The sequence below is a fragment of the Caldalkalibacillus uzonensis genome (assembly GCF_030814135.1).
In the GTDB taxonomy this organism is placed as follows: domain Bacteria; phylum Bacillota; class Bacilli; order Caldalkalibacillales; family Caldalkalibacillaceae; genus Caldalkalibacillus; species Caldalkalibacillus uzonensis.
This window is the reverse complement of record NZ_JAUSUQ010000008.1, coordinates 1-197,355: the sequence shown is the minus strand read 5'-3', so window position 1 is coordinate 197,355 and position 197,355 is coordinate 1. Positions and strand designations below refer to the sequence as shown.

Below are 197,355 nucleotides of genomic sequence, written 5' to 3'. Positions count from 1 at the left end.
GAGCCAGGATCAAACTCTCCGACGCACACGGACGTGCTAGTGCCGGCGTTGTCGCAGGACGCGACGCTTTTAGCCGGCCTTCCGCCGTCCATGTAGATGATTAACGTCATTCCCAAAGGAATGAGCCTCGCACGCTTGTGCTTTGTTCAGTTTTCAAGGTTCTGAAGCACATGGAAGTTCAAAAACTTCCACATTGCGACAGGAAATCGCATTTTTTTAGTCATTGCTCACGCAAGACACATAGGACTTTATACAATCAGCACTACACTTCCCTTGCTTGAGCGACATTTTTAATCGTAACATCTTTTGACCTAAATGTCAATAGGATATTATTGGTTTCCCTCAAATTTTCTTCGAACACAATAAAAAGGAGCTATTTAATGGATACCATACCTTTTTAATAACTCCCTGAACATGACATAAAATGGTGTGTCAGGAGGGATTCGAACCCCCGACCGACGGCTTAGAAGGCCGCTGCTCTATCCAGCTGAGCTACTGACACCCGCTTTGGCGATTTATAGTGCTTAGTAAAATGTCTTCAACAAAAAAGCGGCAATAGCCACTATACCATGACCAAAAAGGAAAATCAACTGTTATTTTTAGACCAAAACTATACATTGCGGTATGATCTTAAATACCTGCCCATTTAGAGGGCAGGTAATTGGTCAAACAACATGACGCGAGCGGGAGCAGCATCCACATTTAACAACTTGAGAGGAGCTGCCACCATAAAATACACCCTCTCATCAACCTGATCCAGCTTGATTCCCTCTAGTATAATAATGTTCTTATTCATTAAAGTTTTATGAGTAGGGTGCCCAGGCTGATTGCGCTCAATGCCCAATGCATCAATTCCCACTCCCTTTACACCAATGTCAGCAAGATACCGGGCCCCATCCTCTTTTAGATAAATAAATTCAAAATTAAACTCTGTATCAAAGGAGTTTTTTGTTTTAAGCAGAATAAAATCGCTAGGGTTAATCTGTTTTTGTTCCAAATCTGCTTTGGAAATCCCGTCCTCCACATGGGTGAAGTCCAGCACCTTGCATGGACCTACCAGCTCTTCAAGCCGAATCGCCTCGATGGTTTCTCCATCCTCAAACATATGCAAATGGGCATCTACATGAGTCCCTGTGTGGACATCAAGGTGGATCCGCGTCTCATGCACTTTACCGGTTTTAAAATCACTCATTACTTCAAAATGAGGCTTTTTCTCTACCTTATTTTTATACACAGGCATATCTTGATGAATAGGCATGGAAATATCATAAATTTTCAAGTTAATCCCTCCTCGATATCCTCCTTAACTTGTTAAAAGAAAGGTGCTCAGCTAGTCATTTTAATACCGGCCACCATTTTAAGCCGTCATGTGCCACCAACTGCTCTGCCTCCTGCGGTCCCCAGGAGCCGGCTTTATATGTATAGAGTGGCACCTCACCACTCTCAAACGTGCGAACGATCGGATCAACAATTTTCCACGCCAGGGCAACTTCATCCCACCTGGTGAAGTATGTAGAATCACCTTCTAAACAATCTTTGACTAGCCGCTCATATGCTTCAGGTGAGTGAAATCCAGGTGAGCTGTTTTGCGTAAAGGACATGGACACAGGTGCAATTTTGTCCGTATCTTCAGGCTGCCTCAGGTTTAACTTAAGATAAATGCCATTTTCAGGGTAGATACGGATCACCAGCACATTGGGCTCCAGCTGCCCCGATTGGTTATAGTAAAGGGGCGGCAACTGTTTAAACTGAATAATCACTTCTGTTGCTTTTTTGGCTAAACGCTTCCCGGTGCGGATGTAAAAAGGAATACCTGCCCAGCGGAAATTATCAATGTAAAATTTGGCCGCGACAAACGTTTCTGTCTGTGAATTCGGGTTCACTTTTTCTTCTTCAACATATCCCTTGACAGTCTGGCTGTCTATCTCTCCAGCCAGATACTGGGCCCGTACAACATGCCGGGAAATTTCCTCGGCCTGGTGCATACGGCGAATGGAGCGCAGCACCTTTACTTTTTCATCGCGGATAGCCTCCGGTTTCAGTCTGCTGGGAGGTTCCATGGCCACCATGGTCATCATCTGCAGCATATGATTTTGAACCATATCCCGCAAAGCCCCAGCATGATCATAGTATCTGGCACGCCCTTCAACACCAACCACCTCACTGGATGTGATTTGCACATTGGAGATATACTGATTATTCCATACCGGCTCAAACAGCGTGTTGGCAAAGCGGATCACTTCTATGTTTTGCACCATTTCTTTGCCAAGATAATGGTCGATGCGGTAAATTTCTTCCTCACGAAACACCTGACCGATTTTTTCATTCAATACTTCTGCCGAGCGCAGATCGTGCCCAAATGGCTTTTCAATCACCACCCGCTTCCACCCCCGCTGCTTTAGAATGCCGGCCTGTTGCAAATGAAAGGTAACCGGTTCAAACAGCTCAGGTGCAATAGCCAAATAAAAAAGGCGGTTTTCAGGTATGTTAAAATCATGCTCAACTGTTTCAATCGTATGTAAAAGCGTCTGGTAATCTTCTACCTCTTCGATATCTAATGAAACATAAAAAAAGCGCGAGATAAAATCCCTCCACTCATTATTCACCGGATAACGGGCAAACGACTCAATTGATGATTTGACATGTTCCCGGAACACATCTTGGCTTAATGAGCGGCGCCCAACTCCTACCACTGCAAATTGTTCCGGCAACTGATGCTCTCGAAATAAGCTGTATAAAGCAGGAAATAACTTGCGTTTGGCCAGATCTCCAGTCGCTCCAAATAAGATCATTGTTGCAGCTTCTGTCATCAAGGACTCCTCCACTGGTCGTAATCTAAACATAAGTTGCCCAACCCTTCATTATCATATCTTATCCTAAGTTGACCTTCAAAGACAAATCTCTGTGCTTCTTTTCGACGGATTTGCTTAATCGACAAGATTCCCCCCTTAAGCGTTGAGCGTAAATTTGTTATAATAAATAAAAAAATCTCATTTATTCTTTTACAAATAGGAGAGATACATTTATGGCTCGAAGGATAGCCACCGAGTACAGAAATATCCTTATTGATCTCAATCTTACCCAGTTTGAAGAGTTTATGCATTTCTTACAGGAGGCCGATATTCAAACGGAAGTACGTATATTTGAAAATGGCGACAAAGAGTGTATTCTATATGATGAGTACAGCATGATCCCGCTTGCTTTTCGGAATATGGGGTCTTATCTCAAGTGTACAGGTAATTTTGTCGTTTACAACTGGAACATCGCCTATGCTTTGCAAAGGTCATTACAGCAGTTTAAAGGAAACGCCATTTGCTACCGGATTTATAGAGGAGAAATTATTGAATATGAGTACGTCCAAGGTCAAATTATGAAAATCACGGAAATAAAAAACGGCAAAAAACAGCTTATCTACTACTCAGAGGATACATTCCCATATGTTCAACAGCAACTGTATGATTCAAATAAAATCGAGACACAAATTGCCGAAATTAAAGCCGAAATTGATTGCTTGTTGGACCAGCGTATCACAGCACACAAAGCAAAAGTGGCGGATATTGATGAACAATTAAAAAGCTTGGTTAAAAAATTATTTATCCTTGAAGCATAATTAAAAGACTGATTGGTTCATGCTTACTGGCAAGATGCAAAGTTGCACTGCATCTTGCATTATTTTTTTGGGCAAAAAATTTATCCAAAAATCTATTGCACAATACCCTTACACATGTTATCTTATTTTTTGTAACAATAGGAACCAGGATTCACTCAAGGATCATCTCCTCTAAGTGAATGACGTAGGTCCTAGCCTTATGACGAAATCATTAGCTAGGGGAGGGGACCGAAAGATGGAATACTCAACTTTCGGAAGACATATTGCACTGGATACTTGGGGTGTTGATTTCGATCTGCTCAATCATGCGGAAAAGCTAAAACAATACCTGGTGGAAGCTGCCGAAGCATGTGGAGCAACAGTGTTATCAGTCCAAGCAAAACAATTTGAACCACAGGGGGCTACCGTGCTGGTGCTCTTATCGGAGAGCCATCTTTCCATTCATACCTATCCTGAAAAAGGTTTTGCTGCATTAGACTGCTACACCTGTGGTGAACAAGTTGATCCGGAGATTGCGATTCAATATCTAGTTGAGATTTTAAAACCGACAAAAATTTATTCCCGAAAGCTTATTCGCGGTACCGGCAACATTGAAGTTGTTGAACCTCGTGTTAACAACCGTGTCTTGTCTTCAAAGAAAGAGTAAGTATCACAACCGTATGTGAACAAACTTGGCTTTCGCTGAGCTTATAGCTGGCGGAAGCCTTTCGTGTGTATAGAAAAGCCCTTAACAATAGTGACTCCCTTGAAAAATACAAGGCAAATCCATTGTTAAGGGCTTTTTTGATCTGTGTTGTAAACAAGGCATTACACAATCAACGGTCAGTATGTAGCCAGTGATGAAAGTGAGCCTGTAAGCCGGGTTCTGTCCTCCCGGTGGTTTTGCGGCTTGCGCCTCCCACACCATGGAGTGGCAATCATCTATCTAGGCTATACATCGCTGTATAGCTCAAGCGACCAACCACGGGACGCTTCGGGCCAAAGCGGTTGACACAATGGTCAACTCATCCCTATTTGGTCTTGCACCGGATGGGGTTTACCAGGTCGAAAGTTGCCAGTCGACCTCGTGAGCTCTTACCTCACGCTTCCACCCTTGCCTGTGACGCACAGGACGTGCTAATGCCGACGTTGTCCTGTGCGTCCATCGGCGGTCTATGTTTCTGTGGCACTATCCTTCAGCTCGCGCTGACCAGCCGTTAGCTGGCATCCTGCCCTGTGGTGCCCGGACTTTCCTCAAGCGATCCCAATGATCACTTGCGATTGCCCGGCTCACTTTCATCATTCAGTTTTATGGCGCAATTGACAGTATATCATGATTGTCCCTCTCCATTCAACCCATTAACTTTTGCTATCAATAGAAAAAATGACCAATTTCCCGGCATGAGAGCGAGTGGGTTTCCTCTCACATCAATTCATGGTACGATGAAAACAATAATGCACAAAGGAGTTGTCCTGCTGATGAGAGTGATTAAAATTTCTCCCCGGGGGTACTGTTACGGCGTCGTCGATGCCATGAAACTGGCCAGCGAAGCAGCGGCTAATCCAGACTTACCCCGGCCGGTCTATATTATAGGCATGATTGTCCACAACCAGCATGTGGTTGATGCTTTCAAAGAACAGGGCATAATCACCCTTGACGGGCCCAACCGTTTGGAGATTATTAAGCAAGTCGATCACGGGACCGTGATTTTTACTGCTCACGGCGTTTCGCCTGAGGTGCGCAGGATTGCCCGTGAAAAAGGGCTGACCATTATAGACGCCACCTGCCCTGATGTGACCAAAACTCATGATTTGATTAGAGAAAAAGTAGCCACAGGTTATAAAGTTATCTACATCGGTAAAAAAGGACATCCCGAGCCGGAGGGCGCCATGGGCGTGGCCCCCCAGGATGTGGTGCTCATTGATTCGGTTGAAGAAGTGGAAAAACTGGATCTGAACAGTGACAAAATTTTGGTTACAAACCAGACAACAATGAGTCAATGGGATGTCAAGGAGATCATGGATAAAGTACTGGAAAAATACCCTCATGCAGAACTCAACAACGAAATTTGCCTGGCCACACAAGTGCGTCAGGAAGCTGTTGCTGAACAGGCCAAACTATGTGATCTAACAATTGTGGTTGGAGACCCCAAGAGCAACAACTCCAATCGTCTGGCTCAGGTGTCTGAAGAAATTGCCGGCACCCCCGCCTACCGGGTTGCTGATGTCAGTGAAATCAAGCGTGAATGGCTGGAAGGAGTGAAAGTCGTCGGTGTCACTTCCGGTGCCTCCACTCCCACTCAAGTGACCAATGAAGTGATTCAATACCTGGAACAATATGATCCTGAAAACCCAGACACATGGCAACCAAAACGGCGGCTTAATCTTAGCCGCATCCTGCCCAAGCCCCGTAAACGGAAACATGCTGCTCAGGGAGAATAAGGGTCACACTTGGGTTGTCTTCCACTCCCCCCCTTTAAAACGTTTGATAATCAGAAAAGAACGGATGATCTGATCAACAGCAACGGCTAACCACGCCCCAGCGAGTCCCCACTCCAAAAGAAAGACAAACACCAAACACAGCACCACTCGGAATCCCCATACACCGACCATCATCGCATACAGGGGGTACTTCGTATCCCCTGCCCCTCTGAGGGCACCGGCCAAAATAAACTGAGTGGACTGAGCCACTTGGACCGCCCCAATAATGCGCAATGCATTGGTTCCTTCCTTAATCACTTCACCGTCGGCAGTAAAAGCCATCATAATGTAGGGAGCAAAAAGAATAAAACACAGTCCAATACTTCCTGAGACAATCATCCCCAGTTTCCGGGTTTCCCAGCCAAACCGTTCAGCCAAATCCGGCTTTTGGGCGCCCAAACCTTGCCCTACCAAGGTAGTGGCCGCTACGGCAAAAGCCATTCCTGGCATAAACGTCATACCCAGTACAGTGAAACAAATTTGGTGAGCTGCAAAAGCAACCGTGCCCAAGTAAGCAACTACCCTGGCAAATATGATTTGTCCGGCACGCAAGACAAACTGTTCTCCAGCTGCAGGGAGACCCACGTGTATAATCCGTTTCATAGTCTGTGGGACAACACGGAACAGATTGCTCCAAACTAAGCGGATGTCACCTTTACCCCCAAACAAAACGAGCAAAAAAGCAACAGTAGCCGCTAAGCGGGCCAAGGCGGTTGCGATGGCCGCTCCAACCACTCCCAAAGCCGGAAAGCCAAAATACCCATATATAAGGGGGAATCCAACCAGGATAACCAGCATATTGGCCGCCACATTCACTTTCATCGGTGTCCGTGTGTCACCTGCCCCGCGCAAGATGGCGGCAAGCCCCATGGAAAAACTGAAGAATCCCAACGAGGCAAAAATAATTTGGGCATAGAGCACACCGTCCACCAATACTTCCGGCGCCGCTCCCATCAACACCAATATCTGTTCACTAAGGGGAAACATGATGCTGATCACAATCACAGATAAGATGGTATTCAGCAAAAAAGCCTGCTGTGCTGCCAGGTTAGCCTCCTTGTATTCGCCTGCACCGATCGCCCTGGCAATCACTGCCGTTGTGCCCACGTTTAAGGCCATAAAAACAGCTAAAGCAAGAAATACAGGTTGAATCGTGAGTCCGACAGCAGCCACTGCTTCAGGACCTACTCTGCCCACCATCATCATGTTAATCAGCTGCACCACATTGAGCAGAACCATTTCAGTTAAAGAAGGTCCGGCCAGCTGCAAAATTTTTTTGCGAATAGCCTTTGAGCCGCCTTCCTCAAGCGCCTCAATTTCTGCCTGATTCAAACTTTTCCCCATCGTTTCTCTCCTCCGATATTATTTAGTATACCGAAATATCGACTTAAAAAAAAGATGCAGTTTGGAAGCACTGCATCAAAATCAGTAACTGTATTAAATCATTTGGAAGGGGTCCGTATTGACTTCGGAGGAGAGAATGTCCACACTGACTTTGTGTTCCTTGGCCTTTTCCGTTAAAACTTGCTGCAGACCTCTGATCATGACTTTCTCGGCATGATGCCCGGGGTCCACCAGCTTCAGTCCGGCCATAAGCGCATCTTGAGCGGTATGGAAATAAACATCACCAGTGACCAAAACATCGGCCCCTTTAAACAAGGCCTGCTGTACATATTTATTTCCATCCCCTCCAAGCACGGCCACTTTTTTAACGGGAGCATCCAACGGACCAACAACGCGGCAAAACGGAACATCAAACGCCTCTTTCACCTGGGCTGCAAAAGCCTGCAAGCTGATTTCCTGTTTGAGATAACCGATCCGTCCCAAGCCCCGCGCTTCACCAGGCTGATCAAGTTGATAGATATCGTAGGCGACCTCTTCATAGGGGTGTGCTTTAATCATGGCTTGGATCACTTGTTTCTCAATGGAAGCAGGGAAAATAGTCTCTATTTTCACCTCTTCCACCTGCTCAATTTCCCCTTGGCTGCCTATAAACGGATTGGTCCCTTCTCCAGGCTTAAATGTGCCGATACCGTCCGTTCTAAACGTACAGTGGCTATAATTGCCAATATGCCCGGCTCCTGCATCTCCCAGGGCCTGTCGTACCTGTGCCTCGTGATCGCGCGGAACAAATACCATTAACTTCTTCAACGTTTCATGCTGGGTCGGGGCCAACACTTCCACATCTGAAAGTTCCAAGCGTTGAGCAAGCCAATCATTTAGTCCACCTGGAGCCACATCAAGATTGGTATGGGCGGCATAGACCGCAATGTCATGTTGCAAGAGACGGGCCAGCACCTTGCCTTGTGGCAAGTCGGTCCGCAAATGGGCTAATGGCCGAAACACGGGAGGATGATGAGCGATGATCAGCCCTGCTCCTTTGGCTATAGCCTCCTCCACAACAGCGGGGGTAACATCCAATGTGATCAGGACTTTGTTAACTTTCTTGTTTAAAGTGCCGATTTGTAAGCCAATGGGATCTTTCTCCACTGCCAGAGATTTAGGTGCAAACTGTTCAAGCCACTGTATCACAGTTTGGGCGTGAACACTCATTAACCAATCCCTCCTTCAATCAGTCGTAATTCCTGCTCAATATACTCCCTTTTATCTTTGCTTGTTTCACTCTCCGATTTTTTCAGAGAGGATAAGATGCGCTTTCTTTGTTCATATTCCTGCTGCCATTTGTCTTGAAAGGCCTCGTTTTTTTCCGCCAGCAGGAATGGGCCCATCAAAATGGCCTGCGCTTTCTGTTGTGAACTGAGCCCTGCATAAGGGGCCTCACCATCACCGGGTTCGGCCATCAAAATTTCATAATGCTTGCCGTTTTCAGCTACGATTTTCTCTCCTTTCAATTCCCAGTCATGCTCCAGCATCCACAAACGCAGCAGATGGGCCGAAATATTGGGTTGTACAACCAGACGGCGCACACCATTCAACTGATCATGTCCCTTGCTTAAAATCTCACACATCAAGGAACCGCCCATACCAGCGATGACAACCACATCCACTTCCCCAGGAGCGATAACATCCAGTCCATCTCCCCGCCTGACATCAATCACACTCTCTAATTGATACTGCTGCACATGGGCTTGGGCAGCAGCGATAGGACCCTCGTTGACGTCCCCTGCCACTGCTGTACTGATTTTGCCTTCCAAGGCGAGATAGACCGGCAGGTAAGCATGGTCTGTGCCAATATCGGCGATCCGGGCCCCAATAGGAATGAAGCTGGCCACAGCAGCCAAGCGTCTGGATAACGGTTGTTGGTTACTCATATGTATCCCCTTCTTAGCGAAAAGAGAACCTCTTCTGAGAAGAAGTTCTCTTATTCCGGTCATATTTTTAAATACATCACAGGGAATGGCAGAAAAAAATTCCTGTTCCCTCTTGTTATTCCTGCTCCCCTTCACTCTCTTCAAAGTCGAGAGAAACGAGATAGTCGGCAATCTCCTCCATCTCTTCGGCACTTAGATGGGTCTGAGCAGGCATAGCCCCTTGGCCATTTTCTAACACAGCAATGATTTCCTCTTTACTTAAATCAATATCGATCAGTGAAGGACCGGAAACACCTTCTAGGTTTTGTCCATGACAGGCCAAACACCCATCAAAAGAAGCTGGAAGATCTAAAGCGACCACATCTTCCTGTGCCCCATTTTCTTCTTCAGCCAAGTCCCCTTGCTGCAGCCCGATAATACCCAGGACAATGGCTAAACCTAATCCCAAAGCAAAAATGGTAAAAAACACTTTAATCGGGTTCACTGCCACAATTCCTCCTTGTTCATTAAAAAATCCTCACAACTGAAAATTATACCATGTCCTTATCATTCTATCCACTTTTGCTTCTTTATTTTAGCAACCTGCACTTAGTTGCATCGAGTGAGCAATCGCTCAGAATTTGTTATGACTAATCAACAACCAATTTCACGGGCAATAATATTGCGTTGAATTTCAGAAGTGCCTTCTCCAATCTCCAACAGCTTGGCATCCCGGAAATAACGCTCCACATGATAATCGCGCATGTAACCATTGCCTCCGTGGATTTGCACCGCTTGATTGCATACTTGCATGCATATCTCAGAAGCAAATAGTTTGGCCATGGAAGCCTCTTTGGTAAAATTTTTCCCCTGATCCTTTAACCACGCTGCTTTATAGACCATCAACCGGGCCAGCTCAATGTTCATGGCCATGTCAGCCAGCTTATGTTGAATGGCTTGAAATTTTGAGATGGAGCGGCCAAATTGGACTCTTTCCTTGGCATACTGCAACGCTTTGTCATAAGCAGCCTGGGCGATGCCCACAGCCATGGCTCCAATCCCGATTCGCCCGCCGTCCAAAGTGACGAGAAATTGTTTAAACCCTTCACCCCGTTTACCTAAAATATTCTCATCTGGCACCCTTACACCCTCCAAGACCAGTTCTGTGGTGTTTGAAGCATGCAGTCCCATTTTTTCATAGTTGTCAATCACTGTAAATCCTTTGGCAATAGTAGGCACGATAAAGGCCGTAATTTCCTTCTTGCCGTCTTTTTCCCCGGTCACAGCGGTCAAAGCCAAATTCTTGGCATAACTGGCATTGGTAATATAGCACTTGTTCCCATTAATCACCCATTCACCACCCTCTTGTTTGGCTGTAGTCCGGGTCCCTCCCGCATCTGAGCCAGCGTTCGGTTCGGTTAAACCAAAAGCCCCCAGATACTCACCAGTACATAAAGGGGTCAGATATTTTTCTTTTTGTTCCTTGGTGCCAAACAGATGAATAGGTGCACCTCCTAAGGAGACATGGGCTGAATAGGTGATTCCTGTCGACCCGCATGCCCGGCTTAGCTCTTCCACAACGATGCAAAAGCTGATCGTATCAGCTCCCCCGCCCCCATACTCCTCAGGAAACGGCAGACCTAAAAGCCCCAGCTCACCCAGTTTATCAAAAATTTCCTTGGGGAACAGCCGGTGCTTATCCCGGTATTCAGCTCCGGGAGCCACCTCCTGTTCGGCAAACTCGCGAATCATTCTCAACAGGAGCTGTTGGTCTTGATTGAGCTCAAAATGCATGCGCTTTCCCCCTCGCCACATATTGTATGCGCTTTCATTTGTGGTCCGCACACTCTAAATTTATTATAATCATTCCTCGTTATTATTTGCAAGAATATTCGTTTTAGGTTAAATTTTTATTATATATAAATATATTTGATTTGCAATCCTGCTTAAAAGCGGCTAAAATAGGAAAAAAAGATATCCTTTCATAAAAAAGAAAGCCCTACTCCCAACACTGGGAATAGAGCATAGTCAAGAGAAAGCGTAAACCTTGAAAGTGATAAGAGTAAATAGCGCTAATTCCAGCAAAAACTTACTCCAGAAAGTCTTTTAAACGCTTGCTGCGGCTGGGGTGACGCAGTTTGCGCAGGGCTTTGGCTTCAATTTGGCGGATCCGCTCCCGGGTTACACCAAATACTTTGCCCACTTCTTCCAATGTGCGTGTCCGCCCGTCATCCAAACCAAACCGCAAGCGAAGCACATTTTCTTCACGGTCCGTTAAGGTATCCAGCACATCTTCCAGTTGCTCTTTAAGCAGCTCATATGCTGCAGCATCTGAGGGTGCCAGTGCATCCTGGTCTTCGATAAAATCGCCCAGATGGGAATCGTCTTCTTCCCCAATCGGGGTTTCCAGCGAGACAGGTTCTTGTGCGATTTTGAGAATCTCCCGTACTTTTTCCGGCGTGAAGTCCATTTTTTCGGCAATCTCTTCTGGCGTGGGCTCACGGCCTAAATCTTGAAGCAATTGACGCTGGACACGAATGAGTTTGTTGATGGTTTCCACCATGTGCACTGGAATGCGAATGGTCCGGGCCTGGTCAGCAATGGCGCGGGTAATCGCTTGGCGAATCCACCAGGTGGCGTAGGTGCTGAATTTGTAGCCCTTGCGGTAATCAAATTTTTCAACGGCTTTAATCAGCCCCATGTTTCCTTCCTGGATCAAGTCCAGAAAGAGCATGCCGCGCCCTACATAACGCTTGGCGATACTGACCACAAGGCGCAGGTTGGCTTCAGCAAGCCGCTGTTTGGCTTCTTCATCCCCCTGTTCAATCCGTTTGGCCAGTTCAATTTCCTCATCGGCCGATAAAAGGGGAACGCGCCCAATCTCTTTTAAATACATGCGCACCGGATCGTTAATTTTAATTCCCGGTGGAATCAGTTCGTCATCCAGTTTAAATTCGTCGTCCTCATCAATGTCGATAGGAAGCCCATCTTCCTCAACATCATTCAATACTTCAATGCCTTGTTCAGTCAAATATTCATAAAACTCATCGATTTGATCCGCATCCTGATCAAATCCAGAAAGACGTTCCATAATCTCTTTATATGTTAAGACACCGCGTTTTTTACCTAATTCTGTCAACTGTTCCTTCACTTGCTCCAGAGTCAGCTCGGTATCTTGAGGTTCAATTTGTTGGTCTGCCATTATTCTCCCTCCTTCCATGAGGTGTGAGTATCATGTGAAGGCACAAGATGATTAAGCTGTTTTTTCATTTCAATAATCTCCATTGCTATGCGGGCGGCTTCAAGTACATCTCCCTGCCGCTCCGCTTTTTTCTTCTCTTCTTCTTTTTGTTCAAGCTGCTTAAGATAGGGATATCTTAATACTTGCTGAACATAATCCTGCAACTCTTGTGAGGATAGTTCAGGACTAAGCGTCATGGACGACAGGTGGCTGGCCAGCTGGATCAGCTCCCGGTCGTCCAGTGTAGATATAAACAAGCGGACATCAGCCTCTTGGCCGTCAGCGTAAAAAGCATACAGATAGGCGGCCAACCGCTGATGCTCCTCCTGGTTAAACCGGCTGCCAACCAGCTGCTCCACTTCTTTGGCTGTCTCTTTGCTTTGCAACATATAAGCGAGCAGCAGCCGTTCGGCGTTGATATAGGCTGGTTGCAGCTTAGTGGCAGCGGGCAATACACTTGCCCTTTGCACTGCTTCTTGGTTCTGCTTACCCTGTTCCTGCTGCCTGCGCCGCTCTTGTTTGTACAATTGGTACTGCTCCCTTTTCAAGGCATCAAGAGATAATGAGAATTCGTCAGCCAGCTGGCGCAAGTAATGGTCCCGCTCCACCGCCCGCCTTAAGCGGCTGATGACGCGCAAGGCATCTTGAATATAGGCCATGCGCTCTCCATCATCAGAGAGGCGCCTGCCTTTCTTTAGCCGTTCCAGCTGAAAGGCGGTCAGGGATTGGGCTTGATCCAGCACCTGACGCCGGAAGGCCTCCGCACCAAACGTTTGAATATAGTCATCCGGATCCAAATCATCCGGCACTGTGGCCACTTTGACCAGACACCCCTGTTGGTGAAGCTCCTCAGCCGCCCTGACGGCCGCATTCATTCCGGCCTCATCTCCGTCGTAACAAATAATCACCTTTTCTGCGTTGCGCCGCAGCAGGCGCGCTTGATCCTCAGAAAGGGCAGTTCCCAACGTTGCTGTTGCATATAATATTCCCGCTTGATAGGCGGACAAAACATCACCGTACCCTTCAAATAGCACAGCCGTCTGATGTTGGCGCATGTTCTGCCGGGCACGATGGAAATTAAAAAGCTGTTTGCTTTTGTGAAAGATTAAGGTTTCCGGGCTGTTAAGGTATTTAGGATGTCCTTCCCCAATCAAACGCCCTCCAAATCCAATCACTTGCCCCTGGTTATCCCAGATGGGGAACATCACCCGTCCCCGAAAACGGTCAAAATAGCGATCACCACCTTCACCTTTTGCTAGCAATCCAGCCTTCTCCATCAGCGGAAGCGGAAAATTCCGTTTAGCTAAAAACCGGGTTACAAAGTCCCATGAATCCGGGGCGTAGCCCAATTGAAACGTCTTGATCGTTTCCTCGTTAAACCCTCTTTGTTGAAGATAACGGAGTGCTTCCTGACCTTCCTTACGTTCCAGGAGAATATGATGATAAAGTTGAGCCATCAGGCGATGAGCCTTCAACATCCATGTTTTCTCTTCCTGCTTCCGTTTGTTCTGAACAGGAGCGGTGTCACTGATTTGTACAGGTACGCCTGCTTTTTCCGCAAGCTGCCTGACAGCTTCCCCAAAGGTGAACCCTTCGATCTCCATTAAAAAAGTGATGGCGTTTCCACCCGCCCCGCATCCAAAGCAATGGTAGACTTGCTTTTCAGGGGAAACAGAAAAAGACGGTGTTTTTTCCGAATGGAAGGGGCACAGCCCCATAAAATTTTTACCGCTTTTTTTTAGCTGGACGTACTCACCTGCTAACTCAACCAGATCAACCTGGCTCAAAATGTGCTGGATTGTCTCTTCGGAGATTGGCTTATACATATGCGTCAACCCTATACATACAAAACAGTATGTCTGTCAAAAAATCGCCATAATCTCCTATTCTACATAAACACCAAAAATCCTTCCCTAAAAAATATGTTTTAATAATTCGAATTTTGTCGTATTCTGTCAAAAAATATAGCTTGACATTTTGTTTTTTTATTATCTTAACCACCTTATCCTAAAAAAAAACTTGACTTTTTTATTTTTTATGTTCCTAATGTGGTTCTTTCACCATTTTATTCTCTATCATGGCTGACATTCCTTCTTTTTTTGCAAAAAAATCTAAAAAAACAAGCCTAAAGAACCTTGGGTTCTTAAGGCTTGCGCAATTTCTCCAGTATGATGTTGGCTGTTTCTTCCACAGCTTTATTGGAAACATCGATCACCTGGCAGCCAATTCTCTCCATCACCTGCTGTGCATAAGCCAGCTCTGCTTTAATCCGCTCCAGTTTGGCGTAATTGGCTTGAACTTCGAGGCCGAGTGACTTTAGCCGCTCCGAACGAATTTCAATCAGTTTCTCAGGCGTAATGGTCAGACCGACACAGCGTTCAGGGTCCACTTTAAATAACTCTTCAGGCGGCGCCACCTCCGGCACCAAGGGTACATTGGCCGCTTTAACCCGCTTATGGGCCAAATACATAGACAGAGGGGTTTTTGAGGTGCGTGAGACTCCGATGAGAATCACATCGGCCCGCAACAATCCCCGCGGGTCCCGCCCATCATCGTATTTTACGGCAAATTCAATCGCCTCCACTTTACGGAAATAGTCTTCGTCCAATTGATGGACCATGCCCGGACGGAAACGGGGCGGATCTCTAAACAGAACCTGCAACCCATCAATCATGGGACCCATAATATCAATCGCTTTCACATGAGCCTTTTTCGCTTCAGTTAGCAGATATTCTCGCAATTCAGGAACAACAAGGGTAAAGACAATCACGGCCTCCGAGTCTTTAGCCATGCTAATCACTTCATTAATGGTGGCCACATCTTCCACATAGGGAATCCGGCGTAATTCGATTTGGGACAAATCAAACTGGCTGGCGGCCGCCTTGGTGACCAGCTCCGCTGTTTCGCCCACAGAGTCTGAGACAATATAAACTTTCGGTTTGCCGTTTAAGCTTTTCATCATAACCTCCTTATAACTCTTCATTGCCTAAGTCTACATAGGCCCGGGTAATGGTTGTTTTGGTGATGCGTCCTATAATTTCATACTTTGTCTCCGTTTGACTGCCATCCTTCCCTTGTTTCGGCCTGACGACAGGCAAAGCATCAATCTGGTAGCGGATCAGTTTTGATGCTGCTTCATGTAAGGTTTCATCGGGATAGGTTAGAATAATATTAGGCATACGTGTCATAATGATGCTGACCGGAACATCTTCCAAATTCTGTTTGCCAATGGCTGAACGTAAAAGATCTTTGCGGGACACCACGCCAACCAAATCGTTCTGCTCGTTGACCACAAACAGGGTGCCCACATCCTCCAGAAACATTGTGCAAATGGCATCATAGACGGATGTGTTTTCTTTGACCAAAATGGGAACCGACTTGTAATCTTTCACTCGTTTATTTTTAATACTTTCCCCGATGGCTTGCATCGTCGTTTTGCCAGTGTAAAAATAACCCACCCGGGGACGGGCATCCAGAATGCCGGCCATGGTCAAAATGGCCAAATCCGGCCTTAAGGTGGCACGGGTGACGTTTAGCTTCTCGGCGATGCTTTCACCGGTGATCGGCCCCTCATCTTTTACAATTTGAATAATTTTTTCCTGACGGTCTGTTAGTTCGATGATTGTTCACCACCTTTTCTCTAAACCAACCACTGCAAAGTGGGTCAAAAACCTGTTACCAGGTGACTTAGTCGTCTAAAATAATACTATCTGTTCGGATAGCAGGATTCAAGTCTTTTCCTCCCCGAACAATAGTAATTATAGCAATGTTAAGAAAGCACTTGCTATTCTTAGTTTCAGGTATCCAGTGCAAACTAAGCTATAATACAATTGAAGGTTATCATTTAACTGGAACAGATATTTACACCACCCCTGAAGAGGTGATGCCCATGTTGTTTAAAGGACGGCTTGGAGTACTCAGCTCCTTTGATTACCACGCTTTAAGAAAAATTTACGACAAAGGGATCAAACAGGTAACGCTAGAACTCGTGCACGTGGATTATACGGCTGATGAACTGCGGGATATGATGAAAATGACCCAGGTTAGACCTATTGCTGTCCGGCTGCCCCAGGTGTTTCATCTCGGACATCGAGCTGTGGACATGGACAGTTTAACTCAGTTGTTGGACACACTGGGCAGCGCGTTCGAGGATTCCCGGCCGTTTATTATTTTGGAGACAAAAGCGGTGGCCTTGGGGGAGATTTTTGAGTACTTTGAAACCAAACCCGGTGACTTCAAAGCATTGTATGACTTCAAAGAAGTCTGGGTGGAAAATATTATCCACACATGCACACAAATTAAGGCAGTGGCAGATCAGCATCATCTCCCGCTGCTGATTGAAAATGTGCCCATGGGAGGTCCCCACTACTTTGAACCGGGACAAGCCAAAATTTATCCTGCCCTGCGCACTCCGCGCCACCTGTTAAAAATAGCGGAACAAACAGGTATTGGCTTGTGTTTTCACACCGGGAATGCCCGGATTTCAACCAATGTACTGCACTACATGAAGCGTTCCCGCAGTGTGTTTGCAGCAGCGACAGAAGAAGAGATCCTGACTGCTCCTGTTGATTGGCTTGAGTTTTATGAACAAATCCGTGATCACGTACAGCTTATTCACCTTTGCGACAGCCTGTCCTGGGGTGACACAGCTGGAAGCAATAACATTCCGTTCCGTTCCGATCATATTCCAGAACTCTTAAAGTTTGCCGAACAACTGGAGGAACCCATTCCCCCCATCGTCCTCCACTTGCGAGAAAGCGATGAGGATCAACAGCCCTCACTGTATCTGGAACAGATGTTGCAAACCCTCACAGAGTTAAAAACCGGTTAGCTGCACCTAACCGGTTTTTTTACATTATGATTTGGTTGGAAACACAAGCTGTCCGAAGTCGGCATAGCGGTTAATGATCCGGGCAATGGAAGCCAGCATATTAAGCCGGTTGTAGCGAATGTTTTCTTGATCCACCATCACCATCACCTGTTCAAAATAACGGTCAATGGGTTCCTTTAGCTCAAACAGGGCCTGAAGCACCCGGTCCCATTCCCGTTTTTCCGCAAGACGCTCCACCTGTTCTTCAACTTCCCGATAGCGGGTATAGAGCAGCTGTTCTTCTTCCTGTTCAAACAAATCTGTTTGAATAGTTTCCAGCGGGCGCTCCAGTTTCTTGGCGATGTTGGTCACCCGAGTCAATGCTTCAACGTGTGGCTTGAAATCCTCTTTTTCTATTTCAGTTGACAGTATCATTCCTTTTTCAAACATGGCCACAAGATCATCATCATCGGCCGCCAACAACGCATCTATGATATCATAGCGCAGTCCTTCTTCCTGCATGCGGTTTTTCACACGCAGTTTGAAGAATGCCTCTAAATCCTGCATCACCTTATCCCGGGAGCGTTCGAGCAGCTGACGCTGTTCCAAAATCCCAACGCCCAGGTTGAATAATCTTGTCAATGAGAAAGGCCATTTGCGTGCCAAAACAATGGCCACAATGCCTGCTGCTTGACGGCGCAAACCATACGGATCCTGAGATCCGGAGGGAACAAGGCCGATACCAAAGAAACTGGAGACAGAATCAAGCTTGTCAGCAATGGCTAATACCGCACCCACATCGCTTTCTGGCAGCTGATCACCGCTGAACCGGGGCAGGTAGTGCTCAAAAATGGCTTTGGCCACTTGTTTTTCTTCACCAGCCAGAGTGGCGTATTCTTCCCCCATTTTCCCTTGCAATTCAGGGAATTCATATACCATTTGAGTGACAAGGTCAAATTTGCAAATGTCCGCAGCCCGGCTGACGTGCTGTTTAACAGGCTCAGCCAGCTTCAACATCTCAGCAAGCTCCAGGGCCAAACCCTTGACACGTCTCACTTTGTCTCCGATGGTACCCAGCTTTTCATGAAAAACCACATTTTCCAGCTTAGACAAAGCATCTTCAAGATCCAGTTTTTTATCCTCTTCATAGAAGAATCGGGCATCCGCCAGGCGGGCTCTCAACACTTTTTCATTCCCTTTGATCACGATGCCGTCTTGATCCGCTTTTCCATTGCGGATGGTGACAAAGTACGGTAACAGCTTGCCTTGCTGGTCTTTCACCGGAAAATAGCGCTGGTGCTCTTTCATCGATGTTATCAATACCTCGTCCGGGATATCAAGGAAAGACTGGTCAAACGTGCCCCAAACCGCCGTCGGATATTCAACCAGATAGGTGACCTCTTCCAAAAGTTCGTGATCAATAGGAATCTGCCAGCCATGCTCTTCTTCCAGTTGGTGCAGCCCTTGGACAATCGCTTCTTTCCTTTCCTCCGGATTAACCAGCACATAATGTTGCTTCATCACTTGGACATAGCTGGCTGGGTCTTCGATTGTCACCTTCCCGCTTAAAAAGCGGTGACCCCATGAATGGTTACTGGTCTTAACCCCGGTGATTTCAAAGGGAATCACCTCCTGGCCGTACAATGCCACGATCCAGCGGATGGGGCGAACAAAAGTAAAGTCATAAGCACCCCAGCGCATATTTTTGGGAAAACTCATGCTCTCAATCACGCTTTTGAGATGAGGCAACAGTGCTTTGGTCGGTTGTCCGCTAATGTGCTTTTTGACAAACAAATACTCGGTTCCTTTGTGGGTGTCCACATATAAATCGTTGGGTTCGACCCCTTGGGAACGGGCAAAGCCCAGTGCTGCTTTGGTCCAGTTACCTTCTTCATCCAAGGCAATCTTTTTGGCCGGGCCTTTGGCCACCTCAATTTGATCTTCCTGCTTCCCGGCCACTCCCTCAACCAATACCGCTAAACGGCGCGGTGTAGCAAAGGATGTGATCTGCCGGTAAGCAATACGCTGTTCTGTTAGCCACTCCGATACACGCTGACCCAGTTGCTGTCTCGCTTCTTCGGCAAAACGGGCCGGAATCTCCTCCAAACCAATCTCCACTAAAATATCTTGTTGGCTCATGCTGAACCCCCCTTGTCAACTTCAGCTTTTAACAACGGGAAACCAAGGCGCGCCCTTTCCTCGTAATAGGCCTTGGCACACGCTCTGGCCAACTGACGCACGCGGCCGATATAACCGGTCCGCTCTGTCACGCTGATGGCGCCCCTGGCATCCAGAAGGTTAAACGTATGGGAGCATTTCAACACATAGTCATAGGCAGGATAAATCAGTTTCTCTTCCAGGGCCCGGTTCGCTTCCTGCTCATAAACGTTAAACAACTGGAATAAAACCTTGCTGTCCGACACTTCAAAGGTATATTTGGAATGCTCATATTCCGGTTGCTGGAAGATATCTCTGTACGTCGTGCCATCTATCCATTCCAAATCAAACACATTTTCTTTGTCTTGCAGGTAAGAAGCAAGACGTTCCAAACCATACGTAATTTCCACCGACACGGGTTTTGCTTCCAGACCGCCGATTTGCTGGAAGTAAGTAAATTGGGTAATTTCCATGCCATCCAGCCACACTTCCCAGCCTAATCCGGAAGCAGCCAATGTGGGGGCTTCCCAGTTATCCTCCACAAAACGAATGTCATGCAAGGCAGGATCAATGCCCAGTGCTTTGAGACTGTCCAGGTACAGCTCTTGAATATGATCGGGAGACGGTTTCATGATCACCTGAAATTGGTGATGCTGATACAAACGGTTGGGATTTTCTCCGTAGCGGCCATCCACAGGCCGGCGGGATGGTTCCACATAGGCCACATTCCACGGTTCGGGACCGATGCAGCGCAAAAAGGTCATCGGATTCATCGTCCCCGCCCCTTTTTCCACATCATAAGGCTGGGCGATGACGCATTTGTGTTCACCCCAAAACTGCTGCAAAGTCAGAATCATGTCTTGAACATGCATAATGCACACCTCCATCTGTGAACAAAATAAAAACCCTCATACCCAGTCCAAAGACTAGGGACGAGAGTTTATCCCGCGGTTCCACCCTACTTGATGGGGAGCAGGTTCCGGCTCACCCATCCTCTTTTTCAACCATGCTCAGGAGCGCCACTTCCTTCATCGCAGGTTCCATATATATACATGTAACAAAAGGATGATACTGTTATATATCATACTGCTTCTTTGCCACCATGTCAATCAGTTCCAAAAGCGCCCCATTTGTTCCAAGAACTTACGGGACTTGAGGCGCAATGGCGTATGCTGGTCCATAAACAGCCACATGGCTTGACACAACTCTTTCTTGGTTTCAGGTTTAACGTTGATTCGCCCCAGGCGGAAAGGATCAAAGTGATACAAAAAGCGCATCAGCTTCAAGGTATTAGTCTGCAGGTGGAGTGCTTGGGGATCAGCATGCTGACACCGCTGACAAAGATATCCCCCTTCCTGAACGCTAAAAGAGAAAGAACCTTCAGTGCCATGGCAAACCACGCACCGGTCCACTTCCGGTTTATAACCTGCCATGACCAATATTTTCAGCTCAAACAACCGGGCTAAAATCTCGGGGTCCTTCCCCTCATTCAGGTGTTGGAAAACAGTGGTCAACAACGGAAACAGGGCGGGCGGTACTTCCTCTTCATCTATCAGTTTATCCACCAGCTCAGCCATATAGGCCGCATAAGCTGTTTTGACCAAATCTTGACGCAGTTCCCGAAAAGAATCCAAAATCTCCCCTTGTGACAATGTACCCATGGTCCGGGGAGAACCGCGAAAAAACAAGTATTGGCCGTGTGTAAACAACTGGGCAATAGAAGAGAGGCGACTTTTTGGTTTTTTCGCCCCTCTGGCCATTAAGGAGAGTTTTCCATATTCTTTTGTATATAACGTCATAATCTTGTTGGCTTCACCGTAATCCCTGGAGCGGATTACGATCCCTTCTGCTTTTAACAACATTCTTGCCACCTGCTTTTTGGTCAGAATGGCAAAACAGGTGAGATAAGCTTAACTGTCCAAGGTTTTTTTGACATACCTCTTACATATGATTGGCTTCCATATGCTCCTGTTTTTCAGTCAACTTAACCTCTTCCTTCTCTTTACCTTGCTGGAGTGTCTCATATTCTTTATACAAGAGATAAGCCTCAATATTTCCGGTAGCAGCGAACACGTTCCAGAAAATTTGGCGCATGGCAGTGCTCTCCTCCCTAAATTTGAATCCATGCATTCAAGACAATACCCTGCTACCCAATAGCTTCTCTCACCTGTATCACCCTATGCCATGAAATGATTAGCAATTAGTAATCCCGTTCATGATAGCCGAAGAGACGCAACTGATTCATCTTGTTGCGCCAGTCCTTTTTCACTTTGACCCACAGGTCAAGGAAAATTTTACTCCCTAATAAGGCCTCAATCTCTTGTCTGGCCCGGGTGCCGATCTCTTTCAACATCCGCCCCTCTTTTCCGATAATGATTTTTTTCTGTGAATCCCGCTCTGTGTAGATCACAGCCGATACAAACACCGTTCCCCTTTCATCCCGCCGTTTAATTTCTTCAATATCCACCGCAATGGAATGGGGAATTTCCTCATGTGTGAGCTGAAGTACTTTTTCCCGGATCAATTCTGCCACAATAAACCTCTCGGGATGGTCAGTCACCTGATCACTGGGATAATACTGCGGTCCTTCCGGTAAATAGGCTATAATCTGCTCTACCAGCCGGGAAGTGTTATTGCCTTGCAAAGCAGAAACAGGAATGACTTCTTTAAAATGATGAAGTGCTGCGTATTGTTCAATTAGAGGCAGCAGTTCATCAGGATGAACAAGGTCAATCTTATTGACGACCAAAAAAACAGGGGTGCTGATTTCTTTCAATTGATTGATAATCCATTGATCCCCTGGTCCCATCCCTTCCTTGGCATCCACCAGAAACAAGATTACATCCACTTCCCTCAACGTGTTGTGGGCAATCGTGACCATATAATCGCCCAGCTTGGTTTTAGGTTTATGGATACCGGGTGTATCTACAAAGATGATCTGTCCTGCGGAAGAGGTATAGATCCCCTGGATCTTATTGCGCGTCGTTTGGGGTTTGTCTGACATAATAGCCACTTTTTGCCCAATGATATGATTCATCAATGTCGATTTGCCCACATTGGGACGGCCGATCAGAGCCACAAATCCAGAACGGAAAACGTCTTCACTCATAGACTAACCTCCAACTTTTAGTCTTAACGGAGATCGCTCTGTTTGAAATGGATCGGGAGCAGTTCCCCTACCGTCGTTTCGATTTGTTCACCTTTAACGTTCGCTAAATAAACAGGCATATCCGGATCACAAAATTCGGCCAGCACCTGCCGGCAAGCTCCGCAAGGGGAAACAGGCCGCTCTGTATCAGCAATGATGGCAATCGCTTTAAAGGTGAGGTCAGCCTCTGTCCGGGCATTTGAGACGGCCTTGAATATGGCGGTGCGCTCCGCACAGTTGGTTAAGCCATAGGAGGCATTTTCAATGTTACAGCCGAGTACCACATGCCCGGTAGACGTTAAGAGGGCGGCTCCTACAGGAAACCGGGAATAAGGAACATAGGCGTTACCCCTAGCCACCGCGGCCTGGGCAATCAATTGATCTTTATCCATCTTTTTTCCCTGCCTTTCTTAAGCTGAAGAGAAACACAGCGATGAGGAAGCATAATATAGCCACAATGGTCATATGCTCAATAGGAAAGGGAAGTTGAACGCCTGCCACAGACAACAAAGGTTCGGTAAAAACAATCAATCCGGTCACCACGGCAAACAGGGCGGCAAATAAAACCACGCCTGCAGCGACATCTTTGGCCAGCTTGGCTAGAGGATGATACTCGGTGGTGACTAAATCGACGGTCCTTTCAATGGCTGTGTTTAGTGTTTCCATGCATAACACGAAAAAAATAGAAAAAATAACCCAGAGAAACTGGGATAGAGGAACATCTAAAACTAAGGCCAGAATCAAAATCAGCGAGGCCATGGCGAAATGAATTTTCATGTTCCGCTGACTCATCAGCACATAGGCAATACCGTGAAAGGCATATTTGAAACTTTGAGACAACCGTTTGGTGCGTTTGGCCTGAGGCATCTTTTTTCACCTGAACAAGTGGTGTGCGTTTAAAATTTCTTCTTGAAGCTGGAACATACGCTCTGCATGTTGGTCATTGTCATGGTCATAACCGACCAGATGTAATAAACCGTGAACAAGAAGAAAACCCAGTTCCCGTTCAAATGAGTGCCCCAGCTCTTCAGCCTGTTCCTTGGCACGGGGCACGGAAATGATAATATCACCCAATATTAAGTATTCGTCATCCTCAAACAGGCGGGGCCATTCCTCTTTTTCATACATGGGAAAGGAAAGCACATCGGTGGGCCGATCTTTGTCCCGGTACTCACGGTTCAATTCCCTGATTTCCTCATCTGTCACAAAAGTGACCGAAACTTCACCATCTCCCAGGTTCAGGGCTAGAGCAGCAGTTTGCACCAACCCCTCCAACAGACTGAGATGCTGATCCTCAAGCAAATGATGTTGATCCTGTACCTGTACATCAATCATGATTGATTTTCCACCTTTGGCAGTTTTGAAACTTGTTTGTCGCCTTTTCCTTTATGGTGTGTTTTCTTAATAACTTTATCCACCTCATCCGGGTATTCAATGCGGGAGTGAAAAATCCCTTTTAATGTTTCACAAATCACTCTGGCAATGGTATCCAATTCCTTTAAAGTCAAGTCACATTCATTAAACTGGCCGTCTTCGAGCCGGTCCTTAATGATCTGTCTGACAATATTTTCAATTCGCTCAGGAGACGGTTTAGACAATGAGCGCACAGCAGCTTCCACACTGTCGGCAATGCCCACAATGGCCGATTCCTTAAACTGTGCTTTGGGGCCGTCATACCTAAAATCACTTTCATTTACTTGACTATCCGTCTCTTCTTTGGCTTTATGGTAAAAATACTTTAGCAACGTCGTCCCATGATGCTGTTCAGCTATATCACATATCGCCTTAGGAAACTTGTGCTCCCTTAGCATCTGTGCCCCATCCCGCGTATGGGCTGTAATAATGGTAGCACTCAGTTGAGGTGCGATTTTGTCATGGGGATTATCCATGTTGAGCTGATTCTCTATAAAAAAGTGGGGGCGCTTGGTTTTACCCAGATCGTGATAGTAGGCACCGACTCTGGCTAACAGGCCATTAGCCCCAACCGCCTCCGCTGCTGCTTCAGCCAGATTGGCCACCATCACACTGTGGTGATACGTTCCTGGCGCCTCCAATAAAATTTTGCGCAACAAAGGCTGATTGGGATTGGACAATTCAATTAATTTCATGGGTGACAAAATGCCGAAAGAAGCTTCAAAGAACGGCATCATGCCAATGGTCAATACAGATGCCACAATACCGCTAATCAGACCGTAGGCAACGTACTGGGCCAAATCCAACCAGCCGAACGGAGACTGAGTCAGCATGATCATGGTGACCACAGCACAGGCGGTCACCACCGAGACGACAAAGCCGCCTTGCAAGATGCTTGTCTTGCGAGTGGCATTTCCCAGGAAAAATGCGCCGGCTGCACCGCTAAACATGGCCACGAGACCGTAGGTAAAGTCCATGTACCTGGTGGTTTCCCCGTTTAAAATAATAGCGGCAATCAAACCAAACAGAAAACTACTAAACAGGGCGATGCGCTGATGAATCAGCATGGTCATGGACATGGTAGCAAAGGCCACTGGTGCCAGAAAACCAATGCCATGATATTCCAATACTTGCCCAATACTGACCACCTTGAGGAAAATCACATTAAGAACAAAAATGACAATAAACATCAAAAACTGCGTGTTATCTTTGCGGATGGGCAAATCGCTAAAATAAATGTAACAGCCGATAAAAGCTAAAATAAGCCCAATAAACAAAGCAAGACCGAGATAAGGATACAGGTTGGCCGATTCACTTAACAGCCCCACTTTCCCCAGCTTACGGTGTATCTCATGGGTGACAATGTCACCTTCGGCCACAATAATCTCGCCTTCGCGAATCTCAATGGGGCGCACCTGCTCCCGTGCTTCCTGGCGTAACCGTTCTGTTTCCTCAGGGTCTAGGACAAAGTTAGGCACAATGCTGGCTTTGGCCATCTCTTGAGAGACTTTGCGCAAGTCACTGTCCAAGCTGGATAGAATTAAGGAGTTGTTCACTTCTTGCAACGCGGCTGGCAGCGTGTCACTCTTCACCCCGGCATACATAATTTCATAAACGATACTGCGGGTAAATTGCATTAACGTTTCCAGTTCATCCACGGAATGATTTAGGAAAATGTCATAAGCCTCGTCACTGAACTCATAAGGGATCCTTTCTTGCAGCTGGTTTCGCTTTTCCTCACGGGACAATTGATCATTGCTTAATGTTTCCTTAATCACATCAAATGCCCGTTCCAAATTGGCCACCTGGTTCTCGGTGATAGACGGATCCATCACGTAAACAGGCTGAACATCCCGGGCAGCACGCTCCCTGGCCCGCTCCGTGGCCTCTTCATCCACAATCGTCACTGGCGAAATAATATCCTGCTCGGCCCGGGATCCCACCTGTACCTCCACAAAATCAGGCGCGATGTTGCCAATCATGAGTAAGAATAAAGTGATCCCTAAGAGCACATACAAAACAGTTCGCACTAGTCCATGGTCTTTCCATTTATTCCAGAAGCGGTTCCAGCGCGAGCCATCTTTGTCAGCAGTTACACGCTTTTTCATAGAAACATCTCCTTAAACACAGACGAATCATCAGCGGTCGTGACGATCATAGGCCTCGATAATCTTTTGAACCAAAGGATGACGTACGACGTCCGCCTGCTGAAGATAAATAAAACATAAGCCATCAACGTCTCGCAGCAGTCCTTCCGCTTCAATCAATCCAGATTTTTTTCCTTTTGGCAAGTCAATTTGGGTGCGGTCGCCTGTAATGACCATTTTAGATCCAAAACCAAGCCGGGTTAAAAACATTTTCATTTGTTCAGGCGTGGTATTTTGGGCTTCATCCAAGATGACAAATGAATCATCAAGGGTTCTGCCACGCATATAGGCTAACGGGGCGATCTCAATCGTTCCCCTTTCCAGATATCTGAGCACTTGTTCCACACCCAGCACATCATGAAGGGCATCGTACAGCGGCCGAAGATAGGGGTCCACCTTCTCCTGCAGGTCCCCGGGCAGAAAACCCAAGTTTTCTCCAGCTTCCACGGCAGGTCTGGTCAGCACGATGCGCTTAACCAGCCCCTTCTTCAAATAGTGGGTGGCCAAGACAACGGCCAAATAGGTTTTTCCTGTTCCAGCGGGGCCAATCCCGAAGACAATATCATGTTTGTGAATGGCTGAGACGTAATGTCTCTGCCCCAATGTTTTGACCCGGATGGGTTTTCCTTTATAGGTTTTGGTGATTTCTTCCTCAAACAACTCGCTGAGCTGATCAATGAGTCCCTCTTGGGCTAATTGAATAGCATATAAAATATCCCTGTCAGTCAGCGTGTATCCTTTACGAATCAATTTTAAGAGCTCTTCAAGCATGGAGACGGCTGCCTGAACATTGTCACTCTGTCCCGTTAGTGTCACTTGCCCGTTACGAACAAGCACCTGGGTCTGGAACGCATCTTCTATGTTGTGAATAAAACGGTCTTGTGGTCCAAATAAAATTTGTTCCTCTTCAGATGTCACAATAGGTAAAATGTACTGTTCCAGTTGGTTTTGCAAAGCCTCATTCTCCTTGACTGGTGTATTTTGCCATTGAGATTTCCTCAATCACACTATAATGTATCTTAATATACACTTTACCACTATCAAGGCTCTTTTTCAAAATGTTTTCTTCCACGATCTGAGCATCCTCCGGGAGCTTGGCAGCCATTTTGTCCCGGGCCAGTTTAATTCCCAACTCTGTCGCTTCCTTTTTTTCAAGGGTCAACTCAGTTTGCCGCGCCGCGTGTACCTCTTCAATGGTCCAAGCCACCGGCAGAGTATAGGCACCAATAGAAAACGAATATGTTTGATCCCTGATCACATAATCATCAAACGGAATCTTCCCAAATCCCCACACTTTAAGCTTGTACGGCCCAACATGCAGATAATAACGGCCTTGCTGTTCCCCGGTCAAGACAGCTTTCTGCTGCTTTAAAGGGACCCTGATCTCACTCACATACCATACTTCTCCCCACACTTTCCCCTTGGCTGCCGTCTGTTGCGGTTGATCTTCACGGCCAATTTTTCCGGAAACAAGCAGGTCACCTGGCCTTACGTATTGATTTGGTTTGACCTTGGGGGTGCCTGACTCCACAAACAGGTCATGAATCACCGCCTTCTTCTTGGCCACTAAGTCACGTGGATAAACCTTTTCGGATACCTCAGGCAATGTTTTTTCCACTACTTTAAGATAGGCGGTCGTTCCCTTATACCCAAATCCCACCCAGGTCACATGATCCAGCCGTTCCATGACCTGCCGCTTAATCTCACTGGGCTCGGCCACCCTAAACTTAAAATTCCAGGGCTTAACGCCTAAATCGGCTAAGGTCGCCCTTAGCTGAGCTTCTTGTTCAGGCACACTGACGCCTTCGATTTCCACCGACCAGATCATGGAAGAAAATAGATACAGCATGGCCAAAAAAAGGACAGCACCCGCATATAACCCTGCCTGGGGGCGCATCCTTTTCAGCATAAAGGGCAAGCCTGCTTTTTTGACGATGCGGATGCGACAGCCTGTCTCTTTTAAAAGCGTGCGCAACCGGAAAAAATCAGGTACTGTAATGCATACTTGCGCCTCTTCTTCTGACAGGCGGACAAGATCCCAGGCAGACAAACGCTGGTACATCATACGGTTGATCAAGCGCTCCAGGCGTTTTCCCTTGATGATGATCAGCACATATCCTTGCCACCAATAGACCATCTCTTCATTGTTGACCATTATAGGCCCTCCTCCCGAGTATTACTGACCTGGCTCCAGATATTGCACATGTCGAATATGCCCCTCCAGCAATATTTCCTCAGGTAAAATTTGGCGGATTACCAGTTTTTCTCCACGGACAAGCAATTGTCCTTTATTGCTCAACAGAAGTCTCAGCTCATTGTGATTAAACAATAATACTCCCTGATGATTTTCCACGTACATTTGCAATGGGCCGATCATGGTGATGCGAGGCATATCCAGAATGACATCTTGGGGTATGTCGAGTACACCAGCTGCCCAGCGCTTCAACTTCTGATGAAGCTTTCGCATCCGCTCTTCCTCCCCTCTTATTGATGTTATGCAACACAGGAAAGAGAGTATGACTCCAAAAAGAAAATGGGGCCGCCCCCTGAGTGGTGATTCACCCTGTGGGACAACCCCATTTGTCATATGTTTTACGCCTTTGTCAACGGCGCGGCAGCTGCCGGTACCGGGCATACAAAGCATGCGGCTGCTTTGCTCTGGGCTTGCCAAAGATTTCAGACCAGATATAGCCTTTGACCACACTTTTATCTGTCATGCGTTTAAAGTCCAGCCAATCCCTGGCTTCTTGACTGATGCGCTGTTCAGGTTTGAGGCCCGCTAGGCCCTCTGCCATGCTGCCAATTTCATTGGCAGCCACTTTGGCATCAGACAGGTCCAGTTCCTTGGCCCGGCGCTGATTTTCACTTAAGCGGTGCTGCTCGCGATAAGTTTCACTTTGCTCACTCTCTATTGTCGTCAAGTCAGGCTGTTCTTCCCACTGCCCTGTCCATGGTTCTTTCCCCCGCTGTCCTTGGGATTCATCCACCTTTTCCCAAGGGCGATCATGCTCCCAGGTCTCTTCCCTATCCCAGGTGGTCTCTTGCTGTGGTGGGCGGCGCACAGGGCGCGGCTGTTCATTCCTACCCCGCTCCCGGCGTCCAAACAAGCTGGACAAGATCCACAGCAAAATAAGGAAGAACATAAAATTACCCATAATAAACTCGATGAAATCCACTGGACATTCCTCCAGTTAACTCCCGTTCTACTTATCCAGTTTTTTTCTACCTGTTTCGAACGGTTGATGAACTAGCTCCCTTATTTTTCCCGGCCAGTTTTGTCTGTGTCATCATCTTGTTCGGTGACACGACCGATCGATTGACGCATATCGGTATCAGCCATAATGTTTTGCAGGTTGTAGTAATCCATCACACCTAGCTTGCCGCTGCGCAAAGCTTCGGCCATGGCCAAGGGCACTTCGGCCTCCGCTTCTGTTACTTTGGCTCTCATTTCTTCTACGCGGGCACGCATCTCTTGCTCTTTGGCCACCGCCATGGCGCGCCGCTCTTCCGCTTTGGCCTGAGCAATTTTCTTGTCAGCTTCAGCTTGGTCTGTTTGCAGCTCGGCACCAATGTTTTTGCCGATATCCACATCAGCAATGTCGATAGACAGTATTTCAAAGGCAGTCCCGGCATCCAACCCTTTCTCCAGCACTGTGGTTGAAATTTTGTCCGGGTTTTCCAGCACTTCTTTATGCAACTCAGACGAACCGATCGTTGAGACGATCCCTTCACCAACACGGGCGATCACCGTATCTTCACCGGCACCACCCACCAGACGGTCGATGTTGGCGCGGACAGTAATTCTGGCTTTCGCTTTCACTTCGATCCCATCCATAGCCACACCGGCAATATATGGGGTTTCAATCACTTTAGGGTTAACGCTCATTTGCACCGCTTCCAAAACGTCACGGCCAGCAAGGTCAATGGCGGCACAACGTTCAAAGCTCAGATCAATGTTGGCCCGATGAGCCGCAATCAATGCGTTAACCACGCGGTCTACATTCCCCCCGGCTAAGTAGTGGCTTTCCAGTTGGTTAATGCTTAAATCCAGCCCGGCTTTGCGTGCTTTAACTAACGGGTTGATGACACGGGCAGGAATAACCCGGCGAAAACGCATCCCCACCAAGGTAAAGATGGGTACGCGCACACCTGCAGCTAAGGCGGAAATCCAGAGCATCACAGGCACAAAGGTGAAAAAGACGGAAAAGGCAATAATCGCCAAGGCGATAATCAGTATGAGCATAATCGCTTCTGCTTCCATGGTCATCCTCCTTACATGTTAATGTGTATAATGCTAAGGGAAACTCCCTTATTACCATGATTGATTATCCCGGCTGAGCCTGAGACAATGACCTTAGACACCATCCTCATTATCCAGCTCCCTGACCACAATTCTGGGCCCTTCAACCTTAATCACTTCCACTTTAGCCCCCTGTTCAATGACGGTGCCATCGCTGACAACATCATAGCGCTGGCCATCGATTCTTACCGCTCCTGATGGACGCAGTTTGGTTAAAGCAATACCCGTTTTTCCCACTAGGGCAGACTTTTGCTCAAAAACAGCCCGACCTTCCTCTGTGGATAAGCCCTCTTGCAACACCAGACGTGACCACACGCCTTTGATGTGCAAATAACGACTTAAAACAGCAGCCACTATGATGGTTAATAACAGAGCAATACCAATATTTTGCAGGCCAATGATCACATTTTCACTGGCCAGGGTTAAGCTGGCCCCCACGGCCACAATACCCAGTATACCAAATATACCAAATCCCGGCATAAATAATTCAATGATAATTAAAATTAATCCGGCTATAAACAACAGCACTGCTTCCATACCGGCAAACCCCGCTACCAGATGGCCGAAGAAAAACAACAGCAAGGCTGAAATGCCTAAAATCCCGGGAACGCCGAACCCAGGGCTGTAGAGTTCCAAAATCAGACCCAGACTGGCCACTGACAAGAGAATGGAAGCCACAATCGGATGCGTGATAAAGCGGGCCAATCGTTCGGCCCAGGTGATTTCCACTTCCACCACCGTGGCATTTTCAAGCTCTATAAATTGCAATACTTCTTGTAAATTGTTTGCAATGCCTTCCGCATAGCCATGTTCCAATGCTTGGTCAGCAGTGAAGTTTAACAGTTGTTCATCTGTGACCAGGCCTTCTATTTCTACACTGGGGTCCACCATGGCGATGGCATAGATGGGATCCCGTCCACCAGCTGTGGCTGCTCCTGCCATGCGGCTTTTCCAATGGGACTGAGCTTTTTCATCGGCAGCTTGCCCTTCCAGATGAACCACTTGGGCCGAGCCCATGGTTCCTGTTGGTGCCATCACAATCTGATCTGCGTTAAGCGCGATAAATGCCCCTGCTGATGTTGCATTCGTGTTAATGAAAGCAGTAACAGGTATGGAAGAAAACTGAATCAGATTACCAATCTCTTCAGCTGCATCTACCTCTCCACCCGGTGTATGTAGCTGCAAGATGATATGGTCAGCACCCGCTTCCTCTGCTTCCCTGAAGGCCCGCTCCATATAGGCCAACAAGCCCTTCTCCACCACATCGCTCACTTCCACCACATAGACCAGACCGTCATCTTGAGCCAGTACCTGCATGGGAACAAATACAAGGGGAGCAAATGTACATAGAATCATAAACAATGTCACCCAGGCACCTGCAGGATACCGTATATTCCGACCCTTAACCATCATGTCAATTCTCCCTGCTTTCCATTATTAACCGCTTATTTTATTATACCAAAATCAGGGCGTAATAAAAGCGCCTTACTTATGAAAGTAAGACGCTTTAAATTTTAATATAAACTCCGTAATGGAGATTTGAGGGAAACAATAGACGATTACCGGGATAAAGCTTCCTGAACCAAACGGTTAACCAGTGCACCATCTGCCTTGCCTTTCACTTTAGGCATAATGGCACCCATGACTTTACCCATATCTGCTTTAGAGACGGCGCCGACTTCAGTAATCGTATCAGAGACAAGCTGTCGCAGTTCATCTTCTGACATTTGCTCAGGCAGGTACGTCTCCAAAACAGAGATTTCTTCTTTTAATGTTTCAACCAAATCATCGCGTCCCGCTTTTTCAAACTCTTGGAGGGATTCTTTGCGCTGTTTCATCTCACGGGAGAGAACGGTTAACACATCCTCATCGGTTAAAGCTCTCCCTAGTTTAATCTCTTCATTTTTTAGCGCAGCTTTAACCATGCGGATCACCGATAACCTGGTCTTTTCCTTATTTTTCATCGCTTGCTTCATATCGCTATTTAATTGTTCAGCTAAGGACATGCAAAAAACCCCCTAGAATTTACGTTTGCGAGCCGCTTCGGATTTCTTTTTGCGCTTGACGCTTGGTTTTTCATAAAACTCACGCTTACGCACTTCGGAAATCACGCCAGCTTTAGAGCATGTACGTCTGAACCGACGCAATGCATCGTCAATGGATTCGTTTTTGCGGACGCGTACCTGAGTCAACATCTTTCCCTCCCTCCGCAGCACGGTAGGAGGACTTCAATCTCACATGCCTTTTAGTACTTTATACATACGCTAAAAGGAAAGAAGAAGTCCTGATAGGTCACACATTATTATAGTATACCTCCCGAAGAAGGTCAATCATTCCAGCGGTATTGTTATGCTTTTGGCCAGCCCAGCAAGTGATAATGAAGATGGAACACTTCCTGCCCGCCCTTTTCGCCAACATTAACGACCAGACGCCAGCCCTCACATTCATTGGCCTTAGCTAGAGTTTGCGCCACCTTGTGAATGTGGCTGATTAAAGGCAGATCTTCTTCCGTCACATCAGCCAAAGTAGGGATTGGCTTTTTCGGAACAATCAGAATATGTATGGGCGCTTTGGGGTTGATGTCATAAAAAGCCATCGTCAGCTCATCTTCATGCACAATCTTGGCTGGTGCTTCACGGCGGATGATTTTACTGAAAATCGTCTCGCTCATCGTTCCCACTCCTAACCTTTTTTTATAATTATAGCATGATACCGGCCATTTTGCGAAACTTGTTTTGGGGACAGTGAAATTGATGCTTATAATTTTTTACTCAGAACATATATATTAGTATCTGTAAAGTGGAGGGGAATGTCCTTGGGAAGCATTTATAACATCGGTATTCCAGGTTTGATTCTCATCATTGTTATTCTGCTTCTGTTATTCGGCCCAAGTAAGTTGCCTGAACTTGGTAAAGCCATCGGTCAAACCTTAAAAGAGTTTCGCAATTCGACCAAAGAAGTCATGGATTCCAATCATGACAAACAGTAGCCCGAATACTGCTTGGGCTACTGTTTACCTTTTGTATGCAAACCGCCGAACAGACGATTAGAACAGAACAACCAGCAAATGTGCAGCGACCGAAACAAGAAAAACAAAGGCAATCCAGCGGTGTGCTTTACGGCTTAAGAACTGGCTGACCATTAAACCGATACCGTCCAGGGTCAACAGCACAAGAGCTGCCAATCCTACAAGACCCGTTATAATGGAGAAATTCCAACTAAAGCCGGCAGCCAGGTAAACAAATCCATGCACCATGCCCATTCCTAAGCCCAGCATGCCTGTGATCATGTGCAGGGGCTTGACCAGCCGGATGGACAAAGAAAGACTTAATTTGACCTTGTCAGGCAGTTTGATATAATCCCGGGTCAACACCCACCACAAAAAACCATGCAGGGCAGAAATCCCGATCAAGAGGAGGGTCACATAACCAACTAAACTGCCGTTTGGTATAAAAGCTGGTCCCGGAATCGGCAACAGCTGCCATACGCCTGTTACGATGATGACCAACAGAATATAGAAGGCTACACTGTTTCCATACATCTCAATCCATAACAGGCACCTTTCCAGTCTGGAAGGAATTTTGCGCCCTTTCGCTTCGATCAAATTGTTCACCTCTTTTTCTATATTTTTCTATTAAAATTATTTTTTCTGAGAAAATGTACTTTTTAAGATGATATTATTTGCAATCCGCGAATATATCTAAAATTAAAAATATTTAAATTGAAGCAGACCTAGATGAGGAGCAGAGCACAAAAACCTTAAGGGGGAGGTTGAATGCTGTATAAAAGCTGTCCAGAGGAATATCCTGTTACCCTTTACCTGAATGGCAAAGAGCTCCTAACCATACAGCTGACTGAGGTGGACCTTCAGGATTGGGCAACAGGCTATTTATTTGCTGAGGGGATAATTGACTCTGTTGAAGAGATTAAAGAAATCCGGTTTGATCCATACCGGGGTAATATTTTTACTGAAGTGGAATCAGAGCGGTTTGATATGGAGCAATTTTTGAAACGGAGGCGCATTTTGACTGCCGGATGCGGGCGGGGAGTCACCTTCCGTTCCCTTAAAGAAGTGGGGCAGTTTAAAAAGATAAAGTCAAATATCACTGTTCCCTTGTCCTATATAAGGGAGAAAATGAAAGCATTCGCTAAACAGACCCCCCTCTATCTGAAAACAGGCGGCATGCATGCCGCTGCCATTATCCAACCTGACGGGGAGCTTATCGTCCGGGAAGATATCGGCCGCCACAACGCCGTGGATAAGGCCATAGGGGCAGCATTGAAGAAAGGGTTGCCAGGACCTGAATTGATCATGCTGACTACCGGACGTATCTCCTTTGAGATGTGTGCCAAAGTAGCCAAATTCGGCATTGGTATTGCCGCTTCAAGAACAGCGGCCACCAACCTGGCTGTGGCGCTGGGGATGGAGATCTCAATCGATCTCATTGGCTACTGCCGGGGCCAATCTGCGGTTGTGTATACCAAAGGTCAGTATATATGGAAAGATACTTCTGCCGCCCAACGTGCCCCTTGAGGGTCCAAACTGACACAGCCTGCTTTTACTGATGTTTTGTTCCTTAAACCTTATTTTAATACAAACGACTGGTAAGGGGGAGTGATACTTATGATTACACGCCGGGACTTCCTGAAGCGAACCGGCGCCACCGCCATCGGCCTGACTCTGGCTTCTGTCGGTGGCATTAACCTGAAGCCGGTCAAGGCTCAGGTTACCAAAATTAAGCTTCATGCCAAACAAGGCCGGCAAGTGCCCAGTGTTTGTCCTTACTGCGCTATCGGGTGTGGTACGATCATTACCGAATCCGAGGGTAAAATCGTCCATATTGAGGGCAATCCGGACAGCCCCATCAATCTGGGCTCACTGTGTCCCAAGGGGGCAGCCAATTTACAATTGGCGGTTAATGAAAAGCGCCAAACAAAAGTGTTGTACCGGGCACCATACGGCACGGAATGGGAAGAAAAACCGCTGGAGTGGGCCATGGAACAAATTGCCCAACGCATCAAGAAGGACCGTGATGCGCATTTCATTCACAAGCAAGACGGTAAGAAGGTCAATGTCAACCCTGCCTTGGCCTCATTGGGCGGTTCCACTCTCGAAAATGAGTGGAATTACATCCACCTCAAATTAATGCGCGCCTTAGGCGTCGTTAATATAGAAAACCATGCCCGTATATGACACAGCTCGACAGTACCCGGTCTGGGTACAACATATGGTCGTGGCGGGGCCACGACAACGACAAGAGAGATGGCTGAGAGTGACTGCATCATGATTATGGGCTCCAACTTCGCCGAGAACCATCCGGTTGGCTTCCGCTATGTGCTGCGGGCCAGAGACAAGGGGGCCAAAGTGATTCATGTCGACCCCCGTTTCACACGGACTTCGGCCATGGCTACCCATTACGTGCCCATGCGCTCCGGAACAGATATTGCCTTTCTAGGCGGCTTAATTAACTACCTGATTGAGAATGAAAAGTATTTCAAAGAGTATGTGCTCAACTACACCAATGCCTCCTTTATCATTAAAGAAGAATATGCTGACACAGAAGATTTGGACGGCGTTTTTTCCGGTTTTGATCCCCACACAGGGACCTATGATCCTTCTTCCTGGCAATATGAGCGGGAAGAGCCGGTTAGGCCGGATCGTGAACCTGGAACGCTGACCGAAAAGATTGCTTTTGAAAAACTGGCAGGCAAACCCAAACGGGATGAGACCCTGACCCATCCGCGTTGTGTCTTTCAGATTATTAAAAAACATTTTGCCAGATATACACCTGAGATGGTGGAATCAATCTGCGGCACCCCTATAGAGAAATTTATTGAAGTAGCTGAAATTCTGGCCAGCACAGCAAATCCAGATAAAACAAGCGCTTTCTGCTATGCCATGGGCTGGACCCAGCACACGTACGGTGTACAATGCATCAGAGCCGGGGCGATCCTCAACGCCCTGTTAGGCAGTTTGGGGCGTCCTGGCGGCGGTATTCTGGCTCTCCGGGGTCATGCCAATGTGCAAGGTGCCACTGATAACCCAACCTTGTATCATATGTTGCCTGGGTATCTGGCCGCCCCTTCTGCTTTGAAAAATCATGATACGCTTGAAGATTACCTCAAAGCAGAGACGCGTTCTACGGGATGGTGGGTTAATTATCCCAAATATATGATCAGCCTGCTCAAGGCATGGTTCGGCGATGCGGCAACTCCAGACAATGATTACGGATACAACTCTCTGCCCAAAACACTGGGTAATCACTCTCATTACCGGATGTTTGAAGACGCTTACAAAGGGATTGTTAAAGGGATGATCGTCGCTGGCCAAAACCCGGCTGTTGGTGGACAGAATGCCCGTTTCCACCGCAAGGCCTTGGCCAATCTGGACTGGCTGGTTGTCCGGGACCCGTTCCTGATTGAAACAGCCACTTTCTGGTATGATGCACCTGAAGTTACAGACGGAGAGGTCAAGCCTGAAGACATTAAAACAGAAGTGTTTTATCTGCCTTCAGCTGTTTTTGCCGAGACCGAGGGAAGCTTCACCAACACCAGCCGCTTGATTCAGAAGAAAGAAAAAGCAGTTGACCCCCCGGGTGACTGCCGTTCCGATCTGTGGTTTACCTACGAATTGGGTAAACGGCTTAAAGAGCTGAACAAAGACAGCACAGACGAAAAAGACTGGGCCATCAAAAACCTGACCTGGGATTATGAACCTGAACCGGACGGCCGGTTTAAGATTCATGAACCCAATGAGCATAAGATTTTCAAAGAGATTAATGGATATCACACGGTTACAGGAGAGCATGTGCAGGGATTCGCCCAATTGCAGGATGATGGCTCAACTGCCTGCGGCAACTGGATCTACTCAGGCGTCATGCCTGATCCTAAAACCAATCTCGCTGCCAGCCGTGATGGAGATAATTATGTATCTCTGGGCTGGGGATTCGCCTGGCCGGCCAACCGCCGCGTGCTCTACAACAGGGCTTCTGCTGATCCTGACGGAAAGCCTTGGTCTGAACGGAAGAAATATGTCTGGTGGGATGCCAGGGAAGACAAGTGGACCGGATATGATGTCCCTGATTTTGCAGCAGCCAAAGCTCCGGACACACCAGCTCAAGATGATGGTATCGGTCTGGATGCTCACAGCGGGGCTGACCCGTTTATCATGTTGCCCGACGGTGTGATCCAGCTCTTTGGTCCACTAGTTGATGGACCATTGCCCACACACTATGAACCGCCGGATTCACCGGTAGAGAACCTGTTGTATCCTAAACATCCGACCAACCCTGCGGCGTTGTACTTCCCGGACTTGCCGAAAAATGAGTTGCATGGCTTAAATAACAGCGATTTCCCCTACATTATTACGACTTACCGCGTTACAGAGCATCATCTCAGCGGGGCCATGACCCGTTGGCTGCCCTGGCTGGCGGAGCTGATGCCTGAGTTGTTTCTGGAAATCAGTCCGGAACTGGCACAGGAGTTGGGCATTCAGAACAAGGACTATGTAACCATTGAGACCAAGCGTGGCAAAGTGGAGGCCCGTGCGCTGGTAACCCGGCGGATGCGCCCATTAAAGATCGGTGACCGGATCATCCACCAGGTGGGCATGCCCATCCACTGGGGATACTCGGGCATCGTGACTGGCTCTGTGCCTAACGAATTGACGGCAATTGTCGCTGACCCCAATGTGACCATCCATTCCTCCAAAGCTTTTACCTGTAACGTCAGAAAAGGGCGACTCAAAGAGGGGGTGGTGTAAATGGCTGATCTGGAAGCAAGAAAAGGGATGTTTATCGACACCAGCATCTGTATCGGCTGCAAGGCCTGTGAGACGGCCTGTAAAGAATGGAACGAACTGCCCATGAACCCCGACTATGGTTTCTCCGGTCTCAGCTATGATAATACCAAGGAGCTAAACGGAGAAAACTGGCGCCACGTTAAATTTATTGAGGACTTCTCGGAAGACCGCTCCCAATCACGCTGGCTGTTCCTTAGTGATTCCTGTAAACATTGTCAACACGCCGGCTGTATGGAAGTCTGTCCAACCAATGCTATCATCCGTACAGAATATGATACGGTGTACATCGATCCCAACACCTGCATCGGCTGTAAATACTGTGTCTCCGGCTGTCCGTTCGGGGTGATTGACATCGGCTTGTTTACCGGTACTGCTGAAAAATGCACTTTGTGCTACGACAGGCTGCAAGTGGGCCAGCAACCTGCCTGCGCCCAGGCCTGTCCTACCGATTGCATTGAATTTGGTAACGTAGATGAACTGATGGCCAAAGCCAAAGAAAGGGAAAAGATGTTGCAAGCCAACGGTGAATCTAGGGCCAAAATCTACGGCGATTCCGATATTCTGGGGGGCTTAAATGTATTCTACCTCTTGCTGGATAAGCCGGAAAAATACGGACTGCCCTCTAACCCCCAGCTTCCCCAGAATAATATGCTCAGCGGCTACTGGAGCAGTATTCTGAGCTTTATCGGCATCGGACTGGTCTCTCTCTTATCCTTCCGCTCCCGGGGCCAACACAAACATCACAAAGAGACCTCCGATGTGAAACAGTAAAAGAGAGGGTGAAGCTAATGCCCTATATCTATGAACTTACTCAACTGAAAAGCCCCCACTTCCCCTGGCAGGTGATTGCTTACCTGTTTGTGAACGGCATAGCCGCGGGTGCGTTTCTTATTGCCGCCCTCTTGCAAGCTTACGGGGGAAAGTTTATCAAGGACGGTTTGCACAAGGCGTATTACATCACTTGCCTGCTCATGCCTTTTTGCGGCCTGTTTCTAATTGGGAAACTGCAAATCAAGACCCGCTTCACCAATGTCTTATGGAATTCCAGAGACGGTGTGTTGATGTTGAACACCAACTCTCCCATGTCTGTCGGCGCCTGGGTATTAACCACTTTCAGCCTGTTTGCCGTCATCGCCTTTATATACGCCGTCAACAAAGATGGTCTGATCCGCTGGGGATGGTTCCAGCGCCTGGGTTCCCTGGCCCGTTATCTGCATGAGAGAGGACCAGTGTCCAAAATTTATCTGACGGTCGGTGCTGCCTTGGCCGCCTGGTTTGCATCTTACCTGGGCATCCTGGTCACCACCACCCATGTGCCGTCCTGGAATGCCACACCCTTCATTCCCATGTTGTGGATTGTCTCTGCCGTGGCCGTCGGGACCTCAGTTATCATTCTGACACTGCTGTTTTTCAAACGGCGGGAGTATGAGTCACTTATCGAGGGATTAAACCGGGTTGTGATTTCTGTCCTGGTAATTAACCTGGCTGCCATCGCCCTGTTTGTATTTGGTTTGGGTGAGTGGTCCCACACAGTGAACAGCGGTCATTATGGCTGGCTGTTATGGGCAGGAACCGTTGTTTTAGGCCACCTGCTCCCCCTGATCTTGAAATTGAAACCGGGACTGATAGGAGCCAGGACCAACCTCATTCTTTCCAGTTTCCTGATTATCCTGGGGGGACTATTACTCCGTTACGTTGTTATCATGGGACCCCAGTCATTCTGGTAAAGCAGTATTTTGATTAAGAGAGGTGATTCCATGACTCAAGTTGAAGCGGTTAGAAAGCTGTGGCAACGCACCGTGGACAAAAACAAGCACTATAAACCGCTGATGAAAGTTCACCTGGAACTGGTTGAGACACTGGAGGCCTATGCGCCTCCACCCCTCTCCTCTTCTTCTGTTCCAGAGGATGAAATGAACGAGAAGCTATCCCAAGGTGTCCCTTTTCTGAACGGATGGGAAGACACCATCGATTCTACTTCCGCACAGCGTTTGTTCACAGCATTATGCAGATGGTCCGGACTGGGAAAAGCTAAAAACCAGTTTAAACGGGCCGCCATGCACCTGACGGGACAGGACATCGAAAATTTGTTGTGTGCCTTCTTAGAAGGAAACGAGGAAGAAGTGGCCCGTTTTGCTGCTGCCTATCAACTGCCCCTGGATGTTCTGATTATTGTGCTGCGTTACAGTTTGCTGCCCACCTTAAACCGCTACAGTGAACACATATTAAACAGTGGCCTGTTTGATGACGAAAAATGGATGCGGCCCTACTGTCCTGTCTGCGGTGACCGGCACGGACTGGCCGAGTTTAGAGGGGACGAGCGGATCCGCCATTTCCGTTGCCTCTCGTGCGCCGCCGATTGGAAATACTGGCGTATCGGCTGCCCCTACTGTGAGAACAGGGATCACGAACAGCTTCACAGCTGGTTTTTCCAAGAAGAAACCGGGCACTATCAGCTGGACGTGTGTGAGCGTTGTCACGGTTATGTCAAAGGGGTTAACAAAATCGAACGCTCTTCGATTCCGGTACTGCTCTTTGACGATTTTCTTACCACATCCCTTGACTATCTGGCCCAGGAAAAAGGGTTTCATCTGGGAGCAGGTGACAAACTGCTCGTACATTAACTCGCATCACAGAAGGAAGGTCGTAGACCAATGGCACCGGTCAAACAAACTGAGGATATTTCGATGTCAACGCTGGATCATTTAATGGAGTTGCGCAGACGCATCATTGCCGTATTGATCGCTTTTGTCATCGCTTTGTTTTGCGGCTTCTTCTTCTCCATGAAGGTCGTCGAATTGATAAAAAACGATCCTGTGGCCCAGCATGTGCCCTGGAACGTCTTTAAAATCACCGATGCTTTCCGTGTGTACGTCCAAGTGTCCTTTGTACTCAGCTTGATCATGACCATTCCCTTTACGATGTATCAAATATATGCCTTTGTCCGGCCGGGCCTCACCCCTGCTGAAAGGCGTGCGGTCTATTACCTGATTCCACTGGCTGCGCTGCTCTTGGTGGCTGGATTGATGTTCAGCTACTGCCTGCTGTTCCCCTTTGTTCTGCATTTTATGGGAACCATTACGGAAGCAATGGGCGCTCAAGAGATGTACGGTATTCAGGAGTATTTTGCCTTTCTGTTTCGTATTGTCATGCCGGTCACTCTCTTGTTTCAGCTCCCTGTGCTGGTCATTTTCTTAACACGCTTAGGGCTGATTAATCCCCAGATGCTCAAGAAGGCCAGAAAAGTGTCGTATTTTATCATGGCTGTTCTGTCGGCGGTCATGACGCCGCCTGATTTCATCTCACAGATTCTTGTCTTAATTCCGCTGTTTATTCTGTTTGAGCTCAGCGTTTCTCTGTCTCAGTTTATTTATAACAGGGTGCAGAAACAGAGGGAAAGCCGGATGATGGCGGAGCAAATTTAGCAATTGAATGGACACGCAAAGCAAAGAAAAAACCCCTATAATGAAAAAGAGATAGTCATGAAAAAAGAGGGTTAGTGACCTTTGTCCTAACCCCTTTCCTTTGTCTCCTCGGTTTCTTGCTTCGATTTTGTTGGTGCTTCCTGCTCCAGCATACCGTTTACCGTGGTTTTAAATTCACGAATCGTTTTCCCTGCCGCCCGCCCCAGTTCAGGCAGTTTGTGCGGGCCAAACACGATCAAAGCAATCACCAAAATAATCAGTAACTCTGGAAAACCGATATTGGACAGCATGTCCGTGAGCCCCCTTCACCTCCATAAATACTCTACATCACACAATAAATCTGCTAACGTTCCGTTTTATTACTATGATTATGTTCTGTGAGTCTAATCATGCTCATCAAAACAGTAGCAGTTCTCACATGTAATCACCAGCCAAATTATATTATCAAGCCAGTCATGCTTATTCCTCCCTCTTCATATGCATGTACAGAGGGGGGACAACCGGGATGGTGATGAAAGATCTGGTCATACCACTGGCCGCTGGACTGGCTATTTTTTTATTTGGCATGCAAGTGATGCGCATTGGTTTTGAGCATTTATTTTTGGAACGAGCCAAACATCTCCTCGCCATGCTAACCCGCACCCCGCTGACTGGACTTTTGACCGGAACAGTGTCCACAGCCATTTTGCAAAGCTCAAGTGCCGTCTTACTGTTGGTGATTGGCTTAACCCATGCCCGCCTGATGACCTTTCGGCAAACCATCGGCGTAATCCTCGGTGCCAATATTGGCACAGTGGTAACAACAGAGCTGTTAGCCATCAATGTAAGCGAACTCGGAGTTTATTTTTTTATTGTTGGTTCTATTCTCTTTTTGTGTTCCTGGCCGGCCCTGCGCGCTGCAGGCATGGTGATCGGAGGCTTTGGATTGCTTTTTTTAGGGATGGAAACGATGCAAAGTATCGCTTCGTTTTTAGAGGGCGCGGGGTGGATGGAGAGGGTATACCGGTGGGGACAGGAAGGGGCTTTAAGCGGTATTGTGGCCGGCATGCTGCTCACCGCTGTGATTCAAAGCAGTACAGCCACAACGGCCATTACCATGAATTTGATCTATGAACAACTGATCTCCCTGCCGCTGGCCATTGCCATCGTGCTGGGCAGCAACATTGGCACCTGCGTCACAGCCCTCTTGGGAAGCATGGCCACCAATCTGGCTGGCCGTCAGGTTGCCGTGGCCCACGTTCTGCTTAATGTCCTGGGCGTACTCCTGTTTATTCCCCTCATTCCCATGCTGGCCGCTATCGTAGAGTCATTGACCGACAATCCCATGCTCCAAGTGGCTCACGCCCAAACCCTTTTTAACGTGTTGTGCTCCCTTTTGGCCTTGCCTTTTGTCACTGTTTTTGAACGCTTGGTGTTTTTAGTGACACAAAAGGAATAATACATCGAAAGCGATATGACTCTCAAAAATTATCTTATATAAAAACGGTTCATCCCTGATCCAAACAGGGTATGAACCGTTTTATTCTGTATCATCTTAGCTACTGCTAATACTGGCCGCTACTGTCTGCTTTAGCACCGCTAACAATAGCAACCCCGGCACTGGCTCCAAGGCGGGTGGCGCCCGCTTCAATCATAGCCACTGCCTTCTCATAGTCCCTGATCCCGCCGGAAGCTTTCACTTCAAGGGTTTCTCCTACTGTCTTTTTCATCAGCTGCACATCTTCCACTGTGGCGCCCCCTCCGGCAAATCCGGTTGACGTTTTAACAAAGTCGGCACCGGCCCGTTGGCTGAGCTGACAAGCGATGATTTTTTCCTCATCTGTTAATAGAGCTGTTTCAATAATCACTTTGACCAGGGCCTTGCCTTGGGCTGCCTCTACCACGGCTTTAATATCTTGTTCCACCACATTATGCTGGCCGGACTTTAAGGCACCGATATTGAGCACCATATCCACTTCCTGAGCCCCATCGGCAATGGCTTGTGCCGTTTCGGCCGCTTTGATGACTGAGGTATTGGCACCCAGGGGAAATCCGATCACGGTACACACTTTGACATTGGTGCCTTTCAACTGTTCAGCACATCTTTTGACCCAGGTGGGATTGACACAGACGGAAGCAAATTGGTATTGGCGGGCTTCTTCACACAGCTTGTCAATCTGCTCCTGGGTGGCTTCTGGCTTTAACAAGGTATGGTCAATATAAGCAGCCAACTGATTTGCTTGCATACGCTTCCTCCTCTTATCCAAGATAGGATTCCAAATATGTATAGGCTTGTTTAAACACATCATCGTTATTATGATATCCTTTTTCCTGCTGCGCTTGCCAGGCGCTGTGCAGGTCCAGCCAAAATACTTTGTTAATCTCTTCCAGTTGCGGCTCCACTTCACCGCTTTTGGCTTTGACCAGATAGTACATCACTTCTTTATCTATGTGTCCGCGCTTAGGGTCCGTATAGGTATAATACACTTTGGCCAGGGGTTTTATTATTTCCCCTTTGATTCCCGTCTCTTCCTCAATTTCCCTTAGTGCGGTTTGCTCCAGTGTCTCCCCTTCTTCTTGTTTGCCCTTGGGAATGGTCAGCCGATGATAGCGGTCTTCAATCAGCAGCACTTTGATTTTAGATCCTTCTTGTTTAAACACCACGCCTCCAGCAGATATTTCCTTCATCAGTCATTTCAGCTCCTCTGTTGAAAAATGAAAACAGAAAATAAGAGAGGGGTCCGTTGCCGGTCCGGCACGCAGCAACGGACTTGACTGTCAAACAGTTTTGACTTTGTCGCTTTTAACGTCGAATGACAAGATAACGTTTACCAACAAATAACAACCTTGAGGAAGTCTGTCAGGCGGTGACAACGCGCCCTCCTGTGGATTGGGCAACAACGGAACCAAGGTTGTAAGGATAACCAGCTTGGTCAATTTGCACTTTGACCAGTTGCCCCATCATGCTCACGTCACCTTTGAAAACCACTTTAAGGTAGTTATCTGTGTAGCCGACAAGAAGATCTGAATCCTGCTGTTCGTTGTAGTGTTGTTCCGGAATCACATCCAGAATATCCCCTTCAAATTGGGAGGCATATTCTTTGGACAGCTGTTCAGACAGGGCAATCAGGCGCTGTACCCGTTCCTGCTTCACATCCGGATCGACCTGGTCTTTCATGCGGGCTGCTGGAGTGCCTGTTCGTGGTGAGTAAGGAAAAACGTGCAGCTCGGCAAAGTGTAAATCCCGGATAAAGTGGTAAGTGTTCATAAACTGCTCTTCCGTTTCACCTGGAAAACCGACAATCACATCACTGGTCAGGGCAAAGTTGGGCAAGGCTTTGCGCACTTCTTCGATTTTGGCTTTAAATTCAGCCGTCGTATACTTGCGGCGCATCCGTTTCAGCACCGTATCGTCGCCGGCTTGCAGGGGAATATGCAAGTGGCGGCATACTTTTGTGGAACGTTGCAGCACATCAATCACATCGTCGGTAATCTGGCTGGCTTCAATGGAGCTGATGCGCAGACGTTCCAAACCTTTCACTTGTTCCAAATCCCATAACAGCTGGGCAAAGCTGTAATCTTCCAAGTCCTCACCGTAACCGGCTGTGTGGATGCCGGTTAAGACGATTTCTTTGTAACCGGAAGCCACCAGCTTGCGGGCCTGGCTAAGCACGTTGTCCGGCTTGCGGGAACGCAACAAGCCCCGGGCCCAGGGAATAATACAGAAGGTGCAGAAGTTGTTGCATCCTTCTTGAATTTTGAGATAAGCACGGGTCCGTTCACTGAACGTGGGCACATCCAGTTCTTCATAGGTTCGTGTTTTCATAATGTTGCCCACCGCGTTGATCGGTTCCCTTTCCCGGCGGTACTGTTCGATATAGTCTATAATCTTGGCACGGCCTTGTGTGCCAATCACAATATCAACGCCCTCGATAGCCATCACTTCTTTGGGTGACGTTTGGGCATAGCAGCCAGTCACACAAATGACGGCATCGGGATTTTGGCGGATGGCCCGGCGAATCACTTGGCGGGACTTTCTGTCTCCCGTATTGGTCACTGTACAGGTGTTAATCACATACACATCGGCCATTTGGTCAAAATCGACTTTTTCATAGCCGGCTTCTTTAAATATTTGCCAGATCGCTTCCGTTTCATAGTAGTTCACTTTGCAGCCCAAGGTATGAAATGCAACCGTTGCCATGTTTTCAACCTCCCATCTGTTCAAAATAAAAAGAAATGGCCGCTAACACATACTGTGAGGCGGTCTCCGTCCGTAATATTCTCCGGCCCAGAGAAATAGGCGTAAACCCGTATTGTTTTAAAAAGTTAATTTCATCCCTGGAAAAGCCGCCTTCAGGTCCAATGGCTACGACAAGATGTTTTTGTTCCTGTAGGTGGTCCAAAGCTTGCACAAAAGTGGAAGGTAATGGAGGTTTGGTGCTTTGTTCTTCATCAGCCACAAGTTTCACATCTGCCTTCAGACGGGCCAGCTTATCTATAGTGATAATCGGACTGAGCTGGGGCAAATATTGTCTGTTAGACTGCTCAGCCGCTTCTTTAATGATCCTTTGCCACCGTTCCCTTTTCTTCACGGCTTTTTTCTGATCATATTTCACAATGGTGCGTTCGGACACAAACGGAACAAAGCGGGCAGCGCCCAGTTCAGTCCCTTTCTGCAAAACCCATTCCATCTTGTCTCCTTTGGGCAGCCCTTGGGCAATCGTCACCTGAACAGGCAATTCCCGCTTTTCATTCAGTTCCTGAACAATGTCACCATACACCGCATGAGTGTCCAAACGGGTCAATTCGGCCACAACGGTGCGACCGCACCCATCGCAGCAGATCACCCGGTCTCCAGGGGACAAACGCATGACGCGCAGCACATGGTGGGCGTCTTGCCCGGTAATCATACACTGGTTTTGAGTGATCTGTTCAGGTGGCAAAAAGTAACGCTGCATAGCCATACCCCTTGTTCAACATGATCAAAACGGGCGTTTTATCAATGTCCTGTCTTGTCAACAGGCTGCTTCTATCTTACTCTTTTTTGGCGATAAACGCTACCCAATCTTCCATGAAAACTGTTTCCACAATGGTAAATCCATGGGAAACCAGCGCCTCTTCTACTTCTTGTTTCTTCTGGGAGATAATCCCTGATGTGATGAAATAGCCACCGCGGCGGAGCCGGTCATAAGCATCTGTAATGAAGCGCAGGATCACCTCAGCGAGGATATTGGCCACAATAATGTCTGCCACTTGATCAATGTGATCGAGCAAATTATTTTGTTTCACTTTGACCTGGCTGGCTACGCCATTCACCTTGACGTTTTCACGGCTCACCTTGACAGCCAGCTCGTCAATATCAAGGGCCAGCACCTGTTCCGCGCCCAGCTTGACGGCAGCGATGCTGAGCACGCCGGAACCGCAGCCCACATCAATCACTTGGTCACCGTGGTGCAAATATTTTTCCAACGCTCTAATGCACAAAACGGTGGTGGGATGAGTACCGGTGCCGAAAGCCATTCCCGGATCCAGTTCAATCACTTGTTCCTCTTCTGTTTCCGGCTGATAATCTTCCCAGGTGGGGGTGATGGTGATTTTGTCTGAGATGCGTACAGGTTTGTAGTACTTTTTCCAAGCATGGGCCCAGTCTTCTTCGTGCACTTCGGTTAAGGTAATGGTTCCCCGGCCCAGTTTGATGTCATGCAACAACAAACTGTTCAGGGCCGTCTTAATTTCTTCCACCGTTTCACCCAAAAAGCTGTTCATGGGAAAATAGGCCTTCAGGATCACCCCTTCTTCCGGATAATCTTCCGGGTTGAGTTCAACCAGGTACTGCTCTCCTTCAGCCTGCTTCTGCCATGCCTGCCGCTGTAAATCTTCCGCGTCTTCAATGACAACCCCACTTGCTCCGGCTTCATGTAAAATGTTGGCCACCGCCTCAATCGCTTCCTGAGTGGTGTGGACACTCACTTCTGCCCATTTTGTCATGCTCATTCTCCTCGAATCGCTTTTTTCACCCGTTCAAAAAAACCTTCCGATTGTTCTTCCGGTATTTGATCCCCACTGATGGCCGCAAACTCTCTGAGTAATTCTTTCTGGCGCTCGGTCAGTGAAGTGGGTGTAACCACCTTCACCTTTACATGCTGATCCCCTTCTCTTCTGCCCCGGTTGGCCGGCACCCCTTTGCCTCTGATGCGGAAATAAGTGCCGCTTTGGGTTCCGGCCGGAATTTTCAGCTTCACCCGTCCGGTCAGGGTAGGCACTTCAATCTCATCGCCCAGGGCAGCCTGCACAAAGGTGATCGGCATTTCACAGTAGATATCCTGGCCGTCCCGTTCAAAGAACTCATGTTTTCTGACCCTGAGCAGAATATACAGGTCTCCCGGAGGGCCTCCATTTACGCCGGGCTCACCTTGGCCGGCCACGCGTACCTGTGTGCCATGATCCACCCCAGGCGGAATATGAACGGGAATGGTTTTGTGCCGTTTAACCTTCCCTGTTCCCCGGCAGGTAGGACATTTGTGGTGAATGACGGTCCCTTTCCCTTGACAAGCCATACACACACGGCGATTGACAATGCGGCCGAACGGCGTGTTTTGCACCTGTTCTTGCTGGCCGGTTCCATGGCAAACAGAGCAGGTTTCCGGCTTGGTACCCGGTTTGGCTCCTGAACCGTGACAGGTGTCACATGTCTCTTCTTTGGGGATGCGGATCTCCTTCTTCGTCCCAAAAACCGCTTCTGTGAAATCAATGGTCAAGGTATATTCCAGATCTGCTCCCCGTCTCGGAGCGTTGGGATTGCGGCGGCTTCCTCCCCCGAAAAACATATCAAAAATATCTTCAAACCCGCCAAAGTCCTGGCCACCAAAACCGCCAAAGCCGCCGCCGCCCTGCTGGGAGCCCTGTCCCACACCGGCATGGCCGAACTGATCATACTGGGCCCTTTTTTGGCTGTCACTCAGCACATCATACGCCTCTTTAACCTCTTTAAATTTTTGTTCAGCATCTGGAGATTTGTTCACATCCGGATGGTATTTGCGCGCCAGCTTGCGGTATGCCTTTTTAATTTCATCCGTACTTGCATCCCTGCTGACGCCAAGCACCTCGTAATAGTCCCGTTTGCTCATGCGTTATGCACACTCCCGACTCTTATCCATAAAATTTATCATAACATGTTGCGCAAAAAAGTCAAAGCCTGTATGCGGCTTTGACTTTAAATTTGTGTGTCTGCTGGTGGTACTAAGCAGATCCAATGTTAATCATTCTTTTTATCATTGACATCTTCATATTCGGCATCAACCACATTATCCCGCTCTTTTTTCTCTCCAGCTTGCTGGTTGCCAGCCTCACCTTGGGCCTGCTGAGCCGCTTGTTGAACCTGTTCATACAGTTTGACAGAGAGCTGCTGTACCACTTCCTGCAACTCGTCCTTCGCTTTTTTAATCTCCTCTATATTGTTGCCATCCAGGGCCTTTTTCAGCTTGTCTTTGGCTTCATTGGCTTTGTCCACTTCCGCTTGGTCCACTTTGTCGCCCAGATCTTTTAACGTTTTCTCCACGGTGTGGATTAAGGCTTCTGCCTCGTTGCGGGTTTCAGCCGCTTCACGTTTCTTCTTGTCTGCCTCCGCATTTTCCTCGGCCTCTTTAACCATGCGCTGAATCTCTTCTTCTGACAATCCGCTGGAAGATTTGATGGTGATTTTTTGTTCCTTGCCTGTTCCCAGATCTTTGGCCGAGACGTTGACAATACCATTGGCATCAATGTCAAAAGTGACCTCTATTTGCGGCACACCGCGCGGTGCAGGAGGAATATCGGTCAACTGGAAGCGGCCCAATGTTTTGTTGTCTGCTGCCATTTCCCGCTCCCCTTGCAGAACGTGGATGTCAACAGCCGTTTGGTTATCGGCAGCTGTAGAGAAAATCTGGGACTTGCTGGTAGGAATGGTGGTGTTGCGTTCGATCAGCTTGGTGAATACCCCGCCCAAAGTTTCGATACCAAGAGACAAGGGGGTGACGTCCAGCAAGACCACGTCTTTCACATCACCGGTCAACACACCGGCTTGAACAGCAGCGCCCAAGGCCACTACTTCGTCAGGGTTAATCCCTTTGTGCGGCTCTTTGCCGGTCAATTTTTTAATAGCTTCTTGAACAGCCGGAATACGGGTAGATCCACCAACCAGTACCACTTTGTCAATATCGCTGGGCTCAAGACCTGCATCTTTCAATGCCTGGCGGGTAGGACCCAGTGTCCGCTCTATCAGATGCTCGCTTAATTCTTCAAACTTGGCCCGGGTCAGCGTTTCTTCCAGGTGTTTTGGTCCGGTGGCATCTGCTGTGATAAAGGGCAGTGAAATGGTGGTTGAGGTGACACCGGACAGATCTTTTTTGGCCTTTTCAGCTGCATCTTTTAAACGCTGCAAAGCCATTTTATCCTGGCTAAGATCGATGCCAGTATCTTTTTTGAACTTGTCAATCAGGTAATCGATGATTACCTGGTCAAAGTCATCTCCACCCAGCTGGTTATCTCCGCTGGTGGCTTTGACTTCAAAGAAACCGTCGCCCAGTTCCAGAATGGAGACGTCAAACGTTCCCCCACCAAGGTCATAGACCAGGATGGTTTGGTCTTCTTCTTTTTCCAATCCATAGGCAAGAGCTGCAGCGGTCGGCTCGTTAACAATGCGCAGCACCTCCAGACCGGCGATGCGGCCGGCATCCTTGGTGGCCTGGCGCTGGGAGTCGTTGAAGTAAGCTGGCACGGTAATAACCGCTTTCTCTACCTTTTCACCGAGATAAGCCTCGGCATCGGCTTTCAGCTTTTGCAAAATCATGGCTGAAATTTCTTGGGGCGTATATTCTTTACCATCAATGTTCACCTTGTAATCGCTGCCCATGTGACGCTTGATGGAGATCACGGTTTTTTCTGGATTGGTGATGGCTTGCCGTTTGGCCACCTCACCGATCAGGCGCTCATCATCTTTAAAAGCAACCACAGACGGGGTTGTGCGCCCTCCTTCTGCGTTAGGGATAACGACGGGCTCGCCTCCTTCCATCACAGCCACACAAGAGTTGGTTGTCCCTAAGTCAATTCCGATCACTTTGCTCATTTTTCCTTCCTCCTTTGGTATCTATGTTTTGACTGATGTTGGGGATATTTATGATAACCCTTCGAGCATATGGGAAGCGGTCCTGTTATTGGCTGACTTTAACCATCGCAGGCCGGATCACTTTGTCTTTCAGCTTGTATCCTTTTTGTAATTCTTCCACGACGATGCCGGAGTCATGGTCCTCGCTTTCCACTTGCATCACAGCTTCATGAACGTGAGGATCAAAGGGTTTGCCCACTGCTTCAATCTCCTCCAGTCCCTGTTCAGTCAGCACTTGCTGTACTTGTTTGAAGACCATCTCCACTCCTTTCATCAGGGACTCGGCATCTTGGGTGGATTGGCCGGCAGCCAAAGCCCGTTCAAAATTATCCAACACGGGAAGCAACTGCTCAATCACAGGCAAAGCAGCGTACTTTTGCAGGTCTTCTTTCTCTTTGCGGGTCCGTTTGCGGAAGTTATCAAAATCGGCTTGAGCACGCAAATAACGCTGATAATATTCTTCCGCTTTTTCCTGGGCCTCCTGTAATTGAGCCTCTAATTCCTCCATGGACAGTTCACTCGTTCCTTCTTCCAACTGTTCGTCAGCTGGCGTTTCTTGAGCACTATGTGCATGCTCTTCCTGTTGGGCTTGCTGTTCTGCCTCCGCTTGCTGCTTTTGTTCTGTTGGCGTGATGTTCTCCTTGCCTGTCACGCCGGACACCTCCTTCTCATTGACCCAGGAGAGGGGCTAAAGTCACCACTTTAGCCCCTGACACCCAGCTGTCTATTTTTTCTTTTGTTTCCACTAATAGCCTTTTTCATACAAGCGATCAAGATAATAGCTCAGGTCTTGCGTCAAATAATGCAGAATGGAAACCACTTTTTTATACTCCATGCGAGTCGGTCCCAAAATATTGAGAGAACCCACAGGTTTTCCGCCGATGGAGTATGAAGCCGTAATAATGCTGCAATCGGCAAAGGCTTCATCCAGATTCTCCTGCCCGATCAGCACCTGAACCCCTGTTTTGGTCTTAGTTGCAGCCAGAATACCTTGAATACGGTCATGCTGCTCCAGAAGTTCAAACAACTCCCGCACCTTTTCCACATCCCTGAACTCAGGCTGGGAAAAGATATGAGTGGTGCCTTTTAAGAAGACGCGGTCCTCCTTATCACCGAGCAGCGTTTGCTCCAGCACTTTCATGACAGCTTCATACTGTTTGATATGCTTTTTCAACTCCCGTGCAATCTCAGAGTAAAGGCGTTCCCTGAACTGATAGAGAGGCACCCCTCTCAATTTATGATTGAGCAGGTTGACCAGTTTCTCCATTTCTGTCAAAGAGATCTCATCCGGTACTGACAAGGTGCGGTGCTCCACATGCCCAGTATCTGTGACAATAATGGCCACTGCGCTACCCTCGGAAATGGGCACCAGCTGGATATGCTTCAAGGCAGCGTCAAAAAACTCAGGCCCCAAAACAATGGCTGTATAATTGGTCAGTTTGGACAGAACAGATGCTGTCTGCTGGATCACCTGTTCAAATTCCATAAACCGTTCCGTGTATAAGCGGCGTATTTTGCGAATCACATCCACAGATAATTGCTCAGGCTCCATCAGGTGATCTACATAGAACCTATAACCTTTATGGGATGGAATACGGCCTGCTGATGTATGGGGCTGGGTTAAATAGCCCATTTCTTCCAAATCAGCCATCTCATTACGGATCGTGGCAGGTGAAAAGTTCACACCTTCCCGCTTGGCAATAGTACGTGAACCCACCGGTTCTGCCAAACGGACATAATCATCCACCACAAGGCGGAGAATCAGCTTCTGACGTTCTGTTAACATGATGTTTCACCACCTATTAGCACTCTGCTTACATGAGTGCTAAAACTAATAAAAACATACCAAACAGGCGCTTAAATGTCAATGCATCCCGATGAAAGCGGCAAACACTTCATTGCCCAAGAACAGACCTTTTTCCGTCAGCCAGTATCGTTCCCCGTCGGTCGTGATCAGGCCTTTGGCCTGTAGCTGGTCCAATTGACGCCCAAAGTGGTCTTCCAGCTTAAGCCCATACCGCTCCCGGAATACGAGCCTGGAGACGCCTTCTTTTGTCCTTAAACCCATGATCATCATGTCTTCCATCGCTTCCTGCTTGGAAACAGGGTGAACTTCTACACGGGGCAGTCCCTCTCTGGCTACTTTTTCAATATATTCATGAACTGGACCAGCATTCACATGGCGCACGCCTTGTACATAGCCGTGGGCTCCTGCTCCCAAACCATAGTATTCCTCATTGCGCCAATAGGTTAAGTTATGACGGCTTTCATAACCAGTATAGGCAAAGTTGCTGATCTCGTAGTGAGCATAACCAGATTCTGTCATACGCTTAATTAACAATTCATACATAGTCGCTTCTTCATCCTCTGGCGGGAGGTGGAACTTATTCTGCTCATGCAGACGGTGAAAGTGGGTGCCTGGCTCAATCTTTAAGCTGTAAGCGGATAGATGAGGAACATCAAGCTTCAATGCTTGTTCCACATCTTCCCGGAACATGTCCACGCTTTGGCCAGGCAACCCAAACATTAAATCGATTGACAAATTGTTAAAACCCTGTTTTCTGGCCAGGGCCAGGGATTGATGGACATCTTCAGTCGTATGGATCCGGCCCAGTTTTTTAAGCAGCCCGCGGTCAAAGGATTGGACGCCAAAGGAAAGGCGGTTGACGCCCCCTTCCTTCATCACTTGCAATAAGTCCTCATTCACTGTACCTGGATTGGCTTCCACCGTAAATTCAACACAAGGGGCCTGTGGCTGCACATACCGGGCCACTGCCTCCAGGAAAAAACGCATTTGCTCCGGATTTAATGCGGTTGGGGTCCCTCCTCCTACAAAGATGGTCCGGATTTCCTGAGGAGGATGTTGTTCGAATGTCAGGTTCATCTCCTGTACCAACGCCTCTAAATAATGCCATACCGGCTGGCCCTTCAGAACATATTTGTTAAAGTCACAGTAAGGGCAAATATGCTGGCAAAAGGGGATATGAATATATACGGACCGAGCCATTTTCATCACTACCTTTTGGGTCGTCCTATTTAAAAAGAGAAAAGACCTCCCTGTCTCTTGAGCAAACAGAGAGGTATTCATTGATAAAAACTACAGTTCCAGAAGTGCCAGGTATCTGAAGATATGAGACGGCGCCTATTTTTTGTCCTGGCCTTGATCCATTTGCAGCACAGCCATAAACGCTTCCTGGGGAATCTCCACGTTACCGACGGCTTTCATCCGCTTTTTACCTTCTTTTTGTTTCTCTAACAGTTTCCGTTTACGGGTTACGTCACCGCCGTAGCACTTGGCCAGCACATTTTTGCGCAGGGCCCGGATCGTTTCCCGGGCGATGATTTTGTGGCCGATAGCCGCCTGAATGGGAATCTCAAACATTTGCCGGGGAATCAGTTCCTTCAGCTTTTCCGCCAGCGCTTTGCCGCGGTGATAAGCTTGGTCGCGATGCACAATGACGGACAAAGCATCCACCCGTTCCCCGTTGATCAGAATGTCCATCTTCACCAGGTCGGACGGTTTGTAGCCGGATAACTCATAATCAAAGGAAGCATACCCTTTGGTGCTGGATTTCAATTGGTCAAAGAAATCATAGACGATTTCAGCCAGCGGCATGTCATACTCAATGTTGACCCGCTTCTCGTCCATGTATTGCATATCTTTAAAAATGCCCCTTTTCTTCTGGCACAATTCCATCACAGCACCCACATACTCATTAGGCACCATAATCGTTGCTTTCACATAGGGTTCTTCAATGCGGTCAATCTTTTGCCGTTCAGGCATTAAGCTGGGATTGTCAATGCGGATCTCTTCCCCGTCCGTCTTGTACACCTTGTAGATGACGTTAGGAGCTGTGGTGATGAGAGGAATCTTAAACTCCCGTTCAATCCGCTCCTGAATGATCTCCATGTGCAACAGACCCAGGAATCCGCAGCGGAAGCCAAAGCCCAAAGCTTGGGATGATTCCGCTTCCCACTGCAGAGAGGCGTCGTTTAACTGCAGTTTTTCCAACGCCTCGCGCAAATTGTTGTAATCGGCGGAGTCCACCGGATACATGCCGCAGAATACCATCGGATTCACTTTACGGTAACCGGGCAGCGGTTCTTGAGCCGGATTGTTGGCATCCGTAATGGTGTCACCCACCCGCGTATCGCCCACGCTTTTAATGGAGGCAGCCATAAAACCCACATCACCGACGGTTAACTCCTCCACTTTGGCCGGATGGGGACAAAAAGTACCCACTTCAGTCACTTCAAACACTTTGCCAGTGGCCATCATTTTGATCTTCATACCCGGCCGGATCACGCCGTCCACCACACGGATGTAGGTGATCACTCCCCGGTAAGGATCATACAACGAGTCAAAAATAAGGGCTTTCAAGGGAGCCTCAGGATCACCTGACGGCGGAGGCACTTTCTCCACGATTTGTTCCAGTATCTCATCGATCCCAATGCCCTCCTTGGCCGAAGCCAGTACCGCCTCGCTGGCATCCAGGCCGATCACATCTTCAATTTCTTGCTTGACCCGCTCCGGTTCAGCACTGGGGAGGTCGATTTTGTTAATCACCGGCAGGATCTCCAGGTCATTATCCAAAGCCAAATACACATTGGCCAGGGTTTGGGCTTCAATCCCCTGGGCTGCATCCACCACCAGCAGCGCCCCTTCACAAGCGGCCAGACTGCGGGACACTTCATAAGTGAAATCGACGTGTCCAGGGGTGTCTATCAAATGAAAAATATATTCTTCTCCGCTTTTGGCTGTATAGTTCAAACGGACGGCATTTAATTTAATAGTAATGCCCCGTTCCCGTTCCAGGTCCATTTGATCCAGGTACTGTTCCTGCAATTCTCGTTCGGTTAAAGCCCCCGTCTTCTCCAAAATGCGGTCAGCCAGTGTGGATTTCCCGTGGTCAATATGAGCAATAATGGAGAAGTTACGGATTTTTTGTTGCCGTTGTTTGCGCTGTTCATGGTTCATCATGTTCACTCCTACACATTTGGCGAATCAAAAGTCGAACAATGGAGTTATTATGCACTAAATTTGATTATAGCAGATGGGCTAGGTAAAGAAAACTGGTGAGAAAAGGTCAAAAAGGATACAGATGAAAACAGAAACCATATATAAGACTGTGGGTTCCATGCAAGCAAGAATGCCCAGGCGTATATTTCAGTATTTTAAGTTTAACCAATAAGTATAATAAAAGGATTCACTGGCATGCTCATCATAGGTAAAATGGTTTTCAAGCTTCACATAAAAAGGTTTGCTCACCTCATGGACAGGGACCCTAGTAACCGTTCCCTTCCCTTCTGGCTCGTAAATGGAATAGTCATATTGTTGATGTTTAGCCTTCATTTTCACATCTCGAACAATTGCCCTTGACTTATACCTCCCCACAATATCGTCGGCAGCAGCCGGAATAAAGTCGAAAACCTCCAAAGTAGGCTCGTCCTCCAGTCTATTGTTCCAGAGCTCAACAGTGCCATAGGTCAGCTTAATCTCAGGATCAATTGTAAACAGAGCAGCCATGACCTCACTTATCACCACTTGAGTGGAACGTTCAGCCAAAGTAAAAGACAGACTCCCCCGGTCATATTTAAGGGTCAACTGCTCCTCAACTTCCACCTGCAAGGAGAGCTTGCTTTCTTGCACCAGTTCATAAGAATCTGAATCAAATTCTACTTTAAAGATAGGGCCTTGAACTTCAATGGCTGACATGCCCCGCTGCCTACCTTCTTCACAATCATTTCCATCGGTTTCCCTGATTATTGGCTCACTGATAACTTCTGTCTGCGTCAGATACACTTTGCGCGGTTGTACGGTTTCTTCTTCGATTATCACAGACACGCTGCCTTTGACAAGGTCCACATACCATTGCCACCACTGCCGGTAAACATAAAGCACATAAAAAGCATCCCTTGTTAAATATGCCTCAGGTTCTTGGTGATCTGCCAGATATGAAAGCTGCGCCAAAAGGACTTCATGTTTCTTTTCGTCGAGTTGGTTTAGCTCACTTTCCTCTCCATTATAAGCAGCATAAGTGAGGCCTTCTAGTGCATGAACGAGAGCCGTCGGTTCTTCCTGGCCTTGTGCAGAATAAAGCGGGGTAGAAACCCATACCTTCTTTGGCATAGTATATTGGGCAACACTTATTATAATAATCAATAATCCCATTAAATAAAGAATGCCAATAATAAGTCTTTTCATCACTCATCTCCCTATAACAGTACAATCCACATGCTTTATAAGTTAGTTTACACGATAGCCTGCCTCCCTTTCCAGACGCAAACAAAAAAGCATCTCCGTCGTGGAGATGCCTGTATAAAAATGGAAAATGCCTTTAAAACACTTTGTCCAGTAGCCGCGCAAACGACTCTGCCCCCTTCCGGGACAGGCTGTACACCAAATTACCCAACTTGGTGCCCAACTTGCTGTAGCGGTTGTGATGATGCAAATCCTCCCATTTCTCCTGTTTCTCTTCTAAATCCTGAATGGAAAAGTGTTCGCCAACTACCCCAACCTCTACCTCTTCACCATCAATCCGCTTAATATACACTTCAGGCTCTTTATCCTCTTCTTCTGCCTTACTCTCATCTGTTTGCTCCTCTGACTCTTTTGCCTCCTGTGCTGCTTGTCCCGAAGCTGCGTTAAAGGAGGGTGTGCCTAACACAGACAGAATGCCGTGTTCCGCCTGCTGTATGCCTAACAGGATCCCGAACAATAAGGTGCATATTAAAAGCAGCACTTTTACCATAAACCGGGCCATCGGTGTCCATCCTTTCTTAAGGGTTCTCAAGTTTCTTATGCCAAAGCAACTCTACTGGGCCGGTGCATCTACTTTTTCAGCCTCCCAGTACAGATCGGCAATCACTTCCGCCAGTATTTCAGCCGTGCGGTATGATTCTTCCAATGTATTTTCCACCCCACCTATTTCTATTAATATATTGTGCTCTGAAATAGATTGATTATACTCGGCATGACCTGTGCTTCGTGCCACGATCCCTCTGGATAGCCCCGGATAACGTTCTTCCAACAGGCGGTTGAGCGCTTCGGCAAATCTGACATTCTTCTCATACTCCGGATTGCGCTTACCGATGACAAAAAACGGCCTGGCATAGGTTTTACCTTCCATTTCAAAAGTCGTGCTCTCTCGAGACACTGAATCACGGTGCAAGTCAAACATAAAGGTAATATCTTCATTCTCCCGGATAGCAGCTTCTACAACCTGACGCGACTTGGTGTAAGAGTAGTTATACGGTAGGCCAGCTTCATTTAACAACTGACCAATATCAGTGGTGTCCACATATGTGCCTATGCCTCTTTTCTCCAGCTCTTCTCCTAATCTCAATCCCACTTTGGTAATATTAATTTCCTGATGAAAGGCCTCATTAGGATCTGAAGCGGATGGAATATGGGGCAGCCAAGATTCCCGGTTATGGGTGTGGTATATAAACACTACTTTCCGGCCCTCCGTACTGAGGGAAGGCTGTTGTGACGGAGCTTCACCCTGCTCCTCTTCCATTGCTTCAGTGACCGCTTCCCGTTCGGCCAGAACCACATCTAAAGGAGGAGACGATTCATAGGAAATATCTGCATAAGTGACACCTTGGCCAGCAACAATCAATTCCCCGTCAAAGAAGGCAAAACCCGGTATTTCCCGGCGGATCAAGGTGCGGGGATCTTCAGGGTTTAACGAAGTGGCCATTTCCACCACAATATTTGATACCTTGGGCAATTCAACTTGAGCTGATTTATTGTAGGTTTGCAATTGGGGTATTTCAACCGTCAGAGCGGCGATAAACGTTTCTGCTGACATATGGTTTGTCCACTTTTTCAAGGTCTCGGAGGTCAAGTTAAACTGAGCCTGAATATAGGAAAAAAACGAAGTGAGTGTTAACAAGATAAAGAATCCGATCATCACATACAGAGTCATACGCCTGACCATGTATGACGTGTTCCGCTCCTGACTCCGTAATGGGCTGGTCCAACGTGCGTAAGTACGCCTGTGGCGATAAAAACGGGGAGACATGTCCATCATCCTTTCATCTGCGGTTCCCCAGTACAAGCTTGTCTGCTACAGCTTATGAACACCGGGCAGAAAATAGAACCACACGCTGAAAGAGGACTTGTCTCCCGTATAAAGTATTGAACATACAAAAACAGGGAAGCTTCCTGCATCTGAACAAAGGGCAGGCGGAAAAGGTTTAGTGTGTATAGGCTGAAACGTTACTCATATCAATTTTTTCGTGTAAGGCGGCACTTAAGGCATTGGCCAGCATATTGCCCATGTCCTCAATAAATTCATCCACCTCTTTAGGTGTCACGATCAGGTGATGGCCAAGGGGTTTTAAAACCTCATAAATCAGCTGCCGTTTTTCTTGGTCTTCCAGAGTGCCCACAAGCCCCAACAGGGCTCGCCGGCCTTCTTCATCAGGGATCGCGCTGGGGTCAAATTCTTCCGGTTTTTGAAAACCGAAGCCCATGCTACCAGGGGCTAAGGCCCGTCTGGCATTGGTCCCTTCCTTTTGGTCACGCATTTCTTTCCCCAAATGGCCCAGAAGGAAATCAATAGCATCACTTACAATAGACGTGGCATCCACCACAGTGGGCACACCAACGGCAATAACCGGAATCCCCAATGTTTCACGGTTCAAACCTTCACGCTTGTTACCCACACCTGACCCGGGATGAATGCCGGTGTCACTCATTTGAATGGTGGTGTTCAAACGCTCAATGGAACGGGCTGCTAAGGCGTCGATGGCAATGACAAAGTCCGGCTTAGTCTGATTGACAACTCCCCGAATAATGTCACTGGTTTCCATACCGGTCAAGCCCATCACACCGGGAGTAAGGGCACTGACTGGTCGAAATCCTGCTTCCACTTGTTCAGGCTGCAATTTAAACAAATGGCTGGTCACAATCATATGTTCCACAACAATGGGACCCAAGGCATCAGGCGTAATGTTCCAGTTGCCCAAGCCGACCACCAGACACTTGGCGTTTGACTCAATCCCTGCTTCAGCCAAAAACTGATAAAATTGTTTGGCCATGAGCGTCGTCACTTTATCTTGAAAATCACTGTCCTTCTGTCTTAAACGCTTGGCTTCGATTGTTAAATAGCGTCCTTTTTGCTTGCCGACTTGCCCGGCAGCTTTTTCCGTTTCAATATGTACTTTAATGACTTTAATGTCATCTTCCTCAAATTCGTCAATGCGAACCCCGTCAATGGCGTCTATCTCACCCTTTTTTTGTTGAGCCTGCTTTTCCAAGGCGATTTGATGCGCTTCAACAGCCAAATCGGTGCGAATCTGGTAGGGAGAGAGATCAAGATGTTTCTGTTCCTTACCTGTCATGGGGGAATCACCTCACAGCACACTGTTATCGTTTGCTACAACACATATTTTTCTTAGTGTACCGTCGGCTTCAGTACATTATTCCATAGGGTATCGTTCACCAACTATTGCAATTGGTATTTTTTCAATGTATAATTCTTAATGTTGTATTTTGGACGGTCTAACAGCCTGTCAAGGAGGTGAAGAAAGTGGCGAACATTAAATCTGCGATCAAACGTGCCAAACAAAACGAAAAAAGACGCGCCCACAACCGCGCCATGAAATCAGCCTTGCGTACAGCAATCAAAAACTTTGAAAAGCTTGTGCATCAAAATGATGTTCAAGGGGCTAAAGAAGCGCTGTCTGTGGCAACCAAGAAGTTAGACAAAGCCGCTTCCAAAGGCCTTATCCATAAAAATGCGGCTTCCCGCCAAAAGTCTCGTTTAATGAAAAAATTTAATGAGATTAACAAGGAAGCAACCGCCTAATCTGAACATTTCAAGGCAATGAGAAGAGAGGGTGACTCAAAAGGCCATTTTTAACGCCAACTGAGTCACCCTTTTTATTGTTGTTTGGGGGCACTTCAATGATACCAATGCTAACAACAAAGAACAGCCAACGCTCTCTTAGACCGCTTTTTGCCTCTGGGTCAGCTGCAAAATAAACAATTCTAGCGCCAACCGCTTGTCCAGCAGGCCTGTTTTTAACTTATAGTCCAGCTCGGCCAGTTGATCAAGTACTTCGGCCAGTTGTTCCAACGAAAAGCGCCGTCCTTGTCTGATCGCCAATTTGCAGACATAGGGATGGACCCCAATGATTTGGCTCATCTGCCGCTCAGAATACCCTTGTTCAGCCAAATCTTTGGCACGAAAAATGAGACGGAATTGCCGGGCCAACAGAAACAAAATTTTGATGGGTTCTTCATTCCGTCGAAGCAGCTCGTCCAGGGTGCTAAAAGCTTGGTCCACCCTGAGCTGAACCACTTGATCCACCAGTTTAAACACATCCTGTTCCACCGTTTTGGCAATCAAGTGGTGGACCGTATCTTCGGTGATTTCCCCGCCACTTCCCACATAATTAGCCATTTTGGACATTTCGTTGGCCAACATCTGCATATGATCCCCGGCAAATTGATGCAACAATGCACAAGCCTCATCTGTGATTTGAACTCCCAGATCAGAAGCGCGTTGCTTAAGCCAGGGAACCAGTTGCTCCACAGGCAAAGAGTTGGCCTGAACAACAACCCCGTGTGTCTTCAACAGTTTGACTACTTTTTTGCGTTCATCAAGTTTTTCCTGAGGCACCACAAGCACCATGATCGAATAGTCTGCCGGCTGGCTCACATAACGCACCAGGGCCTCAAGATCATGTTCAACCTTGTATTTCCCTTTCACTCCGCTTAAAAAGTGGGCTCCATAGGCAACAATCAACCGTTTTTCCCCGATGAAAGGCAGTGTTTCTGCCACCTCAACCACACTTTGTATTGCATATTCCTCCAAATCAAACGACTCATAATTAAAGTCAAGACTAGCCTCATCCAGTACACGCTCGCTCAATTTGCGAATGAAGTCATCCATCAGAAAACGCTGTGATCCGTATAAAACATAAACAGGGGCGATCTGTCCCTGTTCAATTTGTTTGTGAATGTCCGCTATCGTCATGATCCCCTCGCACCTTTTCTGTTTAAATTATTGCTCTTCACTTTCTTCCGGCTGATATTCAGGATAAGGGCCTTCCAACCGGATCTCTTCTCTATTATCTGCATTAAAAATCCAATATTGCTGTTCATCCCGCTCTTCATGGTACAGCACATAATATAATTCATGGTCCGAGACCCATTCCATCTCTTCAATGGTCCAAGCGCTGCTGACAGGATTGGAGGAGATATAATAAGGCTGGTCTTCCCCATCAATACGCTTGTCAATACGGATATCTTCATTATCAGGGCCAATATAGGCTGAATAGGTTTGGTCCGGAGAATAAATACGTTCCCTTTCTCCTAACAGAAAGAACACACCCTGATCACCGGCTGGCTTATCTTCATCTGACACGGTCAATGGGCGAGCTTCTTCGACAGAGGCACTTTCCATCGTTCCCGCATCATCCTCAGCCAAATCAGGGCTAACGCCTCCGTCTGACAGGAGTGAAAAAACGACCAAGATCAGGGCAGCTAAACCACCACAAACCCAGATTATTTTTTTGCTGGAAAAGGATCTAAAAATAATATTCCGTTCTCCTTCAGCATTCTCTTTTTCGTTCAGTTGGGCAAAATCAAGCTGATCCACAATGGAATGGGGAGGGGTCACTTTAGGCAGCTGTTCCAACTGCTCATGAAGGGCTTTATACCTTTGAAAAGTGGCTTCACAATTGGGACAGTGTGTCAGATGGTGTTCCAGCTGCTGTTGTTCGTCCTCCGACAGGTCGCCATCTAGCCGGAGTTGAATCAAGTGGAGGACTTCCTCACACCTCACCATTAGACACCACCTTTCAGTTCATCATTCTCTTCTTCGGGGAAGAGAGCACGTTGTAATTCTTTTCTGGCCCGGAACAGGTGAGATTTGACCGTGTTGATGGGCAAATCCAATGCATCGGCGATCTCCTGGTAAGAAAAGTCCTGCAGGTAACGTAAAATAACCACGGCACGCTGCTGCTCATTTAACTGGTTAATCGCTTGCTCAATTTCACCTTTTAAAATGGACTGTTCTAATTCGCGCTCCACATGATGGTAGTGATGCTGCCTGAGCAAATGCTCATGCTGGTCAGTTGAGATCACCGTTTTTTTCTGCCGGCAATAATCAATACATAAATTGGTGACGATGCGCTGGGCCCAGGTCTTGAATTGGGCTTTCTGTTCAAACCGGTTAATATTTTTATAAATGCGAATCAGAGCTTCCTGGGTCATATCCAGGGCATCTTGTTCATGCCCAAGCATATAATAAGCAGTACGGTATAAAGGGGATTCGATTTCGCGCAACAGTTGAATCAGGGCATCTTGATGACCTTCCTGGGCCCTTTTGACCAGTTCTGTGTCTGACACTCACTGTTCCCCCTCTCCCCTTATTATCTTAAACGAAGGCGAAGACCTGTTTGTTGCAAAATCGTAAAAAATAATCGGGAACATGGATTTTTTTCCGCATTTCCTTTATACTAAGAATTGAAACAGGAGGTTGAAGATGATGAGTGCAAAAAATTACGAACAAAATCAAAACCAGGCTGTCCGCAGCAACAAGTTTGAAGAGCCCCATGATCAGCGCAACGATCTGATTGACTCCGGTGTTGGCTTTATTGTCTCCTTTGGCTTCTTCATGACTGTGTTTGCTGTCTTTGTACTGTTTGAGATTATCCGTAACCTTACATAAGCGATCGTCCTCTTTTTTGGCACCCCTGTTCCCTTTTGGGAACAGGGCTTTTTCTATGCTGGTTATCAATTTTTACCATACGCCTATTGTACCGATTCCGTCTCAGCTTGTAAAGTTGGTCTCACTGTGTACTGACCAGGACCAATCACGATCAGGATGCCACCATGTTGGTCCGTTTGGAACAGATGGGTTCCGCTCTCTTGAAGCCGCTGGACCACTTCAGCATCAGGATGGCCATAGCGGTTGTTGGTTCCAACAGAAATAACACTTACCCTAGGCTTAACTTGTTCCAACCAACGGTGTGAGGTTGACGTCCGGCTGCCATGGTGAGCCACCTTTAACACGTCAGCCTTCACAGCGGGATAGGTGTCCACAATGGCATGTTCTCCCGCTTCCTCTACATCCCCCGTCCACAGAAAAGTCGTCTCATAAATCTTATTCCATAAGACCACATTATAGTCATGCAGATTATTCACATGTTCGACAAGTCTTTCCGGCGATGGTGGAAATATGACCTTAAAGTGTATCTCACTGTTTCGCCAGCTGTCCCCTTCACTTACAAAATAAACAGGGATCCCCTCTTCCCGGATACGCCTTAACCAGTGCTGTTCAAAGTCACTCTGCGGAGCCACGGGCGGGTAGAGAACCATGCCAATCTTCATCTGGCCCAGCAAGCCCTGAATACCGCCAAAATGATCATAATGGCCATGGGAGATGACCACCTTATCTACCTTGTTGATCCCCCTGTACCTTAAGTATGGCAAAATGATGTCTCTGCCTACTTCAAAGGGCCGTGCAGGCTGCTGCCACTCTTCTTGATAAAAAGTAAGCTGCCCTCCCAGATCAACCACTACGACCTGACGACGGTAAGGAGCTTCAATCACAATCGCATCCCCCTGTCCCACATCCAATACCGTCACATAGCCCTGCCGGTCAAGGTAAGGGAGCATAATTTGAAAAGCGATGAAGATGGGATACATGACCAAGAAAAGCCCTACCATATACTTTTGTCTCTGCTCCGCACTGAAGGCTACAAAGACAGTGAGAAGAGCTGTTAGCAACAGCCACCACCAAGCTGGCTGCCCCGTATGAACAGCAGCCCAAGGCAACCCGTAGAGCCACTCCAAGCCACGGTGCAACATGTCAAGACTATGTACATACAGCAAAGCCGGAAGACGAACCAGATCAAGACTAAGAAAGCTGACCAGTGTCAATCCAAAAGCGGCGGGAATATATATCGCTGAGTACAGTGGAACCAGAATCAGATTTAAGACAGGAGAGAGTGGTGAAAACGAATAGAAATGGTACATGATAATCGGCAGAGAAACTGCTTGGGCCACGATAGCCACAGCCATGCCTTGGCGCAGTCGTTCACCCTTGCCTGGCAAGAGCGGATACAGCTTGGGAACCACCGTAAGCAGGGCGAAAGTGATGGCAAAGGAGAGTTGAAAACCTACATGATAGAGATAATACGGATTGACCATGAGTACCAGTAGATAGACGACATACAGGCCTACAAGAGAATGGTGCCACAGACGGAACCGGAGGCAAAGCAGGACCACCAGGGCCATTAAACTGGCTCTGACGGCAGAAACCTGCCACCCGCTTAACATCATATAGACAGGGATAAATATAAACAAGATCAGGTAGATGGTTTCACGAGTGAGCGGCAGCCGGGAAAGTAAAAGGTACAGGCTGCCCAAAACAATGCCCACATGCAGCCCTGAAATGGCCAGCAAGTGGATAAGGCCCAGATATTGATACATCTCCATGACATGCTTGTCCATTTCATCCCGGTAGCCTACTGTCATGGTCTGTATAATGGGAGCTGTCGCCTCACCGAACACCTTCTCAGTCTGGCTGATCCATAGCAACCGGTATTGATCAGCCATCCCCAGCACCCGATCCCCAAGGCGATCTCCAGGTTGAACGGCCCATGTTCCCCTTACTTGAGCGACATAATGGATGCCCCGCTGCTTTAAATAACGGCGGTAATCGAAGGCACCCGGGTTTCTGGCCGTCTGAGGCGCGGCCAGGCGGACAATCCCCTCCCATATATCTCCCCGCTTAAGATGCTCATAGCTTTCTCTTTCCTCTAATGTGCGCACATAATGGGTGACAACCACTTTTTCAGGTTTGTTTAAGGGCTGGGCATCAATCTCTTGCACCCTTAACTCAAAACGAACCCTGTTCCCATCAATTTGAGCGGGAGACAGCACCAATCCCTTAAGTGCAATCTGTTCGCTGCTTCCTCCATCTCCCACAACAGCATCAATGGCTGACTGTTGATGGTTCGAGATATATACCGAAAAATAGATGTTAAATAACATCAGCAGGACACACATCCCCATCCCTAGGCCGATGTGTCTCTTGCGCAGCCTGACGTGGGGATGGTCGGCCGGATACAGTAGCTCTTTGCGCCATATAAGCAGAGCTAACAAAAAAGAGCTCCAGATGAAATGCAACCACCATGAAGAGCTCTCTTGGAGGATGATGATTAATTGAAAAGTGAATAATACAATAAAATAAGTGGCCGTCTCCAGCATTACTCCACCACTTCCAAGTTAAGTCCGGCAGGAGGCTGATAATCCTGAAGGTGACGCAGTACAATTCCTTTCTGTTTTAACAGCGCTTTTACTTTGTCCTGGTCCTTTTGGTAAGCCCGGTGATACACAATCTCAGCAATCCCACTGTTGGCCAGCATGTTGGTACAAGTCCAGCAGGGCTGGTCTGTCACATACACCGTCGCTCCCTGACGGTCTTCCCTGTCCGTAAATAGTAACAGATTTTGTTCAGCGTGAATGGTGCGGATGCAGCGCTCCTTTTTTACAATTTTCCCTTCCACTTCCTCATACGTTTCCGCTAACATGCAACCGGCCTCATAGCAGTCGGGTACCCCGGCCGGAGCACCGTTATAGGCTGTACCTAAAATTTTTTTATCCTTGACCAATATGGCGCCCACATGCCGCCGGGGACATGTGGCCCGCGAAGCGGCCATGTAAGCAATATCCATAAAATAAGCATCCCATGATTTACGCATGTGCTATCACCTACTACAATTCAATTTCATCCTTCATGTTTTCAAAGATTTTTGGGCCAATCCCTGACACCTTCATAATGTCTTCAACAGAAGTAAAGGGGCCGTTTTCCTCCCTGTAGCGAACAATGGCTTCAGCCCGGGATGGCCCAATCCCCGGCAATTGTTGTAATTCCTCTGCTGTCGCCCGGTTGATACTGATTTTGCCTGAAGAGCCCCCGTCAAGAACAGTACCTGTAGAGGAAAAGGAAGGCATTCCCTCCCCTCTGTCCACTTCTTCCTTCGTGGGTACATAGATGACCATGCCGTCAGTCAATGGTTGAGCAAGATTAAGGGGTAACGTGGAGGCATTTTCCGCTAAACCTCCCGCCTCATGAATGGCATCAATCACCCGCTGACGTTCCGTTAAGGTATACACGCCGGGAACTTGCACAGCCCCTTTAATGTCGATGACAACAGGTTCATCTTCCTGTTGGGGTTCTGAAGGGGCAAAGTCGCCTTCTGTCACAGCTTCCCCTTTCAAATTTCTATGCACATGTTGTACTTGGTCAACATGGGTTTGGAAAGTTAACCCTTCCGGAGCGCCTTGTTCTCTCTCTTGCCACCATTGGCTGAACAGTAAGCTGGAGACTGCAATAAGCAACACGGTGCTTAACACCATCAGCGTTTTTTCGCGGCTCGTCCACCCTTTGAACACACCCATCTGCTCCTTTATAGCTTTTCATCTTTTACCTGAAAAAAAGACGTATGAGTCAAGCTCTGTCAATCATATGTATAATCATAAACGGGATAGGAGGGTTGGAGTATGCGAGTCGGTTTTGTTGGCACAGGAAGCATGGGCAGTATCCTCATTGAAGCATTAATTGAATCCAAAGCGCTGCAGCCTTCCCAAATCCATGCCTCTAACCGGACATTTGACAAGGTCAAAACGCTGGCCAAAAAATATACGGGGTTACACGCTTATCCTTCCAACGCGCGTGTCGTACAGAAAGCCGATATCGTCTTTCTGTGTGTCAAACCCCTTGAATTCCAAAAGGTCATTGATCAGATCAAGCACGAAGTACATGAAGAACACCTCATCGTCTCCATCACCAGCCCGGTTGAAATCAAGGACTTGGAACGGAAATTAAAAGCCAAAGTGGCAAAAGTGATTCCCAGTATTACCAATTCCGTTGGTCAAGGAGCTTCTCTAATCATGGCTGGTGAACGCCTCACAGAACGGGATAAGGATGTCCTCTTCCATCTGATGAAGTCGATCAGCCACCCCTTGTGGTTGGACGAAAAATATACGCGTATTTCTTCCGACATTGCCAGCTGTGGCCCTGCATTTATCAGTTTTCTCCTGCAGCGGATGATTGATGCTGCCGTGGAAGAAACGGGAATTCCCCGTGACAAAGCCGTCACCCTGTTCACCCATATGATGATTGGTTTTGGCGAACTGCTGAATCAGAACAAATTTACACTAGAGTCTTTACAAGAGAGAGTATGTGTACCTGGAGGCGTGACTGGTGTCGGCATCGGGGTGCTGGACCAGGAAGTGAACGACATGTTCCATAAACTGTTCAAAGCCACGCAGCTCAAGTACAACGAAGATGTGGAACTGGTACAGGAGATGTTTTATAAGACATCCACTTAACAAATGAGGCCTGCACCTGATTTCTTTTTGACTTTTTACACTATTCTACATGTGTTTTAAAAATCCTGTCTTGATGCAAAAAAACTTTATGCATGTAAAAACCGAGGATCACCCCGGTTTTTTTATGTTAAACATTGTAAAATTCATCTGACTCGATTATGTCCCCATCCACCAGTTGAGGGCGAACACCGTCAGGATGGCACCGGAAATCACTAAAATAATATGCAAGCGCAACAGGGCAACGATCACAGCCACCAGTCCTCCAGCCAGCCCTACCAGGGGTTGATCATAGACGGCTAAAATACCGGGAAAGATCAAAGCCCCCAATGCCGCATATGGTATGGCTTGCAACCAACGTCCGGCCCACTCTGGAATCCGAATACGGTCCAGAAGTACTGCTGGCAGAAAACGGGGGAGAAATGTAACCAGTCCCATGGCAATGATAATCAGAAATAGGTCCATTATTGACCCTCCTTTCCGCGGAAAAGCACAATCCCAGCCAGGGAAGCCATTAGGGTGGCCAGGACGATTCCCCAGCCGCTGGGAAGTTCTAGACCGACGGTGAACAAAGTGCAGAAGATGGCGCTGATCACAGCAATGACCCCGGCACTTAACGATCGGCGGATAGCAGGGATCAACAGTCCGATAAACATGGCATATAAGGCGATGGCCATACTGGCTCCAATGGCCGGGGGAATGAACATGTAAAAAAGTCCACCAAGCAATGTACCCCCAATCCAAGCGAGATAGGCCGTAAGAAAAAGTCCAAGAAACATGTAAGAAGATAGATGATCTTTCCCCTGGAAGCCATAATCATTGTTTTCTGATCCGTCTTTTTCTCCTGACTCCGTTTTGAATGAAGCTACGGCGAAGCTTTCATCAGTGATGCCATAGGAGAGGATCCCTCGCCACCGCTGGGGGAGGTGCCGAAGGCGATGCATCAAAAATAAACTCATCACAAAATGGCGGAGATTTAGTACGAAAGTGGCAAAGATCAGTTCCAGTGCGCCGGCTCCTAGCCCCAGCATATTGACAGCCATAAATTGACTGGCCCCGGCATAGATAAACACCGACATGGCCACGGTGTGAAAGAGAGAGAGCCCGCTTTCTAAAGCAATAACACCATAAGAGATGGCGATGGGGATATAACCGATCACAATGGGAAAAGCCAACTTGGCGCCTTGAATAAATTGAGCGAAACCTTCAGCCGCTGACGATGGACGCTGGTAAATATCAGTGGATGGCGGAGAAGATTTTTTCATCTTTAAATACTCCTTTTTTGTATAATATAACTTAAATATAACTTATTGCCCATTCTCCAGGTGTCCCCTTATTCTACAATTCTTTATGCCAAAAACCTCAACAGGCTTTCTCTGTCTCTAGCACCTGTTGAGGTTTAGACTATTGCCTAGTTCGCCACAATGTTAACCAGCTTATTGGGTACGACAATGACTTTGCGAATCGTTTTGCCTTCCAGTTCAGCCTTGACTTTCTCGTGTTCAAGGGCTTTTTGCTCCAGCTCTTCCTTGCTCAGATCCACCGGAACTTCAAGGCGCGCCTTGATTTTACCCATGATCTGCACCACAATTTCAACGCTGTCTTCTACGAGCAGGTTTTCGTCATAAGCGGGCCAAGGCTCATAAGCCAAGGTCTGTTCATGACCCAGAGCCTGCCACATTTCCTCGGCAATATGGGGGGCAATGGGTGAGAGCAGCTTAACAAAATCCTCAATGGCCCGTTTGGGCAATTGCTCTTGCTTATACGCCTCATTCACAAAAACCATCAACTGGCTGATGGCTGTATTAAACCTCAGCCCCTCAATATCCTCGGTCACTTTTTTGATTGTTTGATGCCAAACACGCTGGAACTCTTTGCTGCCCTCTACCTCTTGAATGGGATCAGCCAGAGCGCCATCCTCTTTCATCACCAAGCGCCAGACACGGTTGAGGAAGCGGTGGGCGCCTTCCAAACCATCCGTGCTCCATGGTTTACTGGCTTCCAGCGGTCCCATAAACATCTCATATACCCGCAAGGTGTCTGCTCCATAGGCTTCCACCACATCGTCCGGATTGACCACATTTCCTTTGGATTTGCTCATTTTTTCATTGTTTTCGCCTAAAATCATGCCCTGGTTAACCAGTTTCTTAAAGGGTTCTTTGGTGGTCACCAGCCCCAAATCATACAGCACTTTGTGCCAGAAGCGGGCATACAACAGATGGAGCACAGCATGCTCTGCACCACCAATATACAGATCAACCGGCAGCCATTTTTCCTGCTGTTCTTTAGAGCAGAATGTTTTATCGTTGTGGGGGTCCAGGAAGCGCAAATAATACCAACAGCTGCCGGCCCACTGAGGCATGGTGTTGGTCTCCCGCCGCGCTTTCATGCCTGTTTCGGGATCAATGGTGTTTACCCACTCTTCCACATTGGCCAGCGGCGACTCACCAGTGCCGGACGGTTTTATCTCATCCACCTCTGGCAGCGTAAGTGGCAATTCAGTTTCGGAGACAGGCTTCAGGCTGCCGTCTTCCAGATGCAGTATGGGAATAGGCTCACCCCAGTAACGCTGGCGGCTGAAGAGCCAGTCGCGCATCTTGTAACTCACCTTGCGCTGGCCAACGCCCTTTTCTTCCAGCCACTTGATCATGGTTTCAATCGCTTCTGCATTGTACAAGCCATTTAAAAACTCAGAATTGATATGTTCACCGTCTCCTGTATAAGCAGCTTTTTGGATATCCTCTGCCCCTTTAACCACTTCCACGATGGGCAGGTCATATTGTTTAGCAAATTCATGGTCACGATCATCGTGTCCGGGAACAGCCATAATGGCTCCCGTTCCGTAGTTAGCTAATACATAGTCAGCAATCCAAATGGGCAATCTGGCCCCGTTGGCCGGATTGATGGCGTAAGCACCGGTAAAGACACCAGTTTTTGTTTTGGCCAGATCAGTGCGCTCCAAATCATTCTTACGTGCGGCCTGTTCCTGATAGTCCTTTACAGCAGTCTGCTGTTCGGGTGTCGTGATTTTTTCGACCAGCGGATGTTCGGGTGCCAGCACACAGTAGGTGGCTCCGAACAACGTATCGGGACGGGTGGTAAACACCACGAAACTTTCATCGTGTCCGTCGACCTGGAAGGTGATGTTGGCCCCCTCTGAACGGCCAATCCAGTTGCGCTGCATCTCCTTGATGCTTTCATCCCAATCCAATTCGTCCAAATCTTCCAGCAACCGGTCAGCATAAGCCGTTATTTTGAGCATCCATTGCTTCATCGGTTTGCGTATCACAGGGTGGCCGCCCCGTTCACTCTTGCCATCGATGACTTCCTCGTTGGCCAATACCGTACCCAAGGCTGGGCACCAGTTGACAGGCACCTCGTCAATATAAGCCAACCCTTTTTCATACAGTTTCAAAAAGATCCACTGCGTCCATTTGTAATAGTCAGGGTCAGTTGTGCTGAATTCCCGGTCCCAGTCATAAGAGAAACCCAGGGATTTCAACTGGCGTCTGAAGTTATCAATGTTGCGTTTGGTAATCTCCCGTGGATGTTCACCGGTATCAAGAGCGTGTTGTTCAGCAGGCAAACCGAACGCATCCCAACCCATGGGGTGCAATACATTATAGCCATTCATCCGCTTGTAGCGGGCCACTATGTCACTGGCCGTATATCCTTCCACATGGCCCACATGCAGTCCGGCTCCTGAAGGATAGGGAAACATATCCAGCACGTAAAAATAGTCTTTATCTGGGTCATCGGTCGCCTTAAAGGTTTTGTGTTCTTCCCAATACGCTTGCCATTTCTGTTCAATATCACGAAACGGATAACTTGTACCTTGTTTTGACATCAACAGAACCTCCTTGTCTTGGTGTTATTTATGTATCTTTATATAAGTATCATTGCATAAGTGACCGTCACCAAAAAACCTCCCACCCCCAGCGTCTTTCGCTAGGGACGAGAGGTTCGTTCACATTGTCAGCATACCTTCCCGTGGTACCACCCTAATTTGAAACAGCGGTGATTGAGCTTAACGCTGTTTCCTTCATTGCTCCTTATCGCGGAAAACGGTAAAGACTACTTGGTTCGCCTTTACGGACTCCCCAGGCGAGTTCACTTCCTTTTGCTGTTGACTTGCACCACCCGTCAACTCTCTGTGTAGCAATACAGAAGCTACTACTCCTGATCATTGCCCTTGTAATGTTATACTACTGTTAAGTTTTGTTCCGTAAAGATGGTTTAGTATGAATTATATGCACAACCGCCGGGCCTGTCAACAGTTTAAACACCCATCTTTGTTTGTATTTGCTCATTCTTGCCATTTTACTCATGTTTTAAACTTGTTTACAACCCGAGAGAGAGTTCCACTCGTGAAGCATCTGCCCAGATTTTCTCCAAATTATAAAACTCCCGCTCTTCTCTGTGAAAGACATGAACCACCACATCCCCCAGATCAAGCAATACCCAGCGGGACTGGTCAAGGCCCTCCATTGGCTTGGGATTGAGGCCCAATTCCTCAGCTTTATCCCGTATAGATTCTGCAATGGCTTGTACCTGTGTTTCCGAATTACCGTGACAAATCACAAAGTAATCAGCAACGACAGACAACCCTCTGATATCGAGCACCACGACGTCCTGTGCCTTTTTTTCTTCAGCACTGTCCACCACCGCTTTTAGCAGATCCTGTGTGTCCATCACTTTCCTCCTTCTTATCACTTATATCAGCGTAGGCTGCTCTGGTCAAAGGATACACTTTTTCTCCTTTTTCTTCAAGAAACCGAATAGTCCGCTTCAAAGCCATGCCAACCGCCTGGTTTAAGTCCTGCCCGGCTTTTTGGCGCACCTCGTCAACACCGGGAAAATCGCGTCCCGGTTCAATGTAGTCAGCCAGATAAACCACTTTTTCCAACAGGTTCATACAGGGCCTGCCTGTTGTATGATAACGAATGGCATCCACAACTTGTTGATCAACAAGGCCCACTTCATGTTGGACTAGATACGCCCCTACAAACGCATGCCATAACTCCTTGTTGTAATCTAATATGTCATCCGGAACCTCTTCCCGTGTTTCGATCAGCCTGCGCATTTCATCTTCCGGCCTGTATTTGGCGTAATCATGAAAAATAGCGGCCGCCTCCGCTCGCTCCACATCGGCCCCATACCGTTCAGCCAGTTGGACAGCGGTTTCTAAAACGCCAAGTGTATGCTGGTAACGGTGAGTGGGCAATGCTTTTTTAACAACCGCTAACATGGCTTCCCGGCTCAGTTTCCCCTGCTTAAACATGTTCATCCTCCTTTTTATCCGCTACTGTGTCTATCCTCAGGCTGATACAATCCTTGACGCTCTATATATTGATAAACTGGCTCCGGTACGAGAAAGCGGATGCTTTTCCCTTGTTGTCTCCGTTCCCGGATCAGTGAGGAAGACACATAAGAAGGGACCATGTCTACAAAATCAACGTAATTTTCCCACTCGGCCCCAGGGTTGGAACGGGATTCCGGGCGTCTGATACCGATAAAGCGGACGAGCTTGACCAGTTCCTCGATTTGATGCCACTCAGGCAAGTTTTCGACCATGTCCCCACCGATAATAAAAGAGAAACAGCAGTGAGGATGGATGCGCCTAAGCTCCTTAATGGTGTCTATGGTAAACGATGGGCCTTTCCGCTCAAATTCTACTAGTGAGAGCTTGAAATAAGGTATATGCTCAATAGCCAGCTTTAACATCTCAATCCGCTCTTCTCCCGGTGTAACGGGACGGTCCTGCTTATGAGGGGGCACATTGGCCGGGACAAACCATACTTCATCCAGGTTACATTCATCCCTGGCCACTTCAGCCATATGCAAATGGGTCAGATGCACCGGGTCAAATGTTCCACCTAAAAGACCAATCTTACGGTAACTCAATCTGTTTGTTTTCCTCCGACTCTTTGTATAGGACAATCTGCTTGCCAATCACTTGTACCAGTTCGGCCCCGGCGCGTGTTGCCAATTGTTCGGCCACCTCATGTTTGTCTTCTTCACAGTTTTGCAAAACGGATACCTTGATCAGCTCCCGGGCTTCAAGAGCGTCCCTGATTTGCTGAACCATATTGTCGTTAACGCCCCCTTTCCCCACTTGAAAAATGGGGGTGAGATGGTGGGCCATTGACCGCAAATAACGTTTCTGTTTTCCGGTTAACATTATGGTATTCCTCCTATGCTGACGATAAGTTAAGCTGCTTCAGGACAACTTGGCGCATCACATCTAGGGGCGCATCATAACCGGTAAATAACTTGAAAGCCAAAGCCCCTTGATAGATAAACATACCTAAGCCTTGATGAACGGTTGCACCAAGTTGTTTGGCGTTATTCAAAAACGCGGTACAGAGCGGATTGTATACAATATCACTAACAACAGTGCCCGGCTTTAGCCCTTGTAGAGCAAGCGGTGTTTGTTCCACATGGGGCCACATGCCGACCGGTGTCGTATTGATAATTAATTGGTAATCTGTGACACCCTGTTGTTCAAGAAACGTCCAGCTTAGCACGTCTACCTGTAGAGAAGTTAACGGTCCGTTCGTTTCTTGTCTGTTTTTTGCATTAGCATAATGGCGAATGTGGTTGGCCAGTGTTTCTGCTTTCTGTTCTGTCCGATTGGCAATCGTGACACTTGTGCAGCCATTTTTGATGAGATAGATGGCAATGGCTTTAGCCGCTCCACCTGCACCCAACAGTAACACGCGCGTCTGTTCCAGATTAACTCCGGTTTCCGTGAGCAGCGATTGCACGTAACCGGCTCCATCTGTATTATACCCCACTAACCGCCCCTGTTTGGATAATACAACTGTATTCACAGCACCAATCGCTTTCGCCTCAGGATCCAGTTCATCAAGCAGCGGAACGATACGCTCCTTATGGGGGATGGTGACATTGATCCCCTTGATTCCCAAAGCTTTTAAGCCGGCTACGGCTTCAGGCAAGTCTTGAGGGGACACATCAAAGGGGTGGTAATGATAGGGTAAACCTAAAGCCTGAAAAGCCCGGTTGTGCATAACAGGGGATAAGCTGTGTCCAACCGGGTGGGCAAACAAACCAAATAACTGTTTCTCACTGCCGGACATCCCCATTCTCCTCTCCACTTGTTAAACTTTAACATGTTCATTAGATTAATGACGGACGGACATAAACACCCACGCCTTCAGGTGCGTAGGCAGTCAAGTGGGCACCTGTTCCCTTCACAGCGACCCAGCCCAGCCCAGAAAAGACAATGTCGACAGGTTCCTCTCCGATACTAAACTGGTGGGGCTCTAGCTCTTTCCATTCTTGGAGTGATTTCTTTCCTGGCGGCGTTAACATCTCACCCAAATGTTGGACATACAGCTGATCCGCCTTTTCCAGCTTGGTGCGGTGCACCAGCAGCTCATTGGACATATAGCAGACAAAGGATTGCCGCTCTCCAGCATTGAAATCAAGACGGGCCAGTCCACCGAAAAATAACGTTTGTGCCGAATGAAGCTGATAAATTTTCGGTTTAACCGGTTTGGTGGGCAAGATCACTTTCAATTCTTCATGAGATATATAATGGGCCATTTGATGCTCATTAATCACTCCGGGGGTATCATACAAGGCCTGCCCGTCATCGAGGGGAATTTTGATCATATCCAATGTGGTGCCCGGAAATCTGGATGTGGTCAACAGCGGGGCTGTTTCCTCCGCTCCAGCATGTTTTAACATCTGATTAATGATAGTGGACTTGCCCACATTTGTGGCACCAACCACATACACATCCCCTCCCTGGCGATGCTTTTCAATTGCTTCCATCAATGTCTTAATTCCTGTTCCCTTTTCTCCACTGCAGAAAACCACATCGACAGGTTTGAGCCCCCCCTGTTTGGCCTGGAGCCGGACCCACTGTTCGATCCGTCCCCAATTGACGTGAGGAAATAAATCGGTTTTATTGGCCACAAGCAACACGGGGTTAAAGTTAACGAAACGCATCAGCCCAGGCAGCCAACTGCCATTAAAATCAAACAGATCAACGATCTTCACCACCAAGGTTTTCGTTTCGCCGATCCGGTGCAGAATTTGCAGGAAGTCATTTTTGTCCATGGGTACAGGGGTAAGGTCATTATAGTGCTTAATGCGAAAGCAGCGCTTGCATATCACTTGTTCCCGTTCCATAGCCGAAGCGGGAACATAGCCTGGCTGTTCAGGATTCTCACTCTGCAGTTTGACCCCGCATCCCGTACAGAATACAGCCATACGCTTACCTCCTTTGTTCTTCTTCCCAGGCCAGCATCCCTTTTTTCCTCATCCAGTAAAAAGCGATTCGTTCGATGCCTCTGTTAAAGCGCGTAAAAAAACCGTCTGTCTCAGCAACAGGGACAACCAGAATCGTATATAAGCCCAGGCGATTACCACCCAGCACATCGGTCAGCAATTGGTCGCCGATCACCACCACTTCCCGGGAGGATAAATTCATCATTTGCTGCGCACGCTTAAATGCAAAACGGAACGGTTTTCTCGCTCTATGTATAAACGGGATGCTTAAAGGCTGACAAAAGTGCCGCACCCTGTCTTCATTATTGTTTGAGACCACCACAATTTTAAAGCCCATATGCTCCACCCTTTTTAGCCAGTCAGCCAGCTCAGGTGTGGCACTGGGACGATCCCATTCAATCAGTGTATTATCCAAATCGGTAATGATACCTTTTACACCTCGCTCCTTTAAGGCGTCAAGGTCAATATCATACACCGAGGGGACATATAAATCCGGGAGTAACTTGTAAAGCACCAAACTTCACCTCCAGTCTGTCCATCATATCATATTGTAACAAAATATTGGACCGTGCTCGCTTCTTTTTCTTCTCTAGTCAGCAAAAAAAGCATCCCATACAGGATGCTAAGGTAAAGGCAGTTCATAAATACGTATATACTCCCGGGGTTTAAACGGCTCGATCACCGGCTCAATATACAGCTGGGGGTTTTGCTCAGGATCCACTTGCTGAATTTCAATATCGAAGTTGTCATTATCATCCGTTGGCTGCAATGGGGATTGATGGAACCGGTTAATTGTTTGATCAGCATACCACGCCGAGGATAAAAGCAGTATGAAAATGCCCAGTGCAATTCCTGCTTTTGTCCACATATCATATCCACACTCCTTTTTCTTATCATGGATGAAAAAGGAGCAGTTTATACATATTCAACATTTGTCACAATTTTGTTCACAAATTTTTCACAATCTGTTTGCCCCCTGTCTTTCTTCATATTTAATAGATCTTGAATACGGGGTGTGAAAAACCGTTAAATGACACACCATATGGTGCAAGGGCTTTAATTTTACGTTATAATTTAAAAGGATTTTATACAGGACATCCATCGGAGTGAAAAAAGGAGGTATTCTGTTTGACATTATTACATATTATCATTCTGGCACCGTTTATCCTGGCTATTCTAGTTCCTTTTCTATATAAGACTTTCCGCAATATTCATACCGGATGGTTTGTTCTACCCTTACCCATACTTTCGTTTACCTATCTCCTTCAATTTATTTCTAATGTATCAGGTAGACAACCTGTCACTGCAACCGTTCCTTGGATCCCTGCACTGGATATTCACTTTACCGTATATGTCGACGGCTTAGGGCTGTTATTTGCCTTGTTGATCACAGGCATCGGGGCCTTGGTTGTTTTGTACTCCATTTATTACTTATCTAAAAAAACAGAGGCTTTAAATAACTTCTATGTCTATCTGTTGATGTTTATGGGCGCCATGCTTGGTGTGGTCCTTTCCGATAATTTAATGGTCCTGTATGTGTTTTGGGAATTAACCAGTTTGGCTTCCGCCCTGTTGATTGCCTACTGGTTCCATCGGGAGAAATCCCTGTACGGTGCCCTGAAGTCAACCCTGATTACAGTAAGCGGCGGTTTTGCCATGCTGGCCGGCTTCATTCTGCTCTATGTGATCACCGGTACATTCAGTATTCGTGAACTGATTGGACAAGCTGATGTTGTCGCTGAACATACTTTGTTTTTACCAGCGATGCTGCTGATTCTCGTAGGTGCTTTTACCAAGTCAGCGCAATTTCCGTTCCATATCTGGCTGCCAGATGCCATGGAAGCACCGACACCTGTCAGTGCTTATCTGCATTCAGCTACGATGGTCAAAGCCGGAATTTACCTTGTAGCACGTTTGACGCCTGTTTTTGCCGGTGGGGCAGAGTGGTTCTGGCTTGTCTCCGGATTCGGAATTGTGACCCTTTTTTGGGGCTCATTCTCAGCTGTGAAACAAACCGATTTAAAATCGATTCTTGCCTTTTCAACAGTGAGCCAGCTGGGCCTGATTATGTGTCTTTTGGGGTTGGGGTCGGCCGCCATGTATTACGGTTATGGTGATGAATCACTGATTTATACTAAAGCAGTGCTGGCCGCAATGTTTCATTTGATTAACCATGCCACCTTTAAAGGGTGCCTGTTTATGGTTGTCGGCATAGTGGATCATGAAACAGGCACAAGGGATATCCGTAAATTAGGCGGGCTGATGACGTTGATGCCCATTACGTTTACACTGGCCGTCATTGGTGGTTTCTCAATGGCCGGACTGCCGCCGTTTAACGGCTTTTTAAGCAAAGAGATGTTTTTCACCGGTGTGCTCTTGGCCACCAAATTGGATATCTTCAATGCAGAGACTTGGGGCTATCTCTTCCCTGTTTTAGGCTGGATTGCCAGTGTGTTTACCTTTGTTTACTGTATGATTCTGGTCTTTAAAACATTCACCGGGAAATACCAGCCTGAGAAACTGGACAAAAAACCGCACGAGGCACCCATGGGCATGCTGGTGCCGCCTATTATTCTGGCCTCGCTTGTTGTTGTCTTTGGCTTTTTCCCCAATATTTTGTCCTATACTATCCTGGAGCCGACAATGGCTTCCATCTTGCCTGCGTTAGTCGGCCCCAATGAACACTTTATCGTTCATATTACTTTCTGGCACGGTTTTTCAACTGAATTGTTCATGACCATGGGGGTTGTCGGGCTGGGCACCTTGTTGTTTGTGGGGCTAAACCGTTGGACAGGGGTTTACGGTTTGTTCCCGCAAAGATTGGCCCTGAATCACTTATATGATCAAAGTCATATCGGACTGGAAAGATTCTCTTCCCGCGTAACCCGCTTGCATATGACTGGGTTTATCCGCGATTATCTTGCCTATATATTTGCCTTTTTTATTGTGATATTGTTAAGCGCCCTGGTGCTTTTGAATGCCTTTAATCTTGAGTTCGTACACTCTGCTCCCATTAGTTTTTACGAGCTGATTTTAAGTGTGGTGATGGTCATTGCGGCCTGTGCCATTCCTTTAGCTAAAACTCGTTTAATGGCCATCATTGCAGCGGGGGTTGTCGGTTATACATTGGCTCTCTTTTTCGTTATATTCCGCGCACCGGATCTGGCGCTGACCCAGCTGATTGTTGAAACTGTATCAGTCACCTTGTTCCTGCTCAGTTTTTACCATTTGCCTGAACTAAAACAAGAAATGTCCAAAGTCCGTTTCAAATTAACCAACTTGCTCATCGCTTTAGGCGTGGGGCTGACAGTCACACTAATTGCCTTTTCCGCCCATTCAACCCGTTATTTTGAATCCATATCCCAATATTTTCTGGAAGCCAGTTATAAAGAAGCAGGAGGCAAAAATGTGGTCAACGTCATCCTGGTTGACTTCCGTGGATTTGATACCCTGTTGGAGATCCTGGTCCTTGGTATCGCTTCGCTTGGCATTTTTGCTCTGATTAAGCTGCGCAAGCCTAGGGGGAATGAAAGTTGAGGTTTAATGATGTGATTTTACAAACCGTGACCAAAGCGGTGGCCTTTATCATTTTGACGTTCTCCATTTATATCTTTTTTGCCGGACACCATGACCCTGGTGGAGGCTTTATAGGCGGATTGATGACGGCCTCCGCCCTTGTCCTCCTGTACATTGCCTTTGATATGGACACAATGAATAAAGCTATCCCCCTTGATTTTAAAATGGTTACCGCTGTTGGTTTACTGACGGCCGTGTTAACAGGTGTGGGCTCATTTTTCTTCGGTGTTCCCTTTTTAAGCCATACATTTGGCTATTTTGATCTGCCTGTTCTGGGTGAAACAGAGCTGGCAACAGCCGTCCTGTTTGATATTGGTGTCTACCTTACCGTCGTAGGGGTCACCATGACCATTATTCTGACAATCGGAGAGGATGAGGGATAATGGAAATCCTGATGTCAATTGTTGTCGGTGTCCTCTTTACGGTGGGCACATACCTGGTTTTGACCAAAAGTTTGCTGCGGATCATCTTGGGAACAGCTGTCTTAAGCCACGGTGTCCATTTGCTGTTATTAACCATGGCCGGTTTGAAGACGGGTGCGCCTCCGTTGTTGGGGGAACAGGCTGGATCCTATACGGATCCTCTTCCACAAGCCCTGATCCTGACCGCCATTGTGATCAGTTTTGGTGTGACGGCCTTTTTCTTTGTCCTGGCCTACAGAAGCTACCAGCAATTAGGAACTGACGATATGGAAAAACTAAGGGGAAATGACGATGAATAATGTAGTGATTTTACCTGTCGTTATACCGCTTATCACAGGGATTGTACTCATTCTGGCCAAAAAAAATCTGAATTTGCAGCGCTCGTTAAGCGTGCTCTCTTTTGCCGCATTAATAGTTGCCGCTGGAAGGCTCGTTCATTTGGCGGCAACTGAGGGCATCCAAACCTTATATCTTGGCAGCTGGGTACCGCCATTTGGCATTGTATTGGTGGCTGACATGTTTGCCTCTTTGCTGGTCCTGACTGCGGGAATCGTTAGCCTGGCCTGTCTGTTGTATTCATTCAGCGCCATTGACAAGGACCGGGAATCCTACTTTTATTATCCACTCGTGCAGTTTATCGTAGCAGGTGTATGCGGCTCTTTTTTGACCGGTGATATTTTCAACCTGTTCGTTTTCTTTGAAGTGATGCTGATTGCTTCCTACGCTTTGATTTCTCTAGGTGGAGAGAAGCGCCAGCTGCGTGAATCACTGAAGTACGTCCTGGTCAACATTATCTCTTCCGTTATGTTTGTCATGGCAGTGGCTTACCTGTATGCCACACTGGGAACTTTAAACATGGCTGATTTATCGCTCAGAGTGGCTGCAGTAGGACAAGAAGGCATTGTGACCGTTATAGCCATCTTATTCATGATTGTTTTCAGTTTGAAATCAGCTTTGTTTCTCTATTACTGGCTGCCCGGTTCCTACAGTGCTCCCCCTGCACCCATTGCGGCTCTTTTTGGGGGACTGTTAACCAAAGTGGGGATCTATGCTTTGTTCCGCTCCTTTACACTGATTTTTTATCATCAGCCTGAAGTGACACATCAACTGCTGGCCTGGCTGGCCGGACTAACCATGGTGCTGGGTGTCCTTGGGGCTGTGGCACACTGGGATGTAAGAAAAATTCTGGCCTATAACATTGTGGTCGCCGTGGGCTTTATTGTATTTGGACTGGCCGTATCATCCTCTACCGCCCTATCCGGTGCCATCTATTATCTGCTTCATGACATGATCATCAAAGCGCTTCTCTTCCTGTTGGGGGGTTCCATGATTGCCGTGGCAGGTACCGGTCAATTGCGCAAAATGGGCGGTTTGATCAAGCGTTATCCGGTTCTAGGCTGGATGTTTTTCATTGGTGCTCTTGCTCTGGCAGGCATTCCTCCTTTAAGCGGCTTTATCGGGAAACTGTTGCTGATTCAGGGAGGCCTGGAGCAAGGTTTGTATTGGCTGGTAGCTGTCAGTCTGGGGACAAGCTTGCTGGTTTTGTATTCCATGCTGAAAATCTTTATGAACGGTTTCTGGGGAGAAGAAAAGAATCATCAAGCCCAAGGGAATGGCTCTATCACCCGTCACCTTGTTCCCTGTGGCTTTCTGGTTGCCCTGGCCGTTGGGCTGGGACTGGGGGCGGAATGGGTAATTCCTTACATTCAGATTGCAACCGAAACATTGCTTAACCCCGAGTTATATATTCAGGCCGTGCTAAAGGAGTAGATGGATCATGCCTTTTCAAATTTTGCTTAACCTTATCCTGGCCCTTATCTGGGTTTTGTTAAATAACAGTTGGGATTTGGTCACATTTTCCATTGGTTATGTGCTTGGGTTTCTACTCATCTTTGCCTTAAGACGGTTTCTGCCCTATTCGTTCTATGGCCAGAAAATTGTGGCCGTTGTCAAGCTGCTGCTGCTGTTCTTAAAAGAGCTTATCCTCTCTAGCATTAGTGTCATCAAGCAAATCATAAAACCTGATCTGGATATTCGTCCCGGGATCTTTGCCTTTGAAACACAATTAAAATCTGACTGGGAAATTACAACTTTGGCCTGTTTGATTTCGCTGACACCGGGAACATTAACCGTCAGCGTCACCCCGGACAAAAGTATATTATACATTCACGCCATAGATATTCCTGACGCCGAACAAACCATTGCCCAAATTAAGGACTCCTTTGAGCAGGCCATTATGGAGGTGAGCAGATAACATGTTTGCTTATCTCCTCATGACTGCCCTCATGATCATCGCAGCTTCAATTCTTATATCACTTTACCGTGTGATTAGAGGCCCGTCCATGCCCGACCGCATCATTGCTGTCGACACCATTGGCATCAACATTATCGGCATGGTGGCTATTATCTCCATGATGCTGGAAACACAGGCATTCCTGGAAATTATTTTGTTGATCGGCATATTGGCCTTTATTGGTACAATTTCCTATGCCAAGTTTTTAGAAAGAGGGGTTGTCATTGAGCGTCGTCGAGATCAGTAAAGGAATTGTCGGTTTGCTTTTGCTTTTGGGTGCGGTTTTAAGTTTATTAAGTGCCATTGGCATGATTAGACTTCCTGATGTATACACACGTTCTCATGCTGCCACCAAAAGTTCCACTCTTGGTGTCCTGTGTATTTTGACCGGGGCTTTCCTCTATTTTTGGTGGGTCAAAGGCATCTTTAGTGCAGGGCTCTTACTCGGTATTGTTTTCGTCTTTGTTACGGCACCAGTGGCCGGCCATCTGATTTGCCGGGCCGCCTATCACATTCAAGTTCCATTATGGGAAAAATCAGTGCAAGATGATCTTAAGCAATACTACACTCAAAATCAGGAGCTGCATTCAAACAAATAACAGCCAATTGAATTCTCCAAATGAAACCAAACAACGAGTGATTACGTGCCCTTTTACACCCGGGCACGTTTTTTCATTTAACGAACAACACACCAGCTTCAGACAACAGATTAGACTCTTTCACAGTGACTCAAAATCACTGATGGATTGAACCTCCTTGTTACTTTTCAGCATATTGTATAACAGCAAAAAAATTGGTGTAAGGAAACTTTTTAAATATTTAAAAGTTTGGTTGAGGGGGAGTGATCATGCTTGAAGTATGTGCGGCCATTATCGGCTTGCTTTTGGTTATAATCACGAATAAATTGAAAAAGAAAATAAGGGACAGATAATGATTGACAATGAGAGGCATTTCACTTAAGATAATACCAAAGATTAGCAATGTTGATTATTTGAATAGCTTGTGTCATCACTCTTATCAAGAGAGGCGGAGGGACTGGCCCAATGAAGCCCGGCAACCGCCAGCTTAGGCTGGAAAGGTGCCAATTCCTGCGAAGATGGTTCCATCTTCGAGAGATAAGAGGAAGGATGCTTGTAAGTATATGCACCCCCTTCCTCAAGAAGGGGGTTTTTCATTTATCGTGTTTGTAGTGAACTTGAGAATAGGTTCTGTTGAGCAGAAGACCTTAATGGCAAACGAAAGGGGAATATGTTGATGCTGCGGATCGGATTGTTGGGATTAGGTACAGTGGGTAGCGGTGTCTATGAAGCCATTTCCACCGAAAAAGAAAGGCTGACACGGCTGCTGGGTGATGAGGTAGAAGTAGTCAGCATTCTTATCAAAAACAGCCGTAAGGAACGTCCTCATGTCCCCCGGGAACTGCTGGTGACAGATTTTAAGTCATTTGTCGCCTGTAAACCTGATGTGGTATTTGAGGCCATTGTGGGGGTGGATCCCGCTTACTTTTATGTCTCTTACCTATTAGAAAACAGCATTCCTGTCATCTCGGCCAACAAGGAGCTGATTGCCAAACGGGGACATCGCTTGGAACAGATCGCCAGGCAAGCCGGGACCTACCTCAGTTATGAGGCCAGTGTGGCCGGCGGCATTCCCATTTTGTCTGCTTTGAAAACTTCTTTGCTGTTTAATCAAATCTCACAACTCCAAGGTATCCTTAATGGAACAACCAACTATATCCTGACCAAGATGAGTCAGGAAGGGAAGCCTTTCAGTGACGTTTTGCATGAGGCACAAGCATTAGGGTATGCCGAAGCTGACCCCACCGCAGACATTGAGGGATGGGATGCTTTATATAAGCTGCAAATTTTAGCCTATTATGTTACGGGAACTTGGGAGTACAGTGCCACTTTAACATGCCGGGGCATTACCGGAGTTGAACCCTGGCATATGGAAGTGGCCGGGCAATTGGGCTTGACCCTGAAGCTGGCTGCGCTTCTGACAAAAACGGCACGAGGGGTTGAAGGTCGGGTTGAACCTGTCTTTTTACCTGCTGAACATCCGTTGTCCCAAGTGAATGGGGTAACAAATGCCATCATGGTCACGGGTGATTTGGTGGGCCAGTTGGTCTTCCAAGGACCTGGAGCAGGCAAGAAGCCAACAGCGAGTGCCATGCTTGAAGACTTAGTCTTCTGTCACCGCCAGTTTAAAGCCGGATATGTTCCATCCAATAATGTCTCTCTGATCCCTTTCGAGGAAAATGATGCACAGCAAAGTAACAGAGCCGATGAGAATCAGCCCTCCCTGCACAATACAAGCGATTACATTATCGCTTTTTGGCGGCAGTCGAAAGGACAGCAGGGGCTGGAGAGATTGATCAAAAACTGTCAAGGAGAATGGCTGTACTGTGAAGAAACAGAGCAGCTTGGCACAGGGCTTTTAAAACTGAATCCCAACTGGCGGGAAGCGATCAGTCTCTGTCAAGAAGCAACCCTTTACCCGGTTCTCATCAATGAAGATGATTGGCAGTCCTCTACCCTTAGCAGCAGGCTTAGAAGTGCACTGCGGTATGTAGGCAGCCATCCTGCTTATGCCTAGCACTTACAACTGCTGCCTCTTCCCATCAACCACGTATTTTATAATAAAAGTGACAAATACTAACGTTGACTGACCTCTTTGTAGAAAGTGAGGAGACATAGATGAAGTTTCTTAAACGAGGGATGCTGTTATGCACAGTGCTTACTTTTTTGTTGGTGGGTGGGTGCGGACCAGCCGATGAGGCACCACCGGACGACGACATGACCGAAGAGGAAACAGCACCAGATGAGGCTGACGCCCAATTAATTGCTGAAGGGGAAGCCGTGGTACAAAAAAACTGTATTTCCTGCCATGGTGAGAATCTTGAAGGCGGCATGGGCCCTGCCTTACATGGATTGTCCGCAAAGTACACCCCTGATCAACTGCATGACATTTTGGTCAACGGGATAGGGGCCATGCCCGGTGGAACGGCCGGTGGACAAGAAGAAGCTGTCATCGCTTATCTGCTTACCTTGGACTAGCTTCCCGTCAAGCAGCTGGTCCTCTGAACCGGGCAAGAAGCGGCAAAGCCTGAAGTGCTTTTTAAGTGCACTTCAGGCTTTGCCATATCCGCTCCCTCTCCTGGGCAGTGTGTTTGCCAGGAAGGTCCACCACTGGCGGTTGTCATCAATTTGTCACACTTTACTTTATTGACTGACCCGTCAGTCAGAATTTATACTGTTATCGTGACTTTTTATTCTTACTTTTATCGCGCCCAGCAGCGAACATAAGGGGAGGTTAAAGGAAGATGTGGAAAACCTGTTTATTGCCACTTGTCATTTTGCTTGTCATTGTTTTGAGCGGCTGCAATACGACAGCACCAGAAGAGCCAGCGGCCGAAGAGCGTTATCCTGTTGATGTTCTGACCGTTACCGAAGGCACTGTGGAACAAACGGTCACCATTTCGGGCACGGTGATGGCCAGCGAGCAAGCTGCTGTATTTCCATCCCTGCCCGGGGAGGTGAAAAAAGTGCACGTCAACAATGGGGATCTTGTTGAAGCAGGACAGCTTCTGGTTGAATTGGCCTCCCAGGATATAGAACTAAGCGTGGAACAAGCCCAGGCTGGCCTTCAAGCGGCTGAAGCCCAGCTGGCCAGTGCCAAAGCGATGAGAGAGCAAGGAATCCGTCAGGCTGAACAACAGTTGGCACAAGCCCGGCGATCCTATGAACTGGCCCAGTCTGATCAAAGTGAGAATCTTAGTTTGGATATTGATGAAGAGAATGAGCTGACTGAAGCTTTGCGCCCCCTCTTGGAAATGAACACAGCCCAACGGGAAATGGAGATCCAGCAGGCTGAAATGGCAGTCAAAGCAGCTGAGCTGGCCCTGGAGCAAGCCAAAGGAACTGAATCGGTTCAGGCTGCCGAAGCTGCTGTCCATCAAGCAGAGATAGGCGTGAAAATGGCTGAGCAGCAACGGCAACAGTTGCGTATTATCGCACCAATCAGCGGCCAAGTGACCGATCTCGCCGTATTTGTGGGACAAACGGTTTCACCCCAGATGGCACTTATGAACGTTGTGGATGTGTCACAGCCATTTATACGGGCCACAGTGAGTGAAGCTCAGCTGAAGTGGGTGCAGGTGGGACAAGAAGTGGATATTACCGTTAATGCGGCGGGAAGCCGCTCAGTCGGACAGATTAGATATATCAGCCCGATTCCCGGCCAGCAATCCCGCTCCTACCCCCTTGAGGTGGAATGGGAGGAGATTCCAGAGGGAATAGTCCCTGGCATGATTGCTCAAATCGAACTTGATTTGGCGGAGGATAAAGCCCGGCTCCTGGTTCCCATAGATGCCGTTCTTCGCCAAAACGATACTTATTATGTCTATGTCGTGGAAGACGGTGTAGCCAAGCAACGGGCTATTACACCCGGTGAGGAGACAGCCCAATGGATCGTTGTACAATCCGGGTTGGAAGAAGGTGAGCAGATCGTCATTCAGGGACAATTCAGCCTGTATGATGGCGCACAAGTGAACATACGTAAGGAGCGTACAATCGATGAAGCTGACTAATATATCTGTCCAACGCCCGGTGGGCGTTGTGATCATTGTCCTGGCCGTCATGATTCTTGGAGCCATATCCTTAACCAACCTGGCTATTGATCTTCTGCCAGACATTAACCTGCCTGTAGCAGTGGTGATGACGTCCTATTCCGGTGCTGCCCCTCAAGAAGTAGAATCTCTTGTCACCCGCCCCCTTGAGGGAGGCTTGAGCACTGTGGAGGGACTAGACAGCATTCAATCCCTGTCTGTACCCAACCAGTCGGTCATTATCTTAATTTACGATTTTGGCACCAATATGGATCAAGCTATGCTGGAGATCCGGGACAGACTGGATTTGGTGCGGCAAGCCTTGCCCGACGGGGCCGATGATCCGGCACTGTTCCGCTTCGATCCCAATGCCTTTCCCATTATGCAATTAAGTTTATCCGGTACCGTTGCTGAAGATCAACTGACCCATCTGGCTGAGCAAACCGTGATTCCCCGTCTCGAACGCCTGCCCGGCGTGGCACAGGTCAGTCTCATCGGGCAAACACCCCGGGAAATTCATGTGGAAGTTGCTCCCCAGCGCTTGGCCGCCTATCAATTAAGTATGATGAACATTGTCCAGTTGCTGGGGGCAGATAACATCAGCACTTCAGCTGGCACACTGCCCCGGGGACAGCAGGAGATGTCCCTCCGGGTGACAGGGGAACTTAAGGATAGTGAGGATGTGCGCCAACTCCCCATTCCTTTGCCCACAGGAGAGAGCATCAAGCTGGGTGATGTGGCTGAAGTTAAAGATACCCTGGCGCCCTCCCAATCATATGCCTTTGTCAATGGCGAACCAACACTTAGTTTAAATATTACCAAACAATCGGATGCCAACACAGTGGCTGTGGCCAGGGCGGTCAGCAGGGAGTTAGAAGCCCTAGAGGCAGAGTTGCCCTCCTTTGTCCAAGTGAACACTATTATGGACACCTCCCAGTTTATCCAGGAGTCAATCAACAACGTGGCGCGTAACATGGTGCTGGGCGGGAGTATGGCCATCCTGATTTTGTTGGTCTTTCTGCGCAGTATCCGCAGTACAGTGGTTATCGCTGCTTCTATTCCCATTGCCCTTATTTCCGCCTTCACCCTGATTTACTTTTCAGGTCAAACCCTGAATATCTTGACCATGGGCGGTTTAGCCTTAGGGATTGGGTTGATGGTGGACAGCTCTATAGTCATTTTGGAAAACATCTACAAATACCGGGAACGGGGCTATCGTCCTGTGGAAGCAGCCAAGCAGGGGGCCAAAGAGATTGGCAGCGCAGTGATTGCCTCCACTTTAACCAGTGTGGTTGTCTTTTTGCCGATTGTATTTACCACCGGTTTGGCAGCGGAAATCTTTTTCCCATTGGCCATTACTGTTGCTTTTACTCTCTTGGCTTCTCTCATTGTGGCTTTAACACTGGTGCCTATGCTGGCCAGCCGGCTGATGCCCAAACAAAACAGGGCTGAAACTAAAGGCTTCTGCTCCCGCTTAGGTGACAGATTGGGCCAAGCCATTGACAAAACGGCTGCCATTTATCGGCAAGCCTTGCACTGGGCCATCCACCATCGCAAAACGGTGCTTATAGCCACAGTGCTGCTGCTGGGAGGAAGCCTGGCCCTGGTTCCATTTATTGGTGTCGAATTTTTACCCGCCATGGATCAGGGTGAAATCTTGGTGGAAGTGGAATTGCCCGTGGGCACCAGCCTGGAACACACAGCAGCTGTACTGGCTGAACTGGAGCAGCAGGTTTTAGGGCTTGATGAAGCCGAACTGGTTTTTACCACAGTAGGCCAAGACAATATGAACATGGGTTCAAGCTCTGCCGCACACAGCGGCAGCATGTATATCCGCCTGCTTCCAGCCAATCAGCGGGAAATGGCGACGTCAGAAGTGATGGAGCACCTTCGTCACTTGGCCCAGTCCATCCCCGACGCTGAAGTGACGGTCACTGGTCTGGACAGTACTGGGATGGATGAAGCGCCCGTCCAAATTGAGATCACTGGCCACGATCTGGATACTTTGGCCGATCTGGCGCAAGAAGTGAGCGCAGCCATTTCCAGCGTGCCTGGTATTACCAATGTCACCTCATCGTTGGAAGATACCCGTCCAGAATTGCAAGTAATCATAGACCGGGATCTGACCAGCCAGTATGGCTTAAGCCAAAGTGAGGTGATGCAGACCATCCGCCTTGCCTTTCAGGGACAAGTAGCTACAGTGATCCGCCAAGCCGGGGAAGAAATTAACGTCCGGGTCTTGCTGCCTGAAGATAACAGGCAATCTGTTGACGATCTGTCCCGGTTGACTTTGTTAACTCCCCTGGGAGACAGCATTACCCTGAGTTCCATTGCCCGCTTTGAACAGGTGGAAGGACCGCCCGTCATCTCCCGCCAAAATCAACAGCGGGGGGTGGCCGTCAGTGCCGAACTCACCTCTGAACGGGATTTGGGCAGTGTCATTGAAGATATTCGCAACCAGTTGGAAGATGTCACCTTCCCTGACGGTTACCAATATGAGCTTGGCGGTCAGTATGAACAGATGCTCGATGCCTTTGGCGACTTGACCCTGGCTTTATGGCTAGCTATCTTTCTGGTCTATGCGGTGATGGCCGTCCAATTTGAAAAACTGATGTATCCGTTTATTATTATGTTCAGTCTGCCGGCCACCTGCATAGGTGTTATTGTGGGCCTGGCCTTGACCGGCCACCCGTTAAGCACCCCGGCTTTTATTGGTCTGATAATGCTGGCCGGAATTGTGGTTAACAATGCCATTGTTCTGGTGGATTACATTAACACCTTGCGCCAGCGGGGGTTGACCAGGGAGGAGGCTGTCTTAACAGCTGGCCAAGAGCGGCTGCGTCCCATCTTGATGACCATGCTGACCACTGTGCTGGCCATGACCCCCTTGGCCATCGGCTTAGGCGAGGGAGCAGAATTACAGGCCCCTTTGGCCACTGTCATCGTGTTTGGCTTATCGTTTGCCACATTGATTACCTTGTTTTTAGTTCCGGTCATGTACATTTATATGGATCGTCTCACCAACTGGTTTAAAAGCCTTCTACAGCGTGGAACTCAACCCATTGATGAACTCAGTTAGAAAAACAGGATAAAAAGGTTAAGAGAGGGAGGTGTTCACATGTCTACAGGAGGAGGTTACGGAGATGCGGATAAACGGCAAAAAATATTAGACAGCGCCTTTGCTGTCTTTACCAAAAAAGGATATCAGCAGACCAAAGTGGATGAAGTGGCCCAGCTGGCCGGCATCGGCAAAGGAACGGTATATCTCTATTTTCCCAGCAAAGAAGAGCTGTTGCGGGAAATGTTAAAAGCGATGATTAAAAAAAACTTGTCCGAGCTGAAAAAGAGGATGAGCGAAGAGGAACATCCTTTGGCCAAATTGAAAGTGATGTATGCCACCCATGCTTCCTTGCTGCAGGAAAATCCATCTCTGGCGCAACTCCATATCCATGATTTTGCCTTTGTTAATGAAGCATTTCGGGCCTGGTTGGAACAGGAAAAAGCAGACTTTATGGCCTACATTGCCCGCATCGTCGAGGCAGGTATCAAAACGGAAGAGTTTCGTCCCGTTAACCCCAACTTAGCAGCAGCGCTGATTATTTCCTGTCTCAGTGTTTTTTTGCCTCCTTACGGTTCCGACACATTTTCAGTTGACGATGTCTTAGATATATTGCACTACGGGCTGTGCCAGTCACTCCCTCCCCGACCCTAACTTATCTCTGGACCAAAATTTATTTCCGTGCCCTGAATAAAAAAAGGTCATGGCTAATGAGGCCATGGCCTTTTATGATGTCAGTACCCGATGTTTTAATTGAGGAAAGTGCTCCCGTATCCGCTTCACTTCATCCAGGTCAATCTCAGCCGTGACAATGGCTTCAGATTCCCCCGCCTGTGCCCGGACAACGCCCCACGGGTCAACAACCTGACTGTGCCCGCCCAGCAAAACATGACGCGTGTGCCCCACACAGTTGGCAGAGATGAGAAAACACTGGTTCTCTACAGCTCGTACAGCATTAAACAATTGCCAGTGCGCCAAGCGCTGGTGTGGCCAGGCCGAGGTCACCAGGAAGATTTCCGCCCCCAAATCAACCTGCTTCCTGTAAAGTTCAGGAAACCTTAAATCATAACAGGTAGACAATCCTACCCGCCCTACCTTAGTCTCAGTCACTGTAATTTCCTCGCCGCGGGTTAACAGCTCCCCTTCCTTTGATCCATAGCGAAAAAGGTGGATTTTGCGATACGTAGCCAATAGATCACCGTTAGCGTCAAACAGGACACCGGTATTGTAATACTGCTCCCCTTCTTGTTCCACAAAGCTGCCAGCGAACAAAACACTGTTCAGCTGGCGCGCCACCTGGGCCATACGCTGCACAAAAGGGCCGGAGAACGGCTCCGCCTCTTCCCTATAACGATCAAAGGAAAAATAGCCTGTCGCCCATATTTCCGGCAACACGATCAAATCATACCCTTTTAGCTTCTTTAGCAGGCCAATCATGCGTTCAATGCGCTCATCCTTTGTTTCCCCATCCCTTATTTCAAATTGGACTGATGCGACTTTCACCTTCACAAGCTCCTTTCCCAGCTCAGTTATATTGTTAAGGTAAAATATATTTGTACGGATTCTAGTACACGTTGCCCCTATTTGTCAATCAAATTCTTTCCAAACCCTCTTTACAATACGAGTTATCCGTCTTATGATAATTTCAATTAGATTGAAACAGAGATGAGGAAGTGATGGACACATGCAGTTTGAGCCTTCTGCTACGCTTAAAGCTTTGCCGGAACAATTCTTTGCCAAACTAACGCAAAAAGCGGCACGTTATGTTAAGGAAGGGCGTGACATCATTAATTTAGGCCAGGGTAATCCTGACCTCCCTACCCCGCCACACATTGTCAGAGCGCTGCAAAAGGCAGCCGAAAATCCGCTCTATCACCGTTACTCTCCCTTTAAAGGCCATCTGTTTTTAAAGGAAGCGGTCGCTCAATTTTACGAGCGGGAGTATCAAGTACAGTTGGACCCGGAGAAGGAAGTGGCTGTGTTATTTGGAGGAAAAGCGGGGCTGGTTAAAGTAAGCCAGTGTTTGCTTAATCCTGGTGACATTGCCCTCGTCCCTGACCCGGGCTATCCCGATTATTGGTCAGGGATTGCTCTCGCTGGCGGAAAAATGGTGATGATGCCCTTAACAGCGGAAAATCAGTTTTTACCCGACTACAGCCAACTTTCAGCTAGCCACTTAGCAAGGGCTAAGCTCATGTTTCTTAATTATCCCAACAATCCAACGGCTAGCGTGGCAACCAAAACTTTATATGAACAAACAGTCGACTTAGCCCGGCGCCATCAGATCTGTGTCGTCCATGATTTTGCCTACGGTGCTATTTACTATGACAATCACCAGCCGCCCAGTTTCCTGCAGATTCCAGGGGCCAAAGATGTGGGCATTGAAATCTACACGCTCTCCAAAACTTATAACATGGCAGGATGGCGGATCGCCTTTGCGGTAGGCAATCAAAGTGTGATTGAAGCAATTGAACTGATTCAAGACCACTACTATTGCAGTGTGTTCGGAGCCATTCAAGAGGCTGCAGCAACAGCCTTGTTAAGTAATCAGGAATGTGTTCACGACTTAAGGGAGACCTATCAGCAGAGAAGGGACACATTAATCGGAGCGCTAAGGGATATCGGTTGGGAGGTTGAACCGCCACAAGGATCCTTTTTTGCCTGGCTGCCCGTTCCCCCAGGCTTCAGCTCTGTCTCCTTTGCTGATCTGCTGCTGGAAAAAAGTGATATTGTTGTGGCACCGGGTATCGGTTTCGGAGCCCATGGTGAAGGATATATCCGTGTGGGACTAGTCAGTTCAGAAGAGATGTTGCTTAAAGCCGTAGAAAGAATCGAAGGATTAGGATTGTTTACCGGCACTAGCCAAATATCTTCAACCTAAAAATCTCCGTCAAACGACGGAGATTTTGTTTTAACCTCTCTTTTTTAACGTCGGTATTCGCTTTGAAAAAACAATGAACCGGACGGCTGTTGAAAGGGTTCAAGAGGAAAATCGATAAATAAGTCCACATATGTGGGGCTGAACTGTGTGCCTCGATGGTCTCTTATTTCTTTCTTTGCTTGTGCCGCTGACATAGGCGTTTTCTGATACGAGCGTACATTTGTCATGGAATCAAAGGCATCAATGATGGAAAATAACTGCACATACTCCGGAATTTCAGCTTTTTTGCGGCCATATAAATAGCCGTAACCATCCCATCGCTCGTGGTGATACAAAATCAAGTGCTGGCCTGGTAGCCCGATTCGTAATGATTGCCTGGCGACAGTATAGCCGAATACGGGATGATAGCGCATAATCTCCCATTCCTTGTGATTTAACGATCCCTTTTTATTTAAAATGGTATGTGGAACAAAATACTTCCCAAAGTCATGAAGTAATGCCCCCAAAAAAAGTGAGCCCCATATATCCCGAAATAATTGATAATGCTCAAGGCAAGCCATGAACAAATTCGCTACCCTCATACTATGCTGAACAGTTTCTGTGGAGTGCCTGTCCAATTTGTATAACAATTGGCGTACATCATCTGTTACTGCACTCGTTATTACCACTCTGTTCATGTTCTCTCCCCTTAAAATATGCGACGATCAGCTCTGTCCGGTTTTGAACACCCAACTTTTTGTAAATCCGTTGAATGTGGGTTTTAACTGTATGCTGCGATATGTATAAATGCTGGGCGATCTCCTCATTGGTCATACCCTTTAAGATTTTCAGGAAAATCTGGTATTCCCTGTTAGTTAGTTTTTTTTAACAGTGTCTAAAAACAGAGATGCTCCCCGCCCTCGAATCAAAGGTTCCGCTTGTTTGAAGTTGGTCAGCAATTCAGCTAAACCTTGCTTATATTTTTTGACCTGTTCGTCAATCTCGGCATAACGCAAGGTATGCTCTAAGGCAAAACGGATGAGGGCCCGTTCTTTCTCATTCAGGTGTATTGTTGTGACGACCTGCAAAATTCCTCTCCCCTTTCCAACAACCCAGCTAACTCCTTTTGAAACTTCCCATTATCATAGCATATACCCAGTGGAAATAATATCCACTTGAAGAATGATATTATTTCATACCTGCTTCGTATTTTTTCTGGGCAAGGTGAGTTTTAAGCGGCAACCTTGCTCGTTACCAATTAACACAGAGCATGGTTTTAATCTTTGTAAATATTTTATAAAAGAGGCCCAAGTTCAGCCTCTGTTTTGCCCCGAATGTTTTTTGGCTCTATAAAATTCATGAAACAATTTCATCAAGGCCCGCTTTTCAATCCGCGACACATACGAACGGGAAATGCCTAGCTCTTTGGCTAATTCACGCTGGGTTTTCTCCTCCTCCATATCCAGGCCAAACCGGCCAATAATCACCTCTTTCTCCCGGTCATCGAGCACATGAATGTATTGATAGATTTTGTCTTTCTCCATTTGCAACTGTACTTCGTCCAAAACATCCTCTATGTCTGCTTTTAAGACATCTATCAACGTAATTTCATTCCCTTCTTTATCAGTTCCGATGGGATCATGAAGAGACACATCTTTTTTTGTCTTTTTTAAGGACCTTAAATGCATCAGAATCTCATTTTCGATACACCTGGCAGCATAGGTGGCCAGCTTGGTTCCTTTATCTGGTGAGTAGCTTTCAACGCCTTTGATCAAACCGATGGTGCCTATGGATATCAGATCTTCCGTATCCTCGCCAGTATTTTCAAATTTTTTGACGATGTGGGCAACTAATCTTAGATTATGTTCGATGAGCAAATTGCGGGCTTCTTGGTCACCTTCCTGCATCCGCTTTAAATACTTCTCTTCTTCTTTCTCACTCAAAGGCTGTGGAAAGGCATTGTTTTTGACATATGAAACAAAAACCATCAATTCCTTAATCAATAAGGCGATGGTTGAGAAAATACCCGCCAAAGCCTCCACCTCCCATGCTGTCTTATAACCTATCTATATGAGCGGCAGTCATTGTCCTTGTATGTCCCAGTTATTTTTTATGTCCTTTTACCCTCTTACCTTACTTGGACAACTCTACCAATTTATGTAATAATACAGGTCTATGCACATATGATCTTTAGTAGCCATCTAAACCGCTGCTTAATATGATAAATCATATCTGTCTAAAGGTTACTAAGGGAGTGCATGTGATGAATAAGCGAGGATCGTTTCTAATCGTTTGTTTGGGGTTGCTTCTTTTTATCCCGGGTATAACCAGGGCTGAAAAGAATCCTGAGGTCATTCAATTCCAACTTCAGCAAGCACAACTCGTTTTGAACTTGCAACTCTCAGTAGAGGAAGATGAGCCATTATTCCGTCGCTATGTGCACGCAAAAGAACAGGAGTGGCTTACCGCTCTGGAGAACTGGAAGGAACAGCATCATCAAACTCGAGCAAAAGAGGAGAATTACTTAAGTTTATTTTTGTTCTCCGGTGAAATCAGTCAAGGAGACAGAGGGTTAAGAGTAAACGATTTACAGCAGGCATTGGGTTTACTCGGCTATGAACTGGTCCAAGATGGGATCTTTGGACCACAAACCCAACAAAAGCTGCTGGTCTTTCAGGAGGATCACGGGCTTCCGGTCAGCGGACGCTTGGACAAAGCAACGGCAGAGAAACTGAACCACGCCTTAAATCAACAGGGGATCACTGAGCCGGTAGGAATTAAGGCGGCTCATCCTCCTACTCAAGGCTACTGGGTGGCGGTCAACAAGTCCACTAACCGCCTGCTTTTGTTCCAGGGTGAAAGAGCGATCGCCGATTATCCTGTCGCCTCAGGAAAAAATGCTTCTCTTACTCCGGAAGGACAATTTAAGATTGTCTTCAAAGCCATTGACCCGGCCTGGGGCGGGGCTGGCATTGCCCCTCCTGTCGCTGGCGGTCATCCTGACAACCCGCTGGGATCCCGCTGGTTGGGTCTTGATATTGGGGGAGGAGGCACTTACGGCATTCATGGCACCAATAATCCGGCCAGCATTGGGACGTATGCTTCACTGGGATGTGTGCGCATGCACAATCATGATGTGGAATACTTGTATGAGCTGTTGCCGGAGCACACTCCCGTCTGGATTGGCTCAACCCAGCAGCTAGAGAATTGGGGAATCCGTTAATTTTCAAACAGAAAAGCTGTCCCAAGCGATGGGGACAGCTTTCCTTTATACTCTTTGGTTCTCAATAAGCGGTGAGATACTGGTCGCGCTCCCAGGGATGCACCTGGGTTCTGAACATATCCCATTCAATTTCTTTGGCTTCGATGAAGTGAGCGAGAACATGCTCACCTAGCGCTTTTTTAAGCACCTCATTTTGTTTCAACTCTTCAATCGCTTCTTTTAACGTGGATGGCAGACTGTCAATGCGGTTTTCCTTGCGCTCCTCTTCTGTCATGGTATAGATATTTTGATTAGTCGGCGGAACCAGAGGCAGCTTTTTCTTGATACCATCCAATCCAGCAGCCAGCATGACGGCCAGGGCCAGATACGGATTGGCAGACGGGTCCGGATTGCGCAATTCAATGCGCGTGCTTAAACCACGTGATGCCGGCACTCGGACCAGCGGGCTTCTGTTTTTGGCCGACCAGGCTACGTAGCAAGGAGCTTCATAGCCAGGCACTAAACGTTTGTAAGAGTTGACAGTTGGATTTGTAATGGCGGCCATGGCTCTGGCGTGATGCAGAATGCCGGCCAAATATTGTTTGGCGGTGTCACTAAGGCCCAGTTCATCCTGTTCATCGTAGAAGGCATTCTCCTCTCCCCTGAACAGGGATTGGTGACAGTGCATGCCTGATCCGTTTACCCCAAACAGCGGTTTGGGCATAAACGTGGCGTGCAATCCGTGTTGTTTAGCTACGTTTTTCACTACCACTTTAAAGGTTTGGATATAATCGGCTGCAGTGACAGCATTGGCATATTTAAAGTCAATCTCATGCTGTCCCGGGGCCACTTCATGGTGGGAGGCTTCAATTTCAAAGCCCATTTTTTCCAGGGTGAGCACAATATCCCGGCGGCAATTTTCACCTAAATCGGTGGGAGCCAGATCAAAATAACCGCCTTGATCATTCACTTCCAATGTTGCATCGCCTTTTTCATCTAGCTTAAACAGGAAGAACTCCGGTTCAGGCCCGACGTTCATGGCCGTAAAGCCTAGCGTTTCTGCCTCTTTCAGCATCCGCTTCAAGACACCCCGCGGATCTCCGGCAAACGGCGTTCCGTCTGGATTATATACATCACAAATCAAACGGGCCACTTTGCCTTCTTCAAGTTCCCACGGGAAGATGAGCCATGTATCCAGATCAGGATAGAGATACATATCAGACTCTTCAATGCGCACGAATCCTTCAATAGAGGAACCATCAAACATCATTTTGTTATCAAGGGCTTTGGGCAACTGGCTGACGGGTATCTCCACATTTTTGACGGTTCCCAACAGATCGGTAAATTGCAGCCGGATGTAGCGCACATCCTCTTCTTTAGCTATTTTTAAAATGTCCTCTTTCGTGTACTTTCCCATTTTAATCCCCTCCCAAATTGTTAATTGTACAGTTATTTTTATTAAGGCTTAAAGCCAGATACGCGTCTTGTAAAGTATTGATTCCTTTGGCGGTCATATCCTGCACTAAACAGGTCCATAACCTGGCCGCCAGCAGGGCATCACCTAAGGCATGATGGCGGTTTTCCGGCTTAATGTTGTACAAGGAGCAGCAGACTTCCAATTGACTTTGCTTCAATCCGGGGTCAACAACCCTAACCAGAAACGATGTATCCACAATACGGTGTTGAAAGGAACGGCCTCCAATCTCCCGTACCGCTTGCTGCATAAAGGCTTTCTCATGCCCGGCATGATGGGCGGCAAGGAGATCCGTGCCGATAAAATTGAAAAATTGAGTCAGTACATCAGCTAGCGCTGGCGCAGAAGCAAGATCGTCCTCCGTGATGCCGGTCAATTGGCTCACTTCTCTGGGAATGGATACATCTGAGCGAACCAATGTGTACAGGGAATCCTCTTCCAGGATGTGCTGGCCAACGGCACGCACAGCTCCTATGGACAGGATGCGATCCCCTTGTTCAGGAAAAAATCCTGTCGTCTCCACATCAAAGACGACCACAGGCAGTTCGTTGAGGGGCCGTTCCAAGTAGTTCTCCTCCCGCAGCTCCTTTTCAAGCTGGCGTAAAAAGCTGGCTTGCGGCCACACCTCTCTCTTCTCTCTGTTGCTGAGAGCGGCATAGAGATGTGAACCCACCCTTTCAGACAATTGTTTCATCCTCTGGGCAACAGCTTGAAACTTCACCACACGGTCCCTCTCTTTAACCATTGTCCCGTACGCCGGTATAATTCAGCTCCTTTCCTTATCAGGTGCTTCAACTCTTTTTTCTCCTCCCGGCTGAGGTCAGCCACCCTGATGTAGTCAGGGTGATTGGTGACCCCCGCTCTTTTGCGGTAGGCCATGAGCCGCTTGAAGTAAGCCTGGTATGTTTCCAGCCACCCATAGGAAGCAAGTGCACACAAACGTTCCAAGCGGAGGGCGGTAGAGGTTTCATGCACACTCTCTCTGATGGCCAGGAGGCGTATGGCGTTGATATATGGAAACAACCCTGTTTCTTTTAGGTTGATAGCCCCCGCATGAGGACCTTTTTCCTCAGTCAGAAATTGCCCGAATAGGCCCATTCCTTTCTTCAACCATGCTGTGTTTTCCCACAGACGCAGCAAGATAGCAGGATCCTTTGCGCAGTACCCGTACACTCGTTCTCTCAGATCAATGACCAGCTGAGAGTCCCCCACAAGTGGGCGGGCATCCATAAAAATCAACACATAGCGCAAGGTTTCCCACCGCTTTTCTCTTAGCCACTGCTCCAGTTGGGACTGCCAGCCTGACCTTGAGCGGCACCACCTTGGAATGGAACTCATCACATGCCCCATGCATAATGGGTATCCCCTGTCTGCCAAACGGCGGCTGATCTCCCTTCCAAGTGCCAGAAAGTACTGTTGGACTTCTTCTCCCCCCTGATCATAAACAAGGCCATGATCCTGGTCACTTCCTGGCTGATGCTCTCCTCGGCCGGCGCTGCCCATCAAAAACCAAGTGAAAGCGGCCGGCGGAGTACCCTCTGTCTGTGATAGCCTGACTGGCGGCGCTGAGTATATGGTCATATTTTAACAACTGGCTCATGAACACCAAATTGTGCATTGGCAGCCGGCTGTACCATCTCTGGATACCCATAGCTGCCATGCTCACTTAAATCCAAGCCCAGTAACTCTTCCTCTTCCGTCACGCGCAGCGATCCTACAACGGCTCTAATGACCAGCAGCAGGATGACAGAGGTTAGAAACGCATACAGTCCTGCTGAGACAACTCCCAATGTTTGCACACCCAACTGAGTCAATCCTCCCCCGTACAACAGCCCGGGCAACCCGCCGTTCATGGCAGCCAGTTCCGGCGTGGCAAAGAAACCTGTGGACAAGGTGCCCCACACCCCAGCCACACCGTGCACTGACAAAGCAAAGATGGGGTCATCAATTTTGGCTTTATCAAAGAACTTCATGCTGTAATAGACAATCACACCGGCTATCAGTCCGATCAGCACCGCTGCCCACGGTTCAACAAAGGCACAAGAGGCAGTGATGGCCACCAGTCCGGCCAAGGCGCCATTTAACACGGTTGGTACATCCGCCTTGCCGGAAAGCATCCAGGCGGTAGATAAGGCCGCGATGGCACCGGCAGCCGCCGCAAGATTGGTGTTCAGCGCGACAAACCCAAAAAATCCTTCATCAACACCTAATGTGCTTCCTGCATTAAAACCAAACCAGCCTACCCAGAGCAGCAGAACACCTAAAGCGGTATAAACCTGATTATGACCATGCATATCGTTCGCTGTGCCATCTTTGTTGTACTTACCAATCCGCGGTTTAAGCAGTATGGTGGCAGCCAGTGCAGCCATAGCTCCTGTCAAGTGCACCACAGTGGAGCCGGCAAAGTCTTGTTTTTCTAATCCTGCCAGCCAGCCGTCTCCCCAAATCCAGTGGGCTACAACCGGGTAGACAAAAGCTGAAAAGAAAATGGCAAATAAGATGTAAACCGACAGTTTGGCCCGCTCGGCAAAACCGCCGAAAGCGATGGTTAGTGCAATCCCAGCAAAAGCTAGTTGAAACATAAAGTCAATTGAACCAGGCAAACCATCAACCACAGAAGTAAAATCGCCGTAGAAGAAATCAGAAAAGCCGATAAACAAATTACCTTGACCATAAATAAAGCCATAACCTACAGCCCAAAACACAAGAGAGGCAATACCGAATGTAAAAATAGTTTTGCCAGCGATATGGCCGGCATTTTTCATCCGCGTTGAACCTGCCTCAAGGAGAATAAATCCCCCTTGCATCAGGATGACCAAAATCGTGGCCACCATCACCCACAGTGCATTAAGGTAAAACAACTCTCCCATTTCCGATCCAACTCCTTTCTTTGTTTTACATGAGCAGCACACGTCGCACCGCCCATTTAACGTAAATATAGTTAACATATAACGTTAGTTATATTTTCACATCTTAGTCGTTATGTCGCAACTAATCTGTAAGATAATTTGACATAGATTTTGTAAGTTCAAGAGTGCAATTTTTTTGGTCACTTCATGATTGAAATGCTGTTTGTAACTGGAACCACTTGCTGTCCAGCAGAATAAAATGTGCTAGCTAAGATGGGGCAGATGCCCAGGAAGGAGTGCTTATCTGTTATGAATCAGCATTCATTATCCTTGCCACCCAGGCCAGCTAAACCCAGAACATGCGGGTTAACCATAGTTATTGATAAGGGGATGCCTGTCGGTTACTTCAAGGACGTCATCAGCACCCACGCCGGCTATATTGATTTTGTCAAATTTGGCTGGGGAACTTCCCTTGTCTCCGACTGTCTTGAAGAAAAGATAGGCTGTTTGAGAGTCAATAACGTGGCTTTCTTTTTTGGGGGAACTTTGTTTGAGAAGTTCCTGCTGCAGAAAAAAGTAACGGATTATTATCATTTCTGCCTCCAGCACGGCTGCCAGCATGTTGAGATCTCAAATGGCACGGTTCCGCTGAGCAACAGGGATAAAGCCAGTTTCATTGCTGATTTTGCTCATGAGTTCACCGTTTTCAGTGAAGTGGGATATAAGGACCAGCAACGATCCCGGGAGCTCCATCCTTCCAGGTGGATTGAGTATATCGAAGAGGACTTACAAGCAGGAGCAGCGATGGTAATCACCGAGGCAAGGGAAAGCGGAACAAGCGGAATATGCAGAGAAAATGGAGAGTTAAGACATGGTCTGATCGAGGAGCTGATTGAAGCGGATGTGGATATAAACCGCCTCATCTTTGAAGCTCCGAACAAACAGCTGCAAACTTACTTTATCAGGAAGTTTGGAACGAACGTTAATTTGGCCAATATCCCCTTTGGAGACATTATTTCTGTAGAAACCCTAAGACTGGGCTTAAGGTCTGACACTCTGTATCTATTTGAAGAATGTGCAGCGGGAGAGTAAAATGGTTTGTTGAACATTAGAGGACTGTCACCTGCCTGACTGCTGATCACAAGATGGTTGCAAGCCAGGCAGCTGATGGTCCTTTTTGATTTCACGTTGCTTGTCCTTTATTTGGCATGGAATTTTGACAATATCATGACATTTGGTGCATACTCCCATTGATTGTGACATATATCACATGCTTAAGGGCATCTTAGCGCTATGATTTAAATGTAAAACAAAGGAAAGGAGTAGGTACCATGGCACGCCCTGACTTGGAGACCAGTAAGAAGCAAAATGTAACTTCCATCCGGCAAGAAACGGAAACGGATACATCCCTGAAAGGAACATTATTCTCCGTGTTTGGCCTGGGTCTGTTTATTGTCATTAGCTGGCTGGCCGTTTTTGCACTCTTTCTGTCACGCTCATAACCAGATAAGGAGGTTTATGACCGATGCATCTTCATCGTTATGAAAAATATTGGCTCTATTTCGGAATTGGCACATTAATTGTCTTTTTATCTGTTTTAGGTGTCGGTGCCTTTGCCATGGGACAGTACCCGCCCAGTCACGATGCGGTTGTTGACCCGCTCAACGTAAGTGAAACGCCCCCATTTGATGATCCGGGGCTTGTTCAAATTGATGATCAAACGTATGTGGCCAATATTGTGGCTATGACCTTCGGCTACCGCCCTAATGTCATTGAAGTACCTGCAGGAGCCACCGTAATCTTCGAAGTGACCAGCGAGGATGTCATACACAGTTTCACCATTCCCGGTACCAATGTGAACATGATGGTCACTCCTGGCCACGTCAACCAGGCGAGACACACCTTCACCGAACCAGGTTCTTATTTAGTGTTATGTAACGAATACTGTGGCGCTGGCCACCACTACATGCAAATGACAATCGAGGTGATTGAACAATGATAGCCAAAGTGAAAGCGGGAACAGAAGTGAATCCCTCCGATGCCAAACTGAGTATGGCTTATATCTATGTCGCTTTTACGGCTTTTCTGATCGGTGCTATAGCTGGTGTGGTTCAAGGATTGCAACGGGCGGGATTCATCGACTTGCCGGCCGGCATTAACTATTACCAAGTCCTCACCGCTCACGGTTTATTATTGGCTCTTGTATTTACAACCTACTTTATTTTTGCCTTCCTTAATGCGGGCATGAGTAAAACACTGGGCGCTTTCCCGGATAAATACCGGAAAACGGGCTGGATTGGGTTCCTTGTCTTAACCCTTGGTACGGTGCTGACCACGATCATGGTCCTGCTCAATGAAGGAACGGTCTTATATACGTTCTACGCTCCTTTGCAAGCACATCCACTGTTTTATCTGGGACTTACCCTGTTTGTGGTTGGAACATGGGTTGCCGGCGGTGCCTTATTGGCCCACTACTTTAACTGGAAGCGGGAAAATCCGGGACAGTTAACCCCCCTGTTTGGTTTTATGACCGTCGCCACCATCTTGCTGTGGATCGTCGCAACCATTGGCGTAGCGGCAACTGTCCTGCTTCAACTCTTACCGTGGTCTCTTGGCATCAGCGAACGGGTAAATGTCCTGCTGAGCCGTACCCTGTTCTGGTATTTCGGCCATCCACTTGTTTATTTCTGGCTGTTGCCTGCTTATATGGCCTGGTATATTGTGATTCCCAAAATTATTGGCGGCAGACTATTCAGCGATTCGCTGGCCCGCCTAGCCTTTATCTTGTTCTTGTTATTGTCCATTCCTGTCGGCTTCCACCACCAATTGATGGAGGCCGGGATTTCACCGTTCTGGAAGTATATTCAGACGGTATTAACATTTGCCGTTGTCGTGCCCTCCTTGTTAACCGCCTTTTCCATCTTTGCCACCTTTGAAATCACAGGACGGGCCAAAGGAGCAACCGGGTTATTTAGCTGGTGGAAAAAGCTGCCCTGGAATGATGTGCGTTTCTTTGCTCCCTTCATCGCCATGCTGACCTTTATCCCAGCAGGTGCTGGAGGTATCATCAACGCCAGTCACCAGATGAATGCGGTAGTGCACAATACCCTGTGGGTCGTGGGACACTTTCACTTAACCGTTGGCACAACCGTATTGCTGACCTTCTTTGGCATCTCCTATTGGCTGATTCCAGTCTTGACGGGACGCCGGTTGACACCCTCTGTCAACCGCCTGGGCATGATCCAAACCATCTTGTGGGCGGTGGGTATGTTCTTCATGTCGGGTGCCATGCATCTCTTAGGATTGCTCGGCGCACCCCGCCGGACAGCGTTTACCACCTATCAGGATCACCCGACAGCCCTTCAGTGGCTGGAGGGAATGTTTGCTAATCAGGCGACCATGTCCATCGGGGGCGTGATTCTGTTTATCGCTGCCTTGCTGATGATTTATAATGTGATTCAGCTAGCCTTTTTGGCCCCCAAGGAGCAAACCGAATTCCCCATTGGAGAAGTGTCGAGTGATGCCAGCAAAACGCCTCCCCTGCTGGAAAACTGGAAACTGTGGGTGGCGCTGGCTGTCGCCTTAATCCTTGTTGCTTACACTGTCCCGTTAATGGATATGATTCAAAACGCACCTCCTGGGTCACCCCCGTTTAGACCGTGGTAATGGCCTGAGACATCATTTCTCATTTCAGTGTTGACCAATCTAACAAGCCCTGTGCCATGACAGCGCAGGGCTTTCTTTGTTCCACGCCAGCACTTGTATAATTGCGGCTATTTCCGCTTATCCTAACCGTAAATATAAAATTTGAAGGGCGACACCATACGGAGTTGGAGGGGACAGCCTTGTTGCGTACGTTTCGTTTTTGGTTAACCTTAGGCGCTGTTCTGGTTTGCTTGTTTAATTACTTTGGATTTGACCGGGATAATCTTCTATTCTTTTTTGTCAGCATCCCGGCCTGGGTGATTGAAATGTACCGGGAAGTTTATACAGTCAATCCGCTGTTTGTTTATGCTTTAACCATCGGATTTTACTTTCTCCTGGGTTACGTTATTGACCGCTTGCTGGAGCGGAAGAGAACAAAACAAGCAAGCTAACCGTTAGTGCCCGCTTTTCTCGCTTCCCGTCCCTCCAGCCAATCCACCACATCGGCAAACACAGCGAGAGCAAGATTAGCTGTGTTCTCTGGCTGATTTAAGGCCAAGACAGTAATGGTGTACCGAGGGTGGTTTGCAGGGTAATAACCAGCAAACCAGTGATGGTTTAAAGCGGCCTGGGCTGAAAAAGGACCCCCGTTTGCTTGCGCTGTACCTGTCTTCCCTGCTGCTTGCCACGGTCTGTCATTTAGGGCTTGTGCCGTTCCCTCCTGCACAACCCCTGCCAATAATTTTTGCAACTGGTAGGCGGTATAGGGAGAGATGGATGGACCAGGCAAGCGTTGTGCGGGGAAATTGTAAAACGAACCACCGGTTTGGTAAGTGATCCTGTTTACAGCTTTGACTTGATACTTTAACCCCCCTCTAGTAATGGTGGCCATCATATTAGCCACGGCCAAAGGGGTCAGCTGAACATCTAATTGGCCGATGCCTGTCCTTAACAAATACAGGTCATCGTTTTTTTCGTGTTCGGGCCGGTCCGGGGCAAAAACCTGTCCTTGCTCTTCCCTATCCAGCTGGTGAAAATCTGACAAGTGATACACAGCATCCGCATGCCAGCCGTTGTAGTCGATTAAGCCCAGTTTACGGGCATACCTTTCTAACGTTTCTGCTCCAAGTTCAATCGCCAATTGGCCAAAGACAATGTTGCAGGACTGATAGAAAGCCTCAGCAAAGGTCAGGGAGCCATGCCCATCCTCTTTCCAGCAGTGAAACTGTGTCCCTGCCAATACCCCTGGGCATTCGTAACGGGAGTCAAGGGTAGCTGCTTCCTCTTCCAAGGCGGCCGCAGCGATGACAATTTTAAACACAGAGCCCGGGGGATAACGGTTCAAAGCTATATTACGCCAGGAAGGGTGGCTGGGGTGATCACGCACCACATGTGGCCGGCTGGCCAGCGCTAGAATTTCACTAGTCTCTTGATCCAGAATAACCACCGCCCCCTGATCTACACCCCTCCTATCCAAAACCTGTTCCACCTGCTGCTGCAAATCAGCATCAAGTGTTGTCTCCAGCACCAACGGATAAAAAGGATTGTCTTGGGCCATATATTTCAAGCCTAGGCCTTGCAGTGGAAAACCTCTGCCATCCACATAGTAGGCTAGTATGGTAGGACCTGTACCTTGCAGGAAAGGCTGGAAGGTCCGCTCCAAACCGCTAATACCCACCTTGCTGTTTTCTGTTAAAACCCCTTGAGCCAACTCCTCGGCAAATGCCTGCCGGACAAAGTCCGGATTTTCCCCCAGATAGCCAAGCAGATGGCTGGCTATGCGCTGATCGGGGGGATAGCGAAGTTCATAAGGCAACCCCAAAACACCGGGAATACCCAATTGATTAATGGTTTCTGCCTGACTTTCCGTGATATACACCATTTGTCCATATTGCTTGTACACCCGTGGCTCAGAGAGACCATCCAGCTCAGCTTTCAATTGTTCAAAGGGAACCTTCAATATCCCGGCTAGTTGTTGAAGTTGTTCATCATGGTTGTCATTCTTTTGGGATAAGGGAAATAAGACAAGTACATACGCCGTTTCACCGGTTAAACTCTTCCCATATCTGTCCGTGATTTCTCCCCGTCCGCTGTCTAGTACCAGTTGTTGCTGTCTTTGCCCGACAGCCTGCTTGATCAAATTAATCTGGTGCTTGGAAAAACCTTCCGTATCGATCAACTGGACATAGGCCAGCCGTACAAGAAGCAGTCCTAAACCCCCCGTCATGAGCAGCAACAACCATACCAGTCTCTTAAAACTGACGCTTTTCATTATACTCCCCCTTGAACATCGCTCTACTCCCATTTTGGACAGGAAAGAACAAAAAAAAACGTCAGGCATAAACCTGACGTTTACAAAATCACTGCTTGATTGACACTTGATATAATCACTTACTTATTACGGGCCAACGGACTACACTCTTATTTCTAAAATCTTAACCTCAATATCCCCTCCAGGCGTATGAATCGTGACTGTATCTCCCACTCTTTTGCCCAGCAAGCCCTTGGCCATGGGGGAATCATTGGAAATCTTGCCTGACAAGGGGTCCGCTTCAGTGCGGCCCACAATCGTATATTCCTCCTGTTCACCGTCCGGCAGTTCCTGAAACACCACCGTTTTTCCGACGGTAACCACATCTCCATCATATTGGGAAGTGTCAATAATTTTGGCGTTGCGAATCATTTTCTGCAACTGCTGAATGCGTGACTCCACAAAAGCTTGTTCATCCCGTGCCGCATCATACTCCGAGTTCTCACTCAAGTCTCCGTAACTGCGGGCAATTTTAATCTTTTCCACAACTTCCGGCCGCTTGACAGTAATCAAATAGTCCAATTCATCCTTTAACTTTTGCAAACCTTCTTCCGTGACAAGCGTTTCTTTTTCCGCCATACTCGTCTTCCCCCTTTAGTTGTTATGGAGTCTGAATCAAATCATGCTCCTGTAAAATGGTTTTTATTTTGGTAACCATCAGATCTATGGCTACTTGGTTTTCGCCACCCTCCGGAATGATGATATCTGCATATTTTTTGGTTGGTTCAATAAACTGGTTGTGCATGGGTCTGACCACTTGCAAATATTGCTCAACTACCGAGTCAATAGTCCGGCCTCGCTCCTTAATATCCCTCATCAGACGGCGTATGATTCTTACATCGGCATCAGTATCCACAAACACCTTGATATCCATCCGCTCTCTTAAGCGTCTGTCCTCTAATACTAATATGCCTTCAAGGATGATCACATTCTTGGGTTCTACACGGACAGTCTCTTTGGCCCGGGTATGCCGGGTATAATCATATACCGGCTTGTCGATAGCCTCGTAGTTCAACAAACGGTCCAAATGTTCAACCAGCAAATCATGATCAAAAGCAAGCGGGTGGTCATAATTGGTTTTAATTCTTTCTTCAAAAGGCAGGTGAGATTGATCCTTGTAATAGGCATCCTGTTCCAAGATTAAGATGGACTGGTCTGGAAAAGCGCGAAAAATCTCACTGGCTACCGTCGTTTTGCCTGAGCCAGATCCACCGGCCACACCAATCACAACAGGCTTTACCATGTGCTATCTCCTTCCCTCATCAGTCAGTTCTCAGGTGATTCGGCTTTAAGCTTGCTGATGGCCAATCCGTCACCAATAGGCACAAAACTGGTTTCAAACCGGGGGTGTTCAGCCAGCCATTGGTTGTAAGCTTTTAATTTATTGACCAGGGAACGAAAACGCTTATTTTGAATTTGTTCAGCGGCCACATCCCCCCGAAAAAACACATTGTCCGAGATGATCAGGCCACCGTCGTTTAATCTGGTGGCGTATTGTTCGAACAAGAGACGGTATTGCCCCTTGGCTGCGTCAATAAAAATACAATCATACCGATGTTGGAGCTGTTGTGCATACGTTTTGGCATCAGCATGATGAACACTGATTCTTTGGGCCAGTCCTGCCCGCTCAATATAGGAACGGGCCTGTACCACCCGTTGCTTATCTTTTTCAATCGTATCAACATGAGCGTCCGGTGCAGACTGGGCCAGCCAGATGGCAGAGTAGCCGATGGCTGTTCCAATTTCCAAAATACGCCGGACGGTTGATTTTGTGTGTAAGAGTACTCGTATTAACTTAATGGAAGGGCGCTCAATAATAGGAATCCCTTTTTCTTGAGCTACGGCCTCCATTTCAGCCAAAAGGGGATCATCAAGCGGTGTCAACTGCTGAAGATAGGCTTTCAAGTTTGCATCAATTACCATTTGCTCTTTTTCTCCTCAGTCAGCCTGGTCAAGATGACGCCGGCTTTTTTCGTCGTACTGACGATGCTCAGCATAGGTTTTAGAAAAATAATGAGTCCCGCTGCCATCTTTTTTAGTGACATAAAATAAGTAATCATGCTTAGCAGGAAAGATGGCTGCTTCAAGGGATGGAAGACCCGGACTCGCAATCGGACCGGGGGGCAGCCCGGGATACTTATAAGTGTTATAGGGGTTGTCCACTTCCAAATCCTGATATAACACTCTTTCCTTATGTTCACCTAACGCATATAACACAGTGGCATCAGCCTGTAATAACATTCCCTCTTCAAGCCGGTTATGAAGAACGCCGGAGATCTTTTTCCGTTCTTCATCCACAACAGTCTCCCGCTCGATAATAGAGGCCAGCGTGACAGCTTCATACACTGTCATCCCGTGTTCTTCCAAGGCACCATGCCATTCCTCTTTGAACACTTTTTCAAACTGTTCCAAAAGGAGGCGCACAATGTCTTCTTCCGTGGTTCCCTTATACACTTCATATGTTTCAGGGTACAAGAATCCCTCCAGGCGGTACTTGCGGTCTTCTGCTTCAGGGATGTCCTGGACAAAGGAAAATTCACTAAAATCTCCATTGTTCACCACCTGCAAAAAGCGATCGGCATCAACCACACCCTGCTCTTCCAAACGCTGAGCCGTCTCCTCGACTGTTAACCCTTCCGGTATGGTAAAGCGCAGGGTTTCTCGGTGCAGGCGTCCTTCTTGCAATTCCTTAATGATCTCCCCGGCAGACATGCTGGGAGAAAGCTGATACTGACCCGCCTGGAAATCACTCACGCCCAAATAACGCACGTAAAAATAAAACAGCTTTTCATTTTTAATCAGGCCTTGCTCATGTAAAATTTGAGCAATCCGTGCCGTGGACGAGCCCATTGGGATCTCAACCTCGAGCACTTCATCTTCGGCGGCGGGGTCGACAGGCTGCAGCTGGCTGTACAGATATAAGCCCCCCACTGCGGCAGCACTGGCCACAAGCAGGAGAATGACACCGAGGGTAATCAGCACCACTTTCAGCGGAGAGGCAGCCTTCACTTCCTCGTATTCCACTTCCTGCTGCTCTTTTTCCTCCCGTACTCCGCTTGGCTTCGTTTCAGGCTGGTCAGTTGCTGTTTCGTTCGTTTCCATTGCTTCGCCACGCTGCTCTTCAGCCCGCCTTTTCTGTTCTTCAGTCATGGGCACCCCTCCCGTTTCTCTGACTATTATACATCAAAAAAAGAAAACCATCACAACAACCTGATGGTCTTCTTATCTTGCTACCGGGGAGCCAACACGTGAATGCCACCCTCTGGACAGACACTCATTCAGTGAATGTCGCCATCCAGTTCCTCTTCCTCAACCAGGGTTTGAAAGGTGGATTCCACAATGTTCCACTCTTCATCATCTTCGATCAGGTAAAGGTTGATGCGTTCCCGGCCTCCGTCAGTTTCCCTGGTCTCTTCGTACCGGAAGGCATACACTTCTTGTTCCTCCACTTCCGGGTCTTCCTCCTGGTCAGCGGGAACCAATAAAATATACTGTTTGCCAGTCTGTTCGACATCAAATTTGCACAAGACGTTAAACACTTCTTCTTTTCCCTCTTCATCAGGGATAATAATGCGTTCTTCCTCTTCACGACCTTTAATCATTGTAACACCTCTTTTTATTTAGTGTGGGCATCCAGATAACTTTGCAATATAATCACGGCCGCCATTTTGTCGATCACTTGCTTTCTTTTTTTGCGGCTCATATCTGCAGCAAGAAGAATCCGTTCAGCCGACTGGGTTGACAAGCGCTCATCCCACATCTTAACCGGCAAGCCAGTTTTTGCTTGCAACGCTTGGGCAAAAGCTTGACAGAGCACCCCGGTTTGCCCGATGGTGCCATCCATATTTTTGGGGAGCCCAACGATGATTTGACTCACCTGGTATTGGCCGATCAAATCCTCTAAGCGGGCCAAATCCTGCTCTAAATTTGTCCGTTTGATCACTTCAAGCCCCTGAGCTGTCCAGCCCAGCTCATCACTTATACTGACACCGATTGTTTTTTGTCCAACATCCAAGCCCATTAACCGCACATTTTCGCTCCTCACATCTCACTCTCAGTTGCCGGCCGGTAGACTCTTGTCTGCCCGGCCTCAGCTTTGTACAGTCTAGCCCTTTAACTCCTCCCGGTAGTGATCCAGATAGGCCTTGACAAGCTCCTCAATCAATTCATCCCGTTCCAGTTTGCGAATCAGGCTGCGGGCATTGTTATGCCTGGGAATATAAGCGGGGTCTCCGGAAAGGAGATACCCCACAATCTGGTTAATGGGATGATAACCTTTTTCCTCGAGGGAGCGGTAGACGGTTAACAGCACATCCTTCGGGTCAACCTCCATCTTCTCCCCTTTTACGTTGAATTTCATGGTACGGTCCATGGAGCCCATCTTCATCCCCCATTTCCTCCAGCATCATTGTCCGGACAACAGTCTCACTTACTTTCTATTGTACTCTAAAACTTAGCTTTGTAAAACAGATTTAACCAATTCCGGCACAGTTTTTACGGCTTCGTCCAGTTTATGGGGATCTTTGCCCCCTGCTTGGGCCATGTCCGGGCGTCCCCCTCCTCCGCCGCCACAGATAGAGGCGACTTCCTTCACTAATTTTCCGGCATGGTAACCCTTATCCACCAAATCTTTGGTTACTCCGGCCACAATCATGGCTTTGCCCTCCACGCTGGCTCCCAGAACAATGACAGCAGAGCCCAGTTTTTGTTTGAGGTTGTCCACCCGGGTGCGCAGATCATCCATGCCAGCAGCTGATACCTTGGCGGCCAAAACAGGAACGTCATCTACCTCTTGTACCTGGTCTAACAAGCGGGAAGCTTCGAGCTTGGCCAGCTTACCCTTCAGAGCTTCATTTTCCCGCTCCAGTTCTTTCAACTGATGGTGCAAAGCTTCAATCCGGGCCGGAACCGCGTCCAGTTTTGTTTTCAGTTTGGCAGCTGCCTCGGTTAAGAGCGCCTGAAAACGGTTGAGATGTTGGTAAGCATACTGGCCAGTAACCGCTTCGATCCGGCGTGTGCCAGCCCCAATACCGCTCTCAGAGACAATTTTGAACAGACCGATTTCCGCTGTGTTACGTACATGGCAACCGCCGCACAATTCCAGGCTGTAGTCGCCCACTTTCACCACTCGTACCGTTTCACCGTATTTTTCACCAAACAAGGCCATGGCCCCCATGGCTTTCGCTTCCTCCAGCGAACGGTACATGGTTTCCACCGGCAAATGCTGCCAAATGCACTGATTCACCAAAGATTCAATCTGGTGCAGTTCTTCAGCACTGACGGCACTGAAATGGGAAAAGTCAAACCGTAAGCGGTCCGGTGCCACCAAAGATCCGGCCTGATTGACATGTTCCCCCAGCACATCTTTTAAAGCCTGGTGCAGCAAGTGGGTAGCCGTATGGTTTTTGACAATGGCCGCCCGTTTCTCCTCATCAATCTTGGCGGTCACAACACTGCCTTTGGTCAGGGAGCCTTGCACTACTTCTCCCCAATGTACATGCTGGCCGCCCGGGCCTTTTTGCACTTCCTCAATACGTACTTCCAGACCGTCTGCAATCAGTGCCCCTTTATCAGCCACCTGCCCCCCGCTTTCGGCATAAAACGGGGTTTGATCCAGGATAATCTGGCAGCTTTGCCCGCTGGGAACGATATCCACAAACTGATCATCCACAACAAGGGCCAGCACTTTGGCTTGGGTTTCCAGCTTGTCATAGCCAACAAACTCACTTTTCTCTTTAAAATCACCCAGCACGCCGCCTTGCACCTGCATGCTGTCCACTTCCTGCCGCGCGGCCCGGGCCCGCTCCCGCTGAGCTTCCATTTCCCGGTCAAAACCTTCGCGGTCCACTTCAATGCCATGTTCTCCGGCAAAATCCTCGGTTAAATCAAGCGGGAATCCGTAGGTGTCGTAGAGGGTGAAAGCTTGCTTTCCGGACAACCTTTTTTCTCCTTTGGCTTTTAACTCCTCAATCATACTGCTCAAAATAGACAAGCCCTCATTTAGCGTTTCATGAAAACGTTCTTCTTCTGTTTTAACCACATTGGAAATAAATTCCTCTTTTTCAACGACTTCTGAATAGAAGGAGCCCATATTCTCTCCCACAACCGGGGTTAACTGATACAAAAACGGCTTGTTAATCCCCAGCACTTTTCCATAGCGGACCGCCCGTCTTAACAAACGGCGGATCACATAGCCCCTTCCTTCATTAGAAGGCAAAGCCCCATCTCCAATGGCAAAGGCCACGGTACGCACATGATCGGCAATCACTTTAAAGGCGACATCATCTTCCCTGTTTTTTCCATACGCTTTGCCAGCCAACTTTGCTGTTTTTTGGATAATGGGCTGGAACAGATCCGTGTCAAAGTTGGTGGGCACTTCTTGTAAGACAGAAGCCATCCGCTCCAGCCCCATGCCTGTGTCAATGTTTTTCTTGGGCAACGGGGTATAGGAACCGTCCGGATTGTGATTGTACTGAGAAAAGACCAGGTTCCAAATTTCCAGATAGCGCTCGTTTTCCCCGCCGGGATAAAGCTCAGGATCATCCGGATCGTTGCCATATGCTTCCCCGCGGTCATAAAAAATCTCCGTGTTAGGGCCGCAGGGACCTTCGCCAATATCCCAGAAGTTTTCTTCCAGTCTGATAATCCGTTTTTGTGGGAGACCAATGTCTTTATGCCAGATGTTAAAGGCCTCATCATCTTCCGGATGAATAGTTACCGACAGTTTCTCCGGGTTAAAGCCGATCCAGCGGGGATCGGTTAAAAACTCCCAAGCCCAGTGAATGGCCTCTTTTTTAAAGTAGTCGCCTATAGAAAAGTTCCCAAGCATCTCAAAAAAGGTATGGTGGCGGGCCGTCTTGCCCACGTTTTCAATATCATTGGTGCGGATGGACTTTTGGCAATTGACGATACGCGGGTTGTCAGGAATCACTCGGCCGTCAAAATATTTTTTAAGTGTGGCCACACCAGAGTTAATCCATAACAGAGACGGATCGTCATGGGGAATCAGGGAGGCGCTGGGCTCTATGCTATGCCCTTTTTCCTTAAAAAAAGTGAGAAACATCTCTCTGATCTGAGCAGAAGTTAAGTGTTTCACGCTTGTTCCTCCTTATCTGTTTCATTTTGTTCAGAATTAGACAGTGCAATAAAAAAACTCTTTCATCCGATCTTTGTGATCAGGGACGAAAGAGAAACTCTTGCGCGGTACCACCCTGCTTATACAAGATCAGCCTTCCAGACTCGAACCAACAACTGCAGCTGTGCTGTTCTTGTATCGCTCAGGCGGGGTAACGGTCCGGCCGGCAGGGATTAGCTGCACTCTGGAATGGCTTTCGGTTAAGGCGCTCATAAAAGCTCTCTCAACCTGGGTGCCCCTGACCTTACTGGCCAAGGAACACCACCGGAGCTTTCTCTCTGTATGGGGAACTTAACCTACTTCGTTCCATCATCGTCTTGTCAATCTTTGTTTGTGGTCATTATACCCAGTTGTCAGGGGAGTTGTCAACGCTTGGTCACTCCACTTGATCACATGTCCTCCACCTTCTGTATGGAGCGGTAGCGCCGCACATGCAACACCGTGCTGACCACGATCACTTTCATAATCACAAACACAGGAACGGCTAAGAGGAGTCCAATCATGCCACCCACTTCTGCTCCGACCAACAAGCTCAAGATAATAAACATAGGGTGAATGTGCAGTCTTTTACCCACAACGTAAGGATTGATCACATTGCCTTCTAAGATCTGAATGACGATGTTGACTCCGATCACCCAGCCAATCAGGCTGGGATCAGTGACCAGGGCAACAAAACTGCTGAGCACCGTACCGATAATGGGGCCAAAATAGGGGATGATGTTGGTCACACCCGCCACTGTCCCCAAAAATAAGGCATATGGCAAACCGATCAAATAATAGCCGCTGACTGCCAAAACACCTACCAAGAAGCTGACAATCAGCTGGCCGCGTATGTATTCTCCCAGGGAGTTGTCAATGTCCCGCCACAGGCGAAACACCATCTTCCTTTTTGATCTTGGTATGAACAGGAACAGCCGTTTCTGAATGCCTTCAAGATCATTTAACAAGTAAAAGGTAAAAAAAGGAACTACCATCAACATAAAAAAATGGCCCAGTGAGGAGGTAAGCGAAAGCAGCGTTTCTTCCACCCAGCGACGTATGTTTTGTTCAAAATTGTGCAAAATGTCATCTATGGCCTCATGTAAGCCGCTGGGAAGCTGTTCCACCCGGCTGTCAAACAGGTGGTACCACTCAATCAGCTGATTTTGGACGGCAGGAAGCTGGGCCATCAGATCCCGGATCTGATGAGCTAGCAGGGGAAATAGAAGCCATCCGGCCAGAAACAGGCCTCCAAAAAAGAAAATATAGATCAGGATAATAGCCAGGGATCGTTTAATTTTAAGGCGCATGAGCATCTCCACAACTGGGTGTAACAAATAGGCCATAATGATGGCTAAGAAGAGCGGGATGAACACCGTGGCCAGCAAATGAAACACCGGGCTTAGATATGGGGCCACCTGAAACAGAAGATACAGGATGATCAAACTAAGCACAATAACACCAGTGGCAATCAACCCACGCAACGAAAGAAACGTTCTCATCGACGCTTCTCCTTTGAGGTGTGATTAAGCTTATTGTGTGCGCAGTCACATGCTGGTTATACATTCCGGTATTAAAGAAGCCCTTTTCCCGTAAGGAAAAGGGCAGGGTTGACGGAACGGGGGACTTAAATGCGTGCCCGGCGTCTGATCATGCTCAAGATTTGATTCATATAACGGTTCATCTCTCTTCCCATCTCTCCCATCAAAGCCATGATGCGTCCGAAACCTCTTGGGCGGGAGCGCATTCTCATCCATTGCCACACAGCAAGGACTAACCCACCCATAGTCAACAGAGAGGTTAACATTCCGCGTCTCATGCCAATCCCCCTCTCTTGTTTCCGCCATTAAACGGAATGAACAAAGTCATCGTCTTCAAACAAATCATTGAGCGAGCTGAGTGAACCGTCTTCTTCAATTTGAAACACATCGTACTTGCCGTTCACACAGGCAAATTCAATGAAGCAATCCCAGCAATAGTATTGGTTAGTGGCAATTTTGCCAATATCTTTTCCTCTGCAATTGGGACAAAAGATGGACTCCATCACACATCCTCCTGCACTGCCGACTTCTGACCTTACTGGTAAAAAGCGTCATCGTGGGACATCTGTACAACAAAAGCGTCTTTGCCAAACAAAAATTTAGCAGGTTGCCGTATCATGTGACGCCCTTCAAACATGTCACTAAAGAAGCCGTCCGATATTTCGTACCCTATTATTGTTGCCGAGTGCTCATCAAAGTATACATCTTCCAGAACACCTAATTGTTTCCCGTTGGGCGTTACCACGGGGGTTCCCATCATACGCGGTTCAGCTTGCTGAAATAACAACCAACCACCACGCGGCTCAAAAGTAGCTTCTGGAAGCTGATGGGCAACAGTGACCAGGTCTTCGCCGATACTCTGGATGTGTAAGGTGGGCAAAAATGGTTGCTTGCCAAACCAGGATTGCTTCTCCAGCACAAGTCCCTGCAGGCGGCCTTCCCGGTCAAAGACCAGATCGGCCACCCGTCCCAGACTTTCGCCTGAAGTAATATTCATCACCACGGAACCAATCACATCACATGCGCGACGCACGGAAAAGCCCCCTTTCCGTACGTTTTTAGTGTGCGGCGTTTAACATATAAACATGACTAGGAGTGATTGCCAGTGAGCCACTCTCGCAGCGTCTCTTTTAAGTATGTATAGCGGGTGCTCACCTCTTCGCGGGCAATGGCATCGATAAAGGTGCTTTTTTCACCGCAAAATATTAAATAGTCTCTGCCCCGGGTTATAGCCGTATATAATAAGTTGCGCCTTAACATCCGCTGGTATGCTCTGACAACAGGAATCACCACGATGGGGTATTCGCTCCCTTGTGACTTATGAATTGAGCAGCAATAGGCCAAAGTAAGCTGATGAAGCTCACTTTTCTTGTAACTGACTTCCTTGTGGTCAAAAGCCACCACCAACCGGTCTTCCTGCTCCCTCGTCTCCTTGGCCGGCAGGATCGCTGTCACTTCGCCAATATCCCCGTTAAACACATGCTGTTCCAGGTTGTTCACCAGTTGCAATACCTTGTCTCCCACCCGGAAGACGTGGTCCTTCACTTTCAGCTCCCGCTTGTTCTCGGCTGGAGGATTAAAAGTTTTCTGCAAAGCTTCGTTCAGTGCATCAATCCCCGCTGCACCTCTGTACATGGGAGCCAGTACCTGGATCTCTTTTGGTGTATAACCTTTGTTCAGAGCAGATTGGCACACTTGGCAGACCACATGGACCACCTGGTCAACGGTGCAGGCAAAAAAGCGGCGGTCAGGCTTAGGGTGGGTAATATCTTCCTCTACTTTACCCCGCTTAATTTGGTGAGCGAGTGTAATAATGGATGAATCTTGAGCCTGGCGGAAGACATCCTTCAGCTCCACAACAGGAATCTGTTTACTTTCCAATAAGTCGGAGAGCACTTGTCCTGGGCCAACAGAGGGTAACTGATCCTGGTCCCCGACCAAAATAACCTGAATATCGTCCGGCAACGCCCGGAACAGCTGGTTGGCCAGCCACTGGTCCATCATGGATGTTTCGTCCACAATAAGCAACTTGCCCTTAAGAGGGTTCTCTTCTGAGTAATCAAACTCCTGCCCGCCTTTCCAGCCTAACAAACGGTGAATGGTAAAGGCAGGAAGCCCCGTTGATTCCTCCATGCGCTTGGCAGCCCTTCCAGTGGGGGCAACCAGCAAAAAGGGAAAAGATTCCTCCTTTCTGGCATACTCCTTGGGGTCAAGGGACAAATGATACAGCTGGGCATAAAGCTCCACAATACCTTTGATCACCGTTGTTTTTCCTGTGCCTGGCCCTCCTGTTAGAATCATAAGCGAGCTGTGCAAAGCCTGCTCAATCGCTTGCTTTTGGCTCTCCGCATACTGAATGCCCAACCGTTCTTCCAGTTCTCCCAACGCATGCAAAAATTGATCATGGGAGACAGGCAGCTCAACCTCTCTTTTCACGAGCTGCTTCACTTTTTTGGCAAATCCTTTTTCGGCAAAAAATAGTGAAGGCAGATACAGGCGGTCATCTTCCAGTATTAATTTGCCTTCTTCGGCCATTTCCAGCACTTGTTGTTCAATCCTGTCATGTTCCAACTGCAGCTGACCAGTGTTGTCCATTTCTCCTTGTTGGTTTAACCATTTCTGCACCCCAGGAATGAACAGATCAAGCGGATAATAGACATGGCCGTTTTGCTCGGCCTGCTCACACAAAAAGTAGTGACATGCAGCCCGGATTCGCTCCGGTGCATCTTCCTTGACGCCCATGGCGCGGGCAATGGCATCGGCCCGTTTAAAACCGATACCATCAATATCCTCAATCAGTTGATAAGGATTTTCTTCCAACACCTGCATCGCCCGTTCGGCATATGTTTGGTAAATCTGAATGGAAAGGGACAAGCCGATCCCAAATTCACCCAGCTTGACCATAATCTGTTCCAGCCCCTGATACTCCAACAGCCTGCGGTAAACCGTTTGGCGCAGTTCTTCGTTTAAGCGGGGCACTTCCCGCAAAACGTCCGGATTTTCTAAAATAACATTAATAGCCTTTTCACCAAGGGTGTCCACAATGCGGGCAGCCGTTTTTTCACCAACCCCTGGAAAAAGATCACTGGATAAATATTGGATCAGGCCTTCCCGCCCCTGGGGAAGTTCTTTTCTGAAATAATCAATGTGATACTGAAGGCCAAACCGGGGGTGATCCTTCATCTGTCCCCAAAATGTGTACACTTCCCCTTCCAAGAGGGAAGGATAGTGCCCCACAACGATGATGTGTTTCTCATCAATCTCTTCTGTTGTCTCCACAATTTTGACTTTGCTGACCGTATACAGGTTGTCCGTGTTATGGAAAATTTCATACACCAGTCTACCCTTGATATATGGCCGGCTTTCATCAAACAGAGAAGGCTGGATCACATTCATGGTCAAGACTCCTTTTACCACAAGCTCAGCAGTAATACTGCTGTATTTAAGTATACCATGCCAAACAAAAATTGGCTTTCACCTCAGCCCAACAAAACAGGTGAAAGCCTCCAGCAAAATGAATATATAATTGTCCTAGAATTACATGGCTTTTAACACCGGTTTGACAAACAATTGGCGCGGAAAGTCGGCCAGGACTTCATATCCTTTCTCCGTAACTCTGAAGGACTCGCTGATTTCAACCCCGAAATCATCCAGCCAAATGCCGGGGATCAGATGGAAGGTCATATTAGGCTCAAGTACGGTTAAGTCCCCTTGGCGTAAACTAGCTGTATGTTCACCCCAATCAGGAGGATAGTTGAGACCCATGGAGTAACCCAAACGGGAATCTTTCTCCAGTTTTTTATCAGAAAGATAGCGCTTCCAAACCTGTTCCACCTCTTCACAGGTCATGCCAGGCTGAATCGCTTCCAGAGTAACATTAAGACCCTCGATGACGATATCCGCCACTTCTTTGACTTGTGGTGCAGGATGGCCAATCACTGCCGTACGTGCCATCGGGCAGTGGTAACGTTTGTAACATCCAGCCAGTTCAACAATGACCAGGTCCCCGTTGGTGTAACGGCTGTCTGTCCAAGTCAAGTGAGGTGTGCAGGTTTTGTTGCCTGAAGGCATTAAAGGCACAATGGAGGGATAGTCCCCGCCAAACTCCTCCGTTCCACTGATTTGAGCTTGATAGATGCTGGCGGCCACTTCACACTCCCTTACCCCGTCGTTAATCGCTTCAATGGCTGCAGCCATTGCTTTTTCAGCCAGTTTGGATGCTCTTTTCATATACATGATCTCAGCATCAGACTTGACCAAACGCACACGGTTGACTAAGAGTGTGGCATCTTTAAATACGGAATTGGGCAGTGCGGCTTGAAGACGTTCAAAACATTTGGCCGTAAAATAGTAGCTGTCCATTTCTACTCCAATATGGCGTTTGGCCTGCCCCATCTCTTTTAAGATATCAGCCACAAAATCCATGGGATGCTTAATGGGAGACTGTACATAATCATCAGGGTAGGGAATGATGTCATGGGCATCAAGCCAAGTGGTCAGCTTGGCTCCATTGGCATCCTGCTTACGCCCAATCCAGACTGGCTGAGGTTCATCTGTCATCACCACCAGCATTTGATGCACGTAAAAGGACCAGGCATCATAACCGGATAGATAGTTCATATTAGCGGGATCGGTAATGAGTAAAACTTCGATACCTGCTGCTTCCATTGTTTGCTTTGTTTTCCCCAATCTTTCCTTATATTCAGATATTTCAAAGGGCAACATGAGCAAACCTCCTTTTTTCATTTTTTTCTTTTTTCAGTCCTCTCGATCATATGTGACATCTGTTTCAGATTCATTAGTTTGTCTAACTGTTGTGATTTCCCTATATCTTAAAACAAATTTCGCTCCTATAAGTCAATATATTTCAAACATTTATACAGAGTGTTCTCTTACAGTTTTATGTCCGCGATGATTGATTCTTGCTGGACTTGGGGATTAAAATGTGGATTGCCGGGTAGACTCAGACGAAAAATGATAAGGCAGCCACAATGGGCTGCCTGTTCATATATGGACTGTTTATCTCTGTTGTCATGGGCACACCCCACACCACTACACATGCGCAAGTGCCTGTTTGATTCGTGCTTGATCCTGAATGGCCAGGTCAATAATGCCTCCACCCAGACACTCTTCACCATCATAGAACACGACCGCCTGACCAGGTGTCACGGCCCGCTGGGGCTCATCAAATGTGACTCGGCAGCGCCCTCCGTCCAGCAATTCCACAGTGCAAGGCTTATCCGGTTGCCGATAACGGAATTTAGCTGTACAGGTGAAGCGGTCTCCTGGTGAGTGCCCTTTAATCCAATTCAGCTGTTCAGCTTCCAAACCTCCAAAGTAGAGATACGGGTTTCCTTCTCCAGCTTCCACATAGAGAATATTGCGTTCCAGATCTTTGTCCACAACAAACCACGGGCCTCCCGGTCCACCAATGCCTAGTCCCTGCCGCTGGCCGATGGTATAGTACATCAAGCCGTCATGTTGACCTTTTAACTCGCCGGTTGATTTTTGGCGGATCTCACCCGGCTGGGCCGGAAGGTAAGTGCTTAAGAACGTTTTGAAGTCCCGCTCACCGATAAAACAAATCCCTGTACTGTCCTTTTTCTTGGCGTTAGGCAGACCGGCCTCTGCAGCGATTTGTCGTACTTCCCGCTTTTGCAAATAACCAATGGGAAACAAGACCTTGGACAGTTGCGTCTGGTTGAGCTGATTGAGGAAATAGGTTTGATCTTTACCCGGATCCGCCCCGCGCAGCAAGCGGTGGTAACCATCCTTCAAATCAACCTGCGCATAATGGCCGGTCGCTACAAAATCAGCTCCCAAAGTCAGGGCATGATCCAAAAACGCTTTAAACTTGATTTCTTTGTTGCACATCACATCGGGATTGGGCGTCCGTCCCGCTTTATACTCATCAAGGAAGTAGGTGAACACACGGTCCCAATACTCTTTTTCAAAATTGACCGAGTAATATGGAATACCAATTTCATGACACACCGCCACCACATCATGGTAGTCCTCTGTCGCTGTACACACCCCGTTCTCATCTGTATCATCCCAGTTCTTCATAAAAATACCAACCACATCAAACCCCTGTTCTTTCAGCAGTAGGGCGGTGACCGCTGAATCAACCCCACCTGACATACCCACAACCACACGGGTTTGTTCCGGTTGTTTCGTCAGACGTGCTGGATCAAGGGGAGGGAATTTATCCTTTAGCATCACGTATTCACTCCTTTCATTTTTTGTAGTGCAAATCATGATTTAAGCTGCGGATTAAGAATTTAATCGCTTGAGGATTTGGCCCGTTTTCCGAGCCACTTCCTCTACTTCTTCCAGCGTGTTGCCCAGCCCAAAACTATAACGGATGGCGCTTTGGGCCCGATCTTCATCACTGTACATGGCCAAAATGACGTGAGAAGGTTGCAATGAGCCTGCCGTACAAGCCGAACCGCTTGAAGCTGCAATCCCTTCCAGATCCAGGTTCATTAACAGGGCGTCTGCTTTAACACCGGTAAAACTGAGATTGACGATATGGGGCAGACAATGCTCTATCTCCCCATTAAACTGGAACGCCACTTGTTCTTCCTTTAGGATATCCAAAAAAACCTGACGCAGCTGGGTGTATCTCTGTTGTTTTGCCTCTAAATCCTGGTGGGCCAGTTTGAAGGCCTCAGCCAATCCAACGATGGCGGGCACATTCTCCGTTCCCGCCCGGCGGTTACGCTCCTGGGCACCACCGTAAAGCAAGGGATGAAGATGTATCTGTTCCCGTACATATAAACACCCGCTTCCCTTGGGCCCGTTGATTTTATGGCCAGAAAAAGAGATAAGGTCTACAGGAAGGGTGGACACATCAAAGGGAATCATGCCCAGCGCTTGCACCGCATCGGTGTGAAAGATGATGCCTTGCTCTTGTAAAAACGTCCCGATCTCTTCGATCGGCTGCACGGCTCCTGTTTCATTGTTGGCATACATAAGACTGACCAGAATCGTGTCTTCCCGCACCGCTTCCCGTACATCATCCAGTTTGACGCGGCCGGTCTCATCAACGGGAAGATAAGTGACCTCAAATCCTTCAGATTCCAAATATTGACAGGCGTGCAGCACCGCGTGATGTTCAATTTGGGAGGTAATGATATGGCGACCCTTTTCTTGGGCGGCAAAAGCCACCCCAAAAATAGCCAGGTTATCTGCTTCCGTTCCCCCACTGGTAAAGGTGATGTTTTTGGGTTCTGCTCCTAGCAGGCGGGCAATCGTGCGCCGGGCCTCTTCCAGTGCTGCTTTTGCTTCCCGCCCGTAAGCATGAATACTGGACGGATTGCCAAACTGCTTGTCCATATAGGGCATCATAGCCTTGACCACTTGGGGGTGAACAGGTGTGGTTGCTGCATGATCCACATAGATGTGTTGCATCGTCTGACTCTCCTATCTTAGTTGACTATCTAGATGTAGAACATATAGCTTTCTTCGCCCTCATCTTTATAATTGATCAAATCCTCTAACGTCGTCGAATCCAATACTTCTGAAATGCTGTCCCGTATGCGCCGCCAGAGATCCCGCTTGGCCGGATCTTTTTCCTCATCAAATTCCACCGGGCTGATGGGCCCTTCCAACACCCGGATGACGTCACCAGCTGTAATTTCACGGGGTTCTTTGGCCAGGACATAGCCTCCATAGGCGCCGCGGATGCTTTTCACTAAGCCGGCATTGCGCAAGGGAGAAATCAATTGTTCCAGGTAGTGCTCAGACAAATCATGGATTTCTGCTATTTTGCGCAGCGACATAGGTCCTTTACCATAATTATTGGCTAATTCCATCATGATGGTTAACCCGTACTGGCCTTTTGTTGAGATTTTCAAAAGAAACACCTCCGATTAACTTATCAACCAACACCTGGCATTGTGGCAATGAAAAACCGACGACAGGACCGATAAGCACTGAAAACAGCAAAGTTCCCACAAAAACAGGACCGCCTAAAATCCAGCCTGAAATTAAGACCAGCACCTCCATCCCTGTTCTAACCCACTGCACCTTCCAGCCAGTCTTTTCACTAATAGCGATCATCAAGCCGTCTCTGGGCCCGGCCCCGCAGCGGGGGGCTATATACAAGCCAACACCATAGCCCATCACGACGATGCCAGTCAAGAGCAGCACCAATTGCCCTCCCCAGTGCTCAGGGGTCTTCAACCAGGGGATCAACAAAAATAAATCAATAAACAGCCCTACCAGGAGCATGTTAATCACGGCGCCAACCTGGGGTTTGGTACGGGTCAGCAGCCATGTAAGACCAATAATGACAATACCAACGAGAATCGACCATAAGCCGATGGTCAGGCCAAACTGATAATAAAGACCAATATGAAACACATCCCAGGGGGCATTGCCCATGTCGGCCTTAATCATCAGCACAATGCCAAAAGACATGATGATTACGCCCAACATAAAAATAAGCCAGCGTATGACAAATACGCTGCTTCCTCTCCACCACTGTTCTCCTCTCACGTACAACCCTTCTCTCTCTAACTCAGACATTCTTTTCCACTGTATTATAGCACGAAACAGTGCGGTTTGCATGGTCTGCAAGCTCAGCACCGTTAACAAATGACCATGACAGCCTTAAATTGATGCTTCGAACGGCTAAGCTTTACTCCTATTGTACCACACCCTGCATTTAAGTTAACATGGTGTGTAGAAAGGATGAGACAACCATGGATTTATTTGATTTCTTACATAAGCAACATCCCCTATCAGAACCTTTGGCCAGCCGGATGCGGCCCAGAACCCTGGACGATATTGTAGGACAGGAACATATTATTGGCCAGGGAAAGCTGCTGCGCCGGGCCATTGAAGCTGACCGGCTGACGCCCATGATTTTTTACGGTCCCCCAGGCACCGGCAAAACGACACTGGCCAAAGTGATTGCTAACACAACCAAGTCCCATTTTGAACAGGTGAACGCGGTTACCTCGGGTGTGGCCGAGGTGCGCAAGTTGATCAGTGAAGCGAAAGATAGGTTGAAGATGCATCAGATCCGTACCGTCCTGTTTATCGACGAGATTCACCATTTTAATAAATCCCAACAAGACGCTTTGCTGCCTTTTATTGAAGAAGGCACGATTATCCTGATTGGAGCTACCACCGAAAATCCGATGTTTGAAATTAATGGAGCTTTGTTATCCCGCTCCCGTATCTTCCGCCTCTATCCTTTGGAAGACCAGCACATCAGGGAGATTATCCGGCGCGCGCTCTCAGACAGGGAGCGGGGATTGGGGGAACAAAACGTTACCCTGACACCGGAAGCCCTTGATCATATTGTTAATGTAGCCAATGGGGATGCCCGCAATGCATTAAATGCCGTGGAACTGGCGGCCCTGACTACCCCACCCGATCAGCAGGGGCGCATCGTCATTGATCTGGAAGTCGCCCAGGAATCAATCCAGCAGCGCATGGTCCAATATGATAAAAACGGTGACCAGCATTATGACGTCATTTCCGCCTTTATCAAAAGTTTGCGCGGTTCAGATCCAGATGCGGCTTTGTACTGGCTGGCTCGCATGATTTATGCCGGGGAAGATCCCCGGTTCATTGCCCGCCGGCTTTACATCCATGCCGCAGAAGATGTGGGCATGGCCGATCCGAGAGCCCTGCAAATGGCCCATGCAGCGGCTTATGCCGTCGATTTTCTGGGTATGCCGGAAGCAAGGATCCCTTTGGCTGAAGCCACAATCTATATCGCCACTGCACCTAAAAGCAATGCGGTGATCAAAGGGATTGATGACGCTTTAGAGGCGGTGGAAAAAGAAAAAAGCGGCCAGGTCCCCCTTCATCTCAGGGACAGCCACTACAAAGGGGCCCACAAGCTGGGCCACGGTAAAGGCTACAAATACCCTCACAACTACCCAGGCGGTTACGTCAAGCAGCAGTATCTTCCCGATGATCTTGTCGGGAGGAGCTTTTACTCACCTACTGAACATGGCTATGAGCGTACTATAAAAGAACGCCTTAAATACTGGCGTTCACACTGATCCAGGCCCGCCCCTGCTTCCAAGCAACATCAACGGCAAGATCAAAGGTTTCTGCCAACAGAGGGGGTGTTAACACCTCCTCCTTTTCTCCGGCCGCCACAACGCGGCCTTCTTTTAAAAGGAGAACATGGCTAAAGCAAGGCATAATTTCTTCAATGTGATGGGTCACGTAGAGCAGTGTGGGACCATTCTCTTTTGCGGCCAGCTGATCCAAACTGGACAACAACCCTTCCCTGGCCCGCAAATCCAAACCGGAACACGGCTCATCTAAAATGATTAAAGCCGGCTCAGCCATCCAGGCCCGGGCTAACAAAACTTTTTGTTGCTCACCGCTGGAGAGTGAACCGAACGGTTGGCGGGCTTTGTGCTCTACTTGGAATAACGACAGATAATAGCGGGCTTGTTCCACGTCATCTAGTTCAACCTGTTGCCATAACCCGATGGAGGCAAATTTTCCGCTCAACACAATGTCCTCTGCTGGCATATGGTCATAGGCCCGGTAGCGTTCAGCCAAAGCCGGACTCACCCAGCCAATCGACTGGCGCAGACGGTTAATGTCTACCTTCCCTAAACGTCGGCCAAGCACATGTATCTCCCCTTGGCTTGGCCATTCATAAGCACAGATCAAATTGAGCAATGATGTTTTACCGGAGCCATTCAATCCGACAATAGCCCAATGTTCTCCTTTTTTTACTTGCCATAAAATGTTATCCAATATGGTTCGGCCATTCCTTCTCCAGTACACCTGTTGGACATCAATCACAATTTGTTCTGGCCTCATCTTTTCCCACTCCTCTATCCAAGTCATATCTATGTTAACATTTTATCAATTCTTGATGCTATAAAAAATAACTCTACTCTTTATTTTAGTCAGCAAATTTTTCAGACCTCATTCACTCCAGTCAATAATTAAAGGCTGTTCACCAGCACAGTGAACAGCCTTTTTTACACAGGCAGAAAAAAGAGTCCCAGAATTTGCCGTGATTTACATGGTTTTGAATCCCTGACTCGGCAGGTGGGTGCCCTGCTCCATAGTTCACATGTCCTCTGGGAAGAGGCCTATGTTCCCCAAAGAGACTCCGGGCTCCCTGTGTATTGGTGTTGGCTCAAAACTTCCGTAAATCACGTACAACTCAGGACTCTTTGTGTGTCATTATCATAACACACCTTTACCGGGAATGCAATGACTTAACAACAGGAATGTTATGCCTTTACCTTTGCAGTAATAGCCAGGGCCAGCTCCTCCAGCTGTTTCTCATCAACGGCAGAGGGGGCGCCGGTCATCAAACAGCTGGCACTGGCCGTTTTAGGAAAGGCAATCGTTTCCCGCAAGTTGCTGACTCCAGCCAAGAGCATCACAATCCGGTCAAAGCCAAAAGCAATGCCCCCGTGAGGCGGTGTACCATATTCAAAGGCTTCCATCAAGAAGCCAAACTTTTCTTTAGCCTCTTCAGGGGAGAAGCCTAAGAGGGCAAACATTTTTTCCTGCACCTCACGCTGGTAGATGCGCATGCTGCCTCCCCCAATCTCATAGCCGTTCAGCACCATGTCGTAGGCTTGGGCCCGGATTCCTTCCGGATTGGTTTCAAACAGCTCCAGATCTTCTTCCCTGGGCATGGTAAACGGATGATGCAAAGCCACATACCGTTTTTCCTCTTCATCGTATTCCACCAGCGGGAAGTCGGTTACCCAGCAAAATTTAAATTCATCCTGGTTAATCAAATCAAGCTCTTTGCCCAGCTTGAGACGCAAAGCTCCCAGCGCTTCTGTTACCACCTGCTTTTGATCAGCGACAAACAGGAGCAGATCTCCTTCTTCTGCTTCCAGCACCTGTTTAATATCTTCCAGCTCTTCTGCTGTGAAAAACTTGGCGATCGGTCCCTTCACTTCTCCCTCTTTTACGGCCAGCCAGGCTAAGCCTTTGGCCCCGTAGCGGCCCACATATTCGGTTAATTCATCGATTTGTTTGCGGCTGTAGGAGGCACAACCTTTGGCATTAATTCCTTTAACTTGGCCACCGTTTTGAACCGTTTGGCTGAAGACCTTAAAGCCGCTGTGCTTCACCGTTTCTGAAACATCTTTCAACTCCAGGCCAAAGCGCAAATCCGGCTTATCAGAACCGAAACGGCTGATCGCCTCCTCATAGGTGAGACGCTGGAAGGGGAGAGCAACCTCCACACCGATCGTTTCTTTAAACAGCCGGGCGACCATCTCCTCCATTAAGGCTTGCAATTCCCGGGCAGACAGGAAGGAGGTTTCAATGTCCACCTGGGTAAATTCAGGCTGGCGGTCAGCCCGCAAATCCTCATCCCGGAAACAACGCACAATTTGATAATAGCGTTCAAAACCAGCCACCATCAACAATTGTTTGAAAATTTGCGGGGACTGGGGCAAAGCGAAAAATTCACCGGGATGCACCCGGCTGGGCACGAGATAGTCCCGGGCCCCTTCTGGGGTGCTTTTGGTCAGCATCGGTGTTTCAATTTCCAAGAACCCATGTTCATCCAAAAAGTCGCGAACCACTTTGGCCGCTTGGTGACGCAATTTGAACACACGCTGCATAGCCGGACGGCGCAGATCAAGGTAACGATACTTTAAGCGGACCGCTTCATCCACCTCCACTTTGTCTTCCAAAGCAAACGGAGGTGTCTTGGCCGGATTAATCACCTCTACCTCTTCGGCGTACACTTCAATCTCGCCAGTGGACAGTTTGGGATTAATTGTCCCTTCCTCCCGGGCCACCACACGCCCTTTCACGGCTAACACATATTCACTGCGCACCTTTTCAGCTGTGGCAAACGCTGCTTGGTACTTTGGATCAAAGACGATCTGCACAATACCGGAGCGGTCTCTTAAATCAATAAAAATCAAGCCTCCCAGGTCGCGCCGTTTGTTGACCCAGCCTTGCAGATGGACTTCTTCCCCTGTATGTGCTGTGAACAATGTGCCACATCCATGCGTACGCCCGATAGACATTATAAACCAACCCCCTGTTCATTCTGTTTAAGCAGAAACGCTTTGGCTTGGGCCAAGGCATACTCCTGCTGGTCTCCTGTGGCCAGATTTTTCAACACCACAACCCCTTTGGCCAATTCGTTGTCTCCCACAATGGCGGCATACTTGGCCTTGTGCCGGTCGGCTGCCTTTAGCTGTCCTTTTAATCCACGGCACAGGAAATCCTGATCCACTTTTAACCCGGCTTGCCGCCATTCCTGGACTAGCTTCAAGCCCTTCTGCTTGGCCGTCTCGCCCAGGGTGACCACAAAACAGTCCAGTTCATCCCGGATAGGCAGTTCAATCCCTTCTGTTCCCAAAGCTAACAGCAGCCGCTCAATGCTGAGGGCAAAACCGATGCCCGGCATATCCTGACCGCCGATTTCAGCCACTAAGCCGTTATAACGGCCGCCGCCACAGATGGTACCAATGGCACCAATGCCCTCCACCATAATCTCAAACGCAGTCTGGGTATAGTAGTCCAAACCACGGACCAGACGCGGATTAACCACATAAGGAATGCCGAGCTCATCCAGGTAGCTTTGCACCGCCTCAAAATGGGGCCGGCAATCAGCACATAAATAGTCCAGGATTGAAGGTGCATCTTTCGTTAATTCCCGTGTTTTTGGATCTTTGCTGTCCAACACCCTGAGCGGATTGCGCTCCAGGCGGGAGCGGTCCTCCGCTCCCAGCTCATCCTGTACATCTTGCAAAAAGCCCACCAGCGCCTCCCTGTGCTTGGGACGGCAGGTTTGACAGCCCACACTGTTTAATTCCAGGCGCAGACCGGTCAAGCCCAATTCAGCGTAAAACTGCATGGCCATGGCAATCACCTCGGCATCAAGCAGCGGATCCTTGGAACCGATCGCCTCAATGCCAAACTGGGTAAACTGGCGCATCCGTCCCGCTTGAGGACGCTCATAACGGAACATCGGCCCAACGTAAAACAGTTTGACCGGCTGTTTGGGATCAGCATACAGCTTATGCTCCACATAGGAGCGCACCACAGCTGCCGTCCCTTCCGGGCGCAAAGTGATGCTGCGTTCCCCTTTGTCAACAAAAGTATACATCTCTTTCTCCACAATATCGGTCGTTTCCCCTACACCGCGCTGAAACAGCTCTGTATGCTCAAAAATGGGGGTGCGGATTTCCGCATAATTAAAACGCCGGCAAAGGTCACGTATTTTAGCCTCCACATAGTGCCATTTTTCCACTTCCCCTGGTAAAATATCGGCTGTGCCACGCGGGATTCGAATGGTCATCCTTGCTCCTCCTTTATCAGCTCTCATTTACTTTGTCATCGTTGATGTTGGTCAATATGTATGTGTCTCTGAATACATGATGGTATATTAAAAAACCCGCCCCCGATCCAAGAATCAGGGACGAGTTGACACCCGTGGTACCACCCTCATTGATAAATGGCCTGGCCATTTATCCACTTTACCCTTAACGCGGGCCACGCCGTCTATTTACTCAACCAGGCTATACTCAAGCCTGCCTTTCAATAGCGGTCCTCCAGGATGTCTTTCAACAAGGGCACACTAGGGAAACACTTTCAGCCACGGTGTTTCCTCTCTGGCTAGGTGCTGCTTGCCTACTCTTCCTCTCATTGGATCATGCTTGCCAGTATCAATTGCTTTTTATCATACTGATCGTTGAAATGATTGTCAAGACTTGTCCGGCATCTGTTAATGACGTTTTTTCAGTTGCCGGACATCTCTGACACCTTCAATTAATTCCCGGGAAATCTCCAAGTCTTGCCAAGTGGATTCTGTTTCGATCCGGTCGTGAAAATCAACACTCATCCTGCGGGCCATTGCCCGCTGAGTGACTATTTCTTTCAACTTGCGTCTCATTCCCTGTTCACCTCAATCCTCAGGGCGGGTTTTGGTAACTAGTGTTGCCCAACCTCCTGATTTAATTCAAATATTAAAAGCATTGCTAAAAATTAGCGGCCATCACTTAAAAAAGCTTGAGGATTTTCCCTCAAGCTTTTTTGTGGATACTATATTAGGAGAGAACCACCAGGAATCTGGCGTGATTTATTTTTGAGACCGTTCCTGACTGTCAATGATTAAGGTCACCGGGCCATCATTGACCAGCTCAACCTGCATCATGGCCCCAAATTCTCCCGTTTCCACGGAAACGCCTTTTTCCCTCAAGCTCTGGTTAAAGTGCTCATACAACTGTTTGGCCTGATCCGGCTTAGCCGCTTGCATAAAGTTGGGCCGTCTTCCCTTACGGCAATCCCCATACAGCGTAAACTGGGAAACAGACAGGACTTGTCCGTCCACTTCCAACAGGGAACGGTTCATTTTTCCCTCCTCATCTGCAAAGACACGCAAATAAGCCACTTTGTCGGCCAGATATTCTGCGTCCTGCTTGGTATCGTCATGGGTTACGCCCACCAGCAGCACAAAACCACGGTCAATCTGGCCAGTGACTTCTCCGTTTACTGTTACTTTGGCTTGTTTACTACGTTGTACAACCACTTTCATCTCAATCACCTTGTCCACTGTGTTCGTTCAAAGGTTTGTCCTGTGAAGGCGCGTCATTACTGTGTCACGCGCTGTACTGAAAAAATATCCCTGATTTGTTTAATCCGTTCCACCACTTTGTGCAGATGATCAATATTGGAGATAGCCAGCGTCATCGAGATTGAAGCGATGCGGTTGCGGTCGGTTCGTCCTGAAACGGCAATAATATTGGTTTTGCTTTCATTGACCACCTGCAGCACTTCGTTTAACAGACCGCGCCGGTCCAGGGCAGTAATCTCAATATCCACATTATAGCTGTGGTCAGGTTCACCCTCCCATTCCACCGGCAGCAGCCGCTCTTGCACCTCTTCCCGCTGTATGTTGGGACAGTCTTGCCGGTGAACGGAGACCCCCCGACCGCGGGTGATAAAGCCGACAATTTCATCACCCGGCACAGGATTGCAGCAGCGGGACAGGCGGATGAGCAGGTTATCCACACCCTTCACCCTCACCCCGTGGGCAAACTTCCTGCGCCTTTTGTTCTGCGGTACTTCCGGCAGTTCAATGGGTTTTTCCAATTGCTGTTCACGGCGGAGTTTTTCAGTCAGGCGGGTGGCAATCTGGGCAGCCGTAATACCGCCGTAGCCGACGGCGGCATACATATCTTCCTGTCCTTTAAAGTTAAACTTTTTGGCCACCTGGTCCACATTTTCCTCGGTCAGCACCTGCTTGAGGTCAAAACCGTGCTTGGTAATTTCATGTTCAACCAGTTCTTTGCCTTTGGCAATGCTTTCTTCCCGCTTTTCTTTTTTGAAAAATTGTTTAATTTTGCTTTTGGCTGTAGACGATTTGGCAATTTTGAGCCAGTCCCTGCTTGGTCCGTAACTGAGTTTGGAGGTTAAAATCTCCACAATGTCTCCCGTTTTCAACTCATGATCCAGTGGCACAATTTTACCGTTTACTTTTGCCCCTACACAACGGTTACCCACTTCGGTGTGGATGCGGTAAGCAAAGTCTAAGGGTACGGATCCTGCTGGAAGCTCAACCACGTCTCCTTTGGGGGTAAAAACAAATACGACATCAGAAAAAAGGTCCATTTTTAAGGATTCCATAAATTCCCGGGCATCTTGGGCATCCTGCTGGCTCTCCAGCACTTCCCTGAACCAGGTCAGCCTTTCATCCAAAGCGGAAGGAGAACTCTCTGTCAAGTTTCTTCCTTCTTTGTAAGCCCAGTGAGCCGCAATCCCGTACTCAGCCGTGCGGTGCATGTCATAAGTCCGGATTTGCACCTCCAGTGGCTGCCCTTTATAACTCATCACAGTGGTGTGAAGCGACTGGTACATGTTTGGTTTGGGCATGGCAATATAATCTTTAAATCTGCCAGGCAAAGGTTTCCAACAGGTGTGAATGATGCCCAGCACGGCATAACAATCCCGCACCGTCTCCACAATGATGCGGATAGCCATTAAATCATAAATTTCGTTAAACGCTTTTTTCTGCTGCTGCATCTTGCGATAAATACTGTAGATATGTTTGGGCCGCCCTGAGATCTCGGCCTTAATGCCCACTTCCTCAATCTGCTGACGAATAATGTCAATCACCTGCTGGATATGCTGTTCCCGCTCGGCCCGTTTTTGTTTCATTAAATGCACGATGCGGTAGTATTGCTGAGGATTAAGATATCTTAGGGAAATATCTTCCAATTCCCATTTAATGGTGGAGATCCCCAGGCGATGAGCAAGAGGGGCAAAGATCTCCAGTGTTTCTTCTGCTTTTTTGCGCCGTTTTTCTTCCGGCATATATTTTAAGGTGCGCATGTTGTGCAAGCGGTCGGCCAGCTTAATGAGAATGACCCGCAAATCTTTGGCCATGGCCACAAACATACGCCGGTGATTTTCGGCTTGCTGTTCTTCCTGGGATTTATATTTGATACGCTTTAACTTTGTGACACCATTCACTAATAAAGCTACTTCTTCCCCGAATTGCTCCTCCAGCTCTTCCACAGTGGCAGTGGTGTCCTCCACCACATCATGCAGAAGAGCTGCAGCAATGGTGACTGCATCAAGTTGCAAGTTGGCCAGGATACCGGCCACCTCAACAGGATGATTGATATATTCTTCCCCCGACTGACGGTATTGGCCTTCATGGGCCTCCCGGGCAAATTCATATGCTTGTTGGATAAACTTGATATCATCGGGGGAAAGGTATTCTTTTACTTTGTTTACCAGCTCTTCTATGGTCATCCCGATCACCTTTACAAAGCTTGGGGACATGCCTTTCCCTCACTTGTTTTTCCCATTATTATCTCTAAAACGGTGGGAATTGTAAAGAGAAACATCGCCCCCACCCTTGGTGAGGACGATGTAAAAGACTGCTCCTTTGAGACGGTTGGAATCCTTCAGCTCCCTCAGTACTGCACAAGGGAATAAACATCGTAATGAGAACCGAGTTTTTCCCGGCCATTCAGATAGGTCAATTCGATCAGAAAGACGCAACCCACAACTTCACCGCCCAGTTGTTCAACCAAGTTGATCGTTGTGGAAATGGTCCCCCCGGTCGCCAAGAGGTCATCGGCCACCAGTACTTTCTGTCCTTTGACAATGGCATCTTTATGTATCGCCAGTGCATCTTTGCCATATTCCAAGTCATATTCAGCTTGGACTGCTTCAGCGGGAAGCTTACCGGATTTACGCACAGGCACAAATCCCTTGCCCAGTTTATAGGCGATCGGTGCCCCGATGACAAACCCCCTGGCTTCCGGTCCGACAACAAGGTCTGCCCCTTTCGATTCAGCAAAGCTGGCCAGCTGGTCAATGGCTGCCTGGTAAGCTTGGCCATCTTTTAACAGTGTGGTAATGTCCTTGAAACGAATACCGGGCTGGGGGAAATCCTTGATCACTCTGATTTTTGCTTTAAAATCCATAAGCCTTTTCCTCCTTGTTCATGTCCGAGTTGGCCTGACTGCTTTCATCGGCCTGATGACTCTCAATATGGTGAGATAAGTAACGGATCAGTTCCTGATATGACGAATAAATCAGTACTTGCTCCAACTTCAGTTCTTCCTGTTTCAGCTGATAACAAGTTGATTGGCTCAAATCTTTCTTCCGTGGATGGGGAATGAGTTGTATTTTACCCTCTCTTATTGTAGCAAATTCCAGTTCCAAAAACACATCGGTCATAAATTGCAGGGTATCCATGGTCCAGCCTTTCTGCTTGGCCAGCCGGGGGCCCCATGCCTTCAGATCAAAAGGACCCTTGTGTTGCAAAAAGGCATAATACCATTTAAAATGCTCCCGCGTTGGAATGGTGGAGAAAAAATGGCTGCCATCATGGTGAAACATCATATAAATCCGTCCCACATGTCCCAGATAGCGGCAAAAACGGTGCAGTTGTTCCTCTGAACGGGGCAGGTCATACAAGAGTACACGTCCGGCCTGGCCAAGTAAGGGGGGCTGGTCCGGCTGTCCGTTAAGGGCAACGGAGATAGGGTGCGCTTGCTCCAGGAACCCCTCCGGCCGACTGTCCCGAAAGCAACACACGGCCACAGTCTCATCAGCCGGTAACAGGCGGTCCAGTTCGGCCAAGTCCTTTTTGCTGCGCCAATCGAAGAACTGGCGTTCACGGACTTCCAGGTCAGTCATCATAATCTGTGGCTTGCGCTGGCCATTCCATTCGTTAATGGACGCTTCCCCAATCAGGTTGACTTTAGCTGCCGGGCTGATCTGGTGGGCTATCTCACCCCAGCCAAAGCCTATTGTCTCCAGATATGTATCTTCTTGGTGAAATACACATTTTAAATGCTGCCCATCTGTACCTACTTGGCGCAGTTCCTGAATACTCAGTTGTTCCAGGAGAAGCACCGGCTTGGGATTGCCCTCACCAAACGGAGCCAGCCGGCGCAGCTGTTCAATAGCCTCCAACGTCAGTTCACTGGCGGTGCAGAGGATATCAATGCGGGTAGCAGGCTGTAAATCTTCTTCCGACAACCATTGTTCTGCCAGTTGATCCAAACGGGTGCGTATGTATGGAATATGTTCAGCAGCTAAACTTAAGCCGGCAGCCATGGGATGTCCGCCGAAATGAGGCAGCCATTCCCGGCAAGTTGATAAAGCTTGATAAATATCAAATCCTTCGATACTGCGGGCTGAACCTTTGGCCAGGCCGCTTTCTGCATCAATGGTCAGCACCACAACCGGTACATAATAGTGTTCCACCAATTTGGAGGCTACAATCCCCAACACACCTTCGTGCCAGCCTTCCGATGCCACCACAAGCGCTTTGGGCTTCGAGTGAGGATAATCCGTTTCAATCAGAGCTTTGGCTTCCTGCACAATCTGCTGGACCAAACGCTGGCGCTCCGTATTTAACTTCTCCATCTCCTGCACAATGGCCGTGGCTTGCCCGCGGTCGTTCGTTAAAAAAAGTTGAACGGCCGTATCGGCTGAAGCCAGCCGGCCGCATGAGTTGAGACGGGGACCGAGGGCAAAACCCACATGCTGCTCATCAACAGACGCGTCACCCAGCCCCGCTTGTTCAATTAAGACTTGCAGGCCCACATGCTGGGTATGGTTAAGCACCTTCAGCCCGTGATAGGCAATTAACCGGTTTTCGTCCACAAGTGGCACCAGGTCGGCAATGGTGCCGATCGCTGCAATATCCACAAGCTCCAGTGGTATGTCATCCAGCAAGGCCTGGGCCATTTTCAGGGCAAGGCCCGCTCCGGACAAGTCCTTAAACGGGTACGAACAACCAGGCTTCTTGGGATTGATGACGGCCAGGCATTCTGGCAATTCAGGGGGTGGCTGATGGTGATCCGTCACAATCACATCAATGCCAAGCTGCGTGGCATACGCTATTTCCTCCCGCCCGGAAATGCCGGTATCCACCGTCACCAAAAGCTGAATCCCTTCAGCTTTGGCCTTGTCAATGGCAGCCTTGTTCAGGCCGTACCCTTCACTGAAGCGGTTAGGAATATAATAATCGACGGAGGCACCCAGCCCTGACAATGTCTTATACATAATCACTGTGCTGGTAATGCCATCGCAGTCATAATCCCCGTAAACACGGATTTTTTCATCGTTTAATAAGGCCTCCTGAATCCGCTCGACAGCTTCCGCCATGCCATCCATCAGAAATGGATCGTGAAAGGTTTGGTTATCTACGTCCATAAACTGGCGGGCTTGTTCTACGTCCCAGTCCCTGGCCGCCATGACTTTAGCCACAAGGGAAGTTAGGCCCAATTCTTTTTGCAGCTGCCTCACCCGTTCAACTGCGGGGGAAGCCACTTTCCATCGCGTTCGTGAAGCCAGCATAGTAACGTCACTCCTTTGAATCCCCATTCATTATACTGGAAGGGGACAGGAGTGACAATGTTTCATTTGCGATAAGGATTGATATGCACCAATACATCCTGGACATGGGCATGATCTTCAATGAGTTTTTCCTTCACTTGCTTGCCGATGTCATGTCCCTCTTCTACTGTGATCTCAGGGTCTACGGCAATTTTGACATCTACAATCACATAGTGGCCGTGTTCACGGGCATATAATTCATCCACTTGAATCACCCCGTGGACCGATTCAGCCGTTTTGCGCAACTCCAGCGCATCTTCCTCATGCAATACATGGTCCAGTGTATTGTGGATTGACTCTTTCCCCAAATGCCAGGCTACCCGCATCACCAGCACAGAGACAACGATGCCCGCCACTGGATCAAGATAGACCAGCCAAGGCAGACCCACATAGCCGCCAAGCACTGCCCCGCCGATACCGATCAAGGCAGCCACAGAGGAAAACACATCGGAACGGTGTTCCCAGGCATTGGTGATCAAGGCATCGCTGTTCAATTTTTTCCCCAGACGGTATTTGTACTGAAACATGAGCTCTTTAACCAGGATGGAAAACAGAGCGACAAACACAGCAATCACACTGGGGGACACAATCGGTTCAAATAATGCTTGAAAGGAGCCGTAACCGATTTGCAGCCCGACCAGGAATAAGATCACAGCCACAATGATGGCCGCAATGGACTCCGCCTTGCCATGTCCGTAGGGATGGTCCCGGTCAGGGGGCAATTTGGCCGCTTTTAAACCGATCAGGACGGCAACTGAACCGATCACATCCGAAGCGGAATGAACCGCATCGGCCACCAAGGCCCGGCTGTTGCCGATGGTACCCACCACCACTTTTAACACAGCCAGCAGCAGGTTGCCTAGAATTCCCACCCAGGCGGCAAATTCCGCTTGTTGAAAACGTTGATTGGTTGTCATGTCAATCTTTCCTTTCCTTCTCTCATCTATCTTTTGCCTGTTGCCAACATTTTAGCCCATGACAAAGAAAAACCGTGGAGTGCTCCACGGTTTACTTTATGCATTCTGGGGATGAAACAACTTCTTTTTAAGCTCCCGTTTTTTCCATTCGAACCACAATTGGGCAGCAATAAATATCGATGAGTAGGTCCCAGCCAACAGGCCAACCAACAGGGCCAAGGAAAAGTTGCGAATCCCCTCTCCGCCCAAAAGATAGAGGGCCAGGGCGGCAAAAACAACGGTGATAGACGTATTCAAGGTACGGGGCAAGTTTTCCACAATGCTGCGATTGACCAGCTGTTCCAAGTCCTCCACGGTTTTCAGTTTGGCAAACTTCATATTTTCCCGCAAGCGGTCAAAAATGACGATGGTATCGTTAATGGAGTAACCCACAATGGTTAACACGGCGGCAATAAATGTGAGATCAACTTCCAGACGCAACAGAGCAAACAGGGCTACAATGAACAGGGCATCATGGAACAAGGCAATAATGGCCGCCACGCCAAAGCGATATTCAAAGCGGATGGCCACGTAGATAATCACCGCCACCGAAGCCAGCAAAATGCCGTACACAGCCTGGCGGGCCAGCTCCCGGGCCACCATGGGTGACACGGTGGATTCATTGATATCAACCTGGCCGAAATGCTCGGCAAAAGCTTGGCGCACCTGGGTGATCTGCTCCTGATCCAGCGTGCCAATAAAACGGACTTCGGCAATCTCATTGTTGTTTCCGATCAAGCGGATGCTTCCCGGTTCCAAACCGAGGTCAGCCAAAACAGCCTCAACCTCTTCAGATGTAAAAGCCTGATCCTGGATCATAATTTCCAAGGTAGATCCACTTTCAAAGTCCACGCCAAGGTTAATGCCCATAATGGCGATAATCAGCAAGCCAAGGCCGATTAACAGGCCCGATAGAAGGAAGTATTTGTAGCGGTGCTTGACAAATTGATAGCGGTTAGATTCCGGATCAAAGTTAAAGTTCACTGATCTCACTCTCCTTCACACCGAACCAGCGAGGCTGCTTATCAAAGGCCCGGCTGGCCACCAAGAGGCCAAGTAACAGGCGGGAGCCCAAGACAGCAGTAACCAAACTAAGCACGATGCTGACAATGAGCATCAGGGCAAAACCCTGAATGGCAAAGTCCCCGAAGTAAAACAGCACCCCAGCGGCAATAATGGTGGTGATATTGGCATCCATAATGGTGCGGAGCGAACGTTTTGATCCGGCCCGGAAGGAAGACATGATCGTTTTACCAGAACGGATCTCCTCTTTGATCCGTTCATTGGTAATAATATTGGCGTCCACCGCCATGCCGATCCCGAGCACAAGGGCAGCAATCCCCGGCAAGGTCAGCACCGCATCCATCCAGTTGAAGATAACCAGGACCAAATACACATAAAAGAACAGGGCCAACGCAGCCACCAGACCGGGTAAGCGGTAGTAGAGGAGCATGTACAGGGCGATCAGGGCCCCGCCGATCATCCCCGCCCTGACCGTGAGATCCATGGCCCGCTCCCCAAGGGTGGGGCTCACGCTGCGCGCGGTCAGCTCCTCCAACTGTACAGGCAAGGCACCGGCATTTAAGAGGCTGGCCAGTTCTTGGGCAGCTTCATAACTGGGCATGCCTGTAATGGAGGCCCCTGTGCTGAATGGTTGCCGAACCACAGGAGCTGACAAATACTTGGGATCCTCTTTCAAGCTTTCTTCAGCGAAGGAATCTGTCTTTTCATCAAAATCCAGCCAAATGACGATGATATCTCCGAGATATTCAGCCGATACCTGGCCAATCAGCTCCGGATCCTTAAATTCTACCGTAACAACGGGCTGGTTGAATTCATCGAAGACCGCTCTGGCCGACCCTTCTTTTAGGTGTTCTCCCCCAAACAAACGCTCATCATCCGTATTGCGAAACGAGAGGCGGGCCTCTGTGGAGAGAAAGCGCCGGGCTTCCTCCGGATCATGCACCCCCGCCAGCCGGACACGGATGCGGTCTTCCCCTTCCACCCGGAGATCAGGCTCACTGACACCCATGGCATCTACCCGCCGGTAAAGGGCCGTATATGTATCATTTAACAAATCCTGTGTTATTTCTTGGTCTTCATCAATTGGTATAACCCTGTACAAAATTTCGAACCCGCCTTGCAAATCAAGGCCTAGGGTAATATCACTGACCACTTCGTCCACGCTGAAAGCCATAAAGGTTAAGCCGCCGATGACGATGGCCACAAAGATCAAGATCATGCTCCATCTCATTACTCCGAGTGCCTCCTTCTTGTCCAATAGGTCCATTATAAAAGACTATTTTTTCCAAAGTCAATGGTTCCTTGATAGGCACCCACCGTTAACCAGTTCATCAGGTCGGTTGCTTTCAGGCCGTAAATATCATTCACCAGGCGGTGAAGGGGCGGCCACTCCCCTTTATATTTGGACGTGACACAATCCCACACTTCATCCTTGGATACCTCTTCATAACCCAAGAGACGTAACTCATCCACTTTACTGGCCAGAACCTCGTCCAGCTTCTTTTTTAACAAATCAGTCTTGTCCATGTGCCCACGCCTCCTTTTAAGGTGTTTATAGCCGATATTTACAGCGAAAAGGTGATCAGTCCAAAAGCAGCCCCCACAAGCAGGCCGGCAATCAACACACCCGCCAATATGGCGCTAAAGGCGTAGCTTAAGCGGATATTAAACAAGCTGGCCGCCACGCAAGCAGTCCAGGCCCCGGTGGTCGGAAAAGGAACCGCTGTAAACAGGATCAGTCCCAGCGCCCCATAACGCTGCACCTTTTCGCTTTTGCGCATGGTACGGTTGTACAACCAGTCATAAAAGCGGGCGTACCATTTAAAGCGCATCAGAACATCACTGAGTGGGCGAAACAGGAGCAGTAAAGGAATCACTGGCAACATGTTGCCCACCACACTAAGCCAGTAAGCTTTCCAAAAGGGCATCCCATATTCTAACAAGGCCCAAGGCAGTCCGCCCCTTAGCTCCAAAATGGGAAAAGTGCTGATGATGACGACAATCACTTCTGCTGGCAGTGCATTCAAAGTGTTGGTGATAAAAATGATTAATTGCTCTTTCAATTCACTCATGTCAATCCCCTTTACATTCTTTTGGTCATGCTCCTAGTCCCTTCTAGCATATAGATAGTTTTAAAAGAGGACAAGAGTTTTGTGAAAGAAGGGACCACAGGAATGAGCAAACAATCTTTTATTCAAGGGGCTGTCATTCTCATTCTAGCAGGTTTTATCACCAAAATACTAGGGTTTGTCAACAGAATTGTGATGGCCCGCATTCTCGGGCCCGAGGGTGTTGGCTTGTATATGATGGCGGTGCCTATATTAATCCTGGTGATTACCCTCACCCGCCTGGGGCTGCCCGTGGCCATCTCCAAACTGGTCGCCGAAGCTGAAGCCCAGGGAGACCGCATTCGCGTCAAACGCATCCTGGTTGTCTCTTTGTCTATCACTGCAGTATTAAGCATCATCTGTACCGTGTTAACTCTTCTGGGAGCCAAAGTGATCTCCGCCTGGTTTTTAACAGATGAACGGGCTTATTGGCCATTGATGGCCATAACGCCCATTATCCCCATTGTGGCCATCTCATCTGTTATCAAAGGGTATTTTCAAGGTAAACAAAACATGCGCCCCTCTGCTTACGCCCAAGTGATCGAACAGGTGGTGCGCATCAGTCTGGTCGTTTTTCTGGCTACCTTGCTTCTGCCTCTCGGACTTGAATTTGCCGCAGCAGGGGCCATGATTAGCGTCGTGATCGGGGAAGCCGCAGCCTTGTTTTATTTGTTAACCACTTTTAAATATGGAAAAAGAAAAAAAACATTTCGCATTCGTCAAGGATTTTTTACCCAGTTGCAGAAAGGAAAGGAGACATTGCATGATTTATTGCGCATTGGTTTGCCGGCCACAGGCAGCGGGCTGATCGGTTCAGTATCTTGGACCTTGGAACCCATCTTGGTGGCCCAAAGTTTGGCAGCAGCGGGGGTGGCCACGGCCGTGGCCACCGCACAGTACGGACTATTGTCCGGGTATGCGATTCCTCTGGTCATGTTGCCCATGTTTATCACCTATTCGCTGTCTGTCTCCCTGGTTCCTGCTATCAGTGAGGCTCAGGCAACCCATCATCATGCTCTGATTCACCGCCGCCTGTACCAGGCCCTGCGCATCGCCCTGATTTGCGGCGCTCCCAGTACGGTGGTGATGATCTTTTTTGCCGAACCGTTAACAACAGTGGTATATGGCACACCCGAAGCAGGGACTTTTTTGAAACTTTTGGCCCCCTTCTTTCTGCTGTTGTATTTCCAGAGCCCCCTGCAGGCTACGCTGCAGGGATTGGATATGGCTAAGACAGCAATGATGAACACCTTATACGGTGCCATGATTAAGATGATGGCCATCGTGATCCTGGCTTCCCGTCCCAGTCTGGGTATTTATGGTGCTGCATTAGCCATCAATATTAACGTCTGTCTGGTCACGCTGCTTCACTTTTTCTCCGTGGTTAAGGTCATCAAGGGTTTTTCCATCCACTTTCAGGACGTACTCAAAGTGGGAATCGCCATGGCTGTGATGGCTGTGGGAGGCTTATATTGTCTTGAGTCACTGCAGTCTGAGCTTAACCTGTCATTGTCATGGGCGCTGGTGCTGACCCTGTTCTTTGCAGGAGGGATCTATTTTCTGTCCTTGCTCGTTATGAAGGTGATCGGACGCCAGGATATTGAGCGTATTCCCCTCATTGGCCCACATATCGCCCCTTTCTTTCCCAAACGATAAGGGCTGCGCTTCTGAATCAAAGCTAAGGCTAAGGCTTAGGCTTATCTTTTAAATCGATGTACAACACACCGTCCGTATCCAAGCTGCAGAAGGAGATGTCTTTGAGGGCGGAGGTACCCGTTCGCTTTTTGATCTCTTGTTTTAACCATAGCAGAGTGCGTCCAATCTTGAGCAGGTTATCATGATTTACTTCTCCATCTTCAATCAGAATGAGCGGCCGCTCCACTTTTCTGACTGGCAAATGGAGGTCTTTTTTGGTGACATATTTATCTTCTTCGCGGGGGATCACCGTTAATTTTCCGGAAGGCTCCAGAATGGCAAACTCCACCTGGCTTAAGGATTGAATATTGTTTTCACGCAGCTGCATGAGCAAATCATTCAAGTTATACCTTTGCTTTTTCATCTCTTCTTCCCGTATTTGGCCATTCTCCACTAGTACTGAAGGTTTGCCGTCTACGATTTGGCGGATGGTTTTTGATTTTAAGGAGATGTAAGACAAGGTGATCTGGGTTAAAAACAGAACAACAATGGGAATCAGGCTGATAAACAAGGGAACATCCAGTCGTTCAACAGCCAGGACAGCCAACTCCGCAATCATAATGGAGACCACCAGGTCAAAAATAGACAGCTTGCCGATTTCTCTTTTCCCCATAATGCGCATGATCAGCAGGATGAAAAAATAGACAAACAGGGTGCGCAGCGCCAGTGCCAACAAATCCATGAAAATGCCCTCCCGCTGACGGCATTGGTTTTGAATTACGCCGTTTATTTTCTAACTGTTATTTTTCCACCCTTGAATCAATTTTACTGTGCTAAATTGTGGGACAGGTGAATATCTTGTACCAAAGCCTATTCAGGTGTAACGCACAGAAAGGAGGCGTTTGTATGGGGAAACTTTCTCTGCGGCCTGTTCTAATGGGACTGTTGTTTATCATTATGATCCTGCTCAGTCTCAGCCTTATTTTCTCCCTTGTGCTGCATTTCACCTCTGTCCCGGAAACTTCACTGCAATGGTTTTTGCTGCCAACCACCTTAATCACCGTGCTGATTGGCGGACTGATTGCAGGGTATCAATCGGGGCGTAAAGGCTGGTATTTTGGAGGACTGACAGGACTCGGTTTTATTGTGCTATCCTGGCTGTTTTCCTTCCTGGGCTACGATGCGTCTGTCAGTCTGTATACCTTAATGCTGTACAGCGGATTTTTACTGATTGCCATGTTGGGAGGCATCATCGGCGTCAATCTTAGTCCACAAAGAAGGTAAAAGAGAAGCAGAAATTTTTCGCTTCCTTCTGCCCAAAAAACCCTCTCCTGCCAAGTTCGTACTTGGAGGTGAGGGTTTTTCAGTTCAGCTATGTACCCGATTAGTTGTTATCGTTGACAACAGCATTGACCGCACTCCGTTCAAATGTTAAACGCACATTGTCGGCCACTTTCAAAGTCACTTTTTCCTCTGTCAGATCCACAATAGTGCCGTGCAATCCGCCAATCGTGATCACCTTGTCTCCCTTTTGCAAATTGGCCAGCATCTGGTTGCGTTCCCGCTGACGTTTCTGCTGAGGACGGATCAGCAAAAAGTAAAAAATGGCAAACATTAAAGCTAAGGGCAACAGAAAGCCCATCAATTCTTCCATTGATCATTCACTCCTTCTCCAATGAGTGGTTGGCTATGCTCTTAATTGTATAAAAACGTGACAGGCCTGACAACCCTTGCCCGTAAAATATTTATGCCACCTGAGGGACAAGTATGCAATTAAAAGGGACGGGCTCCAGGCTGGTTAAGCCCATACTGTTCAAAGAACTGTTCCCGGAAATCCAATAAAGAATCATTACGGATCGCCTGTTTAATATTTTCCATCAATTGCAGTAAAAAGTAAAGATTATGATATGTGGTCAGCCGGAAGCCAAACGTTTCATTGCACTTGATCAGGTGACGGATATAGGCCCGGGTATAGTTTTTGCAAGTGTAGCAATCACATTGTGGGTCCAGGGGCCGGAAATCTCGGGCATATTGGGCATTGCGCACTACCAGGCGTCCCTGACTGGTCATCGTTGTCCCGTTGCGGGCGATGCGTGTGGGCAACACACAATCAAACATGTCGATACCGCGGATCACCCCATCGATCAAAGCATCAGGTGAACCAACCCCCATCAGATAACGGGGTTTGCCAGCTGGCAAGAGGGGTGTGGTTTCTTCCAGTACTTTGTTCATCACCTCTTTGGGTTCCCCAACGCTTAAACCCCCCACCGCATACCCTGGAAAATCAAGAGAAGTGATCTCTTTGACACTTTGGGCCCGCAAATCCGCATACATGCCACCTTGCACAATCCCGAACAAAGCTTGATCATCAGGACGCTGATGGGCCTTGAGACAGCGTTCCGCCCAGCGGGTAGTCCTCTCCAGGGAAGCTTTGACATACTCCCGTCCGGCCGGGTAGGGGGCACACTCATCAAAAGCCATAATAATATCCGCCCCTAACGCATTTTGAATCTGTGTCGCTTTTTCCGGCGAGATAAACAGTTTTTCCCCACTGATGTGATTGCGAAAATGTACGCCCTCTTCTTCAATCTGCCGCAAGTTGCTCAGGCTGAACACCTGAAATCCGCCGCTGTCGGTCAAGATGGGCCTGTCCCAGTTCATAAAGGCATGCAAGCCCCCTGCTTCCTGCACAATGTCCTCCCCCGGACGCAGATACAAATGATAAGTATTGCTGAGGATAATCTGGGCATTCATTTCTTTCAACTCTTCAGGACTCATGGTTTTTACCGTGGCCAAAGTCCCGACCGGCATAAACACCGGGGTTTCAATGGTGCCGTGCGGAGTGTAGAGGCGTCCCAGACGTGCACCGCTTTGTTTACAAGTCTTAATCAGTTCATATGTTACTGCCATGTTTTCCTCCTGCTCCACGGCGTCCTAAACCTGCGCCGCTGTGGTCCATTCTGCACAATTAGCAGCATGCTACACGATCAGCATGGCGTCTCCAAAGCTGAAAAAACGATAGCGTTCCTGTACGGCCTCCCTGTAGGCCCGCATGATGGTCTCATTGCCAGCAAAGGCACTGACCAGCATAATCAAAGTGGATTTGGGCAGATGGAAGTTGGTCAGCATGCCGCTAATGGCTTGAAAGCGAAAACCGGGATAGATAAAAATATCGGTCCAGCCTGAACAAGCCCTGAATTCTCCCTGGTAATCCCGGGCGACCGTTTCCAGGGTGCGCACAGAAGTGGTGCCGACAGCGATAATGCGCCGTCCCTCATGCTGGGCTTGATTCAGCATCTGTGCCGTGCGGGCCGACATCTGAAAAAATTCGGCATGCATTTTATGCTCTTCGACCTCGTCCACCTGAACAGGACGGAAGGTGCCCAAACCAACATGCAAGGTAATGTAACTGAGCATCACCCCTTTAGCTTTTAACGCCTGCAAAATGGCAGGGGTAAAATGCAAGCCGGCAGTAGGTGCGGCTGCCGAGCCTTCATGGCGGGCATACACCGTCTGGTAGCGGTCAGGATCATCCAATTGCGCTTTAATGTAAGGGGGCAAGGGCATCTGGCCCAGTTCAGCCAATAATTCCTGAAAGATGCCTGCGTAGGCAAAGTGCAAAACACGGCCTCCTGCATCTGTGCTGCCTGTGCATGTTGCCCGTAGCCGTCCGTCACCGAAATTTAAAGTGACTCCGGGCTTAACCCGTTTGGCCGGTTTGACCAGTGTTTCCCAAGTATCCCCTTCCAACTGTTTGAGCAAAAGGACCTCCACTTTGGCCCCGGTGTTTTCCTTCACCCCAAACAGCCGGGCAGGCAACACCTTGGTATCGTTCAGAACCAACACATCCCCGGCCTTTAAAAGGTGGACGATATCAACAAAGCGGCGGTGAGAGACAGCACCGCTTTGCTTGTCCAGGTGGAGCAGCCGGGAGCTGGAACGGTCCGCCAATGGTTGTTGAGCGATTAATTCTTCAGGCAGTTCAAAATCAAATTCATCCACTCTCATCGTCATACTCCTATCGTTCAGGGGGATCAAGCTGAAAGTGCTCATAAGCGCGGGGGGTCACCATCCGTCCCCGCGGGGTGCGCTGCAAGAAACCAATTTGCATCAGATAAGGTTCATACACATCTTCTATCGTGTCTACTTCTTCACCAATCATGGCCGCAATGGTTTCCACGCCTACCGGTCCCCCTCTAAAATGGCGGATAATGGCTTGCAGGTACTGATGGTCAATATGATCCAAACCATAGGCATCTACCTGCAATTTTTCCAGTGCTGCATGGGTGACCTCTTCCGTGATCATTCCATCACCTATCACCTGGGCAAAATCACGCACCCGTTTTAACAAACGGTTGGCAATACGCGGTGTGCCCCGGGAACGGCGGGCAATTTCCACCGCTGCTTCTCCGCGGATCTCCACCTGCAACAAATCAGCGGCGCGGGTAATAATCAAGCTTAATTCCTCAACCGTATAATATTGCAGGCGGCTGACCACGCCAAAACGATCCCTGAGCGGAGAGGAGAGTTGCCCAGCCCTTGTGGTGGCCCCCACCAGAGTAAACGGCGGCAGATCAAGTCTGACCGAACGGGCGCTGGGTCCCTTGCCAATCATGATGTCCAGGCAATAATCTTCCATGGCCGGGTATAAAACCTCTTCCACACTGCGGTGCAAGCGGTGTATCTCATCAATAAACAGCACATCCCCTTGCTCCAGATTGGTTAAAATCGCGGCCAAATCACCGGCCCGCTCAATAGCTGGGCCTGATGTGGTATACAGCTTCACACCTAACTCGTTGGCAATGATATGACACAGTGTTGTTTTGCCCAAGCCAGGCGGCCCATACAACAGCACGTGATCCAAAGCTTCTTGGCGCATTTTGGCCGCTTCAATAAACACCTTTAAATTTTCCTTCACTTGCGCCTGGCCGATGTATTCTTGCAAATACCGGGGACGCAAACTAAATTCGACTTCGTGGTCATGTTCAGTCATGTGGGAGGTTATGATCCGCTCTTCCATCCCATCCAACTCCCATTCCTTAATCTAACGCATGAGCAATTTCAAGCCCAGCTTGATCACCGCTTCCGTGGTTGCACCGGATTGAATGTGCTGTTTCAATTCGGGAAGAATCCGTTTCACTTCCTTTTCTCCGTAACCCAAGGCCTCCAAGGCAGCCAGTGCTTCCTGCAAGACCATGTTCTCGCCTGCTTCTTCTCCCGGCCCATGTCCTGCGGTCACTTGGTGGGCGTTGTGGAGGGCATCTCCTCCTATATTCCCGCCCTCAGCAAGTTCATTCACTTTATCTTTGAGATCCACAATCATGCGCTGGGCCGTTTTTTTGCCAATCCCCGGGAATTTGGTTAAAAAGGACAAATCTTCGTTTTGAATGGCCAGAATAATTTGAGCCGGACTCGCTGCTGCCACAATGGCCAGCGCCGCCTTAGGACCCACCCCGGACACACCCAACAGTTTGGCAAACAGCGTGCGCTCCCCTCGTGTCCCGAAACCGTACAGGGCAAGCACATCCTCACGAACATATTGGTATGTATAGATCAGCACCTCTTCCCCTTCCTGCCGCCGAAATTGAAAGGGGTTGCCAGTAATCACCTGATAACCAATGCCCCCTGTTTCCACCACCACATAGCGAAGATCAACATGAGTCAACTTGCCTTTAATATAGTCGATCATCCCCTCAGCCCCTTCCGCAGCAGTTGACCCTCCAGCTGGACTGAGTGGGCATGGCAGATCGCCACAGCCAAGGCATCAGCGGCATCATCAGGCTTAGGGCGTTCACTGAGCCCCAGTAACATTTTAACCATTTCCTGTACCTGCCGCTTTTCGGCCACCCCATAGCCCACCACGGCCTGTTTGACCTGCAGGGGCGTGTATTCCACAACCGGCACACCGGCCTCTTCAGCGGCCAACAGCATCACGCCCCTGGCCTGTCCCACTGTAAATGCTGTGGTCACATTGCGGTTAAAAAACAGCTTTTCAATGGCCAGCACGTCCGGTTTGTATTCACTAAGGAGGGTGGTCATGCCGCGGTAAATCTGTCTCAGGCGGGCCGGTGTCGTTAAGTCCGGCTTGGTTGTCAGTGTGCCATACTGCAGCGGTTTAAGCCGTCTGCCGTCTTTTTGCACAACCGCAAAACCCACGATGGCAATCCCCGGGTCAATTCCTAAAATAATCAATCCGCTTCCTCCCCTATCCCTGTCTCTCAACGAACATATATTCCATGCATGTTCAGTATTGTACCATATTTTGACCAAGCAAAAAAGCTACAGAGCCCTAATACTCTGCAGCAAACGGTTTAAAGGTGGCAATGACCGTTTCATAATCCTCAGCATTATTAATCCGGATACCGGTTTTTAATTGCCGAAGTTTCTCTTCGGGAAGTTCTGATTTCAACAAGTCGGTATCAATGCGAAAAAAGGTCTCAATCACCTGGTTATCTTCCGGAGGACCTTGGTACAGGGTTAACACGCCTTCTTTGGACAAGCCGAAAAAGAGCTGTCCCTGTTCATAAGACATCACTTCCCGGCTTTCTTCATCCGCCCCAGTAAACATCATGGCATAGACCGTCAAACAAATGAGAATGGTGGCAAGAGCAATAAGGCCTTTTCTGCTGCGTAACAATTTCTTTAATTTTCTCCAGATGGACATTGAAAAAACCCCTTTGTCTACTGGTTTTTTCTCATTATCTCCAGCTTGCCCAAGGGGTATACATCTGCCAGCGGCCGGGCTACCAGTCTACATTGGTGTAGACGTTTTGCACATCATCATTGTCTTCCAAAGCATCAATGAGCTTCAGCACTTGTTCTTTTTGCTCATCATCGAGCTGAACGGTTGTGGCAGGCAGCATCGTGACCTGGGCCTCAGCCAGCGGAATGTTTTCCTTCTCCAAGGTCTCCTTGACCGTTTCATAATCACTCGGGGTCGTCACCACTTCATACCGGTCTTCTTCTACCCGTAAATCTTCCGCACCAGCCTCAATGGCCACCAGCATGAGCTCATCTTCCTCCAGTGGTAACTCCTGTTTATTAATTTCAAGCAATCCTTTGCGCTCGAACAAATAAGCGACGCACCCGCTTTCTCCCAGGTTGCCGCCGTATTTGCTGAACAAATGGCGCACTTCTGCTGCAGAGCGGTTACGGTTGTCCGTCAACACATCCACCATAATGGCTACACCATGAGGACCGTAGCCTTCATACACGATTTCCTCATAGGTTACCCCTTCAACATCACCTGTCGCTTTTTTGATGGTGCGCTGAATGTTGTCGCTGGGCATGTTGGCTTGTTTGGCCTTCTGCAAAGCCATGCGCAAGCGGGTGTTCTGCTCAGGATCCGCTCCCCCGCTTTTCACCGCTGCAAAAATCTCTTTTGATATTTTGGTAAAAATTTTAGCCCGTTTGGCATCCTGTCTTTCTTTGCGATGCTGTATATTTTTCCATTTCGAATGTCCAGCCATTACTTTCCCTCCGTATAACAACTGTTCATTATGACGTATACAGTTTAGCACAGGAACATTGAAAAAAAAAGAGCAGGCCAACAGCACCTGCTCATTACAAGTTACATGATTGGGTAAGGAGGTTATCGTCTGAAAGGTTCAGTGACAGCACGCCCGACATCTTGAATCATGTCACCAAGATCGCGGGCAAAGTTGCCAATAGGCTGTCCATCACGCAGACCGCGATTAATTTCACCCAAACGGTTAAATTGGTCACGATCGGTGATGCAAGTGATCTCTTTACCTCTGACCTGATCCCTTAAAGCAGACTCAACCCGGGACTCAAGCTCTTCTTCATTTTGACCTTGTTCAGGCTGCACACCAACAATGACGTCATCTTCATACACGATGACTTCCGCATTGCGCACACCCGGAATATTTTGACAACGGTCAGTCAGACGCTGTGCTAAGCGCATATCAGGCTGAGCAAATTGATCGGTCCTTCCTATCCCGGTTTGCCCACCAATCCCACCTGCATTCTCACCGTCCCTCAGCCTGAGATCTCCCCTCATCCAATCATAGCCAAGGGTACGGTCACGTGGCCCCATAGGATCGCCATACCGCTCAAACATGCCGCGCTCACCATAGCGATGATACTGTCTCAATCCTCTCATGCCAGTATCATCATAGCGGCCAAATTGTCGGTTACGGGTAAAACCGCCCCACATATCTTGCCGGTTGGCATCAAAGCCGCGAACATCTTGCCTCACTTCTTGACGGTCTGGAGCACGGTATCCTTCATAAGCCGTGTCGTCGGCTGGTGCGCAGGCCACAGCTGCTGAAATGGTAAAGGCCATGGTTAAGCCTAAAGCTAATTTTTTCATTCAAAACACCTCCTTCACCCTTTATCATGGGGAGCAGGAGATGCTTTTAGTCCCGTTAAGATTAACCTCTTTTACGAAATGCTACTATATATTTTTTAATGGTAACAAGCGTCATCTGAACACGGGTGGTTTGGGTGGCATATGCCGTTTATGTTCGGAGCGCCTATGCAGACGCTCAATGATCAGGCGATCTTTCTCAGGAATATCCTTGCCTTCCAAGTAACGGTCCACCATATCATAGGTGGTACCCATTTCTTCCTCATCGGTCTGACCTGACCACAAGCCTGCACTGGGGGCTTTATTGATCACACGCTCCGGTACCCCTACATGGGCAGCCCAGCGCCGCACTTCCCCTTTGGTTAAGTTGGCCAGCGGTACACAGTCCACACCACCGTCACCATATTTGGTAAAGTAGCCCAGGTGCCATTCGGCCGCATTATCCGTCCCCACAACCAGATAATTGTAGTTCTGGGCCAAAAGATACAAAGTGCTCATGCGCAAACGGGCTTTCAAATTAGCCAGGCTTAAGCGCTCCTGTTCCTTATTCCACTCACCTAGATTCTCCAGCTGACACTGAACGGTTTGTGACAGGGTCTGAAAAGTAGGCGTCAGGTCGATTTCTACATGTTTAAGATTGGCTGCTTTCACCACACTTAATGCATCTTCCCGGTCTTGAGGATGGCTGTCACAGGGTAATATCACCCCTAGCGAATGATCAGGAAAAGCTTTTTTAATCAAAAAAGCGGTGAGAGCAGAGTCAACGCCGCCGCTTACCCCCACCAAGAGGCCGTTCGCACCTGCATTTGTGGCCAGTGCCTTTAACCACTCCACGGTAAATTGAATTTTTTTGTCCATCATTAATAATACCCCTTTTGCTCTCGTTTTTTCTCATTTTAGCACAGCCAGACAATGTTGGACAAATGTTCTGCGTCGGTCCCAGTTGTGTTCCAGCTCCTTAAAATAATGAAGCACCTGCCCGGGATGGTAACCTGGTTCCCGCCGCCAAACCCCAAGCCATTCTCGGAATACATCTTGGGGGAATATGAGCAACAGGGGAAGATAACGCTTTTGTTCCTGTTCCAGAGGAAAGTATTGTTCATAGTGCCCAAGCAGGTGTCCAAGCGCAGCATACTCCCAGCGGACATACGGCAGCACCATACTTATAAAATGAATCAGGTCTAAAAACGGAGGCGCATAGGACATCCGGTCATAATCAATCATATAAAAAAACTGGTCATCAATCACCAGAAAATTGTGGGGGGCCATATCTTGATGGGCAATTTGCCGCTCCCATTGGGCCTGTTCCTCCAAGTACAGCATATAGGCTTGCGGAAAGGCATCCAGAACCCGTTCAGCCCAGTCCAGGGCCTCATCGGCCAGACAGTTGATCAGGTGGGCCAAACTCTTCACCCCCCCATATGGTTCATCCTGGTACGCTGCGTCCCGGACAGAACGCTTAAATTGGAGAAACCGATCACGCCACTTGACATAAGTTTTGGAGTGGAAGGGGACGGCTGGCTGCTGTCCAAAAATGCCCCCGCCCTGCCGGTGAACATGAGCGAGCAACTTCAGACTGTTTTCAATGTGAGAGGATTGATTAAGATTGATGGTCTTGCCCGGAATATAGGGCATTACACCGTAAACCTGTCCGTCAAATGTATTCACAACGGAATGATATTTATTATAAAGAAAAGGGACAACACCCTTTGTCTCCTTTCCCAACAATTGCTGAATACATTTACCCTGCCAGTTTAAAGTGTCTGCATCCTTAAGAAATTTAACAACAAAACAATCTGAGTCGGTGAGGGCCACATACACACGGTGAGGGCGAATCACATCCAGTTTCTTGATCGTTTTTCCATATCCCTCAAAAAAGGATTGTTTGAAACTCTTGATCTCCGTGTCGTTCATGCTCCACCCTCCCTAAGCTTATTATTCATCATATTAAAAAGAGAAGCAAAAAATGCTTCTCTTCAATACGTGTAATCTCCTTGTCCCTCTCCGCCCTGCTCCCGTTTTTGCCCCGTCTGCTGATCCAGGCTGCCCCCTCTGTGCATGGGCTGGTCAGATGCGGCGAACTGCCCGTAGGGAGCAGCTTGATATCCAGCGGGAGTCATATGCTGGGGCATGTAAGTCCCTGGGCCATGCATGTCATAAGGCATGTGAGGCATTGGGGCCTGAGGCATTCCATAGGGCATTGACGGATAATGGTAAGCTGGTCCGCAGTGGGGCCATTTGGGCGGCATATGCATTGTTGACGGTAAGTACGGCGAGAAGGGTGGACATGGATAGAATGCCTCATGTTTTGGAGCCGGAGGTGGCAAGACTTCCGGTTTGACTTTTGGCTTCGGTTTGACCGGCTTCGGTTTGACTTCTTCAACCGGCACTTTTTTCGGTGGTGTGGGCATGGGTTTCTTAGGCTCTGCCTTGGGCGGGATGGCCACAGGATGAACCGGGGGATAATGAACCATGTGCATGGGCTGGTGATAAAGGGAAAGCGGTTGTTGCTGAATCTGGTGCAACTGGTTAAAGTGGGTCTGCTGCAGCTGATTAAAGTGAGCCATATCAAGTTCAATTTTAATCTGATTAATCACTTCCGGCTTTTCTTCCTGCAATAACTTTTTTAAGACATAAGGTGCTGCTTTCTTAATCAAGGCTTTCAGTAATTCGTGATCATCCTTTTTTGGAGGCACTTCCACCTTCGGTTCAGGTATGGGTACTTCAACTTTGGGCTTTACTTCCGGCTTAGGCACCACCTTCGGCTTTTCTTTGACCGGCGGATGGGGTGCCACCTCATCCTTGGGCGGTTTCTTCTTGGCTGGCACCGGTCCAACGGGTATTTTTACTTTCATACCAGGCATCAGTTGATCCGGATCAGCTAAATGGGTGTTGACCTGCTTTAGCTTTTCAAAGTCCACCCCATACTTTTCGGCCAACTTCCACAACGTATCCCCTTTTTGCACAATATGAATTTTCACGAGCACTTACCCCTCCTCTAAAACTCAGTCTCTACATCTTATGCATAAGTAGGCGGTTTGCTCATTATTTTTTCCATCCTGTTAACAGATCAGAGTAAGTTATGGAAGGATAAGCACTCTTTAACAGAGCAATTGCGACCGGATCAGGTTTCTTGACCGATGATCATCACCTTTTGCACACCATCTAAGGCTTTTAATCCCTCCGCCAGTTGTGTGGCATCCATATCCATTTGGGCGGTTTCAACGGACAAAATCACGTTGGCTAATCCTTGCAAGGGGATCGATTGATTAATCGTCAAAATATTGCCTCTGTTTTGGGCGATATAGCTGAGCATGCGGGACAATACTCCTGTTCGGTGTTCCAAATTGACAGATATGGTCATGATCTTTTGTTTCATCGCCGCATTAAAGGGAAAAATGGCATCTTTATACTTGTAAAATGCACTGCGGCTCAAGTTGACCCGGTCAACCGCTTCCTGGACGGAATGGACAACGCCGGTTTCAAGCAATTTTTTAGCTTCAATCGTTTTTTGCATGGATTCGGGCAAAATATCGGCCCGTATCAGATAAAAAGTATCTTTATCGCGTATCTTGTGTACTGGCATGTATGGTGTCCTCCCCACATATACAATTGTCGCTTTACAAGCATTATACAGCATTTTCAGCCCCAGTACATCCCTAATTTAAATATTCCAATAAGATGGATAAGTCATAAGGATCACTCAATCCGCATTCTAACCCTTCCGGGTGGCCGTGATCAGGGCTTTAAACAGTTTAAGGGAGTCCGGGTCGCCCGCCGCCGCTAAGCATTCCGGATGCCACTGCAGACCGAGAACAAAGCGGTGACGTTTGCTTTCAAAAGCTTCAATGATGCCGTCACTGGCCCGGCCACTCACTTCAAAGCCCGGGGCCGGCCGGCGAATGGCCTGGTGATGAAAACTATTAACCTTAATCCGTTCTTTGCCTAAAATGGTGTATAACATGGATGATTTTGCAATGTGCACATAATGGGAGGCATGGGTTTTAGGGGCGTGCTGGGTATGCTGTAAGGGCGGGGTGCCATGCTGAGCCTCTATATCTTGATACATATCTCCTCCAGCAGCAATATTGAGCATTTGGCATCCACGGCAAATGGCTAATACAGGTTTGTTTGCTTCTAAAAACAGACGGATGAGCTGCCATTCAAAAAAATCGCGCCGAGGAGTGATCGTGCCCAGCCTGGGGTGGGGCTCCTCTCCGAACAAAGTAGGATCAATGTCTCCTCCCCCTGTCACTAAGAGGCCATCCAGTTCTGTGACCATCTGGCGAATGCAATCCTCTTCCCACACATTGGGCAGCAGCAAGGGAAGGCCCCCGGCCTGAACCACCGCATCCACATTATCCTGTGACAACTTAACCTGCTGTTCTCCTTCCAACCCGGTCGTGATGCCGATTTTAACTTTCATCTTTTCTCTCCCTTACCAACCGGCTTGACGTTTATTCGATAAATTCGAATTCATAGTCCAAAATCCGCACTGTGTCCCCGTCCGTTGCACCCAGCCTGCGCAATTCATCCTCAACACCCATCTTGCGCAAAATCCGGGCAAATCGTCGCGCACCTTCATCATAGTTAAAGTTGGTCATTTTGAACAGCCGCTCAATTTTTTCACCCTCGACCACAAATATGTCATTTTCACGATAAACCCGGAAGTCCGGCTGTTCCTCTTCAAATGTATAAGTCACATGTTGCTCATCGGTAACCGGGGTTAACAGGAAGGCATCTTCAGGAATGGTCTCAAGCAATTCATAGATAGCAAACACTAGCTCTTTGACACCCTGCTTGGTGGCAGCGGAAATGGGATACACTGGGACCTCATCCCCCACTTGTTGGCGAAACTTTTGCAGATTTTCTTCTGCTCCAGGGAGATCCATCTTGTTGGCGGCGATGATCTGCGGCCGTTCTTCCAGACGGTAGTCATATAGTTTCAATTCAGTGTTGATTTTGAGATAGTCCTCATAGGGGTTACGTCCCTCGCTGCCCGCCATGTCAATCACGTGAACAATGACCCGTGTACGTTCAATATGACGCAAAAACTGGTGACCTAATCCGACGCCTTGGTGGGCACCTTCGATCAGTCCTGGCAGGTCGGCCATCACAAAGCCTTTCATGTCATCAACCCGAACCACGCCCAAATTGGGGGAAAGGGTGGTAAAGTGATAATCGGCGATCTTGGGCTTGGCTGCTGAGACAACGGAAAGCAACGTTGACTTACCCACACTGGGGAAACCAACCAGGCCCACATCAGCCAATACTTTCAGTTCAAGCGTCAGGTGCCTTTCTTCACCTGGTTCACCGTTCTCAGCAATATAAGGGGCAGGATTCTGAGGTGTGGCAAAACGAATGTTGCCTCTGCCACCCCGGCCACCTTTGGCAACAACGATCCGTTGGCCGTGCTTAACCAAGTCGGCAATTACCCGGCTACTGGCTTCATCTTTGACCAGGGTGCCAGGGGGGACTTTGACAACCAGATCCGGAGCGCCCTTCCCGTGCTGGCCCTTTGAGCGGCCGTTTTCCCCGTTTTTGGCTTTAAAATGCTTGTTGTAGCGGAAATCCATCAAGGTGCGCAAGCCTTCGTCCACCTCCAGGACGACATCTCCCCCTTTGCCTCCGTCTCCCCCAGCCGGTCCCCCGTCAGGGACGTACTTTTCTCGACGGAAGGCAACCATGCCGTTTCCTCCGTTCCCGCCTTTAACAAAAATAGACACGACATCTACAAACATAATGCTCACCTCAACCTCTCTAACGTACACAAGTCCACGGACATATAATTTCCAGCGTTAACTGCTGTTCGTGATTTACTTCTTCCACTAGTTTTCCCTGGCAGCGGGTGACCTTATCCTGCAAGGCCGGCAGACACCGCAGGCCGGCATCCTGGTTCCAGGCTCCCCGGTAGTCACACATGACAGAAAAGTAACGATCGTCGCCGTCAAACAGAAGATACAACTGGGGAGCAAACTCTGAAGGGGCCGGGTCACATCCTGTTTCCACCAGCTGTAGGAGTTGGTTCACCATGTGAAAGACATGGCGCCCGCTCTGGCCGATCTGCTGCATCTGTTCCGCATCTAAATTAACCTCAACGTCCAAGTTCAGCTTGTTATCCCGCCGATAATTATATGTTAACAGCAAATAGGCTAATTCAGGGTCTCCCAGTTGAGAAAGCAAGGATTCCTGGTGAGCTTGGAGCACGATGTGATCGATATAGCGCTTGACATCGTCCAAACGCCCCAGCTGGATATAGCCTTTGACCATCTGGATATGATTCAGTATGTCATGGCGGTAATGGCGCAGATGATCAATAAATCTTTTTTTAACCTGCCGTTCATCATAGGTCATTCGTTCCACATTAAGCGCCTCCCGTGACAACTGAACTTGAGGTTCACGTGACCCCATTATAACATAGAATCGAACTTAAAAGCCCAGCACAACTGCTGGGCTTTGAATTTAGATTTAAAGTTGTTAGGTGTTGTTGTTTATTGAACAACAGGATAGACACTCACTTTCTTACGGTCCCGTCCAAGACGTTCAAATTTAACAACCCCGTCTGCTTTGGCAAAAAGGGTATCGTCTCCCCCTTTAGCTACGTTAAGACCGGGGTAGATTTTGGTCCCGCGCTGACGAACAAGAATGTTGCCGGCACGCACCACTTGGCCGTCGCCGCGTTTCACACCCAGACGCTTGGAAATGGAATCACGTCCGTTTTTGGTGCTGCCAACCCCTTTTTTCTGAGCAAAGAACTGCAAGTTCATTTTAAGCATGTTCGTCACCTCCTCACAGAATTGTTAATTACCGTTTTCCGATTGGACCGTTAGCTGAACATAGTCCCCGTAGTCGGCCTCCACCGCCTGTAAGGAGAGGACCATGGCTTCTAGCAGAAGCTGAACTTTCTCTTGTGTCGCCTTATCCTCAAGGTCCGGGACGACACAGTGGAGAAAGCCGTCATTCTCCTTTGTCTGGATGGAAAGGGGCAAGTTCAGCAAGTGTTCAATGGCGTTAATGGTTCCGAATGTCAAAGCGGAAACAGCTGCACAGACGATGTCTTCCCCTTTTTGAGCAAAGCCGGCATGCCCATCCAGTGTAAAGGCATCAATCATCCCGCTTTGATTACGATAAATGTGTATGTTAATCACTTAACGTCACCATTTTCGGCTCAGGCGTTGATGGATTCAACAACCACTTTGGTATAGGGTTGACGGTGACCCTGTTTGCGGCGGTAATTTTTCTTGGGTTTATACTTGAACACAACAATTTTTTTACCCTTACCGTGTTCTTTAACCGTACCTGTCACGGTTGCTCCTTCCACTGTGGGTGTACCCACTTTCACTTCACCGTCTTTGCTGACCAACAGCACAGTATCAAACGTCACTGTATCGCCTTCAGCTGCGTCCAATTTTTCCACATATAATACAGTTCCTTCTTCTACCTTGTACTGCTTGCCGCCAGTTTCAATGATTGCGTACATCATTTGCACCTCCTCTGCTACTCAGACTCGCCACTTAAGGTGACCAAGCTTAAAACCTTAAGCGTGCGGTTACAGTATGCCGCGAGGGGCACACTTGACCTAAAACAATGACAATCATACCATGGTTGTGCTTATCTGTCAATATTGCGGGCGTCCCTCTGAGCTCTTTCTTTCCTCTGTCTGTGACCCATCCCTCTCCCCCATAGGGATCGTGACTCTACCCGTGCCCTGGCACTGGGGACAGAGGCGGGTCCATCTCCGCCACAGACTCTGGTTCGTTCTTTTCCTGGTCAGCTCCACCAGGCCCAAAGCCGTATAGCCCACTACGTGCGTTTCTTTACGGTCAGCTTGTAACGCTTCCTCCAAAGTGTCTAAGACTTGCTTGCGCCCTGTGTCCTCTTCCAGATTAATAAAGTCGATGACTATAATCCCGCCAATGTCCCTAAGCCGGATTTGCCTGGCCAATTCCCAAGCCGCTTCCAAATTAACATGCAGTGCGGTTTGCTCCCATTCCCCCTTTCCTGTACAGCGCCCTGTGTTGACATCAATGACCGTCAAGGCTTCTGTTTCATCGATGACAAGGTAGCCGCCGCTCTTCAGCCATACTCTGTGCTGCAACAGTTTGCTGATTTCACCCGAGATACCATGGGCCTCAAATAAGGGAGCTTGTCCCGTATAAAGGGAGAGGGTGACCGGCTGCATCGGAGCAGACTCTGCTTTGGTTTTGAGCCAGGCATAAAGCTGTTTATTACTCACTGTGCACTGGACAGGTCCTTGCTGGAAAAAGTCGCGCACCACCTGCTCCAGGAGATCATCTTGTTTATAAAGCAATCCCGGCCCCTCCTGCTGGCTGGCTGCCTGTTGGACGCCTGCCCACGTCCGGCGCAACTCTTTCAGCTCTTTGAACAATGTATCTTTGTCCGCTGTTCGGGCTGCTGTGCGAAAAATGAGCCCCTCTTGCTCTTCAAGCCAGGCATCTCCCCAGCTGGCCAACCGGCTGCGCTCTTTGTTATCTGTAATGCGCCGGGAAATGGTCACCTTGCGGCCATAAGGCAAATAAACCAAAAATTGGCCTGGCAAGTGGAGGTTGGTGGTCACCTTGGGCCCCTTGTTTCTGCCCCCTTCTATATTGATCTGCACCAGCAGCATGTCTCCCCTTTTCACCAGCTGGGAAATAGCCCCCCGTCCTTGTCCATGTTCCAGCTGCTTCACGTACAGCAGGTCCTCTCTCCGCAAATAAGCGGGTTTGTTCAAGCCGATATCCACAAAGCAAGCATCCAGGCCGGACAGCACGTCTGTCACCCGCCCCTTGTACACAGCACAAGGGCGCCTGCCTCCGCCGCTCTCGGTCCAATATTCTACTAACTGCCCATTTTCAATAACAGCCACTTCTGTGTCGTGTAAACCCTTCTGAATCAAGATATTCCGCTTCAATACGGCCACCCCTCCTCTCCCTCACACCCTGGCGAATCAGTCATTATGTTCTATTTTAACACAAGAGCAGCAAGGTTTTCCCTCTCTCGACAAGAGTGGTGTGAGTCAAGTCATCGTGGGCACCTTTCCAAAATGACTTGAAAAAGTTTTGCCCCTCTCTCGCTTGGTAGCGCTTTCGTTTATCATCCTTTCATTTGCGATTCGTCGTTTTCCTTTAATTTCCTCTTATCAATCCTTTCAATGCTCTCCCTGTCGGACTGCTTTGCATCGGACCCAACAACAAGCGGATCGTCCCGTTGATACACCCTTTCGACTGTCGTTTCACTTCCTGCAACCACTGGCGGATCGTAGTATTTACAAACGGAAAGTTTTGGCTCGTGTCCCCTTTCAGATTCGTCAAGGGACGTCCTTCCTTGGATTTCATGATTGTTTTTAGCATGGCTCGTACGCCCCGGACACTCCAACTATATCCTCCCCGTTTGGTCCGTTTGGCCATGATGCGCATTTGCGCCTCTGCGCTTCCCATCGGCCTCATTTTGCTCGTGTCTATACCTGCTTTGCGCAATTTGTCCCGGTAATCTCTCAAATGTTCCCGATGATGTTTCAAAAACGCCCGGTACTTTCTCCATTCCTCCCGCCACTCTTCCGCAATTTGCGTTTCCGGAACGGCCGCTAGGGTCTCCAGCAACATATCGGCATCGAACGAAGCCAATGACTTTCGAATCGCTTTCCATACTTTCGGCAAATGTCCCACATACCGCCTTAGCTCCCGAACGACATGAAACCGGTCCAATGTATAGATGCAACGGGTAAAGTATGAAGTACATTCCCCGATCCAGTCCGCTCCGTCCCCATTCACCACCAGCCACGTCTGTTCATCCATATCGTAGTGTTGCACCAAAAAATCACCAAATCCTTCCCAAAAATCGCCGTCACCTGTATGGTAATAATACCGCTTCGCCTTCAGCCGTACCCGTCCCCCTTCGCTTTCCCATCCCTCATGCACCACTGCTATACGATTTTCCATCCCGCGGCGTCGCTCTCGTTGCAGTTTGGTATACAGTCCGTCCACTTCCACGAACAATACCCGGACGGGACGCCGTTCCCCTTCCGAAGGTTCTGTACGTTCAGCCTGCACGATGAGTTTGTCCCGGATGGCTTCATGACTCAGTACCCGATATCCCAACAAGGCTTCCAGACGCTGGGCGCTATCCCGATACGATGGCCCCTGGCTGGCAAACTGGATCGCCAACTCCTCCAGGTTCGGACTGAGTTTGTCCCGACCCTCATATTGCATCATCCGATCCAGCAAAAAGACATGCTTCCCTGTCTTCCGGTCCAGGTACAACCGCCGTTTGAACCGAACCGTGCCAAACAATGTATCGATACTGATCTCTCGTTGGTCTTTGAGGCGAAAGCGAGCGGTATCCCGTTGTTCCATGATCCAATCGTCCAGCGCCTCCAAAATCCGGCGCATCCCCTCTGAAAACTGCTCCTGCAATTTCCGAAACAATAAGCCTTCGAGATCTTTTATTGTGGGGATTTTCGTGGTAAGCTTTTGCATAGGGCCTTCTCCTTTCTTGGTGTTGGTTTTTCCCATTTAACACTCTACCAAGGAGAAGGGCCCTTTTTCTATATCCAACGATCATCATTTTAATTCATTTACTCATTCTTCCCTCTGCCCACAAACATTTTACTCTTACACAAGAGTGGCAAAGAACGTTAACGGAAAATCTCCCCCACTGTCCGATTCCCCCCGCAGCCGTTAAAAAAACAGTGCAACAACTCCTGTTCAGTGATGACCTGGTCCACTTTCCCGGCAGGGGTGATGACACAAAAATAGTGGTGTTTGTGACGGAACATCTGCTCCAGTGCCTCTTTAATGCTATGCTGGGGAAACAAGGTGACACTTAATATATCCCGATCTTTGAAGACTTCCCTGTTGTGGTGCTGCTTTTGTCTTTCCAATAAAAAACGCATAAATTGATAGGGGACCTGCTTCCATTCCATCCATTGGGAAATAAACAGAAATACGGCCATCACCCATAACGAAAAATAAGAAGGAAAAAAGATAAGAACAACCAGAACATAGAAAACAAAACACCCTCCACTCACCAGCAGAGAGTGTTGAATCGCTTTTTTATACGGCACATACAGAGAGAGTCCCAGCTGCAACAGCTTTCCCCCATCCAGCGGCCAAATGGGCAACAGATTAAAGATTAAAATAATCAGGTTATATTCGATGAACTGATAACTGAAGGATGGGCTCCACCATCCCCACTGTAAACAGAACAAAGCCACCGCAACCATGATCACATTCATCAGAGGACCAGCAATAATCACCCAGCCCTCTTCGCGGGGGGCTTTATTTCCGTGTTCTTCCACTTCAGCAACACCGCCAAAAGGCAAGAGCTCCACCTTTTTCACCCGCCACCCCAAACTAAGGGCCGTGCAAACATGTCCCAGTTCATGAATAATGACAATGATGAACAAGAGCAGCAGTTCATAGATAAATCCATGCAGTACAGCAAATAAAAATATAATGTAAAATAAGGGGTGAATAGCCACTTTACTCAAATGGAATCACGTCCAAGGGGTCTATAAATACAGCGTCTCTACGCAAGGCAAAATACAGCACACCCTCTTGGCTTCCCTCCTGTACACTGGTGGTTCCAATCACCTCTCCCTGCTTAACCCAATCGTACAGTTGGACTTTAATTTCCTGCAACTGGCCATACCACGATTCCTCTCCTTGGCCATGGTCAATAATCACCACCTGGCCCAGCCCGTCCTTCTCACCCACATAGGTGACCCACCCTTCTTTAATCACTTCCACAGGCAAAGTTGTTCCCGTCTCCAGCACAATGCCTTGTTGATCCTGGTTAAAACCGGAAACAATTCGAGCCCCTGATACGGGAAGCACATAATCTGAGCTGTGGGGATGGGAGTTGTCATCTTTGGCTATGAATTGGGGCAGAAAACCAAGTTGGCTGCCAACCTTTTGCTCATACAGGGCCATCACTCCTTCGACATTAAAATCGAGCGTCATCACATCCCTGATGAACGTTTTGGCCTCTCTAAGCTGAGGGTGATCTGTGTTCATCACCATTAGCACAGTGGTAAACAGGAGCATGGCGCAAATCATTTTAAACATCAGTGTAGAAGACGCACGTCCTCCTGTCCGGGAACGTGGGAAGGAGGGTTGAGACGGTACGTTCCCCCCTTCCCGGAAAGAAATGGGGTTAGAGCGGCGCTGTTTGGCTTTTAACAGCCGTAACCGTTCTTCACGGCGCTTTTTCACTCCTTTTCTGTAATGTTTGACACTCACAGCTTGATCACTCCCTTACAAGTCGCTCACCCAGTCTTGTCTGTTTGGCCATCGTTACTAACTTATATGACTTGTCTACTTGGGATATGCCTCTTACGAAAAAAGAGAGCATCATGCTCTCTGCATTATGCTCTCTTCTTCTTAAAAGACAGTTTCCTATTCCGGATGGCCTTCCGGATTTTTGCGCAGGGGATCCGCTTGGGGATAGGGGCGGGTGGCCGCTTCATGCAACTGCTCATTTTCATAAGAGAAGATGGGATTGACTTCTTCTCCGGTATCCCAGCCGGATTGTTTACCCAAGAGGCCCTGGAGAGGGGAGCCATAAGGCCCTTCAGGAAATTCCTCCAGTGTCCGGGAGTGGAGGTTGTGATATTCGGTTGACAACGGGGTAAACGGGTTATGTTCCCCGCTTTTTTCCAAGGTGTCTCGCCTTTTTTTGGGCATAGAAAAAGCTCCTTTGCTTTATACATGCTGTTTGCAATTAGCATGTGTTACAGCAAGGAGCCTTATGCATAGCATGATCAAACGATGGGTCAGTCTGATGCTTAAGATCTGATGCCCAACAGCCGTTTTACTTTGGACAGCACACCCTTATCTTCGTCCAGTTTCATTAACGGCACACTGTCGCCTAAAATACGGCGGGCAATATTGCGGTAAGCTATGGCAGCCTTGGTGTTGGGATTGATGACCGTAGGTTCGCCCAGATTGGAAGATTTGATCACTTGCTCGTCATCGGGCACAATGCCCAGCAAATCAATGCCCAGAATATTGACGATTTCATCCACATCCAGCATTTCTCCTCTTTTCATCATCTGGGGGCGGATGCGATTGACAATCAGACGGGGATTTTGAATTTTGAACGACTCCAACAGGCCGATGATGCGGTCAGCGTCACGAACAGCAGATACTTCTGGCGTGGTCACCACAATCGCCCTGTCTGCCCCGGCCACCGCGTTTTTAAACCCTTGTTCAATCCCGGCTGGACAATCGATGATCACATAGTCATGATCTTGCTTTAATTCAGCAATGATGCCGCTGATCTGCTCCGGAGCTACTGCATCTTTATCCTTGGTCTGGGCAGCTGGCAGCAAGTACAGCTCGTCAAAGCGCTTATCTTTGATTAAAGCTTGTTTTAAGCGGCAATTTCCTTCGGCCACATCAACCAAATCATAGATGATGCGGTTTTCAAGGCCCATCACCACATCCAAATTACGCAAACCAATATCCGTATCCACCAGACATACCTTTTTGCCCTGTAAAGCCAGAGCCGTGCCGATGTTAGCCGATGTCGTTGTTTTACCAACTCCGCCTTTTCCCGAAGTAATGACAATTGCTTCTCCCACGTTGGACCCTCCTCTTTCACCCTGCCTGTTAACATGTTCAGCCTTGTCGCTGTTTAGATGACAAGTTGGCCATCGATGCACACAACGCCTTTAATTGTGGGCGGATACGTAACAGGTGTTGCAGTTTGTCAATGACAATTTGATCCCCGGCAATATGCGCAAATTCCCGTTCATATATTTCCACCTCATCAGGCGGGCGGCTGACCACTGCAGCGATGCGCAGCTGGGTAGGACTCAACACAGAGGCCGCAATGATCGCTTCTCTGTTCCCGTTCACACCGGCGTGAGCCATACCCCGCAAGGCACCTAAAACAAAAATATGCCCGCCGGCTACCACTTGGCCGCCAGGATTGACATCACCTAAGACCAGTATATTGCCCGGTGATTCAATCACTTGCCCGGAACGAACCGTTTTGTAAATGACCTGGATGCCGGCTTCAGCCCGCGCTTGCTCTGCTTCCTCTCTGAGTACCACCAGACTCTCTATCTTGTCCACAACCAGGTTGCCCTGGGTGCGAATTAAGTCCCGCAGCTCACGACGTTGTGTATCCGTTAAATAACGGTATCCCAATTGAATCGTCACGTGAATCAAGGGGCCATTTAAAAACTGAGGATGATCCTGCAACTTATCTTCCAGTTCCGCCAGCAGTTCCTCGTAGGCACATGTATCATCAAGGTAAAAAACAAGGCCATCTTTGGTCCCTTTGATGGTAACATTTGATTTTGTGGTGTACATGCACAGATCACCCCATGCAAGAACTATTCAACACCGCGTCTTCAAATTCCTGCTAAGTCCCTTTAAATTTGTTGTTCTTCGTCCCTCATTTGAATGAGAATGTTACGGGCAGGGTAGGAAACCAATAAGGCAAAAATCATATTGAGCACCAGGGTGGGGAGCAATTTGTCAAAAAAGAAGATGTGCAGATCCAGCGCTGTCACATTAACCAGAGTCATTAAACCGTACACCATAAATTCGAAGGCAACTAAAGCCAGCAAAACCGTTAACCAAATCAAAAAAATATTTTGCTGAAAAATGCGGAAGACAAGGCCTGTAAAATAACCAATAATGGCCATGGTAAAGGCGTAAATGCCCACCACACTGCCGTAAATGATATCGTAAAACAGACCAAAGATGAGCCCCATAAACAGTCCCTGAACCCGTCCCAAAAACAATGCTGCAAAAATCAGCATGACCACAACAAAACGAGGGACCATGGTTAAATGCAGGTCCCACCATCCTGCCGTAAACACTTGGACTACCGTACCTTCAAAGATAAGCAAGGTAAAAATGGTTAAGATAAAGAGAAAACGGGTCATCACTCCGTTCCCTCCTTATCTTCAGCAGATACGGGAATGTCTACAGGAGGGAGAGAGGATCGTTCCACCACGAAGACATAATCCAGATGATATAAATTGGCAGCTGGTTCTACCAGTGCAGATTGGGTCAAATCATACTGATCAGGCACAACCTCAATAATTTTACCAATGTACAAGCCCCGGGGAATAATGCCGCCCATCCCGGACGTGATCACTGTCTGTCCTTCTTCCAAAGGAGTGTCTTTGGGGACTTTTTGAAACAGAAGGGCGCCTCGTTCCAGATCATAGCCTTCAATTACGCCAAATATATGCTCCTGTCCCTGGACAATCGCTGAAATATGGATGGTGCGGTTGACATCACTTAACAATTCCACCTGAGAAGTAAATTGAGAGACACTTTTAACCCGGCCAATTAGTCCTTCTGTGGTAATCACCGCCATATTCGCTTCTACACCATGCTTGGCTCCCCTGTTGATGGTCACTTGCTGATACCAGCGGTCAGGTGAGCGGCTGATCACTTCCGCCGCTTGCAACGTATACTCACTCAAATTGGACTCTACTTCCAGCATCTCTTTTAAACTCTCATTCTCCAGTTCCAATTCCCGTATTCTGGCCATCAATTTCGCATTCTCTTGCAAATTGGCCTTTAAGCGCTGATTTTCAGAATAAAGGGTACGCCACTCATTGATAGTCTCAAAGAAACCCGCTACCTGACGAGCGGGCTTATAAGCAAGGGATTGGAAAAAACCAAAGGTATCACGAATAAATTGTTCCCCCCACGTTGGCTGGGGGCGTTCTTTCAAGGTGACACCAACCACCATCACCATCACAATGGTGCTGACCAAAAGCACAATTAATCGTCGATTGGAAAAAAAGGATGGCAAGGTTATACACCTACTTATTTTCTAGAACTGAACTTGTATTCCAAATAGCGGCCAGTGCCGATGGCTACGCTGTCCAGGGCGTTTTCCGCCACAATGACAGGGATGCCGGTCTCTTCACTTAAGACATGGTCCAGGTTGCGGAGTAACGCACCGCCCCCCGTGATGACAATCCCCCGGTCCATGACATCAGCAGCCAATTCGGGTGGCGCTTTTTCCAGCGTGATTTTAACTGCTTCAATGATCGATTGTACCGTATCTTGCAATGCTTCGGCAATCTCTTTGGAGGTGATGGTAATCGTTTTAGGCAATCCCGTGACCAGGTCCCGGCCGCGGATCTCCATTTCTTCCGACTCATCACCGCTGTCTGCCGTACCAATCTCAATTTTCAGTTGTTCTGCCGTACGTTCACCAATCATTAAGTTATATTTACGTTTCACATATTGAATGATGGCGTCATCCATTTCATCACCAGCCACCCGGATGGAACGGCTGGTCACTATGCCGCCCAAAGAAATAATGGCTACCTCAGTTGTGCCGCCGCCAATATCTACAATCATGCTGCCCGTCGGCTCCCATACTGGCAAATCGGCACCAATGGCCGCGGCAAACGGTTCTTCAATGGTAAACACTTCTTTGGCTCCGGCCTGCTTGGTGGCGTCTTCGACTGCTCTTTTTTCCACAGCAGTAATCCCGGAAGGTACACAGACGACCACATTAGGCCGACGGGACAACCACGGTTTTGTCTTCTGCGCTTGAGAAATGAAATGCTTCATCATGGTGGCAGTTGTTTCAAAATCGGCAATCACCCCGTCTTTCATGGGGCGCACAGCCACAATGTGGCCAGGGGTACGGCCGATCATGTTTTTTGCTTCATTGCCGACTGCTTCAATCGTCCCGGTATCGGTGCGAATCGCCACCACGGATGGTTCCCGCACAATCACACCTTTGCCTTTGACGTAGACCAATGTATTGGCCGTTCCCAAATCGATGCCCATATCCCTTGTAAATCCACCAAACATGGTTTGTATTCTCCCTTCATGCAACCCTCAAAATCGTGTTGTGCTTATATGTAACCTTTTTCTTTCAGGCTCGTATAGCGACCATCACCAATGATCAGATGATCCAGACACTCTATGCCCAAAATCTCCCCTGCCTGTTGCAAACGTTTGGTTACTTCAATATCTTCACGGCTGGGGGCAGGGTCCCCGCTGGGATGGTTGTGAGCCACTATAATAGAGGCCGCACTCCACTTTAACGCCTCTTTATAAACCTCACGGGGATGGACAATGGAAGCATTCAAACTTCCCATAAAAACAGCTTTTTCAAAAACCACCTGATTCTTGGTGTTTAAATACAAACAATAAAAAATCTCCTGCATCTCCAGGCTTAAACGCTCCATTAAGTAGGCGGCCGCATCTTCGGGGGAACGAATGGCAGAAGGGGCCTTCTGCTTTTGGGCCACACGTCTTCCCAGTTCCACACCCGCTTTAATCTGTACCGCCTTGGCTTGTCCCACACCTTTAATCTGCATCAATTCCTCAACACTGACATCGTGCAGGCGCTTGAGCGAACCAATTTCTTTTAAAATACGGGAAGCCAGGTGAAACACAGATTCCCGGTGCGTTCCAGTGCGCAGTAAGATCGCCAACAGCTCCTGATTCGTCAGTGCCTCAGCACCTTCTTTGATCATCCGTTCTCGTGGTCGTTCTTCTTGCGGGTAGTCACGGACCATCAAAGGAGAATTGTCCGTTGCCATAGCCACCCTCCATTAATCAAGATTGACGAGCCACTGTTAACACATTGATGCCAAATTGGTGCAGGAAGCGGGCCAATAAGGCAACCGGCATCCCTACCACTGTAAAGTAGTCTCCTTCGATTTTATCCACCAAAGTAGCCCCAAGTCCTTGGATGGCATAACTGCCGGCTTTGTCCATGGGCTCACCGGTGGCAATGTAGGCCTTAATCTCATCAGCACCCATAGGCCGCATCAGTACTTTTGTCCCCTGGCAGCCAACACACTCTTTGCCGCTGTCTGCATCGATGACAGCAAGGCCTGAATAGACGGTATGCGTCTCTCCCTGCAGGCGGGACAGCATTTGAAACGCCTCAGATTCATCCTTAGGTTTGCCCAACACCTCACCGTTTAACACGACGATGGTATCAGCCCCAATCACCAGTCCCTGTTCATAGTGGCGGGCCACATCAGACGCCTTTTGGTGAGCCAGCTTTTGAACCACCATCTCAGGCGAATTCCGGGGATCAAACGTCTCTTCCGCCTGACTGGGATGTATATGATAAGCGAGGCCCAGACTATTTAGCAGCTCTTTTCGTCGGGGCGATGATGAAGCAAGAATAATGGGGGGGATAGTCTTGACTGTCATGCCCTGATCTCCTCTGTTTGTTTCTTCAGGTTGAGCGGATTAAAAGCGGTCATGTTTAGTGTTGGCTTCTTGCTTCTGCTCATACAAGCACGATTATATTTTAACAGTAATAGATGAAAAAGTGTAGCAAAAAAAGTGAACCAAAAAACCCCACTCAAGACGTAGTTCGTCAAAAGTGAGGTTTTTTTGACGGGAACGAAAGAGATATTTTGACATCCAAATATATACATTTCCCTGTCCATTCAGCATCGACATGCATGTTGAACACCTCAACGGGTTTAGGAATCAAATTGGTTGACCAGTTGCTCATAATAGGTCAGGTAGTTTAAACCGGCTTGCTGCGCCTGCCATAAGTAACTGGAATGAGACTGCTTGCGGTAAGCCTCCAAAGCTGTCACTGCCGCTGACAACGTTCGCATTAACTGTTCCCCGGCTTGGGCTGTTTCACCGCTCAGACCGCTCAACAGCTCCCGTCCCTCATTCAAAAACAAGCGATGTTGCTCTTGCAAGGCCTGCCATTTTTCTTCCGTTAATTCAGCATCACTTTGCTCCAAAAGGGCAGCTGTGGTGCGGGTCAGCTCCCCAAGCAGCTGTTCTCCCCTGGCCAGGTATGCAGGAAGCGGGGCAAATGACTCTTCCAGGTTACCGATATCCGCCTGGACTTCCCTCGTTTCATGGACGTGGATATAAACCTCAATGCCCTGCTCCTCTAGATAGGCCCCCAGCCGCTCTGCATCATCTCTGGCTAAGCCGAGACCCATATATAAACGAAACGGGGCTTCACCCGGGGGAACTAGTCCGGCCAGTCCCTGGTTTTGAACCTGTTCCTTCACTTTTTGTGCTGCTTGCTGCTCAGAAAAAGCGCCAGCCTGAACAACATAATAGGTGCGTGAAGGCAAATACAAGCGGCCATCCTGCACATAACCCGCCGGCATGACCAGTACTCCATTTTCTGCCCCACTTTGGGACACGGCAGCAGGCGCTTGAGAACTGCCGATTTGAGCCCCATCTGTGCCCTCCACGGCAAAAAAAGAAAATACCATCATGCCCATCATCACCCCCAGGGCCACCGCTGACGCTGCAATCAAGGCCAGCTTGGAGCCCACTTTCAGTTGGGGCAGGGACAGGACTGTTCTGCTCCGCTCCTTGTTCTTTTTTATTTTACTGCGCCGTTCGTAGCGGCTGGGAGGTAAACTGGGACGGCGTGTCGTTTCTTTGTTTTCAGGCAAGTCAACAAGAAAGGGCGCATCTTCATTTTTTATCTCTCTGGACCAGGATGGGCGCCGGACAGGCCCTGCATAGGCCCTGGCGTCTTTCTTGTTGTCGTTGTGCATGTTGCTTGTCCTGCCAGTGTAATAGGTTTCCCACTGGATATCAGGATGATCGCCGTCCTTATCGGGGGGAAACAGGAAGGTGAGCTTGTTTTTTCTCGTCATGGCCTCTCGCTCCTCTATCAATCTAGTGCTTTTATCACTAGTCTATGAGGAACGTGCCGAATTAGAACTGCAACAGACCATCATCCCCTACCAAAGTTGAAGATACCACACCCACACCGTCTCTCCGTAGAAGTAGGCCACAAAAGTCCCCACAAAAATGAAGGGAGCAAACGGGATAGTTTCTTTACGCTGCCAACGCCCTAGCAAGATCATCACGCCGCCAACCAACGCTCCCATAAAAGAAGCTAAGACCAGGCTGAGCAGCGTCAGCGAAGGACCAAGCACCACACCGATCAAGGCGTACAGTTTAATATCTCCTCCCCCCATCCCTCCCCGGCTCACTATGCTAATTAAGAGCAATAGACCAAAACCGGTGAGACCTCCCGCCAGGTAAAACCAAAAAGAATACTCTCCGATCACAAGGCGCAATACAAGCAGGAGCACAAGTGCCGGCAGGGTAATTACATCTAAAATCAGCTTTTTCCTCAGGTCAGTCAGCACGGCCAAGACAAGAACCGAAATCAAAATCACAGCCGGCAGCAGTTCGAGCTGTAAGCCTAAGTGACGGTAGGCCAGATACAAACTGAGGCCGGTGAGCAGCTCTCCTGCAGGATACAGGGGAGAAATGGGTGACTGACAATAGCGGCATTTTCCTCTTAAAACAAGGTAACTGAGAAGCGGTACAAGGTCCCAAGGAGCTAACCGATGTTGACATTGGGGACAATGGGAAGGTGGATAAACGAAAGACTGCTTCTTCAATAGGCGAATGGCCAGTACATTATAAAAACTGCCCAAAAACAGGGCTGTCACGAAGATCAAACTATCTATGACAAACAAAGGGTATCCCTCACAAGTTAAAACGTAATCTTTTCATATTAAAAGCAAGCTAACCCTCTTGATAAACCGCCACTTTGTTGCGTCCCTTTTGCTTGGCCCCCATATACATGGCCCGGTCGGCATAGCGCAACAGACTAGCCGCGTCATCAGCATGATGGGGGTAGAGGGCCAGGCCTATGCTAACCGTCACATTGAGCAGAACAGGGCCCGCTGGTTTCTCATCATTTAAACAGGGGACCACCTCAATCCTCGTTTGCTCTACCTTCGCCCGCAACCGCTCCGCCCACTCATACGCTTCTTGCTCAGTCACGTTAATCAGCAAAATAGTAAACTCTTCTCCTCCGTAACGGGCGACAATCCCTTTTCCATTAACAACTTCCTGTATGATAGCAGCAATCCGCTTCAGAATCTCATTCCCCGCTAAATGACCATATTGGTCATTCACCTGTTTAAAGTGGTCGATATCTAACAAAATAAGCGCGAGCGGGCGATTTTGATCAGCTTGCTCTAGCTGTTTGGACAAATACCGTGTAAAGTAACGGTAATTATATAGACCTGTCAACTCGTCCCGCTCGCTTTGCCGTTTGGTCCGCTGGTAATCATAGGCGTTTTTAAAAGCGATAGCCGCCTGGCTAGCCAAAATTTCTAAAAGTGTCACATCCTCTTTACTATACCGATTCGGTTTGTTGTCGCTAACTGTTAACACACCGTATACTTTTTGATCATATTTTAGAGGCACGGCCAGGATAGACTGCTGATCGTGCAAAAAATCAGGCTCGTGCTTAAAATGGAGATCTTCTCTTTCACTGCCGATCACCTTTGTTTCTCCCTGGCTGGCCACCTGACCACTCAGACCTTCGCCAATCTGCACTTCTATGCCCATAAAGCTCACATATTCATCCGGCGGAATCCCTTTGCCAAGCAAACGGACCGGCTTTAATGTTCCTCGCCCTCGATCCACACGAAACAAATAGCAATACTGATAGGGCACCAACTTGGAAACCGCCTGCACCAAACGGTCGATCACATCTTCAAAATGGAGATTGGCCGTCATCTGGTTACCTAAATTATGAAGTGTACGCAATTTATGATTAATGGTATTAAGTCGGACAAACAAACTGAAAATCACAGTAAATGAAACAACAGGAAGAACAACATAGAGAAAAACCCAGGGACCAACCTGAGCATACAGCATATAGATGAGGATGCCAGTAGGTGTCATCATACCGAGGGGAATCACTTCCCACCACAGTGACTTCCCGAAAAATTCAGGCTTTTGATGGTAAAACAACCATTTTAACAGATTAAGCAAAATATGATTGATCACAACGGAAGTACAGATATAACCGATGATCGGCACGATTAAAGCAGGAAAAGTATCGGGAGTGAATGGACCGGTCACCCCTCCTAGAGCGTAAAAGATAGCCGCCGAACAGACTGACGTAGTCAAAAACATCATTAAATTACCCATATACCGTTCCCACGTTGTGGCTCTAATCCTGACCAACGTGACCAAAATGGACAATTGGGTTAATATGGCCTCTACCCACAGTCCAAATTGTAAAAACGCAGCCATTGACACGGCATTGGTCAAGACGATATTGGTTCCCTTAATCTCAATTGGGAAGGCATTAATGAGCACCATTAAACCCAAAAAACAGAAGATGCCGATCATGTCCTGAGCTTGAAGCCGGTGCCAATCGAAACTTTGCCACATGAACAAGAAAAAGACAGAATAGAGGACAATGGCACAGCTCAATATCAAGATTTTTTTCCAACGCCCCATCTACTCTACGCTCCTTATCAAACTTAACAACCCACCATAGTTACTCATCCAGGTCCATAATGCAGATTAATCTTACACCTTTTTACGGGGCTTGACAATGAATTTAGTAAAAATTAACTATGCCAATTGTCCTCTAAAAACAGGACTTATTTCCCTGTTTTATGTCATAAATTGTCTATCAGTGATAACGCTGGTCGTTTTGACTTATAGTTTGTCGAATGTGAGCAATAAAATACAGTGAGCCCGCAAAGCAAATCGCCTGCTGTTTCCCTGACGAGGCTAAGGCCTCGCGAAACGCTTTCTCCCAATCCGGTTCCACACTCATTTCCAGCTCGGAAGAGATCCCCTCCTGCTGAACCGCTTGATACAAATCCCGTGCTGATGCTGTTCGCGGTCCCCCCTCAAACTGAGTCAGCACCACACGCTTGGCTACACCAGTCAGAGGCTTGATCATCTCTGCCACCGGCTTGTCCTGCATGGCCGAAAAGATGACCGTCCAGTGGTGATGGGGATAGTGACGCACCAGCGACTGAGCCAAAGCTTCCATTCCTTGGGGGTTATGGGCTCCATCAATCAGCACCAGGGGCTCTCTTTGTATCACTTCCAAGCGGCCGGGCCAACTGGTCTGCTCCAGGCCCCGGCGCAGTTCTTCCTCTTCCCAAATCAGGGCATAAAATTGCTTGAGCACTTCCAGCGTCATCATGGCCACGGCAGCGTTTTGAAGCTGATGAGAACCTTTTAAACCAATACGTACATCCTGCAAACGGGTAAACATGGAACGGTACGAGAACGATTGTCCATGTTCATCACAGCTTTCATCCTCAATAAAAAAGGCTTGTCCTAAACGGTAGACTGAAGCTTTTTTCTCCTTGGCTATACCCTCGATCACCTGCAAAGGACCCTCGTCTTGAACACCTGTGATCAGTGGAACCCCGGGCTTAATAATACCTGCTTTTTCTGCGGCAATCTCCTTCAAGGTATCACCCAAAATGTGCATGTGGTCGTAACCCACATTGGTAATCACAGAAGCAATTGGAGTGACAATGTTGGTGGAGTCCAGACGGCCGCCCAGACCCACCTCCCACAGAACCACATCAGGATAGGCAATACGGGCAAAATATTCGATGGCCAAGGTGGTCACCACTTCAAATTCGGTTGGAGAGCCCAGCTCAGTCCGGGCCAACTCCTCCACCAGCGGCTTGATTTTGTTCGCCACCTGTACCAGATGCTCATCGGCGATGTCCTCTCCATTATTCTGAATGCGGTTTTGAAAGCGGATCAGGTAAGGTGAGGTAAACGCAGCCACCTGATACCCTGCTTCTTGTAACACATGACTCAGAAAGGCCAAAGTGGACCCTTTACCATTGGTTCCCCCGATATGGACAAACTTAAGCAGCCGCTCAGGATGGCCCAGGCGTTCCATCAGCCATTCCATCCGCTTCAATCCGGGTTTAATGCCCAAATGTTCCAAGCTGTGCATCCACTCAATCGCTTCCTGTGCTGTTTGAAAACTCATGATGCATCCCTCGTTAGCTCATTTTTTTCAACTCATTGATCCGCTCTTGTACTTGCTGCAATTGTTCCTGATAATCCTTCAGTTTCTCCCGCTCTGCCTCCACAATATGTTGCGGGGCTTTTGCGGTAAAGCCTTTGTTGGCAAGTTTCTGCTCAGCCCGCGCCACCTCTGCTTCAAGTTTTTGTTTTTCCTTATCCAGTCGGGCCAGTTCTTGCTCCACATCGATTAAGCCAGCCAGAGGCAGATAAATTTCAGCCCCGCTGACGACAGAGGACATGGCTTGTTCCGGCACCTCTAAATTCGTGCTGATCTCCAGTTTGTGCGGATTGGTTAAGCGGGCAATAATATCTTCATTTCCCCGTAAATATTGCTCATGGTGTACAGTGGAAGGTTTAATCATGATATCTACTGCTTTGCCCAGGGGCACGTTTACTTCGGCGCGGATATTGCGCACCGCCCGGATCACATCCATGATCAAAGCCATCTCTTTTTCTGCATCAGGCTGGTCAAACTCTGCTCTGGCTTCCGGCCAGCTGGCTACTGTGATGCTTGCTCCACTGCCTGGCAGGTGCTGCCAAATTTCCTCGGTTATAAAGGGCATAAACGGATGCAACAAACGCAGTGTCCGATCCAATGTGTAAGCAAGGACAGCCTGTGTTTCCCGCTTGGCCCCGGCATCGTCACCGTACAGCGGAATCTTGGCCATTTCAATATACCAGTCACAAAACTCATCCCAAATAAAGTGATAGAGGAGCCGTCCCACTTCACCAAACTCATATTGATCAGCCAGTTTGGTGACCTCACGTACGGTATGGTTGAGACGGTGTAAAATCCAGCGGTTTGGCGTGGACAGTTCCCCGCTGATGTCAGTCTTTTCCCCGTCAAAGTCCTGCAGGTTCATCAGGGCAAAGCGGGAAGCGTTCCAAATTTTATTGGCAAAGTTGCGGGCCGCTTCTACCTTTTCCCAATGGAAGCGCAGGTCATGTCCCGGGGAACTTCCCGTGGCCAACATGAAGCGCAAGGCATCTGCCCCGTGTTTCTCGATCACATCCATGGGGTCCACTCCGTTGCCCAGCGATTTGGACATCTTGCGCCCTTCAGCGTCGCGAATCAGGCCATGAATCAGCACATCTTTAAAGGGGCGGCTGTGGGTGAACTCCAGAGCTGTAAAGATCATGCGGGCCACCCAGAAGTAGATAATGTCGTAGCCTGTCACCAGACAATCCGTGGGATAGTAGCGCTTCATATCCGCTGTCTCATCGGGCCAGCCCATGGTGGAAAAAGGCCACAAGCCGGAGCTGAACCAGGTGTCCAGCACATCCTCATCCTGGGTAATGTCTGTTGTGCCGTATTTTTCCTGGGCGATGTGTGTGGCCTCTTCCTCTGTGCGAGCTACAATTACATCCCCGTTCGGTGTATACCAGGCTGGGATGCGGTGTCCCCACCATAACTGGCGCGAAATACACCAGTCGCGCACATTTTCGATCCAATGCAGATAGATTTTTTCAAAGCGCTCCGGCACGAAATTAACCTTGGTATCAGCTTCGTGCTGCAGGCGGATGGCCTGTTCAGCCAGCGGCTTCATTTTGACAAACCACTGGGTGGAGAGATACGGCTCCACCACAGCCCCGCTCCGTTGGCTGTGCCCCACACTATGCACGTGATCTTCAATTTTGAACAGCACCCCCTGATCTTGCAGATCCTTCACAATTAATTTCCGGCATTCAAAACGGTCCAAGCCCTGATATGGACCGGCGTTCTCATTCATGCGGCCGCTTTCGTCCATCACCAGAATTTGCTCCAGGTTGTGCCGCTGTCCAATCTCAAAGTCATTGGGGTCATGGGCAGGGGTTATTTTCACCGCCCCACTGCCAAAGGCCATATCGACATACTCATCAGCAATAATGGGGATTTCTCGGCCAACAATGGGCAGCTTCACCGTTTTGCCGATCAGATGCTTGTAACGCTCATCCTCAGGATGTACCGCCACAGCCGTATCTCCCAGCATTGTTTCAGGTCGCGTAGTCGCCACTTCAATAGAACCGCTGCCTTCAACGAGTGGATAGCGCAAATGATACAGATGACCGTTTATTTCTTTGTACTCGACCTCAATATCTGATAATGCGGTGCGGGTTTCAGGATCCCAGTTAATGATATATTTGCCCCGGTAGATTAACCCTTTCTCATAGAGGCGGACAAACACTTCCCGGACTGCCTTGGACAGCCCTTCATCCAGAGTGAAACGCTCCCGGGAATAGTCCAGGGACAAGCCCAGCTTGGCCCATTGTTCACGGATCACGGAAGCGTACTCTTCTTTCCATTCCCAAACCTGCTTGACGAAAGCTTCCCGCCCCAAATCATAGCGGGTTTTGCCCTCTTCTTTCAGTTTGGCCTCTACCCTGGCCTGCGTGGCAATGCCAGCATGGTCCATTCCCGGCAGCCACAAGGCATCGTAGCCTTGCATCCGTTTGATGCGGATAATGATATCTTGCAGGGTGCCATCCCAGGCATGTCCCAAGTGCAGACGACCAGTCACATTAGGCGGCGGGATAACAATGGTAAATGGCTCTTTCTGCGGATCTTCGCTGGGCTTAAAAAACTGATGATCCAGCCAGTATTGATACCATTTCCCCTCAGTTTGACGAGGCTCATATTTGGTGGGCATAGATAATTGTGTGTCGTTATTCATCAGGTTCACTCCTTCAGGCATACTTCTTTTTGTCTCACTTTGGCACATTTGTTTGATATCACTTGCTTGTGAACAAGTTAAACAGCAGAAACACCTGTATAATTAAAAAAAGCCTCTCACCCAAAAGGACGAAGAGACTCCGCGGTACCACCTTTTTTTACTTGCTCTTGCGACGGCCAACAGCCACTAAGTCAGGGATTAACAGTGCAGATTTCACATAAGAGGCCGGCGCTTGCCATAAGCCGTCAGGAACAAGTACGCTCAAAGAGATAACGGATCAACCGATTTTCCTTACTGCTTGCCCCTCTAGGGCCAAGGTTCAGGAAAATGACTCGAGGGCGACCTTCAATAGCCTTGTCATGGAAAATGTTTCAGCCACGCATTTTCCTCTCTGCAATGACGCCGCTATTTACTCTTCCCTCTCATTGTCATCAATCTGTATGAGATGATGTTAATCGTTACGCTACATCTATGTTTGACCATTATTTTACTGTCTATACCTGCCTTCGTCAAGCCCAGTCTCTGAGCCTCCCATGCCTAAAGGCGGGAGTTCTAGGAAGAACTGCTCCAACCTCTCTCGGACTCTCTCCGAAAGGGAACGACACTTTGTATCAGTTCATCTATCCCTTGCATATGCTGTCATAGACACCACATGTCATTCTTAGGCCTAAAAAAGGTGATTATTATGAACTTAAAATGGAACAAATATAAAATTAAACACTATTATTTGCAGTTCAAGCAGCGTTGCAAGTATTGGGGTTACCAGTCGAAAGAGATTGCAGCACAGATTTTTATTCCGCTGGCCATCTTCCAATTGGTCCGCACCATCTTTTTCCCCACGCCGTTTGATGTCTTTCTGCTCTTGGTTATCTTTGCGATTATTCTCTTCCTGCTGATTGACTGGCTGTAGTCGCCAGCAACGCTCTGGCAAACGTCCGCAGCGTATTAAAACGGTCTAATTCCTTTCTAAAACGATGGAGACGCTTCAGTGGGGAGAGGTCCTTTTTCCCCTGATAATAGGCTTCAACCTCTGTAAAGAGGCGTTCGGGGAAGAGTAGCAAAATAGCCAGCAATCCTTTGTCGAAGCGGCCCAATGGAAACTGATTTTCATAAGCAGCCATCCAGTTCATTCCGTACCCCGCCCTCACATGCAGGGAGGGTACGAGATGCCGTCTGAAAAACAGAGCCAGATCCATGACGGGATGGGCCATTTTACTTCGATCAAAATTGATGATATAACACTTCCCTTTTCTAAACACCACATGGGAACGGGCCGGACGTCCATGACAAAGCACGAGGGGCCAGTGCTTCAGCCCCGCCCCCCGTTTAATCCAAGCTTCTAAATAGCGGATGGACCGGACGGCACACTGATATAAATAGTCGAAGGCATGAAGAAAGCTACCCTCGAAAGGAGAAAACAACGGCTTTGCCTCGGCTCGTCTTTGGTAGTATTCCATGCGCCTGAGCTGTTTCAGCCAGCGTATCTTCACCCGTGTCAATGCTTCCAGGTGTTTCTGGACCGCAGGAGTGACGGTTAAGGTGAAGCGGTGAAGCCGTCCCAGTGCCGTAAGCACGCTTGGCTCCCAATCTAGCCGGTACTTTGCTTCAATATCATCATCAAGCCAGGGGGTCACATAGTATAATCTGTTCAGATAATCAACAAAGGGATCACCAAATTTATTGGGATAAAACGGGACCACAGGTGCTGACTCTTCCTGGGCTAGTTTGTCGAACCACCCGGCAAGAAGCTGCAGCTGTTTGGCTGTGACTTTGGTCTCTTTCAAGGCATATGCTCCCTGTGGGCAGACCAGTTTGGTCACGCAGCCGTACGCTGCTGTTGTTTGGGGGTGCAAGTCGTATTCACTCAACACCAAGTCCTTGACAATGGAATCGGCTTGCTCACGGTCAATCAGCAACATGTCCTCCTAAATCCTCCCGCATTTGATCAATGCGCTCCGCCAGCCAGATATGCAGCCGGTCCAGTTTTTCTTGCTGTGTGACCATCTGCTCCCATTCGTCTTGGGCGGCTGTCCCCTCTTCTTGTTGTTCAACATACCCTTGGATAAATGTTAACAGCTGCTCCGGATAGACAAGATGAGCAAGCATGTGATAAAACACATAGACAGACGGCTGGTAATCGTGTTCAAAGGCTGTGAAAAAAAGGACCAATTGCTCCTCATCTATACCAAAGCGAAGCCACAGCTCTTGGATCAATTTACTTAAGGCTTGAAAGCCCAGCACAGGTTTATCTAGGGGCCCTTCAAAGGCCAGACAACCCCCGCCCACCATCTTCCAAAAGGAGTAATCAAGCACAGGCAGTGACAGCATCTGGGACAAAACAGGCTGACTTTTGCGGTAAAGTTTCCTTGCGACAAGATAGCGTTTATAAAGCAGGGGCCATTGTTTCACAAGGAGAGAAGCAACCGCGCTCCTCTTCTTTTTTAATTTGTGTTTTAAGCGGGCCAGTTCCCCGGGAGACATAAAGGCAGACGGTGTATCCACGGCTCCCAAACCCAGCTTTAGTTTGGCAGTATCTTCTAAGGCGCAATGGATTAAAGCGGTACTTGTCCCCAGGGCTTGCCACGCTTCAGAGCGGGAAAAATCGACCGGCTCTCCTGCCAGGCGGTCCCGCACGACCAAATAGGACGATTGAGTTGAAAGGTAAGCTGTTTTGTCCCTGGTCAAAATGAAACGGTCCACTTGGCGGAAGCCTCTTTTTACCACTGCTTCCCGCCAGTGATAGGACCATTTCAAAGCATCGGGATCCTTAATTTCAGTGACCGATTTAGACCCGCAGTCCGTTTCCAGATCATAACCATCTGCGGTCCGCTGGGCCTGATAGACATGAAAATGGTATGCTTGACTGACTGCTTCCACTTCAGGAGAGGTAAACAGAAGGCGAGTCAAGCTCTCACCCCCTTTGGTTCATGGGAAAGTCAGATGCCAAGCTCCTGGAAGGAAGAGACCGTCAATTGCTTTGTTGCTGGTGGCGAATGGGGATATACACCACGTCCCCGGCAGCCACTTGCCCGGTCTCCAAACGGTTAAAGCGGATAATCTCTTCCACCGTTACCTCATAACGCTCAGCGATCTGATCCAAAGTTTCGTGGCGCTGCACAATACACATTTTCAGCTTGGCCCGTTTGGGTGCTTCCTCTTCCTTCGTTGACATCAGCTTGCTAAGAAAACTAGTCACTTTAGCCGGACGTGGCTCTTCTTCCGCCGTTTCTGTGGCTTGATCACTACTATCAGCTGGGTTCCCGTAACTTGCCGCTTGCACTTCTTCTTGATCTCCCTCGTCTTTGGGACGAATGGTTGTCTCTACACGGGGAGTGCTCTCTTCGGACTCGTCAATCTGGTCTCTGTCGTTAATCTGGTCCCTGGACTCTTCACCTTGACTGGCAGACACCTCTTCAGTTTCCTGCAGCTCCTGCTCTTTTTCTGCCTGCGGCTCCTGCTCTTCTTCCTCTGTCCTGGACTGCGGTTCCGTCGCATCTGTTTCTTGTCCAGCAATGTGCTCCTCTCCATTTGGCAGGTCGTGGGCAGAACGTGCCGCTTCTGTGTTTGACGCGCTCACTTCAAAACTAAATTGGCTCTGTGCAGCAAGCTCCTTTCTTTCTTTTAATTCCGCTCCTGATTCTGCTTCCTGTGCTTGAACCTCTTCCTGTACTCGATTACCTTCCTGTACTTGATTGCCTTCCTGTACTTGTACTTGGTCTGAGTCATCCTCTTGACTTGTTCCTTCTGCCCTGACAGCATCAAGATGCTCTAGATGCTCTTTTTCCTCTTCTCCTTTCCGGCTGTCCTCTGCACTCACCGTGCTTTCCAACTCCCTTCCGTCAGATTGACTAACAGCTGTCCCTTGATCAATGCGCGGGCTTTTTTTACGGGATGTGTTATCCACTTTTAGCCCGTTTTTCACCCCGAGCAATGAAATATCTGCTTCAATCACTAAACAATGACCATGCTCCACCGAATAATCAAACTGATCAACGCTGACATACACATCCTCCAGTTTGTCTACTTTGGTTGAGGGGACGGTGACATCAAGGGGAAACCGTTTTTCAATTTTTCCAAACTGAGGGTAATCAATTTCTTTCTGTTCAACTTGCAAGGACTGAAACTGTAACTGCTCTTTCAGCGAGCCTTTATCAAGATCCAGCTCATCATTCAGTGTTTGAAAACGCCCAGTTAAGACAAGATAACCTTTAATGTTGACAAGTTGATCTTCTTCTGACACTTCAACATCAGGTTCCAGATCCAAGCTGATAATCTCAGTGACATCGGCCCGGTCATCCAGCCAAACCGTCTCCTCCAAATGAAACCGAACCGGAGAACCGTGCTCCAACGACATAAGGCCATCCTCCTTCCAATCCCACAATAAGGGCTTTATGCTTATATATATGGGAATGTCCCCCCATTTATAACTCTTGATTAGCGTAAAAAAAGAGCCACTCCCTTCATCCTGCAGAGACTGTCACGAGCCTCATTAAAGAGAAGAGTGTGGCAAATAAAAGCGATATAGTGCTGTCAGTTAAAAAACCTTTTTACAGGCCTTCTTTAACCAAAGTAGCCAGGGCTTTGTCGCACGCAGCAATGGTCCGATCAAGATCCTCTTTGGTGTGTACGATGGAGATAAACATCCCTTCAAATTGGGATGGCGGGATATAGACGCCCTGTTCCACCATCAGCTGGAAGTAACGGGCAAACCGATTCAGGTCGGAGCGGGCAGCCTGTTCAAAGTTGGTCACCGGCCCCTCTGTAAAGAAGAACCCGACCATGGAACCCGCACGGTTAATGGTGCAAGGGATGCCATGTTTCTCTGCATTTCTGCGCAGCCCCTCTGCCAAGTAGGCCCCTTTCTCCTCCAGTTCTTCATATCGCTCCCGGGTCATCAAGGACAGTGTTTCATAACCAGCTGTCATGGCCAGCGGGTTGCCCGATAATGTTCCCGCCTGGTAAATGGGGCCCACCGGTGCCACCTGATCCATGATCTCTTTTCTGCCGCCGTAAGCCCCGACAGGCAATCCGCCACCGATCACCTTGCCAAAGCAGGTTAAATCAGGGATTACTCCATACTTACCTTGGGCGCACGCATAATCCACGCGGAAGCCGGTCATCACTTCATCAAAAATTAACAGCGCACCATATTTTTTGGTGATCTCCCGTAACCCTTCTAAAAATCCGGCCACAGGCGGCACTACACCCATGTTGCCGGCCACCGGTTCCAAAATGACGGCAGCAATATCATCTCCGTAGCGTTCAAAGGCCAGTTGGACACTGTCCAGTTCATTGTACGGCACTGTAATCGTCTGCTGAGCCGTAGCCTCGGGAACGCCGGGAGAGTCAGGCAAGCCCAGTGTGGCCACGCCTGAACCGGCTTTAATCAGCAGAAAGTCGGCATGACCGTGATAGCTGCCGATAAATTTGATGATCTTGTTGCGCTTAGTATACCCCCGGGCCAGACGCAAGGCACTCATCGTCGCCTCTGTTCCGGAGTTGACCATACGCACAATCTCCACACCAGGTACCCGTTCCACCACCAGCTTGGCCAGCGCTGTTTCAATTTCAGTTGGCGCACCGAAGCTGGTTCCTTTTTCCATCACTTTTTTCAGCGCTTCCACCACTTGAGGATGGGCATGGCCGGCAATGAGCGGTCCCCAGGAGGCCACATAGTCAATGTATTCGTTTCCGTCAATATCATAAACTTTGGATCCTTGCCCCCGTTCAAAATAGATGGGGTTCATCCCCACCGATTTAAAAGCCCTCACCGGACTGTTCACGCCACCGGGGATGTATTTTTGTGCCTCCTTAAAAGCAGCAATGGAACGTTCGTAATTAGGCATCGCTTTTCCCTCCTAACCATTTGGCCACATCTTTGGCGAAATAGGTCAAAATCAAGTCAGCACCGGCCCGTTTCAAACCGGTTAATAACTCCAGCACCACATCCCGCTCATTGATCCAGCCATTTTGGGCTGCTGCTTTAATCATTGCATATTCACCACTCACATTGTAGGCAGCCAGCGGATAGGGGAAGCGGTCCTTCAGTTCCCGGATCACGTCCATATAGGCCATGGCTGGTTTCACCATCAGCATATCTGCTCCCTGCTCAATGTCAGCTTGTGCTTCACGCAATGCTTCCAAGCGGTTGGCCGGATCCATCTGATAAGTTTTACGGTCGCCAAACTGGGGCGCCGAATGGGCGGCATCACGAAAAGGACCGTAAAAAGCAGAAGCATATTTAACCGCGTAAGACATAATGGGGAGATGCTCATAACCAGCTTCATCCAAGCCTTGCCTAATCGCATAGACAAAACCATCCATCATGTTGGAGGGAGCAATCACATCAGCCCCGGCACGGGCCTGGGAAACGGCTGTTTTGACCAGTAACTCAAGGGAAGGATCATTTTTTACTTCTCCATCTTCCACAACGCCGCAGTGACCATGATCGGTGTATTGGCACAAACAAGTGTCGGCCATCACCACCAAGTCAGGGGCTTGCTCCTTAATCAGCCGAACCGCCCGCTGGACAATGCCCTCCTCAGCATAGGCCTCACTGCCCTGTTCATCCTTATGGTTGGGAACACCAAATAAGATCACAGCAGGAATGTTGAGGGAGCGAACTGATTCAATTTCCTCTTCCAATCGGTCAAGGGAATAATGATACACACCCGGCATAGAGGTAACTTCCTCTTTTTTGTTCTCCCCTTCGACCACAAATAAGGGATAAATCAGATCATTGACAGTTAAGTCTGTTTCGCGGACCATGCGTCTCATCGCAGCTGATGAACGCAAACGACGCAAACGCTCAAACATGGTATCACCCCTTATATGTATAATAATCTTCTAATGCCCGGATTAAGCCATTTACGGTATGCTCACGAGCCACCACATGGACTGGAATACCCCGTTTTTCAGCCTCTTTGGCTGTTATAGGCCCAATACAAGCGATCGTAACCGGTAAGTCTGTCTTGGGCATCTTGTGAGAACTTAATAGTTGGTCAAATGCTTTAACGGTGGAAGCACTGGTAAAGGTGACAACATCTACTTTGCCTTGCGCCAAATCACGTACAAATTTTTCCTTGCCCTCAAGTCTATATTCTGTTTGGTAAACCACCACATCATCAACGTCAAACCCGGACTGGACCAACTGCTCAAGCAAGTGGGGGCGGACCACCTTTGCCCGGGGGTATAGCAGCCGGCTTCCCGGTTGCAATCTGTTTTGCAGCAATTGAACGAGTTCTTCCTGTTTATAAGAGTGGGGCACATGAACTTGGGACAGGCTCTCCTTGTGTAAAGCGCGGGCTGTTGCGGGACCCACCGCTGCCACAAACAGGCCATTCAGCCGGGAGATAACCCCATTTGTACCGTCCGCAGCAGCTAATTCCCCGGCCCTGTGGAAAAAGTAACGCACGCCGTTGACACTGCTGAACAGCACACCATCGTAACTGTCCAGACGATGAATGGCCTGATCCAGTGGAGCAAGATCATTGGCCCAAGTCGTCTGGATTAAGGGCAGAAGATAGGGTTGTGCCTGGCACATTTCCAGCTTGGCAATTATATCCTCTGCCTGTTCCCTTGGTCGTGTCACCACCACTGTTTTTCCGGCTAAAGCCGAACTGTTCATTCTCCCTAATCCCCCGTTCATAAGTCCAGGTCTTTCTTGACCTGAGCTAATATCTCCTCTGCCCCGCGACATTTTAAGACCCTGGCCACCTGGCGCCCCAGCTCAACGGGCTCATCCCCAGTCAGGCGTTCTTTGAGCACCGTCTGTCCATCCGGTGAAGCAATCAGGCCGGTCAACACCAGACCTGTATCACCTTTTTGTGCATAACAGGCCACAGGAACATGGCAGCTGCCCCCCATTTCAGCCAAAAAAGTGCGTTCAGCTGTCACGGCAAGCCCGGTCTGTTCATGATGGATATGTGCCAATAACCGTTTCAGTTCCTGGTCACTGGTGCGGCATTCGATGCCCAACGCCCCCTGCCCCACAGCCGGCAGACACATGTCCGGCTCAAGATACTGCGTGACAACCTCATCGTTCCAACCCATGCGCTTTAAGCCAGACGCCGCCAGGATAATGGCATCATACTGCTCTTCCTTCAGCTTCCTCAGCCGGGTATCGATATTGCCCCGAATCCATTTTATCTGTAAGTCGGGCCGGGCATGCAAGATTTGAGCTGAACGGCGCAAACTGCTCGTCCCGATCACAGCCCCTTGCGGGAGCTCCTCCAGGGGCAGACCTTTCTTGGAAATAAGACAATCCCGTGGATCCTCACGCTCCGGCACACTAGCCAGCTCCAGCCCAGGGGGCAGCTCAGCAGGCATATCTTTCACACTGTGCACCGCAAAATCAATCTTTTCATCAAGCAAAGCCTGCTCAATTTCCTTGACAAACAGCCCTTTGCCGCCTACCTTGGACAACATGCGGTCCACAACCTTATCCCCTTTGGTCACAATCTCTTTAATTTCAAAAGTGTAGGGCAAGCCCAATGCTTCCAGCTTGCTAATCACCCAGCGGGTCTGCGTCAAAGCCAGTTTGCTTCGCCTTGAACCGATGACGATGTGTCGGGCCATGTTTCAATCATCCTCTCCAAACAAAGGTGCTCACTTGCTGCACATGACATGTACTGCCCCTTTAAATATGAAATTGCGTAAATTGCGTCGAGATTAAATAGTTGGCCAACAGGACCAAAAAACAGATCACATTTAACTCGGCCAATTGTTTGCCTGCCCATCCCCGGGCCAGGCGCTGATAAAGATACGTACTGTATAACCCAATCACCAGCACGGAAAACAGCACTTTGGCATCCAGCCAAACTGCCCTCTCTAAAGTATGGTAGGCCCAAATCACACCCAGCACCAAACTCATCAATAACAGTGGTACACCTACCATATTCACCCACAAAGCGGCCTGATCCAGCTGCATTAAACTGGGCCAGCGGTAAAACTGCCTGATCTTTTTCCGTTTCAACAAAGCATGTTGCACCAGGTAGAGGGCCGATGCGATAAAAGAGATGGTAAAAGCGGCATAACTGAGAAAGGCCAAAGCAATGTGAATAAATACCCATTCCGAATGGAGTTGGCTGGCCAGTTCGGGGGAAAATTCCCGTCCCACCAGAAACAGGCTTAAGGACATCACAACAAAACCAAAAATATTAGAACTGAACAGAATAAGGTCCATCTTTAAAAACCAGTTGGTAAGCAAGCTAAAGGTGATGATCAGCCAGGCATAAAAAAATAATGTGTCAGATTGGGACAAAAACAACAACGTCTGCTGCTCGATGGCCTTGGTTGTAAAGTAAAAGGTTTGTAATCCCCAGACAATAGAAAGCAACCAGAAGGCCAGCCTATTGGCCTTCCGGTTGGATTGAAGCATATCTATGAAGTATAACAGCAGACTGCAGATATATAGGACTAACAGCAAAGAATAAAACCAGCTGTGGGCAAGCACGGGAGAAAAGAACCTCCTTTAAAGTTGGATGGGAAGTTCTTTGGCACGCGTTTTTTGAAATTCTTTATGTGGTTTTTCCAGGTTTTCAGCCAGCTTTCTGGCCTGTTCTATTTTTTCCTGCTCCTTCAACTCGTCTTCAAGGGCAAAAATTTTAGTGAACAATTCCAATGACTGCCGGGCATCCGGTTCCGCCGCCATTTCTTTCAGGCGCACGATGGGATCGTGCATCATCTGATTAATAATGCTCTTGGTGTGTTTGCGGATCACCCGGCGCTCCCGTTCGGTCAAATCGGGACATTTATTTTCAATCCGCCTCATTGTTTCCTCTTGAATGGCCATTGCTTTGTGACGCAGGGCATTAATCACAGGAACCACACCTAGCGTGGCGACCCATTGTTTAAATGCTTCCATTTCTTCTTCGATCATCATTTGGACTTTTTGTGCCTCTTTTTCCCGTTCCTTTAAATTAGCTTCCACAATGCCATTCAAATCATCAATATCATACAGAAACACGTTTTCCACGTCATGGATGGCCGGATCGAGATCACGCGGAACGGCAATATCAATTAAAAACAGCGGACGGGCCGGACGCAGTTGCATGGCGGCCTCCACATCCTGACGAGTGAGGACATATCCCTTGGCTCCTGTGGAACTGATGATAATATCCGCTTGACCCAAAGCCTCTGGAAGCCGGTCAAAAGGCAAGGCACGGCCTCCGAATTTGGCGGCCAGTACTTTAGCCCTTTCCAGCGTGCGGTTAAGCACAATCACGTCAGTCACACCATTGTCGGCCAAATGCTTGGCCGTCAATTCGCTCATTTTTCCGGCTCCGATGATCAAGGCGGCTTTCCGGTTAAGATCACCATGAATCTTACGGCTTAATTCAACGGCGGCATAGCTGACCGACACGGCATGCTGCCCGATTTGAGTCTCTGAATGGGCCCTTTTGGCTAAAGTGATCACTTGTTTGAACAAGGTGTTAAAAATGGTGCCCGTAGCCCCTTGAGCTTGGGCGGCAAAAAAGGCTTCTTTCACTTGCCCCAAAATCTGTGTCTCCCCGATTACCATAGAATCCAGGCCAACAGCCAGTCTGAACAAATGGAGGGTGGCCTCGTCATCTTCCTTAAAGTCCAGGTAAGGAGCAAATTCATGGCGTTCAGCCTGAAACCAATCGCCTAAAAACTTAGTGATAAAATCCCGTCCCCGGTGCAGCTGGTCAACAACAGCAAACACTTCCGTACGGTTACAGGTTGACAATAACACGCACTCCAGAATGCTTTTCGTATTGAACAGCTGGCCAAGGGCAACCGGAATCTCTTCTTTAGCCACAGCAAAACGTTCCCTGAGCTCAACCGGTGTCCGTTTGTAATTTAAACTGACCGTCAAGAGATGCATCTCTTTCACCTCTAATCCTACAACCATAGCCAATGTAATCCACAATTCGACACTGGACAATCATGACTCTACCCTATTATAGCAAATCTGCCCTGTTTATTCTGTGTAAAAAATATGAAAACTATGCGACAATATTAACCGCTTTCAGGCAGGATATAAGGATTCAGCGCTTGCCAAACTTCATCCTTACCCTGACCTGTTTCGGCAGAGAAGGCAATGAGCGGGACATCCTTGTCAAGTTGCAAGGTTTCCTTGATGATTTTGAGATGTTGATGTATTTTTCCTTTTGGAATTTTATCCGCTTTGGTGGCAACCACCAGTCGGGGCAGGTCCATATGATTTAGCCAGTCGGCCATCGTCTGGTCATCCTTTGTCGGCTGATGGCGGATATCGACCAGATGGCAAATAAGCTGCAACTGTTCCCGGGTGGTTAAGTATTCTTCAATAAAGCGGCCCCAGCGTTCCCGTTCTGTTTTGGATACTTTGGCATATCCGTAACCTGGCAAATCCACGAAGAAAAACTGTTTGTTAATCCTGTAAAAGTTAAGTGTCTGCGTTTTGCCCGGCTTAGAACTTGTCCGGGCCAGATTTTTACGGTTAATCAGCTTGTTGATAAACGAAGATTTGCCCACATTAGAACGCCCGGCCAAAGCAATCTCTGGCAGGGCTTCCTGTGGATATTGTTTGGCACTAACCGCACTGATCACCAGTTCGGCTTGGGTCACCTTCATGTCTGTTCCCCCTCTTTTTCTACCAAGGCGTGCTTTAAAACCTCATCCATATGTTCCACGGTGATGATGGACAGTTCCTCACGGACGCTTTCGGGAATATCATCAATATCTTTATCATTCTCTTTGGGGATGAGGATTTTTTTCAAGCCGGCCCGGTGGGCAGCTAAGGCCTTTTCTTTCAAACCACCGATGGGCAGCACCCGGCCGCGGAGGGTAATCTCTCCGGTCATGCCCACTTCTTTGGAGACTGGCTTGCCGCTTAAAGCTGATACCAACGCAGTGGCCATGGTGATGCCGGCTGACGGACCATCCTTGGGAATGGCCCCTTCGGGAACATGGATATGAATATCATTCTCCTCGTGAAACTCAGGATCAATGTCCAGGGATTCGGCTTTGGAGCGAATGTAACTGAAAGCAGCCTGGGCCGACTCCTTCATCACATCCCCCAATTTGCCTGTTAAGGTCAGTTTCCCTTTGCCTGGGACAACGGTCACTTCAATACTTAAAGTATCACCGCCAACTGATGTCCAGGCCAGCCCGGTGGCCACACCCACCTGATCGTCCACTTCAGCCAGGCCATAGCGGAATTTGGGCTTGCCTAACAGGTCCTCCAGGGTATTTTCAGTCACAACAACCCGCTTCTTGTCTCCAGCAACGATCAGCTTGGCCGCTTTGCGGCAAATGGTGGCCAGTTGCCGCTCCAAGTTGCGCACGCCTGCTTCCCGGGTGTAGCGGCGAATCACTTTTAACAAGGCCTCTTCCTTCAACTGCAATTGGTTCTTTTTCAGACCGTGTTCGTCCATTTGCTTCGGAAGCAGATAATGAAAGGCAATTTCTTTTTTCTCCACTTCCGTATAGCCGGGAATGTAGATCAATTCCATCCGGTCCAACAGCGGACGGGGGATGGTATGGGTGGTATTGGCTGTGGTGATAAACATCACTTTAGACAAGTCATAAGGTTCCTCAATAAAATGGTCGCTAAACGTATTGTTTTGCTCTGGGTCCAAAACCTCCAACAGCGCACTGGCTGGGTCTCCCCTGAAATCATGGGCCATTTTATCGATTTCATCCAATAAAAAAACAGGGTTGACCGTACCGGCTGTTTTCATGCCCTGGATGATGCGTCCCGGCAAGGCCCCCACATAGGTGCGGCGGTGCCCGCGTATTTCCGCTTCATCACGCACCCCGCCCAGTGAAATGCGGACAAATTTGCGGCCCATCGATTTGGCAATGGAGCGGGCCAACGATGTCTTGCCCACCCCAGGAGGTCCCACCAGACAGAGAATGGGGCCTTTAATTTTATTGACCAGCTTTTGAACAGCCAAGTATTCCAAGACGCGCTCTTTCGGTTTTTCCAGGCCATAGTGATCAGCGTCCAGAATCTTCTCTGCTTCGGCAATATCGATGCGGTCCTCTGTGCGCTCGGTCCAAGGCAAGTTAAGCAACCAGTCGATATAATTGCGGATTACGCTGCTTTCAGCAGACGTGGGCGGCATTTTTTCGTAACGTTCCAGTTCTTTTTCCACCTTCTCTTTGATCCGCTCCGGAACGTTTTTTTCCTCCAGCCTTTTGCGCAGCTCTTCCACTTCACCGGCCCGTCCCTCTTTCTCTCCCAACTCTTTTTGAATGGCTTTCATTTGTTCCCGCAGGTAGTATTCTTTCTGCGTCTTTTCCATGGATTTCTTAACCCGCTGGCCAATTTTGCGCTCCAGCTCCAACACTTCTTTTTCATTACTGAGGATGGACAAAATCTTTTCCAGCCGGTCGCGAACATTAATCGTCTCCAAAATAGCCTGTTTATCCTTCACTTTGAGGGAGAGATGGCTGGCGATCACATCAGCCAGCCGGCCGGGCTCATCAATATCCCTGACTGCAGCCAGTGTTTCCGGGGTAATCTTTTTAGATAAAGAGATGTATTGCTCAAATTGCTTTAAGACAGCGCGCATCAACGCTTCCGTTTCCAGTTCATTGTCATCCCGGTCAGCGACTCGTTCCGCACGCACCATAAAAGCCTCATCATCCTCCAGGAAGGCCTTGATCTTGGCACGGTACAAGCCTTCTACCAAGACCCGGATCGTGCCGTTGGGCAGCTTTAACATTTGTTTCACGTGGGCCACTGTACCCACTTGATAAATGTCCTCTTCCGCCGGTTCATCTATATGAATATCTTTTTGGGTAGCTAGGAAAATCTGATGATCATCCACCATCGCCTTTTCCAGGGCATTAACCGATTTTGGACGGCCTACATCCAGGTGCAAGACCATCGTGGGATAAACAATGATTCCTCTTAGGGGCAACAGAGGAATCACCCGTTCACGTTGTTCATCTTGCCCGTTCCCCATAAACGTTCACCTCCAATAGCTATGCGGTTCAGGACCTGTTGTACAATGCTGAATGTATGTCTCATTTTAGCTTATCCGTTTAGATTTGTCTAACAGGAAGCGAAAGCGATCAGCAGAGTGAGGAAGATCAGCTGACAGGAGTCGTTTGGGCTGTCAGGATCTCAGCTTCCTGAGGCATATCAACACCTTGCTTCTCTTTCTCGGTGACAAGGGCAAGTTTGAATACGTCTTCCAGATAATCAACCGGGATCACTTCAATATTGTCCATCTCTTTGAAGATGGCCTGATCATTTTCACGGGGAATAATCACCCGGTTACAACCTGCTTGTATGGCTGCTTCCACTTTGGCCACCACACCGCCAACCGGTTTGACCTTGCCGTGAATGCTGAGTTCCCCCGTCATGGCCAGTTTGTTATCCACCGGGATATTTTTGACGGCCGAGTAAATGGCCGTGGCCATAGTGATGCCAGCGGAGGGTCCGTCAATGGGAATGCCTCCCGGAAAGTTGACATGCAGATCATAGGCATACGGATCGATATCTGTGCGGCGCAAGACGGTCAAGACGTTTTCAATTGACCCTTTGGCCATCGATTTGCGCCGGATGGAGCGGCCCCGGTTACCCATTGTTTCCTCTTCTGCTACGCCGGTAATGTTGATGGTTCCCCTGCTGCCGTCAGTCACTGGTATGGCTGTTACTTCAATCTCCAAGAGAGCACCCATATTGGGGCCGTAAACAGCCAAGCCATTGACAAAGCCGACTTGGGGCTCAGGCGGCACCTTCTTCTCCGGACGGGGGGATTTCTGGCTGCTGTGGATCACCCATTCCACATCACTGGTTTTAATGGTATGGCGTCCCTCGCTTAAAGCAATACCGGAAGCAATTTGAATCACGTTGACCGCTTCCCGTCCGTTAGTGGCATAACGGGTAATCACATCAATAGCCCCCTGTTCATATTCAAAGCGGATCTTTTTGATGGCGCCCTTGGCGATTTTAGCGATTTCATCCGGCTTGAGTGCACGAAAGAAAATCTCCAGGCAACGGGAACGAATGGCTGGCGGGATCTCCTCCGGTGTACGGGTGGTGGCTCCGATCAGACGAAAGTCGGCAGGCAGTCCGTTTTGGAAAATATCATGAATATGAGTCGGAATCTGGGGGTTTTCTTCACTGTAATAGGCACTCTCCAAATACACTTTGCGGTCTTCAAGGACCTTTAATAATTTATTCATTTGGATAGGATGCAATTCGCCTATTTCATCAATAAAAAGGACACCTCCGTGTGCCTTGGTCACTGCCCCGGGCTTGGGCTGGGGGATGCCTGCTTGCCCCATGGCTCCGGCACCCTGGTAAATGGGATCATGCACGGAGCCGATTAATGGATCGGCGATGCCCCGTTCATCAAAGCGTGCTGTTGTCGCATCCAATTCCACAAACTTGGCATCCTCCCTAAAAGGGGAAGCACTGCTTTTTTTGGCTTCTTCCAAAACAAGACGGGCGGCTGCTGTTTTCCCTACCCCGGGAGGTCCGTAAACGATTACATGTTGTGGGTTAGGGCCACACAGGGCTGCCCGTAGCGCGCGGATACCGTCTTCTTGTCCAATAATCTCGCTAAATGAAGAGGGCCGCACTTTTTCATTGAGCGGTTGTGTTAAGGAGATGGAGCGCAGACGGCGCAACTGCTCCAATTCCTTTTTTGATTCTCTATCGACAGCGATGCGGCTGGACCGCTGATTGCGCAACAAATTCCAAAAGTAGAGCCCGATGATGATCCCGAAAAAGACCTGTACCAGGATCACAATCATCATAAAATCCATTTGTTTATTCCCTCCCCGATGTTGGTACACGTGGTTTCCTGTTGATATTTTGTAGTATTGCCTCAAGGGGAGAGAGATAAACAAAAAAGCCGCTTAAGAATGCCTTAAGCGGCTGACGATTTATGGCAATGGGATCAGGCACTTTCCTTCGGTTTTTCGTTTTGCACCACTTCACCTTCAGTGGTGATCAGGACCGGTGGAAGCTGATTTTCAACTACACTCTTGGTAATCAGGCATTTCTTAATGTCGGAGCGGGACGGCAGATCAAACATGACATCCAACATAATGGACTCAATGATGGAGCGCAATCCGCGGGCCCCTGTGTTGCGTTTGATGGCCTCTTTAGCAATGGCACGCAAGGCCTCTTCCTCAAATTCAAGCTCCACGTTGTCCATTTCCATCAGCTTCTGGTACTGCTTCACCAGCGCGTTTTTCGGCTTGGTTAAGATTTCGACCAATGCCTCTTCATCCAGCGGTTCCAAAGTGGAGATGACCGGCAAACGACCGACAAACTCCGGAATCAGGCCGAATTTGAGCAGGTCTTCCGGCAGCACTTTGGACAGGTATTCCCCTGGCTTTAAGTCCCGGCTCTCTGCCGTCGTGCCGAAACCGATCACCTTTTTGCCGATGCGTCGCTTGATGATTTGTTCAATGCCGTCAAAAGCACCGCCGCAGATAAACAGAATGTTAGTGGTATCGATCTGGATAAACTCCTGGTGCGGATGTTTGCGTCCCCCTTGGGGAGGTACGCTGGCTGTGGTCCCTTCCAAAATCTTAAGCAAGGCTTGCTGCACACCTTCACCGGAGACATCACGGGTGATGGACGGATTTTCTGACTTGCGGGCCACCTTATCGATTTCATCAATATAGATGATCCCTTTTTCAGCTCGCTCTACATCGTAGTCGGCCGCTTGAATCAATTTCAGCAAGATGTTCTCCACGTCTTCGCCCACGTAACCGGCTTCGGTCAAGGATGTGGCATCAGCGATGGCAAAAGGAACATTTAAAACGCGGGCCAAAGTCTGGGCCAACAATGTTTTACCGCTTCCGGTAGGACCTAGGAGCAAAATGTTACTTTTGGCCAGTTCCACATCATCATTTCTAGCCCCGGAACGGATGCGCTTATAGTGATTATACACCGCAACAGACAGAGCTTTCTTGGCCATGTCCTGTCCGATCACATAATCGTCCAGATGCTTGCGGATTTCATGCGGTTTAGGCAATTCTTTAAAATCCAGTTCCTCTTCATGGCCCAGTTCCTCTTCCACGATTTCAGTACACAACTCGATACATTCGTCACATATATAAACACCAGGTCCGGCTACCAGTTTGCGCACCTGGTCCTGTGATTTTCCGCAAAATGAGCATTTCAGTTGGCCTTTTTCGTCATTAAATTTAAACATGTTTCCCACCCCTCTAGCTTTGGTTGATTCGGGTGATCACCTGATCCACTAAACCATACTCCTTTGCTTCTTCGGCACCCATGAAGAAGTCTCTGTCCGTATCCCGTTCAATTTTATCGAGTGGCTGAGAAGTCCGTTCAGCGTAGATACGGTTTAATTTTTCTTTAGTCTTGATAATCCAGTCGGCATGAATCTTGATGTCTGCCGCTTGCCCTTTGACACCACCCAAAGGTTGGTGCATCATCACTTCACTGTTTGGCAAAGCATAGCGTTTGCCTTTGGCCCCGGCCGCCAATAGGAACGAGCCCATACTGGCAGCCAACCCTACACAAATGGTGGAAACATCAGGTTTTATGTATTGCATGGTATCGTAAATTGCCAGTCCGGCAGTTACAGAACCTCCAGGCGAGTTTATGTATAGATGAACATCTTTTTCAGGGTCTTCTGCCGCCAAAAATAACAGCTGGGCAATCACACTGTTGGCGACATGATCATCAATGGGGGTGCCTAAGAAAATAATGCGGTCTTTCAACAGACGTGAATAAATATCGTAAGCTCTTTCCCCGCGATTGGTTTGCTCTACGACATAAGGTATCAGGTTCATTGGACCACTCCCTTCCGGGCCTGAAAAACAAGTTTATGAAACAAGGCACGCTTTTGACACGTACCTTGTTTCTAACTTTAACTTTAATATGCTAGTTTATGCAACTATTTTGCTGTGATTGACCAAAAGATCGATCGTTTTTCTGAATCTGATGTCTTGCTGGATCGTTTCCATGTTGCCTTGGGCCGTAAAGATCTTCTTAATTTCCTCTTTGTCACGGCCGTACATTTCAGCCAGCTTGTCAAGCTCAGCTTCTATCTCTTCATCGGTAACCTCGATCTCTTCTGCCTTGGCAATAGCTTCCAGAGTCAGATTGATGCGCACCCGCTTTTCAGCGTCGTCCTTAAATTGTTCTTTTAACCCTTCTTTGTCTGTGCCGGAGAAGCTGAAGTAAGTGTCCAAATCCAGCCCTTGCAGACGCAGGCGCTGTTCAAAGTCCCGCACCATGTGCTCGATTTCATGATCAATCATCACTTGGGGAATATCGATGGTGGCATTCTCAGCTGCTTTTTCTACCACAGTTTCCCGCTTATAATTTTCTTCTTCCTGCTTGGCTCTTTCTTCCAGTTTTTGGCGCAGGTCAGCTTTGTATTCTTCCAGCGTGTCAAATTCGGATACATCTTTGGCAAATTCGTCATCCAGTTCAGGCAGGTTTTTACGCTTAATTTCCTTCACTTTTACTTTAAACGTGGCTTCTTTGCCCTGGAATTCCTCGGCATGATAATCTTCAGGGAAAGTGACCTGAATCTCTTTCTCCTCCCCTTTCTTCATGCCGACAAGCTGCTCTTCAAAGCCGGGGATAAACGTTTTTGATCCAATTTCCAGGCTGTAGTTTTCTCCTTTGCCACCTTCAAAGGCTTCACCATCAATAAATCCTTCAAAGTCAATGACAGCGGTATCTCCTTCTTGGACTTCTCCATCTTCAACGACAACCAGCTCGGCTTGTCGTTCTCTGGCACGGTTCAGTTCTTCCTCCACCTGTTCATCGGTGACGGAGAAATCTTTTTCTGGTATTTCCAGACCTTTATACTCGCCCAGTTGCACTTCCGGCTTCACTGTAACGGTAGCTTTGAAGATCAGATTTTTGTCTTTTTCCAGCTGTTCGATGTCCACTTCGGGACGGTCAACTGGTTCAATGCCTGTTTCTTCCACTGCCTGTTGATAAGCTTCAGGTAAAATAATGTCCAAGGCATCTTGATACAGTGACTCTACGCCAAAACGGGCTTCAAAAATTTTGCGCGGTACTTTCCCTTTACGGAAACCAGGGACATTTACTTTCTTGACCACTTTTTTAAAGGCTTGATCTAGGGCTTTGGCAAACTCCTCTTTATCCACCTCAACGGTCAAGACGCCTTGATTATTCTCAAGTTTTTCCCATTTTGCACTCATAATATGCTGTTCCCTCCTATAATTCCTTCCCTCATTTTCATTAATCTAAAACATGAAACGAAAGAAATATATGTATGATTTTACCGTATAACCACTTTATTATAACATATACTAAGGGGTTTTCAACAAACTCTACAACTGCATCAGCCAGCGGGCAAGGGCGTCAGCCTTGTCTTCAATGACGGACCTATCAAGTTGATACACCGCTGGCAATTGACGCTCCAGGTGCTGTTTGGCCAGTTCGGGATTGATTATGTCTAATGTATAATAATGAAGAGCAGCTGTCCACTGTAAATATTTATTAAAAGTTGGCAGAAAAGGATAATGTTTTTCCAGCCCATACAACCACAACTCTCTGGCCATCTGCACCAGGCTGGGATCGTCACTCGCCAATCTTTCCAACTCCAAACAGGGCTTAAGTGCTTGCTCGTCCCACTCCTCCCACTGGAGAGGAACATCCTGTATATTGACCGTTTGCTGTTGATCCCCTTTCCTCACCTTCATGGAGATAGGCCACGGACATTTTTTCTTTAAAGCTTGCAACAGTTTCGTTTTCAGGGTACGGTCACCTTTCTCAAACAGAAGAAAGGCTTCAATCACCTTTAACACCGTCATATCGGTGAGACAGTCCATCTCTTCAAAGGTTTGCCACTGCTGTTTGAAATCTTCACTGAGCAGTCCTTTTTGCCAACGGCTGATCCGCTCCGCTGCAAACTCGTTCGGCCGATGATGGGACTTGCGTTCTTTTCCCGGAAACGGGATGATATTGTCAGGCATGATGCTTCCCTCATTTTATATACAAAGTTTGAAATCTGCTTCATTCCTTGCAAAGCTAAGGTACTAAAAAAACGCCCCTGGCGTCAAGGGCGTTCACTTACATTACGTATCAAAATGGCGTCCCAGAGAGGATTCGAACCCCTGACCGACGGCTTAGAAGGCCGCTGCTCTATCCAGCTGAGCTACTGGGACGCGAACAGGGTATGCATATAATATGGAGCGGGCGATGGGAATCGAACCCACGCTACCAGCTTGGAAGGCTGGAGTTCTACCACTGAACTACGCCCGCACGGAGCTAACGGTCTCCCGTTAGCGACATCATATAATATACAACAAGTTGAGTCCTGAGTCAACATCTTAATTAGGATGGTCTGAGTCAAGTATTTGTGGGCAAGTTGTCCAGATATGCCACCAGTCCAGTGATCATGGCACTCACACCTTTTTCAACCCAACTCCGGCCGTTTTTGAGCCGTTTGGCAAATACGCTCATGGTTCCTTCCGCACTCCCCATGGGACGCATGCCTTCTGTGTCAATGCCGTGTGCTTTGAGCCAATCTCGGTAATCTCCTAAAGCCTCTGGATATTGTTCCAGTTGCTTGATCAATTCTTCAAGGCGCTGTTCGTGTGCCTCTTTTTCAAGGGTGCCGACGGCACTGTTTAGTTCT

At 48.3% G+C, this 197,355-nt stretch carries 195 protein-coding genes, 3 tRNA genes, 2 other RNA genes, 3 pseudogenes, 1 riboswitch and 4 other annotated features; of the genes and pseudogenes, 39 read left to right on the top strand and 164 right to left on the bottom strand.

The window, feature by feature from the left end:
- Positions 1 to 425 precede the first annotated feature (425 nt).
- The 3 genes from J2S00_RS12070 to zwf form a co-directional block, all read right to left on the bottom strand.
- Positions 426 to 502: transfer RNA gene (locus J2S00_RS12070), tRNA-Arg, on the bottom strand.
- 144 nt (positions 503 to 646) lie between these two features.
- Positions 647 to 1,279: a cyclase family protein gene (locus J2S00_RS12065; RefSeq protein ID WP_307339979.1), complete on the bottom strand. Its 633-nt coding sequence runs from the start codon at positions 1,277 to 1,279 to the stop codon at positions 647 to 649.
- Positions 1,280 to 1,334: 55 nt separating this feature from the next.
- Positions 1,335 to 2,810, bottom strand: coding sequence for a glucose-6-phosphate dehydrogenase (gene zwf, locus J2S00_RS12060; protein ID WP_307339975.1), 1,476 nt, complete (start codon positions 2,808 to 2,810; stop codon positions 1,335 to 1,337).
- Between the two features lie 215 nt (positions 2,811 to 3,025).
- Between zwf and J2S00_RS12055 the strand changes: the two genes are divergently transcribed.
- Together J2S00_RS12055 and speD are read left to right on the top strand one after the other, a co-directional pair.
- Entirely contained in the window at positions 3,026 to 3,610 is a 585-nt protein-coding gene (locus J2S00_RS12055; protein ID WP_307339972.1) for a hypothetical protein, read from the top strand.
- Between the two features lie 235 nt (positions 3,611 to 3,845).
- Positions 3,846 to 4,256 (top strand): adenosylmethionine decarboxylase, encoded by a 411-nt coding sequence (gene speD, locus J2S00_RS12050; protein ID WP_307339970.1) that lies wholly within the window; start codon positions 3,846 to 3,848, stop codon positions 4,254 to 4,256.
- 192 nt (positions 4,257 to 4,448) lie between these two features.
- Here speD and rnpB read toward each other — a convergent pair.
- Positions 4,449 to 4,886: RNase P RNA component class A (rnpB, locus tag J2S00_RS12045), an RNA gene on the bottom strand.
- Between the two features lie 182 nt (positions 4,887 to 5,068).
- On the opposite strand from rnpB, the gene J2S00_RS12040 reads away from it, so the two are divergent.
- Positions 5,069 to 6,031, top strand: coding sequence for a 4-hydroxy-3-methylbut-2-enyl diphosphate reductase (locus tag J2S00_RS12040; protein WP_307339969.1), 963 nt, complete (start codon positions 5,069 to 5,071; stop codon positions 6,029 to 6,031).
- A gap of 3 nt (positions 6,032 to 6,034) precedes the next feature.
- Here the strand turns inward: J2S00_RS12040 and J2S00_RS12035 are convergent, their stop codons facing one another.
- The 9 genes from J2S00_RS12035 to ccpN all read right to left on the bottom strand — a co-directional run bounded on the left by J2S00_RS12035 (position 6,035) and on the right by ccpN (position 16,182).
- Positions 6,035 to 7,414: an MATE family efflux transporter gene (locus J2S00_RS12035; protein ID WP_307339967.1), complete on the bottom strand. Its 1,380-nt coding sequence runs from the start codon at positions 7,412 to 7,414 to the stop codon at positions 6,035 to 6,037.
- Positions 7,415 to 7,507: 93 nt separating this feature from the next.
- Positions 7,508 to 8,623, bottom strand: coding sequence for a Nif3-like dinuclear metal center hexameric protein (locus J2S00_RS12030; RefSeq protein WP_307339964.1), 1,116 nt, complete (start codon positions 8,621 to 8,623; stop codon positions 7,508 to 7,510).
- Entirely contained in the window at positions 8,623 to 9,342 is a 720-nt protein-coding gene (locus J2S00_RS12025) for a tRNA (adenine(22)-N(1))-methyltransferase (protein ID WP_307339961.1), read from the bottom strand. The genes J2S00_RS12030 and J2S00_RS12025 overlap by 1 nt, the downstream gene beginning before the upstream one ends.
- A 115-nt stretch (positions 9,343 to 9,457) precedes the next feature.
- The gene (locus J2S00_RS12020) at positions 9,458 to 9,826 is read right to left on the bottom strand and encodes a c-type cytochrome (protein WP_307339958.1); all 369 of its coding nucleotides are present in this window, start codon (positions 9,824 to 9,826) and stop codon (positions 9,458 to 9,460) included.
- Between the two features lie 149 nt (positions 9,827 to 9,975).
- The gene (locus J2S00_RS12015; protein WP_307339956.1) at positions 9,976 to 11,115 is read right to left on the bottom strand and encodes an acyl-CoA dehydrogenase family protein; all 1,140 of its coding nucleotides are present in this window, start codon (positions 11,113 to 11,115) and stop codon (positions 9,976 to 9,978) included.
- A gap of 295 nt (positions 11,116 to 11,410) precedes the next feature.
- Positions 11,411 to 12,523, bottom strand: a complete 1,113-nt coding sequence (gene rpoD / locus J2S00_RS12010) for an RNA polymerase sigma factor RpoD (protein WP_307339954.1) — start codon at positions 12,521 to 12,523, stop codon at positions 11,411 to 11,413.
- Positions 12,523 to 14,388: a DNA primase gene (gene dnaG / locus J2S00_RS12005; protein WP_307339951.1), complete on the bottom strand. Its 1,866-nt coding sequence runs from the start codon at positions 14,386 to 14,388 to the stop codon at positions 12,523 to 12,525. The genes rpoD and dnaG overlap by 1 nt, the downstream gene beginning before the upstream one ends.
- A 317-nt stretch (positions 14,389 to 14,705) precedes the next feature.
- The gene (locus tag J2S00_RS12000; protein WP_307339948.1) at positions 14,706 to 15,521 is read right to left on the bottom strand and encodes a pyruvate, water dikinase regulatory protein; all 816 of its coding nucleotides are present in this window, start codon (positions 15,519 to 15,521) and stop codon (positions 14,706 to 14,708) included.
- Positions 15,522 to 15,531: 10 nt separating this feature from the next.
- A complete protein-coding gene (gene ccpN / locus J2S00_RS11995; RefSeq protein ID WP_307340008.1) occupies positions 15,532 to 16,182 on the bottom strand; it encodes a transcriptional regulator CcpN in 651 nt (216 codons plus the stop codon).
- Between the two features lie 146 nt (positions 16,183 to 16,328).
- Between ccpN and J2S00_RS11990 the strand changes: the two genes are divergently transcribed.
- On the top strand, positions 16,329 to 17,393 hold the full coding sequence (locus J2S00_RS11990) for an IolE/MocC family protein (RefSeq protein ID WP_307339944.1): 1,065 nt from the start codon (positions 16,329 to 16,331) through the stop codon (positions 17,391 to 17,393).
- Between the two features lie 24 nt (positions 17,394 to 17,417).
- Here the strand turns inward: J2S00_RS11990 and glyS are convergent, their stop codons facing one another.
- The 18 genes from glyS to J2S00_RS11900 all read right to left on the bottom strand — a co-directional run bounded on the left by glyS (position 17,418) and on the right by J2S00_RS11900 (position 33,208).
- Entirely contained in the window at positions 17,418 to 19,511 is a 2,094-nt protein-coding gene (gene glyS, locus J2S00_RS11985; RefSeq protein WP_307339942.1) for a glycine--tRNA ligase subunit beta, read from the bottom strand.
- Positions 19,508 to 20,401 carry a glycine--tRNA ligase subunit alpha gene (gene glyQ / locus J2S00_RS11980; RefSeq protein ID WP_307339939.1) on the bottom strand — a complete coding sequence of 298 codons (894 nt, stop codon included), beginning with the start codon at positions 20,399 to 20,401 and terminating at the stop codon, positions 19,508 to 19,510. The genes glyS and glyQ overlap by 4 nt, the downstream gene beginning before the upstream one ends.
- 237 nt (positions 20,402 to 20,638) lie before the next feature.
- Positions 20,639 to 21,391 carry a DNA repair protein RecO gene (gene recO / locus J2S00_RS11975; RefSeq protein ID WP_307339937.1) on the bottom strand — a complete coding sequence of 251 codons (753 nt, stop codon included), beginning with the start codon at positions 21,389 to 21,391 and terminating at the stop codon, positions 20,639 to 20,641.
- Between the two features lie 79 nt (positions 21,392 to 21,470).
- On the bottom strand, positions 21,471 to 21,623 hold the full coding sequence (locus tag J2S00_RS11970) for a YqzL family protein (protein WP_307339935.1): 153 nt from the start codon (positions 21,621 to 21,623) through the stop codon (positions 21,471 to 21,473).
- 106 nt (positions 21,624 to 21,729) lie between these two features.
- Positions 21,730 to 22,638 carry a GTPase Era gene (era, locus tag J2S00_RS11965; RefSeq protein WP_307339931.1) on the bottom strand — a complete coding sequence of 303 codons (909 nt, stop codon included), beginning with the start codon at positions 22,636 to 22,638 and terminating at the stop codon, positions 21,730 to 21,732.
- 23 nt (positions 22,639 to 22,661) lie between these two features.
- On the bottom strand, positions 22,662 to 23,069 hold the full coding sequence (locus J2S00_RS11960; RefSeq protein WP_307339928.1) for a cytidine deaminase: 408 nt from the start codon (positions 23,067 to 23,069) through the stop codon (positions 22,662 to 22,664).
- Positions 23,062 to 23,544, bottom strand: a complete 483-nt coding sequence (locus J2S00_RS11955; protein ID WP_307339925.1) for a diacylglycerol kinase family protein — start codon at positions 23,542 to 23,544, stop codon at positions 23,062 to 23,064. Before J2S00_RS11955 ends, J2S00_RS11960 begins: the two co-directional genes overlap by 8 nt.
- Positions 23,545 to 23,550: 6 nt before the next feature.
- Positions 23,551 to 24,012, bottom strand: a complete 462-nt coding sequence (gene ybeY / locus J2S00_RS11950; protein ID WP_307339923.1) for an rRNA maturation RNase YbeY — start codon at positions 24,010 to 24,012, stop codon at positions 23,551 to 23,553.
- A complete protein-coding gene (locus J2S00_RS11945; protein ID WP_307339919.1) occupies positions 24,009 to 26,198 on the bottom strand; it encodes an HD family phosphohydrolase in 2,190 nt (729 codons plus the stop codon). Before J2S00_RS11945 ends, ybeY begins: the two co-directional genes overlap by 4 nt.
- A gap of 30 nt (positions 26,199 to 26,228) precedes the next feature.
- Positions 26,229 to 27,191: a PhoH family protein gene (locus tag J2S00_RS11940; RefSeq protein ID WP_307339916.1), complete on the bottom strand. Its 963-nt coding sequence runs from the start codon at positions 27,189 to 27,191 to the stop codon at positions 26,229 to 26,231.
- Positions 27,192 to 27,195: 4 nt separating this feature from the next.
- A complete protein-coding gene (gene yqfD, locus J2S00_RS11935) occupies positions 27,196 to 28,392 on the bottom strand; it encodes a sporulation protein YqfD (protein WP_307339913.1) in 1,197 nt (398 codons plus the stop codon).
- Positions 28,393 to 28,413: 21 nt separating this feature from the next.
- Positions 28,414 to 28,704 (bottom strand): sporulation protein YqfC, encoded by a 291-nt coding sequence (gene yqfC / locus J2S00_RS11930; protein WP_307339910.1) that lies wholly within the window; start codon positions 28,702 to 28,704, stop codon positions 28,414 to 28,416.
- Positions 28,705 to 28,840: 136 nt separating this feature from the next.
- Positions 28,841 to 29,413, bottom strand: a complete 573-nt coding sequence (locus J2S00_RS11925; RefSeq protein ID WP_307339907.1) for a YqfB family membrane protein — start codon at positions 29,411 to 29,413, stop codon at positions 28,841 to 28,843.
- An 80-nt stretch (positions 29,414 to 29,493) separates the two neighbouring features.
- Positions 29,494 to 30,498, bottom strand: a complete 1,005-nt coding sequence (floA, locus tag J2S00_RS11920; RefSeq protein ID WP_307339904.1) for a flotillin-like protein FloA — start codon at positions 30,496 to 30,498, stop codon at positions 29,494 to 29,496.
- A gap of 93 nt (positions 30,499 to 30,591) precedes the next feature.
- A complete protein-coding gene (locus J2S00_RS11915) occupies positions 30,592 to 31,947 on the bottom strand; it encodes an NfeD family protein (protein WP_307339902.1) in 1,356 nt (451 codons plus the stop codon).
- Positions 31,948 to 32,096: 149 nt separating this feature from the next.
- Positions 32,097 to 32,543, bottom strand: a complete 447-nt coding sequence (locus J2S00_RS11910; protein ID WP_307339898.1) for a GatB/YqeY domain-containing protein — start codon at positions 32,541 to 32,543, stop codon at positions 32,097 to 32,099.
- 12 nt (positions 32,544 to 32,555) lie between these two features.
- Complete coding sequence (gene rpsU, locus J2S00_RS11905) at positions 32,556 to 32,732, bottom strand: 30S ribosomal protein S21 (RefSeq protein ID WP_370875871.1); 177 nt, start codon at positions 32,730 to 32,732, stop codon at positions 32,556 to 32,558.
- A gap of 152 nt (positions 32,733 to 32,884) precedes the next feature.
- Positions 32,885 to 33,208: a histidine triad nucleotide-binding protein gene (locus J2S00_RS11900; RefSeq protein WP_307339893.1), complete on the bottom strand. Its 324-nt coding sequence runs from the start codon at positions 33,206 to 33,208 to the stop codon at positions 32,885 to 32,887.
- Positions 33,209 to 33,346: 138 nt separating this feature from the next.
- Between J2S00_RS11900 and tatA (J2S00_RS11895) the strand changes: the two genes are divergently transcribed.
- Positions 33,347 to 33,526 (top strand): twin-arginine translocase TatA/TatE family subunit, encoded by a 180-nt coding sequence (tatA, locus tag J2S00_RS11895; RefSeq protein WP_307339890.1) that lies wholly within the window; start codon positions 33,347 to 33,349, stop codon positions 33,524 to 33,526.
- Between the two features lie 57 nt (positions 33,527 to 33,583).
- On the opposite strand, the gene J2S00_RS11890 is transcribed toward tatA (J2S00_RS11895), so the two are convergent.
- Positions 33,584 to 34,141, bottom strand: coding sequence for a hypothetical protein (locus tag J2S00_RS11890; protein ID WP_307339887.1), 558 nt, complete (start codon positions 34,139 to 34,141; stop codon positions 33,584 to 33,586).
- Between the two features lie 171 nt (positions 34,142 to 34,312).
- On the opposite strand from J2S00_RS11890, the gene fdhD reads away from it, so the two are divergent.
- From fdhD to tatC, 7 genes and pseudogenes are all read left to right on the top strand, one after another.
- On the top strand, positions 34,313 to 35,071 hold the full coding sequence (fdhD, locus tag J2S00_RS11885) for a formate dehydrogenase accessory sulfurtransferase FdhD (protein WP_307339885.1): 759 nt from the start codon (positions 34,313 to 34,315) through the stop codon (positions 35,069 to 35,071).
- Between the two features lie 90 nt (positions 35,072 to 35,161).
- Complete coding sequence (locus J2S00_RS20080; protein ID WP_503128585.1) at positions 35,162 to 35,731, top strand: twin-arginine translocation signal domain-containing protein; 570 nt, start codon at positions 35,162 to 35,164, stop codon at positions 35,729 to 35,731.
- A 12-nt stretch (positions 35,732 to 35,743) separates the two neighbouring features.
- Positions 35,744 to 38,299, top strand: a pseudogene (fdnG, locus tag J2S00_RS11880) (formate dehydrogenase-N subunit alpha); the annotation flags it as partial.
- On the top strand, positions 38,300 to 39,109 hold the full coding sequence (locus J2S00_RS11875; protein ID WP_307339879.1) for a 4Fe-4S dicluster domain-containing protein: 810 nt from the start codon (positions 38,300 to 38,302) through the stop codon (positions 39,107 to 39,109).
- 17 nt (positions 39,110 to 39,126) lie between these two features.
- On the top strand, positions 39,127 to 40,065 hold the full coding sequence (gene nrfD / locus J2S00_RS11870) for an NrfD/PsrC family molybdoenzyme membrane anchor subunit (RefSeq protein WP_307339877.1): 939 nt from the start codon (positions 39,127 to 39,129) through the stop codon (positions 40,063 to 40,065).
- 30 nt (positions 40,066 to 40,095) lie between these two features.
- Entirely contained in the window at positions 40,096 to 40,962 is an 867-nt protein-coding gene (locus tag J2S00_RS11865; protein ID WP_307339874.1) for a formate dehydrogenase accessory protein FdhE, read from the top strand.
- A gap of 30 nt (positions 40,963 to 40,992) precedes the next feature.
- Positions 40,993 to 41,763 (top strand): twin-arginine translocase subunit TatC, encoded by a 771-nt coding sequence (tatC, locus tag J2S00_RS11860; RefSeq protein ID WP_307339872.1) that lies wholly within the window; start codon positions 40,993 to 40,995, stop codon positions 41,761 to 41,763.
- 86 nt (positions 41,764 to 41,849) lie between these two features.
- Here the strand turns inward: tatC and tatA (J2S00_RS11855) are convergent, their stop codons facing one another.
- Positions 41,850 to 42,053, bottom strand: a complete 204-nt coding sequence (tatA, locus tag J2S00_RS11855) for a twin-arginine translocase TatA/TatE family subunit (RefSeq protein WP_307339870.1) — start codon at positions 42,051 to 42,053, stop codon at positions 41,850 to 41,852.
- A 215-nt stretch (positions 42,054 to 42,268) separates the two neighbouring features.
- On the opposite strand from tatA (J2S00_RS11855), the gene J2S00_RS11850 reads away from it, so the two are divergent.
- Complete coding sequence (locus tag J2S00_RS11850) at positions 42,269 to 43,201, top strand: Na/Pi cotransporter family protein (RefSeq protein WP_307339867.1); 933 nt, start codon at positions 42,269 to 42,271, stop codon at positions 43,199 to 43,201.
- Positions 43,202 to 43,307: 106 nt separating this feature from the next.
- Here the strand turns inward: J2S00_RS11850 and deoC are convergent, their stop codons facing one another.
- The 15 genes from deoC to gpr form a co-directional block, all read right to left on the bottom strand.
- Positions 43,308 to 43,988 (bottom strand): deoxyribose-phosphate aldolase, encoded by a 681-nt coding sequence (gene deoC, locus J2S00_RS11845; protein WP_307339863.1) that lies wholly within the window; start codon positions 43,986 to 43,988, stop codon positions 43,308 to 43,310.
- Between the two features lie 13 nt (positions 43,989 to 44,001).
- A complete protein-coding gene (locus J2S00_RS11840) occupies positions 44,002 to 44,430 on the bottom strand; it encodes an NUDIX hydrolase (RefSeq protein ID WP_307339861.1) in 429 nt (142 codons plus the stop codon).
- Positions 44,431 to 44,602: 172 nt separating this feature from the next.
- The gene (gene mtaB / locus J2S00_RS11835; RefSeq protein ID WP_307339858.1) at positions 44,603 to 45,943 is read right to left on the bottom strand and encodes a tRNA (N(6)-L-threonylcarbamoyladenosine(37)-C(2))-methylthiotransferase MtaB; all 1,341 of its coding nucleotides are present in this window, start codon (positions 45,941 to 45,943) and stop codon (positions 44,603 to 44,605) included.
- Positions 45,944 to 45,947: 4 nt separating this feature from the next.
- Positions 45,948 to 46,700: a 16S rRNA (uracil(1498)-N(3))-methyltransferase gene (locus J2S00_RS11830; protein ID WP_307339855.1), complete on the bottom strand. Its 753-nt coding sequence runs from the start codon at positions 46,698 to 46,700 to the stop codon at positions 45,948 to 45,950.
- Between the two features lie 76 nt (positions 46,701 to 46,776).
- Positions 46,777 to 47,736: a 50S ribosomal protein L11 methyltransferase gene (gene prmA, locus J2S00_RS11825; RefSeq protein WP_307339852.1), complete on the bottom strand. Its 960-nt coding sequence runs from the start codon at positions 47,734 to 47,736 to the stop codon at positions 46,777 to 46,779.
- Positions 47,733 to 48,869: a molecular chaperone DnaJ gene (gene dnaJ / locus J2S00_RS11820; RefSeq protein WP_307339850.1), complete on the bottom strand. Its 1,137-nt coding sequence runs from the start codon at positions 48,867 to 48,869 to the stop codon at positions 47,733 to 47,735. Before dnaJ ends, prmA begins: the two co-directional genes overlap by 4 nt.
- A 128-nt stretch (positions 48,870 to 48,997) precedes the next feature.
- Positions 48,998 to 50,845, bottom strand: coding sequence for a molecular chaperone DnaK (gene dnaK, locus J2S00_RS11815; RefSeq protein ID WP_307339849.1), 1,848 nt, complete (start codon positions 50,843 to 50,845; stop codon positions 48,998 to 49,000).
- 85 nt (positions 50,846 to 50,930) lie between these two features.
- The gene (gene grpE, locus J2S00_RS11810; RefSeq protein ID WP_307339847.1) at positions 50,931 to 51,536 is read right to left on the bottom strand and encodes a nucleotide exchange factor GrpE; all 606 of its coding nucleotides are present in this window, start codon (positions 51,534 to 51,536) and stop codon (positions 50,931 to 50,933) included.
- A 93-nt stretch (positions 51,537 to 51,629) separates the two neighbouring features.
- Complete coding sequence (gene hrcA / locus J2S00_RS11805) at positions 51,630 to 52,670, bottom strand: heat-inducible transcriptional repressor HrcA (RefSeq protein WP_307339845.1); 1,041 nt, start codon at positions 52,668 to 52,670, stop codon at positions 51,630 to 51,632.
- A gap of 78 nt (positions 52,671 to 52,748) precedes the next feature.
- Positions 52,749 to 53,891, bottom strand: coding sequence for a radical SAM family heme chaperone HemW (gene hemW / locus J2S00_RS11800; protein WP_307339843.1), 1,143 nt, complete (start codon positions 53,889 to 53,891; stop codon positions 52,749 to 52,751).
- Between the two features lie 135 nt (positions 53,892 to 54,026).
- Positions 54,027 to 55,862, bottom strand: a complete 1,836-nt coding sequence (gene lepA / locus J2S00_RS11795; RefSeq protein ID WP_370875870.1) for a translation elongation factor 4 — start codon at positions 55,860 to 55,862, stop codon at positions 54,027 to 54,029.
- Between the two features lie 189 nt (positions 55,863 to 56,051).
- Positions 56,052 to 57,089, bottom strand: a complete 1,038-nt coding sequence (locus J2S00_RS11790) for a hypothetical protein (RefSeq protein WP_307339837.1) — start codon at positions 57,087 to 57,089, stop codon at positions 56,052 to 56,054.
- 133 nt (positions 57,090 to 57,222) lie between these two features.
- On the bottom strand, positions 57,223 to 57,648 hold the full coding sequence (locus J2S00_RS11785; RefSeq protein WP_307339834.1) for a DUF3679 domain-containing protein: 426 nt from the start codon (positions 57,646 to 57,648) through the stop codon (positions 57,223 to 57,225).
- A 51-nt stretch (positions 57,649 to 57,699) separates the two neighbouring features.
- On the bottom strand, positions 57,700 to 58,815 hold the full coding sequence (gene spoIIP, locus J2S00_RS11780) for a stage II sporulation protein P (protein WP_307339832.1): 1,116 nt from the start codon (positions 58,813 to 58,815) through the stop codon (positions 57,700 to 57,702).
- 271 nt (positions 58,816 to 59,086) lie between these two features.
- Positions 59,087 to 60,235, bottom strand: a complete 1,149-nt coding sequence (gene gpr / locus J2S00_RS11775; protein ID WP_307339830.1) for a GPR endopeptidase — start codon at positions 60,233 to 60,235, stop codon at positions 59,087 to 59,089.
- Between the two features lie 188 nt (positions 60,236 to 60,423).
- Between gpr and rpsT the strand changes: the two genes are divergently transcribed.
- Positions 60,424 to 60,702 (top strand): 30S ribosomal protein S20, encoded by a 279-nt coding sequence (gene rpsT, locus J2S00_RS11770; protein ID WP_307339828.1) that lies wholly within the window; start codon positions 60,424 to 60,426, stop codon positions 60,700 to 60,702.
- 138 nt (positions 60,703 to 60,840) lie between these two features.
- Here rpsT and holA read toward each other — a convergent pair whose 3' ends face one another.
- The 3 genes from holA to J2S00_RS11755 are packed head-to-tail and all read right to left on the bottom strand — an operon-like array spanning position 60,841 to position 63,251.
- The gene (gene holA, locus J2S00_RS11765) at positions 60,841 to 61,875 is read right to left on the bottom strand and encodes a DNA polymerase III subunit delta (protein ID WP_307339825.1); all 1,035 of its coding nucleotides are present in this window, start codon (positions 61,873 to 61,875) and stop codon (positions 60,841 to 60,843) included.
- A gap of 27 nt (positions 61,876 to 61,902) precedes the next feature.
- Positions 61,903 to 62,688 (bottom strand): zf-HC2 domain-containing protein, encoded by a 786-nt coding sequence (locus tag J2S00_RS11760; RefSeq protein WP_307339822.1) that lies wholly within the window; start codon positions 62,686 to 62,688, stop codon positions 61,903 to 61,905.
- On the bottom strand, positions 62,688 to 63,251 hold the full coding sequence (locus J2S00_RS11755) for an RNA polymerase sigma factor (protein ID WP_307339819.1): 564 nt from the start codon (positions 63,249 to 63,251) through the stop codon (positions 62,688 to 62,690). Before J2S00_RS11755 ends, J2S00_RS11760 begins: the two co-directional genes overlap by 1 nt.
- A 187-nt stretch (positions 63,252 to 63,438) precedes the next feature.
- Here J2S00_RS11755 and J2S00_RS11750 point away from each other — a divergent pair.
- Positions 63,439 to 63,573, top strand: a pseudogene (locus J2S00_RS11750) (YqzM family protein); the annotation flags it as partial.
- A gap of 83 nt (positions 63,574 to 63,656) precedes the next feature.
- Here the strand turns inward: J2S00_RS11750 and J2S00_RS11745 are convergent.
- From J2S00_RS11745 to J2S00_RS11735, 3 genes are read right to left on the bottom strand one after another with little or no spacing between them, the layout of a single operon-like run.
- Positions 63,657 to 66,119 (bottom strand): DNA internalization-related competence protein ComEC/Rec2, encoded by a 2,463-nt coding sequence (locus tag J2S00_RS11745; protein WP_307339815.1) that lies wholly within the window; start codon positions 66,117 to 66,119, stop codon positions 63,657 to 63,659.
- On the bottom strand, positions 66,119 to 66,613 hold the full coding sequence (locus J2S00_RS11740) for a deoxycytidylate deaminase (RefSeq protein WP_307339812.1): 495 nt from the start codon (positions 66,611 to 66,613) through the stop codon (positions 66,119 to 66,121). Before J2S00_RS11740 ends, J2S00_RS11745 begins: the two co-directional genes overlap by 1 nt.
- Positions 66,614 to 66,626: 13 nt before the next feature.
- Entirely contained in the window at positions 66,627 to 67,307 is a 681-nt protein-coding gene (locus J2S00_RS11735; RefSeq protein ID WP_307339809.1) for a helix-hairpin-helix domain-containing protein, read from the bottom strand.
- Positions 67,308 to 67,415: 108 nt separating this feature from the next.
- Between J2S00_RS11735 and comER the strand changes: the two genes are divergently transcribed.
- Positions 67,416 to 68,246 carry a late competence protein ComER gene (gene comER / locus J2S00_RS11730; protein ID WP_307339807.1) on the top strand — a complete coding sequence of 277 codons (831 nt, stop codon included), beginning with the start codon at positions 67,416 to 67,418 and terminating at the stop codon, positions 68,244 to 68,246.
- A gap of 156 nt (positions 68,247 to 68,402) precedes the next feature.
- On the opposite strand, the gene J2S00_RS11725 is transcribed toward comER, so the two are convergent.
- The 11 genes from J2S00_RS11725 to J2S00_RS11675 all read right to left on the bottom strand — a co-directional run bounded on the left by J2S00_RS11725 (position 68,403) and on the right by J2S00_RS11675 (position 77,370).
- A complete protein-coding gene (locus J2S00_RS11725) occupies positions 68,403 to 68,708 on the bottom strand; it encodes an AzlD domain-containing protein (RefSeq protein WP_307339804.1) in 306 nt (101 codons plus the stop codon).
- Complete coding sequence (locus J2S00_RS11720) at positions 68,708 to 69,508, bottom strand: AzlC family ABC transporter permease (RefSeq protein WP_307339801.1); 801 nt, start codon at positions 69,506 to 69,508, stop codon at positions 68,708 to 68,710. Before J2S00_RS11720 ends, J2S00_RS11725 begins: the two co-directional genes overlap by 1 nt.
- A 146-nt stretch (positions 69,509 to 69,654) precedes the next feature.
- A complete protein-coding gene (gene leuS, locus J2S00_RS11715; protein WP_307339799.1) occupies positions 69,655 to 72,090 on the bottom strand; it encodes a leucine--tRNA ligase in 2,436 nt (811 codons plus the stop codon).
- A gap of 100 nt (positions 72,091 to 72,190) precedes the next feature.
- Positions 72,191 to 72,439: a binding site (T-box leader), on the bottom strand.
- Between the two features lie 145 nt (positions 72,440 to 72,584).
- Complete coding sequence (rsfS, locus tag J2S00_RS11710) at positions 72,585 to 72,935, bottom strand: ribosome silencing factor (RefSeq protein ID WP_307339797.1); 351 nt, start codon at positions 72,933 to 72,935, stop codon at positions 72,585 to 72,587.
- On the bottom strand, positions 72,892 to 73,506 hold the full coding sequence (gene yqeK / locus J2S00_RS11705; RefSeq protein ID WP_307340005.1) for a bis(5'-nucleosyl)-tetraphosphatase (symmetrical) YqeK: 615 nt from the start codon (positions 73,504 to 73,506) through the stop codon (positions 72,892 to 72,894). Before yqeK ends, rsfS begins: the two co-directional genes overlap by 44 nt.
- Before the next feature lie 32 nt (positions 73,507 to 73,538).
- Entirely contained in the window at positions 73,539 to 74,147 is a 609-nt protein-coding gene (locus J2S00_RS11700; protein WP_307339795.1) for a nicotinate-nucleotide adenylyltransferase, read from the bottom strand.
- Positions 74,134 to 74,424 carry a ribosome assembly RNA-binding protein YhbY gene (gene yhbY, locus J2S00_RS11695; protein ID WP_307339792.1) on the bottom strand — a complete coding sequence of 97 codons (291 nt, stop codon included), beginning with the start codon at positions 74,422 to 74,424 and terminating at the stop codon, positions 74,134 to 74,136. Before yhbY ends, J2S00_RS11700 begins: the two co-directional genes overlap by 14 nt.
- 13 nt (positions 74,425 to 74,437) lie before the next feature.
- The gene (gene aroE, locus J2S00_RS11690; RefSeq protein ID WP_307339790.1) at positions 74,438 to 75,343 is read right to left on the bottom strand and encodes a shikimate dehydrogenase; all 906 of its coding nucleotides are present in this window, start codon (positions 75,341 to 75,343) and stop codon (positions 74,438 to 74,440) included.
- A 40-nt stretch (positions 75,344 to 75,383) separates the two neighbouring features.
- A complete protein-coding gene (gene yqeH / locus J2S00_RS11685; RefSeq protein WP_307339788.1) occupies positions 75,384 to 76,484 on the bottom strand; it encodes a ribosome biogenesis GTPase YqeH in 1,101 nt (366 codons plus the stop codon).
- Positions 76,485 to 76,488: 4 nt separating this feature from the next.
- The gene (locus J2S00_RS11680) at positions 76,489 to 77,016 is read right to left on the bottom strand and encodes a YqeG family HAD IIIA-type phosphatase (protein WP_307339786.1); all 528 of its coding nucleotides are present in this window, start codon (positions 77,014 to 77,016) and stop codon (positions 76,489 to 76,491) included.
- Between the two features lie 108 nt (positions 77,017 to 77,124).
- Complete coding sequence (locus J2S00_RS11675) at positions 77,125 to 77,370, bottom strand: hypothetical protein (protein ID WP_307339783.1); 246 nt, start codon at positions 77,368 to 77,370, stop codon at positions 77,125 to 77,127.
- A gap of 260 nt (positions 77,371 to 77,630) precedes the next feature.
- Between J2S00_RS11675 and J2S00_RS11670 the strand changes: the two genes are divergently transcribed.
- The 12 genes from J2S00_RS11670 (at position 77,631) to J2S00_RS11615 (ending at position 91,111) form a co-directional block, all read left to right on the top strand.
- Positions 77,631 to 80,039 carry a Na+/H+ antiporter subunit A gene (locus J2S00_RS11670; protein WP_307339780.1) on the top strand — a complete coding sequence of 803 codons (2,409 nt, stop codon included), beginning with the start codon at positions 77,631 to 77,633 and terminating at the stop codon, positions 80,037 to 80,039.
- A complete protein-coding gene (locus tag J2S00_RS11665; RefSeq protein ID WP_307339777.1) occupies positions 80,036 to 80,461 on the top strand; it encodes a Na(+)/H(+) antiporter subunit B in 426 nt (141 codons plus the stop codon). Before J2S00_RS11670 ends, J2S00_RS11665 begins: the two co-directional genes overlap by 4 nt.
- Positions 80,461 to 80,799 carry a Na(+)/H(+) antiporter subunit C gene (locus J2S00_RS11660; RefSeq protein ID WP_307339772.1) on the top strand — a complete coding sequence of 113 codons (339 nt, stop codon included), beginning with the start codon at positions 80,461 to 80,463 and terminating at the stop codon, positions 80,797 to 80,799. Before J2S00_RS11665 ends, J2S00_RS11660 begins: the two co-directional genes overlap by 1 nt.
- Positions 80,792 to 82,270 (top strand): Na+/H+ antiporter subunit D, encoded by a 1,479-nt coding sequence (locus J2S00_RS11655; RefSeq protein ID WP_307339769.1) that lies wholly within the window; start codon positions 80,792 to 80,794, stop codon positions 82,268 to 82,270. The genes J2S00_RS11660 and J2S00_RS11655 overlap by 8 nt, the downstream gene beginning before the upstream one ends.
- A 7-nt stretch (positions 82,271 to 82,277) precedes the next feature.
- The gene (locus J2S00_RS11650) at positions 82,278 to 82,754 is read left to right on the top strand and encodes a Na+/H+ antiporter subunit E (RefSeq protein ID WP_307339766.1); all 477 of its coding nucleotides are present in this window, start codon (positions 82,278 to 82,280) and stop codon (positions 82,752 to 82,754) included.
- A 1-nt stretch (position 82,755) separates the two neighbouring features.
- Positions 82,756 to 83,040: a Na(+)/H(+) antiporter subunit F1 gene (locus tag J2S00_RS11645; protein WP_307339763.1), complete on the top strand. Its 285-nt coding sequence runs from the start codon at positions 82,756 to 82,758 to the stop codon at positions 83,038 to 83,040.
- Positions 83,018 to 83,392, top strand: coding sequence for a monovalent cation/H(+) antiporter subunit G (gene mnhG / locus J2S00_RS11640; protein ID WP_307339761.1), 375 nt, complete (start codon positions 83,018 to 83,020; stop codon positions 83,390 to 83,392). Before J2S00_RS11645 ends, mnhG begins: the two co-directional genes overlap by 23 nt.
- Positions 83,393 to 83,804: 412 nt before the next feature.
- Positions 83,805 to 83,915: riboswitch (SAM riboswitch) on the top strand.
- Between the two features lie 132 nt (positions 83,916 to 84,047).
- Positions 84,048 to 85,388, top strand: coding sequence for a homoserine dehydrogenase (locus J2S00_RS11635; protein ID WP_307339757.1), 1,341 nt, complete (start codon positions 84,048 to 84,050; stop codon positions 85,386 to 85,388).
- A gap of 101 nt (positions 85,389 to 85,489) precedes the next feature.
- A complete protein-coding gene (locus J2S00_RS11630) occupies positions 85,490 to 85,849 on the top strand; it encodes a c-type cytochrome (protein WP_307339756.1) in 360 nt (119 codons plus the stop codon).
- A 266-nt stretch (positions 85,850 to 86,115) separates the two neighbouring features.
- Entirely contained in the window at positions 86,116 to 87,381 is a 1,266-nt protein-coding gene (locus J2S00_RS11625) for an efflux RND transporter periplasmic adaptor subunit (protein WP_307339753.1), read from the top strand.
- Positions 87,368 to 90,478, top strand: a complete 3,111-nt coding sequence (locus J2S00_RS11620; protein WP_307339750.1) for an efflux RND transporter permease subunit — start codon at positions 87,368 to 87,370, stop codon at positions 90,476 to 90,478. Before J2S00_RS11625 ends, J2S00_RS11620 begins: the two co-directional genes overlap by 14 nt.
- 39 nt (positions 90,479 to 90,517) lie before the next feature.
- Positions 90,518 to 91,111, top strand: a complete 594-nt coding sequence (locus J2S00_RS11615) for a TetR/AcrR family transcriptional regulator (protein ID WP_307339747.1) — start codon at positions 90,518 to 90,520, stop codon at positions 91,109 to 91,111.
- A gap of 72 nt (positions 91,112 to 91,183) precedes the next feature.
- Here the strand turns inward: J2S00_RS11615 and J2S00_RS11610 are convergent, their stop codons facing one another.
- Positions 91,184 to 91,960: a carbon-nitrogen family hydrolase gene (locus J2S00_RS11610; protein ID WP_307339744.1), complete on the bottom strand. Its 777-nt coding sequence runs from the start codon at positions 91,958 to 91,960 to the stop codon at positions 91,184 to 91,186.
- Positions 91,961 to 92,141: 181 nt separating this feature from the next.
- Here J2S00_RS11610 and J2S00_RS11605 point away from each other — a divergent pair, with 181 nt between their 5' ends.
- Complete coding sequence (locus J2S00_RS11605) at positions 92,142 to 93,338, top strand: pyridoxal phosphate-dependent aminotransferase (RefSeq protein ID WP_307339741.1); 1,197 nt, start codon at positions 92,142 to 92,144, stop codon at positions 93,336 to 93,338.
- Positions 93,339 to 93,382: 44 nt separating this feature from the next.
- Here the strand turns inward: J2S00_RS11605 and J2S00_RS11600 are convergent, their stop codons facing one another.
- The 4 genes from J2S00_RS11600 to sigK form a co-directional block, all read right to left on the bottom strand.
- Positions 93,383 to 94,015 (bottom strand): HD-GYP domain-containing protein, encoded by a 633-nt coding sequence (locus J2S00_RS11600; RefSeq protein WP_307339738.1) that lies wholly within the window; start codon positions 94,013 to 94,015, stop codon positions 93,383 to 93,385.
- Positions 93,978 to 94,151, bottom strand: a complete 174-nt coding sequence (locus J2S00_RS19910) for a response regulator transcription factor (protein ID WP_370875869.1) — start codon at positions 94,149 to 94,151, stop codon at positions 93,978 to 93,980. The genes J2S00_RS11600 and J2S00_RS19910 overlap by 38 nt, the downstream gene beginning before the upstream one ends.
- A gap of 41 nt (positions 94,152 to 94,192) precedes the next feature.
- The gene (locus J2S00_RS11595; RefSeq protein ID WP_307339734.1) at positions 94,193 to 94,405 is read right to left on the bottom strand and encodes a hypothetical protein; all 213 of its coding nucleotides are present in this window, start codon (positions 94,403 to 94,405) and stop codon (positions 94,193 to 94,195) included.
- Between the two features lie 225 nt (positions 94,406 to 94,630).
- Positions 94,631 to 95,350, bottom strand: coding sequence for an RNA polymerase sporulation sigma factor SigK (sigK, locus tag J2S00_RS11590; protein ID WP_307339731.1), 720 nt, complete (start codon positions 95,348 to 95,350; stop codon positions 94,631 to 94,633).
- A 230-nt stretch (positions 95,351 to 95,580) separates the two neighbouring features.
- Here sigK and J2S00_RS11585 point away from each other — a divergent pair, with 230 nt between their 5' ends.
- Entirely contained in the window at positions 95,581 to 96,540 is a 960-nt protein-coding gene (locus J2S00_RS11585; protein WP_307339729.1) for a L,D-transpeptidase family protein, read from the top strand.
- Between the two features lie 61 nt (positions 96,541 to 96,601).
- Here J2S00_RS11585 and glnA read toward each other — a convergent pair whose 3' ends face one another.
- Genes glnA through J2S00_RS11565 form a run of 4 tightly spaced genes read right to left on the bottom strand, consistent with a single transcriptional unit; the run spans position 96,602 to position 100,863 of the window.
- The gene (gene glnA, locus J2S00_RS11580) at positions 96,602 to 97,936 is read right to left on the bottom strand and encodes a type I glutamate--ammonia ligase (RefSeq protein WP_307339727.1); all 1,335 of its coding nucleotides are present in this window, start codon (positions 97,934 to 97,936) and stop codon (positions 96,602 to 96,604) included.
- Position 97,937: 1 nt separating this feature from the next.
- On the bottom strand, positions 97,938 to 98,738 hold the full coding sequence (locus J2S00_RS11575) for an exonuclease domain-containing protein (protein ID WP_307339724.1): 801 nt from the start codon (positions 98,736 to 98,738) through the stop codon (positions 97,938 to 97,940).
- The gene (locus J2S00_RS11570) at positions 98,711 to 99,574 is read right to left on the bottom strand and encodes a DUF294 nucleotidyltransferase-like domain-containing protein (RefSeq protein WP_307339722.1); all 864 of its coding nucleotides are present in this window, start codon (positions 99,572 to 99,574) and stop codon (positions 98,711 to 98,713) included. The genes J2S00_RS11575 and J2S00_RS11570 overlap by 28 nt, the downstream gene beginning before the upstream one ends.
- A complete protein-coding gene (locus tag J2S00_RS11565) occupies positions 99,571 to 100,863 on the bottom strand; it encodes an ammonium transporter (protein ID WP_307339719.1) in 1,293 nt (430 codons plus the stop codon). Before J2S00_RS11565 ends, J2S00_RS11570 begins: the two co-directional genes overlap by 4 nt.
- 288 nt (positions 100,864 to 101,151) lie before the next feature.
- On the opposite strand from J2S00_RS11565, the gene J2S00_RS11560 reads away from it, so the two are divergent.
- From J2S00_RS11560 to J2S00_RS11540, 5 genes are all read left to right on the top strand, one after another.
- Positions 101,152 to 101,934 (top strand): phosphosulfolactate synthase, encoded by a 783-nt coding sequence (locus J2S00_RS11560; protein WP_307339716.1) that lies wholly within the window; start codon positions 101,152 to 101,154, stop codon positions 101,932 to 101,934.
- A 239-nt stretch (positions 101,935 to 102,173) separates the two neighbouring features.
- Entirely contained in the window at positions 102,174 to 102,344 is a 171-nt protein-coding gene (locus tag J2S00_RS11555) for a cytochrome c oxidase subunit 2A (protein WP_307339714.1), read from the top strand.
- 23 nt (positions 102,345 to 102,367) lie between these two features.
- Positions 102,368 to 102,841 carry a cytochrome c oxidase subunit II gene (locus tag J2S00_RS11550; RefSeq protein ID WP_307339712.1) on the top strand — a complete coding sequence of 158 codons (474 nt, stop codon included), beginning with the start codon at positions 102,368 to 102,370 and terminating at the stop codon, positions 102,839 to 102,841.
- Complete coding sequence (locus J2S00_RS11545; RefSeq protein WP_307339710.1) at positions 102,838 to 104,508, top strand: b(o/a)3-type cytochrome-c oxidase subunit 1; 1,671 nt, start codon at positions 102,838 to 102,840, stop codon at positions 104,506 to 104,508. Before J2S00_RS11550 ends, J2S00_RS11545 begins: the two co-directional genes overlap by 4 nt.
- A gap of 182 nt (positions 104,509 to 104,690) precedes the next feature.
- Complete coding sequence (locus J2S00_RS11540) at positions 104,691 to 104,939, top strand: hypothetical protein (RefSeq protein ID WP_307339708.1); 249 nt, start codon at positions 104,691 to 104,693, stop codon at positions 104,937 to 104,939.
- Here the strand turns inward: J2S00_RS11540 and J2S00_RS11535 are convergent.
- The 20 genes from J2S00_RS11535 to J2S00_RS11440 all read right to left on the bottom strand — a co-directional run bounded on the left by J2S00_RS11535 (position 104,936) and on the right by J2S00_RS11440 (position 123,985).
- On the bottom strand, positions 104,936 to 106,759 hold the full coding sequence (locus J2S00_RS11535) for a peptidoglycan D,D-transpeptidase FtsI family protein (protein ID WP_307339706.1): 1,824 nt from the start codon (positions 106,757 to 106,759) through the stop codon (positions 104,936 to 104,938). The two genes, J2S00_RS11540 and J2S00_RS11535, sit on opposite strands and share 4 nt — an antisense overlap.
- Positions 106,760 to 106,900: 141 nt before the next feature.
- The gene (gene greA / locus J2S00_RS11530) at positions 106,901 to 107,377 is read right to left on the bottom strand and encodes a transcription elongation factor GreA (protein WP_307339702.1); all 477 of its coding nucleotides are present in this window, start codon (positions 107,375 to 107,377) and stop codon (positions 106,901 to 106,903) included.
- A gap of 22 nt (positions 107,378 to 107,399) precedes the next feature.
- The gene (udk, locus tag J2S00_RS11525) at positions 107,400 to 108,041 is read right to left on the bottom strand and encodes a uridine kinase (protein WP_307339699.1); all 642 of its coding nucleotides are present in this window, start codon (positions 108,039 to 108,041) and stop codon (positions 107,400 to 107,402) included.
- Positions 108,042 to 108,064: 23 nt separating this feature from the next.
- Positions 108,065 to 108,721 (bottom strand): O-methyltransferase, encoded by a 657-nt coding sequence (locus J2S00_RS11520; RefSeq protein WP_307339696.1) that lies wholly within the window; start codon positions 108,719 to 108,721, stop codon positions 108,065 to 108,067.
- A gap of 15 nt (positions 108,722 to 108,736) precedes the next feature.
- Positions 108,737 to 109,948, bottom strand: coding sequence for an endolytic transglycosylase MltG (mltG, locus tag J2S00_RS11515; protein WP_307339693.1), 1,212 nt, complete (start codon positions 109,946 to 109,948; stop codon positions 108,737 to 108,739).
- A gap of 128 nt (positions 109,949 to 110,076) precedes the next feature.
- Complete coding sequence (locus J2S00_RS11510; protein ID WP_307339691.1) at positions 110,077 to 110,400, bottom strand: DUF1292 domain-containing protein; 324 nt, start codon at positions 110,398 to 110,400, stop codon at positions 110,077 to 110,079.
- A 14-nt stretch (positions 110,401 to 110,414) separates the two neighbouring features.
- Positions 110,415 to 110,828, bottom strand: a complete 414-nt coding sequence (gene ruvX, locus J2S00_RS11505) for a Holliday junction resolvase RuvX (protein WP_307339688.1) — start codon at positions 110,826 to 110,828, stop codon at positions 110,415 to 110,417.
- Between the two features lie 75 nt (positions 110,829 to 110,903).
- Entirely contained in the window at positions 110,904 to 111,179 is a 276-nt protein-coding gene (locus J2S00_RS11500; protein WP_307340002.1) for an IreB family regulatory phosphoprotein, read from the bottom strand.
- 72 nt (positions 111,180 to 111,251) lie between these two features.
- Positions 111,252 to 113,894: an alanine--tRNA ligase gene (gene alaS / locus J2S00_RS11495; RefSeq protein WP_307339684.1), complete on the bottom strand. Its 2,643-nt coding sequence runs from the start codon at positions 113,892 to 113,894 to the stop codon at positions 111,252 to 111,254.
- 129 nt (positions 113,895 to 114,023) lie between these two features.
- Entirely contained in the window at positions 114,024 to 114,146 is a 123-nt protein-coding gene (locus J2S00_RS11490; RefSeq protein WP_307339681.1) for a hypothetical protein, read from the bottom strand.
- 176 nt (positions 114,147 to 114,322) lie between these two features.
- Complete coding sequence (locus J2S00_RS11485; protein WP_307339678.1) at positions 114,323 to 115,414, bottom strand: AI-2E family transporter; 1,092 nt, start codon at positions 115,412 to 115,414, stop codon at positions 114,323 to 114,325.
- A gap of 125 nt (positions 115,415 to 115,539) precedes the next feature.
- Positions 115,540 to 115,731: a hypothetical protein gene (locus J2S00_RS11480; protein WP_307339675.1), complete on the bottom strand. Its 192-nt coding sequence runs from the start codon at positions 115,729 to 115,731 to the stop codon at positions 115,540 to 115,542.
- A 27-nt stretch (positions 115,732 to 115,758) separates the two neighbouring features.
- On the bottom strand, positions 115,759 to 115,956 hold the full coding sequence (locus J2S00_RS11475; protein WP_307339673.1) for a YrzR-like zinc ribbon domain: 198 nt from the start codon (positions 115,954 to 115,956) through the stop codon (positions 115,759 to 115,761).
- Between the two features lie 32 nt (positions 115,957 to 115,988).
- The gene (locus tag J2S00_RS11470; protein WP_307339671.1) at positions 115,989 to 116,486 is read right to left on the bottom strand and encodes a PRC-barrel domain-containing protein; all 498 of its coding nucleotides are present in this window, start codon (positions 116,484 to 116,486) and stop codon (positions 115,989 to 115,991) included.
- 56 nt (positions 116,487 to 116,542) lie between these two features.
- Positions 116,543 to 118,849 (bottom strand): SF1B family DNA helicase RecD2, encoded by a 2,307-nt coding sequence (gene recD2 / locus J2S00_RS11465; RefSeq protein WP_307339668.1) that lies wholly within the window; start codon positions 118,847 to 118,849, stop codon positions 116,543 to 116,545.
- A gap of 141 nt (positions 118,850 to 118,990) precedes the next feature.
- Positions 118,991 to 120,178 (bottom strand): M24 family metallopeptidase, encoded by a 1,188-nt coding sequence (locus J2S00_RS11460; protein ID WP_307339666.1) that lies wholly within the window; start codon positions 120,176 to 120,178, stop codon positions 118,991 to 118,993.
- A 327-nt stretch (positions 120,179 to 120,505) separates the two neighbouring features.
- Positions 120,506 to 121,633, bottom strand: a complete 1,128-nt coding sequence (gene mnmA / locus J2S00_RS11455; protein WP_307339999.1) for a tRNA 2-thiouridine(34) synthase MnmA — start codon at positions 121,631 to 121,633, stop codon at positions 120,506 to 120,508.
- A 93-nt stretch (positions 121,634 to 121,726) separates the two neighbouring features.
- The gene (locus J2S00_RS11450) at positions 121,727 to 122,866 is read right to left on the bottom strand and encodes a cysteine desulfurase family protein (RefSeq protein WP_307339663.1); all 1,140 of its coding nucleotides are present in this window, start codon (positions 122,864 to 122,866) and stop codon (positions 121,727 to 121,729) included.
- 29 nt (positions 122,867 to 122,895) lie between these two features.
- Positions 122,896 to 123,312, bottom strand: a complete 417-nt coding sequence (gene cymR, locus J2S00_RS11445) for a cysteine metabolism transcriptional regulator CymR (protein WP_307339660.1) — start codon at positions 123,310 to 123,312, stop codon at positions 122,896 to 122,898.
- Positions 123,254 to 123,985 (bottom strand): YczE/YyaS/YitT family protein, encoded by a 732-nt coding sequence (locus J2S00_RS11440; protein ID WP_503128586.1) that lies wholly within the window; start codon positions 123,983 to 123,985, stop codon positions 123,254 to 123,256. Before J2S00_RS11440 ends, cymR begins: the two co-directional genes overlap by 59 nt.
- Positions 123,986 to 124,161: 176 nt before the next feature.
- On the opposite strand from J2S00_RS11440, the gene J2S00_RS11435 reads away from it, so the two are divergent.
- On the top strand, positions 124,162 to 125,478 hold the full coding sequence (locus J2S00_RS11435; RefSeq protein WP_307339657.1) for an AAA family ATPase: 1,317 nt from the start codon (positions 124,162 to 124,164) through the stop codon (positions 125,476 to 125,478).
- Here the strand turns inward: J2S00_RS11435 and J2S00_RS11430 are convergent.
- The 14 genes from J2S00_RS11430 to J2S00_RS11365 all read right to left on the bottom strand — a co-directional run bounded on the left by J2S00_RS11430 (position 125,456) and on the right by J2S00_RS11365 (position 140,351).
- A complete protein-coding gene (locus tag J2S00_RS11430) occupies positions 125,456 to 126,259 on the bottom strand; it encodes an ABC transporter ATP-binding protein (RefSeq protein ID WP_307339655.1) in 804 nt (267 codons plus the stop codon). The genes J2S00_RS11435 and J2S00_RS11430 overlap by 23 nt on opposite strands.
- A 180-nt stretch (positions 126,260 to 126,439) precedes the next feature.
- Positions 126,440 to 126,621, bottom strand: a non-coding RNA gene (ssrS, locus tag J2S00_RS11425) — 6S RNA.
- 60 nt (positions 126,622 to 126,681) lie between these two features.
- Positions 126,682 to 128,454: an aspartate--tRNA ligase gene (gene aspS / locus J2S00_RS11420; RefSeq protein WP_307339652.1), complete on the bottom strand. Its 1,773-nt coding sequence runs from the start codon at positions 128,452 to 128,454 to the stop codon at positions 126,682 to 126,684.
- Complete coding sequence (gene hisS, locus J2S00_RS11415; RefSeq protein ID WP_307339648.1) at positions 128,454 to 129,734, bottom strand: histidine--tRNA ligase; 1,281 nt, start codon at positions 129,732 to 129,734, stop codon at positions 128,454 to 128,456. The genes aspS and hisS overlap by 1 nt, the downstream gene beginning before the upstream one ends.
- A gap of 113 nt (positions 129,735 to 129,847) precedes the next feature.
- Positions 129,848 to 130,091 (bottom strand) — a binding site (T-box leader).
- 69 nt (positions 130,092 to 130,160) lie between these two features.
- Positions 130,161 to 130,328 carry a hypothetical protein gene (locus tag J2S00_RS11410; RefSeq protein WP_307339646.1) on the bottom strand — a complete coding sequence of 56 codons (168 nt, stop codon included), beginning with the start codon at positions 130,326 to 130,328 and terminating at the stop codon, positions 130,161 to 130,163.
- Positions 130,329 to 130,514: 186 nt separating this feature from the next.
- Positions 130,515 to 130,970 (bottom strand): D-aminoacyl-tRNA deacylase, encoded by a 456-nt coding sequence (dtd, locus tag J2S00_RS11405; RefSeq protein ID WP_307339996.1) that lies wholly within the window; start codon positions 130,968 to 130,970, stop codon positions 130,515 to 130,517.
- A gap of 56 nt (positions 130,971 to 131,026) precedes the next feature.
- A complete protein-coding gene (locus J2S00_RS11400; protein ID WP_370875868.1) occupies positions 131,027 to 133,222 on the bottom strand; it encodes a RelA/SpoT family protein in 2,196 nt (731 codons plus the stop codon).
- A 134-nt stretch (positions 133,223 to 133,356) separates the two neighbouring features.
- Positions 133,357 to 133,872: an adenine phosphoribosyltransferase gene (locus J2S00_RS11395; RefSeq protein ID WP_307339645.1), complete on the bottom strand. Its 516-nt coding sequence runs from the start codon at positions 133,870 to 133,872 to the stop codon at positions 133,357 to 133,359.
- The gene (recJ, locus tag J2S00_RS11390; protein ID WP_307339642.1) at positions 133,862 to 136,261 is read right to left on the bottom strand and encodes a single-stranded-DNA-specific exonuclease RecJ; all 2,400 of its coding nucleotides are present in this window, start codon (positions 136,259 to 136,261) and stop codon (positions 133,862 to 133,864) included. Before recJ ends, J2S00_RS11395 begins: the two co-directional genes overlap by 11 nt.
- Positions 136,262 to 136,323: 62 nt before the next feature.
- Positions 136,324 to 137,217, bottom strand: a complete 894-nt coding sequence (locus J2S00_RS11385; RefSeq protein WP_307339639.1) for a cation diffusion facilitator family transporter — start codon at positions 137,215 to 137,217, stop codon at positions 136,324 to 136,326.
- A 96-nt stretch (positions 137,218 to 137,313) separates the two neighbouring features.
- Positions 137,314 to 138,240: a protein translocase subunit SecF gene (gene secF / locus J2S00_RS11380; RefSeq protein ID WP_307339636.1), complete on the bottom strand. Its 927-nt coding sequence runs from the start codon at positions 138,238 to 138,240 to the stop codon at positions 137,314 to 137,316.
- Positions 138,230 to 139,510: a protein translocase subunit SecD gene (gene secD / locus J2S00_RS11375; RefSeq protein ID WP_307339633.1), complete on the bottom strand. Its 1,281-nt coding sequence runs from the start codon at positions 139,508 to 139,510 to the stop codon at positions 138,230 to 138,232. The genes secF and secD overlap by 11 nt, the downstream gene beginning before the upstream one ends.
- Positions 139,511 to 139,545: 35 nt before the next feature.
- Positions 139,546 to 139,806 carry a post-transcriptional regulator gene (locus J2S00_RS11370; protein ID WP_307339631.1) on the bottom strand — a complete coding sequence of 87 codons (261 nt, stop codon included), beginning with the start codon at positions 139,804 to 139,806 and terminating at the stop codon, positions 139,546 to 139,548.
- 38 nt (positions 139,807 to 139,844) lie between these two features.
- Positions 139,845 to 140,351 (bottom strand): COG2426 family protein, encoded by a 507-nt coding sequence (locus J2S00_RS11365; RefSeq protein ID WP_307339629.1) that lies wholly within the window; start codon positions 140,349 to 140,351, stop codon positions 139,845 to 139,847.
- Between the two features lie 102 nt (positions 140,352 to 140,453).
- Here J2S00_RS11365 and spoVB point away from each other — a divergent pair, with 102 nt between their 5' ends.
- Positions 140,454 to 142,043, top strand: coding sequence for a stage V sporulation protein B (spoVB, locus tag J2S00_RS11360; protein ID WP_307339626.1), 1,590 nt, complete (start codon positions 140,454 to 140,456; stop codon positions 142,041 to 142,043).
- A 28-nt stretch (positions 142,044 to 142,071) separates the two neighbouring features.
- Here the strand turns inward: spoVB and J2S00_RS11355 are convergent, their stop codons facing one another.
- Positions 142,072 to 142,764, bottom strand: a complete 693-nt coding sequence (locus J2S00_RS11355) for a DUF421 domain-containing protein (protein WP_307339624.1) — start codon at positions 142,762 to 142,764, stop codon at positions 142,072 to 142,074.
- Positions 142,765 to 142,928: 164 nt separating this feature from the next.
- On the opposite strand from J2S00_RS11355, the gene J2S00_RS11350 reads away from it, so the two are divergent.
- Positions 142,929 to 143,306, top strand: a complete 378-nt coding sequence (locus tag J2S00_RS11350) for a TIGR04086 family membrane protein (protein WP_307339621.1) — start codon at positions 142,929 to 142,931, stop codon at positions 143,304 to 143,306.
- Between the two features lie 100 nt (positions 143,307 to 143,406).
- Here J2S00_RS11350 and yajC read toward each other — a convergent pair whose 3' ends face one another.
- The 36 genes from yajC to J2S00_RS11170 all read right to left on the bottom strand — a co-directional run bounded on the left by yajC (position 143,407) and on the right by J2S00_RS11170 (position 176,782).
- Complete coding sequence (yajC, locus tag J2S00_RS11345) at positions 143,407 to 143,676, bottom strand: preprotein translocase subunit YajC (protein WP_307339618.1); 270 nt, start codon at positions 143,674 to 143,676, stop codon at positions 143,407 to 143,409.
- Positions 143,677 to 143,795: 119 nt separating this feature from the next.
- Positions 143,796 to 144,932: a tRNA guanosine(34) transglycosylase Tgt gene (tgt, locus tag J2S00_RS11340; protein WP_307339615.1), complete on the bottom strand. Its 1,137-nt coding sequence runs from the start codon at positions 144,930 to 144,932 to the stop codon at positions 143,796 to 143,798.
- Positions 144,933 to 145,001: 69 nt separating this feature from the next.
- Positions 145,002 to 146,030, bottom strand: coding sequence for a tRNA preQ1(34) S-adenosylmethionine ribosyltransferase-isomerase QueA (gene queA, locus J2S00_RS11335; protein ID WP_307339611.1), 1,029 nt, complete (start codon positions 146,028 to 146,030; stop codon positions 145,002 to 145,004).
- Positions 146,031 to 146,040: 10 nt separating this feature from the next.
- A complete protein-coding gene (gene ruvB, locus J2S00_RS11330) occupies positions 146,041 to 147,042 on the bottom strand; it encodes a Holliday junction branch migration DNA helicase RuvB (RefSeq protein WP_307339608.1) in 1,002 nt (333 codons plus the stop codon).
- Between the two features lie 24 nt (positions 147,043 to 147,066).
- Positions 147,067 to 147,711 (bottom strand): Holliday junction branch migration protein RuvA, encoded by a 645-nt coding sequence (ruvA, locus tag J2S00_RS11325; protein WP_307339606.1) that lies wholly within the window; start codon positions 147,709 to 147,711, stop codon positions 147,067 to 147,069.
- Positions 147,708 to 148,214 (bottom strand): crossover junction endodeoxyribonuclease RuvC, encoded by a 507-nt coding sequence (ruvC, locus tag J2S00_RS11320; RefSeq protein ID WP_307339604.1) that lies wholly within the window; start codon positions 148,212 to 148,214, stop codon positions 147,708 to 147,710. The genes ruvA and ruvC overlap by 4 nt, the downstream gene beginning before the upstream one ends.
- Before the next feature lie 97 nt (positions 148,215 to 148,311).
- Positions 148,312 to 148,686, bottom strand: a complete 375-nt coding sequence (locus J2S00_RS11315; RefSeq protein WP_307339601.1) for a BofC C-terminal domain-containing protein — start codon at positions 148,684 to 148,686, stop codon at positions 148,312 to 148,314.
- Positions 148,687 to 148,765: 79 nt separating this feature from the next.
- Positions 148,766 to 149,491: a YebC/PmpR family DNA-binding transcriptional regulator gene (locus J2S00_RS11310; protein WP_307339598.1), complete on the bottom strand. Its 726-nt coding sequence runs from the start codon at positions 149,489 to 149,491 to the stop codon at positions 148,766 to 148,768.
- 122 nt (positions 149,492 to 149,613) lie between these two features.
- On the bottom strand, positions 149,614 to 150,354 hold the full coding sequence (locus tag J2S00_RS11305) for a YhcN/YlaJ family sporulation lipoprotein (RefSeq protein ID WP_307339595.1): 741 nt from the start codon (positions 150,352 to 150,354) through the stop codon (positions 149,614 to 149,616).
- A gap of 111 nt (positions 150,355 to 150,465) precedes the next feature.
- The gene (nadE, locus tag J2S00_RS11300; RefSeq protein ID WP_307339990.1) at positions 150,466 to 151,209 is read right to left on the bottom strand and encodes an NAD(+) synthase; all 744 of its coding nucleotides are present in this window, start codon (positions 151,207 to 151,209) and stop codon (positions 150,466 to 150,468) included.
- A 33-nt stretch (positions 151,210 to 151,242) separates the two neighbouring features.
- Complete coding sequence (locus tag J2S00_RS11295) at positions 151,243 to 152,265, bottom strand: protein kinase family protein (protein WP_307339593.1); 1,023 nt, start codon at positions 152,263 to 152,265, stop codon at positions 151,243 to 151,245.
- 62 nt (positions 152,266 to 152,327) lie between these two features.
- The gene (gene safA, locus J2S00_RS11290; RefSeq protein ID WP_307339590.1) at positions 152,328 to 153,332 is read right to left on the bottom strand and encodes a SafA/ExsA family spore coat assembly protein; all 1,005 of its coding nucleotides are present in this window, start codon (positions 153,330 to 153,332) and stop codon (positions 152,328 to 152,330) included.
- A gap of 143 nt (positions 153,333 to 153,475) precedes the next feature.
- Positions 153,476 to 153,937 (bottom strand): transcriptional regulator ThrR, encoded by a 462-nt coding sequence (gene thrR / locus J2S00_RS11285; RefSeq protein WP_307339587.1) that lies wholly within the window; start codon positions 153,935 to 153,937, stop codon positions 153,476 to 153,478.
- 129 nt (positions 153,938 to 154,066) lie between these two features.
- The gene (locus tag J2S00_RS11280) at positions 154,067 to 154,777 is read right to left on the bottom strand and encodes a gamma-glutamyl-gamma-aminobutyrate hydrolase family protein (protein WP_307339584.1); all 711 of its coding nucleotides are present in this window, start codon (positions 154,775 to 154,777) and stop codon (positions 154,067 to 154,069) included.
- 31 nt (positions 154,778 to 154,808) lie between these two features.
- Entirely contained in the window at positions 154,809 to 156,092 is a 1,284-nt protein-coding gene (obgE, locus tag J2S00_RS11275) for a GTPase ObgE (protein WP_307339987.1), read from the bottom strand.
- 19 nt (positions 156,093 to 156,111) lie between these two features.
- Positions 156,112 to 156,762, bottom strand: coding sequence for a Spo0B domain-containing protein (locus tag J2S00_RS11270; protein ID WP_307339581.1), 651 nt, complete (start codon positions 156,760 to 156,762; stop codon positions 156,112 to 156,114).
- An 80-nt stretch (positions 156,763 to 156,842) separates the two neighbouring features.
- Positions 156,843 to 157,127 carry a 50S ribosomal protein L27 gene (gene rpmA / locus J2S00_RS11265; RefSeq protein ID WP_307339579.1) on the bottom strand — a complete coding sequence of 95 codons (285 nt, stop codon included), beginning with the start codon at positions 157,125 to 157,127 and terminating at the stop codon, positions 156,843 to 156,845.
- Between the two features lie 24 nt (positions 157,128 to 157,151).
- The gene (locus tag J2S00_RS11260; protein ID WP_307339577.1) at positions 157,152 to 157,499 is read right to left on the bottom strand and encodes a ribosomal-processing cysteine protease Prp; all 348 of its coding nucleotides are present in this window, start codon (positions 157,497 to 157,499) and stop codon (positions 157,152 to 157,154) included.
- A 20-nt stretch (positions 157,500 to 157,519) separates the two neighbouring features.
- Positions 157,520 to 157,831 (bottom strand): 50S ribosomal protein L21, encoded by a 312-nt coding sequence (gene rplU, locus J2S00_RS11255; RefSeq protein WP_307339573.1) that lies wholly within the window; start codon positions 157,829 to 157,831, stop codon positions 157,520 to 157,522.
- Positions 157,832 to 157,844: 13 nt separating this feature from the next.
- Positions 157,845 to 157,912: a sequence feature (ribosomal protein L21 leader region), on the bottom strand.
- Positions 157,913 to 157,969: 57 nt separating this feature from the next.
- A complete protein-coding gene (locus tag J2S00_RS11250; RefSeq protein WP_307339571.1) occupies positions 157,970 to 159,265 on the bottom strand; it encodes an Rne/Rng family ribonuclease in 1,296 nt (431 codons plus the stop codon).
- A gap of 214 nt (positions 159,266 to 159,479) precedes the next feature.
- A complete protein-coding gene (locus J2S00_RS11245; RefSeq protein ID WP_307339568.1) occupies positions 159,480 to 160,829 on the bottom strand; it encodes an ISLre2 family transposase in 1,350 nt (449 codons plus the stop codon).
- 158 nt (positions 160,830 to 160,987) lie between these two features.
- The gene (locus J2S00_RS11240; protein ID WP_307339984.1) at positions 160,988 to 161,833 is read right to left on the bottom strand and encodes a M50 family metallopeptidase; all 846 of its coding nucleotides are present in this window, start codon (positions 161,831 to 161,833) and stop codon (positions 160,988 to 160,990) included.
- Position 161,834: 1 nt separating this feature from the next.
- Entirely contained in the window at positions 161,835 to 162,593 is a 759-nt protein-coding gene (locus J2S00_RS11235; RefSeq protein ID WP_307339565.1) for a peptidoglycan DD-metalloendopeptidase family protein, read from the bottom strand.
- A gap of 156 nt (positions 162,594 to 162,749) precedes the next feature.
- Positions 162,750 to 163,037: a hypothetical protein gene (locus J2S00_RS11230; RefSeq protein WP_307339562.1), complete on the bottom strand. Its 288-nt coding sequence runs from the start codon at positions 163,035 to 163,037 to the stop codon at positions 162,750 to 162,752.
- 101 nt (positions 163,038 to 163,138) lie between these two features.
- On the bottom strand, positions 163,139 to 163,936 hold the full coding sequence (gene minD, locus J2S00_RS11225; protein ID WP_307339559.1) for a septum site-determining protein MinD: 798 nt from the start codon (positions 163,934 to 163,936) through the stop codon (positions 163,139 to 163,141).
- A gap of 37 nt (positions 163,937 to 163,973) precedes the next feature.
- A complete protein-coding gene (gene minC, locus J2S00_RS11220) occupies positions 163,974 to 164,672 on the bottom strand; it encodes a septum site-determining protein MinC (protein WP_307339556.1) in 699 nt (232 codons plus the stop codon).
- Between the two features lie 62 nt (positions 164,673 to 164,734).
- A complete protein-coding gene (gene mreD / locus J2S00_RS11215) occupies positions 164,735 to 165,253 on the bottom strand; it encodes a rod shape-determining protein MreD (protein ID WP_307339554.1) in 519 nt (172 codons plus the stop codon).
- Entirely contained in the window at positions 165,253 to 166,137 is an 885-nt protein-coding gene (mreC, locus tag J2S00_RS11210; RefSeq protein ID WP_307339551.1) for a rod shape-determining protein MreC, read from the bottom strand. Before mreC ends, mreD begins: the two co-directional genes overlap by 1 nt.
- Before the next feature lie 14 nt (positions 166,138 to 166,151).
- Complete coding sequence (locus tag J2S00_RS11205) at positions 166,152 to 167,156, bottom strand: rod shape-determining protein (RefSeq protein ID WP_307339549.1); 1,005 nt, start codon at positions 167,154 to 167,156, stop codon at positions 166,152 to 166,154.
- 44 nt (positions 167,157 to 167,200) lie between these two features.
- On the bottom strand, positions 167,201 to 167,893 hold the full coding sequence (gene radC / locus J2S00_RS11200; protein ID WP_307339548.1) for a RadC family protein: 693 nt from the start codon (positions 167,891 to 167,893) through the stop codon (positions 167,201 to 167,203).
- A 16-nt stretch (positions 167,894 to 167,909) separates the two neighbouring features.
- Positions 167,910 to 168,518, bottom strand: a complete 609-nt coding sequence (locus J2S00_RS11195; RefSeq protein ID WP_307339544.1) for a Maf family protein — start codon at positions 168,516 to 168,518, stop codon at positions 167,910 to 167,912.
- Positions 168,519 to 168,796: 278 nt separating this feature from the next.
- Complete coding sequence (locus J2S00_RS11190; protein WP_307339543.1) at positions 168,797 to 169,954, bottom strand: SPOR domain-containing protein; 1,158 nt, start codon at positions 169,952 to 169,954, stop codon at positions 168,797 to 168,799.
- A gap of 87 nt (positions 169,955 to 170,041) precedes the next feature.
- Positions 170,042 to 170,764, bottom strand: a complete 723-nt coding sequence (locus J2S00_RS11185; RefSeq protein WP_307339541.1) for a prepilin peptidase — start codon at positions 170,762 to 170,764, stop codon at positions 170,042 to 170,044.
- 76 nt (positions 170,765 to 170,840) lie between these two features.
- Positions 170,841 to 172,577 carry a sensor domain-containing diguanylate cyclase gene (locus J2S00_RS11180; RefSeq protein ID WP_307339538.1) on the bottom strand — a complete coding sequence of 579 codons (1,737 nt, stop codon included), beginning with the start codon at positions 172,575 to 172,577 and terminating at the stop codon, positions 170,841 to 170,843.
- A 178-nt stretch (positions 172,578 to 172,755) separates the two neighbouring features.
- Complete coding sequence (locus J2S00_RS11175) at positions 172,756 to 174,093, bottom strand: bifunctional folylpolyglutamate synthase/dihydrofolate synthase (RefSeq protein ID WP_307339535.1); 1,338 nt, start codon at positions 174,091 to 174,093, stop codon at positions 172,756 to 172,758.
- A gap of 13 nt (positions 174,094 to 174,106) precedes the next feature.
- On the bottom strand, positions 174,107 to 176,782 hold the full coding sequence (locus tag J2S00_RS11170) for a valine--tRNA ligase (RefSeq protein WP_307339533.1): 2,676 nt from the start codon (positions 176,780 to 176,782) through the stop codon (positions 174,107 to 174,109).
- Positions 176,783 to 176,903: 121 nt separating this feature from the next.
- Positions 176,904 to 177,217, bottom strand: a binding site (T-box leader).
- Positions 177,218 to 177,434: 217 nt separating this feature from the next.
- On the opposite strand from J2S00_RS11170, the gene J2S00_RS11165 reads away from it, so the two are divergent.
- Positions 177,435 to 177,692 carry a YszA family small membrane protein gene (locus J2S00_RS11165; RefSeq protein WP_307339530.1) on the top strand — a complete coding sequence of 86 codons (258 nt, stop codon included), beginning with the start codon at positions 177,435 to 177,437 and terminating at the stop codon, positions 177,690 to 177,692.
- On the opposite strand, the gene J2S00_RS11160 is transcribed toward J2S00_RS11165, so the two are convergent.
- The 19 genes and pseudogenes from J2S00_RS11160 to J2S00_RS11070 form a co-directional block, all read right to left on the bottom strand.
- Entirely contained in the window at positions 177,661 to 178,698 is a 1,038-nt protein-coding gene (locus tag J2S00_RS11160) for a YutH/CotS family kinase-like spore coat protein (protein WP_307339527.1), read from the bottom strand. The two genes, J2S00_RS11165 and J2S00_RS11160, sit on opposite strands and share 32 nt — an antisense overlap.
- A complete protein-coding gene (locus J2S00_RS11155) occupies positions 178,688 to 179,689 on the bottom strand; it encodes a hypothetical protein (RefSeq protein ID WP_307339524.1) in 1,002 nt (333 codons plus the stop codon). The genes J2S00_RS11160 and J2S00_RS11155 overlap by 11 nt, the downstream gene beginning before the upstream one ends.
- A gap of 61 nt (positions 179,690 to 179,750) precedes the next feature.
- Positions 179,751 to 181,136, bottom strand: coding sequence for a LysM peptidoglycan-binding domain-containing protein (locus tag J2S00_RS11150; protein WP_307339521.1), 1,386 nt, complete (start codon positions 181,134 to 181,136; stop codon positions 179,751 to 179,753).
- A 193-nt stretch (positions 181,137 to 181,329) separates the two neighbouring features.
- A complete protein-coding gene (gene hemL / locus J2S00_RS11145; protein WP_307339518.1) occupies positions 181,330 to 182,628 on the bottom strand; it encodes a glutamate-1-semialdehyde 2,1-aminomutase in 1,299 nt (432 codons plus the stop codon).
- Positions 182,621 to 183,598, bottom strand: a complete 978-nt coding sequence (hemB, locus tag J2S00_RS11140; RefSeq protein ID WP_307339516.1) for a porphobilinogen synthase — start codon at positions 183,596 to 183,598, stop codon at positions 182,621 to 182,623. The genes hemL and hemB overlap by 8 nt, the downstream gene beginning before the upstream one ends.
- Before the next feature lie 4 nt (positions 183,599 to 183,602).
- The gene (locus J2S00_RS11135; RefSeq protein ID WP_307339513.1) at positions 183,603 to 184,409 is read right to left on the bottom strand and encodes a uroporphyrinogen-III synthase; all 807 of its coding nucleotides are present in this window, start codon (positions 184,407 to 184,409) and stop codon (positions 183,603 to 183,605) included.
- A gap of 17 nt (positions 184,410 to 184,426) precedes the next feature.
- On the bottom strand, positions 184,427 to 185,359 hold the full coding sequence (gene hemC, locus J2S00_RS11130; protein WP_307339511.1) for a hydroxymethylbilane synthase: 933 nt from the start codon (positions 185,357 to 185,359) through the stop codon (positions 184,427 to 184,429).
- Between the two features lie 61 nt (positions 185,360 to 185,420).
- Entirely contained in the window at positions 185,421 to 186,161 is a 741-nt protein-coding gene (locus J2S00_RS11125; protein WP_307339507.1) for a cytochrome c biogenesis protein, read from the bottom strand.
- Between the two features lie 93 nt (positions 186,162 to 186,254).
- The gene (hemA, locus tag J2S00_RS11120) at positions 186,255 to 187,631 is read right to left on the bottom strand and encodes a glutamyl-tRNA reductase (protein ID WP_307339981.1); all 1,377 of its coding nucleotides are present in this window, start codon (positions 187,629 to 187,631) and stop codon (positions 186,255 to 186,257) included.
- A gap of 134 nt (positions 187,632 to 187,765) precedes the next feature.
- Entirely contained in the window at positions 187,766 to 188,362 is a 597-nt protein-coding gene (gene yihA, locus J2S00_RS11115; protein WP_307339505.1) for a ribosome biogenesis GTP-binding protein YihA/YsxC, read from the bottom strand.
- Positions 188,359 to 190,704, bottom strand: a complete 2,346-nt coding sequence (lon, locus tag J2S00_RS11110) for an endopeptidase La (protein ID WP_307339502.1) — start codon at positions 190,702 to 190,704, stop codon at positions 188,359 to 188,361. Before lon ends, yihA begins: the two co-directional genes overlap by 4 nt.
- A gap of 127 nt (positions 190,705 to 190,831) precedes the next feature.
- Positions 190,832 to 192,517 carry an ATP-dependent protease LonB gene (lonB, locus tag J2S00_RS11105; protein WP_307339500.1) on the bottom strand — a complete coding sequence of 562 codons (1,686 nt, stop codon included), beginning with the start codon at positions 192,515 to 192,517 and terminating at the stop codon, positions 190,832 to 190,834.
- 134 nt (positions 192,518 to 192,651) lie between these two features.
- Positions 192,652 to 193,920, bottom strand: coding sequence for an ATP-dependent protease ATP-binding subunit ClpX (clpX, locus tag J2S00_RS11100; RefSeq protein ID WP_307339497.1), 1,269 nt, complete (start codon positions 193,918 to 193,920; stop codon positions 192,652 to 192,654).
- Between the two features lie 13 nt (positions 193,921 to 193,933).
- The gene (gene clpP, locus J2S00_RS11095) at positions 193,934 to 194,524 is read right to left on the bottom strand and encodes an ATP-dependent Clp endopeptidase proteolytic subunit ClpP (RefSeq protein WP_307339494.1); all 591 of its coding nucleotides are present in this window, start codon (positions 194,522 to 194,524) and stop codon (positions 193,934 to 193,936) included.
- 96 nt (positions 194,525 to 194,620) lie between these two features.
- Entirely contained in the window at positions 194,621 to 195,913 is a 1,293-nt protein-coding gene (gene tig / locus J2S00_RS11090; RefSeq protein ID WP_307339492.1) for a trigger factor, read from the bottom strand.
- A gap of 132 nt (positions 195,914 to 196,045) precedes the next feature.
- Complete coding sequence (locus tag J2S00_RS11085; protein ID WP_307339490.1) at positions 196,046 to 196,690, bottom strand: hypothetical protein; 645 nt, start codon at positions 196,688 to 196,690, stop codon at positions 196,046 to 196,048.
- A 115-nt stretch (positions 196,691 to 196,805) separates the two neighbouring features.
- Positions 196,806 to 196,882 (bottom strand) — tRNA-Arg (locus tag J2S00_RS11080).
- 23 nt (positions 196,883 to 196,905) lie between these two features.
- Positions 196,906 to 196,979 (bottom strand) — tRNA-Gly (locus tag J2S00_RS11075).
- Positions 196,980 to 197,108: 129 nt separating this feature from the next.
- Positions 197,109 to 197,355 (bottom strand): annotated as a pseudogene (locus J2S00_RS11070) (UPF0236 family transposase-like protein); the annotation flags it as partial.

Bases quoted from the DNA above. Each gene is read 5' to 3' on its own strand.
- zwf (WP_307339975.1), bottom strand. From the start codon at position 2,810: ATGACAGAAGCTGCAACAATGATCTTATTTGGAGCGACTGGAGATCTG.
- J2S00_RS12055 (WP_307339972.1), top strand. From the start codon at position 3,026: ATGGCTCGAAGGATAGCCACCGAGTACAGAAATATCCTTATTGATCTC.
- speD (WP_307339970.1), top strand. From the start codon at position 3,846: ATGGAATACTCAACTTTCGGAAGACATATTGCACTGGATACTTGGGGT.
- J2S00_RS12040 (WP_307339969.1), top strand. From the start codon at position 5,069: ATGAGAGTGATTAAAATTTCTCCCCGGGGGTACTGTTACGGCGTCGTC.
- J2S00_RS12035 (WP_307339967.1), bottom strand. From the start codon at position 7,414: ATGGGGAAAAGTTTGAATCAGGCAGAAATTGAGGCGCTTGAGGAAGGC.
- J2S00_RS12030 (WP_307339964.1), bottom strand. From the start codon at position 8,623: ATGAGTGTTCACGCCCAAACTGTGATACAGTGGCTTGAACAGTTTGCA.
- J2S00_RS12025 (WP_307339961.1), bottom strand. From the start codon at position 9,342: ATGAGTAACCAACAACCGTTATCCAGACGCTTGGCTGCTGTGGCCAGC.
- J2S00_RS12015 (WP_307339956.1), bottom strand. From the start codon at position 11,115: ATGCATTTTGAGCTCAATCAAGACCAACAGCTCCTGTTGAGAATGATT.
- rpoD (WP_307339954.1), bottom strand. From the start codon at position 12,523: ATGGCAGACCAACAAATTGAACCTCAAGATACCGAGCTGACTCTGGAG.
- dnaG (WP_307339951.1), bottom strand. From the start codon at position 14,388: ATGTATAAGCCAATCTCCGAAGAGACAATCCAGCACATTTTGAGCCAG.
- J2S00_RS12000 (WP_307339948.1), bottom strand. From the start codon at position 15,521: ATGAAAAGCTTAAACGGCAAACCGAAAGTTTATATTGTCTCAGACTCT.
- J2S00_RS11990 (WP_307339944.1), top strand. From the start codon at position 16,329: ATGTTAAGAAAGCACTTGCTATTCTTAGTTTCAGGTATCCAGTGCAAA.
- glyS (WP_307339942.1), bottom strand. From the start codon at position 19,511: ATGAGCCAACAAGATATTTTAGTGGAGATTGGTTTGGAGGAGATTCCG.
- glyQ (WP_307339939.1), bottom strand. From the start codon at position 20,401: ATGCATGTTCAAGACATGATTCTGACTTTGCAGCAGTTTTGGGGTGAA.
- recO (WP_307339937.1), bottom strand. From the start codon at position 21,391: ATGTTGTTAAAAGCAGAAGGGATCGTAATCCGCTCCAGGGATTACGGT.
- J2S00_RS11970 (WP_307339935.1), bottom strand. From the start codon at position 21,623: ATGCGCCAAATTTTCTGGAACGTGTTCGCTGCTACCGGAAATATTGAG.
- era (WP_307339931.1), bottom strand. From the start codon at position 22,638: ATGAGTGAAGACGTTTTCCGTTCTGGATTTGTGGCTCTGATCGGCCGT.
- J2S00_RS11960 (WP_307339928.1), bottom strand. From the start codon at position 23,069: ATGGATAAAGATCAATTGATTGCCCAGGCCGCGGTGGCTAGGGGTAAC.
- J2S00_RS11955 (WP_307339925.1), bottom strand. From the start codon at position 23,544: ATGCCTCAGGCCAAACGCACCAAACGGTTGTCTCAAAGTTTCAAATAT.
- ybeY (WP_307339923.1), bottom strand. From the start codon at position 24,012: ATGATTGATGTACAGGTACAGGATCAACATCATTTGCTTGAGGATCAG.
- J2S00_RS11945 (WP_307339919.1), bottom strand. From the start codon at position 26,198: ATGAAAAAGCGTGTAACTGCTGACAAAGATGGCTCGCGCTGGAACCGC.
- yqfD (WP_307339913.1), bottom strand. From the start codon at position 28,392: ATGGTCAACAATGAAGAGATGGTCTATTGGTGGCAAGGATATGTGCTG.
- yqfC (WP_307339910.1), bottom strand. From the start codon at position 28,704: ATGCGAAAGCTTCATCAGAAGTTGAAGCGCTGGGCAGCTGGTGTACTC.
- floA (WP_307339904.1), bottom strand. From the start codon at position 30,498: ATGGAAGCAGAAGCGATTATGCTCATACTGATTATCGCCTTGGCGATT.
- J2S00_RS11915 (WP_307339902.1), bottom strand. From the start codon at position 31,947: ATGGTTAAGGGTCGGAATATACGGTATCCTGCAGGTGCCTGGGTGACA.
- J2S00_RS11910 (WP_307339898.1), bottom strand. From the start codon at position 32,543: ATGTCCTTAGCTGAACAATTAAATAGCGATATGAAGCAAGCGATGAAA.
- rpsU (WP_370875871.1), bottom strand. From the start codon at position 32,732: ATGTTGACTCAGGTACGCGTCCGCAAAAACGAATCCATTGACGATGCA.
- J2S00_RS11900 (WP_307339893.1), bottom strand. From the start codon at position 33,208: ATGAGCGAGACGATTTTCAGTAAAATCATCCGCCGTGAAGCACCAGCC.
- tatA (WP_307339890.1), top strand. From the start codon at position 33,347: ATGTCCTTGGGAAGCATTTATAACATCGGTATTCCAGGTTTGATTCTC.
- fdhD (WP_307339885.1), top strand. From the start codon at position 34,313: ATGCTGTATAAAAGCTGTCCAGAGGAATATCCTGTTACCCTTTACCTG.
- J2S00_RS20080 (WP_503128585.1), top strand. From the start codon at position 35,162: ATGATTACACGCCGGGACTTCCTGAAGCGAACCGGCGCCACCGCCATC.
- J2S00_RS11875 (WP_307339879.1), top strand. From the start codon at position 38,300: ATGGCTGATCTGGAAGCAAGAAAAGGGATGTTTATCGACACCAGCATC.
- nrfD (WP_307339877.1), top strand. From the start codon at position 39,127: ATGCCCTATATCTATGAACTTACTCAACTGAAAAGCCCCCACTTCCCC.
- J2S00_RS11865 (WP_307339874.1), top strand. From the start codon at position 40,096: ATGACTCAAGTTGAAGCGGTTAGAAAGCTGTGGCAACGCACCGTGGAC.
- tatC (WP_307339872.1), top strand. From the start codon at position 40,993: ATGGCACCGGTCAAACAAACTGAGGATATTTCGATGTCAACGCTGGAT.
- tatA (WP_307339870.1), bottom strand. From the start codon at position 42,053: ATGCTGTCCAATATCGGTTTTCCAGAGTTACTGATTATTTTGGTGATT.
- J2S00_RS11850 (WP_307339867.1), top strand. From the start codon at position 42,269: ATGGTGATGAAAGATCTGGTCATACCACTGGCCGCTGGACTGGCTATT.
- deoC (WP_307339863.1), bottom strand. From the start codon at position 43,988: ATGCAAGCAAATCAGTTGGCTGCTTATATTGACCATACCTTGTTAAAG.
- J2S00_RS11840 (WP_307339861.1), bottom strand. From the start codon at position 44,430: ATGAAGGAAATATCTGCTGGAGGCGTGGTGTTTAAACAAGAAGGATCT.
- mtaB (WP_307339858.1), bottom strand. From the start codon at position 45,943: ATGGCAACGGTTGCATTTCATACCTTGGGCTGCAAAGTGAACTACTAT.
- J2S00_RS11830 (WP_307339855.1), bottom strand. From the start codon at position 46,700: ATGCAGCGTTACTTTTTGCCACCTGAACAGATCACTCAAAACCAGTGT.
- prmA (WP_307339852.1), bottom strand. From the start codon at position 47,736: ATGAGCATGACAAAATGGGCAGAAGTGAGTGTCCACACCACTCAGGAA.
- dnaJ (WP_307339850.1), bottom strand. From the start codon at position 48,869: ATGAGCAAACGGGACTATTACGAGGTGCTTGGCGTCAGCAGGGATGCA.
- dnaK (WP_307339849.1), bottom strand. From the start codon at position 50,845: ATGAGCAAAGTGATCGGAATTGACTTAGGGACAACCAACTCTTGTGTG.
- hrcA (WP_307339845.1), bottom strand. From the start codon at position 52,670: ATGTTAACAGAACGTCAGAAGCTGATTCTCCGCCTTGTGGTGGATGAT.
- hemW (WP_307339843.1), bottom strand. From the start codon at position 53,891: ATGGCTCGGTCCGTATATATTCATATCCCCTTTTGCCAGCATATTTGC.
- lepA (WP_370875870.1), bottom strand. From the start codon at position 55,862: ATGAACCATGAACAGCGCAAACAACGGCAACAAAAAATCCGTAACTTC.
- J2S00_RS11790 (WP_307339837.1), bottom strand. From the start codon at position 57,089: ATGAAAAGACTTATTATTGGCATTCTTTATTTAATGGGATTATTGATT.
- J2S00_RS11785 (WP_307339834.1), bottom strand. From the start codon at position 57,648: ATGGCCCGGTTTATGGTAAAAGTGCTGCTTTTAATATGCACCTTATTG.
- spoIIP (WP_307339832.1), bottom strand. From the start codon at position 58,815: ATGACTCTGTATGTGATGATCGGATTCTTTATCTTGTTAACACTCACT.
- gpr (WP_307339830.1), bottom strand. From the start codon at position 60,235: ATGACAGGTAAGGAACAGAAACATCTTGATCTCTCTCCCTACCAGATT.
- holA (WP_307339825.1), bottom strand. From the start codon at position 61,875: ATGACGATAGCGGACATTCACAAACAAATTGAACAGGGACAGATCGCC.
- J2S00_RS11760 (WP_307339822.1), bottom strand. From the start codon at position 62,688: ATGGTGAGGTGTGAGGAAGTCCTCCACTTGATTCAACTCCGGCTAGAT.
- J2S00_RS11745 (WP_307339815.1), bottom strand. From the start codon at position 66,119: ATGCTGGAGACGGCCACTTATTTTATTGTATTATTCACTTTTCAATTA.
- J2S00_RS11740 (WP_307339812.1), bottom strand. From the start codon at position 66,613: ATGCGTAAATCATGGGATGCTTATTTTATGGATATTGCTTACATGGCC.
- comER (WP_307339807.1), top strand. From the start codon at position 67,416: ATGCGAGTCGGTTTTGTTGGCACAGGAAGCATGGGCAGTATCCTCATT.
- J2S00_RS11725 (WP_307339804.1), bottom strand. From the start codon at position 68,708: ATGGACCTATTTCTGATTATCATTGCCATGGGACTGGTTACATTTCTC.
- J2S00_RS11720 (WP_307339801.1), bottom strand. From the start codon at position 69,508: ATGAAAAAATCTTCTCCGCCATCCACTGATATTTACCAGCGTCCATCG.
- leuS (WP_307339799.1), bottom strand. From the start codon at position 72,090: ATGTCAAAACAAGGTACAAGTTATCCGTTTCGTGATATTGAACAGAAA.
- rsfS (WP_307339797.1), bottom strand. From the start codon at position 72,935: ATGGACACACAGGATCTGCTAAAAGCGGTGGTGGACAGTGCTGAAGAA.
- yhbY (WP_307339792.1), bottom strand. From the start codon at position 74,424: ATGTTAACCGGAAAACAGAAACGTTATTTGCGGTCAATGGCCCACCAT.
- aroE (WP_307339790.1), bottom strand. From the start codon at position 75,343: ATGTCCGGCAGTGAGAAACAGTTATTTGGTTTGTTTGCCCACCCGGTT.
- yqeH (WP_307339788.1), bottom strand. From the start codon at position 76,484: ATGGCTGTATTCTGTACGGGATGCGGGGTCAAACTGCAGAGTGAGAAT.
- J2S00_RS11675 (WP_307339783.1), bottom strand. From the start codon at position 77,370: ATGTGGACAAAAGCAGGAATTGCACTGGGCATTTTCATACTGCTTTTA.
- J2S00_RS11660 (WP_307339772.1), top strand. From the start codon at position 80,461: ATGGAAATCCTGATGTCAATTGTTGTCGGTGTCCTCTTTACGGTGGGC.
- J2S00_RS11655 (WP_307339769.1), top strand. From the start codon at position 80,792: ATGAATAATGTAGTGATTTTACCTGTCGTTATACCGCTTATCACAGGG.
- J2S00_RS11650 (WP_307339766.1), top strand. From the start codon at position 82,278: ATGCCTTTTCAAATTTTGCTTAACCTTATCCTGGCCCTTATCTGGGTT.
- J2S00_RS11645 (WP_307339763.1), top strand. From the start codon at position 82,756: ATGTTTGCTTATCTCCTCATGACTGCCCTCATGATCATCGCAGCTTCA.
- J2S00_RS11635 (WP_307339757.1), top strand. From the start codon at position 84,048: ATGCTGCGGATCGGATTGTTGGGATTAGGTACAGTGGGTAGCGGTGTC.
- J2S00_RS11630 (WP_307339756.1), top strand. From the start codon at position 85,490: ATGAAGTTTCTTAAACGAGGGATGCTGTTATGCACAGTGCTTACTTTT.
- J2S00_RS11625 (WP_307339753.1), top strand. From the start codon at position 86,116: ATGTGGAAAACCTGTTTATTGCCACTTGTCATTTTGCTTGTCATTGTT.
- J2S00_RS11620 (WP_307339750.1), top strand. From the start codon at position 87,368: ATGAAGCTGACTAATATATCTGTCCAACGCCCGGTGGGCGTTGTGATC.
- J2S00_RS11615 (WP_307339747.1), top strand. From the start codon at position 90,518: ATGTCTACAGGAGGAGGTTACGGAGATGCGGATAAACGGCAAAAAATA.
- J2S00_RS11605 (WP_307339741.1), top strand. From the start codon at position 92,142: ATGCAGTTTGAGCCTTCTGCTACGCTTAAAGCTTTGCCGGAACAATTC.
- J2S00_RS11600 (WP_307339738.1), bottom strand. From the start codon at position 94,015: ATGAACAGAGTGGTAATAACGAGTGCAGTAACAGATGATGTACGCCAA.
- J2S00_RS19910 (WP_370875869.1), bottom strand. From the start codon at position 94,151: ATGACCAATGAGGAGATCGCCCAGCATTTATACATATCGCAGCATACA.
- J2S00_RS11585 (WP_307339729.1), top strand. From the start codon at position 95,581: ATGAATAAGCGAGGATCGTTTCTAATCGTTTGTTTGGGGTTGCTTCTT.
- glnA (WP_307339727.1), bottom strand. From the start codon at position 97,936: ATGGGAAAGTACACGAAAGAGGACATTTTAAAAATAGCTAAAGAAGAG.
- J2S00_RS11575 (WP_307339724.1), bottom strand. From the start codon at position 98,738: ATGGTTAAAGAGAGGGACCGTGTGGTGAAGTTTCAAGCTGTTGCCCAG.
- J2S00_RS11570 (WP_307339722.1), bottom strand. From the start codon at position 99,574: ATGACCATATACTCAGCGCCGCCAGTCAGGCTATCACAGACAGAGGGT.
- J2S00_RS11565 (WP_307339719.1), bottom strand. From the start codon at position 100,863: ATGGGAGAGTTGTTTTACCTTAATGCACTGTGGGTGATGGTGGCCACG.
- J2S00_RS11560 (WP_307339716.1), top strand. From the start codon at position 101,152: ATGAATCAGCATTCATTATCCTTGCCACCCAGGCCAGCTAAACCCAGA.
- J2S00_RS11555 (WP_307339714.1), top strand. From the start codon at position 102,174: ATGGCACGCCCTGACTTGGAGACCAGTAAGAAGCAAAATGTAACTTCC.
- J2S00_RS11550 (WP_307339712.1), top strand. From the start codon at position 102,368: ATGCATCTTCATCGTTATGAAAAATATTGGCTCTATTTCGGAATTGGC.
- J2S00_RS11545 (WP_307339710.1), top strand. From the start codon at position 102,838: ATGATAGCCAAAGTGAAAGCGGGAACAGAAGTGAATCCCTCCGATGCC.
- J2S00_RS11535 (WP_307339706.1), bottom strand. From the start codon at position 106,759: ATGAAAAGCGTCAGTTTTAAGAGACTGGTATGGTTGTTGCTGCTCATG.
- greA (WP_307339702.1), bottom strand. From the start codon at position 107,377: ATGGCGGAAAAAGAAACGCTTGTCACGGAAGAAGGTTTGCAAAAGTTA.
- udk (WP_307339699.1), bottom strand. From the start codon at position 108,041: ATGGTAAAGCCTGTTGTGATTGGTGTGGCCGGTGGATCTGGCTCAGGC.
- J2S00_RS11520 (WP_307339696.1), bottom strand. From the start codon at position 108,721: ATGGTAATTGATGCAAACTTGAAAGCCTATCTTCAGCAGTTGACACCG.
- mltG (WP_307339693.1), bottom strand. From the start codon at position 109,948: ATGACTGAAGAACAGAAAAGGCGGGCTGAAGAGCAGCGTGGCGAAGCA.
- J2S00_RS11510 (WP_307339691.1), bottom strand. From the start codon at position 110,400: ATGATTAAAGGTCGTGAAGAGGAAGAACGCATTATTATCCCTGATGAA.
- J2S00_RS11500 (WP_307340002.1), bottom strand. From the start codon at position 111,179: ATGGGCTCCATGGACCGTACCATGAAATTCAACGTAAAAGGGGAGAAG.
- J2S00_RS11490 (WP_307339681.1), bottom strand. From the start codon at position 114,146: ATGAGCGCCTTAACCGAAAGCCATTCCAGAGTGCAGCTAATCCCTGCC.
- J2S00_RS11485 (WP_307339678.1), bottom strand. From the start codon at position 115,414: ATGAGAACGTTTCTTTCGTTGCGTGGGTTGATTGCCACTGGTGTTATT.
- J2S00_RS11480 (WP_307339675.1), bottom strand. From the start codon at position 115,731: ATGAGACGCGGAATGTTAACCTCTCTGTTGACTATGGGTGGGTTAGTC.
- J2S00_RS11475 (WP_307339673.1), bottom strand. From the start codon at position 115,956: ATGGAGTCCATCTTTTGTCCCAATTGCAGAGGAAAAGATATTGGCAAA.
- recD2 (WP_307339668.1), bottom strand. From the start codon at position 118,849: ATGAATGTGATCCAGCCTTCTCTGTTTGATGAAAGCCGGCCATATATC.
- J2S00_RS11460 (WP_307339666.1), bottom strand. From the start codon at position 120,178: ATGTTGCCCTTTGAAATATCTGAATATAAGGAAAGATTGGGGAAAACA.
- J2S00_RS11450 (WP_307339663.1), bottom strand. From the start codon at position 122,866: ATGCAACACATCTATGTGGATCATGCAGCAACCACACCTGTTCACCCC.
- J2S00_RS11440 (WP_503128586.1), bottom strand. From the start codon at position 123,985: ATGTCTGAGTTAGAGAGAGAAGGGTTGTACGTGAGAGGAGAACAGTGG.
- J2S00_RS11435 (WP_307339657.1), top strand. From the start codon at position 124,162: ATGGATTTATTTGATTTCTTACATAAGCAACATCCCCTATCAGAACCT.
- J2S00_RS11430 (WP_307339655.1), bottom strand. From the start codon at position 126,259: ATGAGGCCAGAACAAATTGTGATTGATGTCCAACAGGTGTACTGGAGA.
- aspS (WP_307339652.1), bottom strand. From the start codon at position 128,454: ATGTCTATCGGGCGTACGCATGGATGTGGCACATTGTTCACAGCACAT.
- hisS (WP_307339648.1), bottom strand. From the start codon at position 129,734: ATGACCATTCGAATCCCGCGTGGCACAGCCGATATTTTACCAGGGGAA.
- J2S00_RS11410 (WP_307339646.1), bottom strand. From the start codon at position 130,328: ATGAGACGCAAGTTGAAAGAAATAGTCACTCAGCGGGCAATGGCCCGC.
- dtd (WP_307339996.1), bottom strand. From the start codon at position 130,970: ATGAAAGTGGTTGTACAACGTAGTAAACAAGCCAAAGTAACAGTAAAC.
- J2S00_RS11400 (WP_370875868.1), bottom strand. From the start codon at position 133,222: ATGTCCCCAAGCTTTGTAAAGGTGATCGGGATGACCATAGAAGAGCTG.
- J2S00_RS11395 (WP_307339645.1), bottom strand. From the start codon at position 133,872: ATGGATTTTAAAGCAAAAATCAGAGTGATCAAGGATTTCCCCCAGCCC.
- recJ (WP_307339642.1), bottom strand. From the start codon at position 136,261: ATGCTGGCTTCACGAACGCGATGGAAAGTGGCTTCCCCCGCAGTTGAA.
- J2S00_RS11385 (WP_307339639.1), bottom strand. From the start codon at position 137,217: ATGACAACCAATCAACGTTTTCAACAAGCGGAATTTGCCGCCTGGGTG.
- secD (WP_307339633.1), bottom strand. From the start codon at position 139,510: ATGAGATGGAGCATGATCTTGATCTTTGTGGCCATCGTCATCGGCGGC.
- J2S00_RS11370 (WP_307339631.1), bottom strand. From the start codon at position 139,806: ATGGACAAGACTGATTTGTTAAAAAAGAAGCTGGACGAGGTTCTGGCC.
- J2S00_RS11365 (WP_307339629.1), bottom strand. From the start codon at position 140,351: ATGAGTGAATTGAAAGAGCAATTAATCATTTTTATCACCAACACTTTG.
- spoVB (WP_307339626.1), top strand. From the start codon at position 140,454: ATGAGCAAACAATCTTTTATTCAAGGGGCTGTCATTCTCATTCTAGCA.
- J2S00_RS11355 (WP_307339624.1), bottom strand. From the start codon at position 142,764: ATGGATTTGTTGGCACTGGCGCTGCGCACCCTGTTTGTCTATTTTTTC.
- J2S00_RS11350 (WP_307339621.1), top strand. From the start codon at position 142,929: ATGGGGAAACTTTCTCTGCGGCCTGTTCTAATGGGACTGTTGTTTATC.
- yajC (WP_307339618.1), bottom strand. From the start codon at position 143,676: ATGGAAGAATTGATGGGCTTTCTGTTGCCCTTAGCTTTAATGTTTGCC.
- tgt (WP_307339615.1), bottom strand. From the start codon at position 144,932: ATGGCAGTAACATATGAACTGATTAAGACTTGTAAACAAAGCGGTGCA.
- queA (WP_307339611.1), bottom strand. From the start codon at position 146,030: ATGAGAGTGGATGAATTTGATTTTGAACTGCCTGAAGAATTAATCGCT.
- ruvB (WP_307339608.1), bottom strand. From the start codon at position 147,042: ATGGAAGAGCGGATCATAACCTCCCACATGACTGAACATGACCACGAA.
- ruvA (WP_307339606.1), bottom strand. From the start codon at position 147,711: ATGATCGACTATATTAAAGGCAAGTTGACTCATGTTGATCTTCGCTAT.
- J2S00_RS11315 (WP_307339601.1), bottom strand. From the start codon at position 148,686: ATGTCCATCTGGAGAAAATTAAAGAAATTGTTACGCAGCAGAAAAGGC.
- J2S00_RS11310 (WP_307339598.1), bottom strand. From the start codon at position 149,491: ATGGCTGGACATTCGAAATGGAAAAATATACAGCATCGCAAAGAAAGA.
- J2S00_RS11305 (WP_307339595.1), bottom strand. From the start codon at position 150,354: ATGAAAAAATTAGCTTTAGGCTTAACCATGGCCTTTACCATTTCAGCA.
- nadE (WP_307339990.1), bottom strand. From the start codon at position 151,209: ATGGACAAAAAAATTCAATTTACCGTGGAGTGGTTAAAGGCACTGGCC.
- J2S00_RS11295 (WP_307339593.1), bottom strand. From the start codon at position 152,265: ATGAACGACACGGAGATCAAGAGTTTCAAACAATCCTTTTTTGAGGGA.
- thrR (WP_307339587.1), bottom strand. From the start codon at position 153,937: ATGCCAGTACACAAGATACGCGATAAAGATACTTTTTATCTGATACGG.
- J2S00_RS11280 (WP_307339584.1), bottom strand. From the start codon at position 154,777: ATGAAAGTTAAAATCGGCATCACGACCGGGTTGGAAGGAGAACAGCAG.
- obgE (WP_307339987.1), bottom strand. From the start codon at position 156,092: ATGTTTGTAGATGTCGTGTCTATTTTTGTTAAAGGCGGGAACGGAGGA.
- J2S00_RS11270 (WP_307339581.1), bottom strand. From the start codon at position 156,762: ATGGGGTCACGTGAACCTCAAGTTCAGTTGTCACGGGAGGCGCTTAAT.
- rpmA (WP_307339579.1), bottom strand. From the start codon at position 157,127: ATGCTTAAAATGAACTTGCAGTTCTTTGCTCAGAAAAAAGGGGTTGGC.
- rplU (WP_307339573.1), bottom strand. From the start codon at position 157,831: ATGTACGCAATCATTGAAACTGGCGGCAAGCAGTACAAGGTAGAAGAA.
- J2S00_RS11245 (WP_307339568.1), bottom strand. From the start codon at position 160,829: ATGCAAAAGCTTACCACGAAAATCCCCACAATAAAAGATCTCGAAGGC.
- J2S00_RS11230 (WP_307339562.1), bottom strand. From the start codon at position 163,037: ATGCCCAAAAAAAGGCGAGACACCTTGGAAAAAAGCGGGGAACATAAC.
- minC (WP_307339556.1), bottom strand. From the start codon at position 164,672: ATGTACACCACAAAATCAAATGTTACCATCAAAGGGACCAAAGATGGC.
- mreD (WP_307339554.1), bottom strand. From the start codon at position 165,253: ATGACCCGTTTTCTCTTTATCTTAACCATTTTTACCTTGCTTATCTTT.
- J2S00_RS11205 (WP_307339549.1), bottom strand. From the start codon at position 167,156: ATGTTTGGTGGATTTACAAGGGATATGGGCATCGATTTGGGAACGGCC.
- radC (WP_307339548.1), bottom strand. From the start codon at position 167,893: ATGGCAACGGACAATTCTCCTTTGATGGTCCGTGACTACCCGCAAGAA.
- J2S00_RS11195 (WP_307339544.1), bottom strand. From the start codon at position 168,518: ATGACAGTCAAGACTATCCCCCCCATTATTCTTGCTTCATCATCGCCC.
- J2S00_RS11190 (WP_307339543.1), bottom strand. From the start codon at position 169,954: ATGACGAGAAAAAACAAGCTCACCTTCCTGTTTCCCCCCGATAAGGAC.
- J2S00_RS11180 (WP_307339538.1), bottom strand. From the start codon at position 172,577: ATGGGGCGTTGGAAAAAAATCTTGATATTGAGCTGTGCCATTGTCCTC.
- J2S00_RS11175 (WP_307339535.1), bottom strand. From the start codon at position 174,093: ATGAGTTTTCAAACAGCACAGGAAGCGATTGAGTGGATGCACAGCTTG.
- J2S00_RS11170 (WP_307339533.1), bottom strand. From the start codon at position 176,782: ATGAATAACGACACACAATTATCTATGCCCACCAAATATGAGCCTCGT.
- J2S00_RS11165 (WP_307339530.1), top strand. From the start codon at position 177,435: ATGTCATTCTTAGGCCTAAAAAAGGTGATTATTATGAACTTAAAATGG.
- J2S00_RS11150 (WP_307339521.1), bottom strand. From the start codon at position 181,136: ATGTCGTTGGAGCACGGTTCTCCGGTTCGGTTTCATTTGGAGGAGACG.
- hemL (WP_307339518.1), bottom strand. From the start codon at position 182,628: ATGCCTAATTACGAACGTTCCATTGCTGCTTTTAAGGAGGCACAAAAA.
- hemB (WP_307339516.1), bottom strand. From the start codon at position 183,598: ATGTTTGAGCGTTTGCGTCGTTTGCGTTCATCAGCTGCGATGAGACGC.
- J2S00_RS11135 (WP_307339513.1), bottom strand. From the start codon at position 184,409: ATGAACAGTTCGGCTTTAGCCGGAAAAACAGTGGTGGTGACACGACCA.
- hemC (WP_307339511.1), bottom strand. From the start codon at position 185,359: ATGGCCCGACACATCGTCATCGGTTCAAGGCGAAGCAAACTGGCTTTG.
- J2S00_RS11125 (WP_307339507.1), bottom strand. From the start codon at position 186,161: ATGCTTCAATCCAACCGGAAGGCCAATAGGCTGGCCTTCTGGTTGCTT.
- hemA (WP_307339981.1), bottom strand. From the start codon at position 187,631: ATGCATCTCTTGACGGTCAGTTTAAATTACAAACGGACACCGGTTGAG.
- yihA (WP_307339505.1), bottom strand. From the start codon at position 188,362: ATGAAGGTGACCCAAGCCGAACTGGTGATCAGTGCGGTTAGTGCCAAA.
- lon (WP_307339502.1), bottom strand. From the start codon at position 190,704: ATGGGGAACGGGCAAGATGAACAACGTGAACGGGTGATTCCTCTGTTG.
- lonB (WP_307339500.1), bottom strand. From the start codon at position 192,517: ATGGATTTTATGATGATTGTGATCCTGGTACAGGTCTTTTTCGGGATC.
- clpX (WP_307339497.1), bottom strand. From the start codon at position 193,920: ATGTTTAAATTTAATGACGAAAAAGGCCAACTGAAATGCTCATTTTGC.
- clpP (WP_307339494.1), bottom strand. From the start codon at position 194,524: ATGAACCTGATACCTTATGTCGTAGAGCAAACCAATCGCGGGGAAAGA.
- tig (WP_307339492.1), bottom strand. From the start codon at position 195,913: ATGAGTGCAAAATGGGAAAAACTTGAGAATAATCAAGGCGTCTTGACC.
- J2S00_RS11085 (WP_307339490.1), bottom strand. From the start codon at position 196,690: ATGCCTGACAATATCATCCCGTTTCCGGGAAAAGAACGCAAGTCCCAT.